This is a genomic window from Pseudarthrobacter sp. NPDC058119 (assembly GCF_042884655.1).
Classification (GTDB): domain Bacteria; phylum Actinomycetota; class Actinomycetes; order Actinomycetales; family Micrococcaceae; genus Arthrobacter.
In genome coordinates this window covers 34429-262702 of sequence record NZ_JBHVTN010000001.1, presented here as the reverse complement: position 1 = coordinate 262702, position 228274 = coordinate 34429, and the positions used below count along the sequence as shown (strand labels likewise).

The window sequence follows — 228274 nt, the reverse complement described above, 5'->3', positions numbered from 1 at the left end:
GCACGCCCGAGCCCGCCAACGCCTAGCACGGGCTGGCTGGGCAGCTTGGGATCAACGCACGTTCTCCTGCCGGCAACACCGGGGTACAACTATGGCGAGCCGGGAGCGTAAACTGTGGCGGCAGCTTCGAATTAGCAGAACTTCCCGTTCCCGGCGATCTGGCCGCCTGCAGCTGTCTGCACGGCGGCGGACCTGGCTAAGGCAGCTGCGCCTCCACCGGAAGTCGAAGCCGGGCGCGGTGTTGTCCCGTGGAGATGGCCAGTCGTCCACTTTCAACTGGCCAGGCTCCCGGGTTCTTTCAGCTGCGCCTCGCCGCGGAGGGAGCAACCGACGAGATGGCCTCCTGGCCGACGTTTTCCGACGTTGTATCGTCCCCGCGGCCTGACTCGGGCTGGCCGCCGTTCCTGGACAGGGTTCCCTTGACGAGGGGACGTCCTGGGTGAAGATACCGGAAGAGGAGCAGGGCGCCGACCGCTGTCACGAGCAGATACAGGATGGTCAGAGGCAGCCAGCCCATGGGAGGCTGCCAGTGAGGTGACGAAAACAGTGTCTGCCAGTTGGCAATTTCGCTGATTCCGACGACGTAGCGGCGCAGGACATAGACAAATGCGAGCGTGTGGCACGCGACGATGAGCCAGAAGAAGACCTTGGTAATGCGCAACGAGAGAGCGCCGGCGGGAAACCGCAGCTTCCGCAGGCCGAGCCCCACGCTGATGAACAGGACTACCACCAAGGGAAGGGTGTAGCGTCCCTGCCAGATGAATCCCATTCCGCGCCACAGGGCGGTTTGCAGGAGCGCCGGGACCAAGTAGAGCATGGCGAGCGCTACCCAGTAACCGGTCCAGTTCCGCAGCGGGCGGACGCAGATCGGAACTACGAGACCGGCAATCATGAGACCGCCCCATACAAGGGCCACCAGTTCGGGGACGGGCGTATCCAACCAGCCCATGGTACCGATGTACTGCGGGAAGAAGTCGTAGGTCTGGTCAAGCATGATCATGAAGCCCCTGTAGAGGGGGGCGTCCGGGTGCGGGCTGGCGATGCCCTCAGGGGCAACTCCGACGTTTGCCGGGCCGTTGGCTGCGATGTACATCCATAGGAGGCCCAGAAGTGCCCCCGGCACTGCCAGTGCCACTGCTGTGAGGACCCGCCTGTCGCTGAAGACGGTCACGACCCTGCGCAGCCGGAACGAGCAGACCCCCACGACGAGGGCGCACAACAACCACACCAGCGATATCTGCCGGGCATTGGCCAGCACCACCGTCGCAGCCGCGACGGTGGCCAGAGCGGGCAAGACCCGTTTGGTGCCCCTTCGGTTGTCCAGGACGACGACGAAACCCGAGAAGGCCGCCATCGTGGCCGCAATCTCCAATGAGTTGGGATTGATGCCTCCGCCGAGGAAGAGAACCATGGGCGTCATCGCAAGGGCTGCTACGAGGACGGCATACTTGGGCCGCCTTAGCTCCGTCAAGGCTGTGAACCCGGCAGCGAAAAACACAGCGCACAAAAGTGCGCTTACCAGGCGCATGCCGTAGATCGCGGGGGCACCGGACATGACCAGAGTAGGAAGGCCTACTATCCAGTAGTACATCGGGTTGTAGGAGCCTGCCGAGGTAACGCCGATGTTCGTAAACGTATCATCGACGTAGATGGGCGCCGCGCAATCGGCTGCCTGAGCCCTGTTGAACTTGTAGCAGCTCTGGGCATGGAGACTCGCGATGTAGTTGGGAACGCGGACATGGACGCCGTGGCCAAAAGATGTTCCGTCCTCAACCAATACCTGGCCACGAACCACGGCTGCAGCCTTGATCGTGTGGGCGGGTTCGTCAGGGACACCCATTAGGGGTGTGGCCAGGGACCACAGTCCAAACAGCAGGAAGAAGATCGCAGTCAGGAGCGCGAAGGTGGGAAGGGGCCGGGGAAGGGAACGTCCGCGGACACTTCTTAGGAATAAACTCACTGTCCGTCTCCAATTGCATTGACGAGGGCACGCCCTTCGTTCACCGCCTTCTTGCTTGGCGACATGACGAAGGCATATGCGTTCGCGTTCTTTTGTGCTTCTTCGCTAAATACGCTTTCACCGAATGAGCGGGCCAGCCGGCCCATTTGGTCGTCGCTGTACTCCCTGCACATGTACATGTAGATAACGGTGCCCAGACCGTAGCCCGAGCGTCCGTCAAGTGTTTGGGTTATTGCGCTGGGCGACGCGGTCACGCTGCCGGTGGAAACGGCGTCGACTACTGAGGATGCCTGGAGCCGCTGGGGTTTGCCGTCAAAGACAAGCTGGGCTGCGACGAACCTGTTCCCGATGATGCTTCCATCAAGGATCGATAGACCGCCGTTGGTGTCGTCCAGCTTATTCGCCAGATCCAGTGGGGGAGACTGAACCTGGCCTACAACACTGGCCGGCCAACGGTCCTGGGCTGGCGGGTTCCAATTGGTTCCCGCGCCCTTGAGGTAGGAGTTAACGGGGCCCACAGTATCTGTTGGCCCCTCCTGCACGAGAACAGTGATGGCTACGTCAGGAAGTTTGGTTTCCGGATTCAGTGCCGCTATTCCGGGATCATTCCAGCGCTTGATGCTGCCCTGCAGGATCTGCGCAAGGGTTTTTGAATCCAGAACGAGGTCGTTGACACCCTTGAGCTTGATGGCGACGCCGACTGGCAGGACACCGGCGGCCAAGGACATGGCGCCCTTGGATGTGCACATGCCGCGGACCGCTGAAGACTCGCTTTCCGAGAGCGGGGAGGAACCAACGGCGAACTGTGACTGCCCGTCCTGGAACGCTTTCAGCCCCGCCGCGGACCCGTCGGGGGAATAGCTGACGTAGGTTCCCTTCACTGAGCTGCCCCATGCAAGCCCCCACGCACTGACGGCTCCTTGGCCGGCGTTGCTCCCGATGCCGGTCAGGGCACCTTCGAATGTCCCCGGCGGCATGGTTGAGCACGCGGACAGGGGCAGGACGGTGGACAGCAGGAGGGCGGCACTGATTTTAGTTCGTCGAGAAACGGGAATCACCTATCCAGCCTAGTGGTCCAGCAGTGCAAGTATGGGACACGGCCATCGCCACACCGGTGAAGTCCGCGCTCATCCGCAACTGGAAATCCGGTACAGCCGTGCGTCCGGGCCTTGCGAATCCACCAAGGTCAATCCGTTGACCGGCGAGACGTTGGTCAACGCCGGGTACTTTTCGGACCCCGGCAGGTCGATCAGGTACCGGGCCCCGAAATCCAGGACGTACTGCACGTTCTTGTTGCGCAGGGCGGCGCAAACGGAGGGATTCTCCGCGGCGGCTCCAAGTTCCTGATTTATCAGTGCCGTATCGGGGTCATCTGTTGTGAACAGATGAGTTGTGAGGACGTGGCGGCCGGTGTACGCATAAGCGAGTGAACTCCCATTCCAGGGATTGTCGGCAATGACTGCATCGGAAGGGACGTGCGTTGGAAGCCGCTGAATTAGAGCAAGCTCATCGGGGGTGAGGAGCTCCGATTGTGCGTCGAAGCGGTAAACGGACGATGCGCCCTTGATGTAGTGGCTCAGCGGACCCGCGAACGAAGCGAGTAGTGCAAAGACCACCACGACGGCGGCAGACAGTACTGTTTTCCCGCTTATGCCAGTACGGTCGATGGCGGCTTCCCATACCTGCCATCTATGCCCGCCGAAGCGGGAGCCGCGGGCCAAGTCCCAAAGACGCAGACCCCCGATGACGGCAAGCGGCGTCACCAGCAGGGGCAGGAGGGCAGCCAAGCGGTAGGTGTCCTGGTACCAGGTTCCGATCAGGATGTCCCTGATGCTTCCTTTCGGGAACGAAGCCCCAACGATATACAGCCCTCCGAGTACGGTGTAGCACGCAGCCATCCAACGCCATCTCGCCACTTTGAATGTGGTGAGGAGACCATAGACGGAGAGGACCGAAACCACCACGGCCGGTATGGCAGATTGCATGGTGCTGGCTGTGAGTATTTCCCCGACGGCGGCGCCCGGCTTCACGGTTGGCCCCCAGTTGTCATACGGGGCAGGTCGCAGCTTCAACCACAGGACCGCGGCCACGGAGAGGATCCCCACGGTCCCGCCAAGGAAAAGCCACGCTCCGGCGGGATTTGCCCGCCACGTCTCCCGGCGCGGCATGACCTGCCACCACAAAATGGCGAGGATCGGAAGGCCAAGCGCCACCGTGATGTTGATGGAGCTCGTGTGGGCAAATGCGAGGCCCGCCAGCGACAACACCAGTGCCGCTGCCCAGCTGGGACGTGGTTCCGTGCGAGTCCGCCCCATGCGGACCAGCGCTGCGAGTTCAACTATCACCACCGGCATCATGCTGAGGGCCATGGCGTAGGGGAACAAGGGGCCCCAGACAATCATGAGGAAGGGGAAGGCAACCTGTGTGCTGGCGATCACCGCGGTGATGATGAGGGCCGCCGGCCTGCGCGAGATGGTTTTCACGACAAGGAACAGGCAGGACGCTGGCCAGAGCAGCACAACAATGACCAGGTTCAGGATGTTCTCAGCAGTAGGAATGTCCACTGAAGCCAACTGCACCAGGAGGGCAGCAAAAGAATGCCACGCCGCGGGGTAGACCGCGTCCAGCCCCTGCACTCCCTGTATCGACGCCAGCGTCAGAGATGACGCGTTCCCAGTGTCAAGGATGAAACGGATCGCGTTGAGATGAAAGACGTTATCGAAGACTTGTGACGGATGCTCTGGCGAGCCAACAAGCTGGATGAACCGCCAAGCCATCGGCAGCGTCGCGAGTGCCAGTGCAGCAAAGGGCAGGCACTGCCGCCACGGGGGTGTTGTCAGGCGCCAAGGAACGCCACGGGTCAGGACCATTGCTCCAGCGGCGAGAACTGCGCTGACGAGAAGATACGGCAGGACGCTCCACGGCACGTGGAGGAGCCCGCCGACGACTCCGGCAAGGCCGGCGGCTGCCGTGGAGAGGAGGGGGGCGATGCCAAGGATCCCGCCCAATCGGAACTTCAGGCACCATGCGATGGCGGCGCCGGGAATGTAGAGGAGCAGCACTGCCACTGCTGATGCCGGAATTATGCCAAGCCAGTTCACGACGGTATTTCCTCAGTCCTATCCTTCGGCGACGGCATCCGAATCAGCCGGATGATGGCGCGCAGCTGTATGAGGGTTACCGCAATCTCGCCCACTGCCAAACCCAGCGCGCCGCCAGGGCCGCCCATCAGGTGCGCCAGGATCACCATGGCAGGGAGCCCGACGATGGCTCCTGCGATGGTGCTGGAGAAGACGGTGCGCATCTGTTTTGCGGGCACCAGCCAGTGGGCTCCGGTGGACGTTGTGACACAGACGAGGAGGAAAGACAGGCCGAACCAGAAACAAGTCCAGAAGTCAGCGGCCAACTCTGAGCCGAAAAGGAGGGTGCTGACCCATGGACCCAGAACAGCGAGGATCAGCCAGCCGGCCGCTCCCAGGACTGACAAAGCCAGAAGGGAGAACTTTCGCCGCTCGGCATGGTTTGAGCCGAACTCGTTGACCCACCCTTGGAGGCTGTTTCCCAGCGCGGCCGTCGCGAGCTGTCCGATGCGGTACAGCTTCTCGGCTGACACGAACGCAGCCAGGCCGGAGGTAGAGGCAGCGAATTGCACCACCAGTACGGGGGTGGAAGCGTAGGCTCCTGCGGCGACCGTAACGCCGGCACCGCCCCTCAGTCCCCAAATCTCCCGTACCACGGCGCGCGGCGTCAGCCCCTCGAAGTCTGCCCGTTGGGAATGATCTTTGTTAAACCACATGGTTCCCGCGAGGCCCAGCAGCAGAAGCGCCAGTGGGTAGAGGAAGATCTGACCTGTCGCGAACAAGAGCGGGATGACGCCCAAAGTCGCCACCATACGGGGAACAACGTCGTACTTTGCGATCCTGCCGGCGTGGCCAGTGGCAATGCAGTACCAAGCGGGGGTGAGGCCTGCCGCGGCCTGGGCGCAGGCCATCAGGAAAGCAACCCAGAATTGTTCTTTGGCTCCCGTGAACGAGAGGGCCGCTGCCATCAGGGGGAGGGCGCAGACGAAGACAAATGCTCGGGTAATGAAACTTGTGGCGTAAAGCCGGCGTCGGACGGCGGGCTCGCTTTCTGAGGCGACGGCGGCAGGACCCGTCAAAGGCCACCCCAGACCGATGACGATTGCCGCGATTGCCCCTACAGCCTGGCCTACGGCGAGGGAATTCCAGGCCGGCGCCCCACCAACTCTGGCGATGATGGGTAATAGGATGAAGGACGCGAGCGAGGCGAGCAGCGGCAATCCGGCGAACGCTGCAATTCTCCTGATCATGCTGGGGTCCAGCCCGTAGCGCTGGGGCTATAGGTAGTCATAGGCATCCTTGCCCAGGCGCCCGTTGACGAAGACATCTTCGACTTCCCGCTTGAAGCGCGAGCGCTCGTTGAGGATGGCCTGTCGGTACCCCGCCTGCTTTGCCACTTCCCCGTCGAAGTTCGCGATCAGCTGCGGAAGCATGGCCGCAGCGCTGGCAACTTCGGAGTCTCCCGGCGTGATCTTGTGTTCCCAGGGGATGGGAACGTCGGCGTAGAATGCGCCTGAACCACGGCGGGCAACGATGGTCAGTGCGCCGGAGAGTGTTGCCTCCCGCGGCATCCGGTCTTTACCGGGGTGATGTCCCAGGTCCAGATAGACTCCGCACTGCTGCAGGGTCGCGACCACCTGGGCGCGCGTCATTCCGACGATTGGCTGCCACTCAATGGTGCGTGGGCTCTCGGCCTTCACCGCATCGATGATGTGTCCGCCCTTGGCAGGATTGTAGGTGACGAGCTGGCGGTTGCGCTCGACGGTGGCCGTGGTCTGGAATTCTCCGGTGGGGGTGTAGTCGGACACCAGGGAGGGCACAACGTCCAACCTGGTGGCGACAAACGCCCACGCATAGGAGGACTGCACGAGGTGGATGACGTCCTTGTCCGTGCGCAGTTTCGCCGGCGTCACGCGGTTCTTCCACATGCGGGCGAAGGGGACGGCCGCTTCCTTTGCCTTTTCAAACAGGCCAGCCGTGTTCCGGTACCACATGCGTTCGGCCATGAAGGTCAGCGAGTTGTCGATGCTGAGCCACCAGCACATGCGGCGGGCCTGTTTGATATGGGACATCTCATGGACGTACGTCTCGGGATAGACCACCACGTTGTCGGCGGAATCGATGATTTCAGGTGCCTCCGGGGCATCATAAATCCCGTACTGCTCCACGCGATCGTTGCCTGCCGTGTGCGGGTGCGGGACCAGATACGCGTCCTGCCCAAGCTCACGCAGCATATCGACAAGCTGGTGGAGGGCTTCAGGCCCCCCGGTCCGCAAGCCGCGGTGGTAGAGGACGAAGATTGATCCTGAGGTGGTGGTCATGAGTTTTCTTTCAATGTTGACCGGGCAGTGCAGGGAATGGGAGACCCGGTGCCTAGCGCAGGCGGGCCGCGAGGTCGTCGTCTATTTTGCCCATTCGCTGACGAAGGGCATCCCGGATGCCGGCTGCGGCGGCGACCGCATGTTTGCGCCGGTTGGGACCGAATCCGAAGCGCACAATGTTGCTTTGGATTTCCATGTAGATTCTGCGCAGCACCCAGGCCGGCTGTTTCAGGGCATACCGGCGTGCGAGTGTCAGCGAGTTCCGGGTGATGTAGTAGACCCGGAACGGCGCGTGGTAATAGATGTAGAGCTTTTTGGCTCCAATGTGCGCATGCCAGCCGAGAATCTTCATTGGCCGTGCACTGCCCAGGCTGTGCTCGAGATTACAGCCCCGTCCGGCCAGTGCCCGAAGTCCTTGCTCCCGGAGCCGTGCATTGAATTCGGAATCCACGCAGTCGATGAAGAACCCTTCATCGAAGAGGCCAATTGCGTCGAACGTGCGTGCGCGCACCAAGGTGCCGCTGGTCATGGGGTCGAAAATTTGGGGCTCGTCGCCGCTGCCCCATACGGGCAGGGGGATGTGGTTGTGCGACTCAGCGCACACCATGCCTACGGTGTGCGGGTCAGCGGACGCTGCAGCAGTAGCGAGGGCGGCGCCAATGTAGTCTCCAGTGAACCTGGAGTCCTGATCCATGGTGACGATCCACTCCGGGTCCCAGCGCTCGAGTGCTTCCTTGATTCCTGTGTTCAGGGCACGGGCAATTCCGGAGTTGGTACCCAATCGCAGGACGACGGCACCTGCCTGCTCCATCTCTGCCAGCGCCCCCGATACGTCGTCGCGCGAGCCGTCGTCCACAACCACTACGTGGTTGACGAAGCGCAACAGCCACTTCACGTTGGCAACATTTTCCGCACCGGGGTTATAGGCCGATACAACTCCGCAAACGTCGGGGTGGGGACTGGTCGGGTTTGGGCCAGGCTGGACCATCACGCCCTCCTCGCCTGCCGGGAGCGCCGCACGGCAACGTAGACGTTGCGAAGGAAGGCGATTCGGGCACGGATTATTTTTGAGGCTGAGCGGATGCCTTGGGGCGTCAGGTTCTCGCCGTGGAGTCTGTGCAGGATGGTGTCTTCTTCCATATAGACAATGGAACCGTTGACGTTGCCCACAGTGGCCAGCCACTGATCGTGGGATTCGTTCATGTAGTGGGGAAACGGCAAGACCTGCTCCAACAGCGTCCCCCGAACGGCCATCGCGCAACCCCAGTGGAGCCGGTAACCGACCACGATGCCCAGGAGGTTGCGAAGGTGGTGGGTGGAATCTTTGGCCCTCAACCGAATTTCATGGAAAGAACCGAGTGCCCCGTCGAAATGCCGGCAGTTACTCACCACCATGTTTTTGCCGTCCAAGGCCGCGATCATGAGTTCCACCCGGCCTGGGAGCCACACATCGTCTTGGTCTGAAAGGAAAACGAACTCTCCGCGCGCCTCCCCGAGGGCTCGTTCAAACGTTGCCACATAGCCGCGGTTCTGCTCGGCATTGATTAGCCGGATCCGACCATCAGGGACGGCGGCGACGATGGCGGCGGTGTCGTCGGTGGAGCAGTCGTTAACGACAATGAGTTCGTCGTCGGGGCCGAGTTCGGGAAGGATCGAGCCGATTTGCTCGCTGATGTGGCGGGCGCCGTTGTAGGCAGCCATGCACACACTGATGCGTGGCCGTGTGGTTGTGGGCTCCAAAAGTAATTCTCCTCACTCCGGGCGGTGCCAGCGGGGCGGGCAGGACCCCAAGCAGTCTAGCAAGCTGTGCCTGACAGGCCCGACAGGGGCCGGTCAACTATAATCGTGGGGAAGCCGCCGAGTTCTTCGAGCGGAGCCCACGGAAGGAATCCCAGGTCCATGACCGTTGACGTAATGCTGCCCTACTACGGCGATGTCGATCAGATGAAGCTTGCAGCCCGAAGCGTGATGAACCAGGAAAATGAAGACTGGCGGCTCATCGTTATCGATGACGGGTACCCGGACCCGGAGCCGGAACGCTGGTTCTCGACAATTACCGACCCGCGCGTTACCTACCTCAAGAACGAGGAAAACCTCGGGGCCAACGGCAACTACCGCAAGGCACTGACCATGGTCGAGGCGCCGTACGTCGTCATCATGGGCGCGGACGATGTCATGCTGCCCAACTACCTGGACGTCGTAGTGGACGCGTTCCAGACCTACCCGCACGCCAGCGTTGTCCAGCCCGGCGTTCAGGTAATCGATGAAAAGGGCATTGCCTGCATCCCCCTGGCTGATGCGGTCAAAAAGGCCTACGCACCGAAGACCCGCGAGCGGATCGAGCTCAAGGGTGAACAGATGGCCACCAGCCTGGTACGTGCTGACTGGGCCTACTTTCCGTCATTGGCCTGGCGGTCCGAAACCATCGTGCGGATCGGCTTCACCGACGGCCTGGACGTCGTTCAGGACCTTGCCCTGCTCCTGGACATCGCGGCCGAAGGCGGCTCCCTTGTGGTAGACCCCACGTTGTCCTTCCTGTACCGGAGGCACTCTGCCTCAGATTCTTCGGTGCGTGCTCTGGACGGGCGGCGCTTTGATGAAGAGCGTCGCTTTTTTGAGGGACAGGCAGCCCGGTTCAAGGAACTGGGCTGGAACCGGGCCGCCCGAGCAGCGTCCTTCCACACCAGCTCGCGGCTGAATGCTGCATCCCTGGTGGTCAAGTCTGTGGCAATGGGCAAGATGGACTCCCTCCCACGGCTCGCAAAGCACATCTTCGGCTGACCGAAGCAATGGAAAAGGGAGCGCCCCGCGGGGGTCGCTCCCTTTTTTGTTTGCTCCGCTTGGCCTATGCCGCGGAAATGCTCCTGCTACGCAGCGGGGCCGGTAGTTCCGTCCTGCCGCGCGTGCGAGCCTACGCTTTGCTGCAATGCCGAAAGCTCCACCTTCAACAGGGCCACCTCTTCGCAAAGAATGCGTACTTCATCCTCGGCCTGGGACTGCTCACGGGACAGGTGAAGGCATACCCCGACGAGGAGGACCAGGGTGGTGATGAAGAGGAGGTTCGCGGGAACCTGGATTCCGAGCAAGCCACTGGCTTGCTCAAGCAGCGCGGGAAAAGCCGCCAAGAGCAGCGTGCCTATGCCGATGACGATCCAGAGAACGGCGTACTTCTCGCGCAGTTTCTGCCTTCGCAGCATCTCGAAGACGAAGAAAAGAATCGCCACGACGACGATGGAGCCCATAAGGAGAGACATGTGGATTCCTAGTTGGTGGAAGGTGTGGATTTCTTGCGCGTCAGCGCGAACAAGAGCGCCATTCCTGAGCGGCCGAGGTAGATGGCAGCTTTGATGGGGTCGTGGCTGGGGGTGCCTCCCTGTCGCTCCCTCATCGAGACGCCTACCTGGCGAACCGTGCAGCCGGAACGGATCGCCACTACCAGTGAGTCGATCGTGTCGCCCAGATACTCGGCAGGATAGTGGTCCAGATATTGGCGGATGGCCTTGGCGTTGGCTGCCCGGAACCCTGAGGTCACGTCGGTAAGCTTCGTTCGTGCCAGTCGGGATATTGTCCAGGCCAGGACGTTCATTGCCCACTTGCGGGGGCCGCGGACGGTGTAGTTGCCGGCTTCTGCGAAGCGGGCTCCAATGGCAATATCGGCGTCCCGCAGGCCGTCCAGGACTGCCTTGATGTCCCGAGGGTCGTGCTGGCCGTCAGCATCGACCTGGATGACTTGCCGGTACCCGTGCATTTGGGCGTACTTGAAACCGGTTCGCATGGCACCCCCGACCCCCATGTTGAACGGCAACTGGACTACCGTCGCACCAGCTGCGCGTGCCACCCGGGCGGTGCTGTCGCGGGAGCCGTCGTCAACCACCAACACATCGCATGCAGGTCCAAACTCCAGGACCTCCGCGATGGTGTTTCCGATTGCTTCCGACTCGTTCCAGGCCGGCATGATGACAAGGGTCTCGTGGCGTGGTTCGGTCATGATCGGAATCCGCTCGTGGTCGACTTTACGTACTCGGTCAGGCGCAGCCCTGCCGGCGGTGCCTCGAAGCCTGCGGCCTTGATCTTGGACAGGTTCAAAACACTGTTGAGCGGCCGGGGGGCGGCGTTCTTCCCCTCGAAGTACTCCTTGGTGCTAACGCCTGTCACGGCAGCCCTGTTTTTGCCTGACAGTTCGTAGACGTCAGCGGCGATGTCCGCCCACGACTGCGGGTCTCCGTCGTTGCTCAGGTTATAGATGCCGTAGGGAGCACCCGTGTCCAGCAGGTGGCGGATACCTGCTGCGATGTCATCCGTGAAACTGAGGCGCCCATACTGGTCGTTCACCACGGAAGGCTCGACTCCGCGGGAAGCGAGCGAGGCCATGGTGCGTACGAAGTTGTTACCTTCCCCGATGACCCAACTTGTGCGGACGATGTAGTGCCGGGGGACCACGCTGACGACAGCGTCGCCTGCTGCTTTGGTCTGCCCATAGACACCAAGGGGAGAAAGCCCTTCAGTTTCCGAATGCACCTCCCTTGCACCGTCGAACACGTAGTCAGAGGAGACGTGCACCAGGGTGAGGTCGTGCTCAACGGCAATTCGCGCAACCTGCGTCAACGCGGACACATTCGTGGCCCAGGCAGCTTCGCGCCCCTCCGGAGTCTCCGCCGCGTCGACGGCCGTGTAGGCCGCTGCGTTGATAACGGTGGAATAGTTCTTCCAGTTGCGGTCATTGAAAGCGTCCGGATTGCTGAGATCGAACTCACTTCGCGATGCAAACTCAACGGACGCGTCGCCGTCGTACTTCTTCCGCAGTGCCTTGCCCAGCTGGCCGTTGGCCCCGATCACCAGGACCTTCTTCGGCGGCATGGGGACGACGTCCGCCAGGCGGGGGTGCGCTTTGTCCTTGTCGGACAGTTCGGCTTCGGAGAGCGCGATGGGCCATTCGATAGCCGCGGTTTCGTCCGCAAGGTTCAGGAAAGTGTACTGACCCTGCGCGTCCGCGGACCAGTGGTCGTTGACCAGGTACGTGTAAGCCGTCGAATCTTCAAGAGTCTGGAAAGCATTGCCAACGCCGCGTGGAATAAAGATCGCGTGGCTTGGATCGAGCTCGGCCGTGAAGACGGCACCAAACGTGGGTCCCTGGCGCAGATCGACCCAGGCTCCAAAGATCCGTCCCGTGGCAACCGAGATGAATTTGTCCCAGGGCTCTGCGTGGATCCCCCGGGTAGTACCTGCCTTCTCGTTGAAGGAGATGTTGTTCTGCACGGGCCGGAAGTCAGGCAGCCCAAGGGCGAGCATTTTTTCCCGTTGCCAGTTCTCCTTGAACCAGCCCCGGTTGTCACCGTGGACAGGAAGGTCGTAGAGAACGACGCCGGGAATGGGCGTTTCGTGGACGGCGAGCTTTTTGGAGAACCCGATGGACATGCCTTACTGGCCCTGTTCCTTGTACTTGGCCTCGGTGGCGGCCTTCTGTGGGCGCCACCAGTCCTCGTTGTCCCGGTACCAGGCGATAGTGTCCTCGATGCCGGTATCAAAGTTGGAGAACCGGGGTTCCCAGCCGAGCTCGGTCCGCAGCTTTGTGGAATCGATCGCATAGCGCAGGTCGTGCCCGGCCCGGTCGACGACGTGGTCATAGGCGTCCGGCGCCTGGCCCATGTGCTTCAGGATCAGCTCAACGACGTCCTTGTTGTTCTTCTCACCGTCGGCGCCAATCAGGTAGGTCTCACCGATGCGGCCCTTGGCAATGATGGCCAGGACTGCGGAGGAGTGGTCGTTTGCGTGGATCCAGTCACGGACGTTTTCCCCTTTGCCGTAGAGCTTGGGCCGGATGCCGTCTATGACGTTGGTGATCTGCCGTGGGATGAACTTTTCCACGTGCTGGTAGGGGCCGTAGTTATTGGAGCAGTTGCTGATGGTTGCCTGGAGCCCAAATGAGCGCACCCAGGCGCGGACCAGCAGGTCTGACCCGGCCTTCGTGGACGAATACGGGCTGGACGGGTTGTAGGGGGTCTGTTCGGTGAACCGCTCAGGGTCATCGAGCTCAAGATCCCCGTACACTTCGTCCGTGGAAATGTGGTGGAAGCGTTTGTTGTGCTTCCGTGCCGCCTCGATGAGGGTGTAAGTGCCAATGATGTTGGTATCAAGGAACGGACGTGGATCGTGCAGGGAGTTGTCGTTGTGCGATTCTGCCGCGTAGTGGACCACTACGTCGGCGTCGGCAACGAGCCCGTCCACGAGCGCTGAATCGGCGATGTCACCTTCGACGAAAGAGAAGCGGTCTGCTGGAAGCCCCTGGAGCGACGCGAGGTTGCCGGCGTAGGTCAACTTGTCCAGAACAGTGACATGGTCTTCCGTGTTCTCAATAACGTAGTGGACAAAGTTTGAGCCAATGAAGCCGGCGCCGCCGGTAACAAGAAGTCGCTGCATAATTCCCAAGACTACCGGATTTGCCGCCGCACTTAGCTAAAGGAAAGATGGGTGCATGCGCGGAATAATACTCGCCGGCGGTACCGGCTCGAGGCTCCACCCCATCACCTTGGGCGTCAGTAAGCAGTTGGTCCCGGTCTACGACAAGCCCATGATCTACTACCCGCTCTCCACCTTGATCCTTGCGGGCATCCGGGACATCCTGATTATCACGACTCCCCATGATGCCGAGCAGTTTGAGCGGCTTCTCGGTGACGGTTCCCGGTTTGGTGTATCCATCACGTATAAGCAGCAGCCTTCACCTGACGGCCTCGCACAGGCGTTTGTTCTCGGTGCAGAGCATATCGGCGACGACAGCGTGGCCCTTGTCCTGGGTGACAACATCTTTTACGGGCATGGCATGGGAACGCAGTTGCGTCGCTTCGAAAATATCGATGGTGGAGCAGTGTTCGGTTATTGGGTGGCCGATCCCAAGGCTTACGGCGTCGTTGAATTCGATGAAAACGGCAAAGCTGTATCACTGGAAGAGAAGCCTTCCGAACCAAAGAGCCACTACGCAGTGCCGGGGCTCTATTTCTACGACAACGAGGTGGTGGACATTGCGAAGAACCTCAAGCCATCCGCCAGGGGCGAGCTTGAGATCACCGACGTCAACCGCACCTACTTGGAGCGCGGCAAGCTACAGGTTGAGATTCTCCCAAGGGGCACGGCCTGGCTGGACACGGGAACCTTCAATGACCTGAATGACGCCTCGAACTTTGTGCGGACCACCGAGAACCGCCAGGGCCTGAAGATCGGGGCCCCGGAAGAAATTGCCTGGCGTTTGGGATTCCTCACAGATGAGGAATTGCGGGAGCGCGCGGAGCCGCTCGTTAAGAGTGGTTACGGCGCGTACCTCATAGACCTGTTGGAACACGGTCGCTGATTACGGATTAAAGAGCAGGGGCGGGACCGCAATGCGGCCCCGCCCCTGCTTTTTGCCGGAGTCTCAGTTGAGACGAACCTTCGCTCCGCCGGCCGAGGTCCAGCTGATGGTGCCCCCCTGGAAGGTCTGGCTGCAGGACGACCTGTCTGCTGTGCACGTCTGGCCGCTGGTGGGGAAGGCCAATGCGCCATTTTCGAAGCCTTGTCCCGCCCAGGTCTGCTGGATGGGCCCGGGCATCATCACTTGTGCGCCGCTCGCAGCGGACCACATTATGGTTCCCTTCTCAAAGTTTTGGAAGCAACCACCGTTGCGCAACCCGCAGATTGCGCCGCTGGTGGGGTAGCCGAGTGAGCCGCCCTCGAAACCTGTGGTGGCCCACTTGTCCCGGATGGGGGCCGATGACATGGTCTGCGCTCCGGTAGCGGGTGAATACATCACTGTTCCGTTCACGAAGTTCTGGAAGCAGCCGCCGTTTCGGAGACCGCATACCTGTTCGCTCGTGGGATAGCCGAGAATTCCGTTCTCAAATCCGGAAGCGATCCAGGCATCCCGGACAGGACCGAAGGACATTGCGTGTGCCCCGCTGGCATTGGACCACATCACAGTCCCGCCCAGGTAGTTCTGGAAGCACCCGGCACCGACCAGCCCGCAGATGACATTTGAAGCGGGGTAGCTGAGGGCGCCGTTTTCAAAGCCCTGCTTCTGCCAGAAATCACGGATGGGTCCCAGCAGGCTGGGTTGCGCGCCTGCAGCGGGGGAGTACATGAGCGCACCCTTGGCGAACATCTGGAAGCATCCGCCGTCCTTGAGGCCGCAGATCTGGGCGGACGCAGGGTAGCCGAGGGCCCCTCCTGCCGCACCAAGGTTCGTCCACCCCTGGGCCATGGGGCCGGCCGGGACCGTCTGGATCGGTGTTGCCGCGGAGTATGCGACGGTGCCCTTTTCGAATGACTGCCAGCATTCGGTCTGGACGGCGCCGCAGCTGGCCGGACCTGTCGGGTACCCCAGCTGGCCGTTTTCGAAGCCGGATTGCGCCCAGTAGTTGAGCATGCGGCCCGTCATTGCGTACGCCCCTGAAGCTGGGGAGAACAGGATGCTTCCGCCCTGGAACAGCTGGTAGCAGCCGCCGCCGCGTAGTCCACAGACTTCCTTGGCCAGTGGGAATCCGATCGGCTCTCCCTTTGTCCTGGCTGCCTTCCACGTGTCACCGATGCCCATATAGATGGGCCACGCACCAGCTGCGGCGGTCCACCCGATGACTCCTCCGCTGAACAGCTGTGTGCAGTCGGACGCGCCGCAGATTACATCTGTTGTCGGGAACCCCAGGAGGCCGTTCTCGAATCCGTCCTTGGCCCATGCGTCCAGCAGCGGTCCCGATTTGACCAAGTGTGCTCCGCTGGACGGACTCCATAGCGCGGACCCGGCTTGGAATAGCTGGAAGCACCCGCCAAACCGCAGCCCGCAGGTCGCGTTGCTCGTGGGGTAGCCCCACGAGCCATTTTCGTAGCCTTGCGCGGCCCAGGCATCGCGAATCGCGCCGAATGGGACGAAGGCGGCACCGGTGGCAGGCGATGACATGATGCTGCCGCCCTGGAAGTTCTGGAAACAACCCCCGTTTTTCAGTCCGCAGATCAGGTCACTGGTCGGATAGCCTGCTGCACTGCGTTCGGCGCCGAGGGCCTGCCATGCCCCGGTGACCGGCCCTGCGGAGACGGCGAATGCTCCGGACGCCGGGGACCACATCACGGTTCCGCCCTGGAAGCCCTGGTAGCAGCCGCCGCTGGTTAGGCCGCACGTAATGGCCGTGGTTTGACTGCCCAGCGATGGATGGGCCTGTGCATATGCCGCTATCTGCTGGGTTGCCTGTGACGGGACCTGGACGGAGGGCGTGCCGCTTCCGGCAAACCGCTGGAGTGATGCATAGTCGCCGTTCCACACATTTGAGTCACCGGCAAGGGGGCCGGTGCTGCTGTACTGCCAGATGCTGTAGGTGCTCCAGCTTGCCGGCACTGCGCCGGCGTCATCGCTGGGGGCTCCGGGGTATGCGGCTACCCACAGCGGGTAGTCGCCGAAATCTGTCGGCGTGCCGAGGCACTGGTTCCACCAACTCGTATTGGTGTAAATGACAGGCAGCCGGCCGGTAAGGGACAGCATGGTGTTGCCAAAGTCGCGGACCCAGGAAGCCAGTTGGCTTCCGGACATGTCGTAGCAGGTATTGCCGAAGTAGAAACCGTTGATGGTTTTGCCTGCATAGGGATTGAACTCAAAATCCAGGACAGGCGGCATGGTGTAGCCGTCTGCTGACCAACCGCCTCCGTTATTAACGAAGTAGCGTGCCTGGTCCGCGCCCGAGGACCAATTGGGAATGGCGAAGTGGTACGCGCCACGGATCATGCCTACGTTTCGCGCGCCCTGGTATTGGGAGCCGAACAGGTCATTCGTGAAGTAGTTGCCTTCCGAAGCCTTCACGTAGGCGAATCTGGCGCCCATGTTCCATTGCTGCTGCCAGTCAACGCTCGTTTGGTGCCCGCTGACGTCCAGTCCTTGAACGCCAAACGATGGCATCCATGTGCCTTGGGTGGACAACGATTCGGCGCTGAGCTTCCTTGCGGGGTCTGAACTGTTCGATGCCGTGACCCTCGCCGAGCGCTGGCCCATTTCCGCTCCGCCGGGGCCGATCGCCTGGGCCATGGTTTGTGGCGAGGGAGTGGGGCTTGGTGAGGGTGCAGGCAGCGGTGAGGTTGAAGGCAATGGCGCGGGTGCCGGCGAAGCGGTCGACGTCGGGGCCGGTGATGCTGCGGTGCTGGGAGCTGGAGCCGCCGACGGCGTCGGCGCCGGGCTGACTTCCGCTGCGGTGGCAACGCCTGCCATCCAGGGTCCGGCGATCAACGAGACGGCCAACAGGGCGGTCCCAAGGGACTTCATGACTGGGCGACGGGACTGAGACAGGTTCCGCTTCATATAGGCTCCGGAGACAATGTGGCGCTCCCCCAAGCGCCTCTTTGGATACTGCTCAGGTGATTTCCCCCAGGAAGGCACCTGATAGTGCTATTTCGATAAATAACGCGCTCACCATAGCACCCGTGTTACTGGCGGAACCAGTGATTCTGGTGTTACTTATGTGAATACTGTGGTCATCTGGATGGAATACTGAGCCGTTCCGGTGACAATCTTGAGGTACCTCAGATATCCACATGCGCGCACAATGACTTGTTGTGGTCGGGGCAAGCTCTTTAGGCTGTAGCCCAGTCGCACTGCCTCCGTCGGGGGCGGCAGATGTATGGGGGAACATATGGACGCGCTGGGAATTGTCGAGGACGAAGTACGCGAACTCATCCGTCGCCGCGGGCTGGACCCGCTCAGGCAGGCTGGCGAGGTTCGCCGGTTGGTCGAAGCAGCCGTAACGGACTATGACGAGCGGGCCCTGATGGGGCCTTTGCCGCCCATTGGCCCGCTCGATGCGGCCCGCCGGTTCCTCTTCGATGCCGTTGCAGGTTTTGGTGTGCTGCAGCCACTCCTGGATGACCCTTCGATCGAGGAGATCTGGCTTAACTCGCCAAACGAAATTTATGTTGCCCGCAACGGCGAGTCTGAGCTGACGTCGCTCACCCTCACGGAGCAGCAAGTGCGCGACCTCGTGGAGCGTATGCTCAAGAGCTCCGGCCGGAGGCTCGACATGTCCTCACCTTTCGTCGATGCCGCGCTGCCGGACGGTTCAAGGCTGCACGTGGTCATCCCCGACGTCACCCGCCGCCACTGGGCAGTGAACATCCGCAAGTTCGTAGTCAAAGCCAGCCGTCTGGAACATCTCGTGGAGTTGGGAACGCTGACGCCGCAGGCAGCACGCTTTCTCGGCGCCGCGGTGTCCAGTGGCCTCAACATCCTTGTCTCGGGCGCAACCCAGGCTGGCAAAACCACCATGCTGAACTGTCTGGCGGCAAGCATCGGAAGCCGCGAACGTGTCATCACCGTTGAGGAGATCTTCGAACTGCAGTTCCCCCTCCGGGACGTGGTGGGGCTTCAGTGCCGCCAACCGAACCTTGAAGGTGAGGGAGAAATTCCACTCCGCCGCTTGGTGAAGGAAGCCCTGAGGATGCGTCCGGACCGGCTGGTAGTGGGGGAGGTCCGCGAAGCCGAGAGCCTGGACATGCTTATCGCCCTGAACTCCGGCTTCCCGGACCTCGTTCACGCACAGCACAGATTAAGCTGTTCTCATGCAGATCAGAGCGGCGATTTACACCCGAATATCAGACGACAAGGCGGGCGAGGGATTGGGCGTCCGGCGGCAGGAAGACGACTGCCGGAAGCTCGCCAAGGAGCACGGCTTCACGGTCACCGAGGTGTTTTCGGACAACGACATAAGCGCGTACTCGGGAAAGCGACGGCCGGGATATCAGCGGCTGCTGAAAGCCCTAGCCAGCGGCGTGGTCGACGTCGTCCTGTGTTGGCACACTGATCGTCTGCACCGTCAGCCGATCGAACTTGAAACGTATATCCAACTTTGCAATACGCGGGCGCCGGTGCCGGTGCGAACTTATGCGGTGAAGGGTGGCGAGGTTGATCTTGCTACTCCGGAGGGGATGCTGAAGGCAGGTCTGCTGGGCCAGATTGCCCGCTACGAGTCCCAACACAAGGCGGACCGTGTTAGGCGCGCTCAGGAGCAAATGGCGGCTTCTGGTAAGTGGCTTGGTGGGGCGCGTCCGTTCGGCTGGCACAAACCGGCGGGCTCTTGGGAACGGGAACCTGCGGAGGGTCAAGCGGTGGCCGACGCTTTTGCTGCTGTGCTTGCCGGCAAGAGCTTGGGAAGCATAGTTCGCGAGCTGAACGATTCTGGGATTCTCACGTCGGTCGGCAAGCGGTGGGGCTATGCGCAGTTGCGTCAGATGTTGATGCGGCCACGAAACGCTGGACTGGCGGAGTGGAAGGGCGAGATTCTGGCCACGCCGTCTGAGTTTCCTGCGCTGGTGAGCGAGGATGTTTGGCGCGCGGTGTGTTCAATTCTGACCGATCCTTCGCGGCGGCGGTCGCAGTCGAACAAGGCGGTCCATCTGCTGGCCGGTATAGCCCGATGCCACTGCGGGGAACCGGTGCGGTCGGCAACGGTTACGGGGCGTAATCGAGAGAGCTACAAGGTCTATCGCTGCCCTGCGAAGGGAACGGGGCACGTTGGGAAGCGCGTTGACTTTGTTGACGGCGTCGTGAATGCCTGGGCTGCTGGTTGGCGTGATGCAGCTGGGGTCAACGATGCCCATCGTGCCGTGGCGCCCGACGTGGCTGCTGAGATTGCCAAGCTTGAGACTGAGGCCGCGGGACTGCGGCGTCGCCTGGACGACTTTGCAATCCAAGCTGTCGAGGGTGAGATTACCCCGGGACAGATGCGCACAATGACTGAACATGCGAGGAAGAAGATCGCCGCGCATGAGTCGAGGATGGCTGAACTAAGGCTTTCGGCGGAGCGACCTGTCTGGTCTGGGGACGGGGTGCCCCCGATGGCCACCCGAGCTGCGATGGACGAGTGGCTGGCGTTGGCTCTGGACGATCGTCGGGACTGGATGCGGCAGAATCTGGAGGTCACCCTATTGCCTCATGGCAAGGGGTCGACCAAGGTGTTCAATCCTGCGACTGTGAGGATCTGGCCGAAGGGATATGACCTGGACAAACTGGCGACGCATGAGCGTCGCCGCAGCTTCCGGCAATGGATCGAATCCCTGCCTTCTCAGGTGGCCAGTTGATCGTTTATAGACGCAAGGTTAATTGAAACGCCGCCGTTGATCGGGGTAGCGTCCCGGTGTCGTGCCACTCGGGCTCGGCATGAAAGGTTGGCGGAAATGGTGAAGGCTTTTGAGCTGCTGGTGGATATTCCTGGCCTTATGGTCGCGCGCGTGAATGGCGAGGTGCAGGTTAGGTGGGAAGCTCATCTCGTGTCTGAGGCGGACCGCGACGCGCACCTCGCTTCCGTTCTATAGGCTGTTCGCAAGGGAAGCCCCTGCCGTCAGGCAGGGGCTTCCCTGTGCTCACGTTCAGGCAGTGGTGAGTTGTTCCATGCGCCGATACAGGGTGGCTCTGGACATGCCGAGGTCCCGCGCCACTTGTGCTGCCGGTTGTCCGGCTTGGATCAGCCGTCGCGCGTTCTGAATCTGGCTGTCTGTGAATGAGGCTTTGCGTCCACCGAGGTCTTTGCCCGCCGCGCGACGTTTGCTGACTGAGTCGTTTATGCGCTCGCGTTTGATTGCAAGTTCCATCTCGGCGAGGGCGGACATAACTGTGAACGTCATCTGCCCCATGGGGGTGGACGTGTCCACGTCTCCGCCCCCGAGGTTGAGCACTCGGAGGTTGATGCCACCTGCCTTGAGTTGGGTAGCGAGTTCGAGCATGTTCTGGGTTGACCGGCCCAGCCTGTCCAGGGTGGCGATTACGAGTGTGTCGCCTGCATGGAGTGCTGCGAGGGCTTTATCTAGGCCGGGACGGCTGGCCTTGGCGCCCGAGACGCCGTGATCGACGTAGAGGTCATCCCGGCGTACGCCTGCCCCGAGAAGGTCTTGCTGTTGCCTGTCGGCGTCTTGGGCTTTGGTGGAGACGCGGGCGTAGCCGATGAGCTTTGACATTAGGTTCCCCCTTTAGGGTGTCTCGTAAGAGTGTTTGTTTACATCGAACTTAGCACACTCTTGCGAGACATAGTTACGAGACATATTTGGGGGTGATTCCCAGCCCTACTTGGGTGTCTCGGCGATCTGTCTTAAAACCCATGAGTTGTAAGACGGCCATCCAATATGACCGGAGAGCCCGGGTGAACCTTGCTTCACCTTCGATAGTGAATAATCGAGTTATGCCTCGTCTCAGTGCAAGCCGGCTGCCGAAAAAATCCGCCGGACAGATTCTTGCAGGTCCACTCTCCGATTTTTGGGCGGGCGGTCAAGGGCCCTCACACGATGCCATCAACAGAGTCCTCGACGATCACGGCGTTGATCGAACTGGGATGGAAGGTATTAATAAAACCAAGAAGGTATACGAGATAATGCGATCCGTCGAAGACGACGACGTCGCCCTGTCCATACTGGACGGGTTGCTAGTGGGAATCCGTAGCTACTCCACCTGGCCGCTCATGGGATCACAAAGGGCTCAATTCGACGCCCAGAAGAAGAATTTGCAGCGCGCGGTAGAAGAGGTTGGGCTCGAACTGACGGACGATTTAGTCCTCGCCTTCCCGGAAAGTGCGGCTGAGGAGGGTTACGGGGCTATGTCAGGAGTGCGGGCCTCAGCCCCGGCCGCTCCGTTGCCGGCGTCGGTCTTTTCTGAGTTACGTTCCGAGAACGTGAAGGCAGCGGCTCCGTCTCAATCAACTGACATTCGGGGGCCTAAGAGCATCTTCCTGGTCCACGGGCATGACAGACTAACGCTGCTGGAAGTGGAGCGCTTTGTGCGTCGGATCACGGGCATCGAACCCACGATCCTGAACGACGAGGCTAATGCTGGCCAAACTCTCATCGAGAAGTTTGAGGGAGCCTCAGCTCCCGCGGCCTTTGCCATCGTGATGATGACTCCCGATGATCTGGGCAAGGCTAAAACGGTGGCGCCAGACATTAGGGATGGTGCTGACAACTCTCTAGCCCTACGGGCACGCCAAAATGTCGTGTTTGAACTTGGTTACTTCTACGGTGTGCTTGGGCGCAAGAACGTCGCTGTAATCAATGCCGGGATTGAACATCCTGGGGACATTCAGGGCGTTGTGTACATCCCGTGGGATAACGAGTGGCAAGCGAAGCTGGCTCGGGAACTGAAGAGAGCTGACTTCACCATCAATTTCTGAGGTAGGGGGGACAACCCCTCTCTGAAAGCTCGCTGCCCGGTAGTGGTTAGCACTCTCTATCGCGTACGGGTTAGAAAGTTTTTTAAGTGGAAATTCGTGCAGCCCGCGAGGTTAGTCGGAACCTTACTGCCGGTCAATTCACTTCATACAGGCGACTTATCTTGTGGTCGCTGGTGATGGTGAAGAGCCAATTCGATTAACCCTGATCCCGTCACCAGCCACATCGAAGCCAGCGTCCGGCGCTGGGTTGGGTGCAAAAGGTAGTTTGGCCCCTGCGTTGTAGGCCTGCTTGTAGAGGCCGTGAGTCATGGCTCGTGCTGCCGACGAATCCGCCAAGCCAATATAAATGACGTAAACCCCGCTGTCAGCCGGAAGCCCGAGCTGAACATCGTCACAGGTGTAATGGGTCGACGAAGAATCTACTGAGCAGGGCGGGTAGAAAGTCAGGTTGCCGGCATCAAATCTTCCCGGCGTCTGTGCGCTAACTGGTCCTTGGCTTGCCACAAATATTTGTCGGCCAGGAGGTAGTGGGCGCTTTAGCTTGCCGGATATCTGCGCGGTGTTTGCACCGGCAGACAGGTCAGGTACGTTTGGCAACTCCAGAACGTCCTCCGCCGTCTGCTGGAGAACGGCGGCCGGCACCGTGTTAGTCGCGATCTGGATTAGGGCAGGCGTGGCGGTAATGAGTGCGCCGCCTAGGACGAAAAGCCCCGATATGACCGGGTTTGACAATCGCCTTTTCGCGGTGGAGCCCGCACTTCGTGCCATGCCGCCTCGCAATCCTGCCTTGATCGAAGTAGTGTATCCGACAGCGTGGTTACTTGGTTCCTTGGTTACTTGGTGGCTTCGGGCCGAACGGGACTGCCATGTTCACCAAGATTTGTCCGGTTGCTCTGGCCTTCCGGTGTAGGCGACACCGTGTCGTCTAGTTGCTGGGAGGCGTCGTCCTTACGGCAAGATAGCTTTCATGGCCTCAACATCCTTTGCACAGCTGCTCGACAAGCTCTACTTCACCGCAAGCGACCAGCATGACAAGGGAAGCAAGTTCGAGCGACTGATGCGTTCCTATTTGCAGGTTGACCCGGCCTACGTTGACCGATTTAGCGATGTTTGGCTTTGGAAAGATTGGCCAGGTCGCAACGGCAAGGTGGATACGGGCATCGACCTCGTGGCCAGGGAGCGCGACACGGGTGCTCTGGTGGCAGTGCAGTGCAAGTTTTACGATCCCGCGTCCACTCTCCAGAAGCATCACATAGATTCGTTCTTCACGGCCTTGGGCAAGGCTGAATTTTCCTATGGCTTAATCGTCAGCACAACGGACAATTGGAGCAAGCATGCTGAAGATGCGCTTAAGGATCAGTCCAAGCTCATAAACCGTTTGAGGTTCCAGGACCTTGCGGACTCTGTTGTCGACTGGTCGGCGTTCGATCTGGATCAGCCGGACGAGATGGAGCGCAAGAATAGGAAAAATCCCCATCCCTACCAGCGGACTGCCATCAACAAGGTCGCTCTGGGCTTTCGGTCGAGTGATCGCGGCAGGCTCATTATGGCCTGCGGCACTGGTAAGACCTTTACCTCGCTGAAATCGTTGAAGAGCAAGTTCCGGTAGGTGGCTCGGTCCTTTTCTTGGTGCCGTCGATCTCCCTTCTTCAGCAGACCTTGGTTGAGTGGACAGCGCAGGCCGAGGTCCCCCTTCGGCCCCTGGCGGTTTGCTCGGACACAAAAGTCGGCAAGAAGCAGGACGAGGACGCCAGTCCCCACGACCTGGCCTTTCCTGCATCCACCGACCCGCAAAAGCTCTATGCCCGGGCAAGCCTTGGAAGTGCGAACGAGGCAGTGACGGTCGTATTCTCCACCTATCAGTCGATTGACGTGGTCGCACAGGCACAAGGCCTGGGCCTTCCTGAGTTTGACCTCATCGTCTGTGACGAGGCTCACCGAACAACGGGCCTGACCCAAGGTGATGATGACGATTCGGCTTTCGTACGGGTCCATGACCAGGGTTTCCTTAGGGCAAAGAAGCGGCTATACATGACGGCCACCCCTCGGATCTACGTCCAAGAGTCCAAGACCAAGGCCGCAGAGAACGACGTCAAGGTCTACTCGATGGACGATGAATCAACTTATGGGCCAGAGTTTCACCACCTCGGCTTCGGAGAAGCCGTCCAGCTCGGCAGGCTTGCCGATTACAAAGTGCTTGTCCTCGCTGTCAATGAAGACTCTGTCAACAAGACTTTTCAGCAAACGTTGCAGGAAAACGGTGAGTTGAAGATCGAGGATGTAGCAAAGATTGTCGGCTGCTGGAACGGGCTGTCAAAGCGAGGCGTGCAGATTTCGGCGAAGGACGAGGCGTCCGCCGAGGTCCAACTGGCTCCGATGCGTCGGGCCGTAGCATTTGCGCAAAACATACGTGAGTCCAGGAAGATCGCGGGCATGTTTGCCGAGGTTACAGATCAGCTACTGCTCGATGACGAGGATGCACTCCGCTGTGAAGCGGAGCATGTGGACGGCACGTTTAACGTTCTCGACCGCAGCGCCAAGCTTGATTGGTTAAAGGCGGATGCCTCTGAGGATGGAAACGTCTGTCGGATTCTCTCCAACGCCCGCTGCCTGTCAGAAGGCGTAGATGTTCCGGCCCTGGACGCCGTGATGTTTCTGAACCCTCGTAATTCCCAAGTAGACGTCGTCCAAGCTGTTGGACGGGTCATGCGTACTTTCAAGGGCAAAGAATACGGCTATATCATCCTGCCAATTGCGGTACCTGCTGACCAGGCTCCGGAAGAAGCACTCAAGGACAACAAGAAGTACAAGGTTGTTTGGGATGTCCTTCAGGCACTGCGTGCCCATGACGATCGCTTCAATGCGATGATCAACAAGATCGAATTGAACAAGAACCGTGACGACAAGCTGCAAATTATTGGCGTTGGCGGCTCCGGCGATGACAATGAAGACTCCGGAAACGATCTGGCCCGGGGTGTGCAGACCACGCTTAATTTTCCCAATCTTGAGGAATGGCGGAATGCAATCTACGCCCGGATCGTCCAGAAGGTCGGGGACAGGAAGTATTGGGAGGACTGGGCTAAGGATGTCCAGCAGATAGCTGAACGACACACGCTTCGAATCACTGGTATTTTGGACGATCCAACCTCGGGCGTTCAGGAGGCCTTCGACCGATTCCTTGAAGGCTTGCGGGGCAACCTCAACGACAGCATTACCCGTAGTGATGCAGTGGACATGCTCTCCCAGCACCTCATCACGAAACCCGTCTTTGATGCTCTGTTCGAGGGATACTCGTTCGCCAAACACAATCCCGTCTCCTTGGTTATGGAAGATATGCTTACCAGGCTGGAGGGCAAGTCCCTAGAGGCCGAGACCGAAACGCTTGAAAAGTTCTACGACTCCGTTCGCATGAAGGCCGACGGTATTTCGGACGCCGAAGGCAAGCAGCAGATCATCATGCAGCTGTATGAAAAGTTCTTCAAGTTTGCCTTTCCCCGAGCTGCTGCATCCTTAGGTATCGTTTACACCCCGACGGAGATAGTCGACTTTATAATCCGCGGGGTGGACGACTTGCTGCGAGCAGAGTTTGATGCGTCCTTAAGTGACCCTGGTGTGCACGTTCTGGACCCGTTCACTGGGACGGGTACATTCATTGTCCGGCTGCTTCAGTCAGGCCTGATTAAACCTGAAGACCTGCTATATAAGTACACGAACGAACTGCACGCCAACGAGATTCTTCTTCTGGCCTACTACATTGCAGCCATCAACATTGAAGCGACATTCCACGGTATTGCAGATGAAGTGGACGGCAGGGAGGGGGGTGGCGACGAGTATTTGCCCTTTGAAGGGATTGTCCTTGCCGACACTTTCCAGATGACTGAAGATAACGACACCGTCGATCACCTAATTTTCCCCCAGAACAATGAGCGCGCGGCCAGGCAGTTAGCCCAGGACATTCGCGTGATCATCGGTAACCCGCCGTACTCTGTGGGCCAAGGAAGCCAGAACGATGGCAATGCAAACGTCAAGTACAAGACGCTCGACGCCAACATCAGCAGCACCTATGTCGCCAAATCCACTGCCCGGAGCAGCCGCTCAACTTATGATTCGTATTATCGTGCGCTCAGGTGGGCATCGGATCGAATCCTCGGGTCAGATGCCGGCGGTGTCATAGCCTTTGTGACCAACGGAGGCTTCCTAGAGGCCAACACAGGAGACGGGCTCCGGAAGTCACTGGTAAACGACTTTCACTCCATATACGTCTACAACCTCCGTGGAAATGGCTGGGCTGCCGGGGAGCAGCGAAAGCGCGAGGCTGGGAACGTATTTGGTTCCGGAAATCGTACAAACGTGTCCATCATATTCCTGGTCAAAAAACCGGGAGTCCCTGTTCACCGGCACCTTTATTACCGTGACATAGGGGACTTCCTCACGCGTGAACAGAAGCTGGGCGTTCTCCGGGAGCGGGAGTTCTCGCAAGTTGAATGGATGCCGATTGAACCGAATAATCATGGTGATTGGATTACGCATAGAACTGAGGCGTTTGCTTCGTTCCAAGCTATTGGCTCCAAGTCTGGCGAGTCTGGCGTTTTCAGTAACCATTCCCTTGGGCTTGCAACTGCCCGGGACGCGTGGGTATTCAACTATTCGCAAGATCAAGTCAAGGCGAATGTACGGCGCACAATCGAGAAATATGACGCGCAACTCAGCGGATTCAAAGGCATCGCTACGGCCAAGACGAAGGACAACCTCGCGCTGCTGGAAGGTTTCATAGATCGCACCCCCACTGCTATCAGTTGGTCTAGGGGTCTTAAAAACTCTCTCGCGAAACTTCAATCTATCGACTACGCGCCTGAGTCTTTGACCCGGAGCCATTACCGGCCGTTCATGCGTCAGTCCGTGTATTTCAATCGTCAGCTCAATGACATGGTCTACCAGTTGCCGAAGATGTTTCCTGAGCCTGATCTTGAAAACTTCGGATTTTATATCAGCGGGGCGAGTCCGCTCAACCGGTTCAGCGTCCTCATGCTAGACAGCATCCCAAGCCTCGACTTGTTCGGTAGGGCTGGGCAGTTTTTCAGTCGGTATACGTTTACGAAACGAGGCGATGTCGAGCCCGATCTCCTTTCGGGCCTAGAGAGTTCTCCGTCGACGGAGAACATCCATGCTTTTGAGAAGGTAGACAATATATCCGATGATGCCTTGGCGAATTACCGGGAGGACTACGGAGCAGGCGTTACCAAGGACGACATCTTTTACTTTGTATACGGATTGCTTCACTCAACCGAATACCGCGCTGACTTTGAGGAGGATCTCAAGAAGCTGATGCCCCGGCTGCCCAAACTGTCAGACCCGTCAGATTTCCACGCTTTCGCCAACGCTGGCCGAGAGCTATCGGCACTCCATATGGGTTACGAGACAGCTCCTCCGTATGGACTGGAGGAATTATGGACGGGGATGGGACCTCACGATGGGGACCGCTTCCGGGTGAAGAAGATGACGTTCGGAAAAGGAAAAGACCGCAGTCGGATTATTTACAACGAGCATCTGACTTTGCAGGGTATCCCGGCAGATGCTTTCAAGTACACACTTGGCTCTCGATCAGCTCTTGAATGGATAATGGAGCGCTATCAGGTCAAGTCAGACAATGCCTCGGGTATTGTCAATGATCCGAACGATTGGTCGGACGAGGTCGCCAACCCTAGGTATATCGTAGATTTGGTCAAGCGAATTGTAACTGTAAGCGTTGAAACCGTGAGGATTGTCGAAGGCTTGCCGCGGCTACGAATTCAAACGGTGTAGGGCGAGATATACGCAACAAGGCAGGGGCTGAAAGCCCCTGCCTTGTTATGGTCTAATCCTCGGTCGCCCACTCTGGGGTGCTGTCGAGCTTCCTGCCGTGGATCGCTTCGAAGATAGCGAACTGTGCGTACCGTTCAAGGCCGCTGGCGCCTGGATGCTGAGCGGTTACAACCCCGCGTCCAGCACCGTCCTTGCGCATGAAGCTTAGTTCGAAGGCGTAGTGGCCCTTGCTATACCTGAGGATGGACCCGCGATTTCCGGTGCGTGCATTGTCGTCCCAGTGATCCGTTTCTGGCAGCCGGTTATAGGCCGTTAGGATTCCCTGGTTGTGCGTCTTGACGGCTTGGTTTAGTTTTGCGGCCGCTGCCTTCACGGATTCGTAGAACTCCTTTTTGGCCCCGTCGAGGTTGTCGGGATGAAGGCCAAGGGCGCCGTCTTCGATCTGATTACGCAGCTCCTGGCTTCGGAGGTTGGCAACTTCGTCGCGGGCCCGTTCCGCTGCCGCAGCTTTTCCTTGTTCGACGAGAACGGCTGCGCGGTGGGAAGTGTCAGAGTCGATGAGGTCGGCCTGTCCTAGTCGCGCGTCGCCTGTACGTATGGCATTTTCGACTTCGGCCTTTTGGTTAGCCGTGTCGGTAACCAGAGCAATGGCTTCAGCGTGGGCTGCTTCGGCTGTGGCGAGCTTTTCCAGTGCTGCTTCAATGTTGGAGTTGGTCATGCTGTTCCTGATCTTTCGTTGGGCGCTGTGCGCCGATTTCATTACCGTCTGCACGGCGTGGGGATGAGCGCGTCTTGAGCGGCTGGGGCGGAGCTTGAGTCCGTATTCTGCGGCTGTCACCGCTAGCTGGGGCGGGGAATGGTGCTCCACCTGTCGGTCTTGTGATGTGGGAATTTAGAAACTCTTGGGATGCAGGCTTCGCACGGTGTCTTCACTTTGTGGAAGCCTTGTTGATGACCCCAAGCGGCCTGCGCGGCGCAGCGGTGGCACAGGCCGTGTCGGAGGTATGCGGACTTGGTGGCGTCCCATCGCTGAGATTGGCGAAGCGTTTCGGGCTGAGCCATGATGAATCTTTCCTTCCTGCCGTTAGGCGGCGAGGTCGTAGTGGTCGGGGTAGACGGTGTTGCGGGGGAGTCCGTGAGCTAGGGCAAAGGAGTTGACGGCCTCCGGCCATCGTTGGGTGTACTTCGCAGGTGTGATCCATTCGCCCGGACGGCGCAGTCGGCTGGTCCGGAGGCGGGAGTTCTCCTTGGCGCTGACAGGCCACAAGTGATCGGGGCGGACGCAAAGCGTGTTGGCGCAGATGTGATCGAGCTGCTGCCGATTGCCGTGCCCGCCTATCCAGTGGGCGTAAGCCCACCTGTGTGCGAGCCACGTAGAGCCGTGAGCGTAGAACTGTCCGTAGCCGTCTTCGTTCTGGTTCGCATGCCATTGCCAGCAGTCGTGGTTGCCATGGACGGACTGGCTAAATCTGTGCAGGACGCGAGCGAGCTGCCGCCGTGGACAGCCATGGATGATGCCGGGTTCGTGGAGACGACAGCGTCCACGGGCGACGCGGTCACGGGTGCAGCCCGGGCTGGAACACTTGTCCCTTGCGCGATAGTGCGCCATGTAGTGCCGCCGGCACAGACCCAAGCAATACGCTGCGCCCTCACACGATGGTGTTGTACAAAAACTTTGAATAGTTGACAGCCTCCTTGGGCTGTAAGAAAGGGCAAGCGGAATCTGTAAGAGAGGGCAAGAAATTTTCGCGTGGCGATCGTCCCTTCCCACTCAGTGGCGGGGCCGATTTCGGAGCTCCCTCTCCAGCTCGCCGGAAGCCTCACCCTTACTGTGGTGGAAGCGGGTACTTGGCGTGTTGGTTGCCCGGTAGCGCGGGGCTCTTGCACCCTCTGGCGCTCCTGCCCGCCAGGCGGTGCAGAGCTAGCGCGGGTGGGTGAGCGGCCATCCTGTCCTAATGGGGTCTTTGGATTGGCGTCTGCCTGCGTAGCCAAATTCGATGAGCTGGCGCATGGCACGGCCTGTTCGCTCGTGTCCGAGTCCAGTCGCTTTGCGGAGCTGTAGCCAGGTGCATCGGGCCAGCCTCCCTGGGGCTGTGTAGCAGGTGAGGGCGTAGCCGACGCGTTTGGCGTCGGGGGTGAGGCGCGCGTCAGTTTCGAGGTGCTCGTGAAAGCGGATTTGGAATGGGGTGAAACGGGTCATTGTTCCTTCGGGTTGGTCGAGTCCGGCCCACGGGCCGGCCCTGGTTATCGGGTTACGCGTTGTTGTCTTGCCCAGTGGTCGAGGTCGGAGCGGAGGTATTGGCATTTCCCTCCGAACTTGTAGAAGGGGATAGAGGCTGCGCGGCCTTGCCATGTCATCCACTTCTCGGAGACGTTGAGGTACTGCGCGGCCTCACGGCGGCTCATGTAGGGCGATGGCGTGGGTTCCAGAGGGGCGGTCCTTTCCTGATGTGCCCGGTTTTCCGAATCGCGGTTAAAAGGAAAGCGAGCCAACGGTCGAAGCCCGAAAGGGGCTTCGCAGTTAACTCGCTTAGATGTATTCGATTGTCTGCTTTGGCGCGCAAGGCGTCTGCTAAGGAAAGACTATAACCCGCCTCTTCGGAGTGATCATTTTGAGATCACGCCAGATCATTCCAGGGTCACTCCTGTCGCTAGACAGAGAACAACTCCGTAATGCTGGGCTGTGTGTGAGTAATGTCTGGCCTTGCCCGGAATGTGTACGGTCCACGCAAATTCGGCTCATGACGCAGTCACCAAGATCTGCACCCTTCCGCTGCTGGCGGGGGAGAACATCTCAAGCGCGTTCGTTGTGCCAACCGTCGCTTCGTGCATCGACCTCGTGGTGCACTGCAGCAGGAACGCTGATGGCCGCCGGCAAGTCACCCAGATCCTGTCATTGGGCCGCCGGGTGGAAAACGGCATCATCGAGTCCTCGTTGGTGTTTGGCTTGGAGAACGGCGCCCTGCACCCCCGCGCCAATGCCATGCCTTCACCGGAAAAATTCTCGAGGGCGGGCTACGACGTCGCCGCACTGCTGGACCCGCGGTGATCTCGGCGTTGGTGGGAACTGTGGCCGGGGTTGGTCTGTTCCTGATCTGGTGGTCCTGCTGGGAAACTCCGGACCGCGGAAACCGGCAACGTAAACCAGGACGACTGGCTGACCTCCTCGCCGCAGCGGGGGTAGACAAAGTATCCGTGCGCAGCCTGGTGGGGACTTGCCTTGGGTTGGGTATCTTCGTCGCACTCGTCTTTTACGCGGTCAGCCGTTCCTGGCCGATCGCCGGATGCTTCGGACTCTTCGGCGTATGGCTGCCCATCACCATCCTGCGGTGGCGCGCCAGGAAGAGGACGGCGATGCTCCGGCAGCTGTGGCCCGACGTCGTCGATCACCTCCGTTCAGCGATCCGTGCAGGGCTGCCCCTGCCCGAGGCCCTCATCCAGCTTGGCGGGAAGGGGCCAGAGGAGCTGCGACCAATTTTCCGCGAATTCGGTGCCGACTACCGCGCCGGCGGGCAATTCGATGGATCCTTGAACAAGCTGAAACAGCGACTGGCCGACCCCGTGGCCGACCGCATTATCGAGGCGTTGCGGCTCACGCGGGAAGTAGGCGGCTCCGACCTGGGAAAGCTCTTGGGCACACTGGCCGAGTTCCTGCGGGAAAGTGCGCGGACCCGCAGTGAGCTTGAGGCTCGGCAATCCTGGACGATCAACGCTGCCCGGCTCGCGGTCGCCGCACCCTGGATCGTGATGATCCTGCTCGCCACCAGACCGGAAGCAATCCAGGCCTACAACACGCCCATGGGGGCCGCGGTGCTGGTCGGGGGCCTGGTGGTCTCGCTGGTTTGCTACACAATCATGCTGAGGATCGGCGCCTTGCCGCAGGATGAAAGGGTGCTCCGATGATGTTCCTTTCCCCCACGGCTGTGTTATGCGGAATGGGGCTCGGCCTCGGATTATGGCTGGTGATCTTTCGGTCACCTCCGATGCGCCCCATGACTCTCTCTGAGCGGATTGAACCCCAACTGAAGTCACAGAACCTGGAGTCGCGGCTCCTCCGCGCCGGCGAGCAGAACCTGACACCGTTTGGACCGCTTGAACGCATCCTCCGTCCCGTATTCAGGGACTGGTTCTCCGCACTCGGAAGGCTTAACCCCTCGCCAGGAGCCACCGCCCGGCGTCTGGCGCAGGCGGGGATCAATAAAGCACCCATCGACTTCCGCGCGGAGCAGTTGCTATGGGCGGCCGCCGGCTTCGTTTTGTCGCTGACCGTCATACTCGTTGGTGCCGCAGCGGGCAGGTTCAACCCCCTCCTCGCGGTTGTCGTGATCATCGGCAGTGCCGCAGCGGGGTTTGTGCTGCGGGACTATTGGCTGGGCGTCCAGGTACGCCGGCGGGAAACACGAATGATGGCAGAATTTCCCAGCCTGGCTGAACTGATGGCCCTGGCAGTGGGAGCAGGGGAGAGCGCGACCGGCGCTTTGGATCGGGTCTGCAGGAGCGCCAAGGGTGAACTGTCCAGGGAATTCTCGAAAATCCTCGCTGAGACAAGGGCCGGTAAGCCCCTCGTCCTGGCTCTGCAGGAGTTCTCCGCGCGCACCGACCTGGCACCGCTGGTCAGGTTCGTCGACGGAATCATCGTGGCGGTGGAGCGGGGAACACCCCTCGCAGACGTGCTCCGGGCCCAAGCGCAGGATGTACGCGATTCGGCGAAGCGCGACCTCATGGAAGCTGCAGGCAAGAAGGAGATTGCCATGATGGTAGTAGTTGTTAGCCGTACCTAGTCTTACCGCCGTATAATTGGAGGGTATGGGAACCGCAATTTACGTTAGGCAGAGTAAAGACAGTACCGGCAACGCGGAGGCTGTAGACCGCCAGGAAAACGCCTGCCGCCTGCTGGCCCAAGCCAAGGGATGGGACGCCCCGAGGCTCTTCTCGGACAACGACATCAGTGCGACGTCGGGCAAGACACGACCGGCGTTCGAGGCGCTGCTGCGAGACATTGAGAACGGATCGGTCCAGAGCGTCGCCGTATGGCACCTAGACCGCCTGACCCGGTCTATAAAGGACCTACAGCGCGTGATCGATGCCGGGAAAACCCATCGCGTGAACATCGCCTGTGTCCAGGGCGTCTCGCTCGATCTGGGCGACCATACAGGCATCGCGGTGGCAACGATTATCACGGCGATTGCCGCCATGGAGGCAGGGCATAAGGGCGCTCGCCAGATCGAGGCCAACAAGAGTCGAGCTACCAAGGGCAAGGCGTTCTGGACTCGCCGTCCCTTTGGCTACGACCGGAAGGACGGCAAGGTGTTCGTCGTCAAAGCCGAGGCCAAGGCCATTCGCAGCGGTGCCAAGGCGGTGCTCGCCGGGGCGACGCTCCAGTCTGTCGCCAACGAGTGGAACGCTGCCGGTCTGGTCACGACGTACTACAAGAAGGCCGCCGAGGGGCAGGAAGCGGAGAGCGGGAAGCCGTGGAACGTCACCTCCGTCCGGCGTCTGCTGCTCAACCCTCGCTACGCTGGTCGGCGAATCTACAACGGCGACGACATAGGCGACGGGGAGTGGCCTGCCATCCTCGACGCCGCTACCTCCAAAGACCTGGAGGAGTACCTGACGAACAAGGATCGCCGGACGGCTCCCGCCGACTTGAGCGCGAAGTATCTGCTCTCGGGCATCGCGGTCTGCGGCAAGTGCGGCAAGCCGATGTTCGCATCACCCATGGGGAACAGGATGGTCTACCGCTGCTTCAAGGGGTACTGCCTGTCGCGGCGTCTGGAGCTCGTGGATGAGGTGGTGATCGGGGCGCTGCTCCTGCGGCTGTCCCAGCCTGAGGTCGTGTCCAAGCTGACGTCAGCCGACGACGACATACGGCAGATGCAGCGAACGCTGAGCGAGAAACGCAGCCGCCGTGACGAGCTGGCCGCGCTGCTGGCGGACGGCCTGCTTTCCCCGGCTGCCGTCAGGGAGCAGAGCGGACGCCTTACGAAAGAGATTGATGCGCTGGAGGCCGAGGTTGCTCGCGCCTCGATGCACGATCCCGTTGCAGCGCTCGCAGCGGCGGAGGACGTTGCCCAGATGTGGGGGGAGACCCCGTTGGAGGACCGCCGGAAGATCGTGCGCTCCTTCATGGACATCAGCATTCTGCCTGCTGGCAAGGGCGTCGGGTTCTCCGAAAAACAGGTACAAATTGCTTGGAAAAAGTGACCAAAAGTTTGCCTCCGGTGCACTTAAACTAGCAATACAAATTCAAATCGGGCTTTCGTAGCCCACCCCCAACAGAACCGCAAAACCGAGAACCGCCAACCGAACAGGGGATGTCCGGAAAGCGGTTCTTGTTATGCCACACGTAAGTGATCCAAAGGTTCGTAAAGCCCGGTCGAACCTCGCCGTTGCGGTTCGGATGCGCAAGGGGGACGCAGCCGTCGAGGAGGCCCGACGCGCGCTCGCGGCGGCAAAGCTCTCCTCCTACATCCGGCAGGTAGTCGAGGCTGCCCCGCCATTGACCGACGCCGAGATTGGAAGCATCGTCGGCCTCCTGCGTCGCCCCTCTCGGGGTGATTCCCAATGAGCGCTGATAGCAAAAGCAAGACCCCCTCGGGTGACGAGTCCGGGGAGGCCCTGCTAGGGGAAGAGCGAGAAGGCGCACCTTTCAAGAACACCACGTCGCAAGGCAAGTTTACCGCTGAGCAGGCGTTTCCGGTGTTCACTGCTCCACGTGTGGACAGCGCTGTATGGAAGGCCAAGGCGATCGGCTGGGGCGAGTACATCGACCGGCTGCGCAATCCTGTCGTCACAGACGAGAAGACTGGCGTAGGGCTGTACGTCCTCGGAGCGGTCTTCAAAGGCAACCGACGACTCAGGGATAATCTCGTCTCTCGGTCGGTCATCACCCTCGACGCGGACGCGGCCGATCCGGGGCTTCCAGAGCGGGTGATGGCGCTGCCGTGGCGCGCTGCCTATCACACCACGTTCTCGCACGCGCCCGACGCCCCGCGCTACAGGGTCATCGTCCCACTGGGCGAGGGCGTGTCCTCGGAGCAGTACTCCGTTCTGGCGAGCGCGCTGATGGACCGGCTGGGGCGCGAGTGCTTCGACAGGGGGAGCGTTGACCCCGAGCGCTGCATGTACTGGCCATCGACGCCGGACGTGGACATCTACGACTGGGGCGTCACAGACGGGCAGCTTCTGCGCCCCGAGGAACTGGTGCTGACAGACGACCCGTTCGCTGGACTGGACAAGCCCCGGCTCCCGGATACGGCATCCATCCTGGCCGGGGTTCCGGTGGGCGACCGCAACAATTTCCTGTTCAGGCTGGCTTGCCGACTGCGTCGCCCAGACCAGCTCAACGAGGACCGCGAGGCCGTTACGGCTGTGATCCTCACTGCTGCTGCGAATGCGGGCTTCTCGGAGAAAGAAGCCCTCCAGTGCGTGGATCAGGCCTTCCGGCAGGAGCACGGTGACACCGACGCCGGCGATCTGGAATCACGGATCGCGGCGGAGGCTGAAAGGCAGGTAATACGTCTCAAGGCCATCGAGCGCGCCAAGGCACTGCTCGCGGCTGAGAAGCGGGAGGCGCTCCCGTCGCTGGTGTCCTTGGCCGACTTCCTGGACGTCCCGGACGAGGACGTGCTCTACCGGATCGAAGATCTGTTCCCTGTGGGAGGGCACGGCATCATCGCCGCGCAGTACAAAGCAGGAAAGACGACACTCCTGGGTAACCTCATTCGCTCGCTGGTGGACGGCGACCCGTTTCTCGGTCGCTACCACGTTGAGCCGGTTCAGTCTCTTGTGTTGATCGACGACGAACTGGACGAGCGGGTATTGCGGCGATGGCTTCGGGATCAGGGCATCCGCAACGCTAATGCCGTCCGCTTGGTGTCACTGCGTGGACGGCTGTCGTCGTTCAACATCCTCGACGAGTCGGTACGCGCTGCATGGGCGGACGCCGTCCGCGGGTCCGACCTCCTCCTGCTCGACTGCCTCCGGCCGGTGCTTGACGCGCTCGGCCTAGATGAGAGCCACGACGCCGGGCGATTCCTTCTCGCGTTCGACGAGCTTCTCGGCTCCGCAGGGATTTCTGAGGGGCAGATCGTCCACCACATGGGCCACGCGAACGAGCGTTCCCGTGGTGACTCCCGGCTTCAGGACTGGCCCGAATTCACGTGGAAGCTCGTCCGTGAGAGCGATGACCCGTCGTCGCGTCGGTACTTCTCGGCATACGGCCGAGATGTGGACGTGAAGGAAACAGAGCTCCACTACGACGCTGAAACGCGGCGGCTCACTCTCGGCAGCGGGTCGAGAAAAGACAGCAAAATCGACGAGGTCGTGGAGGCGATTGTCGTGCTGCTGACAGAGCGCGGTGACCTCGACGGGAAGGGCATCGAGGACGCGATGGAGAACAGCCCTTTCGGGCGCGCCGATGTTCGTGCGGCCATTCAGAAGGCACGGAATACCGGCAGGACCAGGTCATATCCGGGGAAGGGCAATTCAAAGATGAACACGGTTCAACCATGAGCCGAAAGGGGTGTTTGATACGCCCGCCGCTTAGAGAGCGGCGGGTCGGCGTATCAATAACGAAACGCTCGGCGTATCAACCGCGTATCACGGCGTATCGGCGTATCAACCAAGAAAAGGATGCAAGGAAATGAGCGACCACGACCTCACGATAATCGGCGGCCCAGAGGACGAGATGCTGGCGCTGGCCGCGCGCATTATGGCTCGCCCCTGCGAGGACTGCGTAGCAGAGGTCACGGTGCATAGCAGGGGGAACGTCACGTTCGTCTCTGTTGCCCATGACGACACCTGCCCCTCGCTCCACGCGATCAACAGGAACAGGGCTGCCCGGCGAGCAGCCAAACGACAGAAGGGAAGGCACTGAAAATGGGCAAGAAGGCTTGGCACTTCGCGAACCCGATGCCATCGGTGGTCAGAAAACAGAAAGAAGCCATGGCTCGCGCCAAGGCTGCCGCCGCTATCAAGGCAAGGAAGGACGGCAAGAAATGATCACGCACAGAACAGCTCCACACGAGTTCTCCAAGGTGGCATGGAATGTGGCCTCTGCCGACCGCTCGCACATCACGCTCCCAGACGGCAAATCCAGCGTGCCTGGAGTTGTGATTCTCATAAACGGGAAGGTGCGCTGCACGATCACGGTCGATGCCGCGCGGAAGCTCTCGAAGTCGCTGGCCGAAGTATTGGAAGAAGAGGAAGAGACATGAAGCACGACGCCGCCCGAAGGGTCTACGAGAAAATCAGGGACATTCGCATAGACAAAGAGTTGCGGGAGTTCCCCGACTGCTCGATCTGCCACGCCCAGCGCGAGGTAATCCAACCGAACGAAGTGGGAGTCAGGGCGCTGGGATTCACCCACGAACCCGGCTGCCCGCTGGCCGAGCCTGAGGACGGTCCGGCTGCCGAGTACGACGTGGACGGTAACCCGATCTAGGTTTACCGATAGGCAACGGACTGAAATTCCTGGGGATCCATTTTTCCCGAGCGGATCAAACGGATGGATCAGGATGTGGTTATAGCGCTGTAGGGGTGAAAGTCCTCTGGGGATCCTACAGCGCGTTTCCATGCACACCTCGGAACGCATAATAGCTATGTACGTACACACAATTTCATAGATCGAATCGAGCCACAGCTCTTCGGTCGCAACCGCTGCTGCCAAGCTGGCGCATAGCCGCTGCAACCGGCGCATCCCGCCGCAGTATCCATTCTGCCGCCGGATACCCCCGCTGCCGCCGCCGGATACCCCCGCAAAGCAACCGCCGCTGGACCTGAGAAGTACGGACGCTCACACCACGGGCAATCGCCCCCGTCCAAACACATCCAAAATTCCGGGTCCGCAGAAAACTGGAATCACTCCAATGAGCATCGAATCACTCAATGCAGCCATTCGCACGCAGGTAGCGAAGGCAGAGCAAATCACCAAAGACCCTTCTCTGAACAATGTGCAGAAGAAATCTGCGCTCAATTCGATCGGGATCCTTATGAAGAACCTGACCGAACAGAAGGAAATTCTCGAGCAGGGTCGCAAAATCTTCGGCGGCATGGGCGATCCCATGGACGCGGAAGCCGCAGCCAGCGTTGACCCCGACGCACCACGGCGCGGCAAGGCAGTTCCCAAGCTCCGGCTGACCACCGACGCGGCACGCGCGGCCTACAGCCAGATCAAGGGTGGCGCGAACTTCCGCACCGAGCTTGGCCTGAAAGACGCGGCGTCCTCGACGACCACGGACGGTCAGCTCCCTCCGGCGTTCGCCGGCGTCGTGGGCAAGATCCATGAACCCACCCGACTGCTCTCGATCTTGAAGACGGACCAGATGTCCAGCCCGAGCGTGGAGTACGTGCGGCACGACAGCACATCTATCGCGTCGAACGCCTTCGCGGCTCCCGTGCTGTCCTCGCCGACTACTGCCACAACTGGCGGCACGCTCGCCGCTGGCACGTGGAAGTACGTTGCCACGTTCACGTCGGCAACCGGTGAGACGACAGCCAGCAATGAACTGACACAGGTCACGACCGGTGCGACCTCCACGGTCAGCTTCACGATCGGCGCTGCTCCCTCGGGCGCGACCGGCACGAAGATCTACCGCACGGCGGTCAACGGCGCGGCAGGCAGCGAGACGTTGATCCAGACGCTCAGCAGCACCCCTACGTCCTTCACGGATACCGGCTTCGCCGCTGGCACGGCTGTACCTCCCACGGTGAACGGCACCGGCACCGCCCAGATGACGGCTCCCGGTGGGACTTACGTCGAGGCGATCTTCAACACGACTCAGCAAATCGCCACGGCTCGTAAGATCGGCATCTTTACCTCCCTCACGGACGAGCTCTTGGCCGACTTCCAGTCGTTCACGCAGTACGAAGAAGGCGAACTCCAGCGGCTCATCATCGACCAGGAGAACTTCCAGCTCCTGAACGGCGACGGCACCGGGCAGAACCTGCTCGGTCTGCTCAAGACCCCCGGTCTGCTGACTCGGGCGAAGGGCAGCGAGGCGTCGATCGACACCATCGAGACCGCTATCGCGGACCTGCGGAATGGTCCCAGCTACTGCGAGCCGAACGTCATCGTCCTGCACCCGAACGACTGGAGCCTGATCCGGCGGACCAAGGCGACGGGCACCGGCAACTACCTGCTGGGAAATCCAGCCGAGTCGGCCGTGAACGATATCTGGGGAATTCCGGTGGTCACCACTACCCAGATTCCTCAGGGCACTGGCCTGTTGATGAACACGGACATGATCGGTGTGGCCTACGTCCGCGAGGGACTCACGCTCTCGATGAGCAACAGCAACAACGCCGACTTCACGTCAGGCAAGGTTGCTGTTCGCGCAGACGAGCGCCTCGCGCTGGCCGTCGTTCGTCCGAGCGCTGGCCTTGTGATCACGGGGATTTCTTAAGAGACCGGCGAGCGTGGTGCCCTTCCTTGCAGCAGCACCACGCTCGCCTTCAACCCGCGTGGAGCGGTCGGTTCTTCATCCTTTCCGGCCGCTCCACGCTGGCCCTACTTGGTGAAACGGTGAAGCGATGTCTCGCACAACTCCAGCCATGAAGCGTGAGGCTGCTCGCTATCGTATGTACGAGCCGCCCTGCTGGTTATGTCAGCAACCCATTGACTACAGTCTCAAGAGCGACGACCCGGACTCGCTCAGTGTTGATCACGTCAAGCCACGGTCTACGCATCCTCATCTAGTGGATGACCCAGAGAACATGCGACCGGCTCACCTTCGGTGCAACAAGCAACGCGGCAACCGCGCGCCCCGGCCAGGACTCGGCTGGGGCAACGACGTTTGGTAACGGTGAAATCGTGACGCCCCCACCCCCACGCAGCGACCAACGGCTGCCGGTAGGGGGCAGGGTGGTCACGAATCCCGACGGCTGGATGCCAAAAGAACGCTTCCAGGGTGTGCACCATAACTAACCCTCAGAAAAATCCCGATTTGTCGGATGGACAGAATCCATCCAAAGAAGCCCCCGAGCAGCCCGGACAGATCGCCGGCTCGCGCCAGAGTGCTACAAAGAACAGTACAAAACTACCTCTTATCGCCCGAAAATAGCCCCCAGGACGTCCTATAACGATGCAAAAGTCCGTTCTTGGGTGGTAGTCGCGACTCCGCCCTGCTAGATCCGTCAGGATCATCCCCTTGGCCTGAGATGGATAAGAAAGGACCAGCAGTCGCAGTCCCTTGGTTGGTTTTGGGCTATCCGCGGCGCACGGTCAGCCCGGCTGATTTGGAGCGATTGCACGGCCCGCACAAGAGCTCAAGGTTCTCGACGTTATTGCTGCCACCCTTTGCTAGCGGGATGATGTGGTCGAATTGGATTTCGTTAGTCGATCCACACGCAACGCATGTGCCTTTATCGCGCTCCCAAATGTAAGTCCGTACATCGTTTGGAATAGCCTGCCGAGCGGTAGCGGTGCGGGGCGCGGAGACGATAGCTGCGGTTGATCGGGCATTTTCCAGTCGCCGCTTCTTCACCTGCTCCTTGGTCACCAGGAGGGCGTACACATCTTCCGGCTCGAGGCCCTCGCTCTCCCAGTAAAACTGGCTCTTGAACTGCCAGTACCGCCGACCTTTCACAATGGTTATGAGCATCGGCCAATGCATCTGGTCTTCGAAATGTTGTTCGAAGACCTGTTCCTTCACCTTGCCCAGCGGATAATTCTTCTTGCCAAGGGTGAACACCAACTCACCCTTGCTGCCCCAGAATCCGGGCCGGAAACCGAGCCTTACGTTTTCTGCCCTACGAAGCATCCCCAAATACCTACCTGACTCCCCAAAGCGAAATCGTCGCCGCTGACATTCTGAAGCTTTCAGCCGATTCTACTGGGGATGAGCACATAGAAAAGGACCGGCAGCCGCAGCTACCGGTCCTTCTTGGAATCTGCGTTTACGCCACGTCCTCCAGCCCGTGGTGGCCGCTGCTCTTCATGTGATAACCCATCGCGGCTGCTGTGCTCTCCTTGCCGCATTCGAGGCAGCGGCGGCGGAGTTGCTTGCCAGCCTGCCGCGCTGGCTTCTCGGGTTCTGGCTGCTCTACGGAAAATTCGGTCGGCCACTCATTGCGGGGGTCCGGCTTCTCGGAGAATACGACCACGGTGTTCCCAGTGCTGCTTACCCAAGGCGCGATCCGGTTGGGGTTCTCTGAAATCTCTGCGAAGAACTCCTTGGCTTCCTGCTCTCCGGCTACGCGAGCGATAAGGGCCACGGTGTCGCCACGGCGCACTTCCGGATGCTGGGAAACGTGCTGCGTGGCGGGGTGGGCGATGGTGATGTGCGTTGTGAACATTTTGGGTGCTTCCTTCGGTTCTAGCGGTTTCTATTGGTTGAAGCTTCAACCAATTTGAAATATACGCTCGCCCTCCGGACTGGGTAAATAGGTGTTGTTAACCAGTGGGGTGCCGCTGGTATTCGGAGTACTTCCCTTGACCGTGGTATTTGCCGTTTTCCCCGGCCTCGCAGCGATCAACCTCGGATTCTGATGAAGCGGACAAGCCCCACGACCGCGCTTAGCAACAGTTGCACCCCCTCTCAACGAAAAAGGAACAGGACGCAAGGATGAAAACCATGGGAATACGCTTCGGGATGCTGCTTTTTGGCCTCGCGGCTATGTTGCAACTTCAGCTGATCCGGACAGTCCGTCCGCATCGGCAATTGGCCGGACAGTTCGACGGCGGGAGGCCCGCCCGCTCGGAACCACCGGTAAGTCTTGGCGACAGCACTGAACGCGGAGACGTACCAGGGTGGGTAATGATCACCCTCATGTCAGCGGTGCTGGTGGCAGCCCTTCTGGCGCTCGCGGGTCCCGCACTGGAAGCCATGTTCAACCAGGCGATGGACAAGGTAGGAAACTGAACCATGGGGAGGTCCGCTCCCCGGCCGCGGGAGCAGCAGGGTCTCACCCGGGCAGCCGAGCAGGGTTCAGCTGTTGTGGACTTTGTCCTGGTGGGTGGGCTGCTGACAATGTTCTTCCTGGCGCTGCTCCAACTGACCCTGGTCCTGCACGTCAGAAACACACTCATCGACGCGGCCGCATCCGGGGCGAGATACGGGACCCTCGCGGACCGCAACGGCAAGGATGCTGAAGAACGGACACGCGGCCTCATCAGCATGGCCCTCAACCGGGGCTTCGCAGAGCAGGTCAGTGCCAAGGAAGTGGATTTCCAAGGGATGCGCACCCTGGAGGTCACGGTCCGTTCCCCGATACCTGTCATCGGTCTTATCGGACCGAGGGACATGCTGGAGGTGAAGGGCCATGCTGCCGTTCATCCCTGAACTGCCCAGCTTCAAGAGAACGCCCCGCTCAAACCCGGTACCGCACTCTTCGCCGCGGCCAAACTTACGGAGCCGCCTCGCAGTAGCACTGTGCCGGCAGACGCCCGGGAATATCTTGCAGGATCCCGAACTAGCGCGCGTGGCGGAAAGACGTCAACCTAGCCTGGATCGTGAACAGGGAAGCGCGGTGGTCGAATTTACGTTCCTTGCACTCCTGCTGATGGTTCCGCTGGTGTACTTCGTGATAACTGTCGGGCAGATCCAGGGGGGATCCTTCGCTGTGGTGGGCGCCGCGGACCAGGCAGCCAAGGTCTACGTAGCCCAACCCGACGCCGGCAGTGCCCAGGCGGCTGCGGAGCAGGCGGTGGCACTGGCACTCTCCGACTTCGGCCACCAGGCGGATCGGGCCACCATGAACGCGCTCTGCAGCCCGGCCGACTGCCAGGCCGCAGGCAGCACGGTAACGGTGACGGTCAGCCTCAGGGTGCCCCTGCCCTTCATGCCTTTTGCTGACGGGCTGTCTGCCACCGAGGTCCAAGCTTCTTCTTCCCAGCTGGTGGGGCGCTACCGATGAACCGCCAGCAACCAGACCAGAAAGGACAGCTGATGGTCATGATCCTGGGCTACGTGCTCCTCGCGCTCCTGGTGGCGACGGTGGTCATCGGCATTTCGTCCGTCTACCTGGAACATAAACGCCTGCTGTCCCTGGCGGACGGTGCGTCGGTTGCCGCTGCCGACAGCTACACCCTCGGCGAGGTCTCAACGCAGGGCGGCCGCCCCTCTGCTGTCCTCAACCCGGCACGCGTCCGGAACGTGGCAGCAGACTTTGTTGCAAGGAGCCCCGCTTCGCAGCGCTTCTCCGGCCTTGCCGTCACGGGGGCGACGGGAACGCCGGACGGTTCCACCGCCGTCGTTGTCCTCACGGCCGCCGTCCACCCTCCAGTCGTGAACTTCCTCATTCCGGACGGAATCCCTATTGAGGCAACGTCAACCGCGCGCTCGCGGTTGACCCGGTAGGACGCCGGGACGGGCGGGATTCGGCAATAGCGTAGGCTTAAACCACCATGGCCAATATTGATTTTTCCGCTGAAATCCGTGCGCTGCGCGCCACCTACGAGTCCATCGAACGCGTCACCGACGTCGAGGCGCTCAAGGAAGACATCGCCGAACTCAGCGAGCGGGCGGGGGAGTCGAACCTTTGGGATGACCCCGCGGCCGCGCAGAAAGTCACTTCCAGGCTCTCGCACCGGCAGTCCGAACTGGAACGCCTGACCAACCTCGAAGCCCGGATCGACGACCTTGAGGTCCTGGTGGAGCTAGGCCAGGACGAGGATGATGCCGACTCGATGGGGGAGGCCGCCGGCGAACTTGAGTCCATCAAGAAGGCGCTCAAGGACCTGGAAGTGGTCACCCTGCTGTCCGGCGAGTACGACGAACGCGAAGCCGTGGTTTCCATCCGGGCCGGCGCGGGCGGCGTGGATGCCGCAGACTTTGCCGAGATGCTCATGCGGATGTACCTGCGTTGGGCCGAGCGCCACGGATACCCCACTACGGTCATGGACACCTCCTACGCCGAGGAAGCCGGACTGAAGTCCGCCACTTTCGAGGTCAAGGCTCCCTATGCCTACGGCACGCTCAGCGTGGAAGCCGGCACCCACCGCCTCGTCAGGATCAGCCCGTTCGACAATCAAGGCCGCCGGCAGACGTCGTTCGCGGCCGTCGAAGTAATACCGCTGATTGAGCAGACGGACTCCATCGACATCCCGGATAACGAAATCCGCGTGGATGTCTTCCGCTCGTCCGGTCCGGGCGGCCAGTCGGTCAACACCACTGACTCGGCCGTCCGCCTCACCCACATCCCCACCGGCACGGTGGTTTCGATGCAGAATGAGAAATCCCAGCTCCAGAACCGGGCGGCTGCCATGCGCGTGCTGCAGTCCAGGCTCCTGCTCCTTAAGAAAGAGCAGGAGGACGCGGAAAAGAAGGCATTGGCCGGAGACGTTAAGGCGTCCTGGGGTGACCAGATGCGCTCCTACGTCCTGAACCCGTACCAGATGGTGAAGGACCTGCGCACAGAACACGAAGTGGGCAACACGTCAGCGGTGTTCGACGGCGAGATCGACGACTTCATCGACGCCGGCATCCGCTGGCGGACCGATAACCGTAACGCCGAGAAGTAGGATGCCTACCCGGCGGGCCGACGGGTGATGCGGCGACACGCCCCGAAAGCCCGCCCAACAGCCCCGGATCCTGCGTATAGTCAAGGGGCCGGGGCCCTACTTTCCCCCAAACGAAAAACCCGTGCACCGGCTGCAGAACTGGGCTGCATCAGACGGATGAGCCATGCCCTGCAGGGTACTTAGGGCCATGATTCGATTCGAAAATGTCACCAAGGTTTACGACCAGAAAGCCCGACCGGCACTGGATTCCATCGACCTTGAGATAGACCGCGGCGAATTCGCCTTCCTCGTCGGCGCCTCAGGCTCCGGAAAGTCCACCTTCCTCCGGCTGGTGCTGAAAGAAGACCGCGCCACCTCCGGCGCCGTGTACGTTGCAGGCCAGAATGTCGCCAAAATTTCCAGTTGGCGCGTTCCGCGACTCCGCCGCGGCATCGGCGTTGTCTTCCAGGACTTCCGCCTCCTGCCACAGAAGAATGTTTTCGCAAACGTCGCCTTCGCCATGCAGGTCATCGGCAAGAGCCGCAGCGTGATCCGCGATACGGTTCCCGAGGTCCTTAAGACAGTCGGCCTCGAAGGCAAGGAACACCGCATGCCCCACGAGCTGTCCGGCGGTGAGCAGCAGCGCGTTGCCATCGCCCGCGCCGTGGTCAACCGGCCCGGGATCCTCCTCGCGGACGAGCCAACGGGAAACCTCGATCCCACCACCTCCATGGGAATCATGGGCGTGCTGGACAAGATCAACCAGAACGGGACCACGGTGGTGATGGCCACCCACGACGACGACATCGTCAACGAAATGCGCAAGCGCGTGGTGGAACTGAAGAACGGCGTCGTGATCCGCGACGAAGCCAAAGCCCTGTACACCTCGATGATTCCCGTCGTCGGCCAGTCCCGGCGCCTGAAGGACGCCAGCGGCAGGGAAAATCCCGACGCCGGTCTGCCGGGCAACGGCGCTGAAGGCGAGGCCCAGCGGTGAGGCTCGCATTCATTCTTTCCGAAATTGGCAGCGGCCTGCGCCGGAACCTTTCCATGGTGGTATCGGTCATCCTGGTGACCTTCGTGTCGCTCACGTTCGTGGGCGCGGCCGGCATGCTGCAAATGCAGATCAACCAGATGAAGGGCTACTGGTACGACAAGGTCCAGGTGGCCATCTTCCTCTGCAGTGACGGGTCGACGGCGCCCGGTTGCGCGTCCGGGCCGGTAACCCCTGAACAGCAGCAGGGCCTGAACGCACTCCTGGAATCCCCGGCTGTGGCGCAGTACATCAACGACTTCCAGTTCGAGTCCAAGGATGAGGCGTACAAGCACTTCAAGGACCAGTTCTCCAATTCGCCCATCGTGGATTCGGTAACCCCGGACCAGCTGCCGGCTTCGTTCCGGATCAACATGAAGGATCCAGAGAAGTACCAAATCATCAGTGAGACGTTCTCCTCCCAGCCCGGCGTGGAGACGGTCATCGACCAGAGGCAGCTGCTCGAACGTCTCTTCTCGGTGATGAACGGGGCATCCCTGGTGGCCGTGGGCATCGCCGGCGTCATGATCGTCTGCGCCATCCTGCTCATCGCCACCACGATCAGGCTCTCCGCCTTCAGCAGACGCCGGGAGACCGGAATCATGCGGCTTGTGGGTGCCTCCAAAACCGTCATCCAGCTGCCGTTCATCCTCGAGGGCGTCATCGCGGCGGTCATCGGCGCCGCCCTGGCTTCGGGCACACTGTGGGCCGTAGCGCAGTTCTTCCTGGGCGACTACATGTCCCGCCAATACCCGGACACGGCCTTCATCTCGTCCGGCCAGACCCTCATCCTCGCACCGGCACTGCTGATCCTTGGCGGATCCTTGGCAGGAATTTCGTCCCTCTTGACACTACGCAGATACTTGCGCGTTTAGGCTGTGCACACCAACCAAGGAATGCCCATGAACGTTACTGATCAAACCGCGCCCCACGCCAGGGGAAACCGGGGACGGGCCGCTGCCCGCCGCTTGAGTCTCGTCAGCGGCGTGCTCACCGTCATCCTTTCTGCAGGCATGGCCGTAGCAACCCCCGTGGCGTTCGCAGACGACCTCGAGGACCGGAAAGCCGCGCTTGAGGCGGAGGCTGCCCGCGTCCAGGCGTCCCTGGAGTTCGTCGATTCGCGTATCGCAAAGGCCGCCGGCGACCTGGTGATCTACCAGGGACAGCTCCCGGGGGCACAGCAGGCGCTGCTCGACGCGCAGGGGCGCGTCGCCAGCGCAGTCAAGGAATCGGAGGCACTGGCTGCAAGAGTCGACATGGCGCAGCAAAACAAAGCCAAGATCACCCAGCAGCTGGAAACCGACAAGCAGAAGATTGCCGATACCAAGAAACTGATTGGCCAGATCGCGACCCAGGCCTACAAGTCCGGCGGTGTCCCCTCCAACCTGTCGCTCTTCTTCGGTTCCAACAGCGGCAGCAGCCTCACCGACACCATGGACCTCGCCGACCAGGCCATGCGCAGCCAGAACGCCGCCATGGACAAGCTGAACCAGCAAAACGCGACCAACGTGAACTCGGAAGCCCGGCTCCAGGCTGTGGAAGCGGAAATCAAGGACCTTAAGGCCAAAGCCGACGCCGCGCTTGAACGGGAAAAGGCTGCTCGCGACGAAGCAGCCGCCAAAAAAGCCCAAGTAGACCAGCTGATTGCCGACACCACCCGTCTCGACGCCGAGCTGCAGGCTGCCAAGCCCGGAATCCAGGCGCAACTGGCGGGCGTCCAGGCCAACCAGAACCAAGTGGCCAACGAGATCGCCGAACGTGACCGCAAGGCCCGTGAGGCATGGGAGGCGGAGCAGCGCCGGCAGGCTGAGGCCGCAGCTGCTGCCGCCGCTGCAGCAGCCGCGGCAGCGAACCGCCCCGCCCCGCCTGTTCAGCCGTACGTCCCGCCGGCAGCCGGCTCGCCGTCGGCCTTTGGCCTGCGCCATCCCTTCGATGGCAGCATCCCCATCACCTCCGGCTTTGGCTACCGCACCACTCCGCCGGGAACCATCGACTTCTACGGCACGGGCGGGTACATGCACACCGGCATCGACTTCGGTGCTGCCTGCGGTACGCCCGTGTACGCGGCGGCCGCCGGGGAAGTCTTCAGCTCAGGGTGGAACTCCGCCGACGGCGGCGGGTGGCGTGTCAAGATCGATCACGGCATGGTGCAGGGCAACACCCTGACCACCATCTACTACCACAACTCCAGCATCGTGGTCTCGAACGGCCAAAGGGTCTCGCAGGGGCAACTCATCGCCTACTCGGGCAGCACCGGTAACTCCACCGGCTGCCACGCCCACTTTGAGACCTGGCTTAACGGCCGGGCCGTCGACCCCATGGGGCTGCTGTAGGCGGTAGCGGCTGCCGTAGACTGGTATAGCTCCGGCGCCACTGGCCCGGACCGTCCAACCTGAACCTGAGGAGTTGTCCCGTGCCGAAAGAAAGTGGCCGGAAGGTGGTGGCCACCAACCGCAAGGCCCGGCATGACTATCACGTGCTGGACACGTACGAGGCCGGCATCGCGCTGATGGGCACCGAAGTGAAGTCCCTGCGCGAGGGGCACGCCTCCATGGTGGACGGATTCTGCACCTTTTATAACGACGAACTGTGGATGGAAGCCATCCACATTCCGGAGTACAACCAGGGGAGCTGGACCAACCATGCCGCCAGGCGGCGGCGCAAGCTCCTGCTGCACCGCGAGGAACTCATCAAGATCTCCCGCAAGGTCCAGGAGGCCGGGTACACGGTGGTTCCGCTGCAGCTCTACTTCGTCGACGGTCGGGCCAAGGTGGAAATCGCCGTCGCCCGGGGCAAGCGGGAGTACGACAAGCGGCAGACCCTGCGCGAGCAGCAGGACAACCGCGAAGCGCAGCGCGAAATGCGGGAGCGCAACCGGCGCCGCTAGGAATTATTTCGGCCGGGCATGCGTTAGTATGGGTAGTCCGGCAGGCTTGCCAGCCGGTTTGGTAACAAAATACGGGGATGATCGGTTTCGACGATGTTAGTCGCGACAGGTGAAGCGGGCCGAGGATGCAGATTTATCTCGTAAACGCTGTCTGCAAACCAATAAGTGCCAATTCTAAGCGCACTGACTTCGCTCTTGCTGCCTAAGCAGTAAGACAGTCCGTCAGCCCGAGGTTGCTATCGCCCCGGATCCTGGCGTCATTTAGATAGCCACTGCTGTTTGCTCCCGTCATCGGAGCAAACGGGACTTTTAGGTGACTGGGCCCGGATCAGCCAGCTGTTTGCAGCATGGCTGGGGCCGAGAAAATCCGACGCAAACTGCGCCCGGAGAAGCCCTGACAACACGACATCGGACGGGGGTTCAATTCCCCCCATCTCCACGAGTGTGGTGAGTCGGGACATCCTTCACGGATGAGTCGAGTCATCGGTAACACCCCGGTCTTCGGACCGGGGTGTTTTTCTTTGCCGACAGGGCTTGCCGTACCAGGAATGCCGGCCGGGCCTAAGTGCTCTACCGGGGCGGCCGGCTTGGCCCTATCGTCGAGGCATGCACAACGACCCGGCGCAACTGCCCACCGAAGTCCTGGACGCCGCAACGTGCTGGGACCTCCTCCACGGCGTGTCCGTCGGCCACCTGGCGGTGCTGGTGGACGGTTATCCGGAAGTTTTCCCCATCAACTACAAAGTGGACCAGCAGTCAATTGTTTTCCGCACCGGGGAAGGAACCAAGCTGCGGGCCGCCGGGGGCCCACTCGCCGTCGCGCTTGAAGCAGACGGCCATGACGACTCCAAAGCCTGGAGCGTGCTGGTCAAAGGCAAAGCCGTCATCCTGGAGCCCACCCAGGAGCTCCTAAGGGGAGCCGCCTTGACGTTGTTTCCCTGGCAGGCCGGACAAAAGGACCACTTCGTCCGCATCGTCCCCACAGCCGTCAGCGGCCGGCGCTTCGCCATCACGCCGCCCCTGACGTGGTGGAACCATATAGGCGACAAAGCGGCCAGGGACACCGCGTAGCCGACCGGCGGGCCAATGGGCCCTTTGCTGGACGCCTGCTTGCTGGTAGCACTTGACCTATGATCGCGTCGCCCACCGCCGCTGCTGCCAAGCCACCGTTTGACGCCGTCATCTTCGACCTCGACGGAGTGGTCACCAACACGGCGCTGGTGCACCAGGCCGCATGGAAGGACGCCTTCGCCAGGATATTGCAAGACCCAAGGATTCCGCCGGGCACCGACCGCGCCCCGCTCAGCAGAGCGGACTACCTCACCTACATCGACGGGCGTCCCCGCGAGGAAGGAGTGGTGCGCTTCCTTGCCGCCAGGGGAGTGCCCCTTGAGAAGGGGGAGGAAACAGATGACGCTGGAGCCTGGACAGGATTCGGCCTGGGCCGGTGGAAAAACGAGCTGTTCCTGGAACACCTCCGGAGGGACGGTGTCCAAAGCTACCCCGGAACCCTGCAACTGCTGCACCGGCTCACCGAGGCTGCCGTGCCCATGGCCGTGGTCACTTCGAGCCGAAACGCGGCATCGGTCCTGGAAGCAGCGGGCCTCAAGGAATTCTTCACTGTGGTCATGGATGGTGCGACGGCGGCAGGGCTCGCGCTGCAGGGGAAGCCGGCCCCCGATGTCTTCCTGGCTGCCGCAGCAAGGCTTGGTGTCACTCCGGCCCATGCCGTGGTGATTGAGGACTCCGCCGCCGGTGTCGAAGCCGGGCGTCGCGGCGGTTTCGGGCTGGTGGTGGGAATAGACCGGACGGGGAACCGCCGTCACCTCGAAGCCGCGGGTGCAGACACGGTCCTCAATGATGTGGGGGAGCTTGACCTGGGCCAGGTGATTGGCAACGCGTGGCACCTTGTGTTCGAAGGTTTCGACGCCGGGCACGAGGGTCACCGGGAGGCCTTGACCACCCTTGGCAACGGGTACCTGGGCGTCCGTGGCGCGGCCCCCGAGGGCGGCCCCTACAGCTATGCAGGCATGTACCTTGCCGGCATCTACAACCGTGTCATGGCGAAGTCCGCCGACGAGATGCTGCTGGAAGAACACATGGTCAACGCACCCAACTGCCTTCCCCTCGACCTGCGCCTGGCCGGCCAGGAATGGTGGTCCGGAGGCGGCCTGTCCGTCGTGCGCGAGCGCAGGGTCCTGGACCTCAGAAGGGCGGTGCTGGAGCGAAGGCTCTTGCTGGAGGGGGCTGACGGGCGGCGCCTGGAGGTGGCGCAAACCCGGTTCGCGTCCATGGCCGAGCCCCACCTGCTGGTCCTGCAGACGGCTGTCACCGCATTGGGCTGGAGTGGCCCGGTGGAGGTCCGCAGCGGAATTGACGCCGGAGTCCGCAACGCCAACCTTCCCGAACGTGCCCAAGGCTCAGATGTGCACTTGGCCGATAAAACGGTCCCGAAGAATCCGGACCCGGCGGTGCATCCTGACGGGACCTCCGTCGTCGAGGTTGAAACCACCCAAAGCCTCATCCGCATCGCAGCGGCTTACCGGACGCAGGTGTCCCCGGCGGCCGCAGGAATTACCGACGGCGTGAGCGGCGCCTTCCATTTCCAGAACCTGCTCGTCCGCCTCGAAGCCGGCACCACGGCGCGGATCACCAAATCAGTGGCGGTGGTGACGTCCCGCGACCGGGCCATCTCCTCGCCCGAAACGGGGGCCCATGCGGTGCTTGAGCGCGCGGCCGGGGATTTCGATGCGCTGCTCGCCGCCCACGAGGAAGCCTGGCGGCGGGAGCTCCGTCCGTTCCTGGTGGAGATTGACGCCCCCGTGCCCGTGCGCATGGTCCTCAACCTGCACATCTTCCACCTGCTGCAGACACTGACCCACCACACGGCCGAACTGGATGCCGGGGTGACGGCCCGCGGACTCCATGGCGAGGGCTACCGGGGCCACGTCTTTTGGGATGAGCTGTTCGTCCTCCCGGTGCTCACCTCACGGACCCCGGATATCGCCCGCTCCGTACTCGACTACCGGTGGCGCAGGCTCCCCGCGGCCCGGCAGGCCGCAACGGCCGAAGGGCTGGCAGGGGCAAAATTCCCTTGGCAAAGCGGCAGCGACGGGACCGAGGAAACCCCCAAATGGCTGTTCAACGACCGGTCCGGCAGGTGGGTAAAGGACCATTCGCACCTGCAGGTCCACTCCGGACTGGCCGTCGCCTTCAACGCATGGCAATACTTCCAGGCCACAGGGAACAAGATCTGGCTCCTTCAGAAGGGTGCTGAGCTGGTGATTGAGGTAGCCCGCTTCTTCCGCTCCCTGGCGGAGTATGACGAAAAGGGCGGCAGGTACCACGTGCGGGGCGTGGTGGGACCGGACGAGTACCACACGGCCTATCCGGACCGCGACAAACCCGGCCTGGACGACAATGCCTACACGAACGTGATGGCCGCCTGGGTTTGCTCGCAGGCAGCAGGCATCCTATCATTCCTGCACGGCAGTGAGCGTGCCGGACTTATGGAACGCCTGGGTGTCTCCGACGAGGAAGCCGCCGGATGGGCGCATATGGGGACCGCGATGTACGTTCCCTTCCACAGCGACGGCGTCATTAGCCAGTTTGACGGTTACGGGGAGTTGAAGGAACTCGACTGGGAACACTACCGGGACACCTACGGCGACATTGAACGGCTGGACCTGATCCTTGAGGCCGAGGACGACGCCACCAACCGCTACAAACTGGCGAAGCAGGCGGACGTCCTGATGCTCCCGTACCTCCTGGGACACGAAGGGCTGGTGGCCATCCTCCGGCGCCTACAGTACGCCTTCACGCAGGAGCAGCTCAACCAGACCATTGAGTATTATCTTGCCCGGACTGCCCACGGCTCCACGCTGAGCCGGGTTGCGCACGCGTCTGTCCTGGCGGGCCTGGACGCGGACCGGGCATGGGACAGCTTCCGGGAAGCGCTCGACGCCGACCTCGACGATACCCAGCACGGCACCACCCGCACGGGTATCCATTTGGGCGCGATGGGCGGCACGATCGACGTGGTGCAGCGCAGCTTCGCGGGGTTGCGGCTCAGCGGGGACACCATCCTGTTCGCTCCCAACCTGCCGACGGGGCTCCGCGCGGTTGCGTTTGAGGTCCTGTACCGTGGGCACCGACTCCGGGTCAACCTTAAGGACGGGCACATGAGCATCGCTTCCGCACCCGGCGACGCCGGCCCCATCACGGTGCACGTGTCCGGCAATGACGTGGTCCTTCCACCCGGCCAGACCCGGCAGTTCCCCATACCTGTAAAGGACCAGGGGGTGGCCGCATCATGAGGCGGCTGGGAATCCTCACCAGCGGTGGAGACTGCCCTGGGGTCAACGCGGTCATCCGGGGAGCAGTGCTGGGTGGAGACGTGGCGCACGGGTACGAATTCCTGGGGTTCCGGGACGGGTGGCGGGGTGTCCTGGAGCAGGACGCCGTACCTTTGCCCCGAACCAGCGTCCGCGGTATCTCCCGGCTCGGCGGCACCATCCTTGGCACCTCCAGGACCAACCCGCTGGTGGGGAAGGGGATCGACGGCGTCCGTGCCTCCTTCCGCCGGAACGGCCTGGACGGCCTGATCGCCATCGGGGGAGAGGGGACCCTCGCGGCGGCCCGGGAACTGTGCGGGCAGGGCATCAACGTAGTAGGTGTGCCAAAGACCATCGACAACGATCTCGGCGCCACGGATTACACGTTTGGCTTTGATTCGGCGGTCCAGACTGCCACCGAGGCCATCGACCGCCTCCGGACCACCGGTGAGTCACACCACCGGTGCATGGTCGCAGAGGTCATGGGCCGCAACGCCGGCTGGATTGCGCTCCATGCGGGGATGGCATCCGGCGCGCACGCCATCCTGGTCCCCGAGCACCCCGTGTCGCTGGACCAGGTCTGTTCGTGGGTGGTTTCGGCCCGCGACCGTGGAAGGGCGCCCCTGGTGGTGGTCGCGGAAGCCTTCGCGCCCGAGGGACACCAGGCACCCTACGCGCCCCGCGGCCTGGATACCTTCGGCCGGCCACGCCTGGGCGGCATCGGCCTGCTGCTCGAGGGAGAACTGCAGACGAGGACCGGAATCGAAACCCGTGCCACGGTCCTGGGCCACATCCAGCGCGGTGGTGAACCCACAGCCTTCGACCGGGTCCTCGCCACCAGGCTGGGCCTTGCCGCCGTCGAGTCCGCAGCGGCAGGCAGATGGGGCACCATGGTCTCGCTCCGCGGCACCGAAATTGTCAACGTTGGCCTGGAGGAAGCGCTGGGGACACTGAAAGTGGTTCCGGAGTCGCGTTACCAGGAGGCCGCCGTCTTGTTCGGGTGACGGTCGTGCTCCGGCCTGACCCGCAGGATGGCCGATCCTGTGATCCTGTCGGCGGCCAGGTCTTCGAGGGCCTTGTCCGCGGCCTCGAACGGGTAGGCGGTGGTGGTGAGGGCCAGGGAAAGCCTTGCCGCCAGGGTGAGGAACTCGCGCCCGTCAGCCCTGGTATTGGCGGTCACGCTGCGCACTTGGCGTTCGAAGAAGAGTTCCCTGCCGTAATCCAGGGCAGGGATTTCACTTAGGTGGATCCCCGCAATGGCCAAGGTCCCGCCACGGTCCAGGGCACGCAGCGCGACCGGGACCAGGCGGCCCACCGGCGCAAAGAGGATGGCGGAATCGAGCGGTACAGGCGGCGTATCGTAGGCATCCCCAGCGAACACGGCTCCCAGCTCCAGTGCCAGCGCCCGTGCGCTGTCGGAGCGGGTCATCACGAACACGGAGGCGCCCTGTTTGATGGCAAGCTGGGCGGTGATGTGCGCGGAGCTGCCAAACCCGTAGATGCCCAGGCGGCCGCCAACGGGCAGGGCTGCGCGCTTCAGGGCCCGGTATCCGATGATCCCCGAGCACAGCAGCGGCGCGGCCTGTTCGTCGGTGAAGACAGCTGGCAAGGGATAGGCGAAGTCCTCGGCGACAGCCAGCTGCTCGGCATAGCCTCCGTCCCTGTCCCAGCCCGTGAACACCGGTGACGTGCACAAATTCTCGTCGCCGCGGCGGCAGTAGCCACACCTGCCACAAACGCCGCCCAGCCATGCCACGCCAACCCTGTCACCTGCCGTGAAACGGGAACAGTCCGCTCCGGTTTCGACGACGACTCCGACAGCTTCGTGTCCCGGGACCACGCGGGGGCGGCGCGGGGAGAGGTCACCTTCGGCGAGATGGAGGTCTGTGCGGCACACACCGCAGACCGTCACGTCCACCAGTATCTCGTGGGCCGCCGGCCTGGGAGCTGCACGGGTCCCCTGGACCAGCGGGCGGGTGGACATGGGGCCGGGCTCGCCTACCCACCATGCGCGCACTGAATCTCCTGCCTGGAACCTGCGCTCGTGCACCGGCCGCCCGGGACCACCTACTCGAGGCCGGCGCGGGTTGCCTCGTCCAGCGGGGCCTGCCACAGCAGCGGCGCGTTCATCGTAAAGCGCCTGCCGGTCACCGACTCCGGCGTGATGCGGATGAAGTGTTCCTGGCCCACGCCCTGCCAGGGAAACAACGCGCGCCGGATGTCATCCAGGTCTGGTCCGGTGGGCGTTGTCTCGGCGGCCTTGCCCTTGACGACGACGCTCCACGCAAGCCCGAACTGGGAGCTGACGGCGTCTGCCTCCAAGGCCACCGTGGCATCCGACTGGATGGCCTGCTGCTTGGTACCGGCACCGGTACGGAAAACCAGCGTGCCACCATCAACCTTGAAGTTGACGGGAAACACATCGGGGTGGCCATCGGCGATGACGGCGAGCCGTCCCACCCCGGTTTGGCCCAGGAGGTCCCAGCACTCTTCAGGAGCGAGGATTTCCGGCACGGGTACGTTCGATTTGTCAGTCATAGGGCACAGCGTAGGCAACTCTACGAGATCGGAAAAGGGCACAAAGGCCCGGCAGGAATGGGAGGGGCCCGTGCCTGGACCTAGAGCCAGTCCGCGGAAAAGTCCACCGGCGGCCACCACCGTGTCCGGGACCTGACCGCGAAACGGCGTCCGGTGAGGTCCGTGGGGGTCAGGGCTACCAGGTGGTCCTTGATGCCGGGCTCCCACGGCTCGCGGTCGGCATCGGCGTCCGGGAGCGTCATCCGGGTCTCATCGAACGGTTCCGGCTTGCCCTTGGCCACCACGCTCCAGACCTCCGTGGCGTAAGGGTTCAGCCCGTCCACCTCGAGTGCCGCGACTGCGCCGCTAAGCAGTGCCCGCAGCTTGGTGCCGGGCGCGGTACGGAACACCAGCGATTCCCCGGCAACGGAAAAATTGACCGGAAAAATCTCGGGAACGTCGCCATTGATGACTGCGAGCCGGCCGATGTACGAGGATCGAAGGTACCGCCAGCATTCGTCGGGATTCAGCAGTTCTGTTCGAGACCCACCAACGGAATCAGTCATGCTAACGATCCTAGGGCCTGGAGTGCGGGTGTGCACGGGGGCAGCGTTCACCCAAGGCGTAGCCGGGACGGGACTGGATCCAGGCCGCCCACCGTTGATTCCCGTAAGGGCCCCAGAGGGCACGGAACAGCCGGAAGCGGCACTCAAAGCCGGAGGTGCGCCATGGACCAGGCGCAGGTACCAATACCAGCGGACGACGACGATGTCCTGGACTCGTACTCGCAGACAGTGATGCGGGTGGCAGCTGCCGTGACGCCCCACGTGGCAGCAATCGAGATGACGGCGCAGCGCCGCAATGGCCGGGTCAGGGTGGGCGCGGGCTCCGCCGTCCTCTTCACGGAGGATGGCTACCTGCTCACTAATTCCCACGTGGTGGCCGGCACCCGGCACGGCTTCGCGGTCTTCGGCGACGGCAGCAGGATGGAACTGGAACTCGTAGGCGCGGACCCGTTGTCCGACCTTGCGGTGGTGCACGGTTCCCGGCCGCGAATCCGGCCTGCAGAGTTCGGGGCGGCGGAATCCCTGCGGGTCGGCCAGCTGGTGGTGGCCGTGGGCAACCCGCTGGGCCTTGCCGGTTCGGTGACCGCAGGCGTGGTCAGCGGCCTGGGCAGGGCCATCCCGGTCTGGTCGGGCGGGAACCGGCGGGTCATCGAGGATGTCATCCAGACCGACGCGGCACTGAACCCCGGCAACTCCGGCGGTGCCCTGGCAGACACCCACGCCAGGATCGTGGGCATCAACACCGCAGTGGCCGGAGCCGGGTTGGGACTGGCGATCCCGATCAACGCGACCACCCGCAGGATCATCTCGGCGCTGCTGTCAGACGGAAGGGTACGCCGCGCGTACCTGGGCCTGGTGAGTACCCCGATGCAACTTGGATCCAGCGCCGTGATCCGCACCGGGCTGCGCGAAGGGCTCCGCGTCGTTGAGGTGCTGCCCGGTTCACCCGCAGGCAAGGCCGGCCTGTCGGCAGGGGACATCATCGTCACGGCCGGCGGCCGCCCGGTCAGCAACGCCGAAAGCCTGCAGCGCCTGCTGTTCGCCGATGCCATCGGGCAGCCGCTCGAGCTGGCCGTGCTGCGCGACGGCGCGGAACACCACCTGACTGCTGTCCCGGAGGAAATGACGGCCAACGGGGCTGGCTAAGGCTCGACGCCGGCCCCGGCACCAGGGGCGGGCGCGTCGGGACGGTTACTGGCTGACCTGAGGGGCTTCCACGTCGGCGATGCCTACGAAACGCGTCCCCACGCCGTCGTACTCGCTTCGGACGAAGCCGGGACGCACGGCGGGGACCTCGGACGGTGCGTGGTGCCCGCACACCACGAAGGTGAAGTCCGGCCACCACTTCTTGGGCCGGGCAGCCTCCTCGTACCCGCACACGGCACACTCAAGGTGCACCCAGACGGGCCGTTTGCCGGTGCGGTTGGCCCGTGACTGCACCAGCCAGGGCGGGGGATTGTCCAGGATGCTGCGGAGCTCGGCCTCGGACATCCACTTCGGCAGGCCATGGCGCTGCGCCATCTCCAGGGGAACATCCAGGGTTATTGCTGCGTCGCGTCTGCTGATCATCACCTTCCACGATACGGGAAGCAGCCAAATCGGCGGTGCGGCGGTAACCTAGCTTCCCAGGATGCAGCCTGGATGCGGGGTTTCGGTAGAGACCCACAACGCCGAGGCAACCTCATCCGCAAGGTCGAAGTCGCGGGCGCCGCCGGGCCCGGCGATGCGCACCATCAGTGCACCGCCGAACGGGCGCCGTCCCAGCACTTCGACCTGGGCGTCGAGGTCGATATCCTGCGCGGCGAGGTACCGCAGCAGCTCAGGATTGTCATCGCTGATGCGGGTGATTCTGCCGCTGTGCCCCAGGTCCAGCCCGGCAAGGAGGTGGGCGCTCGGCATCAGCACCTGGCCGTCCGCGGTGGGAATGGGATCGCCGTGCGGGTCCCGTTCCGGGTTCCCGAGTTTGGCGGCGACGCGTTCGATGAAGGTGTCCGAGACCGCGTGCTCCAGCTGTTCGGCCTCATCGTGGACCTCGTCCCAGCTGTAGCCAAGACGCTGGACCAGGTAGGTCTCGATGAGCCGGTGGCGCCGGACCATAGCCAAGGCCAGGCGCAGGCCGGACTCGGTCAGGGTGACCGCACTGTAGGGCTTGTGGTCCACCAGCCCCTGGTCCTTCAGCTTGCGGACCATCTCCGACACGGACGAATTTGCCACGCCCAGCCGCTGCGCCAGCTGGGAGGACGTGATGGGCTTGTCCTGCCATTCGGTGAATGAATAGATGACCTTGACGTAGTCCTCGATCGAGGAGGAGGGCGCGCTGGTCTTCACACATCCAAGCCTACCGGTTTGGCTGGTCCGGCAGCGCGCGCCAGCCGGGTCAGGCCCTGGTGGCGCGCCAGGCCAGCGTCAGGTAGGGAAGGTCGAGTTCCTGCCCCGGAGCATGGGCCAGGTGTTCATGCAGGTACCAGTCCAGGTTGGCAAGGACCTTTGCCCGCGTCGCCTCACCGGCTCGCAGGTAGTAGCTGCGCGACTTGGTCAGCTCCATCAAGTCGCCGGTGGTCACCCTGTCCTGCCAGTGCGTCACATGCCCCTTGAGCCCGTGGAATTCGGGCCCGACGACGGGCTTGTGGCCGGGCCGGTAGACATCGCCGGCGTGCATGATCCGGGAGAGCCGGTGCACCCAGGGGACGGAGGTGTCCAGTTGGTTCCACACCAGGCCCAGGGTTCCGTGCGGCCGCAGGACCCTTGCCAGTTCGGTGCTTGCCGCGAGGGGATCGCACCAGTGCCACGCCTGGGCAACGGTGACGACGTCGAAGGCCCCGCCGGGAAGGCCTGTCGCCTCGGCCGTCCCCGCCGCAGCCGTGGCGGCAGGGCAGTGGGCCTCCAGTTGGGCGAGCATGTCCGCCGAAGGGTCGACGGCGGTGACATTCAGTCCCATGGCCAGCAGTAAGGCGGTGAACTTTCCGGTACCCGCTCCCACGTCCAGGGCGTCATGGGCACCGGCGGGCACCAGCCACCGTGCCGATTCCGCAGGGTAGCCGGGCCGGACGCGCTGGTAGTGCCGGCCGCCGTCCTGGAAGCTCTGCCCGAGCTCCGTGCGCCGGCCGTGATCAAGCCTGGGGCCACCCCGAACCACGCGTGGCCTCCTTCTGGTGCTGCCTGCGGATGTCCTTCGAATTTACCGCATGGCCGGCGCCGGCCGGCAGCCGCCGTTACGCCGCTTAGTCGTCGAGGCAGGGGGCCGCACCGGCAGTCCCGGGGGTATTGGGCGCCCAGTGCGGGTAGGTGCGGAAGTCGTTGGCGGGCACCCAGCGGCCCGCGTCCACCACGTAGTCCCAGCCGAGTCCCGTGCTTCGCAAAGCCTGGATACCGGCAAGGAGGCGCTCGGCGTCCTCCAGCCGCGAGCCCACGCCGAAACTTGCCCGGAGGGAGCCGGACGGCAGGCCCAGGCGCTTCAGCAGGGGGTGGGCGCAGAAGCGTCCGTCGCGCAGGCCCACCCCGTGCTCTGCGGACAGGTAGGCGGCCACCAGGCCTGCGTCGTAGCCCTCGACCGAAAAGTTGACCACGCCGATGGTGTCGGTTTCCGGGTTGGTGTCCTTGAAGATTTGGTGGACGGTGACGCCGTCGATGCCCTGCAGTCCCTCCACCAGGAAGGAACGGATCGCGGATTCGTGCGCGTGCCACCGGTCCTGGTCGAGTTCGGCGATGACCTGGGTGGCGCGGGCCAGGGTGGCGGCGCCGAGGACGTTCGGCGAGCCCCCCTCGTGGCGTGCCGGGCCGGTGGCCCAGCTGACGCCGTCGAGCTTTGCTTCCTTGACCGCCCCGCCGCCGGCCAGGTGCGGCACGCCGGTGTCCAGCCAGTCCGGGCGTCCCACCAGGACGCCCGCGCCGAAGGGCGCGTACAGCTTGTGGCCGGAAAAGGCGAGGTAGTCGACGTTGTCTGCGGAGATGTCCACCCGGCGGTGCGGCGCCAGCTGGGCCGCGTCCACCACGATCCGGGCGCCGTGCTGGTGGGCCAGCGCTGCCAGGGCCTGGATGGGAAGGATTTCGCCCGTGACGTTGGAGGCGCCGGTGACTGCCAGCAGGCTGACGCCGCCCTGTCCGAGTTCGGCGCGGACGGCGTCAAGGGTGCCGGTGATGGTGTCCGCGGCAACGATGCTGCGGTGCGGGACGCCCTGCCACGGCAGGAGGTTGGCGTGGTGCTCGATGTCCAGATAGAGGACGTCCCCGTCGGGGCGGCCGTCCGTCCGCGGCAGGCAGCCCGCCAGGAGGTTCAGCGAATCAGTGGTGTTGCGGGTGAAGATGACCGAATCGTCCGGCCGGCCGCCCACGAAGTCCCGGACGATGCTGCGTGCATTTTCGTAAACCGAGGTACTGATCTGGGACGCGTAGCCGGCCCCGCGGTGGACGCTGGCGTAGTACGGAAGGATCTCGTTCAGGTAGGCGGAGACAACGGAGAGCGCCGGAGCGGATGCTCCATAGTCGAGGTTCGCGTACCGGATGTGGCCGCCGGAGATCAGTGGGGCCTGGATTTCCGCGCCGGTCACGGCGGCAAGGGGCCGGCCGGCGGCGGCACGGCGCTCGCCGGCAACACCGGCTTCGGCAATGGGCTGGGGGGAGACGGTGGCAGTTGTCACGAAGACCTCACTTGAATACAGGACTCCGGCATACGGAATCCGCGCTTGCCGCATCCACTCCGGACCGGCCTGGTCGTCACCCGGGGCACCCCGCCGCGAATGGAGGGTTGCCGGCCAGCAAACCGGGGTTTTGCGCTGGCACTCGTGACCTGCCTAAAAGCGTAGGACATGGGGCGGTCAGGCTGGAAGCCGCGGCAATTGTTAAGGGCTTTATTACGCAACATCGAATAAATGACGCCGGACACCCCCGTCTGGAGGTGTCCGGCGTCGCAATATTCGTTTATGTGGGCAAACCGTGGCAGTTACAGCAGATCGTCCAGGTACGGGTTGAGGCGGTGCAGCACCTCGGAGTGCAGGATCGAGTTGGTGGCAAGCGCGTTCCCGCCGAACGGTCCGTCCTCGCCCTCCAGGGAGGTGAACCGGCCGCCCGCCTCAACCACGATCGGCACCAGCGCAGCCATGTCGTAGAGGTTGAGCTCCGGTTCGCAGGCGATGTCCACGGAGCCCTCTGCCACCATGCAGTAGGACCAAAAATCGCCATAGGCCCGGGTCCGCCAGACGTCCTCGGTCAACCCGAGGAACTCGTCGAGGTTGCCGCGTTCCTTCCAGCCGCTGAGGCTGGAGTAGGAGAGGGAAGCGTCGGAGAGGGTCGATACGTTGGAGACGCGGAGCCGGGTCGCGGCTGCCAGGGACCTGCCCATGTACGCGCCCATGCCCTTGGCCGCCCACCAGCGCTTGCCGAGGGCCGGGGCGCTGACCACACCCACCACGGGTTCGCCTTCATCTACCAGGGCGATCAGCGTGGCCCAGACCGGCACGCCGCGGACAAAGTTCTTGGTCCCGTCAATCGGATCGATGATCCAGCGCCGCGAACCGTGCCCGGTGCTGCCGAATTCCTCGCCGAGGACGGCATCGCGGGGCCGGGAACGGGAGAGCTGGCCCCGGATGGCTTCCTCTGCCGCCTTGTCGGCATCGGTGACGGGCGTCAGGTCCGGCTTGGTCTCAACATGGAGGTCCAGGGCCTTGAAGCGGCTCATGGTCTGGTCATCCACGGAGTCGGCCAGGACATGGGCCAGGCGCAGGTCATCGTTGTAGCTCGAAGCGGGTTGGATCATGGTTACAAACTACCGTCTGCGGACGCATCTGCCGGGAGAACGCGTCAGTTGACGCTGCCGAGCTCCTTGGTTTCCTGCGCTTCCATGCGCGGATCCGCCCCAAGCAGCCGCCGGAGCGATGCCAGGCGCGCCGGGCCGGTGGGACCCGCGTGTCCGCCTGCCACCCAGTCGTCGAGGCCACAGTCCACCGCAGTCGCAGTGTGCTTGCACCCGCGTTCACAGTTTTCGATGCCGGGGGAGAGGTCCGGGAAGGAGCGCAGGATCCGGTCGGGGTCCACATGTGCCAGGCCGAAGGAACGGATGCCGGGGGTATCAATGATCCAGCTGCCGGCCGGCGCGTCCGCCAGGCGCAGCGCCAGGGCCGACGATGACGTGTGGCGGCCACGGCCCGTGACCGCATTGACTCCGCCCGTGGCCCGCTCGGCCCCGGTCAGTGCGTTCACCATGGTGGACTTTCCTACCCCTGAGTGTCCGAGCATCACGGTGACCTTGCCGTCGAGGTGGGCGCGGAGGTCGGCCACCGCCGCACTGTCCAGCCGGGCAGAGAGGCCGTCATCGGACCGCGCATCGATTCCGGACGCCTGCGCGTCCGCTGTGCGGCTGATGATCACCGGGAATTCCAAGTGCGTGTAATTGGACAGCAGCCCAGCCGGGTCCTTGACGTCGGCCTTGGTGACCAGCAGGATCGGTTCGATTCCGGCATCGTAGGCTGCCACGAGGGCACGGTCGATGAACCCGGTGCGGGGCTCCGGGTTGGCGGCCGCCACGACGATGACCAGTTGGTCTGCGTTGGCCACCACAGCCCGTTCCACGGGGTCAGTGTCGTCGGCGCTGCGGCGCAGGAGGGTGTGGCGGTCCTGGATCTTCACCAGGCGGGCCAGCGTGTCCGGCGCGCCTGACACGTCGCCCACGAGCGAGACGAAGTCGCCTGCAACCACCGGTGACCGGCGGAGTTCGCGGGCCCGCGCGGCGATGACGATGCGCTCGTTATCCGAGTCCTCGCCCACGACTGCCGTGTACCGGCCCCGGTCAACGGTAATGATCCGCCCGGTAACGGCGTCGTCATGGCTGGGCCGGTCTTTGGTGCGCGGGCGGGAACCTTTCTTGCTGGGGCGGATCCGGACGTCGGATTCATCCCAGGAGTCAGTGCTCCGCGCCACTGGCACGCCCTTCCGGCCCCGATGCCCCGGGAGCAGACTGGGCCAGCATGCCCGCCCACAGTTGCGGGAAGTCCGGCAAGGTCTTGGCCGTAGTGGCGATGTCCTCCACCTGGACGCCGCTTACCGAGAGGCCCAGGATTGCCCCGGCGGTGGCCATGCGGTGGTCTGCATAGCTGTGGACGACGCCGGCGTGCAACGGGGAGGGCCGGATGACCAGGCCGTCACTGGTTTCCTCGGCGTCGCCGCCGAGCCGGTTGATCTCCGCGACCAGGGCCGCGAGCCGGTCCGTTTCGTGCCCGCGAAGGTGGGCGATTCCGCTGAGCCGGGAAGGTCCCGTGGCCAGGGCACAGAGTGCCGCCACCGTGGGAGCCAGTTCACTGGTGTCGGCAAAGTCGCCGCCCTTGATTTCGGGTCCGCCGATGACGGTCAGCACTCCGTCCGCCAGGGTGACCGTGGCACCCATTCGGGTGAGGATCCCGCGCCAGAGGTCGCCCACCTGCTGCGTTTCCGCGGGCCAGTTGGGGATGCGGACCGTGCCCTGCGAGGCCAGGGCCGCCGCCAGGAAGGGCCCGGCGTTGGAGAGGTCCTGTTCGATTCTCTGGTCGAACGCCTGGATGGGTCCCGGCGCCACCACCCAGTGGTTGGGGACCGAGTCGTCCACCGACACGCCGGCGCCGCGGAGGACAGCCACCGTCATGTTGATGTGGTCCAGGCTGGGCACCGGTTTCCCGACGTGCTCAAGGTGCAGGCCGTCGTCGAACCTTGCTCCCACCAGCAGGAGGGCGGAGACAAACTGCGAGGAGGCGCTGGCGTCAACCACCAGGTGGCCGCCCCGGACCGCCCCGGTGCCCTCCACCACGAAAGGGAGGGACGACGGCGTGCTGCCGTCCTCGGCGGAAACCGCGACGCCCAGGGCTTTGAGGGCTTCGATGATGGTCCCCATGGGACGCTTCCGGGCGTGCGGGTCGCCGTCGAACACGCTGGCTCCGCTGCGGAGCGCTGCCAGGGGCGGGACGAACCGCATGACGGTGCCGGCCAGCCCGCAGTCGATCCTGGTGGCGGATGGCGCCGCCGACGCCGGGATCGGAACAACCTCCAGGTCAGGCCCGAAGTCGCCGTCGCCAGGCACTTCGGTGATGGTCGCGCCGAGCTGCCTCAGCGCATCGATCATCAAAGCAGAATCCCTGGAGTGCAGGGGAGCCCGCAGGCGCGATGGTCCGTCCGCGAGGGCGGCCAGGACCAGGTACCTGTTGGTCAGGGACTTCGATCCGGGCACCGTCACGGTCGCATTGACGGGACGGGACGCAAACGGTGCGGCCCAGTACTGGCCAGGTGTTCCGGATACCCGGGTGGCAGCTGCTGCGGTCATTCGTGCCTAGGCCCCCGCGGCGTGTTCGACGGCGCGGCGTACAGTCTTGTCCGCCTTGTTCAGCTTTTTGGTGGTGGTCCGGCGGGCGTCGGCGGCCAGGTGCGAGGCGTTCCGCCGCGCGTCGGCGGCAAGGTGCTCGGCGCGCCAGGCCAGCCCGGGCTTGCCTGCCGTGTCCACGGAGGCGAGCAGTGCGCCCCCGCTCAGGGAGAGGTTCTTGAGCAGCTGGTTCCTGCGGTTCTCCCGCCCTTCCTTGCTGCTGATGTCCGCGCTGCGCCATTCCACGAAGGTGTTCAGGAGGGAAACGACAGTGAGCAGGCCGGCTGAGAGCCGGGAAAACTTGCCAAGGCCGAACAGGACACCGGCGCCCACCTGGGTACCGCCGATGACGCGGGCCAGGGTCTTCTCGTTCGTCTGGAAGGGAAGGGAGGCTGCGGCCTTGCGCAGCAGGGGTGAGAGCTGCTGGGCGGTGTCATCGGAGTTCTTGAGCTTGTCCAGTCCGGCAAGAACGAAACTGGAGGCAAGCATGGGCCTGGCGAGCGTGCGGACAAAGGACATGGATTTCCTCCTGGATGGACGAGCCGCGGCAAGCGGCGGAGTCGGTCCTAGTCTTGCACTTTTGGGGAATATTTGCCCGCGGGGGAGGGTTATGTCGACTGGGTCCGCGACGTGGGCCCTGGCGATCATTCACCCGATACAGAGCGGAGTTGGGCCTTGCGGAAGGTGTTGGACGGAACCAGGCAGGCGGGACCGGTGGAAGTGGACAAGCTTGCCACCGAGCCGCCGGAGTACGGCATGCCCCCGGCTGGGCGCCTGACAGTAGACTTGAAGGCAATGAGTACCCTGGATCCGGCCGTTGCGGCCATGTATGAGGCGTCCCCCGGCGAAGTGAACGGCAGGGCAGGCGCGGCGCCGCTTCCCGCAGGGCAGGCGCCGGCCGAATCACCGGCCGCAGCAGCGGAGGCTGAGGACAGCGCCCTGGACGTTGCCGCGGAGACCGTGGAACAGCGCCGCCTGCGCTTTGAGCGGGACGCCATGCAGTATGTGGACCAGCTCTACTCTGCGGCGATGCGGATGGCGCGCAACCCGTCGGACGCGGAGGACCTGGTCCAGGAGGCCTACACCAAGGCCTTCTCTGCCTTCCACCAGTACAAGCCGGGCACGAACCTCAAAGCCTGGCTCTACCGGATCCTGACCAACACGTACATCAACCTGTACCGCAAGCGGCAGCGCGAGCCGCTGCAGTCGAATTCGGACACCATCGAGGACTGGCAGCTGGCCCGGGCCGAGTCGCACACGTCGAGCGGACTCCGTTCGGCCGAAGCAGAAGCCCTGGACCACCTTCCGGATTCGGACGTCAAGCGGGCGCTCCAGGACATTCCTGAAGAGTTCAGGCTGGCGGTCTACTTCGCTGACGTGGAGGGCTTCGCGTACAAGGAAATCTCAGACATCATGAATACGCCCATCGGCACCGTGATGTCCCGGCTCCACCGCGGCCGGCGAATGTTGCGGGACATGCTGGCGGAATACGCCGCCGAGCGGGGATTCAAAACGGCCGCTGATGCGTCGGACGCGGCAGGAAGCAAAGCACAGGAGAACAGGAAATGAGCGACTGCCAGGGATTGGGCGACTGCGACGATACCCGGATGCAACGCATCTACGAGTACCTCGACGGGGCACTGACCCGCGAGGACATTACCGAAATCAAGAACCATCTCGATGACTGCCCTGAATGCACGGAGCAGTACGACCTCGAATGCGTCATCCGCAATATGGTCAAGCGTTCCTGCAAGGAGTCCGCCCCGGACAACCTGAAGAACGCCATCCTGGACCGGATCCACGCTATCCGTCCCGTCGAGGCGTAGTACCTGCACCACCTGCCCGCGAGGGCCGCAAACAGCAAAGGACCCCGGAAGCCGACTGGCTTGCGGGGTCCTTCGCTTGAACCGTAGTTCCTGGCATGTGCCTAGGTGTTGGGGCGCTTCCCGTGGTTCGCGCCGCCACGCTTACGGTCACGACGCTTGCGTGCACGCTTGCTCATAGCTGGCCTCCTTAATGTTGTACTCAAAAGAGCTGCCCTCCAGTCTCCCACATGATCCGGCGCCCCGCGAACCGGGAAACATCGGATGACCTGCGGCAGCGCGGCCCAACCGTGTCCATGGCGGCGCAGCGGGCGGGAGGCTCAGCGTTCCGCGTCCTCCGCGGTGCCAGCGGGGCCCGGAGCGTGGATGATGGTGGTCTTGCCGGACAGCGAATTGGTCCGGACGAGCATCAACTGCATGTCAGGGCCCGCAATGGTTTCCACCTTGCCGTTGGTGGGAAGGCACTGGCTGCCGTCGAGGATGACCGCTCCGCCCGCGGACTTCGCCACGATGTCAACGCCCACGTCGGCAGGCAGTGTGATGGTCAGGTTACCGGACACGGAATTGGAGCCGAAATCCTGGGTGTAGCCGAGCAGGTTGAAGCCAAGGTGACCGCTGACCGTATTGGTGCGCACGTGTGTGAAATGGCCGGAGGCGGTGACCTCGCCGGAGATGCTCTTGGCAGTCAGGACGCCCCGGTGGTTCCTGACTGCCACCTGGCCACTGACGGTATTGACCTGCAGCTCGCCGGAGGTGTCCTCCGCCGTGACTTCGCCGGACACGGTGTTAAGCCGGACGTGGGCAGAAATGCCGGACGCAAGTCCCTCGCCGCTCACGGTCCCTGCTTCCACCTCCACTCCCGGGGGAACTGCCACCGTGACGGCGACGGAATTGTCGCTGTTGTGGTTGACAGTCTCCATGAGGTTCTTGAACCAGCCCTGGGCACCGTGGAGTTGGTGCCGCACTTCCAGCCGCCCGCCGTTCAGGGATACCGCCACGGGGTCACCATGGACCTCGGAGAACTGGAGCCGGACCGAGGGAGCGTCGTGCTCGGTGATGGTGAAGCTGCCCCTGACGAGGCCCAGCTTCAGCGATGTCACGGCTTCGACGTCAATGCTTTGCGGGCCTGTGACGGTCCAGTTGCCTCCGGGCATGGTCCCCTCCAAAAAGCGATATATCGCGTTGATCCTCCAACGTAACGCCGCCGGACGGAAGGGTCAAAAACAGGACCGGGAAGGGCTACTGGGGGGCGTCCATGCCCAGCCACTGGAACCAGCCGCGGTGCAGCACCAGCCAGGCCATGAGGCCATAGCCTGCCTGGCCGGGCGTGCCTCCGTTGGCTGCCAGGTCCTGGCGCCACTGTTCGTGGTTGAGCAGGGGAGAGAAGGTGTCAACGTACAGGTGCTTCCGGCGCGTGGTGACATCCGCGAAGGCCGTGTTCAGTTCGTCCAGGCGGCGGTTCTGCGCGGGGTCGAGCGTGGGGGGTGGCCCCACCACGAACACCTCGATCCGGTTCTGGGAGGCCGAGTCCAGGATGTTGGCCAGGTTCAGGCGGCTCCTCGCGGTGGACAGGCCGAACTCGATGTCGCGCCCCGAGAGGCCGATCACCAGCCTGTTCTCCGCCTGGTCGCTGAAACGGCGGCCGGCTTCGTCCAGCCACCGTGCGGCCAAACCTTCAGTACCTTCCTGCGGGCAGGGGAGGGCGTAGCTCTCCAGGAGCATGCCGTCCTGGGGAGTGCGGGCCAGGACGCGGCCCAGCCAGCCAAGGGCACGGGGATCGCCCAGTCCGGCCAGCAGTTCGTCTCCTACAGCTGCGATCCGCAGCTTCCTGTCTTCCACGCGTTCCTCTTTACTTCGGTACGGGTTACTTCGGTACGGCCGCTGCCATCGGTGCCGCCTTTTTTGTGGAGGCCCGGGGGTGCTGTCAATCCATTAAACAGAACTGCCCGGCCGGAGTCTGGTATTTCGACTCCGGCCGGGCAGCCTTACTGCTTACTTCCGGGCAAATGCCTGCTTCAGCAGGACATCCTGCTCGGCGGCGTGCCGCTTCATGGAACCGGCTGCCGTGGAGGCCGAGGCCGGCCGCGATACCAGTCGGACGCGGCGGTCGAGGGCTTCGGGCAGGTGCAGGCCGATGAACGGCCACGGTCCCTGGTTGGCGGGCTCGTCCTGGGCCCACACCACTTCGGCGTTGGGGTACTTGGCAAGCTCCGCTTCGATCTCGGCGTGCGGCAGCGGGTAGAGCTGCTCCACGCGGACGATCGCCGTGGTCTTGTCGCCGGTCTTCTGCCGCGTGGACAGGAGATCGTAGTACAGCCGGCCGGAGACCAGGAGTACGCGTTCGACGGCGGTGGCCGGCAGCTGCTCGTGGTCACCGATGACAGGGCGGAACGTGCCGTTGGTGAAGTCCTCGACGGAGGAAGCGGCTGCCTTCAGGCGCAGGAGCTGCTTGGGCGTGAAGATGATCAGCGGCTTGCGCGGGCGGCTGTACGCCTGGCGGCGCAGCAGGTGGAAGTGCGAGGCCGCCGTGGTCGGGTTGGCCACGATCATGTTGTCCTCTGCACACAGCTGCAGGAACCGCTCGATCCTCGCCGAGGAGTGGTCCGGGCCCTGGCCTTCGTAGCCATGGGGGAGCATCAGGACCAGCGAGGAGCGCTGTCCCCACTTCTGCTCGGCGGATGAAATGAATTCGTCGATGATGGTCTGGGCACCATTGACGAAGTCACCGAACTGGGCCTCCCAGAGGACCAGGGCGTCCGGGCGTTCCACGGAGTAGCCGTATTCGAAGCCCATGGCGGCGTATTCGGACAGCAGCGAGTCGTAGATCCACAGCTTGGCCTGGTCGTCCGAGAGGTTGCCCAGGGGCAGCCATTCCTTGCCGTTGGCGCGGTCGTGGAAGACGGCGTGGCGCTGGACGAAGGTGCCGCGGCGGGAGTCCTGGCCGGCGAGGCGCACGGGGACGCCTTCCATGATCAGCGAGCCGAAGGCCGCGATCTCGCCGAAGCCCCAGTCGATGCCGCCTTCGCGGGACATCTGTTCGCGCTTGTCCAGCAGCTGCTTGAGCTTGGGGTGGACCGTGAAGCCTTCAGGGATCTCGACGTGCGCCTTGCCGATCCGGGCCAAGGTCTCGGCGCTGATGGCCGTTGAGGCCGGCGCGCTGACGCTGGAATCGGACTGCTGGGCCTTGGGCCGCTCGATATCGGCCACAGCAGCGGAATCCGCCGTGACGATCGGGATGGGAGACGTCTGCGCTGCGTGCGTCTCGGCAAAGACCCGCTCCAGCCGTTCCTGGTAGTCGCGGAGCAGCTGCTCGGCTTCTTCCTCGGTGATGTCGCCACGGCCGATGAGGGATTCGGTGTACAGCTTGCGGACGGAGCGTTTGGCTTCGATCAGGTTGTACATCAGCGGCTGGGTCATCGAGGGGTCGTCGCCCTCGTTGTGGCCGCGGCGGCGGTAGCACACCATGTCGATGACAACGTCCTTGTGGAAGCGCTGCCGGAATTCGTAGGCGAGCTGGCCGATGCGGACAACAGCCTCGGGGTCGTCGCCGTTCACGTGGAACACCGGCGCCTGGATCATCTTGGCCACGTCCGTGGAGTACGTGGAAGACCGCGACGATGACGGGGCGGTGGTGAAGCCAACCTGGTTGTTGACCACGATGTGGATGGTGCCACCCGTGCGGTAGCCGCGGAGCTGGGACAGGTTGAGGGTTTCAGCCACAACGCCCTGGCCGGCGAAGGCGGCGTCGCCGTGGACCATGATGGGCAGGACGGGGAACGATTCGCCCTGGTCCAGCCGGTCCTGCTTGGCGCGGACGATGCCTTCGAGGACGGAGTCCACTGCTTCAAGGTGCGACGGGTTGGCGGCGAGGTAGACCTTGGTTTCCTTGCCGTTGTCCGACGTGAACGTGCCTTCGGTGCCCAGGTGGTACTTGACGTCGCCCGAGCCCTGTACGGAGCGCGGATCCTGGGTGCCCTCGAATTCGCGGAACACCTGGGCGTAGGTCTTGCCGGCGATGTTCGTCAGGACGTTGAGGCGGCCGCGGTGGGCCATGCCGATTGCGACCTCGTCCAGGCCGTCGTCGGCGGCGTCGGACATGATGGCGTCCAGCAGCGGGATCAGCGACTCGCCGCCTTCGAGGGAGAAGCGCTTCTGGCCCACGAACTTGGTCTGCAGGAAGGTCTCGAAGGCCTCCGCTGCGTTCAGCTTGGAGACGATCCGCAGCTGTTCCTCGCGGCTGGGCTTGGAGTAGGGGTGCTCCAGCTGGTCCTGGAACCACTTGCGCTCGGCAGGCTCCTGGATGTGCATGTACTCGATGCCCGTGGTGCGGCAGTATGCATCACGCAGGACACCGAGGATGTCGCGGAACTTCAGCATCGGCTTGCCGCCGAACCCGCCGGTGGGCCATTCACGGTCCAGGTCCCAGAGGGTCAGGCCGTAGGTGAGGACATCGAGGTCCGGGTGCTTGCGCTGGACGTACTCCAGCGGGTCGGTGTCCGCCATGAGGTGGCCGCGCACGCGGAATGAGTGGATCAGCTGCTGGATCCGGGCCACCTTGTTGATCTCGTCGGCGGGATCGACCTGCAGGTCGGGGCTCCAGCGGACAGGCTCGTAGGGGATCCGGAGGGCTTCGAAGATCTCGTCGTAGAAGTTCTGTGCGCCCAGCAGCAGCTGGTGGACCAGCTTGAGGAACTCGCCACTGCCGGCACCCTGGATGACGCGGTGGTCATAGGTCGAGGTGAGGGTCAGGACCTTGCTGATGGCGTTCTGGGCGATGATCTTTTCGCTGGCACCCTGGAATTCCGCAGGGTAGTCAAGGGCACCGACGCCGATGATCGCAGCCTGGCCCTTGGAAAGGCGTGGTACCGAGTGCACGGTTCCGATACCGCCCGGGTTGGTCAGGGACACGGTGGTGCCCTGGTGGTCCTCGGCGGTGAGCTTGCCGTTGCGGGCCCGCTTGATCAGGTCCTCGTAGGTGTGCCAGAACTCGGCGAAGTTGAGGGTCTCGGCCTTCTTGATGTTCGGGACCATGAGCAGCCGGGTGCCGTCGGGCTTGGGCATGTCGATGGCGATGCCGAAGTTGACGTGGGCGGGCTGGACCGCGACAGGCTTGCCGTCCACCTCGTCGTAGTACACGTTCATGGAGGGGAACTGGGACAGCGCGCGGATCACGGCGTAGCCGATGAGGTGCGTGAAGGAAACCTTGCCGCCGCGGGCACGGGCCAGGTTGGAGTTGATGACCACCCGGTTGTCGATGAGCAGCTTGGCGGGGATGGCACGGACGCTGGTGGCGGTGGGCACCTGGAGGCTGGTGACCATGTTGGTGGCGATGGCCTTTGCCGGTCCGCGAAGGACGGAGACGACGTCTTCCTCGGGCGCGGTGGGCGCCTTGACGTTCTTGGGCAGCTGGGCGGGAATGGGCTGCGAGCCGGTGCCGGCTTCAGTCTTCTTGCCGCCGTCGCGCGCTTCAGTGGCGGGGGCCTTCTTGACGGGGGCGGCTGCCGGTGCGGCAGGCGCCGGGGCAGCGGCGGCGGCCGGCGCAGCGGGGGCCGCGGCCGGCGACGATGCCGGTGCGGCGGGAGCCTGCTTTACAACGGGGAGTTCCCGGGTGGGAGGGTTGGCGGCATGTGCGGAATTTCCATTGGAAGAAGAACCGTTGCCCGAGTCGAAGGATTCAAACAGCGGCCACCACTTGGCGTCCACGGCGTTCTTGTCCTGCTGGTACTGCTCGTACAGTTCGTCAACGAGCCACTCGTTTCCGCCAAATTCCTCTGGTAGACGGTGGCTTGGCTGCTCTGGCACTTGAAATACGCCTCTTCCATGAGTTTGATTTCTCTTTGGCCCCCCGGTGCTTCAGCACTACGTTCGAACCAGTCTCTGTCCGCTGAACCCGGACCTTTGCAAGTCTAGTGAGCATTCCGTGTTAACTGCCAATAAGGGTGACTCAAATCATGAAGTGACGAACCGGGGCCCAATTATGGCGGCCGGCGGGGCGTGCGCGGCCGGCCGGAAAGAGGCCCTCAGGGCGCTCGGAATGGGCACTTCCGGCCTCTTTCCGGGCGCCCGGCCGGGGGCTGCTCCTGTAGACTGGGATTCTTATGGACAGTAAATCTAGGTGCCGGCCTGGGCGCTGTCAGCGGAGCTTGAAGAGCAGTTCCGCGCAGTCCGCCCCCAGAGCCGGCAAACCCCGACAACGCGCCCATCACCAGCCCACGGCCAAGCTTGGCGCAGCCCGCACGGACCAGGCGTCGGTTTCCGCCGATCATCCTCCGCCGGGACGAAACAGTTTTTCCACCCCGCGGCCGGCCACGTTTCCGGCTGCCACCCCGCCCCAGGCGGGATGCTGAATGGAGTGGCTCCTTCTTGCGGCAGGCCTGCTGCTGATCGCCGGTACGGGATTCTTCGTGGCCGTCGAGTTCTCCCTCATCGCCCTGGACCAGGCCACCGTCCAGCGCGCCATTGACGACGGCGACACGGGCGCCGTGCCTTTGCTCACCTGCCTCAAGTCCCTGTCAACCCAGCTGTCCAGCTGCCAGCTGGGTATCACGCTGACCACCCTTCTCACCGGCTACGTCATGGAACCCTCGGTGGGCCGGCTCCTGCGGGCGCCTCTAAGCGCGGTCGGGCTTCCCGGCGTCGCGGTGGAATCTGTGTCCCTGGTCCTGGCCATGGTGGTGGCAACGCTGCTTTCCATGCTCCTGGGTGAGCTGGTGCCGAAGAACATGGCCATAGCCCTCGCGTTTCCTGTCGGCCGGGCGCTGGCCGGCCCCCAGCTTGTTTTCACCACCATCTTCAAGCCGGCCATCCTGGTGCTCAATGGATTCTCCAACAAGGTGCTGCACGTCTTCGGGCTGGAAGCCAAAGAGGAGATTTCCGGGGCACGGACGCCGGCAGAGCTTGCCTCGCTGGTCCGGAGGTCTGCCGCGATGGGAACGCTCGACGCCGGGACGGCCAACTTCATTGCCCGCACCCTGAACTTCTCCACCCGCACGGCCGCGGACGTCATGACGCCCCGGATCCGGCTGGAGACGATCGACGCCGACCAGCCGGTTTCCGACGTCGTCGATGCTGCGCGCAGGACCGGCTACTCGCGCTTCCCCGTCATCGGCGAGTCGGCCGATGACATCCGCGGCCTGGTCCACGTCAAGAAGGCGGTTGCCGTTCCCTGGGACCGCCGCCAGAACCTTGAAGCCGGCGCCATCATGACAGAGGTGCTCCGCGTACCCGAAACCATCCACCTGGACGCGCTGTTGGCCGAACTCCGGGAGGGAAACCTGCAGCTTGCCGTCGTCCTGGACGAATACGGTGGAACCGCCGGCATCGCCACCCTGGAGGACCTGGTGGAGGAAATCGTGGGCGAAGTGGCGGACGAACACGACAAGGTCCGTCCGGGGCTCCTGCAAAGCGCCTCCGGCGACTGGTACTTCCCGGGGCTTCTCCGTCCCGATGAATTGTCCGAACAGATTCCCGGCCTCAGCGTTCCCGACGAAGCCGCCTATGAAACCGTGGGCGGCTACGTCATGAGCAAGCTCGGCAGGATCGGGGCCGTGGGTGACACCGTCCCGGTGAACGGCGGCACACTCAGCGTTACCAGGATGGACGGCCGCAGGATCGACCGCATCTGTTTCCACCCCGCCGGCGAACCGGCTGGGCAGGATGCCGATAACGGGGGCAAGCCATGAGTGACTGGGCTGGAATACTGTGGCTGGGCGTCCTCCTGCTGGGCAACGCCTTCTTCGTGGCGGCCGAGTTCGCCATCATGTCCGCGCGCCGCAGCCAGATCGAACCCCTGGCAGATGCCGGCTCGAAGCGCGCGCAAACCACCCTGCGCGCCATGGAAAATGTGTCCCTGATGCTGGCCTGTGCACAGCTTGGCATCACGGTCTGTTCGCTGCTGATCCTGCTGGTGGCCGAGCCGGCCATCCACCACCTGCTGGCAGTCCCCATTGAAACGGTGGGCTTGCCGGCGGAGGCGGCCGATGTTGCAGCCTTCGCCGTGGCCCTGATGCTGGTGACCTTCCTGCACGTCACCTTCGGCGAGATGGTTCCCAAGAACATCTCGGTGTCCGTGGCGGACAAGGCAGCGCTCTTCCTCGCGCCGCCGCTGCTGTTCATCTCACGGCTGGTGCATCCCGTGATCTCGGTCCTGAACTGGTCAGCCAACCACATCCTCAAACTGATGCGGATCGAACCCAAGGACGAAGTCACGTCCTCCTTCACCCTGGAGGAGGTCCAGTCGATCGTCCAGGAATCCACCCGCCACGGGCTGGTGGACGACGACGCCGGGCTCATTACCGGCGCGCTCGAGTTCTCGGAGCACACCGCGGAGGACATCATGGTCCCGATTGGAAACCTGGTCATGCTGGGTGCCTCCACCACTCCCGTGGAGTTCGAGAAGGCCGTGAGCCGTACCGGTTTCTCCCGGTTCCCCATGCTTGATGAAGAGGACATGCTGTACGGCTATCTCCATGTCAAGGACGTGCTGTCCATCCCGGAGTCCGCCTACGAGCTGCCCATCGCGGAGAGCCGCGTCCGGTCGCTGGCGAACCTGGCGCTGGGCGACGAGATCGAAAAGGCCATGTCCGTCATGCAGCGCACGGGTTCCCACCTTGCACGCGTGATTGGGCCGGACGGCACCACTCGCGGGGTCCTGTTCCTCGAGGACGTGATCGAGCAACTGGTGGGCGAAATCCGGGATGCAACGCAGGCTACGGGCATCCGGCGGCTGGGACAGCCGAACGGCAGCTGAGTCCCTGGTGGCACCCCCTGCCGTCCGGCCAGGGGGTGCCACGGTCCGGACGGAGTGCGGCAATTGAACCTAAATAGGAATCATTCGCATTTAGGTATAGGCTGGCATTATTGTCCTCCCCATCCTGCGTGAACTGAGGTTTTCCGTGCGCCGTCCAGCCGCTGCCAGCTCCTTCCTTGCCGCCCTCGCGGGTTTCGGCCTCCTGCTCAGTGCCTGCAGTCCCCAGCCCTCCCAAACCGCCGACCCGGCACAGGGGATCGCCGTGGTGGCATCGACGAATGTCTACGGGGATATTGCCCGGAGCATCGGAGGGGACAAGGTCAAGGTAACCGCCATCATCAACAACGCTGGACAGGACCCGCACTCCTACGAGGCGACCGCCCAGGACCGGCTGGCGGTGTCCAAAGCCAGCCTGGTCATCGAAAACGGCGGGGGATATGACGACTTCATCCACACCCTGGTGGAGGGCAGCAAGCTCGACAGTGCCTCGGTGCTGACCGCCGTCGACGTTTCCGGCCTTGCCCATCCCGACGACGCTGCGTCGTCACCGCAGCCTGCCGCCACGGAGACTTCCGGAGCGCACGATGGCCACGACCATGGTGACTTCAACGAGCACGTCTGGTACAGCCTTCCCGCGATGGAGCGCCTGGCAGACGGCATCGCCGGCAAGCTCGCCGCTCTGGACCCGGGCTCTGCTGCAACCTTCACCGCCAACGCGGACTCCTTCAAGTCCTCCCTGTCTGCCCTGCACGGCCAGATCGATGCCCTGAAGGCCTCCCGCGGAGGGGGCAAGGTGGCAGTCACAGAGCCGGTACCGCTGTACCTGCTGGCGGACGCCGGGCTGGACAACGCGACGCCGGCGCAGTACACGGCGGCCATCGAGGAGGGAACCGATGTTCCGCCCGCCGTCCTGAAGGAAGCCACGGACCTGGTCGGATCCAAGGCGGTCCGCCTGCTGGCCTACAACGCCCAGACGGAAGGCCCCCAGACCGAAGCGCTGAAAAAAGCAGCCGAAAGCGCCGGAGTCCCCGTCGTGGACTTCACCGAGACACTGCCCGAAGGCAAGACCTACCTGCAGTGGATGACGGACAATGTGAACAACATCGGCAAGGTTCTGGAGACAAACAGGTGAAATCCGTCGTCAGCCTCAAAGGGGCGTGCCTCAAGTTCGGCCAGCGCACGCTCTGGGAGGACCTCGACCTCGACATCAGGCCCGGGGAGTTCTTTGCGGTACTGGGCCCGAACGGCAGCGGCAAAACCAGCTTCCTGAAGGTCCTGCTGGGCCTGCAGAAGCTGCACTCGGGCGAAGCCGCGCTGGGCGGCCATCCCGTGGAGCGCGGGAGCAGCCTGATCGGCTACATTCCCCAGCAGAAATCCTTTGCCCCCGACACCCCCATGCGGGCCCGGGACCTGGTGGCACTGGGAGTGGACGGCCACCGCTGGGGCATCCGGCTCTCATCGGCCAGGACCAACCGGAAGGTGGACGAGCTCCTTGAACTCGTGGGCGCCTCCGATTACGCCAACGTCCCGGTAGGGCAGCTGTCCGGCGGCGAGCAGCAGCGGCTTCGCGTGGCGCAGGCTTTGGCCACCGACCCCCAGGTCCTGCTCTGCGACGAGCCGCTGCTGTCCCTGGACCTGCACCACCAGCAGGCAGTAAGCGCCCTGATCAGCAAGCAAAGCCGGGAACACAACAGCGCAGTGGTCTTCGTTACCCACGAAATCAATCCGATCATCGAGTATGTGGACCGGGTCCTCTACCTCGCCGGGGGACGTTTCCGCGTCGGGGCGCCGGACGAGGTCATGACCACCGAAGTCCTGTCGGACCTCTACGGCAGCCATGTGGAGGTCATCCGCGCCAATGGGCGGATCGTCGTGGTCGGCCTGCCCGACGCCACCACCCATCACCACCACGCCGAGGCGGACACGATGGCAGGGGAGGTGGCGTAATGGACGCCGACAGCATCCTGGGGGCCATCTTCAATTTCGATAACTACGGCGAACTGCTGGTCCTGGTCCAGAACTCCATCTGGGCCGGTGCCATCCTTGGGCTCCTGGGTGGCCTGGTGGGCACCTTCGTGATGAAGCGTGATCTTGCCTTCGCCGTCCACGGCATTTCCGAGCTCTCCTTTGCGGGAGCTGCGTTCGCCCTGCTGGTCGGCGCGGATGTCGTCTTTGGCTCCCTGGTGGGGTCGGTGGCGGCCGCGCTCCTGCTGGGGCTGATGGGGGTCCGTGCACGGGACAAGAACTCCATCATCGGGGTCATCATGCCGTTCGGGCTGGGCCTGGGAATCCTGTTCCTGTCCCTGTACCAGGGGCGCGCTGCGAACAAGTTCGGCCTGCTGACCGGGCAAATCGTCTCCGTGGATACGGTCCAGCTGCAGGCACTCGCCGGGACTGCCGTCGTCGTCATGCTTGTGCTGGTGGCCATCTGGCGCCCGCTGAACTTCGCCAGCGTGGATCCCGAACTCGCCGAGGCCCGGGGAGTGCCCGTCCGCAGTCTGGCGATCGTGTTCATGATCATCCTGGGCGTCAGTGTGGCCCTGTCCATCCAGGTGGTGGGCGCCCTGCTGGTGCTCGCCCTGCTCATCACCCCCGCGGCCGCAGCGCTCCGGGTCACGTCCTCGCCGGCGGTGGCGGTGGTCCTCAGCGTTGTCTTCGCAGTATCCGCCACGGTGGGCGGAATCCTGTTGGCCCTTGGCGGGAGGATTCCCATCAGCCCCTATATCACCACGTTGTCGTTCCTGATCTACGTGGTGTGCCGGACCATCGGTTCCATGCGCGAGGCCCGCGGCCTCAACGGGCGCGTCCTTACAGCTTCCCGGCAGCCTTAAGGGCCGTGCAGTCCGGGCACAGCCCGAAAATTTCCACCGTGTGGTCCACTGCGGTAAAACCGTGCTCGGCAGCGGTGCGCACAGCCCAGGTCTCCACGGCAGGAGCTTCCACCTCGACAGCTTTGCCGCAGTTCCTGCACAGCAGGTGGTGGTGGTGGGCGGTCACCGCACAGCGCCGGTACACAGCCTCGCCGTCTCCGTTGCGCAACACGTCAACCAGGCCCTCATCGGCGAGGGACTGCAGGATCCGGTACGCGGTGGCGAGCGAAACCGACACGCCCTGGTTCTGCAGGATCCGGTAGAGCTCCTGCGTGCTGACAAAGTCATCCAGGCGGTCCAGGGCGGCACTGACGGCTTTGCGCTGCTTGGTTACTCGCTGTTCCTTGCCGCCTCCCGCCGGGGACGGGGCGGCGGAATCAGCCTTGACGCCGATCGGCATGGACGAACTCGCTTCCTTGGGGCAAACATCAAGATTACCAGCCTGGACTTCGTGGACAGCGTTCCGGGACGGACCCTAGGCTGGCGTCTATGAAGCTGACCAAATACACCCACGCCTGTGTCCGGCTCGAGAAGGAGGGCGGGGTCCTGGTCCTCGACCCAGGCACCTTTTCCGAAACCGCAGAGGCGCTGTCCGGAGCGCAGGCTGTCCTGGTAACCCACGAACATGCCGACCACCTGGACACCAAGGCGGTGGTGGAAGCCCTGCATGGCAACCAGGACCTTGAGCTCCACGCTCCGGAGCCGGTGGCCCAGCAACTGCGCCAGGATGCTCCCGGCGCCGTTGACCGCATCCACGCCGTGGAACCCGGGTCCTCCTTCCAGGCTGCCGGCTTCGACATCCGCAGCTTTGGCGGCCAGCACGCCCTGATCCACCCGCAAATTCCCATGGTGGCCAACATCGGTTTCCTGGTAGACCAGAACGTCTACCACCCGGGGGATTCCTTCATCGTCCCGGACGGCGTTACGGTCCAGACACTCCTGGTGCCGCTGCACGCGCCCTGGAGCAAGTCCGCCGAGGTGGTGGACTTCGTGATTGCGGTGCGGGCGCCGCGGGCGTTCCAGATCCATGACGGGCTGCTCAACGAGAACGGCCTGGGCGTTGTCGAGGGACACGTCAAGCGTATCGGGGCCAAGTACGGCACGGATTACCGGCACCTGGCACCACGGGAGTCCGTGGAGGTCTAGCCGGTCCACTCCCCGGTGTCCAGGAAGCGGCCGATCACGGCTTCATGCGGCGCCGGATCCAGCCCCTGGGAAGCCAGCCAGTCCCGGTTCCAGTAGCTGCCCGCATAGCGTTCGCCGCCGTCGCACATCAACGACACAACGCTTCCCCGGCGGCCCTCCGACAACATGCCGGCAATTGTCCGCCACACACCCCACAGGTTGGTTCCGGTGGACGGCCCGGCGTGCAGTCCGGCATAGGAACGCAGGTGCCGCATCGCGGCTACCGACGCCGCGTCCGGTACCTGGACCATCCTGTCGATGACAGTGGGAATGAAACTGGGCTCCATCCGCGCCCGGCCGATGCCTTCGATCCGGGATGGCAGGCCGGTGGGCTTTCCGGCTGATTCCCCCAGCCAGCCGGGGTAGAACGCGGAGTTTTCCGGATCCACCACCAGCAGCCTGGTGGGATGGCTGTGGTAGCGCAAGTACCTGCCGATCGTCGCGCTCGTTCCGCCGGTGCCGGCCCCCACCACGATCCAGTCCGGCACCGGGTGCGGCTCCAGTTCGAGCTGCCCGAAGATCGATTCAGCGATGTTGTTGTTGCCGCGCCAGTCCGTTGCCCGCTCCGCGTAGGTGAACTGGTCCATGTAATGCCCGTTGCAGGTGGCTGCCACGTCTTCGGCCGCCGCATAGACGTCAGAGGCGTTTTCCACCAGCAAACATGAGCCGCCGAACTGTTCGATCAGCGCGATCTTTTCCGGGCTGGTGGTGCGCGCCATGACGGCGACGAAGGGCAGCCCCAGCAGCTGGGCGAAGTACGCCTCCGAAACAGCGGTGCTTCCGCTGGAGGCCTCGACGATGGTGGTGTCTTCCCGGATCCAGCCGTTGACCAGCCCGAACAGGAACAGCGACCTGGCCAACCGGTGCTTGAGGCTGCCGGACCGGTGGGTTGACTCGTCCTTGAGGTACAGCTGGATGCCCCAGTGCTCCGGCAGGGCCACCGAGTAGAGGTGGGTGTCCGCGGAACGGTTGTTCTCTGCCGTGATGGTGCGGATGGCCCGGTCCGCCCAGTCCCGGTCCGTTCCTCCGCTGCCCGTGCTGGTGCCGCCCTCGATCTTCACCGCACCAGCCTACCCGCGCAGCCGGACTGCCCGTCTAGAGTTGGACCGTTGCCTGCGCCGGCAGGTGGCCCGGATCCTGCAGAAGGAGCTTGATGAATCCGCTGATTGACGTCCCCGGCCTGGAGGCCAGGCTCGCCGCCGGGCACCGGACGGTGCTGCTGGATGTGCGCTGGGCACTGGGCGACCCGCATGGACATGACCACTATCTCGCGGAGCACCTGCCGGGCGCCGTGTTCGTTGACCTGGCCACGGAGCTTGCAGATCCTGCCGTCCCGGACCGGGGGCGCCACCCGCTGCCGTCCCCCGCGCGCTTCCAGGAGTCGGCACGCCGGTGGGGCATGCGCAATGGTGACGTCGTGGTTGCCTACGATGACAGCGGCAACATGGCGGCGGCCAGGGTGTGGTGGATGCTGCGCGACGCCGGACTGGCTGAGGTGTACCTGCTCGACGGCGGCCTGGGCGCCTGGCGTGCCGCGGGCCTGCCACTTGAAGCGGGCCCGGTCCATCCAGTTCCCGGCGACGTGGAGTTGGGCAGCGGGCAGATGCGCGTGCTCGACGCCGGTGCTGCCGCCGGCTGGCCGCAGGGAGGCCTGTTGCTCGACGCGAGGGCGGGGGAGCGCTACCGGGGCGAGGTTGAACCCATCGACCCCCGTGCCGGCCACATCCCCGGCGCCGTCAGCGCTGCCACCACTGCGAACGTGGACGGTTCCGGGCGGTTCCTTCCGCCGGAGGAACTGCGGAAGAGGTTCGAATCCCTGGGGGTCAAGGACAGCCGGCCGATTGCTGTCTACTGCGGTTCCGGCGTCACGGCGGCGCACGAGGTGGCTGCACTGGAACTGGCCGGTTTCTCCGCCGCCCTCTACCCGGGCTCCTTCTCGGAGTGGTCAAACCGCCCGGACCTGCCCGTGGCCACGGGGCCGGAGCCGGGGGACGCCCCGGACCCGGCTGGAAACTCCGGTGGACCCGGGGGTAGCGTCGCAGTATGACACTAGGACGACCCGTACCACCGCCCCTTGCCAATCCCATCCCACCCGCAGGCGCCGAAACCGGAATACGCGCTGCCGCCTATGGCGCTGTGTCCGGCGACAGCGGGTTGGTGCCGCTGACAGTTGCCCGGCGCGCCCCGAAACCGGACGACGTGGAGATCGCCATCGAGTTCTGCGGGCTCTGCCATTCGGACGTGCACGCCACCCGGGGAGAATGGGGCGGCCAGGCTTATCCCTTGGTCCCCGGCCACGAGATCGTGGGAACGGTCAGCAGGACCGGTTCGAACGTCACCGAGTTCGCCGTGGGCGACCGCGTCGGCGTTGGCTGCATGGTGGACTCCTGCCGGGAATGTGAGAGCTGCCTGGACGGCCTTGAGCAGTACTGCGAAAACGGCATGACCGGCACCTACGGTGCCAAGGACCGGCGGAACGGCGACGCCATCACCCAGGGCGGCTATTCGTCGTCCATCGTCGTGGACCGCCGCTACGTCCTCCGCGTCCCTGACTCGCTGGACCCTGCCGCCGTCGCGCCCCTGCTGTGCGCGGGCGTCACCACCTTTTCGCCGCTGCGGCATTTCGACGTCGAAGAAGGCGACGTGGTGGGCGTCGTGGGGCTGGGCGGCCTGGGCCACATGGCCGTCAAGCTGGCAAAGGCCATGGGTGCGAAGGTGGTGGTGTTCACCACCTCCGAATCGAAGGTTGCCGCCGCCCTGGAACTTGGGGCCGACGACGTTGTCCTGTCCCGGGACGAGGCTGCCATGGCCGCCGCGAACCGCACCATCGACCTCATCATCGACACCGTGGCGGCCCCGCATGACCTGAACCCCTTCTTCCGCACCCTCCGCGTGGATGGGGCGCTCTTCCAGCTGGGGCTGCCTTCCGACGCCATGCCGCCCGTCAACCCGGGCGCACTGATCCGGCGCCGCATCGCCTACGCCGGGTCACTGATTGGCGGCATCGCCGAAACCCAGGAAATGCTCGACTTCTGCGCTGAGCACGGCGTGGTTGCCGACATCGAGGTGGTGGCCGCCGGCCAGCTGAATGAAGCGTACGACCGGATGGTCGCCGGCGACGTCAAGTACCGGTTCGTGCTGGACAGCAGCACGCTGCAGGCAGCAGCCGAGGAGGCAGACGCATGAGCACCCTGTTCACCAAGATCCTGAAGGGCGAAATTCCCGGCCGGTTCGTCTGGCGCGAGGACGACGTGGCGGCGTTCCTCACCACCGGCCCGCTCGCCGACGGCCACACCCTGGTGGTCCCCACCGAAGAAGTGGACCGCTGGACCGACGCGTCGCCGGAGACCCTTGCCAGGGTCATGGAAGTGGCGCGGCGTATTGGTGCCGTCCAGGTGGACACTTTCGGCGCCCGGCGTGCCGGGCTGATCGTGGCGGGCTACGAGGTCAACCACCTGCATGTCCACGTGTGGCCATCACAAAGCATGGCCGACTTCGATTTCGGCTCAGCGGACCAGGACCCCGACCCAGCCGTGCTGGACGCCAACGCGGAAAAGCTGCGCGAAGGACTCCGGGCGGCCGGTTACGGCGAATCCGTTCCGGCGGCCTGATGGCGGCTTGCTGCGTGTCCGGGCCCCGCAGGCCCGGCACGCAGTCGCTCCTGCCCTTGCGGGGACGGTGGGCAGACCCTCAGGCCGGCGCCAGGGCCTTGTTAAGCACGGTCCGGATCCGCTTCTCGGACACGGAGTAGGCAGTTCCGAGCTCGACGGCGAAGAGGCTGACCCGGAGTTCCTCCAGCATCCAGCGCACCTGGGTTAACTCCCGTCCGGCCCGCCGTCCGGGCAGCAGCGCGGACACGGCGTCGTCGTAGTCGTCCTCGAGCCGCTGCACCACTGCCATGTTCAGGGCATCGCGCTGGACGTTCCCGGGGAGTCGCTCCAGCCGCTTCTCGATGGCTGCAAGGTACCGCGGCAGCTGGCTGAGCTGGGCGTAGCCCGTGCGTGCCACAAAACCCGGATAGACGAGCTGCTCCAGCTGGCTCCTGATGTCGTTGAGCGCGCTGATCAGGGCGAGGCTGGTGGTGCCCTTGAGCTGTTTTTCGATCCGGCGGGTGCTGGCAAGGATGCGCTCGACGACGGCCGTCACCGAGAAGACCGTGTCGATCAGTTCCGCGCGCACCACCTCGTACAACGCATCGAATGCCGTACGGTCCCACGGAAGTTCCGCGGGCGTGAGCTTGTCGATGGCCGCCAGGGCACAGTCGGCGATCAGGGCTGTCACCGAACCGTGCGGATTCTGGCTGAAGGTGAGTTTCTCGGTATTGCTCAGGTGCTCCAGGACGTAGCGGTCAGGCGCCGGGATGCGCAGCGCCAAGAGCCTGATCACGCCGCCACGCATGGCGTCGAGCTGTTCCCCGGCCGTCTGGAACACGCGGAGGGACACCGATGCGCCCTGGTCCACCAGGGCCGGATATCCGGTGACCGTGTGGCCCTTGACCATGCTGCTGACTTGGCGCTCGATGGTGCCGAAGGTCCATTCCGTCAGGCCCTCCTGCTCCACGAAACCCGCGCCCGGCACTCCGGTAGCCTGCTGACGGGCCGGGGACCCGGCGTCGGACGCCTTTCCGTTCCGGCGCTGCGTGGTACTGCCGCCGGGCAAGGTGGAGGCGGGGGTGGCCCCGAGCGACTGGGCGATGGCACGGCGCGTGGCGGGCGCCAGATGCTCCTGGAGGCCGACGAGGTCCTTGCCCTCGCCCAGGACCTTGCCCTTGCTGTCCACCACCTTGAAACTGACGCGCAGGTGCGGGGGCACAGCGTCCCAGTTCCATGAACCGGGCGGGATGATCGCCCCGCGGAGCCGCCGCAGTGCCAGTTCCAGCGAGGGCTCCAGTTCGTCCGTGGCGGGATCGAAATCGGACTCGAGGACGGCCACGGCTTGCCGGGCAATATCGGGCGCGGGGACGAAGTTCTTCCGCACCTGCTTGGGCAGCGACTTGATCAGGGCGGTCACCAGCTCCACCCGCTGGCCGGGGATCAGCCACCGGAACGGGGCGTCGTCGAGCTGGTTGAGGAACAGGACCGGCACTTCGGCAGTGACGCCGTCGGACGGGTCGGGCGCGGACCCCGGGGCGACCGGATGGAATTCGTACGTCAGCGGAAGCTCGAAGCCCTTGTGCAGCCAGGTCTTCGGGTAGGCGGAGACGTCGAGGTCGTCGGCGTCATCACTGAGGAGCAGCGACTTGTCGTAATCCAGGAGGTCCGGGTTCTCCCGGCGGGCATCCTTCCACCACTTGTCGAAGTGCCGCTCGGACACCACATCGGGGCCGATCCTGGCGTCATAGAACTCGAACAGCGTTTCGTCATCCACCAGCAAGTCCCGGCGGCGCATGCGGGCCTCGAGCTCCTCCACCTCGTGCAGGAGCGCCCGGTTGCGGTGGAAGAACTTGTGGTGGGTGCGCCAGTCGCCTTCCACCAGGGCGTGCCGGATGAACAGTTCCCTGGCCACCACCGGATCCACCCGGCCGTAATTGATCCGCCGCTGCGCGATGATCGGAACGCCATAGAGGGTGACCTTTTCGTAGGCCATGACCGCGCCCTGCTTGGTGGACCAGTGCGGTTCGCTGTAGGTGCGCTTCACCAGGTCCGGGGCCACCTGTTCGGCCCATGCCGGATCGAATTTGGCAGCCACCCTGGCCCAAAGCCGGCTGGTCTCCACCAGTTCGGCTGCCATGACGAACGTGGGGGACTTCTTGAACAGTGCCGATCCGGGGAAGATCGCAAAACGGCTGCCGCGTGCGCCCGCGTATTCGCGCTTGCGCTCGTCCAGGATGCCGATATGGCTTAGGAGCCCGGAGAGCAGGCTGATATGGATTCCGTCGTGGTTGCCCACCGGATCTGCAAGCCGCTTATTGTCCAGTGTGATGCCCAGCGGCCGGGCGAGCTGGCGCAACTGGGTGAAGAGGTCCTGCCATTCCCGGACACGCAGGTAGTTGATGAATTCGGCGCGGCACAGCCGGCGGAATGCCGATGACGACAGCTCCTGCTGCTTCTCCTGCAGGTAGTTCCAGAGGTTGAGGTAGCCGGTGAAGTCCGAGTTTTCGTCCCGGAAGCGGTTGTGCTTTTCCGCAGCCAGCTGCTGCTTGTCCGTGGGCCGTTCGCGGGGGTCCTGGATGGTGAGCGCGGCGGCCAGCACCATGACTTCGCGGACGCAGCCGCGCTTTCCTGCTTCCACGATCATGCGGCCCAGGCGGGGATCCACGGGAAGTTGGGCAAGTTTCTGCCCGACGGCGGTAAGGCCGCCGCCTTGCGGCCCGCCCCGGCCGGCGGCTGCTTCAGGCTTGGCCCCCGTCCCGTGGGGGGGTGCGGGAGCCAGGGCGCCAAGCTCGCGAAGGAGCGTGACGCCGTCGTTGATGGCGCGGCTTTCCGGCGGTTCGACGAAGGGGAAGTCCTCAACATCCTTGGGCCCCCTGGCCACGCCCATGGCAGTCATCTGGAGGATCACGGCGGCGAGGTTGGTCCGGAGGATTTCGGGGTCGGTGAACCGGGGCCGGGATTCGAAGTCTTCCTCGGAGTAGAGGCGGATGGCGATGCCGTCGGAGACACGGCCGCACCGGCCCGAGCGCTGGTTGGCCGATGCCTGCGAGACGCGCTCGATGGGCAGGCGCTGGACCTTGGTGCGGTGCGAATACCGGGAAATGCGCGCGGTGCCGGTATCGATAACGTACTTGATGCCCGGAACCGTCAGGGACGTTTCGGCCACGTTGGTGGCCAGCACGATCCGGCGCTTGCTGCCGGGGTGGAAGACTTTGTGCTGCTCCTGCAGGCTCAGGCGCGCAAACAGGGGAAGGATCTCGGTGTTTGCCAGCCTGCGGTTGGACTGGATACGGGCCTGCAATGCCTCCGCGGCATCCCGGATTTCGCGCTCGCCGGAGAAGAACACCAGGATGTCGCCCGGGGCTTCGGCAGCAAGTTCGTCCACGGCATCGCAGACGGCGTCCAGTGGATCCCGGTCCTCCTCAAGTTCGTCGTCGGAGGCGTCTTCTTCGTCCTCTTTGGGCTGCGAGAGGGGGCGGTAGCGGATTTCCACCGGGTAGGTGCGGCCTGAAACTTCAACAATGGGGGCCGGGTCTTCCGGGGTGCCGAAGTGCTTGGCGAACCGTTCGGGATCAATGGTGGCCGAGGTGATGATGACCTTCAGGTCGGGCCGCTGGGGGAGGATCCGCTTGAGGTAGCCCAGGATGAAGTCGATGTTGAGGCTGCGTTCGTGGGCCTCGTCAATAATGATGGTGCTGTATTTCCGCAGCAGCTTGTCCCGCTGGATCTCGGCGAGCAGGATGCCGTCGGTCATGAGTTTGACCTTGGTCGCTTTGCTGACCTCACCCGTGAAACGGACCTGGAAGCCCACTTCCTGGCCGATCTCGACGCCGAGCTCCTCCGCGATGCGCTCGGCTACCGTCCGCGCTGCCAGCCGGCGCGGCTGGGTGTGCCCGATGAGGCCCTCCTCTCCCAGTCCCAGTTCCAGGCACATCTTGGGGATCTGGGTGGTCTTTCCGGAGCCGGTCTCGCCGGCGATGATGGTCACCTGGTTGGCGGCGATGGCGGCCATCAGGTCCTCGCGGCGCTCGGAAACCGGCAGCTCGGCGGGATAGGAGATATGAAAAGTCATGGCTGCAGACAGTCTACTGCCGTGAGGAACTGTCCATTCGGTTCCGGTCCGCCGGCCGCCCTCAGGCAGGGCCGTCGGTGTCAGCGCCGGGAAGCGGGCCGCCGGCTTCCTCCGCGGCGGCGCGCGCGGTATCAACCAGGATGCGCCAGGGGCCGGTGAGGGCTTGCTCTGGCAGGGCAGCCCTGCGCTGGCCTGCCGTGATGGAGTAGATGAAGCGGTCCGGCTGGGCTGCCTCGAAGGCCGCCGCAGCTGCCCGGGGGGTGCTGGGAACCGCATCCCACGGGCAAGCCTCGACGATGGGTTGCCACTGGCTGAGGTCGCTGTCCGTCCGGGCGTCCACGGTCCATACGCGCGTGATCGCCGCGATCCCGCCGGTGCGCTCCACCTTGATCTTCATGGCCTGCCCCTGGGCTTCCCTCCGGGCCCGGAGCCAATGGAAGGGGCGCCGGGGCAACGGTTAAACCTTGACCTTCACAGTTTCCCACGCTGCGGCGACGGCGTCATGCTCCCTGGACCCGGACCCGAAGAGGTCCGAGGCGGCGCGCACCGTGGCACGGGCGAAAGCGCTGAAGGTTGCCGACGGCGGCAGTGAACCGTTTGTCAGGGTCTCGTACCAGATGCGGCCCGGTGCCTCCCACGCGTAACCGCCCAGCGCATCCGACACTAGGTAGAAGGCGCGGTTGGGGATCCCAGAGTTGATGTGGACGCCTCCGTTGTCGGCGCTGGTCCGGACGTAGGAATCCATGGAGTCGGGCTGCGGGTCTTTACCCAGCACATCGTCGTCGTACGCAGTCCCGGGCGCTTTCATGGACCGCAGGGCCTGTCCCTGGACCTTGGGCGTGAAGAGGCCTTCCCCGATCAGCCAGCTGGCCTGCGCGGCCGGCTGGTTCTTCACGTACTGCTCAACGAGCGCGCCAAAGACGTCGGACATGGATTCGTTCAGGGCGCCGGCCTGGTTCCGGTAGGCGAGCCCGGCCGAGTACTGGGTGACGCCGTGGGCCAGCTCGTGCCCTATGACGCTCACGGACTTGGTGAACCGTTCGAAGACATCTCCGTCGCCGTCACCAAAGACCATCTGGCTGCCGTTCCAGAAGGCATTGTCGTACAGCGTGCCGAAGTGGACCGTGGCGTCGAGCTTCAGGCCGCGGCCGTCCACGGAATCACGCCCGAAGGCGTCGGCATAGAGCCGGTGCGTGGATCCGAGCCCGTCATAGGCTTCGTCAGCCGCGGCATCCTGCGTGGCGGGTCCGCCTTCCTCGCGGACAAGGTTGCCCGGGAGGGTTTCCCCGCCGCCGGCATCGTAGATGGCCCGTTCGACAGGCCCCGGTTTTTCCTGCCGCAGGCCGGGCGGGAGGGCCGGAACAGCCTGCGAACGCGCTGCCTGGAACGATTCGACGTGGCCCAGCGCTTTCCTGGCGGCGCTGGCCGCGGAAGTGAACTCCGGCGCATCCTGCTGGGCCAGCCGGCGCAGCATGTACGGCGGAACGATTGAACAGAACGGAACGTGCATGGCGTACCCCCTCATTTAGGTGAAACCAGCCTATGAGGAGGCGCCGACATTGGGAGTGACGCCACTGCCGGGAATTCAGCAGCCTGCAACCGGCTGCAGCAGTCCGCGCTGGGTACGGTAAGCGCATGGCTGAAACCGAAAAGCGAACCAAGTCCAGTTCCACCCTGCTGACGGTCATTATCGCCTTCGCGGCGAACGTGCTCGTGGCGGCGGCAAAGTCGGTGGCAGCCGTGCTCTCCGGCTCGGCTTCGATGGCGGCGGAGGCGGCGCACTCCTGGGCGGATACGGGCAACCAGGTGTTCCTGTTCTTCGCGGAACGGCGGTCGGCCCGGCCCCGGGACAAGGGCCACCCGATGGGGTACGGCCGCGAAGCCTACGTCTGGTCGATGTTCGCCGCGTTCGGCCTGTTTACTGCCGGTGCGGTGGTGTCCATCATGCACGGCATCCAGGAAATCATTTCCCCGGAGCCGGCCGCCGACTTCATGGTGGCGTACATCGTCCTGGCAGTGGCCTTCGTCTTCGAAGGGATCTCCTTCGTCCAGGCGTTCCGCCAAACCCGGAAAGCGGCCCATGAACTGGAACGGCACACCCTCGAACAAGTCCTCATCAGCTCCGATCCCACGCTGCGCGCCGTCTTCGCCGAGGACGCCGCGGCGCTGGTCGGCCTTGTCGTGGCGTTCGTTGGCGTGTTCCTGCACCAGGTCACCGGGTCCCCGCTGCCCGATGCGATTGGTTCGATAGCTGTCGGCGTGTTGCTCGCCGTCGTCGCCGTGGTCCTGATCGACCGGAACCGGCGCTTCCTGGTGGGCCAGGGCGTCACCCCCGATATTGAGCGTTCCATGGCGCGGCGGGTGCTGGAGCACCGCGACATCGCCCGGCTCACCTACCTGCACCTGGAATTCGTTGGCCCGCGCAAGCTGTACCTCGTGGCGGCCGTGGACCTGGAGGGGGACCATCCGGAGCATGAGGTGGCGGTGGCCCTGCGCAGGATCGAGCGGGAACTGGAGGACCACGAAACGGTTGAAGAAGCCGTGCTGACCTTGGCGACCCTGGATGAGCCGGCACTGAAGTTCTGATCCGGTTCCCCGGGCGGACCGGCGCCGGGCGGCAGACCCCCGGGAACGAAAAACCCCCGCCGCTTCAAGAAGCGGCGGGGGGTTCCATGTGCCCTCGGTAGGATTCGAACCTACGGCCTTCTGCTCCGGAGGCAGACGCTCTATCCCCTGAGCTACGAGGGCAATTTTCCGGATATCCCGCTGTTCCCGGCGGGACGTCCTAGAGCTTAGCAGGAAGGTGGCCCGCAAGGGAAAACAGGCGCAGGGCCAGGTCCGCGAAGGCTGATGGCGTGGCCTCAGTAGCCGGCAAAAGAGTCGCTTCTGACCCTGCGCGCGCCGGCGCGGCGGGCTGCCCGGCGGAGGGATGCGACGCTTGCCGGCGAGCCGGAGACGAACACATCCCGGCGGGCAATGTCCGGGACCAGCGCCGCAAGCGCCTTTCCATCCAGCCGGCCCGGCGCGCCGTGCGCTCCGGGTGGCGCGGAGGCCAGGCCTGACGGCGGCCGGGAGCCGTCCGCCAGCATCACCATCACCGGGAGTCCGGAGGCCCGGAGTTCGTCCGCGTAGGGCACTTCGTCCGCACTCCTGGCCAGGAGCAGGAGGACGGCATCCCGCTCCCGCAGGGCACCGGAGGACAGGTGGGACACGAATGGCGTGATGCCGATGCCTGCGGCGATGAGCAGCACCGGCCGGCGGGGATCCTGCGGCAGGACAAAGTCGCCGCCAACCGCGGTGGCCATCACCTGGTCACCGGGCCTCAGCGCGAGGAGGGCCTCCTTTGCCGCAGACACCGGTCCGGCCGTGCGCACACCAAAAGACACCAGCCGCCCGCCGGGGGAACCGGTCAGGCTGAACACGCGGCGGCGGCCTTTCCCATCCGGCCTGGCGTGTGGGAGGTCCAGCTCCATGTACTGTCCGGGGAGGAAACGCACCGGCCTGGCGGGCTCGAAAGAGAACTCGGCCGTGGTGGGCGTCAGCGGGCGGCTTCCGGCAAACCGGAGCTTCACGGCCCCGCGCTGGCCGGCCAGGAAGGCCAGCAGGTTGCCTGCCAGCAGCGCCGCCTCGGGGGAGTTCGCCACGATGCCCAGGTTCCACGGGACCGCGAAGAGCACGCCCACCACGGCGGCAAGGACCAGTTGCTGGCGTCGCCGCGGCGGCAACGTGAGGGGCTCGGTCAGCATGAAGCCCACGAAGAACAGCACCGGACGCTGCGCGAGGGCCTGCCAGAGCGCCGTCCCGGCCGTCATGCCGGAGCGAAGCAGTTCAACGTTGATGATGGCGGCCGCAACGGCAGTGAACACGGCCGCCATCAACAGCTTTCGCGTCCGGTGCAGGACCAGCAGCACGCCCGGCACCAGCAGCCAGAGCATGGCCGGTGTCGCAGCCCACCACGTCGCAATGTTCAGCCCGGTCAGGCCGGTGGCGAAGGCGCCGGCCGCGGCAGGGTTGAAGATGTGCCGTCCCCGCCAGGCCAGTGCGTACTTCGACGCCGACGCCAGGAGGCACGCCAGCGCCACCCCGGCCAGGTCCATGGGCTGCAGCGAGGGCCAGAACAGGAAATAGAGCAGCAGCCCGGTGATCAGGGAGGACTCCGTGTGGGGATTCACCTGGAAGAACGCAGCCAGGGCCCGGTTGGCGGCCCAGGTCAACCCGAGGCACAGTGCCAGGTGTGCCAGCATCGCGGGGATGCCGAACGTCAGCCAGCCCAGCACGTTGAGCAGCAGGCTGTAAGCGGCAAGTGCTGCCAGGACCAGGAGGATGAGCCGGTACATGGTGAACCGGCCCACGGCGGTGCCGATCCGTCCCGCCAGGGAGGGGGCCGGACCGGTTTGGGGTGTGTCCACGGGGGTCATGGGAACAGCTTCCCTTCGAATTCGGCCGAGTAGGCTGCGCTGCCGTCGGAAAAGACTGTCAGCCAGGAAAATTCGAACGCCTCCGCGAGCAGGGCGCCCGGAACGAAGAAGAGGGCAGTGGCGAGGGCATCGGCAACCATGGCTGTCTCCGCCAGCGCCCAGGTGGCGACGGCGGTCCGCACCGGCTGCCCGGTGGTTCCGTCCAGGACATGGTGCAGTCCGTCGCCCCAGGCGCGCCGGTTGGCGGCCGAGGCGCACAGCGCCCGGTCCTGCAGGTCCACGACGCCGATGGCCTGTGCCGGGTTGTAGGGGTGCTCAAGCGCCACGCTGACGGGGCCGGTGCCCCTGGCCAGCAGGTCACCGCCGGCATCGACGACGAACGCGCCAATCCCTGCAGCCTCCAGTTCCCGGGCCAGCAGGTCCACCAGCAAGCCCTTGCCGGCGGCACCGATGTCGAGCACCACGGGGGCGCTCGTGGCCAGGACCGTTCCGGCCCAGCTGAGCACCGATTCCCAGGCCGGTGCCGGGAGCGGCGGCCCCGCTGCCCGGAGGGAGTACTCCGGGCCATACCCCAGGCGCTCCAGGCTGCCGCCAATGAGGGGTGTCATGGCGCCGTCCGTCAACCCGTAGAGCCGCCGGTACAGCTCACCCAGCGGAGCGGCCTCATCCGGGAAGCGGTAGCGTCCGGGCTGCCGGGCCATGGCTGCAACGCGGGAGTCGGCGCGGAAACGGGACCACTCGCCGTCGAACTTTTCCACCTTGGCCAACACCCGTGCCCGCACGTCGCGCGGCAAGGGCAGGGGAGTGGTGATGTGCCAGTCAGTACCGATCCCCTGGAACGAAAAGTCTTCCCGGTCTGTCGCGGGCACCGCCTAGTGCGCCTCCGCCTTGATCTTCGCCAGGGCCTGGTTGAACCCGCCGCTGGTCAGTGAGGAACCGGAAACCTTGGAAACGTTGAGCTCATCGATGTTCCTGCCCACCACCTGGGCTGCGATGCCCCCGGCGAACTGGCCCTGGAATTTGCGGGTATTGGGGTTGGACGGGTGCTGGGTGATCTTGACGTCCGTGACTTTTCCCGCAGCAAGCGTCACCTGCACCCCCACCGTCTCCGTGCCGTTGGGCGAAACGTAGTTGCCGTCCGCACTGTAGGTGCCGTCCTTGTAGCCTTCGCCGCTGCCGGCCAGGGCGGAGGGTGCACCTGTTGCCCCAGGTGTGCTGTCGGCAGTGGACGGCGCGCAGCCCGCCACGGTTCCTGCCAGGGACAGGCCGGCGATGCCGGCGGCGAAGCCCTGGCGCAGGACGATTCCTGGTCTGGAAGCGCCCTTGGGGGCAACGGTACTCCCGGGAGTGGTTGGGCTTTTGGGGAAGGAGGGTCTCATGAAGGCTCTCGTTTCTGTTTCGGGCAGTTGCACTTCGTGGGGGCCGGCCCCCTCCTGTGGGGGAGGCGCCGTGCGGCAATGGCTACGGTTTAGTCAACGCAGGATCCGCCCGAATGGTTCACGGAGCGGCCGGGAAGCGTATTTGTTCCGTGCAGCCCGGCGGGAGTGGCCGTCAAATTCTTTGCTGTCACTGGCCCCCGGTAGGCTAGAGGGGTGACTCCCGAAGAACTTTCCCTCGCCATATCCGCCTGCCTCAAGGACGCCGTCGCCGCCGGTGACATTGCCCTTGCAGCGTCAGCCATTCCGGCTGAGGTGCGCGTGGAGCGGCCCAAGAACCGGGACCACGGCGACTGGGCCACCAACATCGCCCTCCAGCTCGCCAAGCAGGCCGGCACCAACCCGCGCGAATTCGCCGCCGTCCTCAGCAGCCGGCTCAAGTCCATCGACGGGGTCTCCGGTGTGGATATTGCCGGGCCGGGGTTCCTGAACATCACGGTGGACGCCGCTGCCGCCGGTGCCCTGGCCAAGGTCATCGTTGAGGCCGGCAAGGACTACGGCACCAATACTGCGCTCGCCGGTCGCACCGTGAACATGGAATTCGTGTCCGCCAATCCCACCGGTCCGCTGCACATCGGCCACACCCGCTGGGCCGCCCTGGGTGACTCGATTGCCCGCGTGCTGCGCGCTTCCGGCGCAGACGTCACGGCGGAGTACTACATCAACGACGCCGGCTCGCAGATGAACACCTTCGCCAACTCCGTCTATTCCCGCCTGCATGGGCTTCCGGTTCCGGACGGCGGCTACCCAGGGCAGTACATCGCCGATCTGGGCCAAGAAGTCCTCACCGCCCACCCGGACATCCGCGAGCTCACCGAAGTTGCGGCCCTGCCGGTCATCCGGGCCGCGGCCTATGAAGCCCAGATGAAGGACATCAAGGCCACCCTTGCCGAGTTCGGCGTCGAATTCGACGTCTTCTTCTCCGAGCAGGAACTGCACGACGCCGGCGCGATCGAAAATGCCGTGGCCCGCCTGCGCGAGCAGGGCCACGTGTTCGACGACGGCGGTGCGGTCTGGCTGCGGACCACGGACTTTGGCGACGACAAGGACCGCGTGATGATCCGAGCCAACGGCGAGCCCACCTACTTCGCCGCGGATGCCGCCTACTACCTGTCCAAGAAGGACCGCGGCTTCACGGAAAAGATCTACCTCCTCGGCGCCGACCACCACGGCTACATCAACCGGCTCAAGGCCATTGCCGCCGCGGCCGGGGATGATCCGGAAGTCAACATCGAGGTGCTGATTGGCCAGCTGGTTTCGGTTAATGGAGCCAAGCTGTCCAAGCGCGCGGGCAACATCATCGAACTCAAGGACCTGATTGAGTGGCTGGGCAAGGATGCCGTCCGCTACTCCCTGGCCCGGTTCCCCGCCGACTCGCCGTTGACGCTTGATCCTGAACTGCTGAAGAAGCACAGCAACGAGAACCCCGTGTTCTACGTCCAGTACGCCCACGCCCGTTCCCGCGGCGCCGCGCGCAACGCCGTGGCGGCCGGCGTCGAACGCCAGCTGGACGGGCAGGACAGCTTCGACGCATCGCTCCTGGACCACGCCACAGAAAACGAGCTGCTGTCCTACCTGGGCAGCTACCCCTCGATTGTGGCCAAGGCCGCGGAACTGCGCGAACCGCACCGCGTGGCCCGCCACCTCGAGGCCATCGCAGGCGCCTACCACCGCTGGTACGACGCCTGCCGTATCGCCCCCATGGGCGAAGAACCCGTCACCGACCTCAACCGCACCCGGCTCTGGCTCAATGACGCCACCAGCCAGGTGCTGGCCAACGGACTTGACCTGCTGGGCGTTTCCGCGCCGGAACGGATGTAAGAAATGTCAGTAGCTTCAAGCACCGCTGCGTCCCCGCTTGCCCCGGAGTGGCTGCAGGTGCCGGCTGACCTGAACGTGCTCCAGGAACCCATGTGGGCCGGCAGCGTCCGGCGCGGAGACGACGGCGGGATCACCGTGGGCGGTGTCAACGTCCGGGAGTTGAAGGAACAGTTCGGCACGCCGCTGTTCGTCATGGACGAGGCCGATTTCCGGTCCCGCGCCCGCGCGTTCAAGGATTCCTTTGACGCCGCCTTCGCAGACATCTGCGGCGGCGTGGACGTCTACTACGCCGGAAAGTCCTTCCTCTGCACCGCCGTGGTGAAGTGGGTGGAGGAGGAAGGGCTGCGCCTGGACACCGCCTCCGGCGGCGAACTGGCGGTGGCAGCTCGCGCGGGCATCGCGGGGGAGCGCGTGGCGCTGCACGGCAACAACAAGTCCGACGCCGAAATCAACCGGGCGCTGGACATGGGCCTGGGCCGGATCGTCGTGGACAGCCTCGACGAGCTCGCACGCGTCGGCGCCATCGCGCAGGGCCGCGGGGAGCAGGCGAAGGTCATGCTTCGGCTCACCCCGGGAGTGCACGCCCACACGCACGAATTCATTGCCACCGCCCACGAGGACCAGAAGTTCGGCCTGTCCATGGCAGCCGACACCACCGACGAGGCCGGCATCTCCGCCGCCGAGGAAGCCGTGGCAGCGGCAGCGGCGCACCCCGGCATCGAACTCCTCGGCCTGCACTGCCACATCGGTTCCCAGATCTTTGAACCCGACGGCTTCGCCCTTGCCGCCGAGAAGCTGCTCCGTTTCCTGGCCGCCATGCAGGAAAAATACTCCATCACCATGCCGGAACTCGATCTCGGCGGCGGCTACGGAATCGCCTACACGCCCGTGGACACCCCGCGCCCTGCCGCGGAGATCGCCAACGCGATGGCCGCCGTCGTGCGTTCCACCTGCGCCGAACTGGGCATCGACGCGCCGCGCATCTCCATCGAGCCCGGCCGGGCGATCGTTGGCAGCACCACGTTCACACTGTACGAAGTCGGCACGCTGAAGACCGTCAGGGTGGACGCCCCCGGCTCGTCCGCGGAGGGTGACGCGGGCAACAACGTTACGCATCCCCGCCGGTATGTTTCGGTGGACGGCGGCATGAGCGACAACGCCCGCCCGGTGCTGTACGACGCGGATTATTCGGCCGTGCTTGCCTCCCGCACCTCCGAGGCGGCCCCCCAGCTGTCCCGCGTAGTGGGCAAACATTGCGAGAGCGGCGACATAGTTGTTAGAGATGTATATCTGCCCGAGGACGTGGCAGCCGGTGATCTGCTTGCCGTCCCGGGAACCGGCGCCTACTGCTGGGCCCTCTCGAGCAACTACAACTATCTGGCCCGGCCGGGCGTTGTCGCGGTGCGCGACGGATCTGCCCGGCTGATTGTCCGCGGGGAAACCGAAGAAGATCTGCTGAACCGCGACATGGGAGCCTGAATGACGGAAATGCGAACGCTGAAAGTAGCCCTGCTGGGCTGTGGCAACGTTGGAGCCCAGGTTGCGCGGATCCTCATTGAGGACGCCGACGCCCTCGCCGCCCGCACCGGCGCACGGCTGGAACTCAGTGGCATCGCTGTGCGCAACGTGAACTCCAAGCGTGACGTCGAGCTGCCGCAGGAACTGTTCACCACTGACGCCGAGACCCTGGTCAAGGACGCCGACCTTGTCATCGAGTTGATGGGCGGCATCGAGCCCGCGCGCACCCTGATCCTCGCGGCGCTGCGTAACGGCGCCTGCGTGGTCACCGGCAACAAGGCGCTGCTGGCGCAGGACGGTCCCACGCTTTACGAAGAGGCGGACAAGGCCGGCGTCCAGCTGTCCTACGAGGCCGCCGTGGCCGGCGCCATCCCCATCCTGCGCCCCATCCGCGACAGTCTCTCCGGCGACCGGATCACCCGAGTGCTGGGCATCGTCAACGGCACCACCAACTTCATCCTTGACCAGATGGACACCACCGGCGCCCAGTTCGCTGACGCCCTCGCCGAAGCCCAGCGCCTTGGCTACGCGGAAGCGGACCCCACGGCCGACGTCGAAGGCCATGACGCCGCCGCGAAAGCCGCCATCCTCGCGTCGCTCTCCTTCCACACCCGCTTCGCGCTCGACGATGTCCACTGTGAAGGCATCACCTCCGTCAGCGCTTCGGACATCGCTGCCGCGAAAGACGCCGGCTTCGTCATCAAGCTGCTGGCCATCGCCGAGAAACTGACCGACGCCGACGGCAAGGAGGGCGTGTCCGTCCGCGTGCACCCCACCTTGCTGCCCCGTGAGCACCCGCTGGCTGCCGTCCGAGGTGCCTTCAACGCGGTCTTCATCGAGGCCGAGAACGCCGGTGAGCTGATGTTCTACGGCCAGGGCGCAGGCGGAACCCCCACGGCGTCCGCTGTCCTGGGCGACCTCGTTTCGGCAGCGCGGCGCCTGGTCCTGGGCGGTCCCGGCCGCACCGAAACCACCACCGGACACGTTCCCGCGCTGCCCATCGACGCCGCCACCACCAGCTACTACATCGGCCTGGACGTTGCCGACCAGCCCGGTGTCCTGGCAAAGATTGCCCAGCTCTTCGCCGAGCATGGGGTCTCCATTGAAATCATGCGGCAGACCATCCACCGTGACTCGGCTTCCAACGTGGAGTCGGCCGAACTACGGATTGTCACCCACCGTGCGTCAGAGGCTGCCCTTGCAGCCACCGTCGAGGCCGTGAAGGGCCTGGACGTCATCAATTCAGTTACATCCGTTTTGCGGGTAGAAGGAGTCTAAGTGGCTCACCAATGGCGCGGTGTCATCCGCGAATACGCTGACCGTCTGCCCGTGACGGAGTCCACCAGGGTCATCACCCTGGGCGAGGGCGGTACACCGCTGGTTCACGCGCAGAAGCTGTCCGGGCTCACCGGGTCCGAGGTCTACCTCAAGGTGGAGGGCATGAACCCCACCGGCTCCTTCAAGGACCGGGGAATGACCATGGCCATGACGGCCGCCGTTGCCTCCGGCGCGAAGGCTGTTGTGTGCGCCTCCACCGGCAACACGTCCGCGTCCGCCGCCGCCTACGCCACGGCCGCCGGCCTGAAGTGCGCCGTCCTGGTGCCGGAAGGCAAGATCTCCATGGGCAAGCTCAGCCAGGCGATCGCCCACGGCGCCACGCTTTTGCAGGTGGACGGCAACTTCGACAACTGCCTGGACATCGCCCGCAAGCTGGGGGAGTCCTACCCCGTCTTCCTGGTGAACTCCGTCAACCCTGCCCGCATCCAGGGCCAGAAGACAGGCGCCTTCGAAGTGGTCGACGCCCTGGGCGATGCACCGGACATCCACGTCCTTCCCGTGGGCAACGCCGGCAACATCACCGCGTACTGGAAGGGCTACAAGGAATACTCCGCTCCCTTCGAGTCCGACACCGCCGGCACCCTCCCCGCTGTATCCACCAGGACACCCGCCATGTGGGGTTTCCAGGCCGCCGGCGCCGCCCCGTTCGTCGCAGGCCACCCCATCACCGAACCGGACACCATCGCCACCGCCATCCGCATCGGAAACCCTGCCTCCTGGGACGGGGCCGTGGGCGCCCGTGACGAATCGGGCGGCCTCATCGACGCCGTCACCGATGAAGAGATCCTCAACGCCCACCGCTGGCTGTCATCCAAGGAAGGCGTCTTCGTGGAGCCCGGTTCCGCGGCCGGCGTGGCGGGCCTGCTCAAGAAGCATGCTGCCGGGGAAGTTCCCAGCGGAAAGAAGATCGTCATCACCGTTACCGGACACGGACTCAAGGACCCCCAGTGGGCCCTCCGCACCGAGGACGGCAGCGACGTCCAGCCGGTCAAGGTTCCCAACGACGTCGTCACCGTGGCCGCTGAGCTGGGACTGGAAGAAAAATAGCCTTGGACACCACCTCGCAGGCCGCCGTTGGACTGCAACTGATTGAGCCGGGCCAGCGCGTCACTGTCCGCGTTCCCGCCACCACTGCCAACCTGGGCCCTGGCTACGACAGCCTGGGGCTGGCGCTGGCACTGCACGACACTTTGACAGTGGAAAGCCTGGACACGGACGAGCTTGTCTTCGAGCTCAGCGGCGAGGGCGCAGACACCCTTCCGCGGGATGCCAGCCACCTGGTCATCAGGGCCATGGACGCGGCGTTTGAGCGGCTGGGCTACCGGCACGGCGGCCTGAAGGTGACGGCCCGGAACGTCAACCCGCACGGCCGTGGGTTGGGCTCCTCCGCGTCGGCAGTGGTGGCCGCAGTCTCGGCTGCCAACGCCATGGTTCCGGCGGAAAGCCGCCGCGGAAAGGACTGGATCCTCCAGCTCACCAGCGAAATGGAAGGCCACCCGGACAACGTCGCACCCGCGATTTTCGGCGGGCTGGCGCTGTCATGGCAGGACAGTGAGCAGTACAGCAGCACCAGTGCCACGGTTGCCGGAGCCGTGATCCCCGTCGTGGCGGTCCCGGACTTCGAGCTCTCCACCGAAGCCGCCCGCGCCCTGCTGCCCGCATCAGTGGGACACCACGCCGCGGCAATGAATTCCGGCAGGGCAGCGCTGCTGATCCACGCACTCACACAGCAGCCGGAATTCCTGCTGCCGGGCACCGAGGACTACCTGCACCAGAGCTACCGCGCGGAGGCCATGCGGCCCAGTGCGGCACTGATCGCGGCCCTCCGCAAGGCAGGCTTTGCCGCAGTGGTTTCCGGTGCCGGGCCAACCGTACTGGTGCTTGCCAACGGGGAGGCGCAGGCCACGGACGCCGTGGCCTTCATCGAAGCCTTTACGGCGGAGAACACGCCGGACATCGGCTGGCGCGTGCTGAAGCTCGCAGTGGACGTTGAAGGTGCTAAGGTGGACGTGCACCGGCGGTAATTCCGCCTATCTGATCTGCTCCTGCATTCAGTTGCTGTTTGATCTACCACTGTGAATGTATTCCGGTGCCACCTGCTTGGTCTGTCGCAGGAATCTGCAGCATCCAACTGCCCCTGAAGCGTCAGTCAGGCGTTGCGCCGTGGGCGCAGCGCAAGGTGAATCAGTATCCGGCCCTGCTGGCCGAAATCCAACCGGCAAGGCTGAAATCCGGCTGCAGATCTGAACTGCAGCCCAGATCAAATCATCGCGTCCAGCTCCCAGTCTGGACGCCGTCGAGGGGGAAGGATCCTTCGTGACCGAAACCACTGAGCTGTCGCCAGCTGTGGAACACACAACTTCTGCTGCCGAATCATCGGCAGCACCCGCCAAGAGCAGCGGCCTCGCCGGCCTTAAGCTCGCCCAGCTGCAGGCCCTCGCCAGCCAGCTCGGTATCTCCGGCGGCTCCCGCATGCGCAAGGGGGACCTGGTCTCGGCCATTTCCGCCCACCGCGCAGGCACCCTGACCGTCAAGACCCCTGCCAAGGCAGCGGGCAAGGCCCCCGAAAGCACCGTGGCCCCGGCTGCAGCCGCTCCGGAAACGGCCGCCGCAGAAGCCCCCGCTGCCGAAGGCACCCGTGCCCGCGGACGCGGCCGCAGCCGCCGCGCTGTCAGCGACGGCGTAGTAGCCCCGGCAGCCGAAGCTCCCGCCGTCGAAACCGTTGCCGCGCCTGCCGCCGCAGCCGTTGACGCGCCGTCGGCCGCCCCCGCGGAAACCACCGAGGCATCCGAAGGCACCCCCGAGCGCCGCCAGCCCCGCACCCGCAACCGCCGCCGCAGCGAAGCCGCTGCCGCCTCCATCCAGGAAGCTCCGGTCGAAACCCCGGCAGAGCAGCCGGCAACGGAGCAGCGTGCAGGTGAACAGCGCACCGAAGCCCCCGCCGAAGCAGGGGACTCCGGGCAGCGCGCTGACCGCCGCGAAGGCGGCCGGACCCGCGGCCGCGACAACGTCCGCGATTCCGACGGTGGCCGCGACAACAGCGGCAGCCGCGAAGCCGGCCAGCGCGACGGCGGCCGGGACAACCGCGACAACGACGACTCCGACGGCGGAAGCCGCCGCAACCGCCGCAACCGCCGCGACCGGAATGACCGCAACGACCGCTCCGGCGGCCAGGACCGGGACAACTCCCGCAACGACCGCTTCCGCGACCGCAACGACCGCCGCCGCGGCCGCAACCAGGGCCCGGACGTGGACGACGTCGAGGTTACCGACGACGACGTCCTGCTGCCGGTCGCCGGCATCCTGGACGTCCTGGAGAACTACGCGTTCATCCGCACCTCCGGCTACCTGCCCGGCCCCAACGACGTCTACGTCTCCCTGGCCCAGGTCAAGAAGTACAACCTGCGCAAGGGTGACGCCGTAGTCGGCGCCATCCGTGCACCCCGCGAAGGCGAGGACCGCAACCAGCAGTCCAACCGCCAGAAGTTCAACGCCCTGGTCCGCGTCACCTCTGTCAACGGCAAGACGCCTGAAGAGCTCAAGGACCGCGTCGAATTCGCCAAGCTCGTTCCGCTGTACCCCTCCGAGCGCCTGCGCCTGGAAACCGACCCCAAGAAGATCGGTCCCCGCGTCATCGACCTCGTGGCCCCGATCGGCAAGGGCCAGCGCGGCCTGATCGTCTCCCCGCCCAAGGCCGGCAAGACGCTGATCCTGCAGTCCATCGCCAACGCGATCACCACCAACAACCCTGAGGTCCACCTCATGATGGTGCTGGTTGACGAACGCCCCGAAGAAGTCACGGACATGCAGCGCACCGTCAAGGGTGAGGTCATTGCCTCCACCTTCGACCGTCCCGCCGACGACCACACCACCGTGGCTGAACTCTCCATCGAACGTGCCAAGCGCCTGGTGGAAATGGGCATGGACGTGGTGGTCCTGCTGGACTCCATGACCCGCCTGGGCCGCGCCTACAACCTGGCAGCACCGGCCTCCGGCCGCATCCTGTCCGGTGGTGTGGACTCCGCCGCCCTGTACCCGCCGAAGCGCTTCTTCGGTGCCGCCCGCAACATCGAAAACGGCGGCTCGCTCACCATCCTGGCCACCGCCCTCGTCGAGACCGGTTCCAAGATGGACGAGGTCATCTTCGAAGAGTTCAAGGGCACCGGCAACATGGAACTGCGCCTGTCCCGCCAGCTTGCGGACAAGCGCATCTTCCCGGCCGTGGATGTCAACGCATCCGGTACCCGGCGCGAAGAGAACCTGCTCTCACCCGAAGAAGTCAAGATCATGTGGAAGCTGCGCCGCGTCCTCTCCGGACTCGAAACCCAGCAGAGCCTTGAACTGCTCACCAACAAGATCCGGGAAACCCAGAGCAACGTCGAGTTCCTCATGCAGGTGCAGAAGACGACGCTTGGTGCGAAGTCGGATAACGACAAGTAACTGAGTTACAGGGGCGGGGTGTCGGTGCCTTGCGTGGTTCGCCGCGCGGGTTTTCCGCCCCCGCCCCTTCGCGTGGCGGCTCAGTCCTGACGGACGTGAGCCGCCACGCTCCGGCAGGCCCGATGCCACTCCCGGGGCGGAAAACCCGCGCGTCGGTCGTCCGGCTCACGGTACGTCCGGCCTGCTTTGGGATTGGATTCCTGCGCCCCACTAAAATGGGCACAGAACGAAAGAGGTTTATAGATGTTTGAGTCCGTACAGGGCCTGCTTGATGAGCATGACTCCATCCAGGCTCAGCTGGGGGATCCTGCTGTTTATGCTGACCAGCGGCTTGCCCGGAAGCTGGGGCGGCGGTCGGCTCAGCTCAATGGCATCGTTGAGGCTTACCACAAGTGGGAAGGCATCCGGGATGACCTTGCTGCCGCCAAGGAGATGGCTGCCGAGGATCCCGAGTTTGCTGCCGAGGTGCCTGAACTTGAGGCTGCGCTGGAAACCGCCGCCGCCAAGCTGCGGCGCCTGCTGATTCCCCGCGATCCCGATGACGCCCGCAACGTGATCCTCGAGGTCAAGGGCGGCGAAGGCGGCGACGAGGCCGCCCTGTTCGCCGGCGACCTGCTGCGCATGTACACCCGGTACGCGGAGTCCCGCGGCTGGAAGACTGAAATCATCTCCGCCACCGAGTCGGACCTGGGCGGCTACAAGGACGTCCAGGTGGCCGTCAAGGGCAACTCCAACGACCCCGCCGAAGGCGTGTACGCCCGGCTCAAGTTCGAAGGCGGCGTGCACCGTGTCCAGCGCGTGCCCGTAACCGAGTCCCAGGGCCGCATCCACACCTCGGCTGCCGGCGTGCTGGTCCTGCCCGAAGTGGACGAGCCCGAAGAGCTCGAGATCAACCAGAACGACCTTAGAATCGACGTGTACCGGTCCTCGGGCCCAGGCGGCCAGTCCGTGAACACCACCGACTCCGCCGTGCGCATCACGCACCTCCCCACCGGCATCGTGGTGGCCATGCAGAACGAAAAGTCGCAGCTGCAGAACCGCGAAGCCGGCATGCGCGTCCTGCGCGCCCGCATCCTGGCCCACCAGCAGGAGCAGATCGACGCCGCCAACTCCGAGCAGCGCAAGTCGCAGATCCGCACCATGGACCGCTCCGAACGGATCCGCACCTACAACTATCCGGAGAACCGGATTGCGGACCACCGCACCGGCTACAAGGCCTACAACCTGGACCAGGTCATGAACGGCGACCTGGAACCGGTCATCCAGTCCGCCATCGAGATGGACGAACAGGCACGCCTGGACGCCATCGGCGACTAGTCTTCCCGGCATGAACGCGGGCCAGACCCTCACCGAGGCCGTCAGAGCAGCCACCGCCGTCCTCCGAGAGGCCGGCGTGCCCAGTCCCCGGGTGGATGCCGAACTCCTGGCCGACCACCTGCTCAACGTGGGCCTTGGCCGGCTTCGTGCCCTGATGCTGGGCGACACCCCGGCTCCCGACGGCTACGCGGAGCTCGTTGCCGAACGGGCCGGACGGGTGCCGCTGCAGCACATCACCGGGGTGGCACACTTCCGGTACCTGGAGCTGGCCGTGGGACCTGGCGTGTTCATCCCGCGCCCGGAGACCGAATCGGTGGTCCAGCTGGCCATCGACCACGTCAGGGGGATGCAGCATCCCCGTGTCGTGGACCTCGGGACAGGCTCGGGCGCCATCGCCGGTTCGCTTGCCTCGGAGGTTCCCGGCGCCGAGGTCCACGCGGTCGAATTCAGCCCCTTCGCGCACGCCTGGGCGGCGAAGAACCTGGTGCCGCTCGGCGTGGACCTTGTCCTGGGGGACCTGCGCGACGCCTTTCCGGAACTCAACGGAAGCGTCGACGTCGTGGTTTCCAATCCGCCGTACATCCCGGCGGAAGCCATCCCCAACGAACCCGAAGTTGCCTTGCACGACCCGCCCGAAGCCCTGTACGGCGGGGGAGCGGACGGCATGGAACTTCCGACGGCGGCGGCAAAGTCCGCTGCCAGGCTGCTGCGGCCAGGGGGCTACTTCGTCATGGAACACGCCGAAGTGCAGGCCGGCTGGATCGCCGCCATGCTTGCCAGGACCGGACCCTGGACGGACATCACGACGCACCTGGACCTCAACGGCAAGGAACGCGCCACCAGCGCAGTCCTCGCGGACCAGGCCACACCGAATGAAAGAATGGGCCAGTGACCACAACTTATGACTGCACCATTGAAGACGAGCGCGCCCGCGGCCTCGAAGACGCCCAGCGCGCCATCGGCGAAAAAAAGTGCGTCGTGCTCCCCACGGACACCGTGTACGGCATCGGCGCGGACGCGTTCTCGCCGCAGGCCGTGACCATGCTGCTGGTATCCAAGGGGCGCAGCCGCACCATGCCGCCGCCCGTCCTGATTCCGCGCATCAACGCGCTGGACGGCCTGGCCACTGAGGTGTCCGCCGAGGCGCGCAAGCTCGCTGAGGCCTTCTGGCCCGGAGGCCTGACCCTGATCCTGCACGCCCAGCCGTCCCTCGACTGGGACCTGGGCGAGACCAAGGGGACTGTGGCCCTGCGGATGCCCGCCGATGACGTTGCCCTCGAACTGCTGACCTTGACCGGCCCCCTCGCCGTGTCCTCAGCCAACCGCACCGGCCAGGCTCCGGCCCAGACTGCCGCCGCTGCCCGCGATCAGCTGGCTGATTCGGTGGAGGTGTACCTGGAAGGCGGCCCGCGCCCCCTGGAAGGCGACCCCGGCGTCCCGTCCACCATCGTGGACGCCACCGGACCCGTCCTTCGCGTGGTTCGCGACGGAGCAGTCAGCCTGGAGCAGCTCCGGGAGCACGTCCCCGGAGTCCTTGGCCTGGGGGAGGACCCCACGGCTGAAGGTGAAGCAGGCGCCGCGCAGGCAGTGGATGCACAGGACGACGGCGGCGCCGCGGCTTCGGCCTCCGGCTCGTCCGCCGTGACGGGTCCGGACGCCGAACCCATCGCCCCGGCCGGGGACCAGCAGCCTTGATGACGCTCGAACGCCAGCAGATCCCCGTCCTGGACGTCCACGCCACTCCGCTGCGGGTCCCCGAGCTGATGGCGAAACTGAGCAGCTTCGTAGCGGAGGGATCCACCCGCACGGTCCTGGGCCACAACCTGCACAGCGTCACCCTCACCCTGTCCGACGACGGATTCCGGCGGCTTTACGAGGGCAGCGACGTGGTGCTCCTGGACGGGGCGCCGGTGCTGTGGCTGTGGGGGAGGACCGGCAACGCCGACGGGCCGGTCATGGATTACCGCCTGGGTTCCACGGACTGGCTGCCGGCACTCGACCAGGTGGCCGGCCTTGAACGGATTGCCGTGATCGGCGCCGGCGCCGAGGCGAACGCGGGGGCGGTCAGCCGGCTGCAGGACATCGTTCCGGGCGCACGCGTGTCCGGCTTCCCCGGCGAGGGATGGGGCCCTGGCCTTGAAGACGCAGCCGTTGCGTGGCTGCACGGTGAACAGCCGCAGCTGGTCCTGCTGGGACTCGGCATGCCGCTCCAGGAAGAAGTGCTGCAGCGGCGGCTCGGAGACATGCCGCCTGCCGTGTACTGCGCAGTGGGCGGTGCCATCGAGCAGTTGGCTGGAGTCCAGAAGCTGGCCCCACGGTGGCTGGGCAGGATGGGCCTGGAGTGGGCATGGCGCCTGCTCCTGCATCCGCGCCGCGTCGCGTACCGCGTGCTGGGGGAGCCCTGGGTCCTGCTGTGGCTCCTGGCGGCCCGCAGGCTCAGGAAGTCCGGGCCGGACAGGTAAGCCGGTCCCGGACGCAGCGCCGGCCCGGTTTTCCTAGAACTTCTGGTCCTCCAACGGAGCGAAGCCCTTGCCACGCAACCCCGTGGTGAAGGACCGCGCCCACCCCAGGAACCCCTGAAGGTCCCCGCGCTGCAAAAAGTAGCCCAGGTAGCCGCCCACGTCGGCCACAAAGGAGCGCACCCTGAAGTAGCGGCGGATCAGGTAGCCCCGGTTCCGGTAGTAGTAGAAGCGCTTGAACGCGGAGTCCGGGACGATCACGTGCCAACGTGCGCCGTAGACATGCTGCGTTTCCCCGAAGGCATGCGGGTGTGTGATCGCGGTGGTGGTGACGGTGCCGAAGCGGATCCCGGCTTTCCGCAGCCGGATGGTGAAATCAACCTCGTCGCCACGGATGAACAGCCGCATGTCCGGCAGGCCCACCTTGAAGAACACATCCGAGCGGATCAGGGCACCGTTGAAAAAGTGGCCGTCATCCGGCAGGAATCCAAGTTTTTCCACCTCGGCCCGGTCGTGCGTGACCTTGCCGTCCAGCCGGAAGAAGAAGGACAGCCGGTCCGGATGGCCGGGCGCGGTGACCAAGGGGACCACGGCCTCCAGGTCGCGTGCCTCAGCTTCCCGAAGCAGCGTGGCGAGGCATTCCGGATCAACCGGCTCGGCGTCGTCGTCCATCATCCAGATCCAGCGGGCGCCGCTGGCGACTGCCTTGAGCGCGGCCAGCGCGAACCCGCCGGCGCCGCCAAGGTTGGCTTCGGAGCGGACATAGTCCACGTTGGGGTGGGCCGCCGCCACGTCCGCGGCCGGTGTGGTGCCGCTGTCCACCAGGCAAATCGTGTCGACGGGACGGCTCTGGGCGTTGATCGCATCCAGCAGGACGGACAGTTCCTTGGGCCGGTCGAACGTCACGGCGGCAACCGCAATGCGGGGGGTCATGGGGGTCCTTTCAGCATGGCTGCCAGGGAGTTTCCCGCCGGTAGTGCGCCCGTGTGGCGCGGAGCCATGGTGCCGGTGGCACTAGTATCTTTGACTAGAGTCCACTGTAATACAGCCCTGTAAGGCGCTGCGCGTATGTCTGTGCGCATTGCCTGCGGCGCGCCCGGCGACGGAGAAGTTTCATTTATCGACGAACAGATTCCCGGCCCGTGAGCCCACCCACCCCCCACCGGCTGCCGCCGCAGCTGACCGGTTTTGGCACCACCATCCCCGGAGCGGTAGCCGTCCCATGATCATGTACCTGCTCATGGGGCTCACCGCCGCCATCGTCTCCTATGCGGCCACGTGGGGCGCCCGCATCGTGGGACACAGGCTCGAGCTTCACCTGCCCATCCGCAGCCGGGACATGCACTCCACGCCGGTGTCCAGGCTGGGCGGCCTGGCCATCTTCCTGGGCGTCATGGTGGCGCTGGTTGTTGCCAGCCAGTCCTTCTTCGTCAAGGACATCTACCGGAACAACTTCTCGCCATGGGGCGTGCTGGCAGGAGCGGCCGTGATCGTCCTGGTCGGTGTGGCGGACGACCTGCTGGACATCCGCTGGTGGGTGAAGCTCATCGGCCAGAGCGCTGCTGGCCTCACGGTGGCCATCTGGGGCGTCCAGATGACCATAGTCCCCTGGGTGCCGGAGCCCATCTACCTCCAGGACGGAACGCTGCGGATCGTGCTGACCGCCGGGCTGATCGTCACTACCATGAACGCCTTCAACTTCATCGACGGACTGGACGGGCTGGCCGCGGGCGTAGCCATCATCGGTGGATCGGCGTTCTTCATCACCGCCTACTGGGTCCACCGCAACGCCGTGCTGCTGGATTACTCGGACCTGGCAACCCTCATCACCGCGGTCCTCGTTGGCGGGTGCCTGGGCTTCCTGCCGCACAACTTCTTTCCCTCGAAGATCTTCATGGGTGACTCCGGTGCCATGCTGATCGGGCTCCTCATGGCGTCGGCCGGCGTAGTGTCCACGGGCCAGATCACCTCCGGGCTCTACGACCGTGCCAACGGTATTTCCACCATCATTCCCATCCTGCTTCCCTTCGCCGTCCTCTTCCTCCCGCTGCTGGACCTGGGACTTGCCGTCGTGCGCCGGACGGCCCGCGGCCGGTCACCCTGGTCCGCAGACCGCGGACACCTGCACCACAAACTGCTGGACATCGGCTATTCGCACCGCACCGCGGTGATCCTGATGTACTTGTGGACCGCCGTGCTTTCCTTCGGCGGCCTGGCGTTCGCCGTCTTCCCCTGGCACATCGTGCTTGCCGTAGACATCTTTGCCACGCTGGTCATGGGACTGGTGACCGCCTGGCCCTACCTGTCACGCGGCAGCAGCGAAACGACGGCGTAACGGCGGTTCTGAATTATTTCTATCTCGTGTAGAATTTAGGGGCAGCCCAAGCTGCCACTCCACCCACTGCCTCCTGGCGATCTGCCATGTGGTGCCGACGATGGGATCGCATGACCTCCAACGCCGAGTCCGGACCTCCCTCCGGCAATGGACCCGTTGGTACGTCCGGTCCCACCCGCTCGCTCTGGCTGAACCTGCTCAAGCGCAGCTCGATTGCCGCCACGGCCGGGCTTGTGCTCTGCGCAATTCCTGCCGGCATCCTCAACGGGGCAACCGGGGCGGTGTCCAGTTTCCTCGGTGGACTGCTGGTGATGCTCTTCTTTGGCATCAGCCTGCTGGTGGGACACTTCGTGGGACGCCGCAACCCCTCCGGTGCGATCGGGATGTTCGTAGCCACCTACTTCATCAAGGTCGTCGGCTTCGCCGTCGTCCTGTTCGCCATAGGTGCTCCGGAGTGGCTCCATGGCCGCTGGTTCATCATCGGCGCCGTTGTGGCTGTCGTCCTGTGGCAGGCCGCGGAAATCCATGGCTTCAGCAGGGCGCGCCTCCAGATCTACAACGATCCAGAAGACAAGGGAGCATCCGATGCGTGATCCGAAAAAACCCGCTGGCGCCGCACACGGCAAGCGCGGCCCACACGGCTCCGCGGAGGCTCCTGCCGACGCATCCACCGATGGCGGCTACAACGCTGGAATGGCTGTATTCAGCTACATCATTGGCGGAATCATCGTCTGGAGTTTGATAGGGTGGGGACTGGATTATCTGTGGGGAACGCGCTGGATTGTGCTCGCAGGCGCTCTGCTTGGAGCCGTCGGAGGTTTCTACCTTTCCCACATGCACGGCCTCACCAGTTCCCGCAAAAATGCTGATGGGCGCCATGCTCCCAGCGCACCGTCCCAGGACGGAGAAGATAATGCCAAATAATTTCACAGGGGGAACAGCAGGCTGTCAGGCTGCCGGACCCCGCCCAACGCCCAATGATGGACACTGCAGAGAGGAAACGCGTTGATCGCGCTTGCGCTCCCGGCCCAAGATTCAGGAGAGTTCACTCCTCCTGGTATTAACGAAATGCATTTGCCGGCAATCCTGCCGTGGGGTGCCGCAGAAGGATTCTCCAAGCAGATGCTGCTGGTCCTCCTCTCTGTCGTCTTTATCGCCGTCTTCTTCGTGCTCGCAGCACGCAAGCAGCAGCTGGTACCCGGCAAGCTCCAGTTCGCCGGCGAAGCCGCCTACGGCTTCGTCCGCAACGGCATCGCCAAGGACATCATCGGCGGCCGGGACTTCATCAAGTACGTCCCCCTGCTGTTCAGCCTGTTCTTCTTCATCCTGGTCAACAACATCTACGGCGCCATTCCGGTGTTCCAGCTCCCCACGTTCTCGCACGTGGGTGGAGCGTACGTGCTGGCCGGCCTGGTGTACGTCACCTGGATCGCCATCGGCATCAAGAAGAACGGCCTCCGCTACTTCAAGCTGGCCACCGTCCCCTCGGGCGTGCCGTGGTACATCCTGCCGATCGTTATCCCGATCGAAATCATCTCCAACTTCGTTGTCCGGCCCGTCACGCACAGCCTCCGTCTGTTTGCGACCATGCTCGCCGGCCACCTGATCGTGATGATCGCCGGTTCCGGCATCGAGTACCTCATCATGCAGGAGAACGTGCTGCTGAAGGGGACCTCAATCCTGGTCCTTGCCGGTGCCATCGCCATGTACATGCTTGAAGCCCTCATCATGGTCCTGCAGGCCTACGTCTTTACGCTGCTGACCGCGATCTACATCGAAGGCGCACTGCACGCCGACAGCCACTAGGCACGCTGCCGGGGCAGCACGCTCCGGCCGCACCACAGTCTTCCCCTAGCGGGGATGAAGCAACCCAAACAACCTGCCACACAAAGTGGCATCTTGAAAGGAAAAAAAATGGAAGGCTCCATCAACGGCTCCCTCAACCTCATCGGCTATGGCCTCTCGGCTATCGGCGGTGGTATCGGTGTGGGTCTCGTGTTCGCTGCCTACATCAACGGCGTTGCACGCCAGCCGGAAGCCCAGCGCGTCCTGCAGCCGATCGCATTCCTCGGCCTGGCCCTGACCGAAGCACTCGCCATCCTGGGCCTGGTCTTCGCTTTCGTTCTCAAGTAAACCTTCAGAACTTCAGCGAACATTCAGAACCGAGTAGATAAGGACGGGTGAAATATGCATCAGCTGATCATCTCAGCCGCCGCTGAAGGCGACGTCAACCCCCTTGTTCCCAATGGCTGGGAAATGCTGGTTGTCTTCGTGGGCTTTGCCATCCTCTTCTTCATCGTGGTCAAGTTTGTTGTCCCGATGTTCGAGAAGACCTTTGCAGAGCGTGCCGAGGCCATCGAAGGCGGCATCGCCAAGGCTGAAAAGGCCCAGGCTGAGGCGTCTGCTGCACTCGAAGAGTACAAGCAGCAGCTGACCGACGCCCGCACCGAAGCCAACCGCATCCGTGAGGAAGCCCGCGCCGAAGGTGCCCAGATCCTCGCGGATCTCAAGGAGAAGGCAGCAGCAGAGTCTGCCCGCATCACCGCGCAGGCCCACGCACAGATCGAATCCGAGCGCCAGGCGGCCGTTGTGTCACTGCGCTCCGAGGTCGGCACCCTGGCCACCACCCTTGCCGGCCGCATCGTGGGCGAGTCCCTCGACGACGACGCACGCGCAGCACGGGTCGTGGACCGCTTCCTGGCAGATCTGGAGTCCCAGAACGCAGGTGCAGCTAAGTAATGGCAGGCGTATCGAGCGAATCGCTGGCAACAGCCCTTGCCGCTTTGGAAGCAAAGCTTCCTACGGCGTCGCTGCAGCTGGCAAAGGAACTCTTCGGAATTCTGGGAATGGTGGACAGCTCGGCTGGCTTGCGCCGTGCCCTGACTGACCCCTCCCGCAGCGGTGACGAAAAGTCGGCGCTGGTGAGGCAGCTGGTTGGCGGAAAAGTCTCCGCTGATGCTGCTGAGATCGCGGGCGGACTGGCCAGCTCACGCTGGGCATCGGCGCGTGACATCGGCGATGCACTCGAGACTCTTGCCGCAACGGTGGTCATTTCCGTTGCTGAAAACAAGTCGGCCGTTTCTGCCTCCGGAATCACTGGCCTGGAAGAGCTGGAAAACGATCTGTTTTCCTTCAACCAGGCTGTTGCCTCCAGCCACGAGGTACAACGTGCTCTGTCCGAACCGCAGGCAAGCGCCGCAGCCAAGGCTGCCCTTGCCGAGAAGCTGGTACCCGGCGTGAGCGAGGAAGCCAAAGTCCTCATCACGCAGGCAGTCAGCCAGCCCCGCGGCATCAAGCCCACCCGGCTTGTGGAACGGTTCGCCGAACTGGCGGCCAAGCGGCAGCAGCGCTGGATTGCAACGGTCAGCGTAACCCGCCCCTTGTCACAGACGCAGCTGGCACGCCTCCAGGCAGGCCTGAACGCACTGTACGGGCGGGAACTGAAGGTCAACATCAACGTTGACCCGTCGCTCATTGGCGGAATCCGCGTCCAGGTGGGAGACGAAGTGCTCGACGCTTCGGTCCTTACCCGGCTGGGCGAACTGCAACGCCAGCTGGCCGGCTAGCCGGACAAGCACAACCAAACTGATAGAAACCCCGGTCACCGTTTGCGGTGATCACAAACAGGAGAGCAGGGACTGCAGATGGCCGAATTGACCATCAACGCCGACGACGTCCGTAATGCGCTGAACGAGTTCGCGGCGTCCTACGAACCCGGGAACGCAGAGCGCGTAGAGGTCGGCCGCGTAACCACCGCTAGTGACGGCATCGCCCGTGTTGAGGGCCTTCCCTCGGTCATGGCGAACGAGCTGCTGCGCTTTGAGGACGGAACCCTGGGCCTGGCCCAGAACCTTGACGTCCGCGAGATCGGCGTGATCGTGCTCGGTGACTTCACCGGCATCGAAGAAGGCCAGGAAGTCCACCGGACCGGACAGGTTCTGTCCGTTCCCGTTGGCGACGCCTTCCTTGGCCGCGTTGTCGACCCGCTGGGCGTGCCCATCGACGACCTCGGCGAGATCAAGGCCGAGACCACCCGCGCGCTGGAGCTGCAGGCTCCCGGCGTGACCCAGCGCAAGTCGGTCCACGAGCCGATGCAGACCGGCCTCAAGGCCATCGACGCGATGATCCCGATCGGCCGTGGCCAGCGCCAGCTGATCATTGGCGACCGCCAGACCGGCAAGTCCGCGATCGCGATCGACACCATCATCAACCAGAAGGCCAACTGGGCTTCGGGCGATGTCAACAAGCAGGTCCGCTGCATCTACGTCGCCATCGGCCAGAAGGCATCCACCATTGCCGCCATCCGCCAGACCCTCGAGGACAACGGCGCGCTGGAGTACACCACCATCGTGGCTTCTCCCGCTTCCGACCCCGCAGGCTTCAAGTACCTGGCACCGTACGCCGGTTCGGCCATCGGCCAGCACTGGATGTACGGCGGCAAGCACGTCCTGATCGTGTTCGATGACCTGTCCAAGCAGGCCGAGGCATACCGCGCCGTGTCGCTGCTGCTCCGCCGCCCGCCGGGACGCGAAGCCTACCCGGGCGACGTCTTCTACCTGCACTCCCGCCTCCTGGAGCGTTGTGCCAAGCTCTCCGACGAGCTCGGTGCCGGTTCCATGACGGGCCTGCCGCTGATCGAGACCAAGGCGAACGACGTGTCCGCCTACATCCCGACCAACGTCATCTCCATCACCGACGGCCAGATCTTCCTGCAGTCGGACCTCTTCAACGCCAACCAGCGCCCCGCTGTTGACGTGGGTGTCTCGGTGTCCCGCGTTGGCGGTGCCGCCCAGGTCAAGTCCATGAAAAAGGTCTCCGGTACCTTGAAGCTGGACCTGGCCCAGTACCGCGACATGCAGGCGTTCGCGATGTTCGCATCCGACCTGGACGCAGCATCCCGCCAGCAGCTGACCCGTGGCGCCCGCCTGATGGAACTGCTCAAGCAGGGCCAGTACTCGCCGTTCCCGGTCGAGGACCAGGTCGTCTCCATCTGGGCCGGCACCAACGGCTACCTGGATGACGTTCCCGTCGAGGACATCAGCCGCTTCGAGGCCGAGTTCCTGGAGCACCTGCGCCACAAGTCCTCGATCCTGACCACGCTGGCCCAGACCAACGTGCTGGACGACGACACCGTTGCTGCCCTCAAGTCCTCCATTGTGGACTTCAAGAAGGGCTTCTTCGGCGAGGGTGACAACCACCTGGTAGGCGCCGGCCACGAGGAGCATGACGCTATCTCCGAGGGCGAAGTCGACCAGGAAAAGATCGTCAAGCAGAAGCGCTAGTTCCGCATCGCCGGGTGTGCCGGGCCCCAGGGTCCGGCCCACCCGGCTACGGAATGTTAGGAAAGGATAAGTATGGGAGCCCAGATCCGGGTCTACCGCCAGAAGATCAGCTCGACCACGTCGATGCGCAAGATCTTCAAGGCGATGGAACTGATCGCTACCTCGCGCATCGGGAAGGCCCGTGCGCGCGTAGCAGCTTCACTGCCTTACGCGAACGCGATCACGCGCGCCGTTTCTGCTGTCGCCAGCCAAAGCGAAATCGACCACCCGCTGACCACTGAGCCGGAGCAGATCCGCCGTGCCGCCGTCCTGGTAATTACCTCGGACCGTGGCCTGGCTGGTTCCTACTCCGCGAGTGTGCTCAAGCAGGCGGAAGGTCTCTTCGAGCTGCTCCACGACGAAGGCAAGGAAGTCAAGACCTACCTCGTGGGCCGCAAGGCCCAGGCGTACTTCGATTTCCGGAACCGCGAGTACTCGCGGGTCTGGACCGGAGGAACCGACGCTCCAGAGTTCGCCACCGCCCGTGAAATCGGCGAAGCGCTGCTGGCAGAATTCGCAACTGACTTCGAAGAGGGCGGCGTGGACGAAATCCACGTTGTCTACACCCGCTTCAAGTCCATGGTTACGCAGGAGCCGACGGTCATCCGCCTGCTCCCGCTGGAAGTAGTGGAAGAACAGGCTGCTTCCGAATCGGATCTCCTGCCGCTGTACGAGTTCGAGCCGGAAACCGAGCGTGTCCTTGACGCCCTGCTGCCGCGCTACATCGAATCGCGGATCTTCGCAGCCATGCTGCAGGCGGCAGCTTCCGAGCTTGCAGCCCGCCAGCGGGCGATGAAGTCCGCAGGCGACAACGCAACGGAGCTGATCAAGAAGTACACGCGCCTGCGCAACACGGCCCGCCAGGCCGAAATCACGCAGGAGCTCTCCGAGATTGTTGCAGGTGCCGACGCCCTCGCGTCCTAGCCTCCGGCGCCTCGGTTCCGCGGAACCAGCACCACCACAGATAAACTTAACCCCACGCCATCTACTGAATGAAGTGAGAGAGATGACTGCCACTGCTACCGAACACGTAGCCGCAACGTCCGGTGCAACCGGCCGTATTGCGCGCGTAATCGGCCCGGTTGTCGACGTCGAATTCCCGGCTGACGCAATCCCGTCGATCTATAACGCCCTTACCACCGAGATCAACCTCAACGGTGAGACCAAGACCATCACGTTCGAGACCTCCCAGCACCTGGGCGACAACCTCGTGCGCGCCATCTCCCTGCAGGCAACCGACGGCCTCGTCCGCGGCACCTCCGTGGTGGACACCGGCGCCCCCATCTCCGTCCCTGTTGGTGACGGCGTCAAGGGCCACATCTTCAACGTGCTGGGCCAGCCCCTGGACGTTGCCGAGTCGGAGCTGGAAGTCAGCGAACGCTGGCCCATCCACCGCAAGGCCCCCAGCTTCGCTTCGCTCGAAGGTTCCACCGAGATGCTCGAGACCGGCATCAAGGTCATCGACCTCCTCACCCCTTACATCAAGGGTGGAAAGATCGGCCTCTTCGGCGGCGCCGGCGTGGGCAAGACCGTTCTGATCCAGGAAATGATCACCCGTGTTGCCCGCAACTTCGGTGGTACTTCCGTGTTCGCCGGTGTTGGTGAGCGTACCCGTGAGGGCAACGACCTCTGGGTGGAAATGGAAGAGGCAGGCGTCCTCAAGGACACCGCCCTTGTCTTCGGCCAGATGGATGAGCCGCCGGGAACGCGACTCCGCGTGGCCCTGTCCGCGCTGACCATGGCGGAGTACTTCCGCGATGTGCAGAACCAGGACGTGCTGCTCTTCATCGACAACATCTTCCGCTTCACCCAGGCGGGTTCCGAGGTTTCCACCCTGCTGGGCCGCATGCCGTCCGCCGTGGGCTACCAGCCCAACCTGGCAGATGAGATGGGCCTCCTGCAGGAGCGCATCACCTCCACCAAGGGCCACTCCATCACCTCGATGCAGGCCATCTACGTTCCCGCAGATGACTACACCGACCCGGCCCCGGCCACCACGTTCGCGCACCTGGATGCGACCACGGAACTTTCCCGTGAAATCGCCTCCCGTGGCCTGTACCCGGCCGTGGACCCGCTGACGTCCACCTCCCGCATCCTGGATCCCCAGTACATCGGCAAGGACCACTACAACACGGCTGTCCGTGTGAAGCAGATCCTGCAGAAGAACAAGGAACTCCAGGACATCATCGCCATCCTCGGTGTCGATGAGCTCTCCGAAGAAGACAAGATCGTCGTGTCGCGTGCACGCCGCATCCAGCAGTTCCTGTCGCAGAACACCTACACCGCCAAGCAGTTCACCGGTGTCGAGGGCTCGACGGTTTCCATCAAGGACACCGTCGAAGGCTTCGCAGCCATTTGCGACGGCGAGCTGGACCACATCGCGGAGCAGGCGTTCTTCAACGTCGGCGGCCTCGATGACGTTGAGCGCCAGTGGGCCAAGATCCAGGAACAGACCAAGTAATATGGCTGAGCTTGAGGTTGAGATTGTCGCAGCGGACCACTTCGTGTGGTCCGGAGCGGCCAAGATGGTCAAGGCCCGCACCAGCGATGGTGAAATCGGAATCCTGCCCGGCCACTCGCCCCTGCTGGCGATCCTGGCCGAGGGTGAACTGGCAATCCAGCCGGTATCCGGGGACCGTATCGCGGTGGATGTGGACGGTGGGTTCTTCTCCGTCGACAACAACCGTGTGGTGATCGTTGCTGACAACGCCCAGCTGGGCGGCTCGGCTACCGCTGGGATCCGCTAGCACGACCTTGATGGACGCACCGGGTATTTCGTTCATCGCACTGGCAATCGTTTTCGGATTGCTGATTCTTGCACTGTGCCTTTCGGGGGTGCGCCGCTTCAACCTGCGGCGTGCCCTCGGCACGGTGGACGCCTCCATTTGCGTAGCTGGGAACAGCTGGCAGATGGGGGTTTGTCGTTATCAGGACAATGACCTTGAGTGGTTCCGGCTTATCTCCCTGAGTGTCCGGCCCAAATACACGTTCAAGCGCAGTTCCCTTGAGCTGCTGGGACGCCGGAAACCGACCGAAGCCGAGGCCGTCAAGGTCCAGCCCGACGTGGTGATCGTCGAACTCCGCTACGAGGGGCAGGACCTGAACTTCGCCATGAAATTTGACGCCTACACGGGTCTTTCATCCTGGCTTGAAGCAGGTCCGGTCATCGGCGTGGGGACCTGGCGCTAGCCAACGTGGACTGGTTCTCAGACATCCGGCTAACGGACGGTCCACTCTATGGAACTGTCCTGGTATTGGGAGTTGGCGGCGCAGCCTACCTCCTGGTGCCGCCCGGGCGCGCCTCCGAAGATGCCGCCATGCGCATCAGGGCCTGGACAATCCGTGTCTTCAGCGCAGTAGCGGCAGCCTTCGTGCTGGTGGCAACGGTCCACTGGGTCATGATCAATGTGCTCACCGTCTTCCCGGAGGACATCCCCGGCCCCGTCCTTCTTTGGTTCGTGCCGGGTGTTGCCGCCGTCATCCTCGGCATCCTTCGAGTGCCGCGGACCAGCTGGACCCACTACGGAACAGGCTTCCTTGCCGCAGTCCTGGTGGTGCTGCTCTCAGCGCTCCAGATCAACGCCTACTTCGGCCTGAACAGGACGGTCAGTGACCTGATGGGTACGGCCTTGGCCCGCATCCCGGTGCTTGAGCAGGACCTGATGCGGCACGCCGGCGAACCAGACGGGGCCCCGCTCCAAGGCTGGAAGCCGGAAGGGGACTTGCCGGCCGGCGGGGAGCTGCGGAAGACCACAATCCCCGGGCAGGCCTCCGGGATGGCAACGCGTGATGCTTTCATCTACCTTCCGCCGGCATACTTTGCTGCCAACCGGCCGGCGCTGCCGGTACTGGTCCTGGTGGCCGGGCAGCCCGGCGGCCCGGCCGACTGGCTGACGGGCGGCGCAATCCGCGGCCATATGGATTCCTTTGCCGCCGCACACGGGGGAGTAGCCCCGGTGGTGGTCATCCCGGACCCCAACGGCTCCCAGTCTGCCAACACCATGTGCATGGACAGCCGGATCGCCAACGCGGACACCTACCTGTCGCAGGACGTGCCCCGCTGGATCAGTTCCTCCCTCGCCGTGGACACCAACCACCGCCACTGGGCCGTGGGCGGGTTTTCCTTCGGCGGCACGTGCGCCGTGCAGATGGGGACACGGCATCCCGATATCTACGCCGACGTGCTGGCATTTTCCAGTGAAGCCGAACCCGCCATCGCCAAGGAACGGCAGAAGACCATCGACGCGGCCTTCCCCGGAAACCCCGACGAATTCATCAAGCAGACTCCTCTGGAGATCATGAAACACCAACGCTTCGAGTCCAGCGGCATGTACCTCACTGCAGGCCAAAACGATCCGGAGTTCGTGGGGAACCTCCACATTCTGGCCGCAGCGGCCGAGAATGCGGGCTTCACCGTACAGGCCCACGAGGTGGAGCATACCGGCCACTCCTGGGACACGTCGTCCAAGCGCTTTGCCGATGCACTGCAGTTCCTCGGCAGCCAGTGGGGCCTGCAGTGGTGAGCGCCGGCAAACCGGACCGCACGACGGCACTGATGTGGGCCGCCGTCGGCCGTCCGGCAGTCCAGCAGGTGGTCGGCACGCTGAAAGCCATGCCCTTCACGCTGGGCGTGGTTGTCGCCTTCCTCGCAGCTGCCGCGTTGACCGGGAGCTTCCTGGACGGTCCGCCGGAGCGGCTGCTCGGGCTCGCCTCGGTCAGCGGGCCCGGCCTGCGCGACGGCAAATGGTGGTCTCTCTTCACCAGCCTCTTCTTCGCCACGAATCCACTGGCCTACCTCAGCGCGTCACTGATGATCGTGCTGCTGCTCGGACTCGCCGAGCGCAAGCTGGGCCGCCGCGCCGCCGTCGGACTCTTCTTCGGCGGACAGTTCGTGGCCGTGACCGTGTTCCTCCTGGTGACACAGCTGGCGGTGTACGTGGGGGACGGCTGGCTGGACAAGATGGTCAATGACAGCCTGATCGGACCCTACGCTCCGGTGCTGACGGCGGGCCTCGCCGCCAGTGCCCGGATCACGCTGCTGTGGCAGCGCCGGCTGCGCACCGCGGTGCTGTCCATCTCGATCCTGTTGGTCCTCTACGTCGGCCACGCTGAAACGGTGATAGGCCTTATCGGTGCGCTCCTGGGCCTCCTCGCGGGCTGGTGGATCCAGGGCGACCAGGGCAGGCTGCACCGCCACCGGTCCACCGGCCGCGAGACCAGGAACCTGCTGGCCCTCACGGTTGCGGTCTTCGCCGTGGGCCCCATCCTGACGGGAATCACGCGCGCGCCCACCGGCCCATTGGCCCTGCTTCGGGATGTGGTGCTCAGTCCGATGCCCACGCTCAGCCAGCTGGTGTTCAACTGCGGCGCCACCGTTGACGCCTCGTGCCTGGAAACGGGGCGGGCAGGGTTCGCGGGGCCGTTCGGACTGGCCCTTGCCGTGGTGCCGGTGATCCTGTTGTTGATCTGCGCGGACGGCATGCGGCGGGGCAGGCGGCTGGCGCTCAGCATAGCCCTGGCCATCCAGCTGGCTGTGACAGCCCTGGCGGCTGTCTACCTTGCCCTCTTCGCCCTGGTTCCCTCGCGCCTTCAAGGGACGCACGCGACCCCCCTGGCTTCAGCGTTTGCCCATGTGCTTCCCCTGGTGATCGTCCCCCTGCTGCTGGCGGTGGTCCTGTGGCTGAACCGCCGCCAGTTCCGGGTGCAGACGCGCCCGGGCGCCCGGCGGACCCTCGGGGCCGTGGTCTGTGGAACGTGGCTCGTCCTGGCGGGCTCCTACACGGTGGCCTGGTTCTGGTCCGGTGGCCTGGCCCGTGACGGCGGCCTGCTGGGCCTGTTCGCAGAGTTGGCCAGGCAATACGTCCCGGTGCCCATCCCGCAGCACTTCCGCAGGGCGTTCCCGGAGCCGGACAGCGCCGAGGCCATCCTGTTTGCGTACTCGGGGCCCGTGTTCTGGCTGGTGGCCTTGGTCGCAGTGTGGTGGGTGCTGGTGGGCCGGCACCACGGGCTGAACTTCGGACGGCAGGACAAGGACCGTGCCCGCCAGCTGCTGCACCAGGGCGGCGGACCGCTGTCCTGGATGGCGTTGTGGGAGCCCAACACGTATTGGTTCAGCCCCGACGGTGCCGGGGCCGTTGCTTTCCAGCAGCACGGGACGGTGGCCCTGACCCTGGGCGGTGCCTTTGGTGAACGCAAGGCGGAACAGCGCGTCACGGAGGGGTTCCTGGACTACTGCCGCAGCCAGGCGCTGATCCCGGCCCTGTATTCCTGCGACGACACGCTGTGGCCGGCACTCAAGGACCGCGGCTTTTCGCGCGTGGCGGTGGCCCAGGAGACCCGGCTGGCGCTGGACGAACTGGAGTTCAAGGGCAAGGAGTGGCAGAACGTCAGGACCGCCTTGAACCGTGCCACCAAACTGGGGGTGCATGCGGTGTGGGGCTCCTACCATTCCCTGCCGGCGGCACTCAGGTCGCGGCTGAACGAAGTGTCGGAAGAATGGGCTGCCGGCAAGTCCGTCCCGGAAATGGGGTTCACCCTCGGGGGAGTGGACGAACTCGATGATGAGGAAGTGCTCTGCTGCCTGGCTGTGGATGGCAATGGTGCGGTCCACGGGGTGACCAGCTGGCTTCCGGTGTACGACGGCGGCCGGCTGGTCAGCAGGACGCTGGACGTCATGCGCCGCGGCAGTGAGGGCTTCCCGGGAGTGATGGAATTCCTGATCGCCTCCGCAGTCCTGGAGCTGCGGGATTCTGTGGACATGATTTCGCTGTCCGGCTCGCCCCTGGCCAGCCGTCCGGAGGCCCAGCCCGGCCGCGGAGGGGAACCGGAGGCCGGGGAGACAGGGGATGGCGACGGAACGGAGGACGACGGGGCCGCCACCGACGAAGGCGCCCAGAACCTGGTGCGGATCCTCGACCTGGTGGGACACGCGCTGGAACCGGTCTATGGCTTCCGTTCCCTGGCAGCGTTCAAATCCCGGTTCCAGCCCGAGTACCGGGCACTGTACCTGTACTACCAGGACCCGCTGCACCTGCCGGCGATCGGGAGGGCGCTGACCCGGGCCTACCTGCCGGGGCTTTCCCTGGCGCAGGGCGCCCGGCTGGTCCGCAAGCTGGTTACCTGAGCGGCCCCACGGCGCGAAGTCTTCAATGGCGGAATACCATTAATTCGCATTTGCTGGGCAAATTTCCCTTTAAACAAATGATCCCCGGCAAATTGCCGGGGATCATTTGTTGAAGCTGTCAGCCGCAAGGTGCGGCCGGCGGCTGCTAGACCAGCGTTACGCCGGTAGCCTGGGGACCCTTGGCGCCCTGGCCGATTTCGAACTGAACCCGCTGGTTCTCGTCGAGGGTCTTGAAGCCGCCGGTCTGGATCTCGGAGTAGTGAACGAAGACATCGCCATCGGAGTCGTCCGGGGTGATGAAGCCGAAGCCCTTTTCAGCGTTGAACCACTTGACGGTTCCCTGTGCCATTTATTTCTCCTCATTGTGGAACTTTTTAAGACCGGCACACCGCGTGCCGGACTTGGTCACTCCGCGAGAAGAATCCTGGTTTGCCTTTTCCGGGAAAGGGTCCGGCGCTGCAGGAGCTTCGCGCTCGCAACATGTCTTGCGAGCATGAAAAACACCTACACAAAGACTGAGACAAGAATTTCATGCCCGTTCCCGCAGGTCAACGGCAGGACCGGTAAAAAGGAGAAAATTTGGGTAAAAAGCAGGTGACGCGGAACGTACTTTCATAAAAGCCCCCATTAGGTGCCCAAAGCAACAAAGATGCGTACCTAGAAAAGCCTGGATTCGCTGTCGTCCACCCCGCGCATTGCGTCATAGTCCAGGGTGACGCAGTCGATCCCGCGGTCGTTGGCCAGGACTTTTGCCTGCGGCTTGATCTGCTGCGCGGCGAAGATTCCGCGGACCGGTGCCAGCAGGGGGTCGCGGTTGAGCAGTTCCAGGTACCGGGTCAGCTGCTCGACGCCGTCGATGTCGCCGCGGCGCTTGAGTTCGATGGCCACGGTTGCGCCGTCCGCGTCCCGGGCCAGGATGTCCACGGGGCCGATCGCCGTGAAGTACTCGCGCCTGATCAGGGAGTAGCCCTGGCCCAGCGTCTCGATCTGTTCGGCCAGCAGCCGCTGCAGGTCCGCTTCCACACCGTCCTTGATCAGCCCTGGGTCCACACCGAGGTCGTGGGAGGACTCGCTGACCTTCTCATGGATGTTGATGATCAGCCGGTCATCGGTCTTGGCCGACTGCACGGTCCACTGCTCCACCACACCCAGTTCCAGGTCCACTTCGTCGGGCGAGGAGACGCGCAGCGTTGCCGGCGGGCTCATCCAGTTCAGCGGCTTATAGGAACCGCCGTCGGAATGCACCAGCACGGAACCGTCCGCCTTCACCAGCAGGAGCCGGGTGGCCAGGGGGAGATGGGCCTTAAGCCGGCCTACGTAATCAACGGAGCAATGGGCTATGACGAGTCGCACGCCGTACAGACTATCGCGTGGGCCGGGCAGGCCGTGCCCGACGGCGGACGGCCGGGAGGGGCGGCGGGGCACCTGCGGCGCGGCGTCGGCGGGGGATCCGCTGGGGCAGAATGGATACATGCCCCGTTCCAACCGTCCCCGCCGTCCCGCTTCCGGCAGGGGCCCCGCTTCCGGCCGCGGTGCAGGGCGGAAGGGAAATGCGGATGTTCCAGAGCTGGACCTGGAACGCGCCCGCGCCGGCATCGCCCGCCGGGAAAGCGCCCCCGACGGCGAGTGGATGGTCCGGACCATGACCGCGAAGAACGCCGAGAAGACCTACATCTGCCCGGAATGCTCCACGGCTGTCCTGCCCGGTGTTGCACACCTGGTGGTCTGGAAGGACGACCACCTTTTTGGGGCGGCCGCCGGCCTGGCGGAACGGCGGCACTGGCACACCAACTGTTGGATGACGCGCAGTTACCGCTACCGCTGAGCCGTGCGGGAGAGTAGTACCGCCGCTGTCGCTAAGCTGGCAGGCATGACTTTTGATCCGGCGTCGTACCAGTTCACCCAAACCCAGGGGCCCGCTCCCATCCGCGCCTCCACCGTCCTGCCTGCCCGGCGCGAGAACATCGAGCTGCAGACGGAGGACGGCCACACGCTGGTGGGTGAGCTGGCGCTGCCGGAATCCGGCCCGGTCAGGGCCACACTGATCACCCTCCACCCGCTGCCCACGCACGGCGGCTTCATGGATTCCCACGTGTACCGCAAGGCCTCCTACCGGCTGCCGGCGCTGGCGGGCATCGCTGTGCTGCGCTTCAACACCAGGGGCACCGCCTCGCCCCGAGGGACCAGCACCGGCACCTTCGAGGAAGGCGTCGGGGAGCGGTATGACGTGGAGGCCGCGGTCCGCTTCGCCGTCGAACGGGGCCTGCCCAACCGCTGGCTGGTGGGTTGGTCGTTCGGGACCGAACTGGCCCTGATGTACGGTGCCGTGGAGCCGGTAGCCGGCCAGATCGAAGGCGCGGTACTACTTTCGCCCCCACTGCACCGCGCCACGGACAAGCACCTGCAGCTCTGGGCGGAGTCCGGCAAGCCCCTCACCGTCCTGGTGCCGGAGCATGACGACTTCCTCCAGCCGGCCGAAGCCGCCGAACGCTTCCGCCTGGTGCCGCAGGCCCGCGTGGTGGGGGTGGCCGGAGCCAAGCACCTCTGGGTGGGGGAGAAGTACGCTGCGCGGGTCTTGAACGATATCGTGGCCCAGGTGCTACCCGGCCAGGCCGGAACAGGACTGCCCCACGAGTGGGACGGGCCGGCGGCGACCGCCGGCGCGTGATGCCGCAGGCTTAGTGCTGGTCCTGCCGGACGATGTAGATCTCGCGGACCAGCAGCAGCACGGCGGCCGCGGTGGGGATGGCGATCAGGGCGCCGAGCACGCCCAGCAAGCTGCCGCCGGCGATGACGGAAATGACCGCCACGGCACCGGGGACTGCGACTGCCTTTTGCATGATGCGCGGTGAGATGAAGTACGCCTCGAACTGCAGGTAGGCGAAATAGCAGACAGCGTAGATGGCCGCCACCTGCCAGCCCTCGGTCAGGGACACGAGGGTCACCACGATGCCCGCGATCATCCCGCCCACCAGCGGGATGAAAGCCAGCAGGACCACGACGAAAGCCAGGAGCAGGGCGAACGGAATGCCCACGATGGACATCACCACGAAGGCGAAGGTGGCATTGAGCAGGGCAACGCAGGCCTGGCCGATCACGTAGTTGCCCACCGACCGCGTGATCTCCTCGGACAGGGCGGCCACCCGCTTCCGCCGGGAACGTGGAGCCAGCCGGTATCCCCACTTCTTCATGGCCGGCAGCGCCGCCAGGAAGTACAGGCTCAGCACCAGGACGATCAGGGCCCCGAAAAGGCTGTTGGCCACGGTGGATCCGAAGCCCAGGACGCCGCCAAAAATGCCGCCCATCGCGGCGGGGTCGTTGACGAACTTGTTCAGTTCCTCCGTAATGCGGTCGCGCACGCCGAACTGGTCATCAAGGCTGCGGAAGAGGTCGGAATCCATGAAGTTGCGCACCCAGTCCGGCGCCTGCCGCACAATCTCGGAGACCTGTTCCACGATGGTGGGAATGAGGGTGGCGAAGAAACCGACGACGGCGCCCATCAGGACCGCCACCGAGACCAGGATTCCGGCAGGCCGGGGGATCTTCCGGCCTTCGAGCCAGCCCACCACCGGCTCCAGGCCCAGCGCTATGAACAGCGCTGCCACGATCCACAGCAGCAGCTGCGTCGTGTGGGAACCGATCCAGTAGACCAGCAGCGCCAAGCCCACGCCCACGGTGCCCATGAACCCCATGTACAGCGGATGCTGCGGTGACATCCGGGGCCCGGGATGGCCGAACTGCGGCTCCTCGTCCCCGTCGTGGTCCGCGTCCGGAACCTGCCCGGTATATTCCGGCGGCATTTCGAACCGGAGCCGCGGCTGGGCGCCGGGCAGCGGCTGGCGGAGCCGGCGGACCACCTCGCCAAGGGCTGCAGCGGCTGAGCCCCCGCGGCGTGCGGCCATGCCCAGCGGAGGAACGGCGGCAGGGACAGGGCCCCTGGGATCCCCTGGATTTCCGGCTGCAGCCGAGGACGGGTCCGTCTTGTCAGTCAATGGTTTTGGGGGCCTGTTCCGTGCGTGGCACCGCCTGCGCGGGCCGGTGTGATGATCATCGCAAACACTATCAGCAGGCTTGCCACCGCGAGCCGAAGGCGCCTCCCGTGAGCCGGCAGTGCCTGGCGGGCGCGGCCCTAAAAGGGGCTCCCTGGTAACAAAAAGGTTACTATTGAAGGTAAACCCCCGCTGATGATAGGTGTTTCCCTTGCGTTTAAAGACTGCAGCCGCACTTGTGCTGCTCGGCCTCCTGACACTTTTGGCCGGTATCGGCCAGAGAACCATCTGGGCTCCCTCCGAGACGTTCACGGCTTCCGCGCCGGCCGGCGCCACCGCGGCGCCGCTGACAGTGATCGACCAGAAGCTGCGCACCTTGCACGGCGGCACGGTCAAGATCAACATCCAGGGCGACGGAAACTTCCTGCTGGCCTCCGGCCGGCCGGACGACGTCGACGCCTGGGTGGGCAAGACAGCCCACAACACCATCAACGGGGTTTCCGAGGATGAGAAGTCCCTCTCCGTTGAGCATGCCGACGGCGAAGGCACGGCCCCCAACCCCGCGGGCTCGGACCTGTGGGTATCAAGCGAGAACGCCAGCGGCGAGCTTGAGTACACCTGGACGCCGCCCGCGGACGGCGACTGGAGCCTCCTCCTCGCGGCCGACGGCACCAAACCCGCCCCGGCCAACATCTCCATGACCTTCCCCAATGACACGTCCACCCCGTGGGCTGTCCCGCTGATGGTCATCGGCGGCATCCTGGTCCTGGGCGGAATCGCCCTGGCACTGCTTTCTGCCCGCCGGAAGGACGGCGAAGGCGGTGGCGACTCCGGCTTCGCCCGCCGTGCCCGGGCCCGGAAGGCGCAAGGCCAGGCACCGTCGTCGTCCTCTTCCTCCAAGGTCACCATGGTGGCCGCCGGTGTGGCGGCAGCTGTACTGGCCGGATCCGGCACCGCCGCCCAGGCGGCCAGCCCCAGCCCGCAGCCTTCGGGCAGCGCCTCATCGCCGGCCAAGGAAGCAGTTGGCCCGCCGGTCCTGCTGGACGCCCAGTTCCGCCGGATCCTCGAACAGGTCTCCAGCGCCACCGACGCCGGTGACGCTGCCAAGGACGCCGCCAAACTCGCGGACCGGGTTGCCGGCCCCGAACTGGAAATCCGCACCCAGAACTACAAGATCCGCTCCCAGGTGGGTTCCTACGAGCCCCGCATGCCCGTCCGCTCCACCAAGCTTCTGACCACGGTGGTCACCAGCGGCCGTGACTGGCCCCGTTCGGTGCTGGCCGTGACCCAGGGCGAAGGCAACGTCGTGCCGCAGATCCTGACGCTGGTCCAGCAGTCTCCGCGCGAGAACTACAAGCTCATGGAAACCACGCCCCTTCAGCCGGGCACCACGTTCCCCTCCATCAGCCGCGGGGGCACCGAAACCCTGGCCGCCGCGGACAAGTCCGGGCTGCTTTACAGCGGCGAGGAAGCCATGTCAGGCCTCGCCGACAGGCTCACGTCCGCGGATTCGCCGTTCAAGGACAAGCTCACCGAGGGCGAATCCTCCCCGTACATCGCTGACACCCTGTCCTACCAGGCAGAGGTGGTCAAGGCCGGGGAGAACGGCAACTTCACCTTCACCCACAAGGTGGTCCCCGAGAGCACCGTGGTCTTCCGGACCTCCGACGGCGGGGCCCTGGTCCTGGGCAGGATCAACTTCGGCTTCGAAGGCACCCCGAAAGCTGCCGGCGACAAGCTCAGCATCGGTGACGACGCCGCAGCCCTGGCCGGCGGCAAGGAAACCACCACCGGCATGGTGTTGAGCTTTGCCGAGTCGATGGCCGTGTATGTCCCCCCGGCGGGATCGACGGACCCGATGAAGCTTGTTGCCGCCACCCGCGGCCTGGTCGGCGCCAGCTTCAAGTAGCGCCCGGCTGCAGTACCCCCGGCAGCGGCCGGAGTGGATAGAGTGGGAAACATGAGTTCGCCAGCTTCCCGCCCAGTCCCTCCTGCCGCTGCCAACCTGCTTAACCTGCGCGGCGCCGTCGACCTTTCCGCGCTGAAGCGCCCCGCCGCCCCTGCCGGCACTCCTGCCCCGGGAAACGCCCCTTCAGGTCCTGCGGCACCGGCGCAGGGCGGCCAGCCGGGCGAACCGGCAGGCGGACCCGAACTCAAGGTCGACGTCACTGAAGCCAACTTCCAGCAGCTGGTGGAACTGTCCGCACAGGTTCCGGTGGTGTTTGCCCTGTGGGCCTCCTACTCGCCGGAGTCCAGCAGGATGTTGGACACCCTGGACCGCGTCGTGGCCAGCTACGGCGGACGCCTGGTCCTGGGGGCCGCCGACATCGAAGCCTTCCCGCAGCTTGCCCAGGCCTTCCAGGTGCAGGCCGTCCCCACCGCCGTCGCCGTCCTCAAAGGGCAGCCCGTACCGCTTTTTCAGGGCGCAGCGGAGGAACAGCAGGTGCGCAGCCTCTTCGACGAACTCCTCAAGGTGGCTGCCGCCAACGGGGTCACCGGAAGCCTGGACGCCGGCGGGCCCGCCGAACAGGAACCCGCACCGCTGCCGCCGCTGCACCAGGCCGCCTACGACGCCATCGAGGCCGGCAACTACGCAGCGGCCGCCGAGGCCTACCGCCAGGCGCTCAAGGAAATGCCGTCGGACCATGAAGCCAAGGCAGGGCTGGCCCAGGTGGAGCTGATGGACCGGCTGCAGTCCGTCTCGGCCCAGGACAGTGACGCCCTGCGTACGCTGGCGGCGGATGAGCCGGACAACCTCGAGGCGCAGCTTGGCGTGGCAGACCTGGACGTGGCCGGCGGCCACGTGGAGGATGCGCTGAACCGGCTGGTGGCCTTCATCGGCCGGAACTTCGGCCCGGAGCGTGAAACTGCGCGCGTCCGGCTGCTGGAACTGTTCGAGGTGGTGGGCGCCGGCGACGGGCGCGTCGCCAAGGCACGCCAGGCGCTGGCCCGGGTGCTGTTCTAGTGCCGGCCCTCTTCCAGCCGCTGGCGCTGAGGTCCATGGAACTGCAGCACCGGGGCTGGGTTTCGCCGATGTGCCAATACAGCTGCGATCCCGACGACGCCCCCGGGGTCCCCAACGACTGGCACCTGGTGCACCTGGGCGGCTTCGCCGTGGGCGGTGCGGCGATGATCCTCACGGAGGCCGCGGCGGTGAACGCCGAGGGCCGGATCAGCCCCCGCGACGCCGGCCTGTACAACGACGAGCAGGCGGCTGCCTGGCAGCGGATCATCTCCTTCGTCCACCGGAACGGTACTGCCGGCACCAAAATCGGTGTCCAGTTGGCGCACGCCGGCCGGAAGGCATCCACCTACTGGCCGTTTTCCGGCAAGCACGGCAGCGTGCCCGCCTCCGATGGCGGGTGGGACACGGTGGGCCCGTCCACCACGTCCTTCGAGGGCTACGCGGCACCTGCCGCCATGAGCGTGGAACAGATCCACGGCGTCGTCGCCGATTTTGCTGCCGCTGCGGAACGGGCAGTGGCCGCCGGCTTTGACACCATGGAGATCCATGGGGCGCACGGGTACCTCCTGCACCAGTTCCAGAGCCCGCTGATCAACCAGCGCGATGATGAGTGGGGCGGGGACGAGGCCGGCCGCAACCGGCTGATGCTGGCCGTTGTTGACGCCGTCCGCGCCGCGATTCCCGATTCCATGCCCCTGCTGCTCCGCATCTCGGCCACCGACTGGGCGCCGGGCGGGGTGGACCAGGCAGCCTCCGTCAGGCTGGCCCGCGAGGCGGCTGCGCACGGAGTGGACCTGGTGGATGTTTCCAGCGGCGGGGCGGTGGCCCACCAGCAGATCAAGCCGGGCCTGGGCTACCAGACCGGGTTCTCCGCCGCCATCCGCGGGGAGGCAGGAATCGCCACCGGCACCGTTGGCCTGGTGACCACCCCCGGACAGGCGGAGCATGCCGTTGCCACCGGGCAGGCCGACGGCGTCTTCATTGCCCGGGCCGCGCTGCGCGATCCCCACTGGTGGCTCCGGGCCGCGTTCGAACTGGGGCACGACCTGGCCTGGCCGCCCCAGTACGAGCGTGCCATCCCGCGGCGCACCTTCTGAGCCGCATCTTCTGGAACGGAGCCCACGCATGGCGCACACCGGCGGGAACGGCCCGCACACCCCGGTTGACCGGCAGTTGGAGGCGAAGATCCTGGAACTGCTGGCTGCCCGGGCGGCAACGTCCACCATCTGCCCGTCCGATGCCGCCAGGGCCGTGGGCGGCGAGGACTGGCGGCAGCTCATGGACCCGGCCCGGGAAGCTGCGCGGCGCCTCGTTGACGCCGGCCAGGTCCACATCACCCAGGGCGGGTCCGTAGTGGACCCTGCCACGGCGAAGGGGCCGATCCGGATCCGCAAAGCGCGTTAAAGCCGGGCGTGTCAGCCCAGCAGGTCATCGACGTAGCACCAGCGCCATTCTTCGCCGGGTTCGATGCTGCGCATGACCGGATGGCCGGTTTCCTTGAAATGGCGGCTTGCGTGCCGTCCCGCGGAGGAATCGCAGCAGCCGACGTGGCCGCAGGCAAGGCACATCCGCAGGTGCACCGGTGTGGTGCCCTCCCGTTCGCAGCCTGCGCAGGCCGGGTTGTCGGGAACCGGTGAGGGCATCGCCGCGGTCAGGTGGTCGCAGACGCCGCCCGGCTGGGACAGCCCCTCGCCGCCCCCGCCGGCGGCTGTGTCCAGTTCATGGAGGGATGCGTCGAGCATGGATTCCTCAACGTCCAGCCGTTCCAGGACTTCGCTGAGGACCTCGTGGGCAAAGTCCCCGCCGCGCCGGAGCTCCAGTACCTTGTCCCGTTCGGCTTCCAGCATGGCCATCCGCAGCTGGGCGTAGCGCTGGCTGGGGGTCGCCGCCTCTGCCGCCGGCCGGCCCAGGCGCTCCCAGGCGGCCAGCCCGCGCTCCTGGGTCCGCCGCCGCAGCATGTCCATCACTTCGGGCGGATCGCTGTCGCGCCGGAGCTGCTCCAGCCGCTCCATTCCCGCAGCGGTGGCCAGCTGCATGAGCGAAGCCTGGTTCAGCGCATCCTCGCGCCTGTCCGGCCCCGGCACCCCCAGCGCCCGCACCAGGGCCGGCAGCGTAAAGCCCTGCAGCACCAGGGTGCCGCCAACTACCACCATGGCGGCCAGCACCAGCACATTCCGGTGTTCCAGGTCACCGGGCAGCGTCAGGACGGCGGCAAGGGTCACCACCCCGCGCATGCCGGCCCAGGACACGATGGCGGGAAACTGCCAGGGCGGCGCGGGGTCCTTCCGCTGCACGGACGGAATCAGGCGCGGGAGGTACGTCGAGGGAAAGACCCAGAGCGGGCGCAGAACCAGCACGGCCAGCAGGATCACCGCGCAGCCAAGCCACACCCTGCCGGCCCCCAGCGAGTCGTCCTGGACGCTGTCGATGATGGTCCGCACCTGCAGGCCAATCAACAGGAACACGGAGTTCTCCAGCAGGAACTGCACGGTGTCCCAGTTGCTGCGGGCGCTTTGCCGCGCGGCGCCGTTGGGCATGGACGGCGCCTTGGTGCCCATCACCAGTCCGGTGACGACGACGGCGAGCACGCCCGATGCATGGATGGCCTCGGCCGGAAGGAAGGCAACGAAGGGGGCCATCAGCGACGTTGAGGTGTTGATGGCCACGTTGCTGATCCGTTTCCGGATTTCGGTCAGGATGTAGGCGGCAGCAAGGCCCACCACCAGCCCGCCGCCGGCCGCCAGCACGAAACCGCCGGCCACATCCAGCGCGGACACGGAACCGGCGATGGCAGCCACGGCAGCCCGCAGGCACACCAGCGCTGTTGCGTCATTGACCAGCGATTCGCCCTCAAGGATATTGACGATCCTCCTGGGCATGCCCACCCGCCGGGCGATTGCGGTGGCCGCCACGGCGTCCGGGGGAGCCACCACCGCGCCCAGTGCGATGGCGGCGGCCGGCGGGATTTCCGGGAACAGCCACCACACCACCGCTCCGACCCCGAGGGTGCCGAAGATGACGTAGCCCACGGACAGGAGCCCGATGGAGCGCCGGTTCGATGTGAAGTCAAAAAGCGACGTCCGGAACGCGGCGGCATAGAGCAGCGGAGGCAGCAGGCCAACCAGGACCAATTCGGGATTGAGCTCCACTGGCGGAATGAACGGCAGGAACGAACCCGCCACCCCGGCCAGGGCCAAAAGCAGGGGAACCGGGAGGTTGAGCTTCCGGCCCACCGCGCTGCCGGCACACACCACCGCAACGATCACCAGCAGGCCCAACGCGATGTCCATGACGTTAGTCTCCCACCCCCGCAGCGTCGGTCCGCGGACTAGGCTGGCACCATGACTGCTCCGATCCCTGAACAGCCGCCGGCTTCCGGCCCCGTGCCGGCCCTTTCCATCCGCGGGCTGGCCAAGCGGTTCGGCGGGAAGATCGCGGTGGACGGCATCAGCTTGGACGTCCCGGCCGGTTCGTTCTTTGGCATCGTGGGACCCAACGGCGCGGGCAAGACCACAACTCTGTCCATGGCCACCGGCCTGCTGCGGCCGGACTTCGGGACCGCCGTGGTGCACGGTGTCGACGTCTGGCAGCACCCCCTTGAAGCCAAGCGGCTCATGGGCATCCTGCCCGACGGCGTCCGGCTCTTCGACCGGCTGACGGGCGAGCAACTGATCACCTATGCCGGCCTGCTCCGCGGCATGGACAAGGCCGTCGTGGCAGCGCGAGTTGGGGAACTGCTGGCCGCCATGGACCTCAGCCAGGATGCGGGCACGCTGGTGGTGGACTACTCGGCGGGCATGACGAAGAAGATTGCCCTGGCCTCCGCACTCATCCACGCCCCGCGGCTCCTGGTCCTGGACGAGCCCTTCGAAGCGGTCGACCCCGTATCTGCGGCGAACATCCGTTCCATCCTGGACCGGTACGTGGACTCCGGCGGGACGGTCATCGTGTCCAGCCACGTGATGGACCTGGTCCAGCGGATGTGCGACCACGTCGCGGTGGTGGCCAAAGGCCAGCTGCTGGCCGCGGGCACCGTGGACGACGTGCGCGCCGGCGCCTCGCTCGAGGACCGCTTCGTCCAGCTGGTCGGCGGCCACAGCCAAACGGAAGGGCTGGAATGGTTGCGCACCTTCTAAGGCTCAAGCTCACGCTGCTCCGGAACGGACTGCGCCGCAGCCCCTGGCAGCTGGTGGGCATGGCCGTCGCCGGACTCTACGCGCTGGGGGTGGTGGCGACGCTGGTCATGGCCCTGGTCCTGCTGCGCGCCGCCGGGCCGGTCACAGCACACACCGCGGTGGTCCTGGGCGGCTCCGCCGCCATCCTGGGCTGGGCAGTGGTCCCGGTGGTGGCGTCGGCCACGGACATGACCCTCGATCCGGCCCGCTTCACCACCTTTGCCATCCCCATGAAGCAGATGCTCGCCGGGCTGGCGCTTGGCGGCCTGATTGGCATCCCCGGCCTGGCCACCACGCTGGTGTCCCTGGCCACCGTGGTGACCTGGTCACGCGGCCCGCTTCCGGCGCTCGCAGCACTCGCGGGCGCGTGCCTGGGCGTCATGACGTGCGTCGTGCTGGCCAAGGTGGTCACCACGGCAACAGCGAGCCTTGCCGCGTCCAGGCGCTTCAAGGACATCAGCGCCCTCGCGTTCATGGTGCCGCTGGTCCTGCTGGGTCCCATCGTGGCGGGGGTTGGCCGCGGCATCTCAGGGTCCACGGGGTTCCTGCCGGACTTCGCCCGGGCCCTGTCCTGGACGCCGCTGGGGGCGCCATGGTCGCTGGCTGGCGATATCGCGTCGGGCCGGCCCGCCGAGGCCGCGGTGAAGCTGGTGATTTCGATGGTTGTCCTCGCGGCCCTGGCCTGGTGCTGGAAACTGCTGCTCGGCCGGGCGCTGGTCACGCCGCCCTACGCCGGCGCCGGGAAGCGGAGGGGCGGCAGGCTGGGCCTGTTCGGCGTGCTGCCCGCCACCCCTGCCGGTGCCATCATGGCAAGGTCGCTGACCTACTGGTTCCGCGACCCCCGGTACTCGGGCTCCCTGGTGGTCATCCCACTGCTTCCGGTAGTGCTGGCGTTCCAGGGGGCGCAGACCGGCAGCTACGGCAGCCTGGCGTTCCTTGCCCCGGTGTCCGCCTTCATCCTGGCCTGGTCCATCTCCGCCGATGTCTCCTATGACAACACCGCCTTCGCGCTGCACCTGGCCACCGGCGTCCGGGGAGTGGCGGACCGGCTGGGCCGGGCACTGGCGTGCATGACCTTCGCGCTGCCGGTGGTGCTGGTGTTCTCGGTGGGGTATGCCGCCTTTGCCCGCAACTGGGCGGTGCTGCCCGGCCAGCTGGGGTTCAGCCTAGGGATCCTCTTCACCGGCCTGGGGCTGTCCTCGGTGGTGTCGGCCCGGTACACGGTCACCGTCCCGTTGCCGGGGGACAGCCCATTCAAGAAGCCCCCGGGCAATGTGGGGCAGACCTTGGCCGTGCAGTTCGTGGGAATGCTGGTCCTGATGGTCCTGGTCCTGCCGGAGGCGGCGTTGCTGGTGGCCCAGGCGGTCACGGGTAACATCCTGTTCGGCTGGCTCAACCTGGCGGTGGGAACCGTCCTGGGCCTGGTCCTTTTCCTGTCCGGCGTCCGGCTTGGCGGCAGGTGGCTTGATGCCCGCGGGCCTGAGCTCCTGGCGCAGGTCACCGTCAACCGCTGACAGTTCCAGGAAGGGAACAGCATGGAAGTCGTAATCCTCGGCGGCAGCCGGCAAGTTGGAAGGCTCGCCGCCGACGCCGTCGAACAGCTCGTCCGCCGCAAGCCGGACGCGGTCCTGGGCTTGGCCACGGGTTCCTCGCCGCTGCCGGTGTACGACGAACTGGCGGCCCGGCACGGGCAGGGACTCGATTTCAGCCAGGCATCGGCATTCGCGCTGGATGAATACGTTGGCCTCCCCGCCGGCCATCCGGCCTCCTACAGCGAGGTGGTCCGCCGGGAGTTCACCAACCGCGTGAACATCGCGCCGGAGAACGTCCACGTGCCCGACGGAACAGCCGCGGACATCCCCGCTGCCTGCACCGCCTACGAAGAGGCCATCACGGCTGCCGGCGGCATTGACCTGCAGTTGCTGGGCGTGGGTACCGACGGCCATATCGGCTTCAACGAACCGTGCTCCTCCTTCGCGTCACGGACCCGGATCAAGAGCCTGATCGAACAGACACGCCGGGACAACGCCAGGTTCTTCGACAACCTGGGTGGCGTGCCGCACCACGTCATTACCCAGGGACTGGGCACCATCATGGCGGCGCGCCACGTGATCCTCCTCGCCACGGGCGCCCAGAAGGCCCAGGCCGTCCGCGACTTCGTGGAGGGGCCGGTGGCCGCCATCTGTCCCGCTTCGGTGCTGCAATTCCACCCGCACGCCACCATCCTGCTGGACGAAGCAGCAGCCTCGGCCCTGAAACTCGCTGATTTCTACCGCCATACGTATGAAAACAAGCCGACCTGGCAGGGGCTGTAGCGCGGCTGCGGGACACCGGCAGGCTGCAAAAAAGGACGACGGCGGCCGGTTCCGGACCCCGGCGCGGGCGTGCCGCCGTCGAACGCCGGGCCGCCGGAAAGGCTAAGATGGATGCCATGACTAGCATGACGGACCCTCTCGAAAACGACCCGATGCGCGAGCTTTCCGGGGCTGGAACGTCCACGGCCACCATTGAGCGCGAGGAACTGCGCCAGGAGGTGGAACCGGGCGACCGGGAGCGCTTTGCCCACTATGTGCGCAAGGAAAAGATCATGGAGTCCGCGATGACCGGGGAACCCGTCATTGCCCTGTGCGGCAAGGTCTGGACGCCTGGCCGGGATCCGCAGAAATTCCCGGTGTGCCCCGAGTGCAAGGAAGTCTATGAAGGCCTCCGGCCGGGCAACGACGGCGGGAAGGGTCCGGGGGACTCGGGCAACAACAAGTAGTGACGGAGACGCTCTTCGGCGGCCCCACCCTGCCTCCGGCCTACCCGGAACGTGCAGCCTGGGGAACCGCCCCGAAACTCCGTGCCTGGCAGCAGGAAGCCCTTGACCTCTACCTGAAGAACAGCCCGCGCGACTTCCTCGCCGTGGCAACCCCGGGTGCAGGTAAGACCACGTTCGCGCTGCGCATCGCCTCCACCCTGATTGATTCCGGTGCCGTCAACCGGGTGACCATCGTCGCCCCGACTGACCACCTGAAACGCCAGTGGGCGGATGCGGCCGCCAAAGTAGGGATCGCCATCGACCCCAATTTCAAGAACTCCGACGGCCAGCACGGCCGCGGCTTCATCGGCGTTGCCGTCACCTACGCACAGGTGGCCAGCAAACCCCTGCTGCACCGGGCCAAGACCGAGGCCGCCCGAACCCTGGTGATCCTGGATGAGATCCACCACGGCGGCGAGGCGCTGTCCTGGGGCGACGGCCTGCGCGAGGCGTTCGACCCCGCGGTGCGCCGGCTGTCCCTGACCGGTACGCCGTTCCGTTCGGATACTTCGCCCATCCCGTTCGTGGAGTACGCGGAGGACCGGGACGGCATCCGGCGCTCCAAGGCCGACTACACCTACGGCTACGGCAACGCCCTCCGGGACCACGTGGTGCGTCCGGTGATGTTCATGGCCTACTCCGGCCAGATGCGCTGGCGTACCAGCGCCGGTGAGGAAATGGCCGCCTCCCTGGGTGAGGCCGCCGTGACCAAGGACATCACCAGCCACGCGTGGCGGACCGCCTTGAACCCGGCGGGGGAGTGGATTCCCGCTGTCCTGGCCGGTGCGGACAAGCGGCTCAGCGAAGTCCGGCGCACCGTGCCGGACGCCGGCGGCCTGGTCATCGCCACCGATCACGAGGACGCCCGGGCCTACGCCGGGCAGCTGAAGAGGATCACCGGCGAATCGCCCACCGTCATCCTGTCCGACGACGCCAAGGCATCCAGCAAGATCGAGGACTTCTCGGCCGGCGACAAGCGCTGGATGGTTGCGGTCCGCATGGTGTCCGAAGGCGTCGACGTGCCGCGGCTGTCCGTGGGTGTCTATGCTACCTCAACATCCACGCCGCTGTTCTTTGCCCAGGCTGTGGGACGTTTCGTGCGCGCCCGCAAAAGGGGCGAAACGGCGTCGGTCTTCCTGCCATCCGTGCCGCAGCTGATGGCGCTGGCCAACTCCATGGAGATGGAACGGGACCACGCGCTGGACCGGCCCGAGAAGGAAGACGGAGACGGCCTCTTCAACCCCGAGGACTCGCTGATGGCCGAGGCCAACCGCGAGGACAAAGCCTCGGACAGCCTGACCAAGGGCAAGTTCGAGGCACTGGACTCCCAGGCGTCCTTTGACCGCGTGTTGTTCGACGGCGGCGAGTTTGGCACCGGTGGTGAAGTGGGGTCCGACGACGAGCTGGACTTCCTGGGGATTCCGGGCCTTCTGGACGCCGAACAGGTGGGGACGCTGCTGCGCCAGCGCCAGCACGAGCAGCTGAACCGGAAGAACCGGAGGACACCCGCGGCCGAGCCTGCAGCGCCCGCCGTCCCCGACCACCGGATGCTGATGGACCTGCGCAACGAACTGGCCAAGAATGTGGCCGCCTGGTCTGCCCGGACCGGGACCCCGCACGGGGTGGTGCACACCAAGCTCCGCACTGTCTGCGGCGGACCTCCGGTGGCCCAGGCCAACGAGGAGCAGCTGAAGTCCCGGCTGCGCAAGCTCCAGGACTGGTTCGTGGGCCGCAAGTAGCGGCCCAGCGGCAGGGAATCAGGCGATGTCCGCCCCGCCGAGCTCCATTTCTGCGACGGCGTCCTCCAGGTCCTCGGCGATGCCGGCGGTCAACGACCGCACCACGGTGACGCCGTAGCCGGCCTGGACCGCGTCCAGGGCGGTGGCCTTCACGCAGTAGTCGGTGGCGATGCCAACCACCACCACGTCCTCCACGTCGTGGCTCTGCAGCCAGTCGTCAAGGCCGATGGCGTCCTCATCAGTTTCCAGTGCTGCCGCGGCGCCGGGCAGGCCGCCTGCCTGGCGCTCGCCGGTGGGAACTGCGTCCTCCGGCGCCAGCAGGCCCTCGAAGCCCGAGTAGGCTGCGGCGAACTGGCCCTTCCGGAAGTAGGCGTCCACGTATTCGGTGTCCAGGTCCGGGTGGAGGTCGGCGCCCCGGGTGCCTGCCACGCAGTGCCGGGGCCAGCTGTCCCGGTAGTCGGGCGTCTCGGAAAAGTGGCTGCCCGGATCGATGTGCCAGTCCTGGGTGGCCACCACGTGGTCGAATTCGGTGTGATGGGCGTCCAGGTACTCGCTGATCGCACCGGCGACCGCGGCACCGCCGGGGACAGCGAGCGAGCCCCCTTCGCAGAAATCGTTCTGCACGTCCACGATGATCAGCGCGCGGGACATCAGTTCTCCTCGTAGATGGTGGGAATCGCGGGCTCGCCGCGCTGCAGGCGGTTGACCACCGGCGGCAGCTCCGCCATGGTATCTGCGTGCCGCTGCCGTGCGCGCAGCACGCCTTCGTGGCCGGTCCACCCCGGGAGCAGTTCGCCGTTCTTCATAAACTGCTGCAGGAGCGGACGGTCGTTGCCGTCATCCTCCGGCCGGTGACCCACGCCCACTACCTCCGAGGTGGCGCGGCCGCGTTCGTCCAGCTTCCGGAGGGCATATTTGCGGCCGCCCACGCTGGCTTTATTCTTGGCCGCCTTGGCCACGGAGACGAAGTTGCCCTCGTCGTCGGCGCGGCTGACCAGCTTGTAGACCATGCTGGCGGTGGGGGCGCCCGAGCCGGTGACCAGCGACGTGCCCACCCCGTAGGAGTCCACGGGAGCGGACTGGAGGGCTGCGATGGCGTATTCGTCCAGGTCCGAGGTCACCACGATCTTGGTGTGCTCGTTGCCGAGGTCGTCCAGGAGCCGGCGAACCCACTGGGCCTGGGCCACCAGGTCGCCTGAGTCCAGCCGGACGCCGCCCAGGCCGGGCCCTGCCAGCTCGACGGCTGTACGGACGGCCTTCTCGACGTCGTACGTATCCACCAGGAGGGACGTGCCCGCGCCCAGCGAGGCCAGCTGGGCTTCGAAGGCCTCCCGTTCGGTATCGTGCAGCAGCGTGAAGGAGTGTGCGGCGGTGCCCACCGTCTTCACGCCATACCGGATGCCCGCCTCCAGGTTGGAGGTGCTGTCGAAACCGGCAATGATCGCCGCGCGCGCCGAGGCGGTGGCCGCTTCCTCGTGCGTGCGCCGGGAGCCCATCTCGATGCAGGGCCGGCCGCCCGCGGCGGTGACCATCCGGGAGGCGGCGGAGGCGATGGCCGTGTCGTGGTTGAGCACTGACAGCAGGTAGGTCTCCAGCATGCAGGCTTCGGCGAACGAGGCCTCCACCACCAGGATGGGGGAGTTGGGGAAGTACGCGTCCCCCTCGGCGTAGCCCCAGATATCGCCGGAGAACCTGTAGTTGGCAAGGTAATCCAGGGTCTCCGGGTTGACTACGTTGGTGCGTTCCAGGAACTCCAGTTCCGCCTCCCCGAAACGGAAATTAGCGATCCCTTCGAGCAGGCGCCCGGTGCCGGCCACGATGCCGTAGCGCCGGCCGTCCGGCAGGCGCCGCGCAAACGCCTCGAACACGGACCTGCGGTGGGCCGCCCCGGAATGGAGGGACGCCTGCAGCATGGTCAGCTCGTAGTGGTCGGTATAGAAGGACGTGCGGGGATGGTGCCAGCCGGCTGAGGTGCTCACGAAAATCACTCTATCGGGCGTCCCCATAGAATGGACAGATGACCATAAGCGTTGCGCCCGGCCCTGATACACAGGAGGGCATCCGGACCGGCACAGCAGAGTCCACCGACTCCCTGACCGCGCCGGACATTCCCTGGAACCTGGTGATCTGGAACGATCCTGTCAATCTGATGAGCTATGTCAGCTACGTCTTCCAAAGCTACTTCGGCTATTCGGAAAGCAAAGCCAATAAACTCATGATGGAGGTCCACAAAAAGGGCCGGTCCATCGTTGCCTCCGGCAGCAAGGAACAGGTGGAGCGCCACGCCGTCGCCATGCACGCGTTTGGGCTCTGGGCCACCGTGGAAAAAGCCAGCGGTGGAACGGGTGGCAAGTCCGGCAGGTCCGGCGGTCCGGGCCAGGGTAAGGGGAAACGTGGCTAAGGCATTCAAATACGGACTCAAGGGCATCACGGGGTTCCTGGAACCGGCCGAACGGGACCTGCTGCGCAGCCTCATCGACGACGTGATTTCCATGCTCCAGCCGGAGGACCGTTCCGGGCAGGACCCGCTGGCAGCCCTCATTGGCCTGGACATGGACGTGGCTGAGCCCACCGACCGTGCGGTCAAGCGGCTGCTGCCCAATGTGGCGAAGGACGACGGCGCCGCGTCCCTTGAGTTCCGGCAGCTCACCGAGCGTTCACTGCGGGAAACGAAGATCGGTGCGCTGCGTGCGGCGGCGCTGGACCTGGACAAAGACGAGATCGTGCTGACGCCCGAAGGGGCAAGGCACTGGTCCATGGCGCTGAACGACGTCCGCCTGGTGCTGGCGGAGCGGCTGGACATCAGGGACGAGGCCGACGCCGAGCATGTCCACCGCATGCAGGACTGGTCCCAGGCCGAGGACGTGGAGAGCTACCTGGCGCTGGTGTACAACTTCACCACCTGGCTGCAGGAATCCCTGGTCCAGGCCATGCTGCAGTCCATGGAATCCCACCGGTGAGCCACGGCGGCCCGGGGGAGGCCGTCCCTGTGACACAGCAGACACGAGTCGCTGGACACAAGATGATGACTGACGCTTCCGCGACCACCTATCCTCGAATAACCATGACAACAGCCTCGAGCGCGGAACCGTCGGCGGAAATACAGCCCGCGGCCGCAAGCGACGTGCCGGCCGCCGCCCCGGAAGCCCGGCCCATCGGTGTCTTCGACTCCGGTGTTGGCGGACTCACGGTGGCCCGCTCCATCATCGACCAGCTCCCCAACGAGTCCATCCTTTACGTGGGGGACACCGCCCATGGCCCCTACGGGCCGCTGCCCATCGCAGAGGTGCGTGCCAATGCCCTCGGCGTGATGGACGAACTTGTGGACTCCGGAGTCAAGCTGCTCACCATCGCCTGCAACTCGGCGTCGGCCGCTGTCCTGCGCGATGCCCGCGAGCGGTACACGGCCAAGTACGGCATCCCGGTCATCGAGGTGATCCAGCCCGCGGTCCGGCGCGCTGTTGCCGCCACCCGCACGGGAAAGGTCGGCGTGATCGGAACATCCGCGACCATTGGCTCGCGCGCCTACGATGACACTTTTGCCGCGGCTCCGGATTTGCAGATCACTTCCGCGGCCTGTCCCGAATTCGTCAGCTATGTGGAGGCGGGCATCACCACCGGCCCGGCCCTGCTTGAAGTTGCGGAGGAATACCTCGCGCCGCTGAAGGCCGCCGGGGTGGACACCGTGGTGCTGGGCTGCACCCACTACCCGCTGCTGACGGGCGTCATCTCCTACGTCATGGGCGCGGATGTCACCCTGGTCTCCAGCGCCGAGGAAACCGCCAAGGACGTATACCGTGCCCTGGCCACCCACAGCCTGCAGCGCACCGGGGAGGTTCCGCCCGAGCACCACTTCGTGGCCACCGGTGACGCGGGGCAGTTCGAGGCGCTGGCCCGCCGGTTCCTGGGCCCGGAAGTGCTCTCGGTCCGGCACGTGGACCACGTGGCAGCGCAGTACCCCACGGGGAGCCTGGCGCGGATTACTCCTGAGATGATCGCCGCCGCGCAAAGCGCACGCAGCCGCCCCAGGATCTCGAACTTCGTGGGCGGCGGGCTGGCCGGGGCGCGCCACGGTGGAGGGTCCGCCCAGTGAAGCTGACCATCGTGGGATGCACGGGCTCATTCCCCGGACCCGGCTCCCCGGCGTCGTGCTACCTCCTGACTGCCACCGACGGCAAGCGGACCTGGAAGGTGGTGATGGACCTCGGCAGCGGAGCCCTGGGAGCCATCCAGCGGTACACCGACCTGGAGGACATCGACGCGATCTTCCTCACCCACCTGCATCCTGACCACTGCATGGACCTGTGCGGGCTGCATGTTGCCATCCGCTGGAAGCCCGGTGGCTGGGGCCGTGGCCGGATCCCCGTCTGGGGCCCCGCTGCCACGGCAGACCGGATGGCCACCGCCTACGGCCTGCCCCTGGATCCCGGCATGCACGAAGAGTTCGACTTCACCAACTGGACAGAACGCGAACCCGTAACCGTGGGGCCGTTCACCATCACCCCGTTCGCCGTGAACCACCCCATCGAAGAGGCCTACGCGCTCCGCGTCGAAGTGGTGGAGCCCGGCAAGGACGGCGCTCCTGTGTCCCGTGTCCTGACCTATTCCGGTGATACCGATTCCTGTGCCGGGCTCGAGGAAGCCGCCAAGGACGCGGACCTGTTCCTGTGCGAGGCAGCCTTCGAAGAGGGCCGGGACGACGGCATCAACGACGTCCACCTCACGGGCAAGCGGGCCGGGGAAGCGGCGGCCGCCGCGGGTGCACGGCGCCTCCTGCTGACCCATATTCCGGTGTGGACCTCCCAGACCACCGTGATGGCCGAAGCCCGGCCGGTGTTCCCGGGCGACGTGGCAGTTGCCGTAGCGGGCGTGCACTACACCATTTAGCGGCGCCGGATCGCGGGCGACTGCCTGCCGCGCAGGCACTCGATAAGCTAAAGGCATGACATCTGAAGCAACAGCAGTGCCCGTAGTGCGTGCCGACGGCCGTGCCCCCGACCAGCTCCGGCCCATCAGCATCACCCGCGGATGGTCCAACCAGGCTGAAGGATCGGCACTGATCGAGTTCGGCAACACCAGGGTGCTGTGCACGGCATCGCTGACCGCCGGGGTGCCGCGCTGGCTCAAGGGCGAGGGCCGCGGCTGGGTCACGGCCGAGTACGCCATGCTGCCACGCGCCACCAACACCCGTTCGGACCGGGAATCCGTGAAGGGGAAGATCGGCGGCCGCACGCACGAGATTTCACGCCTGATCGGGCGTTCGCTGCGCTCCATCATCGACACCAAGGCCCTGGGCGAGAACACCATCGTGCTGGACTGCGACGTCCTACAGGCCGACGGCGGCACCCGCACCGCTGCGATCACCGGTGCCTACGTGGCGCTGGCCGACGCCATCCGGTTCGCCCGCGACACCAAGCTCATCGCCAAGAACGCCCAGCCGCTCATTGACACAATTGCAGCGGTGTCCGTGGGCATCATCGACGGCGTCCCCATGCTGGACCTGCCCTACGTGGAGGACGTCCGGGCGGAGACCGACATGAACGTGGTGGTCACCGGTTCCGGCAAGTTCGTTGAGGTGCAGGGAACGGCTGAGGGCGCCCCGTTCGACCGGGATGAGCTGAACCAGCTCCTGGACCTGGCCCTCCTGGGCACGGCCCAGCTGGCTGCCATCCAGCGCGAGACCCTGGCGGACACCCTGTGAGCGGTGCGGCTCCACGGCTGGTGCTGGCAACGCACAACAAAGGCAAGCTTCGCGAACTCCGCGAACTGCTGCGCGGACAGGTTCCGGGGCTCGACGTCGATACCCAGGTGGTGGACGCCGCCGCGGCAGGTGCCCCGGACGTCGTCGAGACCGGCGTGACGTTCGCCGAAAACTCCCTGCTGAAGGCGCGCGCGGTGGCCGGCGCCACCGGACTCGTGGCCATCGCCGACGACTCCGGGCTGGCCGTGGACGTCATGGGCGGGGCCCCCGGCATCTTCTCTGCCCGCTGGGCGGGACGCCACGGTGACGACGCCGCCAACCTCGAACTGCTGCTGAACCAGCTGTCCGACGTTCCCGACGAACACCGCGGTGCCGCGTTCGTGTGCGCCGCCGCCCTGGCCATGCCCGCGGACGCGGAGGGCCCCGGGCACGAGGTGGTGGAATACGGACAGCTGGAAGGCATCCTCCTCCGCGAACCGCGCGGCGCCGGTGGTTTTGGCTACGACCCCGTCCTGCAGCCCGCGGGCCACGACCGCAGCTGCGCCGAACTGTCCGCCGAGGAGAAGAACGCCATCAGCCACCGCGGCAAAGCGTTCCGGGCGCTGCTGCCGTCCATTGTGGCGGCACTCGAAGCGGCAGGCTAAAGGCTGGGCTGTCCCGGAAAAAAGGTGCGCACCCCTGCGGGTGCGCACCTTTTTGCTTTGATGGGTAGGGGAGGGCCGCTACTCCGGCCGCTGGCCGTGGATATTGCGGGGAGTCTTCTGCTCTTCTTCCGGTTCGTGCTCCTCGATGAATTCATCGACGGCGTCGGTGCCGTAGGCCGCCGCCTGGCGCCGCGCGGACATCCCGCGCAGCAGTTCGATGCCGATGGGAATCACCGAGACGAGCACGATGGCGATGAAGATGATGTCCAGGTTGTCGCGGACCCAGGGGACCTTGTCTCCCAGCAGGTAGCCGAGCAGCGTCACCCCGCCGCCCCACAGGGCCGCACCGATGACGTTGTAGATGAAGAACTTCTTGCGGCTCATCTGTGCCACGCCCACGATGACCGGAACAAAGGTCCGGATGATCGGCACGAAACGGGCCAGGATCAGGGCCTTGCCGCCGTGCTTTTCAAAGAACGCGTGGGCATTCTCCACGTTTTCGCGCTTGAAGAGCCGCGAGTTGGGCTTGTTGAAGATCGCGGGGCCGGCCTTGGACCCGATGAGGTAGCCGGTCTGGTTGCCAACGATGGCCGAGACCACGATCAGCAGGGCCAGGAACCAGATGTTGAACTTGATGGTGTCCGTGGCCACCAGCAGGCCGGCGGTGAACAGCATGGAATCGCCCGGCAGGAAGAAACCCACCAGCAGGCCGGTTTCGGCGAAGACGATCCCGCACACCAGCAGCACCACCCAGGGGGCCAGCGCAGGATCGGCCAGGAAGACCTGGGGGTTCAGCCAGTCGGGCAGGAACGACGCCATTTTCGGCTGGACCGGTCCCGCACCGCCCAGCATGGACACAGCGAGCTCATTCATCACAGGGAAGTTCACCTTTCAAGGGTACTTGACGGGCCTGCGCTCCCCGGGGGTGGAGGTCCGCGGCGGTAAGGTAGGGGCCGTGGGTTTGGACTTTACGGCGATCGACTTCGAAACGGCCAACGGCTTCCGGGGCTCCCCTTGCTCCGTAGGACTGACGAAGGTGAGGGGCGGCAGGATCGTCGCCGAAGCCTCCTGGCTGATGCGGCCACCGGCGGGATACGACACCTTCGACCACCACAACGTCAGGATCCACGGCATCACACCGGCTGATGTCGCCGGCTCGCCACGCTTCGGCGAGCTGTTTCCCGAAATAGGGGCATTCATCGGCGATGACGTGCTGGTGGCGCACAACGCGGCCTTCGACCTGGGCGTGATCCGCTCGGCGCTGGAAGTTTCCGGCCTGCCGGGCCCGGCCTACGACTACGTCTGCACCGTCATGCTGTCCCGGCGCTGCTACTCGCTCGTGTCCAACTCCCTCCCGTTTGCCGCAGAGGAAGCCGGTGTCCCGCTGGTCAACCACCACGACGCCGCGGAAGACGCCCGTGCCTGCGCGGGCATCCTCATCGACATCGCCGCCCGCAACGGTGCCAACAGCATCGCCGAGCTTTACCTTTCCCTGGGGCTGGCCATGCCGCGGCAGGAGGCCTTCGACCCCGCCGGCGGCGACCTGACAAAGGCCAGCCTCACTGCGCTGGCAGGCAACTCCGGCAACGGTGCCGCCCTGGTCCGGCGGTTCCAGTCCGGCTGGCCGGAGGAAGGACTGAACCCGGAGCCCAACGTGGACGCCGAGCCCGGGCACCCGCTGTACGCCCAGACGGTGGTGTTCACCGGGCAGCTCTCCATCAACCGTCCGGACGCCAAACTTCGGTCGGCCAGGTGCGGTGCGCGGACCGAGAGCCGGGTCACCGCCCGGACCACCGTGCTGGTGGTGGGGGACGGGTTCGTGGCCTCGGACCTGCGTTCGGGCAGGCTGACGGGAAAGGCCCGCCGAGTCCTGGAGCTGCACGAGCGCGGCCAGGCCATTGAAGTGCTGTCCGAAGGCGAGTTCCTGCAGATGGTGGGCGGTCCCGAAGAGAACCACGAACTCCCTGTGGGAGCCGGGGCAGCAAGGGCCGGGGCCGGCGCCTGATCCGTCCTGCGGCGGTCCGCGGTCATCCGGCGCAACAAAGCTTGGCTGCTCCGGCGGCTGCCTCCTACCCTTGCGGGATGGCCTCCCTGTTCGAATTTCCCAACCCCGTCAATGAGTACGCAGCCCGGACCACGGCAGCGCTCGTGGTGCTGCTCGCCATTGTCACCGCTGTGGCCAATTCAGGCTGGGGGCTGGCTGCGATCGCCGCCGGATTCTGGCTGCGGCTGCTCTTCGGCCCGCGGATTTCACCCCTGGCATTGCTCTCGGTCAAGGTGATCACCCCGCGGCTGGGGAAGGTGAAGCTGGTTTCCGGGCCGCCGAAGCGATTCGCCCAGGGAATCGGTGCGGCAGTGTCCACCGGTGCCCTGCTCCTCTTCGCGGCCGGCGCAGCGCCCGCAGCCTGGACGCTCCTGGGTATCCTGGTGATAGCTGCCTCGCTGGAAGCCTTCGCGGGATTCTGCCTGGGCTGCACCATCTTCGGGTTCCTGCAGCGCCGCGGCGTGATCCCGGAGGATGTCTGCGAGGCCTGCAACAACATCAGCCTTCGCCGGTCGTAACCTTCACCAGCTGATCCGCCATTCCGCGGATGACCTCCGCCGCTTCCAGGGCTTCCAGCCAGCGGGCGGGCAGGCAGGCCTCCCCGTAGAGGGCGCCCAGGATGTTTCCAGCCAGTGCCCCCGTGGTATCGCTGGCCCCGCTGTGGTTCACGGCCACCAGCATGGCGTCGCGGAAATGCGCAACGGGCTGCGCCTCTGCTTCGCCGGCCCGCGCAGTAGCAATGACTGCATAAAGCGCGACGGCGAGGGCTTCTTCGGCTGTCCGGCCGCCGCCAAGCGCCTGGAGCAGTTCCTCGGGGCCCGCAACCGCTTCTTCCGCGAGCCGGAGGGCGGCCTCCAGCCGTTCCGGCAGCTCCGGGACCACATCCGGGAGGGCGGCCGCGTGCGCGCTGACCCCGGCGGCGGCCTCCCGCAGCCCTTCCCCGGACACCAGCCGGTGGATCAGGAGACTGAAGATGCCGGCACTCTGCCGTGCGGCGGGGTGTCCGTGCGTCAGGGCGGCGGCGTCGGCGCTGAGCTTATACACGGCGTCGGGCGTGATGTGCGGTACCAGCCCGAACGGTGCCGAACGCATCACGGTACCGGTGCCCTTGGCCTCGGGGTTCACCGGGCGCATGGCGGTTCCCATCTCACCCGTGGCCAGTCCGCTGAGGCATTCCTTGTCGGGCCGCCTGCGCTGCCTGAGCACCTCATTGCCGTCGATCCAGCGCGGCTGGGGTGCCGGTGCGGACGGCCCTGCATCCCAACCCTGGGTGGCAAGCCAGCGCAGGTAGGCCAGCCACAGGCAGGCGTTCACGTCCGCACCCACGCCCGAGTTGGCCCACTCGAGCGCCTCCACCAGTCCGTCCACGGTGTACAGGGTCAGCTGCGTGTCATCAGAGAAGCGGCCGGGGCCCTCCAGGTCCTCGAACCCGGTCAGGCCCTGCGCCCCGAACCGCTCCCGTATTCCGGCAATGGAATCCGACTGCACGGCGTACCCCAGCGCATCGCCCAAGGCCCCGCCCAGCAGGGAACCATGGATGCGGGACGGGAGGGTGGGTGCGGGGATACCGGGGTCAAAGCTCATGGGGTAAATTTACCGTCCTGGCCACGTGGTCCGGCGCTCCACGCGGGGGCGCCCCAGCACCGCGGACAGCTGCTGTCCAGCAAACGCACAGCCTCGGCTGGGATACTGCTCGGGTTGCCCGGCGCCGGCACCGATGCCCGGCCGCAGCACCGGTACCACTACGACAGCCGGAACTCCCCGACCCCCACAAGCAAAGGTCCCACCATGAGCACCCCCGTCCCAGCCCGCGACGCACTGCAGCCCGGTGGCACGGCTGCCGGACCTTCCGGCCTGCTGCCCCGGCTGGCGGCCGAGGCGTTTGGCAGCCTTTTCCTGGCGGTGGCCGGCCTGGGCGTGCCCCTGTTCAGCATTCCGCAGTCCAGCCCCGTCCCGTCCGCCCTGGCGGCAGGCCTTGCCATCACCGCGGCCATGCTGGCCTTCGGGCAGATCTCCGGCGGCCACTTCAACCCCGCCATCACCCTGGGGCACCTCCTGGCGGGACGGATCCGGGCCGGGGCAGCCGCCGCCTACGCGGCCGCCCAGATCGTTGGTGCCCTGGTGGGCGCCCTGGCCCTGTTCGGAATCCTGCGCACGCTGCCCAGCATCCCGGACAGCCGCACGGCTTTCGATACCGTGGCCGCGGGCTTCGGTGAGCACTCCATCATCCAGGCGCCGCTTGCGGCCGTTGTCCTCCTCGAATTGCTCGGCGCTGCCATCATCGTGGCAGTCTTCCTTGGCGCGGCAGGCCGTGAAGGCGGCAGCCGCACCGTGGCCCCCGTCGCCGTCGGACTGTCATTTGCCGCCCTGCTGCAGGTAGGCCAGTCAGTGGGCAACCTCCCGTTCAACCCCGCCCGTGCGGTTGCTTCCGCCGTCTTCAGCTCCGGCTGGGCCGTGGAGCAGCTGTGGGTCTTCCTGGTGGCACCGCTGGCCGGCGGGGCCATTGCCGGACTGGTCTTCCGGATCACCGCGGTGGCCCAGTCCCCGGCTCCCGTCGAGCCCGAAGAAGTTCCCGGCGAAGACGACGACGAGGAGGACGCCGGCGCCGAGGACGCCCCGGTGAATGAAGGACTCCCCGCCGCGGCCGGCCGCCACGGGAAGCCTGGCGTCAGCGAGGCCCAGGAGTTCTTCGACGGAAAAAGGTCCTGAGCGCCCTTTGCCGCGGCGTTTTCTGCACTGTCAGTGGCTGCCGATAACTTAGGACCATGCGGTTACTTCACACCTCGGACTGGCACCTGGGCCGTTCCTTCCACGGCGTTGGCATGCTCGACGCCCAGCGCTCCTTCGTGGACCAGTTGGTGGCGGCGGTTGAGCGGGAACGCGTAGACATCGTCCTAATCGCGGGCGACGTCTACGACCGCGCGCTTCCCGGCGTGGACGTGGTGCACCTGCTCGACGACGCTTTAGTCCGGCTCACCGCCGCAGGCGCGCAGGTGGTCCTCACGAGCGGCAACCACGATTCCGCCATCCGCCTGGGGTTCGCGTCCCGCCTGCTGGAACGCGGGGGAGTGCACCTCCGCACCAGGGTGGAGGACCTCGACCAGCCGCTGCTGATCCCGCTCGGAACGGACGCTGCAGGGAAGGACGCCACCTTGGCCCTTTACGGCATCCCGTGGCTCGAACCCAGGATGGTCGCCGACCAGCTGGGCGTGGACACAGCAAGCCACTTCGAGGTCACCCGCGCCGCAACAGCCCTGGTCCGGGCGGACATTGCCCGGCGGGCCGCTTCCGCCACCGTCCACTCCGTAGTCCTGGCGCACACCTTCGCCAGCGGCGGAATCAGTTCTGACAGCGAACGCGACCTCAGCATCGGCGGCGTCGGAGCTGTTCCCCTGGACCTGTTCGACGGTTTCAGCTACACGGCGCTGGGCCACCTGCACGGCCGGCAGAAGCTGTCCGAATCCGTCAGGTACTCCGGCTCCCCACTGGCCTATTCCTTCTCCGAGGCCGCGCAGCAAAAAGGTGCCTGGCTGGTGGACGTAGGTCCGGACGGCGTGGCTTCGGTAGCGGAAGTCCTCTGGGAGGCTCCGCGTCCATTGGCCGTACTGCGCGGACCGCTGGAGGAACTGCTGGCGGATCCGGGCCATGCCTGGGCGGAAACAGCCTATTGCCAGGTCACCCTGACCGATGCCCAGCGTCCCGCCCGCGCCATGGAACGGCTGCGCGCCAGGTTTCCGGATACCCTGGTCCTGGCCTTCGACCCACAGGGCGCCACTGCCCCCGCCGAGGCAAGCTACAGCAGCCGGCTCGCGGGCGCACCGGATGACCTGGCCGTCTGCTGCGGGTTCCTGGACCACGTGCGGGGACGGGGCGCGGACCCCGCCGAAAGGGCTGCGCTCGCGGAAGCGCTGGAAAACGTCAGGCTTTCGGAGGTGTCGCGGTGAGGATCCACAAGCTGCGGATTTCCGCGTTCGGACCCTTCGCCGGGACCGAGGACATCGACTTTGACCGCCTGAGCTCGCACGGACTGTTCCTGCTGAACGGGCCCACCGGTGCCGGCAAGACCAGCGTGCTGGATGCCATCTGCTTTGCGCTGTACGGCTCCGTCCCCGGTGCCCGGCAGGACGGGAAGCGGTTGCGCAGCGACCATGCGGAGCCTGGACAGGAGCCCGCCGTAACGTGTGAGTTTTCCGCGCAGGGCCGCCGCTTCGAGGTGACGCGTTCACCGTCCTGGGAGAAGCCGAGCGCCCGCGGGAAGAACGGCTTTACGGTCCAGCAGGCCAAGACGCTGCTCCGGGAGCGGGTGGGCGGGGCCTGGGTGGAGAAGTCCGCCCGCAATGATGAAGCGGGCGCGGAAATCATGGCACTGCTGGGCATGGACCGTGAACAGTTCACCCGGGTGGTGATGCTGCCGCAGGGTGATTTCGCTGCTTTCCTGCGCTCAAAGGCTGCTGACCGGCTGGACCTGCTGCAGAAGCTCTTCGGCACCCAGCGGTTCGAAGCCCTGGAGCAGGAACTGTCCCGGCAGGCGGCCGCCGCGAGGGAGGACGTGGCGGTCCTGTCCGGACAACTCGCCGTCCTCGCCTCGCGCGCCGAAACCGAGGCCGCCCCGCTGGACCTTCCCGGGGAGGACGCGCCGCCAACGGACGATATTCCCCGCCGCCTTGCGTGGCTGCAGGCTGCTGCCGCCCTGCGCCGGGACGAGCTCGCGGGACAGGCGGCCGCCGCTGAGGAAGCCAACCAGGGCCGGCGCACGGAGGTGGAAACGGAGGCCGCCCGCCACGAACGGCACCGGAAACTCGCCGCGGCTGCCGCCCGGAGGAAGGCCGTCGAAGATGGGGCCGCCGTGCAGGAAGAGCTTTCTTCGCAGCTGGCGAGGCACAGGCAGGCAGAAGTCCTCCAGGGACAGCTGCAGGCTGTTGACGCTGCTGCCGGTAAAGTCCGTGGCGCCGCCGCTGCCGCCGAATCGGCCATGACGCTGCTGCGCCTCGCCGCTGCGGACGGCGGCGAGTTGTCCCAGCTCGGCGCCGGAACATCAGGGGACCCGCAGCCGGACCTGGGCCTCAACGTTGGCGCGGGCAGCCTGCCGGGGGCCGTGGAGGAACTCGGCCGGCTGCGTTCGCTGCTGGCCGTCGTCGAGGCGCGGCTGCCTGACGAGGACAGGCTCCAGGAGCTGCGCAAGCGGCACCATGACCTGACAGGCCGGCTGGGTGGGCTGGAGCTCGCCGCGGAGGCGCTGGGCCAGCGCGCCGAGCACCTGGTGGCGGAACGGGACCGGCTCCTGGAGGGCCTGGGCCAGCTGGAAGCCCGCGCTGCGGAAGCATCTTTGCGGCGCAAAGAGGCGGCCGCTGCGGCGGAGCTGCTGGATGTGGTCAGGCGGAACGCGGAAGCCGCCACGCGCAGGGATCTCGCCAGGAGCCGCCATAACGACTCCCGGGAAACCCTCCTGGAGGCTAAGCGCCGCTGGCTGGACCTGCGGGAAGAGCGGCTGGCGAACGCCGCATCCGAACTGGCTGCGGGGCTGGTTGCCGGAGAACCGTGCCCTGTCTGCGGAAGCGGGGAACATCCGGGCCCGGCAGATGCGGGAACCGGAGGGCCGTCCCTGGCCCAGGACGAGGAACAGGCCCACGGCGTGTACGAGGCCGCGGAGGCGGCCCATGCCGGGGTCGCCGCTGACCTGGCCGAGGCGGAGCAGGCAGTGGCTGTCCTGGCCGGCCAAGGCGGGACGACGCCGGTGGATGATGCACGCTCGGGTGCAGCTGATGCACTCGCTGCGGCAGTCGAGGCCGAGCAGGCGGCGGAGCAGCTGCAGGACAGGCGGCAGCGGCTGGAGGCCGTGGATGACAACCTGGGCCAGGCCCGGGCCACGCTGTCCGAAACGGAAGCCGGGATGTCCCAGGCCACCGCTGGCCTTGCCGACCTGGCTGAACAGGTTGCCGTACTGGACGCGGCGCTTTCAGGGTTGCGGGGCAGCCACCGAAGCCTGGGCAGCCGTCTGCGGGAACTTGACGATGCAGTGGCGGTCCTGGACAAAGCAGTCGAAGCGCAGGTGCGCCTGGATGGTGCGCGGCTGCAGGCTGCTGAAGCCCAGGATGCCCTGGAACAGGCGCTGCCCGGTGCCGGATTTGCCTCTGCTGAAGATGTCCGAAGCCAGCTCCTTAATGCGGCTGACCTGGCAGTACTTGAGGCTGCCATCCGTGCCGCCCAGGACGAAGCAGCCCGCGTGGCCGGGCTGTTCGAGTCTGACGACATCGTGCTCGCCCAGGAGGAAGCATCGGCCGGCTTTGTCGCGGACGGGGAACGGCTGGCCTCGCTGCGCCTGGACGCTGCGGCTGCCCGGAACCAGGCGCGGGAGGCCGATCTTGCTGCCGGCCTGGCCGCCCGCTGCCTGGAATCGTTGAAGGCCATCGCCGCGGACTATGAAGCTCTGGCAGGTTCGTCACGCGAGCCCGCGGAGCGGGCCCGGATGCTTGCCGGGTTGGCCGACGCCGCAGCCGGCCGGGGCGAGAACACGTACCGCATGAGCCTGAACAGTTATGTCCTGGCCGCGCGGCTGGAACAGGTGGCCCTCGCCGCGTCCGAACGCCTCGTGGCCATGAGCGACGGCCGGTACCTGCTCCAGCACACAGACGCCAAAGCCGCCCGCGGAGCAAAGTCGGGGCTCGGCCTGGAAGTGGTGGACCAGTGGACGGGCTTCCGGCGGGACACCTCCACGCTGTCCGGAGGTGAGTCCTTCATGGCCTCGCTCTCGCTGGCCCTGGGCCTTGCGGATGTGGTCCAGCAGGAATCCGGCGGCGTGGAAATCGAAACCCTGTTCGTTGACGAGGGCTTCGGCAGCCTGGACGACCAATCCCTGGAGCAGGTCATGGATGCCCTGGAAGGACTTCGCGACGGCGGGAGGGTGGTGGGACTGGTCAGCCACGTGGCCGAGATGAAGCAACGGATCAGCTCCCAGCTGCAGGTGGTCAAGAACCGGAACGGCTCCACGCTGCGGATCTCCGAAAGCCTGGACGCCCTTCTCTGACCGTCCACTGAACGGGGCCGATATACTTCTCTGTGTTACCGGGTTGCGCGCATCGGGAGGAGGGACGATGCGCACGTACTGAACGAGCCCAGAAGTGACACCACACACCACCCCTTCACCCACCGATACCGTCCCCGTCCAGGCCTCCCCACGCCAGGAAAGCCAGGAAGCCCCGGCGGCGCCCCAGCGCGGACGCTTTTCACGCCTTCCGCACCTTGCCGGTGCAGGTTTCCTGCCGTTGGGCCTCTTTGCCCGGCTACCCCTGGCCATGCTGGCCATGGGCACCCTGACCCTCGTCACTTCGGCCAGCGGCTCCTTTGCCGCCGGGGGCGCGGCTGCCGGCGCTGTGGGCATCGGCTCCGCCCTGGGTGCACCGGTGCTGGGATCCCTTGCAGACCGGAAGGGACAGCGGCCGATCCTTTTGCTGGCGGCCGTGCTCAATACAGTGGCCGTGCTGGCCCTGGTCTTTGCCGCCGGCACCGCTGCGGTCCTGGACGGGTTCGCGCCGCCGGTCCTGGCAGCCGCCTTCGCGGCCGGTGCCACCTGCCCCCAGGTGGGGCCCCTGGCCCGGGTCCGGTGGATGGCGCTCACTGCCACTGTGGGAGGTTCAGGGGCTTCGCCCCAAGCCGCCCGCGACCTTGACACGGCGCTGTCCTACGAGAGCACCGCGGACGAGGTGACCTTTGTCCTTGGACCGGCGCTGGTGGGAATCCTGGCCAGCCTCGTGGCGCCCTGGCTTCCGCTGGTCCTGGCGGCAGCCATGACCATCACATTGGTGCCCGCCTTCGCCGTGCATCCAACCCACCGTGCCGTGCCGGCCCGCCGGAGCCCGGCAGGCGGCAAGCACATGCCGGCCGCGAAGCTGCCGTGGGCTGTGGCGCTGCCCGTCCTCGCCATGGCCTGCATGGGCACATTCTTTGGCTCCACCCAGGCCGCGTTGAGCGCCTTCTCTGCCGGGCTTGCCGGACCGGAGATCGCGGGCCTGCTGTACGCCGTCATGGGAGTCAGTTCCGCCGCGGCGGCCCTGTCGGTTGCCTACTGGCCGCGCCGGGCAGGCCTGGCGTTCCGCTGGGTGTCCTGCGCCGTCCTGATGGCGGGACTGGCTGTCCTGCTGCTGGTACCGTCGTCGCTGCCCATGATGGCGTTGGTCCTGCTGGTCCTCGGCCTCCCAGTGGGGCCGGTCATGGTCACCGTCTTCGCCGTGGGCGGGAAGGTGGCGCCGGCCGGCAGGCTTGGCACGGTAATGACCGCCCTGGCCAGCGGCATTGTTGCCGGGACCGCGGTCGGCTCCGCAGTGGGCGGACAGTTGGCCCAACTCCACGGGGCCGCCGGAGCGTTCGTTGTCCCGCTGTGCGCGGCAGTGGCGCTGGCCCTGCTCGGCGCGGGAACCGCCGTCGTCCTTCGCCGGCGGACCTGACCCGTTCCGTGCGGGGCCGCGGAGCCTTCCGCGCCGTCACGCCAGCTGGCGCTCGATCCTGGCTGCACTCTCCGCGATGGCTGCGCCCACGGCTTCCGGATCATGGGCGGAACGGATATAGACCACCGCCAGTGCGGCCGGACGCCCACCGGGCACGCGGATGGGTGCTGCCAGCGACGAGACGCCGGCGATCACTTCGTCATGGCTGGCCGAGTAGCCCTTCCGCCGCGCCTCCGCCGCTTCCGGTCGATAGGGTGTACCGGTCGCAAGCCTGTCCCACTCCTCTTCCGAAAGCGCCGACTGGATGGCAATGCCGGGTGCACCGGCGTTGATGGGGTGGCGGGTTCCGGGGTGCTGCGCGACGGTGGCCCCCGAGTGCCGTGGCTCGACAGTGACGAGGGTGATGCAGTCGTGGTGGTCCCACACCGCGATGAACGCTGTCATGTCCAGTGCGTTTGCCAGCTGGGTGAGCTCCGGCAGCGCGGCGCTCTGCAGGTTGCGCGAGACTCCCCGCGCCAGGACTGCCAGGCCGGGTCCGGGCTGGACCCGCCCCGCGTCATCGCGGACCAGCAGTGAATGGTCTTCGAGGGTGCGCAGGATCCGGTACGCCACCGAACGGTGCACGCCCATGGCATCGGCCAGTTCCGCGATGGTCATCGGGCCGGGCGCGGCTGCCAGAATCTCAAGGGCGCGAATGCCCCGCGAGAGAGTCTGGGAGGGCGAGGCCTGGGTGGCCGGTCCTGCCGGGGCGGCGGCGTCGGTGGGAGTCATAAAGTCCATCCTAGAGGCGCGGACCGGGGCCATCGTGTCCCTTATGGGAACTTGCAGTTCAAATACGGAACCCGACTGACGATTTGCCGTTCAGCGCAAAATTCGACCACACCGTGTCGCGTATCACAATTTCCGTAGTACCCTACTAACTAACTGACCGTTCTGTCGGTAATCCTGAAGGCGTCCGGGCGGCCCTGCTGCCCAATAAACAATGGAGTTTCAATGACCACACCTTCCAAGGTGGATACACTCGCCGGTCCCAGCACCCGGCGTGAGGAACGCAAGGTCCTCGCCGGAACCCTCGTCGGCACCACCATCGAATGGTACGACTTCTTCATCTTTGCCCAGCTGACTGCGACGCTGCTGTCACCGCTGTTCCTGGCGCCGCTGAACGAGTCCAACCCGGGCCTGGCGCAGATCCTCTCCTTTGCCCTCATCGGCATCAGCTTCCTGTTCCGCCCCCTCGGCGCCGTCATCGCAGGGCACCTGGGCGACCGCCTGGGGCGGAAGGCGATGCTGGTCTTCACGCTGGTGATGATGGGCGCGGCCACCGCCCTCATCGGGATGCTGCCCACCTACGCGCAGATCGGAGCCTGGGCCCCGGTACTGCTGATCCTGCTGCGGGTCATCCAGGGTTTCTCGGCCGGTGGTGAATGGGGCGGCGCCGCCCTGATGGCCGTCGAGCACGCGCCGGTCAACCGGCGTGGCCTCTTCGGCGCCTACCCGCAGATCGGCGTGCCCGTCGGCATGATCCTCGCCACCGGCCTGCTGTTCTTCCTCAACACCAGCATGTCCAAGGAAGACTTCGCGGCCTGGGGCTGGCGCGTGCCCTTCCTGCTCTCCATCGTCCTGATCGTGGTGGGCTACCTCATCCGCCGCGCCGTTGCCGAAAGCCCCGTCTTCCAGGAGATGGCCCAGCGGAAGAAGGAAAGCAAGGCGCCCTTGGGCGAGCTGGTCCGGAACCACAAGCTCCCGGTCCTGTACTCCACGCTGATCTTCATCGGCAACAACGCCGCAGGCTACCTGCTGATTGCGTTCTTCATCTCCTACGCCACCAAGACTCTGAAGATGCCTACGCCGCAGATCCTCCTGGCCACCACGCTGGCGTCCTTTGGCTGGCTGATCTTCACCCTGGTGGGCGGCTGGCTGTCCGACCGCATCGGCCGCGTCAAGACGTTCCTGATCGGCTACGCCATCGTTTTCGCCTGGATGATCCCGATGTTTGCCCTGATCGACACCAAGGACATCATGCTTTACGGCGTCGCCCTGTTCGTCCTGACGATCGGCCTGGGCCTGTCCTATGGACCCATGTCCGCGATGTACGCAGAGATGTTCCCCGCACATGTCCGGTACTCCGGCATCTCCATCGGGTACGCCTTCGGCGCCATCCTGGGCGGTGCCTTCGCGGCGACCATCGCCGAATCCCTGCTCCAGTCCACCAAATGGACCGGTTCGATCGGCATCTACATCATGGCCCTCTGCGTGATTTCCGCCGTCGGCGTGGTGCTGGCCAAGGAGACCAAGGGCCGCCCGCTCGGCGTCAGCAGCCACCACTGATCCAACCCGGCCCGCGCCCTGGCCGGGCGCGGGCCGACAACTGCAGCAGCCCGGGCCGCCAGGTCCGGGCTGCTGGTTCGTGTGGGGCAGTTCCGCCGTGTGGGGCCCGGCTGCCTACACTGCCAGGAACGAGATGGCGGCCTGCTTGAAGGCCCGGCTGGTAACGGCATTGGTATGGTTCCGGCCGGGAAGGACCAGCTGCTCCGCCATGGACCCGGCACTGCGGGCCAGGTCGGCAAGCCTGGGCAGGGTGTGGGCCCGCTCGTCCTTGTCGCCGACCACCAGCAGCATCGGAACATGGGGGACTGCCTCGGCGGGGTCGTACGGTTCGGCCTTGATGGCCTCCACCAGTGACAGCAGCGCGAAGATGTTGTTGCTCGGCAGCAGCAGGGCCATTTTGAGCAGCTGGGCCGTGGATTCGTCACCGATGGGCGTTCCGTCTGCCAGGTAGTCCTGGGCGGCACGGAGGTCGAACGCCGCGAGCGGGTCGGAATCGTTGGGTCCGCCGAGCACCAGCCGGTGCACCAACTCAGGCTGGGTGGCGGCGAATTCCCAGGCGAGCCGGGAACCCAGCGAATACCCCACGATGTCGAGTCCGCTGGAAGGGTCACCGTCGTGCAGGGGGCGCGCGCCGGCGTCGAACACTGCCTGCAGCAGGTCCGCCCGGATCCGGCTGGGGGAGTAGGAGTCGCGGTCCTCCGGCGCGCCGCTGCGGCCGTGGCCCGGCAGGTCGACGGTGATGATCCGGCGGCCGGCGTCAAGCAGGGAGGACACCCAGCCGGTGTCCTCCCAGTTGAGCTTCGAGGATGAGGAAAAGCCGTGGATCAGCAGGACCGGCCGCAGGCCCGCGTCGGCGGCGGGTTCGTGGACTGCCACGTATAGCTGCGGGTCGGTCCCTTCGACGGTGTGCCCCTGCTGCTGTCCGGTGTGCCTGCCGCTCATGGTGTCAGATCCCCAATCAGGTACGGCGCCTGGGCGGGCCCGGCGCGTCGGTGCCTCTTGCTTTGAAAGGTACCCGCCACTTTACCTGTTGGCCAACCGGTTACGGCCGGCCAGGCGGGCCCCGGCGGCGCAGGCCAACGCAATCCCCGCGATCAGGGCGAAGGTGCTGAAGAGCTGGACGCGGCTGCCCTCGGCGCTGAAGCCGACGGCGAAAATGAGTCCCAGCAGGACCAGGCCCAGGATGGTCAGGCCGGGGAAGCCCTTCATCCGCAGGGGAAGCGGGGTGCCGGTGCGGTCTGCCCGCCGGCGCAGGATCAGCTGGGAGACCAGCGCGCTGCCCCACACCACCAGGCACGTGGATCCCACCAGCTGGAAGAGGGCGGGCAGGATCCGTTCCGGGAACAGGAGCTCCAGGACGGTGGCGATGAAGCCGAACGCCACCGAGACCGCCACGGCGAGCAGCGGCACACCGGCCGTGTTGAGCCGGGTAAGAACCCGGGGCGCCTCGCCCCGCTGCGACAGCGAATACACCATGCGGGAGGCACCGTAGAGGTTCGCGTTCAGCGCCGAGAGGAGTGCGACGACGGCCACGAGGGTGATGGCGGTCGAGGCGCCGGGGATCCTGGCAGCGTCCAGTACGCCGGCGAAGGGCGAGGCGAGGCCTTTGGATGTGGCTGGGAGGACGGCGGCAATGACGAAGACGGAGCCGATGTAGAACACCAGGATGCGCCACACCACGGTCCGGATGGCTTTGCCGACGCTGCGCTCGGGTTCCTCGGTTTCGGCGGCGGCCACGGACACGATTTCCGTGCCGCCGAAGGCGAAGATCACCACGAAGAGGGCTGCAGCGACACCGCCCAGGCCTTGCGGTGCAAAGTTGCCCGTGAGGTTTGCCGCGCCGGGGGAGTCGACGCCGGGCAGCAGGCCCAGGAGCAGGGCGGCGCCGATGGCCAGGAAGAGGACGATGACGGCCACTTTGAGGATGGCGAACCAGAACTCGAACTCACCGAAATTCCGGACGCCGGCCAGGTTGATGCCGGTGAAGACCACCATGAAGAGCAGCGCCAGTGCCCAGACCGGCACCACGGGCCAGACGGAGAACAGCAGTCCCGCGGCGCCCAGGGCCTCGGCGGCGATGACCACCACCAGCTGCAGCCACCACAGCCATCCGATGGTCGCCCCGGCGGTCCGGCCGAGCGCCCGCTCTGCGTAGACCGAGAAAGCTCCGCTGGTCGGGTTGGCAGCGGCCATCTCACCCAGCGCCCACATCACCAGGATGATCAGTGTTCCGGCCACGAGGTAGGACACCAGCACGGCAGGTCCGGCAGCCTGGACACCGGCGCCGGACCCCAGGAACAGTCCCGCGCCGATGGCGCTGCCCAGCCCCATCATGGTGAGCTGGCGCGGCTTCATGCTGTGGCCGGCTGGAGCGTTCGTGGGGATGGCGGTGGCCGTGGTCCGGCCAGACTTCGTCGTCATGGGGGCAATGCACCTTCTGGGGCTGGTGGGTGGGGCGGGCCGCGGGGGTCCGGGGTCCTCGTGGGACCTTTTGAATTTACCGCCTCCGGAACGTGCCCGGAAACGCCGGCAGGAAGGGAGGCGTGGAACGCTGGCGAAACCGGTCTGTGGTGCGCCGCCTGCGGTCCCGGGCAGGGACGGCAGAAATATTTCCAATTCGAGTGGCCCCGGCCGTAGAATTAGTTCTAGTCAATTTGACTATAACTAGGGCAAGGCTCCCGGGAGGGTGGCCGAAGGTGCCGGAAGGCGGTGAAACGGTGTACTACAGTTCGGCGAACGTCTCCGAGCGCCAGGCCGCTCCGCCGTCGCTGGCCATCTCCACGGTCATCTTCGCACTTCGGCCCAGCGAGTCCTCGGGCCGGCCCACATTGTGGCTCCCCCTGGTACGCCGGATCCGGGAACCCTTCAAAGGGCTGTGGGCCCTGCCGGGCGGACCCCTCAGCCACGACGAGTCACTCCAAAGCGCCGCGGCCCGGAACCTGCAGGAGACCACCGGCCTCGCGCCCCGCTACCTGGAACAGCTGTACGCCTTTGGCGGCCTGCACCGCTCACCCACCCAGCGGGTGGTGTCCATCGTCTACTGGGCGCTGGTCCAGCCCACGGAAGCTGCTCTCGCCGACGAATCCGAAAACGTGAGGTGGTTCAGGGCGGATCGTTTGGGGGAACTCGCCTTCGACCACAACGCCATCGTGGACTACGCCCTGGGGCGCCTTCGGAACAAGCTGGCCTACGGCTCGGTGGCCTACCACCTGCTGGGCGAGTACTTCACGCTGGCCCAGGTCCGCGAAGTCTACGAAGCCGTCCTGGACCGCCAACTGGACCCGGCCAACTTCCGCCGGCAGCTCAAATCCACCCCGGAAATCGAAGAAACCGGGGAATACCTCCAGGGCGGCAAGCACCGCCCGCCACGCCTCTACCGCTACACCGGCCGGCCCGGCCTTGACCCAGACAACAGGAGCACACCATGAGCAGCGTCAACACGGCAATCCAGCTGATCACGCGCGAACAGGCCGAGAAGGGCGCCGCCGCCACAGGCAGCACCTGCAGCCCGGCGTTGGCCAAGGGCCCGTGGGACTACGACCTGGCCGAGGCACTCGCCGGTGTACCCGCCTACGGGCCGGGCGCCTCCAGCGCGGACCCGGCCCCCGCCGGCACCCCGCGCCAGGGCCAGCTGCCCGACGAATACAAGCTGGCCGGCGACGCCGAACTCGCAGAACGCATCACGGCAGCCAAGGCCACCCTGGGCGACCGCGCCGTCATCTTGGGCCACTTCTACCAGCGCGACGAGGTCATCCAGTTCGCGGACTTCGTGGGGGACTCCTTCCAGCTCGCCAACGCCGCGCTGACCAAACCGGAAGCGGAAGCCATCATCTTCTGCGGTGTCCACTTCATGGCCGAAACCGCTGACATCCTCTCCACCCCGGAGCAGGCCGTGATCCTTCCGAACCTGGCCGCCGGCTGCTCCATGGCCGACATGGCGGACACGGACTCCGTGGAGGAGTGCTGGGAACAGCTTGAGGAGATCTTCGGCACCGAGCCCGACGCCGAGGGCCGGGTCCCGGTCATTCCCGTCACCTACATGAACTCCTCCGCAGCACTGAAGGCTTTCTGCGGTGAACACGGGGGCATCGTCTGCACCTCCTCGAATGCCAAGACGGTCCTGGAGTGGGCGTTCGAGCGGGGACAGCGGGTCCTGTTCTTCCCCGACCAGCACCTGGGCCGCAACACCGCGAAGGCGCTGGGCGTGCCCCTGGACCAGATGCCCATGTGGAACCCGCGGAAAGACCTGGGCGGCAATGACGAACAGGCGCTCCTGGACTCCCGCGTGATCCTCTGGCACGGGTTCTGCTCCGTGCACAAGCGCTTCAGCGTCGCGCAGATTGAAAAGGCCCGGGCGGATTTCCCCGGCGTGCAGGTCATCGTGCACCCCGAATGCCCCATGGAAGTGGTGGACGCCGCCGATTCCGCCGGCTCCACGGACTTCATCAAGAAGGCCATCGCCGCCGCCACCGAGCCCACCACGTTCGCCATCGGCACCGAAATCAACATGGTCAACCGGCTTGCCGCCGAGTACCCGCAGCACACCATCTTCTGCCTGGACCCGGTGATCTGCCCGTGCTCCACGATGTACCGCATCCACCCCGGGTACCTCGCCTGGGTGCTGGAGGAACTGGTGGCCGGCCGCGTGGTCAACCGCATCACTGTGGACCAGGACGTGCAGGCCAACGCCAGGACGGCGCTCGAGCGCATGCTCGCCGCGAGGCCGTGATGACGCGCCGGCTGGCCGTCGTCGGAAGCGGCATCGCAGGCCTCTACGCCGCACTGCTGGCCGGCGATGCCGGCGCGGACGTGGTGCTGCTGACCAAAGGCGCGCTGGACCAGAGCAACACCTGGTACGCGCAGGGCGGCATCTCCGCCGTCCTGCGCCGACCCGCTCCGGGGGATACCGTAGCCGCGCACATCGCGGACACCCTGCGCGCCGGGGCCGGGCACTGCAACGAGGCCGCGGTCCGGCTGATGTGCACTGAGGCGCGGCGGGACATCGCCGGCCTGCAGCGCTTCGGGGTTGCCTTCGATGCCGGGCAGGCCAAGGAAGGCACGGATGGGGCAACGCACGACGACGGCCCGGCGCTCGGGCTCGAAGCGGCCCACAGTGCCCCGCGGATCCTGCACGCCGGAGGAGACGCCACGGGTGCCCGCGTCGCCGGCGCGCTCATCCAGGCCGTCCTCTCCCGCAGGGATGAAGGAAAGCTCACCATCCTCACGGACGCCCTGGTCACCGCACTGGTATCCCGGGAGGGGCAGGTGGGAGGAGTCGGGTACCTCCAGGACGGCCGGCCGGCGGAGCTCGAGGCGGACGCCGTCCTACTCGCCACCGGAGGAGCAGGACAACTGTTCGCCCAAACCACCAACCCCGCCGTTGCCACGGCCGACGGACTGGCGCTCGCCGTCCGCGCCGGAGCGGCGGTGGCAGACCTTGAGTTCTTCCAGTTCCACCCCACCTGCCTGGTCAGCTCCGCCGCGGCACACCCGGCCCGGCTGGATGGACCACTGCTGATCTCCGAGGCCGTCCGCGGGGAAGGGGCCATCCTGCTGGACTCCGGAGGACGCCGCTTCATGCAGGCCTACCACCCCGACGCCGAGCTCGCGCCACGCGACGTCGTCTCCCGCAGCATCGCCCTGCACCTCGCCAAGCTGGGTGATCCCAACGGGCACGTCTACCTCGACGCCCGGGGCATTGAACAGGCCCGGGGCCACGGCTTCCTCCAACGGAGGTTCCCGACCCTCACCCGCAAAACCCTCGACGCCGGCATCGACTGGACCCGCGAACTGGTACCCGTGGCCCCCGCCGCGCACTACTGGATGGGCGGGGTACGCACCGACCTCTCCGCACGCACCACCGTTCCGGGCCTCTACGCCGCCGGGGAAGTCGCCTGCACCGGCGTCCAAGGGGCAAACCGGCTGGCCAGCAACTCCCTCCTCGAAGGACTCGTCTTCGGCCGCCGCGCTGTTGAAGACTTCCTGGAGGGCAGCTCCGCAGGTCCCTCGGCGCCTGCGCTCGCGCCTCGCACCGGCGAACGCCTCGCAAGCTCGGCGGCCGATGCGGACGCTCACGCGACAACGGCGCTTTCGGGACCTCCGGAACTGCCGCACGCTTCCGCACCCCTGCCGCGAAACGCAAGTGCGCACGTCACCGTCCCTGCTGTTTTAGAAGGTGCGGTGGGTCGATCAGATGCGCCCGCCGGGAGTTGGCCGTTCAGCTCCGGTGGGGGAGAGGAGGTCGGGGAGCCCTTTTCGCGGGAGGCTCTTCGCCGCCTTATGACCTCGCACGCCGGGGTGCTGCGCTCCGGGGAATTGTTGGCTGAGGCCGGCCGCACGCTTGGCCACTGGGCCGCCGTCGTCCGTCCTGATGCCGTTGATTCCTGCGCTGACCCTGTGGCGCAGGAGGACCGGAACCTCCTGCTGGCCGCGCAGTTGCTGGTCAGCGCCGCCCTCCAACGCGGTGAATCGCTGGGGGCGCATTACCGCAGCGACGAAACAGTCGAAACCCTTCCCCTCCCGCCGAAAGCGAGCCTGCTCCATGACTGAACCCGCCGTGATCGACCAGGCAGTGTCCCCGCGGCCCCTGCTGGACCTGGCCCTTCCGCCCGCCCCCGTCCGGGACATCCTGGAGCGGGCCTTCGCCGAGGACGCGCCCTGCGGCGACATCACCTCCCAGCTCCTCATTCCCGGCGGCGCCCGGGCCACCGCCGTCCTGAACGCCCGCGTGCCCGGCGTCCTCAGCGGAGCCACCGTGTTCCGCGACGCCATGCAGCTGGTGGACCCCGAAACGCACGTGGAGCTGCTGGTGGCGGACGGTGAAACGTTCGACGCCGGAACGCACCTCGCACGGGTCACCGGCAGCGCCCGCTCGGTGCTCCTGGCAGAACGCGTGGCGCTCAACCTGGTCCAGCGGATGTCCGCCATCGCCACGAAGACCGCCGAATTCGTGCGGCTCGCCGAAGGTACCCGGGCCCGCATCACCGATACGCGAAAGACCACCCCCGGCCTGCGCATCCTGGAACGGTTCGCGGTCCGTTGTGGCGGCGGTGCAAACCACCGGTACAGCCTCTCCGACGCCGTGCTGGCCAAGGACAACCACCTGGCCGTGATGACCGGCGGGGATCCGGCCAAGCTCACCGCCCTCCTCCTGGCCGCCAAGGCCCAGCTGGGACACACCACCCACTTCGAAGTCGAAGTGGACCGGATGGACCAGATCGAACCCGTGCTGGCGGCCGGCGTGGACACCATCATGCTGGACAACTTCAGCATCGACGAACTCAGGGCAGGGGTTGCCCTGGTGGCCGGCCGGGCCCGGGTGGAAGCCAGCGGGAACGTCAACACCGGGACGGTCGAGGCCATTGCGGCCACCGGTGTGGACGTCATCTCCGTCGGCGCGCTCACCCACTCCGTGGCCGCGCTGGACCTGGGGCTGGACGTCGAACTGGACGCCGGGTGACCCTGCCATGATTTTCCTTGACGCCGCCGCCACCACACCGGTCCGCCGTGAAGTACTGGACGCCATGTGGCCCTACCTCACCGGCGGCTTCGGAAACCCCTCCAGCCACCACACCCTCGGTGAAGCCGCGGCTGAGGCTCTGGCACAGGCGCGGAGGACGGTGGCGGATGTCCTTGGCTGCCGCCCCGGCGAAGTGGTGTTCACCTCCGGTGGAACCGAGGCGGACAACCTCGCCGTCAAAGGCATAGCCCTGGCCCGGCAGGCCGCAAACCCACTGCTGGACCGGGTGGTGATCAGCGCCGTCGAACACCCTGCCGTGGAGGAATCCGCCCGGTACCTGGAACGCTTCCACGGCTTCACCGTCGACGTGGTGCCCGTGGACGAAACCGGCCGCGTCACGCTCGAAGCACTTGCCGGGGCTCTGCGCCCCGAGACCGCGCTGGTGAGCATCATGTATGCCAACAACGAGGTGGGCACCAGCCAGCCCATCGCCGCGCTGGCGGAAACGGCCCGTGCCCAGGGCATCCCGTTCCACACCGACGCCGTCCAGGCCGCAGGGTGGCTGCCGCTGGACACCCGCACCCTGGGCGTCGATGCGATGAGCATCTCGGGCCACAAGCTGGGGGCCCCAAAAGGCTGCGGACTGCTGTTTGTCCGGAGCCGTACGCGCCTGGAACCGGTCATCCACGGCGGTGGCCAGGAACGGGGCCGCCGGTCCGGAACGGAAAACGTTGCCGGTGCGGTGGGACTGGCCGCGGCCCTCACGCTTGCCCGGGACCGCCAGGCAGCGGAGCAGGCCAGGGTAGCCGGCCTGCGTGACCGCTTCATCGCCGCTGTCCTGGCAGGCGTGCCGGACGCGCTCCTCACCGGACATTCCTCGGAACGGCTGCCGTCCGTGGCGTCGTTTTGCTTCCCCGGTACCAGCGGAGAGTCGGTGCTCCTGGAGCTGGAACGGCGCGGCGTGGTCTGCTCCAGCGGCTCGGCCTGCGCTGCCGGTTCGGACGCGCCGTCGGCCGTGCTGACCGCCATGGGTGTTCCTGCCGAGGTGGCCCAAACGGCCGTCCGCTTCAGTTTCGACGCGGCGGTATCGCAGGAGGACCTCGACGCCGCCGCGGCTGCCGTCCTGGCGGCTGTCGCCGCCGTCAGGAACCTGGGCGCGGGCCAGGGCCGGTAAGCCGTCCCTCCGCCCGGAACCTTGGTGCGGAACTCTGCGGTGCCCTGGCGGTCCCCTAGCGGTGCCGTGCCCGGCGGAAGATCCAGTGCCGCAGCATGCTGAACCGCACCGCGGTGGCCAGGAAGCCGGAGAGCGTGGTGGCCACCAGTTCGTCACCCACGGTGGCGTCCGGGTTGAACCAGTTCAGCACCCCGAGGCTGCTCCCGGTGATCACCAGGGCCACGGCAATCACCACCAGGCCGTTCAGGTGGTCACTGAAACGGCGCTGCCCGCCGGCGATCTTAAACGTCAGCCTGCGGTTCAGGGCCGTGTTCAGCAGGGATGTCAGGACCAGGGCCACGGCATTGGCCAGCTGGGCGCCGAGCCACGGCCGCAGCAGCGCGTAGAGCCCCAGGGACGCCGCGGTGCAAATGACCCCGACGCCGGAAAAACGCAGCAGCTGCCGGATGACCGGAAAGCGAAGCACACCACGGTAGTGCTTGGTGGCGGGAAAGCGCCGGGGCGCTGTTTCCGTGACGGCGGGTGCGGACAGGCCTTCGCTCACGCGGTCTTACCGGTAACGGCCGGCATCAGTACAGCTCGCCCACGGGGATGTCCACTGCGAGCCGGTTGGAGGGCCCGGGCAGCGGGCAGGCCCATGCCTCGTTGTAGGCGCAGGAGGGGTTGTAGGCGAAATTGAAGTCCAGGACGAACATGGCATCCGGCCCGGACCCCTGGACCCCGTGGAAGGCACCCTTGATGGTGTCCAGCAGGTAGCGTCCAGCGCCATAGCTGCCTCCTGGCTGGCCCGCCGTGGCATCGCGGAACGGAACGAAGATACCGCCGCCGTATCCGTGGATCTTCCACACCCCCAGCTGGCCCATTTCGGGGAGGTCGAAGGTGCCCAGCCGAACGAAGTTCACCACCCCGTCGGTTCCCGTGTCCACACTCATCTCCCGGCCCGCGCCTTCCTTGGTGAGCGGGACGTGGAAGCGGTGGATGGGGTCATAGTCCGCGGTCTTCAGGCCGGAAAAGCGGGCCTTGTCCGCTGTGGTCAGCGCCGACGCCGGATGCGTGGCGAACATCAGGTCACGCTGGTGGCGCCAGTAGGAGTGGGCTTCGGACGGGCTCTCCGCGGAGATCCGCCGGACGTTGTCGTAGAGCGCAAAGGTCCGCAGCCGCCAGTCGGCAATGTCCAGCGCCGAAATGTCCGCGGGGTTCTCTTCGGCTGCGCCGTGCTGCTCTTGCGACATAGCCTCCAGCCTAGTCCCAGCCCGGGGTGGTGAATGTCCGACGGCGACACGCCAGGCCCGCGCGGCGGCCGGCGCCGGGTGGACAGACCGGCAGGGGACGGCAGTCGGGATGCAGGAAACGCCGCCACGGCAGGCGGGAGAGGGGGACCGGCCCCGTTAGGCTGGGCCCCATGACAGGCGCGCCAGTGAAGGCTGTTCTTTCCGGTATCTCCCTCGTGGCTGCCGCGGTCTTGCTGGCAGCATGCTCATCGCCGCAGGCAGCCGGCCCGGGCTGGACGGCTCAGCCGGACCCTTCCGCGCCGGCAGCATCCGGTACAGGCACGTCCGGTACAGGCACGTCCGGAACGACTCCACCGGTTGGCGGCGCCGGCGCCACGGCATCCGCGCCAGCCACCTCCGGCGGCCCGCAGGCGGTGCCCACCGCAACGTCGTGGAAAACATTCTCCGACCCCGCAAAAACCGTCAGTTTCGACCTCCCGGCGGACTGGATCGCCCAGTCAGTGGCAACGGAGGAAGGCGTCCTTCCCGGCGGCCTGAAGGTCGACGTGAAGAAGCCCGACGGGACCTTCATGGCTTCGCTCCGGACGGGCTTGCCGCCGTCGTCCGTTGACTGCCCGGACGGTGCACAGCACCCGTACACGGTGATCAGCAGCGTCCCCTTCGACCTTGCCGCCGAGGGCGGGGAGGGAACCATCCCGCCCCGCATGGTCTACCGGGTGATCCAGGGATACCGCTATTTCGGTTCCTACGGCATCACCAACCTGGTGGGCGGAACCGACGGGAAGGCGTGCGAGCTGCGCAACGTGGTCCGTGGCCCGGCCGGGAAGGGCGACTACTCGTTTGGTGACCTCGTGGCCCTCAAGGCGTTCGCTCCGGATGAGAAAGTGGCCCCGGCAAAGGCGTTCGACACCCTGGCCCAGGCGGCCCAGTACGTCAATGAGAGCCCTGACTTCGCCAACGTGCAGCGGATGCTAATGTCGCTGAAGGTCAAAAACTAGTCCCGCTGCCCGCCCCCACCAGGTGCCGGCGCGCCCGACTTGCCTTCCACCCCCAACACCCCCGGAGATTCATGGAACGCTCTGTTTCCGCACGCCTGGCCTTCAGGACCATCGCCAACACCAAGGTGGCCATGGCCATTGCCGTGGCCAGGAACAGCGGCTATTCATCATTCGAGGAGTCCCTTTCCGTGACGGCCGGGGGAGCGGAGGTTCCCCTCAAGGAAATTTCGGACCACCACGGCGGCCGGTTCCACTACATGGAGTTCGCTGAACCCGCCGAAGTCACGGTGGAGTATTCGGCCACGGTGGCCGGCCGCGCCGTCCCCGAAGAGGTGGCCCTGGCCGACCGCATCCGCTACGTGCGTCCCAGCAGGTATGCGGAGTCCGACAGGCTGCTGCCGACGGCCTACGCCGAATTCGGCGGAGTCCACGGGGCCGACCTGGTGCATGCGGTCCGCGACTGGGTCAACGGCGAATTGCGCTACATCAGCGGCTCCTCGCGTGGCACGGATGGCGCGGTGGAGACGCTCCTGAGCAGGCGGGGCGTTTGCCGGGACTTCGCGCACCTGGCCATCGCCCTGCTGCGGTCCAAGGACATCCCGGCCCGCCTCACGGCGGTCTACGCCCCGGGCCTGAACCCCATGGACTTCCACGCCGTGGCGGAAGCCTATGTGGACGGTGCCTGGCACGTCATCGACCCCACGGGACTTGCCCCGCGGGAGTCGATGCTGCGCATCACTGCCGGCCGCGACTCGTCGGACACTGCTTTCCTTTCCACGGTGGGCGGGAGCCTGGTCCTGAACCAGCTGCGCGTGACCGCGGTGGTGGACGGGGACCTGCCGGCAGAGGACCCCGCCCTGCTGGTGCAGCTGGGCTAGCGCTTCCCCAGCGAGCTGCGCAGCTTGTCGGTGAGCCGCATGAGCTCCTTCTGCTCGGCAGCCGTCAGCGCCGGCCCCACCAGGGTGGAGATGTCCCGGACGTGCTCGCGGCCGATTTCCTTCTGCAGTTCGCGGCCCTCGTCCGTCAGCTTGAGCAGCACGCCGCGGCCGTCCTCCGGCGCCGGCATCCGGGCCACGAGTCCGCGCTTCTCAAGGCGCTCCACCAGCCGGCTGAGGCTGGACTGGCTCAACAGGACGTTGTCGTTGAGCTCGTTGAGCCGCAGCCAGCCGGACGGGCAGCGGGAAAGCGTGAACAGGACGTCGTACTCGTTCACCGCAAGCTTCCGGAAAGCTGGTCCGGACTGCAGCTTCCGCATGACTGCCACCTGCGCCCGGAACAGCGATTCCCAGGTCTCCGCCGCCAGCCGCACCGGAGATTCCGATCCTCCCGTGGCCATTACGCCACCGGGGTGGCGTTGCCGGCATCCTGCGACGCCAGCAGCGCGGCCACGCGGCCTGCGTGGGTGGGCGGTTCCGGAACGTGCGCGGGCTTCAGTGCGGCGTACTCCTTGCGGAGGACCGGCAGCACTTCCTCGCCGAACAGGTCCAGCTGCTCCAGGACGGTCTTCAGCGGCAGGCCGGCGTGGTCAATCAGGAACAGCTGGCGTTGGTAGTCACCGAAGTACTCGCGGAAGGCCAGGGTCTTTTCAATGACTTCCTGCGGGCTGCCCACGGTCAGCGGGGTCTGCGACGTGAAGTCCTCCAGCGACGGGCCGTGGCCGTAGACCGGGGCGTTGTCGAAGTAGGGGCGGAACTCCTTGACCGCATCCTGGGAGTTCTTCCGCATGAAGAACTGCCCGCCGAGTCCCACAATGGCTTGGTCGGCCTTGCCGTGTCCGTAGTGCTCGTACCGCTCACGGTAGAGGCCGATGAGCTGCTGGTAGTGCTCCTTGGGCCAGAAGATGTTGTTGGCGAAGAAGCCGTCACCAAAGTAGGCGGCCACCTCGGCGATCTGCGGCGTGCGGATGGAACCGTGCCACACGAAGGGCGCCACGCCGTCCAGCGGGCGGGGGGTGGAGGTGAAGTTCTGCAGCGGCGTGCGGAACTTGCCGGACCAGTTCACCGTGTCCTCGTCCCACAGCTTGCGCAGGAGGCTGTAGTTCTCGATGGCCAGCTCCACGCCGTCCTGGATGTTCTTGCCGAACCACGGGTAGACCGGCGCGGTGTTGCCGCGGCCCAGGACCAGGTCGACTCGCCCGTCGGCCAGGTGCTGGAGCATGGCGAAGTCCTCGGCGATCTTCACCGGATCATTGGTGGTGATCAGCGTGGTGGCCGTGGAGAGGATGATGCGTTCGGTCTGCGCGGCGATGTAGGCCAGCGTGGTGGTGGGGGAGGAGGAGAAGAAAGGCCGGTTGTGGTGCTCGCCGATGGCGTAGACATCCATGCCGATTTCCTCGACCTTTTTGGCGATGGCCACCGAGGCTTTGATCCGCTCGTTTTCGGTGGGGGTGCGGCCCGTGGTGGGGTCCGTGGTGATGTCGCTGACGCTGAAAACACCGATCTGCATGACGTGCCTTTCCGTTCCTGGACTTTCTGGGCTTGGTTCCAGTGTAGACCAATTTAGATGCATTTGCATCTATTGCCTTCTGTAACACCCCACCGCGGCGATTATTCCCCGGCCGGGCCCCCGAACACAGCGATGCCCGCACCACGGGGTGGTACGGGCATCGCAGGGTCCGGGTTCTACTCGGCGCCGCCGGGGGCAGCCCGGCGCCCACTGACCTTGGGGACCTGGCCTGTGGTCCAGTCCCTGAACTCTGCGTCGATGTCCGAACCGGGTCCGGCCTCCGTGCGGGCCTGCAGGTCACGCAGCAGGGCCTTCCTTTCCCGCCGGCCCTCCACCAGCCGGTAAAGCACCGGCACCAGGACCAGGGTCAGGGCCGTGGAGGACACCAGGCCGCCGATTACCACCACCGCCAACGGCTGGGAAATGAACCCGCCGCCGCCCGTGAGGCCCAGTGCCATGGGGGTCAGGGCGAAGACCGTGGCAAGTGCTGTCATGAGGATGGGCCGGAGCCGCTGCCGGGCGCCGTTGGTGATCGCATCGGCAACGTTCATGCCCGGCCGGCCGTCGCGGGGCTGCCGGTACTGGTTGATCAGGTCGATCAGCACGATCGCGTTGGTCACCACGATTCCCACCAGCATCAGCATGCCGATCAGCGACGGCAGCCCCAGCGGAACCCCGGTGAGCAGCAGCAGGGCCACGGCACCGGTGGCGGCGAACGGAACCGAGACCAGCAGGATCAACGGCTGAACGAGGGACTTGAAGGTGGCCACCATGATCACGTACACGATGGCGATGGCCGCCAGCAGGGCCAGGCCAAGTTGCCGGAAGGACTCGGCCTGCTGGGTGGTGGCCCCACCGATGCTGGCAGTGACCCCCGCCGGAAGCTGGACATCAGCCAGGCGCTTTTGGACTTCGGTGTTTACTGCGCCCAGGTTGGAGCCCGACGGCGTGATGGACACTTTGGCGGTCCGCTCTCCGTTGCTGGAGGTGATGGAGACGGGGACGTCCACCTGCTCCACAGCGGCGATGCTTCCCAGCGTGACCGGCCGGCCGCCCGCCGGAAGCGGGATGTTCCGGACGGCATCGATGCTGGTGAACTGGGTGCCCTGGCCGATGCGGACGGGGAAGTCATTCGTGTCGATCCGGACCGTGCCGGCCGGGATGGGGCTGATCGTGGAGGCGAGGACACCGGCCACCTGCTCCTCGTTCAGGCCGGCCGCCGCGGCCTTGGCGCGGTCCACCTTGACCTGCACCACGGGGTTGCTGGCGGCGAGGTTGCTGGCCACTTCGCTGGTGCCGGGCACCCCTGTCATCGCAGCAACCATGGTGTCGCTGGCCGACTGCAGGTCGGCGCTGCTGGCTGCCTTCAACGTGATGTCAACGGTGGACGAGGTGCCGAAGCCGCCCTGCTGGGTGCCCACGGAGATCTTTCCGGCGTCGGGGACCTTCGCCAGCTCCGAGCGAACCGTGTCCTGGAGCCGTTCCTGGTTGGCCTTTTCGTCAGTCACCACGGTGAACGTCGAGTTGGAGGAACCGGTGGAGGTCAGTGCAGCGAACCCGGCCTGGGCGTTGCCTGATGTCACCTGGACGTCCTTGATGCCGTCGATGCCCCGCAGCACCCCTTCGAGGCGGATTGCCGCCGCGCTGGTGTCGGCCAAACTGGTCCCCGCCGGCAGGACCTGGCGCACGGTCAGGCTGTTCTGCCCCGAGTTGCCCAGGAGGTTGGTGGCCAGCAGCGGTGTCATGGCACCGGTGGCACCGAGCACCAGGACAGCTGCCACGAGGGTGATGACCGGATGTTTCTGCGTGGACCGGAGGATGGGAAGGTAGCCGCGCTGCAGCCGGCTGCGCTGTTCGGTGTCGTGCGCCTGCGCCCTTGCCTCCTCAGCCATCCTCCGCGCCGCCGGGGAACCGGCCGGCACCCTGCCGCGTGAGCCCTTGGGGTTCTTCAGGAACCAGTAGGCCAGCACCGGCACGATGGTCAGGGAGACCAGGAGCGACGCCAGCAGCGCCATGGTGACCGTCAGGGCGAACGGCCGGAACAGTTCACCGGCCAGTTCACCGACAAACGCGATGGGCAGGAACACCGCCACGGTGGTCAGGGTGGAGGCGGTGATGGCGCCGGCCACCTCCCTGATGGCGGTGAGGATCGCCGTCGACTTTTCCTCGCCGTAGCTGAGGTGCCGCTTGATGTTCTCAATGACCACGATCGAGTCGTCCACAACCCGCCCGATCGCGATGGTGAGGGCGCCCAGCGTCAGGATGTTCAGCGAGTAGCCGGTGGCCGACAGGCCGATGAAGGTGATGAGGAGGGACAACGGGATCGAGATGGCCGTGACCAGCGTGGACCGTGCCGACATCAGGAACAGCAGGATGATGGCGACGGCGAATCCCAGTCCCAGGAGGCCTTCGGTAGTGAGGTCCTTGATGGACTTTTCGATGAACGGGGCCTGGTCGAAGACGGGCGTGAACTTGGCGTTCGACCCCAGCTCCGCCTCCAGGTCGTTCAGCGAGTCCCGCACCGCGTGCGAAATCGCCACCGTGTCGCCCTCGGGTTTCTTCGTCACGGAGACGGCGAGCGTCTCGGCGCCGTTGGTGCGGGTGATGGAGGTGCGCTCGTCGTCCTTGAGCGAGACGTCGGCAACGGAGCCGATGGTCGCCGCGTTCTTGGCTCCGGTCAGCGGGAGGGCCTTGATGGCATCCAGGGAATCCACCGGGCTGCCGATCTGCAGCGAGAGGGTCTTGTCCTGGTCCTGGAGTGTTCCGGCCGGAATCAGGGCGCCGTTGTTGGACAGGGCGTCGCGGATGGCGGTGACGCCTACCCCCGCGGACGCCATGGCGTCGGTCCGGGGGAGGATCTCGATGTGCTGGGTGGCGCCGCCCGTGACGTCGGCGCTGCGGACGCCGTCGATCTTCTGCAGCCTGGGCACGCTGAGGCGCTGCAGGTCCGCGTTCAGTTCACTGAGCGGCTTGTCCGAGGAAACGGCGAGGAAGACGATGGGGAAGTCGCTGATGCTGCCGGCGATGGCCTGCGGCTGGACGTCGCTGGGCAGCGTCCGTTTGGCATTGGAGATGGCCCGGTCGATCTGGTTGCGGGCGCGGTCCAGGTTCGATCCGTAGGTGAACACCATGGTGATCTGGGAGACGCCGGTCCGCGACGTGGAGGAGGTGGATTCCAGCCCCTCCACGCCGTTCAGCGCCTTTTCGAGCGGGCCGCTGACCTGTTTGTCCACCACTTCGGGGGACGCCCCCGGCATGGAGCTGAGCACCGTGATCTGCGGGAACTCGATCGAAGGGATGAGCTCCTGCTTCAACGACGACATGGTGATCACGCCGAACACCGAGGCGAAGACGGTGATCAGCGCGATCAGGGCCCGGTTCGCCAGGGAAAGGTGCGCCAACCGGAACATGGGTGGTCTCCTGGGGGTCTAAGTGGCTGGTACAAGCCCTGGGGGTGCCAGCCGCTGGCCCCGCAGGGTCAGCGGCTGGCGGAAACGCTCTCCAGCTGGAGGGACTTGGCCGTGGCCCGTTCCAGCTCCGCGGCGAGGTCCGGATTCTCATCCAGCTTCACCCCGTAGCCGGGCATCATGTCCTTGAGCTTGGACTGCCAGCCCTTGAAGTTCTTGGGGAACGTCTTCTGGAGCAGCTCAATCATGATGGGGACAGCGGTGGACGCCCCCGGCGAAGCGCCCAGGAGCGCACCGATGGAGCCGTCGCGGCCGGCAATCACTTCAGTGCCAAACTGGAGGATGCCGCCCTTCTGCGGGTCTTTCTTGATGATCTGTACACGCTGGCCGGCGGTGATGAGTTCCCAGTCGCCGCCCTCGGCCTCCGGGTAGTACTCCCGCAGTGCCTCCACCTTCTGGTCGTGGCGCTTGACCACTTCCTTGACCAGGTAGGCGGTGAGGTCCATGTTGTCCTTGGCAACGGCGAGCATCGGGATGATGTTGCCGGGGCGGATGGACAGGGGCAGGTCCAGGTACGAGCCGTTCTTCAGGAAGTTCGTGGAGAAGCCTGCATACGGGCCGAACAGGAGCGAGCGCTTGCCGTTGACGTACCGGGTGTCCAGGTGCGGCACCGACATGGGGGGCGCACCCACGGAGGCCTGGCCGTAGACCTTGGCGCTGTGCTGGGCGGCGATGGTCTCGTCCGTGCAGCGGAAGAACTGGCCGGAAACCGGGAACCCGCCGTAGCCCTTGCTTTCGGGGATGCCGGAGGCCTGGAGCAGGTGCAGGGCTCCGCCGCCGGCGCCTACAAACACGAACTTGGCGTGGATCTTGCCGTGCTCGCCGGACTTGGGATACTTCAGCGTCAGGTCCCAGCCGCCGTCGGATGCGCGGGAGATCCCGGTGACGTCGTGGCCGTAATTGATTTCGACGCCGTTGTTCCCCAGGTAAGTGGTCAGTTCACGGGTCAGTGCACCGAAGTCGACGTCGGTGCCCTCGGCGGCGCGGGTGGCGGCAATGCGCTGCTGCGGGTCGCGGCCGTTGACGATCAGCGGCGCCCATTTGGCGATCTGGGCGTGGTCCTCTGAGTACTCCATGCTCCGGAACAGCGGGTGGGGCTTCAGTGCCTCGTAACGGGTCTTCAGGAACCGCGTGTGGTCCTCGCCGATCACGAAGCTCATGTGCGGGACGGTGTTGATGAAGCCCTTGGGCGAACCGATCAGGCTGTTGTCCACCAGGTGGGACCAGAACTGGCGGGAGAGCTGGAACTGTTCGTTGATGAGCAGTGCCTTGGCGGGGTTGACCGAGCCGTCTTTGGCTGCGGGGGAGTAGTTCAGTTCGCAGAGGGCGGCGTGGCCCGTTCCTGCGTTGTTCCAGGGGTCCGAGCTTTCCAGGCCAGGCTGGTCCAGCCGCTCGAACAGGGAGATGGTCCAGTTCGGCTCCAGCTGCTTGAGGAATGCCCCCAGCGTGGCGCTCATGATGCCGCCGCCTATCAGGACAACGTCGGCGTGTGGGGTCTTGGAAATGAAGGTCACGATCAGTCTCCGATTGCAGCGGCTCTGGCTGTCACAGAATATCCCCGCCCGGCCCTCATACTGAAATTGGCCCGGGCCGTCAAGGCTTTAGCTGCACCTTCGTGAAAACTTCATTTAAGACAGGCGACGCCGGGTAGCTGAGCACGCGGTCCGAGAGCGCAAGTGCGGAGATGGGGAAGGCGATGGGGACAGCCGGCACGGTCGCGGCAATCTGGGTGTTGATGGTGTGATAAAGGTCATCCCGCTCCTTCCCGTCGGGAAGTCCGCGTGCCCGGTTGATCTTCGAGAAGACCTGGGGATCCTGGTAACCGAACTCGCCGTTCTTCTCCCCGAAGAGTGGCCCGACGAAGTTGTCCGCGTCCGAGTACGAGCCGTTCCAGCCCAGGATGTGGAGGGCATGGTCGCCCGCGGACTGGACCTTCTGGAGGTAGCCGTCGGACCAGTCGATGGGCACGGGCCTGATGTTGAAGCCGACGGCGGTGAGCTGCCGGCTGAGTTCGGCGTATACCTTCTCGGGCGTGGGCAGGTAGGGGCGGGTGACGTTGAGGGGGTAATAGAACTTGAGTTCCTCGCCGGCGTAGCCGCCCTCCTTCAGGTAATCCTTGGCCTTGGCAGGATCGTGCCCGAGTTCCGGTGCGTCGTTGTTGAAACCGCTGATCTTGGGCGGAACAAACTGTGTGGCCTTGGCGGTGTTGTCGATGAAGAACTTCCGGATCAACGTCTCCTTGTCGATCGCCAGTTCCACCGCCTGCCGGATCTTCTGGTTCTGGAGGATCGGGACGTCCTGGTTCATGCCCACGTACATCACGGAGAACGGGTCGCGCTGCACAATCTGCTTGCCGCGTTTGACCAGCTGGTCAAAGTTGCCCACGGTCACGGCGTCGTAACCGTCGATCTTGCCGTCCAGCAGGGCCTGCAGGCGGGTCTGGGGGTGGTTGTAGGCCAGGAAGTTGATGGTGGCGATCTGGCCGCGGTCACCCCAGTAGGCCGGGTTGCTGGCCAGGGTGACGTTGTCGGTGCCCCAGGCGGCAATGGAGAAGGGGCCGGTGCCCACGGGGTTCGTGGCGAACGCGGACATGGCCTGGCCGCCACGGTTCTGGTCCAGGACGTCTGCCTTGCCGGAGGCGAGGGCCGCCGGGGAGGCAATGGCAAAGGCCGGCAGGGTCAGCGCCTGGAGGAAGGCGGTGAACCGCTGGGTGAGGTCGATCTGGACGGTATCCGGAGCCAACGCTGTGCAGCTCTTGAAGATCGAGAGCCCGGGCTCGTCGGAGTGTGCCTTGAAGACGCCCTTGAAGGAGCTGCCCGGTGCCTGCTTCCGCAGTTCCGCAGGGAAAGCGAACCAGCGGTTGAAGTTGGTGCAGACGGCGTCGGCATTGAAGGGGGTGCCGTCCTGGAAGGTGACTCCGGTGCGGAGCTTGAAGGTGTAGGTGCGGCCCTCGTTGGAGTCGTTCCATTCCGTTGCCAGCAGCGGAGTGGGTTTGCCGGTGGTCTGGTCAACCCCCACCAGGCCTTCGAGGATCTGCCGGGTGATGCGCTGGGACTCCACATCGTTGGACAGGGCCGGGTCCAGCCCGAGTGGCTGGGCTGCGGTGCCGAAATTGAAGGTGGCTTGGGGCTCGGCCGGCGGGGAACTGGGCGTGCCCGAGGTGGGGGAGGGGGACGGCAGCCCTGTGCACGACGTCACGCCCAGCGCCATGAGGACGGCGCCGGCCTTGATGACCGTCCGCCGCGATGAACTGCTGGGCACTCGTTTATCACCTCTGGATGCTGCCGGCTCCGCCGCTTGCGGGCCGGAATCCAGTCTAGGGGACGGCGCCCGCGGCCCGCCCCAGGCGGGCCTGTGACGCGCCAAGGCCGGGTCCGTCGGTCGATCGGCGGACCCGGCCCTTGTGTTGGGGGGGGGGGGGCGCTGGCTGGGCTTACTTGGGCATGAGGACGGAGTCGATGAGGTAGACGGTTGCGTTCTTGGTCTTGACGCCGCCGCAGACCACGTTGGCGTTGTCCACCTTGAGGTTGTCGCCGCTGCCGGTGACCGTGACGGAGCCGCCCTCCACCGTGGCGTGAGTGCCGGCGATCTTGTCAGGGGTGATCTGGCCGGGAACTACGTGGTAGGTGAGGATCTTGCTCAGGAGGGCGTCGTCTGTCTTCAAGGTTTCAATGGTGGCGGGGTCGATCTTCTTGAAGGCGTCATCAACCGGGGCGAAGACGGTGAATTCACCGCCGTTAAGCGTGTCGACCAGGTTGACCTTGGGGTTCAGCTTCCCGGACACCGCCGCGGTGAGCGTGGTGAGGATGGGGTTGTTGGAGGCGGCGACGGCCACCGGATCCAGGGCCATGCCCTCCACGGAGCCTGCACCGGTGGGTACCTGCTTGGCGTAGGCGGCGCAGCCGGGGCCAACCAGGTTTGCTGCCGGGTCCATGGCACCCATCGAAGAGCTTGCGGACGGTGAGGCCATCTTGGAGCTGGACGGGGACGCCATGCTGGAGCTGGGGGCGGACGACATCGGCGCCGAGGACGCCGAGGATCCGGAGGTGCTGCCGGACCCGCCGCAGGCGGTGAGGCTGAGCAGAGCGGCCGCTGCAACGCCTGCGACGGTGAAAGTGGTGCGCTTGAAGGTCTGCATTGGGGTTCTCCTTGGATCGTTGGCCTGCCGCCATCGGACGGCGTGTCCGTGGCCTGCAGCCTGCCTTTGGGGTGGGCACCTGCCCTTGGCTGGTGTCTCAATGGCTATTCGCCGGGTGGGGTGCGGCGGATGGGTGGATCCTTGGAATTTTTCTATCCGCGGCACGAATGGGGCGGCCAACGTTTTGTGCTTTAACGCAGGAATCCCCCGGCCGGCGCCGGGGGATTCCCAGTGTGCGCAAGGGGGGACTTGAACCCCCACGCCCGAAGGCACAGGAACCTAAATCCTGCGTGTCTGCCAATTTCACCACTCGCGCGCGGCTTCCGGGCGTGAACGCCAAGCGTTCGACGGCGGATGCCAGAGTCCATTGTAGCGTTGCGCCGGGCAGGGTTCCTGGCAGGTCGTGGCCGGGTCAGGCGTCGAGGTTGAGGTCCCGCCTCAGCTTGGCCACGTGGCCGGTGGCGCGGACGTTGTACTGCGCTAGCGCCACCTTGCCGTCCGGATCCACCACGATGGTGGAGCGGATGAGGCCTTCATAGGTCTTGCCATAGTTCTTCTTTTCGCCCCAGGCGCCGTACGCCTCTGCCACGGCGTGGTCTGCGTCGGAGAGCAGCGGGAAGGTCAAGGACTCTTTCCCGGCGAACTTTGCCAGTTTTTCGACCGGGTCGGGGGAGATGCCAAGGACGTCGTAACCGGAAGCCTGCAGGGAAGACAGGCTGTCCCGGAAATCGCAGGCTTCCTTGGTGCAGCCCGGTGTGGAGGCTGCCGGGTAGAAGTAGACGATGGTGGAACGGCCGGGGCGGGGAGCCAGGCTGACGTCCCTGCCGGTGGAATCCTGCAGGGTGAAAGCGGGGGCCTTGTCGCCGGTAACGAGTCTTTCAGCCATTGTTTTTCTCCTTGTTGCGGGCGGGACACAACAGCCTAGTAAGCAGGTGGAGCCAGTGCTAATCGGCATTTGGCTATACTTGCTGCTATGCCTGATATGGATCACTGGCCCACAGGGCGCCTTCTGTCCACTGCTGCGCGACTTGTTGAGCACTCCTGGAACGAAAAACTTGGCGCCATCGGCCTCACCCATGCCGGTGTTATCGCCATCGAGGTCCTTGCCGCGCAAGGGCCCATGACCCAGGCCCAGCTTGCCCAGTATGTCCGCGTACAGGCCCAGACCATGGGCAAGACCCTCAGCCGGCTTGAGTCCCACGGCCACATTGCCCGGGTGCGCAGCACCTCGGACCGCAGGAGCCACGTGGTATCGCTGACCGAGCAGGGCAAGGAGGCCGTTGCCCAGGCTGTGGAGATGGAGCGCTCCGTCCTTGCGTCCGCCTCGATCGATCCTGAGCTGCTTCGCCAGGAACTCAAGGCAGTAGTCCGGGAACTGGCCAGCCAGTTCTCCACGACGCCCAGCAACGCCGGCGCCCTGGTGGACAACGCCGCCAAGTAGTCGTTCATGCGGCAGCCCGCATAAAAAAGCGCGGCCCGGCTTTTCGAAAGCCGGGCTGCGCTTTTTGTGTGCCCGGCCGGGCACACCGCCGGCCCGTCCGCGCCCGGTGCCAGCCGCCGTCGTGCCCCTCCACCGAACCCATCCATTGCTCCGGTGTTGTCCTTTTGAGGGCTCAAAAGGACAACACCGGAGCAACCGATGATGGGGGATTAACAACAAAACAGCCCCCAGCCTGTGTTTCCACAAACCGGAGGCTGTTTTCCCAGTGGTGCACCCCCCGGGACTTGAACCCGGAACCCATTGATTAAGAGTCAATTGCTCTGCCAATTGAGCTAGAGGTGCATCTTTTTTGCTTGCATCCCCGGGCTTTTTCTTTCCCGTTGATCTCCGCAACGACATGAAACTCTACACGAACTTTCGGTGCAAGTGAAATCGGCAGTCCCGGAGGTTCCCCAATCACTGCGGGGGCCGCAAAATCACCGCGAAATCAGGGTTTTCACCGTTCGTGAGCAGCCATAGGCTGCCGCCGGGGGACCGGATGACGTCCCGGATCCTGCCGTACTCGCCTGTGAAATAGGCCACAGGCTGCCCCGCTTCCGTTCCCTTGAGCGGCACGGTCCAGAGCCGTTCGCCCCGGAGCGCGCCCAGGTAGGCGGTGCCGCTGGTTATCTCGAGCCCGCTGGGCGAGGAATCGCGCGTTGAGGGCCAGACGACTTCTGCGTCCTGGAATCCGGCGCGGTGGGGTGCCCCGGTGACTTCCGGCCAGCCGTAGTTGTCCCCCGGAAAGATCAGGTTGAGCTCGTCATCCACGTCCGGGCCGAACTCGCTGGCCCACAGCCTGCCCGCTTCGTCCCACGCCAGGCCCTGGACGTTCCGGTGGCCAAGGCTGTAAACCGCGTTGCCGAACGGATTGCCGGGCGCCGGGCTGCCGTCCGCGCGGAGCCGGAGGATCTTGCCGCCAAGGGCCGTGGGGTCCTGGGCCTGCTCGCGGCGCTGGGCGTCTCCGGTGCCCACGTACAGGAAACCGTCCGGGCCGAACCGGATCCTTCCCCCGTTGTGGGTGCCGGCTTTTGGAATTCCGGAAAAGACGGTTTGGGGCTGCCCCAGTGACAGGGAACCGCCGTCGCCGGCATCGACGGTGAGCCTGGCCACCCGGTTGTCATCCTGCGTGGTCAGGTACGCATAGAGGTAGCGGTCCGTGGCGAACTGCGGGGACAGGGCAAGCCCCAGCAGGCCTCCCTCTCCTGCGGGCACGACGCCAGGCACTTTCCCGAGGGTGGTGGCCCTGCCGTCCCGGACAGCCTTCAGGAGGGCGGTCCCGCGTTCGGAGATGATTGCTGTGCCGTCCGGGAGGAACACCATTGCCCAGGGGGTGTCCAGCTGTAGGTCCAGCCGTTCCTGCACCACGGGTGGGGCGGGGGCAGCAGCTGTGCCGCCGGATGGCGGGGGCGGGGGAGCAGGGCTGGCGACCGCGGCTCCCGTGGTTGTCGCGGCGGCCGGAGGCCCCGTTCCCGGTGTGGAGGGCCCCGGTGCACCCGTGCAGCCGGCCAGCACCAGGCACGCGGACAGACAGGAAAGGCCCGCCGCTGTGCGGCAGGCCTTTACGCTGTCAGAGCCGTTTGCGCCGTGGAGCGCGGAAGCCCGCGGCCTCCGCATGCGCGGCAGATTCAAACCAGACTTCCGCCCGGGTCTGCTCATAGTCCGGATGTCCTTCTTCGTAGTAGACCATGGCGGCGGCGTCGCCCTTGACCGTGTAGTCCGCCGGTCCGCTGCCGTCTGGGCCTGGTGCGGCCGAACCGTCCCCATAGGGCTCGTCGGCCGCCAGGTGTCCGGCAGGCTCGGTGGCCGTTGTGCCCTGTTCCTGGGCGAAATCGTGTCCCGGGGCTGAAGGCTGGTGGTGGTCCGCACCGTTTTCCACCAGTGCGGAGGACTGGGCCCGGTCCAGGGTTTCGGCTTCGCCGGCATCCCCGGGGCTGCCGGCAGGGGCCTGAGCCGCCTGCCCGTGCGGGTGTCCCTGGGCAAGGTCCTCCGCCCCGTGCTGTGGCACCTGGCCGGCCTGTCCGCCCACTGCCGTGCCGGCGTCGTCCACGCCCTCCACGGCCGCCGTCTCTGCGCCGGGAAGCGTGGGGGCGTGTGCGGCCGTGTACTCGTCATGGTGGACCGGGCGGGCTCCCGCTGCGGCCTGTCCGGACACTGATTCAGTTCCGGCGCCGGGCACTGACGGTTCTTCCTGCGCAGCGGCTGTTACCCCGGAAGCTGACGACCCGGACCGGGATCCTCCTTGGCCCGCTTCGGACCATTGGGTTTCCCATTCAGCCTGGTCTGCGGGTTGGGCCCCGTCCCGGCGGCCAGCAGGGGCGCCGGCGCCGGCCGAGGTTTCTGCCGGGGAAGCGCCGGAATCCTCAGCTTCGCCGGACGACACATCCTGCGTGGGGGTGGAGGCCGGTGCCGCAGCCGCGTCCGTGGCGGAGGATTCCGCGGGTTCTTCTGCCGTAACGGGTGCCGCCGGCTCCGCGGGTTTCCCGAACCCGGCCGCCGTCGGGATGCCCGTGGTCCCCGCAGCAGCGGCAGAGGCTGCCGCGCTTCCCCCTTCCAGGGCTCCGTCCGCACGGGTGCCTTCAGTCCTTGCGCCCGCCGGCGAACTTCCCGGAGCGTTGGCGGACTGGTTGCGTCTCAGCAGCCACCACACAACGGCGACGATGACAACGACGAGGATGATCCAGAAAACTATGTCCATGGCAGGCCCTTCGATACAGGTGGATGGGTGTCCCTGCCCCGACGCTACGTGGGGTGGCCACTGCTGTCCAGAGATGCGGCGGCGCGTGGCCTGTCCTATGTTCGGCGGGAATTCCGGCAGTTTGTCTAACCTGGGGGCCACGGAGGGTCGTTGAGCCACCGATGGCGTCCTAGACTTGCCCCTATGACTGACGCCCAGACCACAACCGGGAACAAACCGGACATCAAGCCACGCAGCCGCGTCGTCACCGATGGCATTCATGCGGCCCCCGCCCGCGGCATGTTCCGGGCCGTTGGGATGGGTGATGACGACTTCGTCAAACCCCAGGTGGGCGTAGCCAGCTCCTGGAACGAGATCACCCCCTGCAACCTCTCGCTCAACCGGCTGGCCCAGGGTGCCAAGGAGGGTGTCCACGCAGGTGGCGGCTTCCCGATGCAGTTCGGCACCATTTCGGTGTCCGACGGGATCTCCATGGGCCACGAGGGCATGCATTTCTCCCTGGTCTCCCGCGAAGTCATCGCCGACTCCGTCGAGACCGTCATGCAGGCAGAGCGGATCGACGGCTCGGTGCTGCTGGCCGGCTGCGACAAGTCGCTGCCGGGCATGCTCATGGCGGCAGCCCGGCTGGACCTCGCCAGCGTGTTCCTTTACGCCGGGTCCATCATGCCCGGCTGGGTCAAGCTGGAGGACGGCTCGGAAAAGGAAGTCACCCTTATTGACGCCTTCGAAGCGGTGGGAGCCTGCGCTGCCGGCAGGATGAGCATGGAGGACCTCACCCGCATCGAAAAAGCCATCTGCCCCGGCGAAGGCGCCTGCGGCGGAATGTACACGGCCAACACCATGGCCTGCATCGGCGAGGCCCTGGGCATGTCCCTTCCCGGCTCCGCCGCACCGCCCTCGGCAGACCGCCGTCGTGATGAATTCGCCCGCAAGTCCGGCGAAGCGGTGGTCAACCTGCTGCGGCTGGGTATCACGGCCCGGGACATCATGACCCGGGAGGCCTTCGAAAACGCCATTGCCGTCACCATGGCTTTCGGCGGCTCCACCAACGCCGTCCTGCACCTGCTGGCGATTGCCCGCGAGGCTGAAGTGGAACTGACCCTGGACGACTTCAACCGCATCGGCGACAGGATCCCGCACCTGGGCGACCTCAAGCCGTTCGGCCGCTACGTCATGACCGACGTGGACAGGATCGGCGGCGTGCCGGTCATCATGAAGGCACTGCTCGACGCCGGCCTGCTGCACGGCGACTGCCTCACCGTCACGGGTAAGACCGTCGCGGAAAACCTCGAGGCGATCAACCCGCCGGACGTCGACGGCAAGATCCTGCGCGCCCTGGACAACCCGATCCACAAGACCGGCGGCATCACCATCCTGCACGGCTCCATGGCCCCGGAAGGCGCCGTCGTCAAGAGCGCCGGCTTCGACGCCGACGTCTTTGAGGGCACCGCCCGCGTCTTCGAACGCGAGCAGGGCGCCCTGGATGCCCTCGACAATGGCGGGATCAAGGCCGGCGACGTCGTCGTCATCCGCTACGAGGGCCCCAAGGGCGGGCCCGGCATGCGCGAGATGCTCGCCATCACCGGTGCCATCAAGGGCGCCGGGCTCGGCAAGGACGTCCTGCTCCTCACCGACGGCCGCTTCTCCGGGGGCACCACGGGCCTGTGCATCGGACACGTCGCGCCGGAAGCGGTCGACGGCGGCCCCATCGCCTTCGTCAAGGACGGCGACAGGATCCGGGTGGACATCGCCGCGCGCACCTTTGACCTGCTGGTGGACGAGGCCGAGCTTGAGGCCCGCAAGTCGGGCTGGGAGCCGCTGCCCGCCCGGTACACCAAGGGCGTGCTCGCCAAATACGCCAAGCTGGTCCACAGCGCCAGCCAGGGCGCCTGGACCGGCTGACGGCGTTTGCGCCGGAAGTTTGGGGTAGGGTCATTCCGTGGACAATGGGGTCCACATGGTGAGATAGGGTTGTTGCTCGTTGACACCCATCTTGCCAAGAGGGAAAACTGAACGCATGACCTTCGTTACCGGCATCGTCGTCGTCCTTACCAAGCGCGTGGCACATTAGCCCCTGGTAACGAACAGTCACGCGCAAACCCCTCACAAAGCCGCCAGGCCGAGGGGTTTTTTTATTCCCACCGTTCCAAAGCAATTCCAGAACCAGAAGATCCACAAGGAAGAGTCCGATGAGCAAAGGATCGCCCATCAGCCCCTCGCTGATGGCCACCAAGTCCACTGGAGCCCCCAAGGCTCCGGAACGCGCCGACCGGACGGCTGACCATGCCGCCGTCGTCGCCGACCTTGCTGCCGTCTCTCCTGTCCTTGGGCCGAACAACGTCGTACCCCCGACGGTGATGACCGGCTCGCAAGCAATCGTCCGCTCGCTCGAAGAACTCGGCGTCGACGACATTTTCGGTTTGCCTGGTGGCGCGATCCTGCCCACCTACGACCCCCTGATGGCCTCCACCATGAACCACGTGCTGGTCCGTCACGAACAGGGAGCCGGCCACGCCGCGCAAGGCTACGCCATGGTCACCGGGCGGGTGGGCGTCTGCATCGCCACCTCGGGCCCCGGGGCCACCAACCTCGTTACCGCCATCATGGATGCCCATATGGACTCCGTGCCCCTGGTGGCCATCACCGGCCAGGTATCCAGCGGTGTGATCGGCACCGATGCCTTCCAGGAAGCCGACATCGTGGGTATCACGATGCCCATCACCAAGCATTCCTTCCTGGTGACGGACCCCAACGACATCCCGCACGTGATGGCAGAGGCCTTCCACCTGGCCTCCACCGGCCGTCCCGGCCCCGTGCTGGTGGACGTTGCCAAGGATGCCCAGGTGGGCCAGATGACCTTCTCCTGGCCGCCGAAGATCGATTTGCCGGGCTACCGGCCGGTGACCCGCGGCCACAACAAGCAGGTCCGCGAAGCGGCCAAACTCATTGCCGCGTCCACCAAGCCTGTCCTGTACGTGGGCGGCGGCGTAGTCAAGGCCCATGCCTCGGCCGAGCTGCTTGCCCTCGCCGAAGCCACCGGTGCGCCGGTAGTGACCACCCTCATGGCCAAGGGCGCCTTCCCGGACTCCCACCCGCAGCACGTCGGCATGCCCGGCATGCATGGCAGCGTCTCCGCCGTCACGGCCCTGCAGCAGTCCGACCTGCTGATCACCCTCGGCGCCCGCTTCGATGACCGCGTCACGGGCGTGCTGAAGACCTTCGCGCCCAACGCCAAGGTCATCCACGCCGATATCGATCCCGCGGAGATTTCCAAGAACCGCACCGCTGACGTTCCCATCGTCGGGTCCGTCAAGGAGATCATCCCGGAACTGACCGAGGCTGTGCGCAGCCAGTTCGATGCTTCCGGAACCCCGGACCTCACCACCTGGTGGGCCTTCCTGAACAACCTCAAGGAAACCTACCCGCTGGGCTGGACGGAACCGGACGACGGATTGATCGCACCGCAAAAGGTCATCAAGCGGATCGGTGAGCTGACCGGCCCGGAGGGCGTTTACGTGGCGGGCGTGGGCCAGCACCAGATGTGGGCCGCCCAGTTCATCAAGTACGAGCGCCCCCACGCTTGGCTGAACTCCGGCGGCGCCGGCACCATGGGGTACGCCGTCCCGGCAGCCATGGGCGCCAAGGTGGGCAACCCGGACCGCGTGGTCTGGGCCATTGACGGCGACGGCTGCTTCCAGATGACCAACCAGGAACTGGCCACCTGCGCCATCAACAACATCCCCATCAAGGTGGCGGTCATCAACAACTCCTCGCTGGGCATGGTGCGGCAGTGGCAGACCCTCTTCTACGAAGGCCGCTATTCCAACACCGACCTCAACACCGGCCACGACACGGTCCGCATCCCGGACTTCGTCAAGCTGGGGGAGGCCTACGGCTGCGCGTCGTTCCGCGTTGAACGCGAAGAAGACATCGACGCCACTATCCAGAAGGCCCTCGAAATCAACGACCGTCCGGTGGTCATCGACTTCGTGGTGAGCCCCAACTCCATGGTGTGGCCAATGGTGCCCGCCGGCGTAAGCAACGACCAGATCCAGGTTGCCCGCAACATGACCCCGGAATGGGAAGAGGAAGACTGAGCATGACCCGCCACACACTTTCCGTCCTGGTTGAGGACAAGCCCGGCGTCCTGACCCGCGTGGCCAGCCTCTTCGCCCGCCGCGCCTTCAACATCAACTCCCTGGCCGTTGGCCCCACCGAAGTGCCGGGCGTGTCCCGCATGACGGTGGTGGTCGACGCCGACGGCGACCTCATCGAACAGGTCACCAAGCAGCTCAACAAGCTGGTGAACGTCATCAAGATCGTTGAGCTCACCCCCGAATCTTCCGTACAGCGCGACCACATCCTGGTCAAGGTACGTGCGGATGCCGCAACACGCCTGCAGGTAACCCAGGCCGCAGACCTGTTCCGCGCCTCAGTGGTCGACGTGTCCACCGACTCCGTCGTCATTGAGGCCACCGGCCACCCCGAAAAGCTCGCAGCCCTGCTCTCAGTGCTGGAGCCCTTCGGCATCCGCGAAATCGTGCAGTCCGGCACCCTGGCCGTTGGACGGGGATCCCGCTCCATGAGTGACCGGGCGCTCCGCTCCGCCTAGGCATTTGCCTCCAGGCGGGGCCGTCCGCCCGTAACCGCAGCACCGCAAGACCACTTATCTACAACCACTCAAGAGGAGTTACGCAAGTGACTGAAATGTTCTACGACGATGACGCCGACCTGTCGATCATCCAGGGCCGCAAGGTTGCCATCGTTGGCTACGGTTCCCAGGGCCACGCCCACGCGCTGAACCTGCGCGATTCCGGCGTCGAGGTCGTCATCGCGCTGAAGGACGGCTCCAAGTCGACCGCGAAGGCCGAGGATGCAGGCTTCACGGTCAAGAACGTCGCCGACGCCGCCGAATGGGCCGACGTCATCATGATCCTGGCGCCGGACCAGCACCAGCGCGCGATCTACACCGACTCCATCAAGGACAAGCTGACCCCGGGCAAGGCCCTGGCCTTCGCCCACGGCTTCAACATCCGCTTCGGCTACATCCAGGCTCCGGAGGGCGTTGACGTTATCCTGGTCGCCCCGAAGGCTCCGGGCCACACCGTGCGCCGCGAGTTCGAAGCCGGCCGAGGCATCCCGGACATCATCGCCGTTGAGCAGGACGCATCCGGCAACGCCTGGGAGCTGGCCAAGTCTTACGCGAAGGCCATCGGCGGCACCCGCGCCGGCGTCATCAAAACCACCTTCACCGAAGAAACCGAAACGGACCTCTTCGGCGAGCAGGCCGTCCTGTGCGGCGGCGTGTCCCAGCTCATCCAGTACGGCTTCGAAACCCTCACCGAGGCCGGCTACCAGCCGCAGATCGCCTACTTCGAGGTGCTGCACGAGCTCAAGCTCATCGTCGACCTCATGTGGGAAGGCGGCATCGCCAAGCAGCGCTGGAGCGTCTCCGACACCGCGGAATACGGCGACTACGTCTCCGGCCCGCGCGTCATCACCCCAGAGGTGAAGGAAAACATGAAGGCCGTCCTGGCCGATATCCAGTCCGGCGCGTTTGCCAAGCGCTTCATCGAGGACCAGGACAACGGCGCCGTCGAGTTCAAGGAACTGCGCGCCAAGGCCGAGCAGCACCCCATCGAGGCCGTCGGCCGCGAGCTGCGCTCCCTGTTCTCCTGGCAGCAGCAGGACGTGGACTACGTCGAAGGTTCCGCAGCCCGCTAAAGCGGCTGCAGGAACGCGCGACAACCAGAAGAAGTGCCGCGATGAGGCCGGGCTCACACTTAACAATGTGAGCCCGGCCTTTCCGTCCGCCTAGACTTGTTCCATCCCCAGGACTGCAACGCAGAGGATCAGCCGTGTCAAAACCCGTAGTACTGCTCGCCGAAGAACTTTCCCCCGCCACCGTCGAGGCCCTCGGCCCGGACTTTGAAATCCGACAGACCGACGGCGCAGACCGTTCCCAGCTGCTCTCGGCGATCAGCGACGTAGACGCCATCCTGGTCCGCTCCGCCACCCAGGTTGACGCCGAAGCGATCGCCGCGGCCAAGAACCTGAAGGTCATCGCGCGTGCCGGCGTGGGCCTGGACAACGTTGACATCAAGGCCGCCACCCAGGCAGGCGTGATGGTGGTCAACGCGCCCACGTCCAACATCGTGTCCGCCGCCGAACTCACCGTGGGCCACATCCTCAGCCTGGCCCGCCACATCCCGCAGGCCAGCGCCGCCCTCAAGGACGGCGAGTGGAAGCGCTCCAAGTACACCGGCATCGAACTGTTCGAAAAGAAGATCGGCATCATCGGCCTGGGCCGCATCGGCGCCCTGGTGGCAGCCCGCCTCAAGGGCTTCGACACCAAGATCCTTGCCTACGATCCCTACATCACCTCCGCCCGCGCCGCGCAGCTGGGCGTGCAGCTGGTCACCCTGGACGAACTCCTGGCACAGTCCGACTTCATCACCATCCACATGCCCAAGACCCCCGAGACGGTGGGCATGCTGGGCGCGGATGCGTTCAAGAAGATGAAGCCGACCGCCTACGTCGTCAACGTGGCCCGTGGCGGCCTCGTGGACGAGGAAGCGCTCTTCACGGCCCTGCAGGACGGCGAAATCGCCGGCGCCGGCGTGGACGTCTTCACCAAGGAACCCAGCACCGACCTGCCGTTCTTCAAGCTGGACAACGTCGTGGTCACCCCCCACCTGGGCGCCTCCACGGACGAAGCGCAGGAAAAGGCCGGCGTCTCCGTGGCCAAGTCCGTCCGCCTGGCCCTCGCGGGCGAGCTCGTGCCGGACGCTGTCAACGTCGCCGGCGGCGTCATCGCCCCCGACGTCCGCCCGGGCATCCCGCTGATCGAGAAGCTGGGCCGGATCTTCACCGCCCTGACCCACGCCTCCCTGACCCAGTTCGACGTCGAAGTCGCCGGCGAAATCTCCTCGCTCGACGTCAAGGTCCTTGAACTGGCGGCACTGAAGGGCATCTTCGCCGACGTCGTAACCGAGCAGGTCTCCTACGTCAACGCCCCCGTCATCGCCGAACAGCGCGGCATCAACGTCCGCCTCATCACCACCCCCGACACTGAGTCCTACCGCAACGTCCTGACCCTGCGCGGCGCCCTCAGCGACGGCAGCCAGATCTCCGTGGCAGGCACCCTGACCGGCCCCAAGCAGATCGAGAAGCTGGTGGGCATCAACGGGTTCGAGGTGGAAATCCCCATCAGCGAGCACCTCGTGGTGGTTGCCTACACCGACCGCCCCGGCGTGATCGGAACCATCGGCCACATTTTGGGCATGAACAACATCAACATCGCCGGCATGCAGGTGGCGCGCTCCGATGAGGGCGGCAAGGTCCTCGCCCTGCTGACCATCGACAGCTCCGTTCCGCAGCAGGTGCTGGACGCCATCAAGGCCGGCATCGGCGCCGAGATGGTCCGGGAAGTGGACCTGGAAGACTAACCCGCGACACACCGGCCGAAACGCCGTAGCCGCTCCTCCCGCTGGGTACGTCCCGGCGGATCCACGTATGATTGGCCGGTCTGCTTACAATGGCTGGGTCCTTAGTCAGGACCGTAGCCGGCAGGCCGGCCAATACCTTTTGCACATCCGTCCGTCATTGCCCACGCCTGCCCGGGGGACGGAAGTGCGCGCACGCAATCCAGGTTTCAGGGAGTTCCATGAACGCCGTCCAGAGGTTCATCAGAAGCAGGGTGCTGCTGTTGACCGCGGCCATCTTGATCGCAGCCATGTGCATGTCGGTCGTCGTCCAAAGCCAGTCACAGGCTGCGCTCAACCGGACGGTCGATGAGAACTCGAGGGGGCTCTACGACATCCTGGTCCAGGCCAAGGCGCCCTCCGGGGCCCTTCTGCAGCCCGAAATCGCCAACGGCGCGGGCGGCATCGGCTTCGACCAGCTGGACTCGATCCGGAAGCTGTCCGGCACCTCCGTGGCCGCCCCCATCAGCCTGGTCTCGCGCGTCACCCAGAACCTGGAGACGCCCCGCCTCGACGCAATGGATTACCTGGGCTACAACGCCGGACTGGCCGGCACCGCCACCGCGGACCAGGCTGCCGGCGCCACCGCCCCGGACAAGTGGCCGGCCGCGGAGTCCGTCCTGACCGATGCCGCCAAGAAGTACCGCCTGACCGCCAGTGCCGTGAGCTCCGACGGGAACTCCGAGCAGACCCTGTTCAAGACCACCGCCGAGGGCACGCTGGGCAAGGCGAAGCTCGTCGAGGAGAAGGCTGCCGGCGGCAGCAGCATCCGCATCGCGGCGCCGGCAGGGGAGACGGGCATCAAGTTCCCCTCACCCGCCGGCGGCTCCGAGCACAACCTCTTCAACCTCTCCGTGGCACTGCCGATGGCCCCGGAGGTCACTGAGTCCGTGGTGGCCGTGGACCCCGCCGCCGAGCGGGCACTCCTCGGTTCCGCCGGTGACTTCCTGGCCCCGCTGGAGAAGGCGCCGCCCGCCGATGCCCGCGACGCCGGCGCCGTGGGCCGCTACCTGGAAGGTCTCTTCACCAGCGGCATCAGCATGGACCAGCTGAAGGAAGGCCCCGACTTCCTGGGCGTCAAGCTCAAGTACTGGGCGCCCCTGATGACCCAATACCAGCAGGCCAAGCGCAACGGCCAGCTGACCACCGGTTCGCAGGCGGTTCCGCTGATCGTGCGCTCCGGCACGTCGCTGGACCTGAAGTACAACGTCAAGATCGAGGAAATTGACGACGCCGGCAAGGTAGTCAAGGACGTCGGAACCGTCTCGAAGTCCCTGGGCAAGGATTACCTGCCTTTTGTTTCCAAGGACCCCTTCGTGTTGTCCTGGCCGGGTTCGACGGACCACTCTTCGCTGCTGGGCGCCAACGGCAACTTCAACCCGGGCCTGTACACCCCGGCCAAGTGGAGCACCAATTTCGCCGGCGCCCCCAAGTACACGGACGGCGATACCGCGTCCAATGGTGCCGTGGACAAGACGGCCGTGCCCGGGGACTGGGTTACCGTTAACCGCCTTCCCGACAAGGCGTCCAACGGAGCGCCGGTTGACCAGACCCAGCGCGACCCGGTAGACGAGCGGTCTTACCGCGACAACCTGCCCACCGGCCAGCAGCAGGCTGCCCAGCCGCTGCCCATGGTCTACGGCACGTTTGACCCCGCCGCCGTGGAGGCAGCCTCCGGCGACGTCAACAAGCTGCCGCTGGGCGGGTACGACCCCACGCCGTTCACCCTTTCCAAGGACGCCTCCGGCAAGGACGTCCCGGCTGCCGAGCTGAAGCCCTCGCTCAGCGCCACGGGTCTGGCCAGCCAGTCCGCCGGTGCCATCACGGACTTCTACGGACTCGCCGCCGCGCGGGGCTACAAGCAGAACGCCGCCGTCATCGATGCCGTCCGTGTCCGTGCCAAGGCGCCGGGCAGCTGGAAGGACGCCCAGCCCGAGGTGGAGAAGCTCGCCGCCGAGATCCGGGACATGGGCTTGGACGCCACCGTCGTGGCAGGTTCCGCCCGTGAGGACACCAGCATCTTCGTTCCTGGCTACTCCAAGGACGGCGCCGGGAAGGAATCGGCGCTCGGCACCGTCCAGCAGTCCTGGGTCCGGCAGAACGCCGCCGACGCCGTGGCAGGGGCACTCTCCGGAACCAACATCACCCTCCTGTTCCTGACGCTGTGCGGGGCCGCCCTCCTCACCGGCGCCTCGACTGTGAGCTACATCCGCAAACGCCGCAGCGAGGCCGGAACCCTCCGGGCCATGGGCTGGACCCAGCGCCGCATCCGAAGCTGGGTGCTCGAGGAATTCGGCGTCGGAGCCGTGCTGCTCGCCGCTGCGGGTATCGTGCTGAGCCTGCTGAGCTGGAGCGTGGCCACCGCACTGGTGTGCGCCGCCGTCCTGGTGCTCTACTGCGCTGCAGCGCTGTTCGCGGCCCGGCAGCTGCGACACCGCGACGTGATCGACCAGGAACCGCAGCACGACGAACGCCTCATCCCCGTAGACTCACCGCTCACCTTCGCCAACCGGCAGCTGAGCACCAACAAGTTCAACACCTTGTCGCTCGCCGTCGCGGTCGGTGTCTTCGGTGCGGCAGTGGGCGGCCTGATTGCCCTGCTGATCGACATTCCCCGCGCCGCCGGCGCCAGCGCATTGAGCGGCCTGGCCGCAGCCAGCGTGACGCTGCCCAGCATCCTGCTGGCGCTTGCTGGCGTGGCTGTGGGGCTGGTCCTGACCCTGGTGACGGGCCGGTTCGAGCTCAACGCCAAACGCCAGTACCTGGCCATCCTCCAGGCCATGGGCTGGAACCCGGACATGCTCCGCCAGGTGCGGTTGTTCGAGAACGCGCTGGTGGGAACCGTGGCCCTGCCGCTGGGCGTGCTGGGCGCCCTGGGCATCGGCCTGCTGCTGGCCCCCTACGCAGCCATCTGGGCTGCCATAGCCGGGCTGGTGGCTGTAATTTGCTGGATACCGATTGCAACGAAAGTGGTCCAATGACAAACCCGACGAACGTCCAGCGCAGCCGCAGGAGCGGCTCCAACGAGGTCCCCCTGCAGACCCGGGCCAGCACCATCGTCAAGTCGGCTGACCACGCCACCCCGCTGGAGATGCGCGACATCACCATCCGCTACGGCGGCGGCAAGGGCGGCGCCGAAGCCGTAAGCGTGGTGGAAGGATTCGACCTGACCCTGCACGCCGGCGAGATGCACTGCGTGGCCGGCCGAAGCGGCTCCGGCAAGACCAGCATCCTGACCGTCGGCGCCGGACTGACCCTGCCGACGTCGGGCCGCGTCTTCTGGGAAGGCGATTCCCTCGAAAGCATGGGCGACGACGAAATCGCCGACCGCCGTCGTGCCCTGATCGGTTACGTGGACCAGGGCGGAGCCCTGATTGACGGCATGAGCGCCCTGGAAAACGTGCTCCTGCCCGCCGTGCCCGACGGCGAGGTGGAGCAGCGCCGCGACATGGCCAAGGACCTGCTGGACCTGGTGGGCCTGGGCCGGCGCATGCGGCACCGTCCCGCCCAGCTCTCCGGCGGTGAACGGCAGCGCGTTGCCATTGCCCGTGCCCTGATCCTCGGCACCAGGGTGCTGGTGGTGGACGAGCCCACCGCGTCCCTGGACCGTGCCTCCGCCAACCGCATCATCAGCATCCTGAAGGACACCACCTCCGACGGCATCGCCGTCCTGGTGGCCTCGCACGACCACGAACTGGTCCGCCTGAGCGATACCCTGACAGAACTGATCTAGCCCACTCCACCGCACCGAAGGTAACCGTCCGCACCGTGACTGCTCCAGAGAAAACGCCGTTCTACATCACCACGGCCATCACCTACCCCAACGGCGTGCCGCACATCGGGCATGCCTACGAGTACATTGCCACCGATGCCATGGCGCGCTTCAAGCGGCTGGACGGCTATGACGTGATGTTCCTGACCGGCACCGACGAGCACGGCATGAAGATTGCCCAGACCGCGGAGAAGGAAGGCATCACGCCCAAGGAGCTGGTGGACCGGAACGCGGAGGTCTACAAGGCGGCGCACTCCGCCCTGGGCATCAGCTACGACCGCTTCATCCGCACCACCGACGAGGACCACTACGCCGCCTCGCAGGCCATCTGGAAGAAGATGGAAGCCAACGGCGACATCTACCTCGACAAGTACGAGGGCTGGTACTCCGTCCGGGACGAGGCGTTCTACGCCGAGGATGAGACGGTGGTGAAGGACGACGGCGTGCGCTACTCGAAAGAGACGGACACCGAAGTGACGTGGACGGCCGAGGAGAGCTACTTCTTCCGCCTCTCCGCCTACCAGGACAAGCTGCTGGCACTCTACGAGTCCCACCCTGAGTTCGGTGCCCCGCAGTACCGGTTCAACGAGGTCATCAGCTTCGTCAAGCGCGGCCTCGAGGACCTGTCCATCAGCCGGACCACCTTCGACTGGGGGGTTCCCGTCCCGGGCAATGACAAGCACGTCATGTACGTCTGGGTGGACGCCCTGACCAATTACCTGACCGGCGTGGGCTACCCGGACGTGGACTCGGAGAAGTTCCGGAAGTACTGGCCCGCCGACGTCCACATCATCGGCAAGGACATCTCCCGGTTCCACGCCATCTACTGGCCCGCCTTCCTGATGAGCGCCGGGCTGGAACTGCCCAGGCGCGTGATGATCCACGGCTTCCTGCACAACAACGGGGTCAAGATGTCCAAGTCCCTGGGCAACGTCGTGGCCCCGGCCGACTTCGTGGCCCGCTATGGCCTGGACCAGGTGCGCTTCTTCTTCCTGCGCGAGGTCCCCTTCGGCGCTGACGGCAGCTACAACCACGAGGCGATCGTGGGCCGGATGAACGCGGACCTGGCGAACAACTTCGGCAACCTGGCCCAGCGGTCGCTGTCCATGGTGGCGAAGAACTGCGGCGCTGCCGTGCCCACACCCGGGACCTTCACGTCCGAAGACAACGCGATCCTCGCCCAGGCCAATGGCTTGCTGGAGACCGCCCGCGCCGCCTTCGACAAGCAGGAGTTCAGCCGCGCCCTGGAAGCCATCTGGGGCGTGCTGCACCACACCAACGCCTACTTCGCCGAGCAGGCGCCCTGGGTGCTGCGGAAGACCGACGTCGAACGCATGAACGCCGTGCTCTACGTAACGCTCGAGGTGCTGCGCATCGTGGCCATCCTGGCCCAGCCGGTCATGCCCGGCGCAACCGCAAAACTCCTGGATGCACTCGGCCAGCCCGAGGGCGATGCCAGGCAGTTCGCCGCGACCTCGACGCCGATCGTCCCGGGCACCGCACTGCCCGCGCCCACCCCGGTCTTCCCCAAGTTCGAGGAGCCCGGGGAGTAGGGTCCTTCCTCCGCGGGCTCCCGGCGGATGCGCTCATGTCCAAAAGCTGAGACGTTTTGACCAGCATATGGATGTCTTGGCTACCCTGAAACCATGAGCGCATCCACCATCGATCTTGCAGTTATTCCCGGCGACGGCATCGGCCCCGAGGTCATTGCCGAGGCCCTCAAAGTCCTGGAGAAGGCTGTGGCGGCGGAGGGCGTGGAGCTCAAGCCCACGCACTACGAACTTGGTGCCGCGCACTGGCTTGCCACGGGCGAGACCCTGACGGATGAAGTCCTGGCGGACCTGAAGACACGCGACGCCATCCTGTTCGGTGCGGTGGGCGCCGCCCCCGGCGATACCCGCATCCCGTCCGGAATCATCGAGCGCGAACTGCTCCTGAAGCTCCGCTTCAGCCTGGACCACTACGTCAACCTGCGGCCTTCCCGGCTCTACGGAACCGTCGGCAGCCCGCTGGCCAATCCCGGCACCATCGACTTCATCGTGGTCCGGGAAGGAACCGAGGGCCCGTACGTGGGCAATGGCGGCACGCTGCGGGCGGGAACCCCGCATGAGGTCGCCACGGAAGTGTCCCTGAACACCGCCCATGGCGTCGAGCGCGTGGTCCGCGACGCGTTCCGCCGGGCCAGCCTGCGGGAACGCAAGCACGTCACGCTGGTCCACAAGCACAACGTCCTGGTCTTCGCCGGACACCTGTGGAAGCGCACCGTCGAGGCTGTGGCCCAGGAATTCCCCGGCGTCACCCATGACTACCTGCACGTGGACGCCGCCACCATTTTCATGGTCACCGACCCGTCCCGTTTCGACGTCATTGTCACCGACAACCTGTTCGGCGACATCATCACCGACCTCGCCGCGGCCATCACCGGCGGCATCGGCCTGGCAGCTTCCGGCAACATCAACATGGACCGCACCGCGCCGTCCATGTTCGAGCCGGTCCACGGGTCCGCGCCGGACATCGCCGGCCAGGGCAAGGCCGACCCCACCGCTGCCATCCTCTCCGCCTCCCTGCTGCTGGACCACCTTGGCTACGCCGAGGCTGCCCGCAGGATCGAAGCCGCGGTGGTTGCCGACGTCGAAAAGCGCGACGGCACCGCACGCAGCACCAGCGCCGTGGGCGACGCCATCGCCGCGGGCCTCTAGCCCGCGCCGGGCCCGCCGGCATCGGGCGTAAGCTTTACTCGAATCACCAAATGCCGCCTTCGGAGTTCAGCGCAGAACCTGCGGGCGGCCGATCGTGGAGGAACCATGACTCAGACCGCCCATGGCGTCGAATTCACCCGGCAGCCCTCGGAGAACCCGAAGTCTGCCGAAGAGCGTGCAGCCATCCTGGCAAACCCGGGATTCGGCAACTACTTCACCGACCACACCGCCATCGTCGACTACAGCGTGGACGCGGACGGCAACGGCGGCTGGCACGACGCCCGGATCGAACCGTACGGTCCGATCGTGCTTGATCCCTCGGCTGCCGTGTTCCACTACGGCCAGGAGATCTTCGAAGGGCTTAAGGCCTACCGGCACGCCGACGGCTCAGTCTGGACCTTCCGACCCGAGGCCAACGCGGCGCGCCTGAACAAGTCGGCCCGCCGCCTTGCCCTGCCTGAGCTGCCGGCTGAGTACTTCCTGGGCGCCATCCGGGAACTGGTGGCCGTCGACAAGGAATGGGTGCCCTCCGGTGACGGCGAAGCCCTCTACCTGCGGCCCTTCATGATCGCCACCGAGGCCTTCCTGGGCGTCCGGGCAGCCCGTGAAGTCTCCTTCCGGGTGATCGCCTCGCCTGCCGGCAACTACTTTGGCGGCGAGCTCAAGCCCGTCTCCATCTGGATCTCCCGCCAGTACGCCCGGGCCGGCCGCGGCGGCACCGGCGACGCCAAGTGCGGCGGCAACTACGCGGCCTCGCTGATCGCCCAGCAGGAGGCGGAGGCCAACGGCTGCAAGCAGGTGCTGTTCCTGGACCAGGCCAACGACAACGCCGTGGAAGAGCTGGGCGGCATGAACGTGTTCTTCGTCATGAAGGACGGCTCGCTGGCCACGCCCGCGCTCACCGGCACCATCCTCGAGGGCGTCACCCGGATGTCCGTGATCCAAGTGGCCAAGGACATGGGCCGCGAGGTGGCCGAGCGCAAGATCACCCTGGACGAATGGCGTGACGGCGTGGCTTCCGGCGAGATCACCGAGGTCTTCGCCTGCGGCACGGCCGCCGTCATCACCCCCATCGGGGTCCTGAAGGACGCCACCGAGTTCATCGGTTCCGAGGACGCCAAAGCCGGCGAGGTCACCATGGCCATCCGGGAAAAGCTCCTGGGCATCCAGACCGGCGCCGAGCCGGATACCCACGGCTGGCTCACCCGCCTGGCATAGTTATCACGCCGCAACGCACGACGGCGCCTGCCGGGCTTTGGTCCGGCGGGCGCCGTTCTGCGTTCCAGCCGGCGGCAGGCTGGTCAGCGGCGGGCGGCCTTGCGGGCGGCGTTTTTCATGGCCTTGCGCGAGACCGGCTTGAGCGCCTTTCGGGCCGCCTCTTCCGCCAACGCCCTGTTGCGACGGGCGTCGATGAGGTCGTTCCAGAGCGTGGTGGCGAAGACGCCGCCGTCCTGGGCGTAAACGTCGTAGGGGTAGCCGGCGTACACGGGCGGGGTAGTGCCGCCGGTAAACAGCTCCTTCCCGTTGGCCCTGGCGACGGCGTCGCCAATGGCCCAGCTCCGCGTCAGGTGGCTGGTGAGGTTCTCCTGCACGAACACGTTCGCATCGCTGGACCGGGAGGCCTCTTCCAGCAGGGATTCCAGATCCGCCGCCAGCAGCGCCGAGCCGGCCTGGTCCGCAGGAGCGGAGGCATCGGCCAGTTCCGCGGCGATGCTGCTGACGGCGTCGGTCCAGTCCCGGGTTTCGCGGAACCTCTTCCAGGTGGGGAACCAGATGACGCTGCCCGTGGCGTGGTTGTGGATGTGCAGCAGCCCCGTGGCTTTTTCGGTGGCCGAATGGTCGTGGCCGTCGGTGTCAGCCTGGGCGAGGAGGTCTGCGAGTGTTGCTGTGCTCATGGGTGGTATCCGGCTTCCTGCTGGAGATGGTGGTGCTGTCCTTGGTGCCAACCCGTGGCTCGGGCCGTTCTATTCCGCTGCGGCGGACATGGGGCTGGGGAGGACCGGCCGTTGATGCAAGGATGGGTCCGTGACTTTCAATCCCGGCCCGGTCCTGCAGCGGAGCAGCGCGCTCACTCACTTCTTCCTTGCCCCCAATCCGGGCCCCATGAGCTTGGACGGCACCCATTCCTATGTGCTGCGGGGGTCGCCGGACGCCTCAGCCGTGGTGGTGGACCCCGGACCGGAGGATGAAGCGCACCTTGCCGCGCTGGCAGGCGTTGGCCGCGTGGAACTGATCCTGGTGACCCACCGGCACGCCGACCACACGGCCGGATCGGCACGCCTGCATCAACTGACGGGTGCGCCGGGCCGGGCCGCGGATCCGGCACACTGCCACGGCGGGGGAGCGCCCCTGGCCCACGGGGAAGCGATCCGCGCCGCCGGGCTGGATATCACCGTGCTGGCCACGCCCGGGCATACCTCGGATTCGGTCTGCTTCCACCTGCCGGCGGACGGGCAGTACGGGTCGGTGCTCACGGGGGACACCATCCTGGGCCGGGGGACCACGGTGCTGGACTATCCCGACGGCACGCTGGGCCACTACCTCGCATCCCTGGACCTGCTGGAGGCACTGGGCCCCGCCGCGGTCCTGCCTGCGCACGGCCCGGTGCTGCCGTCCCTCGAGTCTGCCGCCCGCGATTACCGGGCGCACCGGCAGGAGCGGCTGGCGCAGATCCGTGGCGCACTGGACCGGCTGGGCCGGGACGCGTCCGTAGGGGACGTGGCTGACGCCGTCTATGCCGACGTCGGCCCTTCCGTCCGGCGCGCGGCCGAACTGTCTGTGGCAGCTCAGCTTTCCTACCTGCGCGGCGGCGGAAGCGAAGGGCAGGCGGCGCCTTCGGGGACGGTAGGGTATTAGCCATGCGTATTGCCAGGTTTGTCGTCGATTCCGATCCCCTGTACGGCGTTGTGGAAGGTGAGCCAGGCAGTGAGGAAATCACTGTCATCCACGGCGATCCCTTCTTCAATGGCGTCGAGCGCACGTCCGTGCGCCACAAGCTGGAGGACGTCCGGCTGCTTGCACCCATCATTCCGCGCAGCAAGGTGATCGGCGTGGGCCGGAACTTCGTGGAGCACGCCCATGAGCTCGGCAATGAGGTACCCGCCCAGCCGCTGCTGTTCCTGAAGCCCAACACCTCGGTGGTTGGTCCCAATGATCCGGTCGTGCTGCCGGAATTTTCCGAGGAAGTCTCGTTCGAAGCCGAGCTGTGCGTGGTGATCGGCCGGATCTGCAAGGACGTGCCGGAAGACCGCGTGGACGACGTCATCTTTGGCTACACCTGCGGCAACGACCTTACGGCCCGCGACGTGCAGAAGACCGACCTGCAGTGGACCCGGGCCAAGGGCTTCGACACCTCCGCCCCGCTGGGTCCCTGGATCGAGACCGACCTGGACACCGAGGACCTGCAGATCCAGGGCCGGCTCAACGGCGAGGTTCGCCAGGACGGCAGCACCAGCCAGATGATCCGGGGTGTGCGGGAACTGGTGTCTGTTGTGTCCCAGGCGTTTACCCTGCTCCCGGGCGATGTGATCATGACCGGGACGCCGGCCGGCGTGGGCCTGGTCAAGGAAGGCGACCGCTTCGAGGTGGAAATCGAGGGCATTGGACGGCTGTCCAACCCCATCGTCCGCCGCTAGCGCTCTCCCTGCGGGCGGGAAGCCGCGCCCTGCGGGGCGGGTAAAGTTGAAGCCACTATGAGTATCGCTTCTTCGTCACCTGCCGCCTCCATCCCGCCCGTCACCGCCGAAACTCCCGTCCGGGTCCGTTTCTGCCCGTCACCGACCGGCACCCCGCACGTGGGACTGGTCCGGACGGCCCTGTTCAACTGGGCCTACGCGCGCCACACCAAGGGCACGCTGGTCTTCCGGATCGAGGACACGGACGCGGCACGCGACAGCGAGGAAAGCTACCACCAGCTGCTCGACGCGCTGAAGTGGCTGGGCATCGACTGGGACGAGGGCGTGGAAGTCGGCGGCCCGCATGAGCCGTACCGGCAGTCCCAGCGCGGCGACATATACCAGGACGTCATCAAGCGGCTGCGCGAGGGCGGATTCATCTACGAGTCCTTCTCCACCCCTGAGGAGATCGAGGCACGCCACCGCGCCGCCGGCAGGGACCCCAAGCTTGGCTACGACGGCTTCGACCGGCACCTGACGGAGGAGCAGCTGGCCCAGTACCGGGCGGAGGGCCGGCAGGCCGTGCTGCGCCTGCGCATGCCGGACGAGGACATCACGTTCACCGACCTGGTCCGCGGCGACATCACCTTCAAGGCAGGATCCGTCCCCGACTTCGCCGTCGTGCGGGCCAACGGCGCTCCGCTGTACACGCTGGTGAACCCGGTGGATGACGCGCTGATGGGCATCACGCACGTTCTCCGCGGCGAGGACCTGCTCAGCTCCACCCCGCGCCAGGTTGCCCTGTACCGCGCCCTCTACGCCATCGGCGTTGCCGAGTACATGCCGGAATTCGGCCACCTGCCCTACGTCATGGGCCAGGGAAACAAGAAGCTCTCCAAGCGCGACCCCGAGTCCAGCCTGTTCCTCCACCGCGAGCGGGGCTTCATTCCGGAGGGGCTGCTGAACTACCTGTCCCTGCTGGGCTGGTCCCTTAGTGCAGACGAGGACATCTTCACGGTGGAGCAGCTCGTCGAACACTTCGACATCCATGACGTCCTGGGTAACCCTGCCCGCTTTGACCTGAAGAAGGCCGAAGCCATCAACGGAACCCACGTCCGGATGCTCGAACCCAAGGACTTCCGCGACCGCGTGGCACACTACCTGCGCGAAGCCGGCCTGGTGGGGGAGATCCTCACCGACCGCGAGGAGGAGATCCTCACCGAAGCGGCACCCTTGGTCCAGGAGCGCATCACGCTGCTGGGGGAAGCACCGGAGATGCTGGCCTTCCTGTTCAAGGCGGACGACGCGATCGATGTTGCGGACGACGCCCGCAAGGGGCTGCCCGCCAACCTGGCCGAGGTGCTGGACGCCGCCATCGGAGCGCTGGAGCCGCTTGCCGACTGGACGGCAGAGAACATCCAGGCCGCCCTTAAGCAGGCACTCGTCGAGGACATGGGCATCAAGCCGCGCCTCGCGTTCGGCCCCGTCCGCACCGCGGTCTCCGGCCGCCGCGTCTCGCCGCCGCTGTTCGAGTCCATGGTGATCCTGGGCCAGGAGTCATCGTTGCGCCGGCTCCGCGCCTTCCGCGGCTGATGGCTGCCCCCAGCCAGGCCCGGGCCGGCGTGCTGCAGACGCCCTTCGGCGCTGTCCGCGGCGTCCTGTTCGACATTGATGACACCCTGGTGGACCTCGAATATTCGATGACCACCGCCCTGCGCGAGGTCAGTGAACACCTCCTCCCCGGCCTGGACCAGGCCGGGTGGGAGCGGTTCGGCCGCATCTTCACCCACGAAACCACCCATTACTACGACCGCTACCTGGCAGGTGAGCTGACGTTCAACGAACAGCGCCTGCTGCGGGGCAGGGCGGCCCTGGGGCACTTCGGCGTGGAGCTGGCCGACGGCGAGGAATCCCACCGGTGGCTCAGCGCCTACGTGGAGAAGCAACCCGCATACGTCAAGCCGTTTCCCGACGTGCTGCCCCTGCTGGACGTCCTGGACAGCCTGGGCATCCCCTACGGGGCGGTGAGCAACAACGTCCACGACTACCAGCGGGCCAAGCTGGACGGCGCCGGGCTGGAACGGATCACCCACCTGGTGGGAACCGACACCCTTGGCGTGGCCAAGCCAGACCCGGCGATGTACCTCGAAGGGGTGAGGCTGCTGGGCACGCCCGCTGCGGAGACACTCTACGTGGGCGACAACCGGCTGCTGGACGCTGAGGGTTCGACGGCGGCGGGCCTGGTGGGCGTATGGCTCAACCGCGGGGGAGAGGTCGTCGAGGATTTCGACGGCGGCATCGTCGCGTCCCTGGCCCAGCTGCTGCACTAGCCTTCTCAGGCAACGACCGCGGCCCTGCCCCGGGGCCGCGGTCGTTGTCCAGGCGGTGCGTCCGCCGTCAGGCCGTGGCAGCGCGCAGCAGGGACCGCCTGCGGAGGAGCAGGTAGGCCCCGACGGCGGCGGCCACCAGAAGTGCCACCAGCACCAGCGCGACCAAAGGGTTGTCCAGCCACGACGACGGCGAGACAGCGGCCACCTTGGAGTGGAGCTCCTGCGTGCCGGCCGCGATCCTCGAATTGCCGTCAGCCAGCTTGCCCGCACCGTCGGCCAGTTTGCCCGAGCCGTCATCAAGCTTGCCGTTGCCGTCGGCCAGCTGCCCGGTTCCGGCAGCGAGCTGGGCTGATCCCGCCTGGAGCTGCCCCGTACCGCGGCTCAGCGCCACGGTGCCGTCCGAGAGCGCCTCGGTTCCGGCCAGCAGGCCCGGGTTCTCCGGGTCGCCGCCGCCGTTGATCCCAGCGCTGAGTTTAGTGGTGCCGTCCTGCAGGTTGTTCGCCGCGTAGATCAGGCCCGGGCTGTCCGGGTTGCCGGGGACACCGTCCATTCCCACCCTGATCTTCGCCGTGCCCTCCGCCAGCATGGACGTGCCCAGCACCACTCCGGGGTTCTGCGGGTCCGTTGCATTGAGTTTTTCCGCCAAGGTGGCGAAGCCCGCCTTCAGCCGGCCCGCGCCGTCGTTCAACTGGCTGGCGCCGGCGGCCAGGCTGCCGGTTCCGGCCTTGAGCTGCCCGGCGCCGTCATTAAGCTTTGCTGCCCCGGCATCAAGCTGGCCCGCTCCCGCATAGGCACGGCGGCCGCCGTCGGCCAGCTTGGCGATCTGGTCCTTGATCACCGCCAGGGGCACAAGGCCCTGGGGACCGTTCGCGGCGGCTTCAAGCTGGTCCAGGCCCTGGCTGAGCGCGGCCAGTCCGTCGCCCTTGGTGGGGTCGTTGCCGGCGCCGGGGTAGCCCTTCAACTGGGCTGTGCCGTTCTTCAGCGCCGCCGTACCGGCGCTCAAGCTGGAGGCACCGGCATCGAGCTGCCCGGCGCCGCCCGCGAGCTGGCCCGTTCCCGCCGCCAGCTGTCCGGCGCCGTCCGCAAGGTTGTTCTGCGCGTTTCCGGCGGCTGTGGGAGTCAGCGCCGCTGACAGGGCCACGGCGCCTGCCTGGAGCTTCCGGGCGCCGTCATCCACCTGGTAGACACCCGGAACAAGCTTGTTCAGGACATCGTTCTGCAGCTTCGTGGTGCCGGCATGCAGCTTATCCACCCCAGTCGCGAGCTGGTCGCGGACTCCGGAATAGATCTTTCCCGCACCCGCCTGCAGGGCAGCGGCCCCGGTGTTCAGTTCGGTGCTGCCGTCTTTGACTTTGACCGATCCGTCCTTCACCTGGACAGCGCCTTTATTGGCTGCCCCGGCTCCTGCGGCCAGCTGGCCTGAACCATCCTTGAGCTGTGACGCTCCCGCTGCGGCCTGCTCGGCGCCGTCCATCAGCTGGGCAGCACCGTTTGAGATCTGGCCCGTGAGGTAGGTGTAGAACGCAAGGAAAAGGACGAGCAACAGGGACAATGCGATGATCGCGATGGACTGTGACCGGGGTCTGGGTTTTGCTGCGGCAATGTTTGCTGTGCGGGTTGTCAACGCTGACACTTCCTAACTTTCCGCCGGACGACGCTGCCCGGGGCGAAACCGTGGCTGGTAGGGCGTTCCCGTTTTCCTCGTGGGTGACCCAACTTGCGGGGCAGGGAGATTGTTACCGATGGGTAACTTACTCGAGGGTAACCACAGGAGCGGAGCGTGGGCAAGGGTTTGTTCCAATCAGTCCACGTGATGGTCCGGGGCGCTGCGGGTCCCGATTTGTGCGAGCCGAAAGTCTCGGGTAAAGTAATTTCTCGTGCTGAGGCGCACGGAGCAGGGAAAACGCCCTGAAAACCGGCCCGAAAGTTCCATTGGGATATGGTGTAATTGGCAACACTACGGTTTCTGGTACCGTCATTCTAGGTTCGAGTCCTGGTATCCCAGCTCTGGTTTATCGGCTGATTTCAGCCGTAAAACAGGAGGTTTCCACTCGGTTTTCCGATTTGGAACCACGGCAAGGTGTGTGAAATACTCACTGAGCCTGAGCAGCGGAAATGCTGCCGGAAGTACACGGCCCCATCGTATAGCGGCCTAGTACGCCGCCCTCTCACGGCGGTAACGCGGGTTCGAATCCCGCTGGGGTCACCATCGAAAATGGTCCCGGGCAACAGCCCGGGACCATTTTTGTTTCCCCGGTACATCCCGGCCTGCCGACGCGCCGCGGCCGCTCTCCCCATCGCCCCAACTGGCATGATGTTGCTGTGACCTCCCATGACGAGCACGGCCGCCCCCCACAGCCACCACCGCACGCCATGTCCGCGGTGATGCTCCTCGAGGAAATCCGTGCCGGGCTGGACAATGTCACGCTTCCGCTGGCCCTTCCCGGCGTCGACCAGGCCCGCCGCGATACCTCGGCCGCGAGGGCCCAGCTGGACGACTACATCCTTCCGCGGTACCGCAGCCTGGACGCACCCCTGCTTGCCGTCGTCGGCGGTTCCACCGGTGCGGGCAAATCCACCCTGGTCAATGGACTCGTGGGGCACCCCGTGACCCGCGCCGGCGCCATCCGCCCCACCACCCGCCAGCCCATCCTGCTGCACAGCCCCACTGAAGCGGCCTGGTTTGAAGGCCGGCGCGTCCTGCCGGGGCTGGCCCGCATCCGGGGAACGCTGGCGGCCGGTCCGTCACCTGCGGGCCGGCCCGGCGAGCAGTCGGGGGCGGCAGACTCGCTGGTGCTGGTGGCCGATCCAGCGGTACCCGCCGGCATCGCCCTCCTCGACGCCCCCGACGTCGACTCCATCTCGGACCACAACCGCCTGCTCGCCGGACTGTTGCTGGCAGCAGCCGACCTCTGGGTCTTCGTTACCACCGCCAACCGGTACGCCGACGCCGTCCCTTGGAAACTCCTCCTGGATGCCGCTTCCCGGGACATCACGGTGGCTGTGGTGCTGGACCGGGTGCCGCAGGGCGCCGAAGCAGAGGTGAGCCAGGACCTGCGGGGGCTGCTGGACCGCGAAGGCCTGGCCGGAAGCCGCCTGTTCATTATCGCCGAAACAGTCCTGGAGGCCCACGGCATGCTGCCGGCAGGTGCGGTGGACGAGTTGCGGGAGTGGCTGGCGTCGCTGGCCTCCGATGCGGCGGGCCGCGCCGACGTGGCCCGCCGGACCCTGAATGGGACGGTCCGCGCACTGGCCCAGCGGATAACGGACCTCGCCGGGTCCGTGCGTGAACAGGAACGCGCAGCCGCGCGGCTCGAAGCCGACGCCGTGGCAGCGTACGGGGATGCTGCCGCCCGCATCCTGGACGCAACCCGGGATGGAGCACTGCTGCGCGGCGAGGTCCTGGCCCGCTGGCAGGACTTCGTAGGCACCGGCGAGTTTTTCCGCACCCTCGAGCAGAACGTCGGCCGGTTCAGGGACCGCCTGGGGGCTTTCTTCCGCGGTGAACCCGCGCCGGCCGTGCGGGTGGAAGCGGCCATCGAGACCGGCCTGCAGGCGGTCATCGTCGACGAGGCAGCCAACGCTGCCGAGGACACCGACCGGCGGTGGCGCTCGGACCCGGCAGGCCGCCAGCTGATGGGCCCGGACGACTTGTCCGGCACGTCTCCCGGGTTCGCAGACCGTGCGGCCGCGGAGATCCGGGCCTGGCAGCAAGCGTTAATGGAAATGATCCGCACCGAAGGCCAGGGCAAGCGGACCCAGGCCCGCTGGCTGTCGTTCGGCATCAACGGCCTGGGCGCCGCACTGATGATCGTGGTGTTTTCGATGACCGCGGGACTGACCGGCCTCGAGATCGGCGTGGCCGGTGGCACCGCCGTCGTAGGCCAGCGCCTGCTGGAAGCTGTGTTCGGCGAGGATGCCGTGCGGCGGATGGCAGACAAGGCCCGCGATGACCTGGCCGCGCGCTGCTCGGAACTGTTGAAGGTTGAGCAACAGAAATTCCTTCAGCGGCTGCCGGCCGGCAACCCGGCCCTGGCGCAGACACTGGCTGCGCAGGCCGGAGAGCTGGCCCGGTTGGCGGAGCGCGCATGAGCCGGCACGGCGCCGCAGGGGAGTCATCGCGGCTGGACGGCCGGCTCCAGGGGCTCCAGGATGCCCGCGAACTCGCGGAGGGCGTGTTGCCGGACCAGGTGCTGCAGGAGGCATTCGACGTCCTGGAACGGGCAAGTTCCCGCCGCTCCCTCTCCGGTGACCACACGGTGGTTGGTTTCTTTGGGGCCACTGGCAGCGGCAAGTCGTCGCTCTTCAATGTCGTCAGCGGCGCCGAAATCGCGACGGCGGCCGCCCGCCGTCCCACCACGTCAGAACCGTTGGCAGGGGTCTGGGGGGCAACGGGCAGCGAAGCACTCCTCGACTGGCTGGAGGTGGGGCACCGGCACCACGCCGCGGCCGTGGAAGGCTTCGCGGACGAACAGACCGGGCTGATCCTGCTGGACCTCCCCGACTTCGACTCCACCCGCGCCGCCAACCGCGAGATCGTGCAGCGCATGGTGGGCATGGTGGACGTCCTGGTCTGGGTGCTCGATCCGCAGAAGTATGCAGACGCGGCCGTCCACAACGGGTTCCTTGCGCCCCTGGCGTCCCATGGGGCCGTCACGCTCGTCGTCCTGAACCAGGTGGACCGGCTGCCGATGCATGATGTGCAGCCGGTGCTCGACTCGCTGCACGGGATCCTTGCCGGCGAAGGGCTGGGGCAGGTCCGGGTCCTCCCTGCCTCCGCCCTGACCGGGGCAGGAATCGGAGAGGTGCGCGCGGCGATCCGGAAGGTGGCTGTCCAGCGGCAGGCCCAATCCCGGCGGCTGGAAGCGGACATCGGCAAAGCGGCGGAGGATCTGCGGCTGGCTTCCGGTGACGGTGACGCTGCAGGGTCCCGGTCCGCAGCCAAGGCGCGGCTCGCCGGTGAATTGGCCATTGCGGCCAACGTGCCCGCTGTGGTGCGGGCCGTGGGGCAGTCGTACCGCCTTGAGGCCGTGCGCCGCACCGGCTGGCCGGTAACCCGTTGGCTTTCCCGGTTCCGGGTTGACCCGCTGCGGCGGCTCAACCTGCGCAGCAGTGCTCCTGCCGGCCTGAACCGGACCTCACTGCCGCCGGCGGGGGCGCCGGAGCGGGCACGCACCGACGCGGCGGTCAGGGAGTTCGCGGACTCGGCCAGCGCTGGAGCACCCGGCCCGTGGCGGGCAACGATCCGGGGGGCTGCCAGGAGTGGGCGGGAGCGCCTGCCCGACGCACTGGACCAGGCCATTGCCGGAACAGAGCTGGGTGCCAACCGGAAGGCGTGGTGGTGGGGGGCGTTCAACGCAGTGCAGTGGCTGGCGCTGCTCATCCTGCTGGGTGGCCTTGGCTGGCTGGGCGTCCTGGCCGGGCTCGGCTACCTTCAGCTGCCGGTCCCGGAGGTGCCGCGCGTGGAGGGATGGCCGGTGCCCACCCTGATGATTGCCCTGGGATTGGTTTTGGGGATTTTCCTGGCGGTCACCGGGCGGTTTATTGCCGCAGGAACTGCCCGGGCCAGGGCTGCCAGGGCACGACGACGGCTCAACAGTGCCGTTGCAGCAGCGGCGCAGGAGCTGGTGGTGGAGCCGGTGGAGGCGGAGATTGCCAGGCTTGCGGCCTTCAACAAAGCGCTGAAGAAGGCCGGCCAGCCCTAGGGCTGCCGGCTAGCCGGCTGGGAGGGCCGCTGCGGCGTCGCGGACCTTGATCAGGGTGCGCAGGTTCCGGGTGGTGGTCGCAGCCTTGAACTTCGCCTTGGAGCTGATCTTGCTGAAGGGACTGTCCAGGGTTCCGCCCACGGGCGCCAGCCAGGCGAGGGCTTCGGGCGCCAACCGCCGCTGGTCATGGCTTTCCAGTCCTGAACCGGCCGCCTCCAGTTCGTCGAGGACGGCAGGGTCGGAGGAGAGGGTGATGTAGGAGTGGGTGGACTTGTCGTCTTCCGGGTAGGGGCAGGCTTCCACGAGGTGCCCCACCCGCGCGGCATCCAGCACCACTACCCAGGCTTCGTAGCCGAAAGCCGCACGGAGGCATTTTTCGCACTCCCGCTTTACCGCTGCCGCGTCCAGGCTGCTGGAGAGCACCACGTTGCCGCTCGCCAGCAGGGTCTTTGCGTCGGTGAAACCACAGTTCTTCAGTGCGTCCCGAAGGTCCGCCATCCTGATGTTGATTCCGCCAACGTTGATGCCACGGAGGAAGACTGCATAGCTGCCCATGGGCACAGCCTAGCGGCGCGGGCGGCCGGGGAGGGAAAGGTCCTAGTCGTTGTTCTTCCGCAGCGCCTCGGTCAGGATGCGTCCGGCGTTGCAGACAACTTCCGCGTGGAGGCGTCCCGGCTGCCGGGTGAGCCGCTCGATGGGGCCGGAAATAGAGACGGCGGCAATCACCCTGCCGGACGGGCCCCGCACCGGCGCCGAGACGGAGGCGACCCCCGGCTCGCGTTCGCCGAGGCTCTGTCCCCAGCCCCGGCGTCGTACTCCTGCCAGGACGGTGGGGGTGAAGCGGGCCGACTGCAGGCCTTCCAGGAGCCGGTCGTGGTCTTCCCACGCCAGCAGGACCTGGGCGGCGGACCCGGCCTTCATGGACAGCTGGGTGCCCACCGGGATGGTGTCGCGCAGGCCGATCGGGCGCTCGGCCGAGGCGACGCAGACGCGCCAGTCGCCCTGCCGGCGGAAGATCTGGGCGCTTTCGCCGGTGGCGTCACGCAGCTGCATGAGCACGGGGCCGGCCGAGGCGATCAGGCGGTCCTCGCCCGCGGCGGAAGCGAGCTCGACCAGCCTGCTGCCGAGCACGAACCGGCCCTGGATGTCGCGGCTCACCAGGCGGTGGTGCACCAGCGCCAGGGCGAGGCGGTGGACGGTGGGCCGGGCCAGGCCGGTAGCGGCCACGAGCTGCGCCAGCGTGGTGGGGCCAGCCTCGAGGGCATCGAGTACCTGGGCCGCTTTATCAATGACACCGACTCCACTAGAATTGTCCATGTAATGATATTGACGTCTCATTATCTGAGATGCAAATCTTTCGGGTGGCGCGGCGCGGAGGCCTCCTGATTCAGTTGGACTATTCAGCCAAACAGCAGTGAAGGGAGATGGCCATGGGTAAGACATTGGCCGAGAAAGTCTGGGACGCACACGTGGTGCGCAAAGGTGACGGCGATGGTGCCAACGCCCAGCCCGACCTTCTCTTCATCGACCTCCACCTGGTTCATGAAGTCACGTCCCCGCAGGCCTTTGAAGGCCTGCGCCTGGCCGGCCGCAAGCTGCGCCGGCCGGACCTGACCATCGCCACCGAAGACCACAACACCCCCACGCTGGATATCGACAAGCCCATTGCCGATCTCACCAGCCGCACCCAGATCCAGACGCTGCGGAACAACTGCGCGGAGTTCGGCGTCCGGCTGCACAGCCTGGGAGACGCCGAACAGGGCATCGTCCACGTGGTGGGTCCCCAGTTGGGCCTCACGCAGCCGGGTATGACCGTGGTCTGCGGCGACTCGCACACCTCCACCCACGGCGCCTTCGGTGCGCTGGCCATGGGCATCGGCACCTCCGAGGTGGAGCATGTCATGGCCACCCAGACGCTGTCGCTCAAGCCGTTCAAGACCATGGCCATCAACGTCGAGGGCACGCTGCGTCCCGGCGTAACCGCCAAGGACATTATCCTCGCCGTGATCGCGAAAATCGGCACCGGTGGCGGCCAGGGCTACGTCCTGGAATACCGCGGCTCCGCCATCCGCGCACTGTCCATGGACGCCCGCATGACCATCTGCAACATGTCCATCGAAGCCGGCGCCCGCGCAGGCATGGTCGCCCCCGACGAAACCACGTACGAATATATGAAGGGGCGCCCGCACGCGCCCGAAGGCGCGGACTGGGATGCCGCCGTCGAGTACTGGAACACCCTGAAGACCGACGACGACGCCACCTTCGACGCCCAGGTTGACCTGGACGCCGACACGCTCGAGCCGTTCGTCACCTGGGGCACCAACCCCGGACAGGGTGTTTCCCTGTCCCAGGCCGTCCCCAGCCCCGCAGACTTCGGGGACGAGAACGCCAAGGCCGCTGCCGAGCGCGCCCTGCAGTACATGGGCCTGGAAGCCGGCACGCCGATGAAGGACATCCGGGTGGACACCGTCTTCCTGGGCTCCTGCACCAACTCCCGCATTGAGGACCTGCGCGCCGCCGCCGACATCATCCGCGGCCGCGAAAAGGATCCCAAGGTGCGCATGCTGGTGGTCCCCGGCTCCGCCCGGGTCCGGCTCGAAGCGGAGGCCGAGGGCCTGGACCGTGTGTTCAAGGACTTCGGTGCCGAATGGCGCTTCGCGGGCTGTTCCATGTGCCTGGGCATGAACCCGGACCAGCTGGAGCCGGGGGAGCGGTGCGCCTCGACGTCGAACCGCAACTTCGAAGGACGCCAGGGCAAGGGCGGCCGCACGCACCTGGTCTCGCCGGTGGTTGCCGCCGCCACTGCCGTCCGGGGCACCCTCAGCTCGCCGTCGGACCTTGAACCGGCCCCCGAGCCCGCCGCCATCCGCACCGACGCAGCCTAGGACATCACCATGGAAAAGTTCACCAAGCACACCGGCATTGGCGTCCCGCTGCGCCAGAGCAACGTCGACACCGACCAGATCATCCCCGCCGTGTACCTCAAGCGCATCACCCGAACCGGCTTCGAGGACGCCCTGTTCTCGGCATGGCGGAAGGACTCCTCCTTCATCCTGAACCAGGAGCCGTACAGTGCGGGATCGGTCCTGGTGGCCGGCCCGGACTTCGGTACCGGTTCCTCCCGCGAGCACGCGGTCTGGGCGTTGAAGGACTACGGCTTCAAGGCCGTGCTGTCCTCCCGGTTCGCCGACATCTTCCGCGGCAACTCCGGCAAGCAGGGGCTGCTCGCCGCCCAGGTTGCCCAGGACGACATCGAGCTCATCTGGAAGGAACTCGAGAACGCCCCCGGAACCGAGGTTACGGTGGACCTGGAGTCCAAGACCGTGGTGTGCGGCAACATCGTGGCACCCTTCGAGATTGACGACTACACCCGCTGGCGCCTCCTGGAAGGCCTGGACGACATCGGACTGACCCTCCAGCACGAGGCCGACATCACCGCCTACGAGGCGACCCGCCCGGCCTTCAAGCCCAAGACCCTGCCGGCAAAGCTTTCCTAACCCCCGGCACCCATCCGGCGGCGGGGCGGCGGCCCCGCCACGCCCCGCCGCCGGAGCCCCCTTATTTCGGTTCGGTAACGCGACCTCCTATGCTTGGTTGGAGCCTTTGCAAGGTTTTGGGGGCTAGTGATCGTGAGGAAACCGGTATATGAGTAGTGTTCTGACAATCCGCGGCGGTGTCCCGCTTACAGGCCGCGTCAGCGTCCGTGGGGCAAAGAACCTTGTCCCCAAGGCAATGGTGGCGGCACTGCTGGGCAATGAACCCTCGGTGTTGCGGAACGTGCCGGAAATCAAGGACGTGGAGGTTGTCACCTCCCTCCTGCAACTGCATGGCGTGACGGTGGAGAAAGACCCCGTCAGTGGCGACCTGACCCTTGACCCCAAGGCTGCCAAGACCGCCCCGAGCACCGCCATCGACGCCCACGCCGGCGACTCCCGCATTCCCATCCTGCTCTGCGGACCGTTGATCCATGCGATCGGCGAGGCCTTCATCCCGGACCTGGGCGGCTGCAAGATCGGCGACCGGCCCATCGACTACCACCTGGATGTCCTGCGCCAGTTCGGCGCCGTGGTGGAGAAGCGCCCCGGCGGCATCCACATTTCGGCTCCCAAAGGGCTGCACGGAGCCAAGATCTCCCTCCCATACCCGTCCGTGGGAGCCACGGAACAGGTCCTGCTGAGCGCCACCCGCGCCGAGGGCATCACCGAACTCTCCGGTGCCGCCACCGAACCGGAGATCATCGACCTCATCGCCGTGCTGCAGAAGATGGGCGCCATCATCAGCGTCCAGACCGACCGCACCATCCACATCGAGGGCGTCCGCGACCTTGGCGGCTACAACCACCGGGCCCTCTCTGACCGCAACGAGTCAGCATCCTGGGCGTCCGCTGCGCTGGTGACCCGCGGCGACATTTTCGTCGAGGGTGCCTCCCAGCGCGACATGATGACCTTCCTGAACACGTACCGCAAGGTGGGCGGCGGTATGGACATCGGCGAGGACGGCATCCGGTTCTACCACAAGGGCGGGAAGCTCAACCCGCTGGTCCTGGAAACGGACGTCCACCCCGGCTTCATGACGGACTGGCAGCAGCCGCTCGTCGTGGCGCTCACCCAGGCCGAAGGCGTGTCGATCGTCCACGAGACCGTGTACGAGAACCGCTTCGGCTTCACCGACGCCCTCATCCGCATGGGCGCCAGCATCCAGGTGCACCGGGAATGCCTGGGCAGCGTTCCCTGCCGTTTCGGCCAGCGGAACTTCCTCCACTCGGCCGTCATCTCCGGCCCCACGCAGCTCAAGGGAACCGATATCGACGTCCCGGACCTCCGCGGCGGCTTCAGCCATCTGATCGCGGCCCTGGCCGCCACGGGAACTTCGCGTGTCACCGGCATCGACATCATCAACCGGGGCTATGAGCGCTTCACCGAGAAGCTTGCCGGCCTCGGCGCCGATTTCGACATCACCACCACGAAGTAGAGCGGGACCGTGAAGGAATCTGCCAAGAGCAGGGCCACATTTGTGTTCATCGCCGGCGTCGTCCGGCCCCTGATGAACCTCATGATGTCCAAAACGTGGGAAGGGACGGAAAAACTTCCCGCAGGCGGCTTCATCGCCGCGCCCAACCACTGCACCGAAATCGACCCCCTGGTGGTGGGGCACATGCTCTACAACCAGAAGCGGGCCCCCCACTTCCTGGCCAAGGCAGCACTGTTCAAGGTTCCCGGCCTGGGTCCGCTGCTGCGCGCCACCAAGCAGGTGCCGGTGGAGCGTTCGACGGCGGGAGCGAACCGGTCGCTGCAGGTGGCCCAGGAGATCGTGGCTGAGGGCGGCGCCATCATCATCTACCCCGAGGGCACGCTGACCCGCGATCCCGGGCTGTGGCCAATGAAGGGCCACACCGGGGCGGCACGGCTGGCCCTCGAGGGGGGCATCCCGGTGGTGCCCATCGCCCACTGGGGTGCGCACGAGGTCTTCCCCCGGTATGGCAAGCGGTTCCACCTGTTCCCGCGGAAGCGTTCCCGGGTGGTCGTGGGCGATCCCGTAGACCTTAGCGCCTTCGAAGGCCGTCCGCTGGATAAGGCCACCCTCACGGAGGCAACCGAGGTGATCATGGACGCCATCACCGACCTCCTCGCCGGCCTGCGCGGAGAGAAACCGCCAGCCGAACGCTGGGACCCTGCCAAGCAGCAGCAGTCCAAGCACGGCCGGTTCGTGGACCGCGGGCAACAGCCGGGCGCGGGAACGGAAGCCCAGTGACCGCTGACGAAAAGCCGGCAGCGGCCCGCACAGTGGCCGTCCTCGGCGCAGGATCCTGGGGGACTACGTTCGCGAAGGTCCTTGCCGACGCCGCCATTGCCACGGGCACCCCGCGTGCCATCCGGCTGTGGGGCAGGCGCGCCGAAGTCGTGGACGAGGTCAACACCAGCCACCGCAACAGCGACTATCTCAAGGACATCGTCCTGCCGGACAGCATCACCGCGTCCACCGAGGTCCGTGACGTCCTGGACGGCGCCGAACTCGTGGTGGTCGCCGTACCGGCCCAGTCGCTCCGCCCGCAGCTGCGGGAGTGGAAGGACATGATCGCCCCCGGCGCCGTCGTCGTTTCCCTCATGAAGGGCCTGGAGCTGGGAACCGACTCCCGGATGAGCGAAGTCATCAGCCAGGAACTCGGCCTCCCGCCGGAACGCATCGCGGTGGTCTCGGGACCCAACCTGGCCATGGAAATTGCCCGTGAGGAGCCCACCGCATCAGTGGTGGCGTGTACTGATTCCGCGACGGCGGGCTGGCTGGCCAGGACCTGCACGGCGCCCTACTTCCGGCCCTACACCACGGCGGATGTCGTCGGCGTCGAAATCGGCGGCATCGTCAAGAACGTGATCGCCCTGGCCGTCGGAATTTGCGAGGGAAAACAGATGGGGGACAACACCAAAGCCTCCGTCATTACCCGTGGCCTGGCCGAAACATCACGCCTGGCGCTGGCGCTGGGCGGCGAGGCCAAGACCATGGCCGGGCTTGCCGGGCTTGGCGACCTCGTGGCAACGTGCTCCTCCGCGCTGTCCCGCAACCACACCGCAGGGCGGCTGCTGGGCCAGGGCCTGACGCTCGAGGAAGTGGGCCGCAAGATGACCCAGACCGCCGAAGGCATCAAATCCGGCCAGGCGGTCCATGAACTTGCCGGCAAGCTCGGCGTCGAAATGCCCATCACTGCCGCCGTCGTGGCGGTACTGGCGGGCAAGCTGTCCGTTGACCAACTGGGGCCGGTTCTGCTGTCCCGGGAACTGAAACCTGAAGGCGATTACTGACCATGTCCCAAGACACACCCACCACGGGTCAAACAGCCACCAGGAAGCCGCGCGTCGCCGTGCTCTTCGGCGGCCGGTCCAGCGAGCACGCCGTCAGCTGCGTCACTGCGGCAGGCGTGCTGGGTGCCATCAACAAGGACAAGTACGAGGTCATCCCCATCGGGATCGCCAAGACCGGACAGTGGGTTCTCGCCCCTGCCGAAACAGCGGAATGGTCCCTCGCGGCCTCATCGCTGCCCGAGGTCGTTCCGTCGCCGGAAACCGTCACCCTGGCCGAGATCGGCGGGGAGCACCAGCTGATCGTGGCCTCGCCCAACCAGGTCCCGCAGGAACTGGGCGCCGTTGACGTGGTCTTCCCGCTCCTGCACGGCCCCTTTGGCGAAGACGGCACCATCCAGGGACTCCTTGAGCTGTCCGACACCCGTTACGTCGGCGCCGGCGTGCTGGCGTCCGCCGTCGGCATGGACAAGCACTACATGAAGGTGGTCTTCGAGGCCGCCGGGCTGCACGTCGGACCGTACGTGGCCGTGACGGACAGGCAGTGGCGCAAGGACCCGGAAGCTGTGCGGAAACAGGTGGACCGGCTGGGCTTCCCCGTCTTCGTCAAACCGGCCCGGGCGGGTTCCTCGATGGGAATTTCCAAAGTCGACTCCCTTGAGGAGCTGGACGCGGCCATCGAGGAAGCCCGGCGGCACGACCTCAAGCTGGTGATCGAAGCCGGCATCGTGGGACGCGAAATCGAGTGCGCGGTCCTGGAAGGCCGGGGAACGGATGCGCCGCGGACATCGATGCCCGGCGAAATCTCCGTGGTCGGAGGCACGCACGAGTTCTACGACTTCAATGCCAAGTACGTTGAGGACGATGCAGCATCCCTCAGCTGCCCGGCCGACATGCCCGCAGAGGCCATCGCCCGCGTCCGCGAACTGGCTGCTGCCGCGTTTGATGCCGTAGGGGCCGAGGGCCTCAGCCGCGTGGACTTCTTCTACACCCCGGACGGCGAGTTGATCATCAACGAGATCAACACCATGCCCGGGTTCACGCCCAAGAGCATGTACCCCCAGATGTGGGCGGCTTCAGGCCTCGGCTATGCAGACCTCATTGACGAACTGATCTACCTGGCACTGCACCGCCACACCGGCCTGCGCTGATCCCTGCCGGCGTGGGCCCTGACGAACCCTACTGGCTCTTGGGCAGGTTCTGGAGGTCCTCCTGGCCAACGCAGTTCCGCGTTGACGGAATCTTGCCGGCAGCCGCCGCCAGGTCCGCGAGGACTGTCGCGGAGCTGATCTTGTCCGGGTCCATCACGATTTCCGTGGCCGGTTCCCTGCCGTAGGTGGTCAGCGTCCATGCCGGATCGCCTTCCTTGATCACCCAATCAACCCCGTTGACGGTGACGCAGCGGTCGGTGGTCGGCCCCGGCACGTTGACACCGCAGCGGAGGATGACCAGCGAAGGATCGCCCCAGGCCGCGGTGGCCTGGCTGTTGGTCTTCCGCAGCTTCGAGTCGCCGATGGCATCGGGCAGGGCCACCATCATGGGCGCGCACGCCGGGTTGGCGGCGTCCTTGGCGGCGGTGACATCCACCGCGGCGGAACAGGAGGCCAGGGAAAGGGCGGCAATTGCACCAACCACCGCCATCCTGGCGGCACGGGCGGGCAGGGGCAGCTGGGGATGGTGCATAGTTCCAGCCTATCGCCGCCGCCGGCCCGCCCGGACACAATGTCGGCCGGGCGCGGTAGCGTAGTGGCGTGCCTGAAGACCTTCGTAACCGCGTAGACCACCAGCCCACCGTGGCCGGGCTTTCCGAAGCCGACCTGCTGGCCCGGATCTTTCCGCGCCTCCGGATGGAGGCCGGGCACACGGCAAGCATGCTGCTTGGGCCGGGGGACGACGCTGCCATTGTCGCGGCGCCGGACGGGCGAACGGTCATCAGTATCGATACCCAGGTCCAGGACCAGGATTTCCGGCTGCTGTGGCCCAGCGGCTACCGCACCACCGGGTTCGACGTCGGCTGGAAGGCAGCGGCGCAAAACCTCAGCGACATCAACGCCATGGGTGCCCGGGCCACCTCAATGGTGGTCAGCCTCACCCTCCCCGTGGACACCCCGGTCGCCTGGGTAGAGGACCTGGCGGACGGGCTGGCAACAGGAATAGTGGAACTCGGGGCAGTCCACTGCTCCGTGACGGGCGGCGACCTCGGCCGTGGCCGGGAAATTTCGGTGACCGCCGCCGTCCTCGGAACCCTCGACGGCGCCCTGCCGGTGCTCCGCTCCGGCGCCCGGCCGGGGGACATCCTGGCGCTCGCGGGAACCGTCGGCCACGCGGTGGCCGGCCTGGCCCTCCTGGAGTCGGGTATCGACGTGGATACCCTGACGCCCGCGGAACATGCCTTCGTCGACCTGCAGTGCCGCCCGCGGCCGCCGCTGGAAGCCGGCCCGGCAGCCCGGGAGGCCGGGGCCACCGCCATGCTGGACGTATCTGACGGACTGCTGCGCGACGGAAAGCGGCTTGCCGCCGCGAGCGGTGTAGCCGTTGCCCTCGATCCGGCACGCCTCACCTGGTTGGCCGAGCTTCTGGGACCTGCAGCGGCGCGGCTGGGAGCGGATGCGGCGCCGTGGGTGCTGGGCGGCGGTGAGGACCACGGGCTGCTGGCCACATTCCCTGCCGATGTTCAGCTGCCACCCGGATTCACTGCGATAGGCTCGATACATGGACTCGGCACCGACGAAGGCCCGGGTGTCCTGATAGCTGGCCGGGCCGCGGACACCGGGGGATGGGATCATTTTGCACACTAAGGTTGCCGCCAACGCGCTGGCCATGAAGAGGTGGCTGGGCAAGGCTGAAACTGCCCTGGGAAACCACAGCGACCGGCTCAACGCCATCAATATCTTTCCGGTGGCTGACGGGGATACCGGCACCAACCTCTACCTCACGGTCCGCGCTGCGGCACGTTCGCTGGTGCTCGACCCCGACCAGCCTGCCCCGGTGGACGTCGGGGAAGTCCTGTCCATGGCCGGCCAGGCCGCCATGGAGGAGGCGCGGGGAAATTCCGGGACCTTGTTCTCGGTGTTCCTCTGTGCGGCAGCCGAGCCGCTGGCCGGTCATACCCGGCTGACGTCCACCCTGCTCGCGGCGGCCCTGAACCGTGCGCAGATCCGGGCGTGGTCTGCCTTGAGCGATCCTGTTCCCGGCACCATGCTTTCAGTGATGGAAGCGGCGGCACGTGCGGCCGCCGCCGTCGACGCCGGCCAGGACGGCGACGACAGCAACCATGCACTGGGCCTCGCCCTGGACGCAGCGGTGGAGGGGGCGCTGGCCGCCGTGGTCCATACCGAAGAACAGCTCGATGCGCTCCAGTCCGCCCACGTGGTGGATGCCGGCGGGGTGGGAATGCTGCTGATCCTTGACTGCCTCCGCTCCGCCGTCATGGGGGAGGAACTGCAGGGGGAGCTCCTCGACGGCCTCCACGGCTACGATGTCTCCGATCCCCATATCCACGCTTCCATGCCCGCCGACGACGGCGTGGAAGTCATGTGCACCATCAGCCTGTCGCCGTTGAACGCGGCCACCTTGCGGCAGCGGCTCGACGAAATCGGCGAGTCAGTGATCATGAGTCAGGTGGGCAACGGGCCGGACGCCGATGGCAACTACCGGTGGCGGGTGCATGTGCACGTGCCGGACTCCGCCCCGGCTGTAGGGATCATCCGGTCCCTGGGAGAACCTTCCCAGATCAGCATCAGCGAACTGGCCCTGCCGCGCGACCCGGGTGTGGACGCGGTGAACACCGGCGGGCATGAACGCTGAACTGGAACTGGCCCTGGAGCGGCGGATCGGGAAGCGCTCAGCGGCGGTCATCGAAAAACACCTCGGCATCACCACCGTTGAGGGGCTCCTGAACTACTACCCCCGCCGCTACATGAGCCGCGGCGAGCTGACCCCCATCGCGGAGCTTCCGCTCGATGAGGACGTGACCCTCATAGCCCGTGTCCTTTCCAGCAGCACCCGGCAGATGCAGGCACGGCGCGGGACCATCACCGACGTCATCGTCTCAGACGACGACGGGAAGCAGGGGCTGCGCCTGGTCGGCGGGCGGGATTTCACCGGCAAAGTTCCAGGCACCCTGAAAATCAGCTTCTTCAACGGGTTCAAGGCGAAGAACGAGCTCCTGCAGGGGCGCCGCGCCCTGTTCTCGGGCAGGGTGAGCAGTTTCAAGGGGAAGCTGGGCCTTACCAACCCCGACTTCCAGCTCCTGGACGAAGATCCCTTCAGCGACGCCGGACAAGACCCGGAGAAACTTGCCGCCATGCCAATACCGGTCTATCCGGCCACGGCCAAGCTGCCCAGCTGGAAGATCCAGAAGGTGATCGCCACGCTGCTCGAAACCTCCGACCTTGGCTCGCTGCCGGATCCGGTCCCGCAGCAGGTCGCAGCGAGGGAAGGCTTCCTGCCTGTAGCGGACGCCTACCGCCTCATCCACGTTCCCGAAACCGCCGGGGATTGGAAGCGTGCCCGCGACCGGTTCCGGTACCAGGAGGCCCTGGTGCTGCAGTCAGCGCTGGCCAGGCGCCGGGCCCAGCTTGCCGCGGAGGAAGCTACTGCCCGGCGTCCTTTGGGCGACGGTATCCTGGCCGCATTCGACCGCGCGCTGCCCTTCACCCTCACGGCCGGCCAGGCCGCCGTCGGTAAAACCCTCGCCACGGAACTGGCACAGGACACGCCCATGAACCGGCTGCTGCAGGGCGAAGTGGGCTCAGGGAAAACCGTCGTGGCATTGCGTGCCATGCTCCAGGTGGTGGATGCCGGCGGCCAGGCGGCGCTCCTTGCCCCCACCGAAGTGCTCGCCGCCCAGCATTTCGACTCCATCCGCCGCACCCTCGGTCCGCTCTCCAGTGACGGTCTCCTGGGCGGCCTGGCCGGCGGCAACGGGCCTTCCGTGCAGGTCACACTGCTTACCGGGTCCATGCCAACGGCGGCCCGGAAGCAGGCCATGCTCGACGCCGCCTCCGGGACCGCGGGAATCATCATCGGCACCCACGCACTGCTCAGCGACAATGTCTCTTTCTATGACCTCGGCCTGATCGTGGTGGACGAACAGCACCGCTTTGGCGTGGAACAGCGCGACGCACTGCGGGCCAAAGCCCGGAAGCCGCCGCACCTGCTGGTCATGACCGCAACGCCCATTCCCCGTACCGTGGCAATGACCGTCTTCGGCGACCTTGAAACCTCCACCTTGGATGAACTGCCCAAGGGCCGGGCACCCATCAGTACCCACCTCGTGGGCCTCGCCGAGAATCCGGCATGGGCGGCACGGATCTGGGCACGCGCCCGGGAGGAAATCGATGCCGGCCACCAGGTGTACGTGGTCTGCCCCAAAATCGGGACGGACGACGACGGCGACTTCAGCCCTGGCGAGGCCGCACCGCCGGGCGTGGAGGCGGAGGAGGCCCGGGAACTTGCGTCCGTCACCGCCGTCGTGGACCACCTGCTCGGTGAGCCGGCGCTGTCCGGGGTTCCGCTGGCTCCCCTCCACGGGCGCCAGGACCCGGAGCTGAAATCGGAGACCATGGCCGGGTTCACCGCCAACCGCATCAAGCTGCTCGTCTCCACCACCGTCATCGAAGTGGGGGTCGACGTCCACAACGCCACGCTGATGGTCATCCTGGACGCTGACAGGTTCGGAATTTCCCAGCTGCACCAGCTTCGTGGCCGGGTGGGCCGCGGCGGCCTGCCCGGGACCTGCCTGTTGGTGACCGCCCTTGAACCCGGCCACCCCAGCCGGCGGCGGCTGGATGCCGTGGCTGCCACCACGGACGGGTTCGTCCTGTCGCAGGAAGACCTTAAGCTGCGGCGCGAGGGCGATATCCTTGGTGCTTCCCAGTCCGGCGGGCGGTCCACGCTGAAGTTGCTTCGGGTCCTTGAACATGAAGACGTGATAGCCCGGGCCCGGGACGACGCGCAGGCAATCGTTGGCGGGGACCCGCTGCTGTCCGGCCACCCCGAGCTCGCCGGGGCCATCGAGAAGTATCTCAACCCCGAGAAGGAGGCGTTCCTTGAACGCGGTTAGCAACGACGGAGCCGGCGCGGCCGAACCGCGGTGGGTGCCGTGACGCGGATTATCGCCGGCGCGGCCGGCGGCACACCGCTGGCGGCGGTCCCGGGATCGTTGACCAGGCCCACGACGGACCGGGTCAAGGAAGCGCTGTTCTCCCGCCTTGATGCCTTTGACGTGATTGCCGGTGCCCGCGTGCTGGATCTCTACGCCGGCTCCGGTGCCCTGGGGGTGGAAAGCGGCAGCCGGGGTGCACGGTCCGTGGACCTGGTCGAGTCGGACGCCAAGGCCAGCGCCGTGTGCCAGCGCAACGCGGACCTCATCAACGGGCTGCTGGGCAACAAGACCGTGACGGTTCACCGCTCCAAGGTGGAGCCGTTCCTCGACCGCGCTGCGGCGGCGGCCGCCTGGGACCTCGTGTTCCTGGACCCGCCGTATCCGCTGGAGGACGGCACGCTCGCCGCTGTGCTGCAGAAGCTCGCCGGCCATTTGGGGCCTGGAGCCGTGGTGGTGGTGGAACGCTCGTCACGCTCCCCGGAACCGGGGTGGCCGGACGGGATGACGCGCTTCGCCGAAAAGAAGTACGGGGAAACCAGGCTGTGGTTCGCGGAGCCGTTCGTTCCCGATGCGATCACCCCTGACGACCTTGCCGACGCCGCCGGGACCACGGCCGGCCAGCCTGCTTCCCCTGACGCCTAGGCCGGTCCCTGGGCGGCGAACGGGTCCAGGTCCACTCCCGCCAGGACCCGGGCGGGGTGCGGGCCGCGCGCTGCCAGTTCGGCCGTCCACGATTCCGGCCACGGGTCCTGGGTCCCGGCAAGGATGATGTTGCCCGGGTACCTCCCCTGGAACATGCCGGCCTCGGCAAAGGCGGCCACGTCCGCCAGGGCACTGCGCATTGCCGCCACCTGGCTCCTGACAAGCGTGAGCGCTGGTTCGTCCCCGACATTGACCACCAGGAGGCCGCCCGGGCGAAGGCGGTCCCTGGCTTCACGGTAGAAACCGCCCGTGGCGATGTGGGCCGGCGCCTCGGGTCCGGAGAAGATGTCCAGGATCACGACGTCGAACGCCAGGCCCGGGTCCAGCTCACCGAGCGCTTTGCGGGCGTCGCCGATGATGGTGGTCAGGTTTGTTCCTTCGGGCATGGGAAGGTGCCGCAGGACGAAGTCCAGCAGTTCGCGCTCCAGCTCAACTGCATACTGCACTGAGCCCGGACGGGTCGCCTGGATGTACCGCGCCAGCGTCAGCGCACCCGCTCCCAGGTGCAGCGCCATGATGGGTTGTCCGGGCGGCGCGGCAAGATCCACGAGGTGTCCGATCCGGCGCAGGTATTCGTAGAAGATGTCTTCCGGGCGGTCAAGGTTGACGTGTGATTGTTCGGCTCCGCCGATGCTGAGCACGTAGCCGCCGTCGGTAAAGGCATCAGGCTCGATGGTGGCGTGCTGGCCGGTGGTGCGCAGGAAACGGCTGGCGGCCCCGTGGGCGGGCATCAGAGCCTGCCGCGCAGGGTTGCCAGCCGCGCGGCGGCCTCCTCCAGGACGTCGGTCTTCTTGCAGAAGGCAAAGCGGAGCAGGCTGCGCGTCCGCTCGGCGCCTTCCGGATGGCAGAAGACCGGAACGGGTATGGCTGCGACCCCCACCAGTTCGGGCAACCGCCTGGCGAGGTCCAGGGAATCGGTGATGCCCAGCGGTGCCGTGTCCACGTTGACGAAGTAGGTGCCCTGCGGGCTGAAGACGTCAAAGCCGGCGGCCCGGAGTCCGGCGCTGAGAATGTCCCGTTTCTGCTCCAAGGCAGAAGCGATTCCCGTATAGAAATCATCGGGGAGGGCCAGGCCCTTGGCGATCGCTGCCTGGAACGGGGTGCCCGAACTGTAGGTCAGGAACTGCTTTACCGTGCGGACGGCGGCCACCAGTTCCTCCGGCCCGCTCAGCCAGCCGATCTTCCAGCCGGTGAGGGAAAAGGTCTTGCCGGCCGAGGAGATGGTGATGGTCCGCCCGGCAGCGCCCGGAAGGGTGGCCACCGGGGTGTGGCCCACGCCGAAGGTGAGGTGCTCATACACTTCATCGGTGATGATGATGGTGCCGTGCCGGCCTGCAAGGTCCACCACCCGCTGCAGGACCGCAGGTGGAAACACGGCGCCGGTGGGATTGTGCGGGTTATTCAGCAGCACCACCTTGGTCCGCCCGCTGAAGGCCGCCTCCAATGCCGCCGCGTCCGGCATGAAGTCCGGGGCAGCCAGGGGAACGGTGGTGTGGGTGGCCCCGGAAAGTCCGATGACCGCACCGTAGGAGTCGTAGAACGGCTCGAACGTCAGGACCTCATCGCCCGGTCCTGCAAAAGCCAGCAGGGCAGCGGCAATGCCTTCAGTGGCCCCGGTGGTGATGATGACTTCCGTGGCCGGATCCGGAGCCAGGCCGTAGAAGCGCTCCTGGTGCGCGGCCACCGCTTCGCGCAGCTCGGGGAGGCCCTTGCCCGGCGCGTACTGGTTGGCGCCGGCAGCAATGGCTGCCCGGGGCGCCTCCCTGATTTCAACCGGTCCGTCCTCGTCGGGGAAGCCTTGTCCCAGGTTGATGGCGCCCGTCCTGACTGCCAGGGTTGTCATCTCTTCGAAGATGGTCATTCCCAGTCCGCCGTCCGCGGCCAGGAGGTTTGCCCCGAGCGCGGTGCGCTGCCAGGGAGCAGGTGCCAGGGGCGTGGAAAGTTCCCGTGCTGGATGCATCCAGTCATGGTATCCCGGGCTTTCCATGAGGTAGGTTCGGAGCATGAGACGCGCTGTGTGCCCCGGATCCTTCGACCCCATCCACAACGGCCATCTCGAAGTGATCGCACGGGCTGCCGGCCTGTTTGACGAGGTCATCGTCGCTATTTCCACCAACTACGCGAAGAAGTACAGGTTCACCCTGGATGAGCGGCTGGAAATGGCGCGCGAAACCCTGGCCTCGCTCAAGGGCATCGTGGTGGAGCCGGTGGGGGAGGGGCTCCTGGCCGAGTACTGCCGCCAGCGGGGTGTCTCCGCCATCGTCAAGGGGCTCCGGTCGTCGTCGGACTTTGACTACGAGCTCCCCATGGCCACCATGAACCGGCAGTTGAGCGGCGTGGAAACAGTCTTCCTCCCGGCCGAGGCCAGCTACCTGCATTTGTCCTCCACCCTGATCAAGGAGGTGGCATCCCTCGGCGGAAGCGTCTCGGACTACGTTCCCCGGTCAGTGCACCGGCGCATGGTCTCCGGCGAGCCTTCGCCGGATCAGCAGCCGAGGCGGTAGGCTGGATCGGTACTTCGGCGCTGCCTGCTGCCGGTTTGAGTCGCCATGGCTCTTCAGGCTAAGATGGTACGTCGGTCATATGTTCAACAGGAGTTCTCATTAACAGAGATGCTGGTTCGCCCCTGGCGTTCGACGTCAAGGACCTCGGGCGCAGCCCGGGAAGCATGCGGACACTGAAGGAACATGTACCCGCACCGGGTGATCTTGGTGTGGCGCTCATTGGTGTTCAGGAAGGCTCGGATGTCGAGCTCGACCTGAGGCTGGAGGCCGTACACGAAGGAATTCTGGTATCAGGAACCGTCCTCGCCGAAGTAACCGGCGAGTGCGGCCGATGCCTGGATCCCCTTGCGTATGACCTCGAGGTCAATGTGCAAGAACTTTTCTTCTACGAGGGCTCTGAGCTCCCGGACGGAGAAGAAGATGAAGAGCAACGTCGAGTCGAGCACGATGTAATCGATCTTGAACCGGTGTTGCGGGACGCGGTTGTCACCAATCTGCCGTTCCAGCCGGTGTGCCGGGAAGACTGCCAGGGCCTTTGCTCCGAATGCGGAGTTCGCCTGGAAGACGAGCCGGGGCACCACCACGAGGTCCTGGATCCTCGCTGGGCTGCCCTAGCTGATATGGCTAAGCCTGACCGGCAAAATTGATTTGTACGTGTTTGTCTAGAGAGAAATGAGTTAGCCGTGGCTGTTCCCAAGCGGAAAATGTCTCGCTCGAATACCCGCGCCCGCCGCTCGCAGTGGAAGGCGACCGCCCCCCACCTGGTGAAGACCGTTGAGAACGGCCAGGTCACCTACAGCCTGCCGCACCAGGCAAAGGTCGTTACCGACTCTGCTGGCACCGCGCTGTTCCTTGAGTACAAGGGCCGCAAGGTCGCTGACGTCTAATCGGCCCCAACAGGCTGACTGATGTCTTCAACTGAAGAGCTTCTGAAGCGTCTCGGTGTCACTATTGACGCCGGGACGCTTCGTCTTGCGCTTACCCACCGCTCGTATGCGTACGAGAACGGCGGCATCCCCACCAATGAGCGGCTCGAATTCCTGGGTGACTCCATCCTGGGGTTCTCCGTGACCGATGCCCTGTACCGGGACAACCCGGACCTGCCCGAAGGCGAACTCGCCAAGCGCCGGTCCGCCGTCGTCAGCACCCGGGCTTTGGCCGGCATTGGCCGCAGCCTGGGCATCGGCGAGTACATCTACCTGGGCCAGGGCGAGAAACTCACCCACGGGAAAAACAAGGCGTCCATCCTCGCTGACACCATGGAGGCCCTGATCGGGGCCACCTACGTCTCCAACGACATTGAGACCGCGCGCCAACTCGTCATGCGGCTGATCGGTCCGCTGCTGAAGGACGCCGCCGTCCTGGGTGCCGGCACAGACTGGAAGACCAGCATCCAGGAACTTGCGGCCAGCCGGCAGCTTGGCAGCATCCACTACGCAGTGGACGGGACGGGCCCGGACCATGCCCGCACTTTCACCGCTGTCCTGAACATCGGCGGAAACGCCTACGGCAAGGGCTCCGGTCATTCCAAGAAGGAAGCGGAGCAAGAAGCGGCCGCGGACGCCTGGCGGGTGCTTTCCGGCGCCGAAACCAGGAATGCTGCCGGCACTTCCGCTGGTTCCGTCACCGCCAAGTAGGGTTCCGTGCCTGAACTGCCCGAGGTCGAAGTGGTGCGCCGCGGCCTGGTGAACTGGGTCCGCGGCAGGACCATCAGCGCTGTCGATGTCCTCGATCCCCGCTCCATCCGGCGCCATGCCCTGGGTGCCGGGGATTTCATCGGCAACCTCCAGGGCGCAACCGTCACCGACGTCGTACGCCGCGGCAAATTCCTGTGGATGCCGCTGGCCGACACGGCGGCTGAACCGGCCCACCCGGAAACCGCGCCGGTGCCGGAAGTGGCACTCATGGCCCACCTGGGCATGAGCGGCCAGTTGCTGATGCAGGACGCCGCCGTCCCCGATGAAAAGCACCTCAAGGTCAGGCTTCGCCTCAGTCCCCGGGACGGCATGCCGGCCCAGCTGCGGTTCGTGGACCAGCGGATCTTCGGGGGCCTCTTCGTCTCCGCTTTGGTACCCACTGACGACGGCGGCCCCGGCGGCCTCGCCGAGTCCCCCCTTCCGCTGATCGCCGCGGAAGCCGCCCATATTGCGCGGGACCCCCTCGACCCTGCCTTCTCGTTCGACCTCTTCTACCAGCGGCTCCGCAAGCGCAAGACGGGCTTGAAACGGGCGCTGCTGGACCAGGGCCTGGTGTCCGGCATTGGCAATATCTACGCCGACGAAGCCCTCTGGCGTGCCTGCCTGCATTTCGCCCGGGCCACCGACACCCTTCGCCGGAGCGAAGCCGAACGCGTCCTGGACAGCGCCCGCGAGGTCATGCTTGATGCCCTGGCCGCCGGCGGGACCAGCTTCGACTCCCTCTACGTCAACGTCAACGGTGCGTCAGGCTACTTTGACCGGTCCCTGAACGCCTACGGCCGCCAAGGCGAGCCGTGCAAGCGGTGCGCCGCGGCGGGCATCAGTTCCATCATCCGCCGGGACCAGTTCATGAACCGCTCGTCCCATACCTGCCCGGTGTGCCAGCCGCGGCCCCGCAACGGCCGCTGGTAGTACCCGCACAACACAGGTCCGCCTGGCAGGTCAGCGGGAACCGTAGTACTCCGACAGCCGTGCCAGGCCCTCGTCTATCGAGACCGCCGGCGTCCAGGCAAGGAGTTCCCGGGCCTCCCGCTGGTCGAACCAGTGGGCGGTGGACAGCTGTTCGGCGAGGAACCTGGTCATCGGGGGCTCGTCCTGTTTACCAAGCCGGAGCCAAGCCCTTTCCACTGCCGATCCCGCGAGCCGGGCAAGCTTCCCCGGCACTGACCACGACGGCGCGGGGACGCCGCCAGCTTCGCAGATCCCTGCAATGAGCTCGCCCACCGGCCGGGGCTCGCCGTTGGTGACCACCAGGGCCCTGCCATGGATGTGGCCAATGCGGTCCAGCGCAGCAACGATCGCTGCGGCCGCGTTGTCCACGTACGTGGTGTCGATCAGTGCAGCGCCCGCATCCAGCAGCGGCAACCGCTTCCGGGCGGCCCGGGCCAGGACCCGCTCCACCAATTGGGTGTCGCCCGGCCCCCAGACGACGTGCGGCCGCACCGCGGCAACCCGGAAGTCCGGGGCGTCGGCTGCCAAAGCCAGCAGCTCAGCCTGCGCCTTGGTGCGCGAATAGTCGCCGTGGGCATGCACCGGGTCGGCCGGCTCGGCCCCGAGACCTGCGATCGCGGCACCCGAATTGGCCACCGACGGCGAGGAAACGAAAACCACGTCCCTGACTCCGGCCTCGCGCGCCGCCCGGAGCAGGCGCCGCGTTCCGCCTACGTTCACCTGGTCAAACTCCTCGGCGCGGCCGGTGAACGAGACTTTGGCGGCAAGGTGGATGACGGCGTCCGCACCCCGGACCGCGGCCGCGACCGCTGCATCATCCGTGAGGGAACCGCACCGGTCCGACGCGCCGTCGACCCCCGAAGGGCGCCGCTGGAAGGTGCTGACCTCGTGGCCCCTGCGTACCAGCAGGGCCGCCACCTCACGCCCCAGCAGGCCGCTCGCACCGGTAACCACGACTTTCATGGCTTGCCCGGACGGCCGCCGGCCAGGACGGACGACGCCCAGCGGGACAACCGCGTCCTGTCGATCTTCGCGTTGTGGCGGATATCGGTGGGCTGCGCGGGAACAACCAGGACTGCAGCCACGGACACGCCTGCGGCGAGGGCGGCGCGGCGTACCTGTGCCGCCAGTCCAGAAGCGGCCGGACCCGCATTGCGGGCCGGCGGTGAGGTTTCGACGACGGCGGCGATGGCCTGGGTGCCGGCGGGCCCCACCCCGACGACGGCAGCCATGCTGACGCAGCCCAGCTTTTCGATGGCCTGTTCGGCCCCCACCGGCGTGACCACTGCACCGGGCGCCGTGATGATGTGCGCCAGGCGGCCCTCCACCCAGAGGCGGCCGTCGGCGTCGAAATGGCCCACATCGCCGGTGCGGTGCCAGCCGGCCGGGCCCGCACTCGCCTGGTCTGTCAGCCAAAGCCGGTCATAGCCACCCTTGACGTGCGGCGCGCTGACCAGGATTTCCCCGGTGACACCCGCGTCGGTCACCGGTTCTGTCCCCGGGGCGGTACCGTCCGCCGCCAGCGGGATGACGGCTATGCGGGTGCCCTGGACCGGCCGTCCCACGCAGACGCCGTTGCCCGCCCCTGGCATCGTCCCGGACCCGGCGTCGGCAGCGGCGGCCTTGATCTGCCCAAGGCTGATGTCGGTGACGGGAAGGGCCTCGGTCATGCCGTAGGGGGTATGCAGCGAAGCGGCGGGCAGCAGGCGCTGCACCTCGTCAAGGAGCGGTTCGGGAACGGGAGCGCCGGCGGACAGCAGCAGGCGGACCCGCTTGAGTGCCGCTGCGCCCTCCGGGGTGAGCCCGGCCTGGGTCGCAATGACGTTGCGCAGGGCGGCGGGGGAGGCGAAGACCACCGTGGCGTCGATGGCCGCTGCGGCAGCAGCGAGGGCGTGCGCGGTCAGGGTGCCGGGCGCGGTGACATCCATGGCCGGCGTCACGGACACGGTTCCCAGTGCGGGTCCCAGCAGGGCGAAGGGTGCGAAGCCGGCCACCAGCCTGTCGCCTGGCTCGATGCCGAATGTTCCGGCGACGGTGTCCCGCATGGCGGCTAGCTGCCCGTGGGTGTACTGGACGCCTTTGGCGGGCCCGGTGGAGCCGGACGTGAAAAGCACGGCTGCGGGGGAGTCCGCGGCCGGGCGGAAGGCAGGAGCGGTGCCGCCTTGCCCTGGGCTGGTCCTGGCCAGGGCGGCGAGCGAGGTCTCCACGCCGAGCACCTGGCGCTGCACGGCCGGCAGGTCCCCCACGCTGATACGCCGGGCCGCCCATCCCAGTGCCCGTGCAGCGGCCAAGGCCTTGTCGATCCCGATCAGGACATCAGGCGTCGCTCCCTTGACCGCCCGGCTCAGCCCCCTGGTGCCAAGGCCAGCGTCGGCCACGACCACCACGGCGCCAAGCCGAAGGCAGGCATACAGGGTGACGGTCAGGTCCACGCCGGGCGGAACCATCAGGCTGACCCGGGTGCCGGGCCCGACGCCGGCCCGCTGCAGGCCCGCGGCGAGGCGGCCCACGTTGTCCTCGAGCTGCCGCCAGGTGAGCGAACGTGCCTCCCTGCCGTCCGGAGCCATTTCGACGACGGCCCTCGCCCCTGCAGATGGTCCGGAGGCCAGCTCCCCAAGAAGCCCCCACAGGGGCGTGAAGCCATCGCCGGCTGCCGGGGAGTCATTATCAGCGACGCTGTCCCCGCCCTGCGTGACGCGGCCGGCCAGCCACTCGAAGACGGGGGTGGCGATGTCCCGGTCCTCCGCCACCAGGTGTCCCGCGCCCTCGTAGCGGTGCACGTCGGCATGCGGCAGGCGGGTGAGCAGGTCCTTGAGGTACCGGTCGGAGAAGATGGGGTCGCGGGGACCCCACAGCATCAGGGCCGGAACATTCAGCCCGCGCAGGCCTTCCGCCACGCCGTTGAGGGCAGCGAAGCTTGGGTGCGACCCCTCGATGGGTATGTCAGCGACGAAGTTGCCCACCCCGGCACGCCGGGACGCTCCGCGGTAGGGGGCCATGAAGGCATTTCGCACGTCCGCGGGCAGGGGCGGGTGGGCCAGCGAATGCGTGACCCGCAGGAAAGCATCGGAAGTGGTGGTTCCCCACCTGTGCACTGCCGGGTGCAGGGCAAGCCGCAGCGCCGCCGGGATGGGGGAGCCGGCAGGCTGGTGCACGGCGGTGTTGGTCAGGACCACGCCGGCCAGCTGGTCTTCGTGCGCCAGCGCCCATCCAAGGCTGATGACGCCGCCCCAGTCATGGCCCACAGAAACGACAGGTCCGTCCAGGCCCAGCGCGTTTGTCAGGTCGCCCAGGTCGTTGATCCGGTCCGCCAGGCGCCGGAACGTACCCGTCCGCTCGGAAAAGCCCATGTCCAGCTGGTCCACGGCCACCACGCGCCACGGATGCGCGGGGTCGGACCCGGCAGCCAGCAGTCTCCGCCACAGATAGGACCACGTGGGGTTGCCGTGCACGCACAGCAGCGTACCCAGCGGAGCCAGGCCGCGGCGGTCCAGTTCTGCGCCGTTATCCAGCAGGTGCCAGCGCCGCACCGTGCCGGGCGCGTCAACGCCTGACGTGGAGGGGACATCGATCCCGCGGGACCATTCGGCGTTGACGCCAGGCCAGGCCGCGATCACCAAACGATTTCCAGCATTGCGGTGTTCAGCCCGGAGCCGACGCCCATGCACAACACCCAGTCGCCGGTTCCCAGCGACTGCGCCTCGGCGGCGAGCGTCATGGGAAGCGACGCCGGTCCAACGTTGCCCCAGTGCGGGAACGTGATGGGCACTT

At 65.8% G+C, this 228274-nt stretch carries 202 protein-coding genes, 5 tRNA genes, 1 other RNA gene, 3 pseudogenes and 1 riboswitch (1 of these 212 cut by a window edge); of the genes and pseudogenes, 134 read left to right on the top strand and 77 right to left on the bottom strand.

The window, feature by feature from the left end; all coding sequences use genetic code 11:
* On the top strand, positions 1-26 hold the 3' portion of the coding sequence (locus ACFVTD_RS01220; RefSeq protein ID WP_387556926.1) for a GtrA family protein. Its footprint begins 451 nt before the window's first position; 26 of the gene's 477 nt are visible here — the last part of the coding sequence; the start codon falls outside the window, past its left edge; its stop codon occupies positions 24-26.
* Between the two features lie 272 nt (positions 27-298).
* Here ACFVTD_RS01220 and ACFVTD_RS01215 read toward each other — a convergent pair whose 3' ends face one another.
* The 7 genes from ACFVTD_RS01215 to ACFVTD_RS01185 all read right to left on the bottom strand — a co-directional run bounded on the left by ACFVTD_RS01215 (position 299) and on the right by ACFVTD_RS01185 (position 9068).
* Positions 299-1960, bottom strand: coding sequence for a DUF2142 domain-containing protein (locus ACFVTD_RS01215; RefSeq protein WP_387556924.1), 1662 nt, complete (start codon positions 1958-1960; stop codon positions 299-301).
* Entirely contained in the window at positions 1957-3018 is a 1062-nt protein-coding gene (locus ACFVTD_RS01210) for a substrate-binding domain-containing protein (RefSeq protein ID WP_387556921.1), read from the bottom strand. Before ACFVTD_RS01210 ends, ACFVTD_RS01215 begins: the two co-directional genes overlap by 4 nt.
* A 69-nt stretch (positions 3019-3087) precedes the next feature.
* On the bottom strand, positions 3088-5061 hold the full coding sequence (locus ACFVTD_RS01205) for a DUF6541 family protein (RefSeq protein ID WP_387556918.1): 1974 nt from the start codon (positions 5059-5061) through the stop codon (positions 3088-3090).
* Entirely contained in the window at positions 5058-6290 is a 1233-nt protein-coding gene (locus ACFVTD_RS01200) for a lipopolysaccharide biosynthesis protein (RefSeq protein ID WP_387556916.1), read from the bottom strand. The genes ACFVTD_RS01205 and ACFVTD_RS01200 overlap by 4 nt, the downstream gene beginning before the upstream one ends.
* A 27-nt stretch (positions 6291-6317) precedes the next feature.
* Positions 6318-7361: a hypothetical protein gene (locus ACFVTD_RS01195; RefSeq protein WP_387556913.1), complete on the bottom strand. Its 1044-nt coding sequence runs from the start codon at positions 7359-7361 to the stop codon at positions 6318-6320.
* A gap of 52 nt (positions 7362-7413) precedes the next feature.
* Positions 7414-8256: a glycosyltransferase gene (locus ACFVTD_RS01190; protein WP_387556910.1), complete on the bottom strand. Its 843-nt coding sequence runs from the start codon at positions 8254-8256 to the stop codon at positions 7414-7416.
* 92 nt (positions 8257-8348) lie between these two features.
* Positions 8349-9068 carry a glycosyltransferase gene (locus ACFVTD_RS01185; protein ID WP_387558914.1) on the bottom strand — a complete coding sequence of 240 codons (720 nt, stop codon included), beginning with the start codon at positions 9066-9068 and terminating at the stop codon, positions 8349-8351.
* A gap of 192 nt (positions 9069-9260) precedes the next feature.
* Between ACFVTD_RS01185 and ACFVTD_RS01180 the strand changes: the two genes are divergently transcribed.
* On the top strand, positions 9261-10142 hold the full coding sequence (locus ACFVTD_RS01180) for a glycosyltransferase family 2 protein (protein ID WP_387556908.1): 882 nt from the start codon (positions 9261-9263) through the stop codon (positions 10140-10142).
* Between the two features lie 86 nt (positions 10143-10228).
* Here ACFVTD_RS01180 and ACFVTD_RS01175 read toward each other — a convergent pair whose 3' ends face one another.
* From ACFVTD_RS01175 to rfbB, 4 genes are read right to left on the bottom strand one after another with little or no spacing between them, the layout of a single operon-like run.
* Positions 10229-10615, bottom strand: a complete 387-nt coding sequence (locus ACFVTD_RS01175; RefSeq protein WP_387556905.1) for a DUF2304 domain-containing protein — start codon at positions 10613-10615, stop codon at positions 10229-10231.
* An 8-nt stretch (positions 10616-10623) separates the two neighbouring features.
* Entirely contained in the window at positions 10624-11349 is a 726-nt protein-coding gene (locus ACFVTD_RS01170; protein ID WP_387556902.1) for a glycosyltransferase family 2 protein, read from the bottom strand.
* Entirely contained in the window at positions 11346-12776 is a 1431-nt protein-coding gene (locus ACFVTD_RS01165) for a sugar nucleotide-binding protein (protein ID WP_387556899.1), read from the bottom strand. Before ACFVTD_RS01165 ends, ACFVTD_RS01170 begins: the two co-directional genes overlap by 4 nt.
* Before the next feature lie 3 nt (positions 12777-12779).
* On the bottom strand, positions 12780-13778 hold the full coding sequence (rfbB, locus tag ACFVTD_RS01160) for a dTDP-glucose 4,6-dehydratase (protein WP_387556897.1): 999 nt from the start codon (positions 13776-13778) through the stop codon (positions 12780-12782).
* 55 nt (positions 13779-13833) lie between these two features.
* Here rfbB and rfbA point away from each other — a divergent pair, with 55 nt between their 5' ends.
* Positions 13834-14703 carry a glucose-1-phosphate thymidylyltransferase RfbA gene (gene rfbA / locus ACFVTD_RS01155; protein ID WP_387556894.1) on the top strand — a complete coding sequence of 290 codons (870 nt, stop codon included), beginning with the start codon at positions 13834-13836 and terminating at the stop codon, positions 14701-14703.
* A gap of 63 nt (positions 14704-14766) precedes the next feature.
* Here the strand turns inward: rfbA and ACFVTD_RS01150 are convergent, their stop codons facing one another.
* Positions 14767-17268, bottom strand: a complete 2502-nt coding sequence (locus ACFVTD_RS01150; protein ID WP_387556891.1) for a GH25 family lysozyme — start codon at positions 17266-17268, stop codon at positions 14767-14769.
* A gap of 13 nt (positions 17269-17281) precedes the next feature.
* Here ACFVTD_RS01150 and ACFVTD_RS01145 point away from each other — a divergent pair, with 13 nt between their 5' ends.
* The 3 genes and pseudogenes from ACFVTD_RS01145 (at position 17282) to ACFVTD_RS01135 (ending at position 20435) form a co-directional block, all read left to right on the top strand.
* Positions 17282-17647, top strand: coding sequence for a hypothetical protein (locus tag ACFVTD_RS01145; protein ID WP_387556888.1), 366 nt, complete (start codon positions 17282-17284; stop codon positions 17645-17647).
* Between the two features lie 348 nt (positions 17648-17995).
* A pseudogene (locus ACFVTD_RS01140) lies at positions 17996-18895 on the top strand (CpaF family protein); the annotation flags it as partial.
* A gap of 22 nt (positions 18896-18917) precedes the next feature.
* Positions 18918-20435, top strand: coding sequence for a recombinase family protein (locus ACFVTD_RS01135; protein WP_387556885.1), 1518 nt, complete (start codon positions 18918-18920; stop codon positions 20433-20435).
* Positions 20436-20723: 288 nt separating this feature from the next.
* On the opposite strand, the gene ACFVTD_RS01130 is transcribed toward ACFVTD_RS01135, so the two are convergent.
* The gene (locus ACFVTD_RS01130) at positions 20724-21308 is read right to left on the bottom strand and encodes a recombinase family protein (RefSeq protein ID WP_387556882.1); all 585 of its coding nucleotides are present in this window, start codon (positions 21306-21308) and stop codon (positions 20724-20726) included.
* Positions 21309-21529: 221 nt separating this feature from the next.
* Between ACFVTD_RS01130 and ACFVTD_RS01125 the strand changes: the two genes are divergently transcribed.
* From ACFVTD_RS01125 to ACFVTD_RS01115, 3 genes are all read left to right on the top strand, one after another.
* Positions 21530-22510 carry a TIR domain-containing protein gene (locus ACFVTD_RS01125; protein ID WP_387556879.1) on the top strand — a complete coding sequence of 327 codons (981 nt, stop codon included), beginning with the start codon at positions 21530-21532 and terminating at the stop codon, positions 22508-22510.
* A 967-nt stretch (positions 22511-23477) separates the two neighbouring features.
* A complete protein-coding gene (locus ACFVTD_RS01120) occupies positions 23478-24119 on the top strand; it encodes a restriction endonuclease (protein ID WP_387556876.1) in 642 nt (213 codons plus the stop codon).
* 20 nt (positions 24120-24139) lie between these two features.
* On the top strand, positions 24140-28312 hold the full coding sequence (locus tag ACFVTD_RS01115) for a type ISP restriction/modification enzyme (RefSeq protein WP_387556874.1): 4173 nt from the start codon (positions 24140-24142) through the stop codon (positions 28310-28312).
* Between the two features lie 52 nt (positions 28313-28364).
* On the opposite strand, the gene ACFVTD_RS01110 is transcribed toward ACFVTD_RS01115, so the two are convergent.
* From ACFVTD_RS01110 to ACFVTD_RS01100, 3 genes are all read right to left on the bottom strand, one after another.
* Positions 28365-29030 carry a hypothetical protein gene (locus tag ACFVTD_RS01110; RefSeq protein ID WP_387556871.1) on the bottom strand — a complete coding sequence of 222 codons (666 nt, stop codon included), beginning with the start codon at positions 29028-29030 and terminating at the stop codon, positions 28365-28367.
* A 366-nt stretch (positions 29031-29396) separates the two neighbouring features.
* Positions 29397-29921, bottom strand: a complete 525-nt coding sequence (locus tag ACFVTD_RS01105) for an HNH endonuclease (protein ID WP_387556868.1) — start codon at positions 29919-29921, stop codon at positions 29397-29399.
* A gap of 635 nt (positions 29922-30556) precedes the next feature.
* On the bottom strand, positions 30557-30718 hold the full coding sequence (locus tag ACFVTD_RS01100; RefSeq protein WP_387556865.1) for a helix-turn-helix domain-containing protein: 162 nt from the start codon (positions 30716-30718) through the stop codon (positions 30557-30559).
* A 298-nt stretch (positions 30719-31016) separates the two neighbouring features.
* On the opposite strand from ACFVTD_RS01100, the pseudogene ACFVTD_RS01095 reads away from it, so the two are divergent.
* From ACFVTD_RS01095 to ACFVTD_RS01050, 10 genes and pseudogenes are all read left to right on the top strand, one after another.
* Positions 31017-31361: pseudogene (locus ACFVTD_RS01095) on the top strand (CpaF family protein); the annotation flags it as partial.
* Positions 31358-32215 carry a type II secretion system F family protein gene (locus tag ACFVTD_RS01090; RefSeq protein ID WP_387556862.1) on the top strand — a complete coding sequence of 286 codons (858 nt, stop codon included), beginning with the start codon at positions 31358-31360 and terminating at the stop codon, positions 32213-32215. The pseudogene ACFVTD_RS01095 and the gene ACFVTD_RS01090, both read left to right, overlap by 4 nt.
* Positions 32212-33093, top strand: coding sequence for a type II secretion system F family protein (locus ACFVTD_RS01085; RefSeq protein ID WP_387556859.1), 882 nt, complete (start codon positions 32212-32214; stop codon positions 33091-33093). The genes ACFVTD_RS01090 and ACFVTD_RS01085 overlap by 4 nt, the downstream gene beginning before the upstream one ends.
* Before the next feature lie 25 nt (positions 33094-33118).
* Positions 33119-34516, top strand: coding sequence for a recombinase family protein (locus ACFVTD_RS01080; protein WP_387556856.1), 1398 nt, complete (start codon positions 33119-33121; stop codon positions 34514-34516).
* 360 nt (positions 34517-34876) lie between these two features.
* Positions 34877-36826: an AAA family ATPase gene (locus ACFVTD_RS01075; RefSeq protein WP_387556853.1), complete on the top strand. Its 1950-nt coding sequence runs from the start codon at positions 34877-34879 to the stop codon at positions 36824-36826.
* A gap of 130 nt (positions 36827-36956) precedes the next feature.
* The gene (locus tag ACFVTD_RS01070; RefSeq protein ID WP_387556850.1) at positions 36957-37190 is read left to right on the top strand and encodes a hypothetical protein; all 234 of its coding nucleotides are present in this window, start codon (positions 36957-36959) and stop codon (positions 37188-37190) included.
* Positions 37191-37206: 16 nt separating this feature from the next.
* Entirely contained in the window at positions 37207-37530 is a 324-nt protein-coding gene (locus tag ACFVTD_RS01065; RefSeq protein WP_387556847.1) for a hypothetical protein, read from the top strand.
* Positions 37527-37757: a hypothetical protein gene (locus ACFVTD_RS01060; RefSeq protein WP_387556844.1), complete on the top strand. Its 231-nt coding sequence runs from the start codon at positions 37527-37529 to the stop codon at positions 37755-37757. The genes ACFVTD_RS01065 and ACFVTD_RS01060 overlap by 4 nt, the downstream gene beginning before the upstream one ends.
* A gap of 424 nt (positions 37758-38181) precedes the next feature.
* Positions 38182-39717, top strand: coding sequence for a phage major capsid protein (locus tag ACFVTD_RS01055; RefSeq protein ID WP_387556841.1), 1536 nt, complete (start codon positions 38182-38184; stop codon positions 39715-39717).
* A gap of 127 nt (positions 39718-39844) precedes the next feature.
* The gene (locus ACFVTD_RS01050; RefSeq protein WP_387556838.1) at positions 39845-40114 is read left to right on the top strand and encodes an HNH endonuclease; all 270 of its coding nucleotides are present in this window, start codon (positions 39845-39847) and stop codon (positions 40112-40114) included.
* A 404-nt stretch (positions 40115-40518) separates the two neighbouring features.
* Here ACFVTD_RS01050 and ACFVTD_RS01045 read toward each other — a convergent pair whose 3' ends face one another.
* Together ACFVTD_RS01045 and ACFVTD_RS01040 are read right to left on the bottom strand one after the other, a co-directional pair.
* Positions 40519-41004, bottom strand: a complete 486-nt coding sequence (locus ACFVTD_RS01045; RefSeq protein WP_387556835.1) for an HNH endonuclease — start codon at positions 41002-41004, stop codon at positions 40519-40521.
* Positions 41005-41209: 205 nt separating this feature from the next.
* Positions 41210-41608, bottom strand: a complete 399-nt coding sequence (locus ACFVTD_RS01040) for a hypothetical protein (protein ID WP_387556832.1) — start codon at positions 41606-41608, stop codon at positions 41210-41212.
* A 269-nt stretch (positions 41609-41877) separates the two neighbouring features.
* Between ACFVTD_RS01040 and ACFVTD_RS01035 the strand changes: the two genes are divergently transcribed.
* The 13 genes from ACFVTD_RS01035 (at position 41878) to ACFVTD_RS00975 (ending at position 54011) form a co-directional block, all read left to right on the top strand.
* On the top strand, positions 41878-42174 hold the full coding sequence (locus ACFVTD_RS01035) for a hypothetical protein (protein ID WP_387556829.1): 297 nt from the start codon (positions 41878-41880) through the stop codon (positions 42172-42174).
* A 3-nt stretch (positions 42175-42177) separates the two neighbouring features.
* Positions 42178-42594 (top strand): TadE/TadG family type IV pilus assembly protein, encoded by a 417-nt coding sequence (locus ACFVTD_RS01030; RefSeq protein ID WP_387556826.1) that lies wholly within the window; start codon positions 42178-42180, stop codon positions 42592-42594.
* Positions 42595-42781: 187 nt separating this feature from the next.
* A complete protein-coding gene (locus ACFVTD_RS01025; RefSeq protein WP_387556823.1) occupies positions 42782-43168 on the top strand; it encodes a hypothetical protein in 387 nt (128 codons plus the stop codon).
* Between the two features lie 32 nt (positions 43169-43200).
* Complete coding sequence (locus tag ACFVTD_RS01020) at positions 43201-43611, top strand: pilus assembly protein TadG-related protein (protein ID WP_387556820.1); 411 nt, start codon at positions 43201-43203, stop codon at positions 43609-43611.
* A gap of 47 nt (positions 43612-43658) precedes the next feature.
* Positions 43659-44774, top strand: coding sequence for a peptide chain release factor 2 (gene prfB, locus ACFVTD_RS01015; protein ID WP_387556817.1), 1116 nt, complete (start codon positions 43659-43661; stop codon positions 44772-44774).
* A gap of 187 nt (positions 44775-44961) precedes the next feature.
* The gene (ftsE, locus tag ACFVTD_RS01010) at positions 44962-45750 is read left to right on the top strand and encodes a cell division ATP-binding protein FtsE (protein ID WP_387556814.1); all 789 of its coding nucleotides are present in this window, start codon (positions 44962-44964) and stop codon (positions 45748-45750) included.
* The gene (gene ftsX, locus ACFVTD_RS01005; protein WP_387556811.1) at positions 45747-46661 is read left to right on the top strand and encodes a permease-like cell division protein FtsX; all 915 of its coding nucleotides are present in this window, start codon (positions 45747-45749) and stop codon (positions 46659-46661) included. Before ftsE ends, ftsX begins: the two co-directional genes overlap by 4 nt.
* A gap of 27 nt (positions 46662-46688) precedes the next feature.
* Positions 46689-48119, top strand: a complete 1431-nt coding sequence (locus tag ACFVTD_RS01000; protein ID WP_387556809.1) for a peptidoglycan DD-metalloendopeptidase family protein — start codon at positions 46689-46691, stop codon at positions 48117-48119.
* 80 nt (positions 48120-48199) lie between these two features.
* The gene (smpB, locus tag ACFVTD_RS00995) at positions 48200-48673 is read left to right on the top strand and encodes an SsrA-binding protein SmpB (RefSeq protein WP_141160006.1); all 474 of its coding nucleotides are present in this window, start codon (positions 48200-48202) and stop codon (positions 48671-48673) included.
* Between the two features lie 73 nt (positions 48674-48746).
* Positions 48747-49115, top strand: a transfer-messenger RNA (tmRNA) gene (gene ssrA / locus ACFVTD_RS00990).
* Positions 49116-49279: 164 nt separating this feature from the next.
* Positions 49280-49744, top strand: coding sequence for a pyridoxamine 5'-phosphate oxidase family protein (locus tag ACFVTD_RS00985; RefSeq protein WP_387556805.1), 465 nt, complete (start codon positions 49280-49282; stop codon positions 49742-49744).
* A gap of 59 nt (positions 49745-49803) precedes the next feature.
* Entirely contained in the window at positions 49804-52989 is a 3186-nt protein-coding gene (locus ACFVTD_RS00980; RefSeq protein WP_387556802.1) for an HAD-IA family hydrolase, read from the top strand.
* On the top strand, positions 52986-54011 hold the full coding sequence (locus ACFVTD_RS00975) for an ATP-dependent 6-phosphofructokinase (protein WP_387556799.1): 1026 nt from the start codon (positions 52986-52988) through the stop codon (positions 54009-54011). The genes ACFVTD_RS00980 and ACFVTD_RS00975 overlap by 4 nt, the downstream gene beginning before the upstream one ends.
* On the opposite strand, the gene ACFVTD_RS00970 is transcribed toward ACFVTD_RS00975, so the two are convergent.
* From ACFVTD_RS00970 to ACFVTD_RS00960, 3 genes are all read right to left on the bottom strand, one after another.
* Positions 53981-55024, bottom strand: coding sequence for a zinc-dependent alcohol dehydrogenase family protein (locus ACFVTD_RS00970; protein ID WP_387556796.1), 1044 nt, complete (start codon positions 55022-55024; stop codon positions 53981-53983). The two genes, ACFVTD_RS00975 and ACFVTD_RS00970, sit on opposite strands and share 31 nt — an antisense overlap.
* A gap of 50 nt (positions 55025-55074) precedes the next feature.
* Entirely contained in the window at positions 55075-55545 is a 471-nt protein-coding gene (locus ACFVTD_RS00965; RefSeq protein WP_387556793.1) for a pyridoxamine 5'-phosphate oxidase family protein, read from the bottom strand.
* A gap of 80 nt (positions 55546-55625) precedes the next feature.
* Positions 55626-56090, bottom strand: coding sequence for a pyridoxamine 5'-phosphate oxidase family protein (locus ACFVTD_RS00960; protein WP_387556790.1), 465 nt, complete (start codon positions 56088-56090; stop codon positions 55626-55628).
* A gap of 162 nt (positions 56091-56252) precedes the next feature.
* Between ACFVTD_RS00960 and ACFVTD_RS00955 the strand changes: the two genes are divergently transcribed.
* Positions 56253-57236 (top strand): S1C family serine protease, encoded by a 984-nt coding sequence (locus tag ACFVTD_RS00955; protein WP_387556787.1) that lies wholly within the window; start codon positions 56253-56255, stop codon positions 57234-57236.
* Positions 57237-57281: 45 nt separating this feature from the next.
* Here ACFVTD_RS00955 and ACFVTD_RS00950 read toward each other — a convergent pair whose 3' ends face one another.
* The 8 genes from ACFVTD_RS00950 to ACFVTD_RS00915 form a co-directional block, all read right to left on the bottom strand.
* A complete protein-coding gene (locus tag ACFVTD_RS00950; RefSeq protein WP_387556784.1) occupies positions 57282-57659 on the bottom strand; it encodes a hypothetical protein in 378 nt (125 codons plus the stop codon).
* A 48-nt stretch (positions 57660-57707) separates the two neighbouring features.
* Positions 57708-58418 (bottom strand): metal-dependent transcriptional regulator, encoded by a 711-nt coding sequence (locus ACFVTD_RS00945; protein ID WP_387556781.1) that lies wholly within the window; start codon positions 58416-58418, stop codon positions 57708-57710.
* A gap of 49 nt (positions 58419-58467) precedes the next feature.
* Positions 58468-59226 carry a class I SAM-dependent methyltransferase gene (locus ACFVTD_RS00940; RefSeq protein ID WP_387556778.1) on the bottom strand — a complete coding sequence of 253 codons (759 nt, stop codon included), beginning with the start codon at positions 59224-59226 and terminating at the stop codon, positions 58468-58470.
* Between the two features lie 85 nt (positions 59227-59311).
* Positions 59312-60727, bottom strand: a complete 1416-nt coding sequence (locus ACFVTD_RS00935) for an aminotransferase class V-fold PLP-dependent enzyme (RefSeq protein WP_387556775.1) — start codon at positions 60725-60727, stop codon at positions 59312-59314.
* 36 nt (positions 60728-60763) lie between these two features.
* A riboswitch (SAM riboswitch) is annotated at positions 60764-60877 on the bottom strand.
* A 152-nt stretch (positions 60878-61029) separates the two neighbouring features.
* The gene (gene hisN / locus ACFVTD_RS00930) at positions 61030-61842 is read right to left on the bottom strand and encodes a histidinol-phosphatase (RefSeq protein WP_387556771.1); all 813 of its coding nucleotides are present in this window, start codon (positions 61840-61842) and stop codon (positions 61030-61032) included.
* 44 nt (positions 61843-61886) lie between these two features.
* The gene (locus tag ACFVTD_RS00925; RefSeq protein ID WP_387556768.1) at positions 61887-63002 is read right to left on the bottom strand and encodes a ribosome small subunit-dependent GTPase A; all 1116 of its coding nucleotides are present in this window, start codon (positions 63000-63002) and stop codon (positions 61887-61889) included.
* Positions 62986-64371, bottom strand: coding sequence for a 3-phosphoshikimate 1-carboxyvinyltransferase (gene aroA, locus ACFVTD_RS00920; RefSeq protein ID WP_387556765.1), 1386 nt, complete (start codon positions 64369-64371; stop codon positions 62986-62988). The genes ACFVTD_RS00925 and aroA overlap by 17 nt, the downstream gene beginning before the upstream one ends.
* 6 nt (positions 64372-64377) lie before the next feature.
* On the bottom strand, positions 64378-64926 hold the full coding sequence (locus ACFVTD_RS00915) for a DoxX family protein (protein WP_387556762.1): 549 nt from the start codon (positions 64924-64926) through the stop codon (positions 64378-64380).
* A gap of 237 nt (positions 64927-65163) precedes the next feature.
* On the opposite strand from ACFVTD_RS00915, the gene ACFVTD_RS00910 reads away from it, so the two are divergent.
* Together ACFVTD_RS00910 and rsrA are read left to right on the top strand one after the other, a co-directional pair.
* Complete coding sequence (locus ACFVTD_RS00910; RefSeq protein ID WP_387558911.1) at positions 65164-65976, top strand: sigma-70 family RNA polymerase sigma factor; 813 nt, start codon at positions 65164-65166, stop codon at positions 65974-65976.
* The gene (gene rsrA / locus ACFVTD_RS00905; protein ID WP_141160023.1) at positions 65973-66233 is read left to right on the top strand and encodes a mycothiol system anti-sigma-R factor; all 261 of its coding nucleotides are present in this window, start codon (positions 65973-65975) and stop codon (positions 66231-66233) included. The genes ACFVTD_RS00910 and rsrA overlap by 4 nt, the downstream gene beginning before the upstream one ends.
* A 101-nt stretch (positions 66234-66334) precedes the next feature.
* Here rsrA and ACFVTD_RS00900 read toward each other — a convergent pair whose 3' ends face one another.
* From ACFVTD_RS00900 to ACFVTD_RS00885, 4 genes are all read right to left on the bottom strand, one after another.
* Positions 66335-66409, bottom strand: coding sequence for a 50S ribosomal protein bL37 (locus tag ACFVTD_RS00900; RefSeq protein WP_369299106.1), 75 nt, complete (start codon positions 66407-66409; stop codon positions 66335-66337).
* A gap of 141 nt (positions 66410-66550) precedes the next feature.
* Positions 66551-67384: a DUF4097 family beta strand repeat-containing protein gene (locus tag ACFVTD_RS00895; RefSeq protein ID WP_387556758.1), complete on the bottom strand. Its 834-nt coding sequence runs from the start codon at positions 67382-67384 to the stop codon at positions 66551-66553.
* An 85-nt stretch (positions 67385-67469) separates the two neighbouring features.
* Entirely contained in the window at positions 67470-68069 is a 600-nt protein-coding gene (locus ACFVTD_RS00890) for a GDSL-type esterase/lipase family protein (protein WP_387556755.1), read from the bottom strand.
* A 153-nt stretch (positions 68070-68222) separates the two neighbouring features.
* Positions 68223-72032, bottom strand: coding sequence for a multifunctional oxoglutarate decarboxylase/oxoglutarate dehydrogenase thiamine pyrophosphate-binding subunit/dihydrolipoyllysine-residue succinyltransferase subunit (locus ACFVTD_RS00885; protein ID WP_387556752.1), 3810 nt, complete (start codon positions 72030-72032; stop codon positions 68223-68225).
* A gap of 545 nt (positions 72033-72577) precedes the next feature.
* Here ACFVTD_RS00885 and ACFVTD_RS00880 point away from each other — a divergent pair.
* From ACFVTD_RS00880 to ACFVTD_RS00860, 5 genes are all read left to right on the top strand, one after another.
* Positions 72578-73912 (top strand): hemolysin family protein, encoded by a 1335-nt coding sequence (locus ACFVTD_RS00880; RefSeq protein WP_387556749.1) that lies wholly within the window; start codon positions 72578-72580, stop codon positions 73910-73912.
* A complete protein-coding gene (locus ACFVTD_RS00875; RefSeq protein ID WP_387556746.1) occupies positions 73909-74979 on the top strand; it encodes a hemolysin family protein in 1071 nt (356 codons plus the stop codon). The genes ACFVTD_RS00880 and ACFVTD_RS00875 overlap by 4 nt, the downstream gene beginning before the upstream one ends.
* Positions 74980-75124: 145 nt before the next feature.
* Positions 75125-76111 (top strand): metal ABC transporter solute-binding protein, Zn/Mn family, encoded by a 987-nt coding sequence (locus ACFVTD_RS00870; RefSeq protein ID WP_387556743.1) that lies wholly within the window; start codon positions 75125-75127, stop codon positions 76109-76111.
* Positions 76108-76926 carry a metal ABC transporter ATP-binding protein gene (locus ACFVTD_RS00865; protein WP_387556740.1) on the top strand — a complete coding sequence of 273 codons (819 nt, stop codon included), beginning with the start codon at positions 76108-76110 and terminating at the stop codon, positions 76924-76926. The genes ACFVTD_RS00870 and ACFVTD_RS00865 overlap by 4 nt, the downstream gene beginning before the upstream one ends.
* Complete coding sequence (locus ACFVTD_RS00860) at positions 76926-77810, top strand: metal ABC transporter permease (protein ID WP_387556737.1); 885 nt, start codon at positions 76926-76928, stop codon at positions 77808-77810. Before ACFVTD_RS00865 ends, ACFVTD_RS00860 begins: the two co-directional genes overlap by 1 nt.
* On the opposite strand, the gene ACFVTD_RS00855 is transcribed toward ACFVTD_RS00860, so the two are convergent.
* Positions 77788-78249 carry a Fur family transcriptional regulator gene (locus ACFVTD_RS00855; RefSeq protein ID WP_387556735.1) on the bottom strand — a complete coding sequence of 154 codons (462 nt, stop codon included), beginning with the start codon at positions 78247-78249 and terminating at the stop codon, positions 77788-77790. The genes ACFVTD_RS00860 and ACFVTD_RS00855 overlap by 23 nt on opposite strands.
* Positions 78250-78338: 89 nt before the next feature.
* On the opposite strand from ACFVTD_RS00855, the gene ACFVTD_RS00850 reads away from it, so the two are divergent.
* A complete protein-coding gene (locus ACFVTD_RS00850) occupies positions 78339-78995 on the top strand; it encodes an MBL fold metallo-hydrolase (protein WP_387556732.1) in 657 nt (218 codons plus the stop codon).
* Here ACFVTD_RS00850 and ACFVTD_RS00845 read toward each other — a convergent pair.
* Positions 78992-80095 (bottom strand): PLP-dependent cysteine synthase family protein, encoded by a 1104-nt coding sequence (locus ACFVTD_RS00845; protein WP_387556729.1) that lies wholly within the window; start codon positions 80093-80095, stop codon positions 78992-78994. The genes ACFVTD_RS00850 and ACFVTD_RS00845 overlap by 4 nt on opposite strands.
* Before the next feature lie 92 nt (positions 80096-80187).
* On the opposite strand from ACFVTD_RS00845, the gene ACFVTD_RS00840 reads away from it, so the two are divergent.
* The 3 genes from ACFVTD_RS00840 to ACFVTD_RS00830 are packed head-to-tail and all read left to right on the top strand — an operon-like array spanning position 80188 to position 82645.
* On the top strand, positions 80188-81081 hold the full coding sequence (locus ACFVTD_RS00840) for a sulfurtransferase (protein ID WP_387556726.1): 894 nt from the start codon (positions 80188-80190) through the stop codon (positions 81079-81081).
* Positions 81078-82220: an NAD(P)-dependent alcohol dehydrogenase gene (locus tag ACFVTD_RS00835; RefSeq protein ID WP_387556723.1), complete on the top strand. Its 1143-nt coding sequence runs from the start codon at positions 81078-81080 to the stop codon at positions 82218-82220. Before ACFVTD_RS00840 ends, ACFVTD_RS00835 begins: the two co-directional genes overlap by 4 nt.
* On the top strand, positions 82217-82645 hold the full coding sequence (locus tag ACFVTD_RS00830) for an HIT family protein (RefSeq protein ID WP_387556720.1): 429 nt from the start codon (positions 82217-82219) through the stop codon (positions 82643-82645). The genes ACFVTD_RS00835 and ACFVTD_RS00830 overlap by 4 nt, the downstream gene beginning before the upstream one ends.
* A gap of 79 nt (positions 82646-82724) precedes the next feature.
* Here the strand turns inward: ACFVTD_RS00830 and hrpA are convergent, their stop codons facing one another.
* From hrpA to ACFVTD_RS00815, 3 genes are all read right to left on the bottom strand, one after another.
* Complete coding sequence (hrpA, locus tag ACFVTD_RS00825) at positions 82725-86699, bottom strand: ATP-dependent RNA helicase HrpA (protein ID WP_387556718.1); 3975 nt, start codon at positions 86697-86699, stop codon at positions 82725-82727.
* Between the two features lie 61 nt (positions 86700-86760).
* Positions 86761-87096, bottom strand: a complete 336-nt coding sequence (locus ACFVTD_RS00820) for a protealysin inhibitor emfourin (protein ID WP_387556716.1) — start codon at positions 87094-87096, stop codon at positions 86761-86763.
* A 60-nt stretch (positions 87097-87156) separates the two neighbouring features.
* On the bottom strand, positions 87157-88209 hold the full coding sequence (locus ACFVTD_RS00815; RefSeq protein WP_387556714.1) for a M4 family metallopeptidase: 1053 nt from the start codon (positions 88207-88209) through the stop codon (positions 87157-87159).
* A gap of 125 nt (positions 88210-88334) precedes the next feature.
* Here ACFVTD_RS00815 and ACFVTD_RS00810 point away from each other — a divergent pair, with 125 nt between their 5' ends.
* Positions 88335-89285, top strand: a complete 951-nt coding sequence (locus ACFVTD_RS00810) for a cation diffusion facilitator family transporter (protein ID WP_387556712.1) — start codon at positions 88335-88337, stop codon at positions 89283-89285.
* Positions 89286-89374: 89 nt separating this feature from the next.
* Here the strand turns inward: ACFVTD_RS00810 and ACFVTD_RS00805 are convergent.
* From ACFVTD_RS00805 to ACFVTD_RS00790, 4 genes are all read right to left on the bottom strand, one after another.
* A tRNA-Arg gene (locus ACFVTD_RS00805) sits at positions 89375-89447 on the bottom strand.
* Positions 89448-89560: 113 nt separating this feature from the next.
* Positions 89561-91117 (bottom strand): ferredoxin--NADP reductase, encoded by a 1557-nt coding sequence (locus ACFVTD_RS00800; protein WP_387556710.1) that lies wholly within the window; start codon positions 91115-91117, stop codon positions 89561-89563.
* Positions 91114-91986 carry an FAD:protein FMN transferase gene (locus tag ACFVTD_RS00795; protein WP_387556708.1) on the bottom strand — a complete coding sequence of 291 codons (873 nt, stop codon included), beginning with the start codon at positions 91984-91986 and terminating at the stop codon, positions 91114-91116. Before ACFVTD_RS00795 ends, ACFVTD_RS00800 begins: the two co-directional genes overlap by 4 nt.
* Before the next feature lie 3 nt (positions 91987-91989).
* Entirely contained in the window at positions 91990-92364 is a 375-nt protein-coding gene (locus ACFVTD_RS00790) for an FMN-binding protein (protein WP_387558908.1), read from the bottom strand.
* 345 nt (positions 92365-92709) lie between these two features.
* Between ACFVTD_RS00790 and argS the strand changes: the two genes are divergently transcribed.
* The 10 genes from argS (at position 92710) to ACFVTD_RS00740 (ending at position 105449) form a co-directional block, all read left to right on the top strand.
* The gene (argS, locus tag ACFVTD_RS00785; RefSeq protein WP_387556706.1) at positions 92710-94374 is read left to right on the top strand and encodes an arginine--tRNA ligase; all 1665 of its coding nucleotides are present in this window, start codon (positions 92710-92712) and stop codon (positions 94372-94374) included.
* Positions 94375-94377: 3 nt separating this feature from the next.
* Complete coding sequence (gene lysA, locus ACFVTD_RS00780) at positions 94378-95853, top strand: diaminopimelate decarboxylase (RefSeq protein ID WP_387556704.1); 1476 nt, start codon at positions 94378-94380, stop codon at positions 95851-95853.
* Positions 95854-97170, top strand: a complete 1317-nt coding sequence (locus tag ACFVTD_RS00775) for a homoserine dehydrogenase (protein WP_387556701.1) — start codon at positions 95854-95856, stop codon at positions 97168-97170.
* A complete protein-coding gene (gene thrC, locus ACFVTD_RS00770; RefSeq protein ID WP_387556699.1) occupies positions 97171-98277 on the top strand; it encodes a threonine synthase in 1107 nt (368 codons plus the stop codon).
* Between the two features lie 2 nt (positions 98278-98279).
* Positions 98280-99254, top strand: coding sequence for a homoserine kinase (thrB, locus tag ACFVTD_RS00765; protein WP_387556697.1), 975 nt, complete (start codon positions 98280-98282; stop codon positions 99252-99254).
* A 292-nt stretch (positions 99255-99546) separates the two neighbouring features.
* Entirely contained in the window at positions 99547-101670 is a 2124-nt protein-coding gene (rho, locus tag ACFVTD_RS00760) for a transcription termination factor Rho (RefSeq protein ID WP_387556695.1), read from the top strand.
* A 243-nt stretch (positions 101671-101913) separates the two neighbouring features.
* A complete protein-coding gene (prfA, locus tag ACFVTD_RS00755; RefSeq protein WP_387556693.1) occupies positions 101914-102987 on the top strand; it encodes a peptide chain release factor 1 in 1074 nt (357 codons plus the stop codon).
* A 10-nt stretch (positions 102988-102997) separates the two neighbouring features.
* Complete coding sequence (gene prmC / locus ACFVTD_RS00750) at positions 102998-103879, top strand: peptide chain release factor N(5)-glutamine methyltransferase (RefSeq protein ID WP_387556691.1); 882 nt, start codon at positions 102998-103000, stop codon at positions 103877-103879.
* Entirely contained in the window at positions 103876-104682 is an 807-nt protein-coding gene (locus tag ACFVTD_RS00745; protein WP_387556689.1) for an L-threonylcarbamoyladenylate synthase, read from the top strand. The genes prmC and ACFVTD_RS00745 overlap by 4 nt, the downstream gene beginning before the upstream one ends.
* Positions 104682-105449: a WecB/TagA/CpsF family glycosyltransferase gene (locus tag ACFVTD_RS00740; RefSeq protein ID WP_387556687.1), complete on the top strand. Its 768-nt coding sequence runs from the start codon at positions 104682-104684 to the stop codon at positions 105447-105449. Before ACFVTD_RS00745 ends, ACFVTD_RS00740 begins: the two co-directional genes overlap by 1 nt.
* A 33-nt stretch (positions 105450-105482) precedes the next feature.
* Here ACFVTD_RS00740 and ACFVTD_RS00735 read toward each other — a convergent pair whose 3' ends face one another.
* Positions 105483-106379: a glycosyltransferase gene (locus tag ACFVTD_RS00735; RefSeq protein ID WP_387556685.1), complete on the bottom strand. Its 897-nt coding sequence runs from the start codon at positions 106377-106379 to the stop codon at positions 105483-105485.
* 289 nt (positions 106380-106668) lie between these two features.
* Here ACFVTD_RS00735 and ACFVTD_RS00730 point away from each other — a divergent pair, with 289 nt between their 5' ends.
* From ACFVTD_RS00730 to ACFVTD_RS00665, 14 genes are all read left to right on the top strand, one after another.
* On the top strand, positions 106669-107781 hold the full coding sequence (locus ACFVTD_RS00730) for an MraY family glycosyltransferase (protein ID WP_387556683.1): 1113 nt from the start codon (positions 106669-106671) through the stop codon (positions 107779-107781).
* Positions 107782-107891: 110 nt separating this feature from the next.
* The gene (locus ACFVTD_RS00725; protein WP_387556681.1) at positions 107892-108374 is read left to right on the top strand and encodes a hypothetical protein; all 483 of its coding nucleotides are present in this window, start codon (positions 107892-107894) and stop codon (positions 108372-108374) included.
* Entirely contained in the window at positions 108367-108705 is a 339-nt protein-coding gene (locus tag ACFVTD_RS00720) for a hypothetical protein (protein WP_387556679.1), read from the top strand. Before ACFVTD_RS00725 ends, ACFVTD_RS00720 begins: the two co-directional genes overlap by 8 nt.
* A gap of 81 nt (positions 108706-108786) precedes the next feature.
* Entirely contained in the window at positions 108787-109587 is an 801-nt protein-coding gene (gene atpB / locus ACFVTD_RS00715; protein WP_387556677.1) for a F0F1 ATP synthase subunit A, read from the top strand.
* Positions 109588-109695: 108 nt separating this feature from the next.
* Positions 109696-109914, top strand: a complete 219-nt coding sequence (atpE, locus tag ACFVTD_RS00710; RefSeq protein WP_003804776.1) for an ATP synthase F0 subunit C — start codon at positions 109696-109698, stop codon at positions 109912-109914.
* 54 nt (positions 109915-109968) lie between these two features.
* Positions 109969-110520, top strand: coding sequence for a F0F1 ATP synthase subunit B (locus ACFVTD_RS00705; RefSeq protein WP_175316623.1), 552 nt, complete (start codon positions 109969-109971; stop codon positions 110518-110520).
* Complete coding sequence (locus ACFVTD_RS00700) at positions 110520-111347, top strand: F0F1 ATP synthase subunit delta (RefSeq protein ID WP_387556675.1); 828 nt, start codon at positions 110520-110522, stop codon at positions 111345-111347. Before ACFVTD_RS00705 ends, ACFVTD_RS00700 begins: the two co-directional genes overlap by 1 nt.
* A 78-nt stretch (positions 111348-111425) precedes the next feature.
* Positions 111426-113063 carry a F0F1 ATP synthase subunit alpha gene (gene atpA / locus ACFVTD_RS00695; protein ID WP_142133432.1) on the top strand — a complete coding sequence of 546 codons (1638 nt, stop codon included), beginning with the start codon at positions 111426-111428 and terminating at the stop codon, positions 113061-113063.
* Between the two features lie 72 nt (positions 113064-113135).
* A complete protein-coding gene (locus tag ACFVTD_RS00690; protein WP_387556672.1) occupies positions 113136-114026 on the top strand; it encodes a F0F1 ATP synthase subunit gamma in 891 nt (296 codons plus the stop codon).
* An 82-nt stretch (positions 114027-114108) separates the two neighbouring features.
* A complete protein-coding gene (gene atpD, locus ACFVTD_RS00685; protein ID WP_387556670.1) occupies positions 114109-115563 on the top strand; it encodes a F0F1 ATP synthase subunit beta in 1455 nt (484 codons plus the stop codon).
* A 1-nt stretch (position 115564) separates the two neighbouring features.
* Positions 115565-115849: a F0F1 ATP synthase subunit epsilon gene (locus tag ACFVTD_RS00680; RefSeq protein WP_018760117.1), complete on the top strand. Its 285-nt coding sequence runs from the start codon at positions 115565-115567 to the stop codon at positions 115847-115849.
* Positions 115850-115859: 10 nt separating this feature from the next.
* Positions 115860-116291, top strand: coding sequence for a DUF2550 domain-containing protein (locus ACFVTD_RS00675; protein ID WP_387556669.1), 432 nt, complete (start codon positions 115860-115862; stop codon positions 116289-116291).
* A 5-nt stretch (positions 116292-116296) separates the two neighbouring features.
* Positions 116297-117625 (top strand): alpha/beta hydrolase, encoded by a 1329-nt coding sequence (locus ACFVTD_RS00670; RefSeq protein ID WP_387556667.1) that lies wholly within the window; start codon positions 116297-116299, stop codon positions 117623-117625.
* A 32-nt stretch (positions 117626-117657) separates the two neighbouring features.
* Entirely contained in the window at positions 117658-120225 is a 2568-nt protein-coding gene (locus ACFVTD_RS00665; RefSeq protein ID WP_387558905.1) for a bifunctional lysylphosphatidylglycerol flippase/synthetase MprF, read from the top strand.
* 145 nt (positions 120226-120370) lie between these two features.
* On the opposite strand, the gene ACFVTD_RS00660 is transcribed toward ACFVTD_RS00665, so the two are convergent.
* Positions 120371-120574 (bottom strand): cold-shock protein, encoded by a 204-nt coding sequence (locus ACFVTD_RS00660; protein WP_011692441.1) that lies wholly within the window; start codon positions 120572-120574, stop codon positions 120371-120373.
* Between the two features lie 308 nt (positions 120575-120882).
* Positions 120883-121578 (bottom strand): endonuclease NucS, encoded by a 696-nt coding sequence (gene nucS, locus ACFVTD_RS00655; RefSeq protein ID WP_387558902.1) that lies wholly within the window; start codon positions 121576-121578, stop codon positions 120883-120885.
* Between the two features lie 118 nt (positions 121579-121696).
* Between nucS and ACFVTD_RS00650 the strand changes: the two genes are divergently transcribed.
* The gene (locus ACFVTD_RS00650; protein WP_387556665.1) at positions 121697-122050 is read left to right on the top strand and encodes an ATP/GTP-binding protein; all 354 of its coding nucleotides are present in this window, start codon (positions 121697-121699) and stop codon (positions 122048-122050) included.
* 45 nt (positions 122051-122095) lie between these two features.
* Entirely contained in the window at positions 122096-122893 is a 798-nt protein-coding gene (locus ACFVTD_RS00645; RefSeq protein ID WP_387556663.1) for an alpha/beta hydrolase, read from the top strand.
* A gap of 10 nt (positions 122894-122903) precedes the next feature.
* On the opposite strand, the gene ACFVTD_RS00640 is transcribed toward ACFVTD_RS00645, so the two are convergent.
* On the bottom strand, positions 122904-124217 hold the full coding sequence (locus ACFVTD_RS00640) for an AI-2E family transporter (protein WP_387556661.1): 1314 nt from the start codon (positions 124215-124217) through the stop codon (positions 122904-122906).
* A 235-nt stretch (positions 124218-124452) separates the two neighbouring features.
* Here ACFVTD_RS00640 and ACFVTD_RS00635 point away from each other — a divergent pair, with 235 nt between their 5' ends.
* Genes ACFVTD_RS00635 through ACFVTD_RS00620 form a run of 4 tightly spaced genes read left to right on the top strand, consistent with a single transcriptional unit; the run spans position 124453 to position 128583 of the window.
* Positions 124453-126123 (top strand): hypothetical protein, encoded by a 1671-nt coding sequence (locus ACFVTD_RS00635; protein WP_387558899.1) that lies wholly within the window; start codon positions 124453-124455, stop codon positions 126121-126123.
* Between the two features lie 51 nt (positions 126124-126174).
* A complete protein-coding gene (locus ACFVTD_RS00630; RefSeq protein ID WP_387556659.1) occupies positions 126175-127179 on the top strand; it encodes a co-chaperone YbbN in 1005 nt (334 codons plus the stop codon).
* The gene (locus ACFVTD_RS00625) at positions 127179-128276 is read left to right on the top strand and encodes an NADH:flavin oxidoreductase/NADH oxidase (RefSeq protein ID WP_387556657.1); all 1098 of its coding nucleotides are present in this window, start codon (positions 127179-127181) and stop codon (positions 128274-128276) included. The genes ACFVTD_RS00630 and ACFVTD_RS00625 overlap by 1 nt, the downstream gene beginning before the upstream one ends.
* A gap of 28 nt (positions 128277-128304) precedes the next feature.
* The gene (locus tag ACFVTD_RS00620) at positions 128305-128583 is read left to right on the top strand and encodes a DUF3253 domain-containing protein (protein WP_387556655.1); all 279 of its coding nucleotides are present in this window, start codon (positions 128305-128307) and stop codon (positions 128581-128583) included.
* An 11-nt stretch (positions 128584-128594) separates the two neighbouring features.
* On the opposite strand, the gene ACFVTD_RS00615 is transcribed toward ACFVTD_RS00620, so the two are convergent.
* Entirely contained in the window at positions 128595-130469 is a 1875-nt protein-coding gene (locus ACFVTD_RS00615) for a Na+/H+ antiporter (RefSeq protein ID WP_387556653.1), read from the bottom strand.
* 51 nt (positions 130470-130520) lie between these two features.
* Between ACFVTD_RS00615 and ACFVTD_RS00610 the strand changes: the two genes are divergently transcribed.
* The 5 genes from ACFVTD_RS00610 (at position 130521) to ACFVTD_RS00590 (ending at position 135893) form a co-directional block, all read left to right on the top strand.
* A complete protein-coding gene (locus ACFVTD_RS00610; protein WP_387556651.1) occupies positions 130521-131315 on the top strand; it encodes an ABC transporter ATP-binding protein in 795 nt (264 codons plus the stop codon).
* Positions 131297-132868 (top strand): transporter, encoded by a 1572-nt coding sequence (locus ACFVTD_RS00605; RefSeq protein ID WP_387556649.1) that lies wholly within the window; start codon positions 131297-131299, stop codon positions 132866-132868. Before ACFVTD_RS00610 ends, ACFVTD_RS00605 begins: the two co-directional genes overlap by 19 nt.
* 21 nt (positions 132869-132889) lie before the next feature.
* Positions 132890-133669: a glucosamine-6-phosphate deaminase gene (gene nagB, locus ACFVTD_RS00600; RefSeq protein ID WP_387556647.1), complete on the top strand. Its 780-nt coding sequence runs from the start codon at positions 132890-132892 to the stop codon at positions 133667-133669.
* A gap of 107 nt (positions 133670-133776) precedes the next feature.
* Entirely contained in the window at positions 133777-134115 is a 339-nt protein-coding gene (locus ACFVTD_RS00595; protein ID WP_110541018.1) for a DUF3039 domain-containing protein, read from the top strand.
* Positions 134115-135893, top strand: coding sequence for a DEAD/DEAH box helicase (locus tag ACFVTD_RS00590; RefSeq protein WP_387556645.1), 1779 nt, complete (start codon positions 134115-134117; stop codon positions 135891-135893). The genes ACFVTD_RS00595 and ACFVTD_RS00590 overlap by 1 nt, the downstream gene beginning before the upstream one ends.
* Before the next feature lie 18 nt (positions 135894-135911).
* On the opposite strand, the gene ACFVTD_RS00585 is transcribed toward ACFVTD_RS00590, so the two are convergent.
* Both ACFVTD_RS00585 and ACFVTD_RS00580 read right to left on the bottom strand, forming a co-directional pair.
* Positions 135912-136544: an isochorismatase family protein gene (locus ACFVTD_RS00585; RefSeq protein WP_387556643.1), complete on the bottom strand. Its 633-nt coding sequence runs from the start codon at positions 136542-136544 to the stop codon at positions 135912-135914.
* Positions 136544-137872 carry a nicotinate phosphoribosyltransferase gene (locus tag ACFVTD_RS00580; RefSeq protein WP_387556641.1) on the bottom strand — a complete coding sequence of 443 codons (1329 nt, stop codon included), beginning with the start codon at positions 137870-137872 and terminating at the stop codon, positions 136544-136546. The genes ACFVTD_RS00585 and ACFVTD_RS00580 overlap by 1 nt, the downstream gene beginning before the upstream one ends.
* 38 nt (positions 137873-137910) lie before the next feature.
* Between ACFVTD_RS00580 and clpS the strand changes: the two genes are divergently transcribed.
* From clpS to rdgB, 6 genes are all read left to right on the top strand, one after another.
* Positions 137911-138294: an ATP-dependent Clp protease adapter ClpS gene (gene clpS, locus ACFVTD_RS00575; RefSeq protein ID WP_387556639.1), complete on the top strand. Its 384-nt coding sequence runs from the start codon at positions 137911-137913 to the stop codon at positions 138292-138294.
* Positions 138287-138853 (top strand): DUF2017 domain-containing protein, encoded by a 567-nt coding sequence (locus tag ACFVTD_RS00570; RefSeq protein ID WP_387556637.1) that lies wholly within the window; start codon positions 138287-138289, stop codon positions 138851-138853. Before clpS ends, ACFVTD_RS00570 begins: the two co-directional genes overlap by 8 nt.
* 104 nt (positions 138854-138957) lie before the next feature.
* On the top strand, positions 138958-139986 hold the full coding sequence (gene murI, locus ACFVTD_RS00565; RefSeq protein WP_387556635.1) for a glutamate racemase: 1029 nt from the start codon (positions 138958-138960) through the stop codon (positions 139984-139986).
* Positions 139983-140780, top strand: a complete 798-nt coding sequence (locus ACFVTD_RS00560) for an MBL fold metallo-hydrolase (RefSeq protein WP_387556633.1) — start codon at positions 139983-139985, stop codon at positions 140778-140780. The genes murI and ACFVTD_RS00560 overlap by 4 nt, the downstream gene beginning before the upstream one ends.
* Positions 140781-140835: 55 nt before the next feature.
* Positions 140836-141594, top strand: coding sequence for a ribonuclease PH (gene rph, locus ACFVTD_RS00555; RefSeq protein WP_141181812.1), 759 nt, complete (start codon positions 140836-140838; stop codon positions 141592-141594).
* On the top strand, positions 141591-142238 hold the full coding sequence (gene rdgB / locus ACFVTD_RS00550) for an RdgB/HAM1 family non-canonical purine NTP pyrophosphatase (protein WP_387556631.1): 648 nt from the start codon (positions 141591-141593) through the stop codon (positions 142236-142238). Before rph ends, rdgB begins: the two co-directional genes overlap by 4 nt.
* Positions 142239-142316: 78 nt before the next feature.
* Here the strand turns inward: rdgB and ACFVTD_RS00545 are convergent, their stop codons facing one another.
* On the bottom strand, positions 142317-143111 hold the full coding sequence (locus ACFVTD_RS00545; RefSeq protein ID WP_387556629.1) for a DedA family protein: 795 nt from the start codon (positions 143109-143111) through the stop codon (positions 142317-142319).
* Positions 143112-143193: 82 nt separating this feature from the next.
* Here ACFVTD_RS00545 and ACFVTD_RS00540 point away from each other — a divergent pair, with 82 nt between their 5' ends.
* Positions 143194-144243, top strand: coding sequence for an exonuclease domain-containing protein (locus ACFVTD_RS00540; RefSeq protein ID WP_387556627.1), 1050 nt, complete (start codon positions 143194-143196; stop codon positions 144241-144243).
* Between the two features lie 77 nt (positions 144244-144320).
* Positions 144321-144800, top strand: coding sequence for a DUF4395 domain-containing protein (locus tag ACFVTD_RS00535; protein WP_387556625.1), 480 nt, complete (start codon positions 144321-144323; stop codon positions 144798-144800).
* On the opposite strand, the gene ACFVTD_RS00530 is transcribed toward ACFVTD_RS00535, so the two are convergent.
* Positions 144781-145866 carry an ADP-ribosylglycohydrolase family protein gene (locus ACFVTD_RS00530; RefSeq protein ID WP_387556624.1) on the bottom strand — a complete coding sequence of 362 codons (1086 nt, stop codon included), beginning with the start codon at positions 145864-145866 and terminating at the stop codon, positions 144781-144783. The genes ACFVTD_RS00535 and ACFVTD_RS00530 overlap by 20 nt on opposite strands.
* Before the next feature lie 204 nt (positions 145867-146070).
* Here ACFVTD_RS00530 and ACFVTD_RS00525 point away from each other — a divergent pair, with 204 nt between their 5' ends.
* The 4 genes from ACFVTD_RS00525 (at position 146071) to ACFVTD_RS00510 (ending at position 152723) form a co-directional block, all read left to right on the top strand.
* The gene (locus ACFVTD_RS00525; RefSeq protein ID WP_387556623.1) at positions 146071-146991 is read left to right on the top strand and encodes an MIP/aquaporin family protein; all 921 of its coding nucleotides are present in this window, start codon (positions 146071-146073) and stop codon (positions 146989-146991) included.
* Between the two features lie 56 nt (positions 146992-147047).
* Entirely contained in the window at positions 147048-148226 is a 1179-nt protein-coding gene (locus ACFVTD_RS00520; RefSeq protein ID WP_387556621.1) for an exonuclease SbcCD subunit D, read from the top strand.
* Positions 148223-151306 carry an AAA family ATPase gene (locus tag ACFVTD_RS00515; RefSeq protein ID WP_387556619.1) on the top strand — a complete coding sequence of 1028 codons (3084 nt, stop codon included), beginning with the start codon at positions 148223-148225 and terminating at the stop codon, positions 151304-151306. The genes ACFVTD_RS00520 and ACFVTD_RS00515 overlap by 4 nt, the downstream gene beginning before the upstream one ends.
* Positions 151307-151400: 94 nt before the next feature.
* A complete protein-coding gene (locus ACFVTD_RS00510) occupies positions 151401-152723 on the top strand; it encodes an MFS transporter (protein WP_387556617.1) in 1323 nt (440 codons plus the stop codon).
* 36 nt (positions 152724-152759) lie between these two features.
* Here ACFVTD_RS00510 and ACFVTD_RS00505 read toward each other — a convergent pair whose 3' ends face one another.
* Positions 152760-153494: an IclR family transcriptional regulator gene (locus tag ACFVTD_RS00505; RefSeq protein WP_387556615.1), complete on the bottom strand. Its 735-nt coding sequence runs from the start codon at positions 153492-153494 to the stop codon at positions 152760-152762.
* A gap of 222 nt (positions 153495-153716) precedes the next feature.
* Here ACFVTD_RS00505 and ACFVTD_RS00500 point away from each other — a divergent pair, with 222 nt between their 5' ends.
* On the top strand, positions 153717-155051 hold the full coding sequence (locus ACFVTD_RS00500; RefSeq protein WP_387556614.1) for an MFS transporter: 1335 nt from the start codon (positions 153717-153719) through the stop codon (positions 155049-155051).
* A 114-nt stretch (positions 155052-155165) separates the two neighbouring features.
* On the opposite strand, the gene ACFVTD_RS00495 is transcribed toward ACFVTD_RS00500, so the two are convergent.
* Both ACFVTD_RS00495 and ACFVTD_RS00490 read right to left on the bottom strand, forming a co-directional pair.
* Positions 155166-155993: an alpha/beta fold hydrolase gene (locus tag ACFVTD_RS00495; protein WP_387556613.1), complete on the bottom strand. Its 828-nt coding sequence runs from the start codon at positions 155991-155993 to the stop codon at positions 155166-155168.
* A gap of 81 nt (positions 155994-156074) precedes the next feature.
* Positions 156075-157472: an amino acid permease gene (locus ACFVTD_RS00490; RefSeq protein ID WP_387556611.1), complete on the bottom strand. Its 1398-nt coding sequence runs from the start codon at positions 157470-157472 to the stop codon at positions 156075-156077.
* A gap of 296 nt (positions 157473-157768) precedes the next feature.
* Between ACFVTD_RS00490 and ACFVTD_RS00485 the strand changes: the two genes are divergently transcribed.
* Genes ACFVTD_RS00485 through ACFVTD_RS00465 form a run of 5 tightly spaced genes read left to right on the top strand, consistent with a single transcriptional unit; the run spans position 157769 to position 163684 of the window.
* Entirely contained in the window at positions 157769-158479 is a 711-nt protein-coding gene (locus ACFVTD_RS00485) for an NUDIX domain-containing protein (RefSeq protein ID WP_387558896.1), read from the top strand.
* Positions 158476-159780 (top strand): quinolinate synthase NadA, encoded by a 1305-nt coding sequence (nadA, locus tag ACFVTD_RS00480; protein WP_387556609.1) that lies wholly within the window; start codon positions 158476-158478, stop codon positions 159778-159780. The genes ACFVTD_RS00485 and nadA overlap by 4 nt, the downstream gene beginning before the upstream one ends.
* The gene (locus ACFVTD_RS00475; protein WP_387558893.1) at positions 159780-161600 is read left to right on the top strand and encodes an L-aspartate oxidase; all 1821 of its coding nucleotides are present in this window, start codon (positions 159780-159782) and stop codon (positions 161598-161600) included. The genes nadA and ACFVTD_RS00475 overlap by 1 nt, the downstream gene beginning before the upstream one ends.
* Positions 161593-162510, top strand: a complete 918-nt coding sequence (gene nadC, locus ACFVTD_RS00470) for a carboxylating nicotinate-nucleotide diphosphorylase (RefSeq protein WP_387556607.1) — start codon at positions 161593-161595, stop codon at positions 162508-162510. The genes ACFVTD_RS00475 and nadC overlap by 8 nt, the downstream gene beginning before the upstream one ends.
* Before the next feature lie 7 nt (positions 162511-162517).
* Positions 162518-163684 carry a cysteine desulfurase family protein gene (locus ACFVTD_RS00465; protein ID WP_387556605.1) on the top strand — a complete coding sequence of 389 codons (1167 nt, stop codon included), beginning with the start codon at positions 162518-162520 and terminating at the stop codon, positions 163682-163684.
* Positions 163685-163739: 55 nt separating this feature from the next.
* Here ACFVTD_RS00465 and ACFVTD_RS00460 read toward each other — a convergent pair whose 3' ends face one another.
* Positions 163740-164228, bottom strand: a complete 489-nt coding sequence (locus ACFVTD_RS00460) for a GtrA family protein (RefSeq protein WP_387556603.1) — start codon at positions 164226-164228, stop codon at positions 163740-163742.
* A 25-nt stretch (positions 164229-164253) separates the two neighbouring features.
* Positions 164254-164916 (bottom strand): DUF1684 domain-containing protein, encoded by a 663-nt coding sequence (locus ACFVTD_RS00455; RefSeq protein ID WP_387556601.1) that lies wholly within the window; start codon positions 164914-164916, stop codon positions 164254-164256.
* Between the two features lie 170 nt (positions 164917-165086).
* Here ACFVTD_RS00455 and ACFVTD_RS00450 point away from each other — a divergent pair, with 170 nt between their 5' ends.
* Complete coding sequence (locus ACFVTD_RS00450; RefSeq protein WP_387556599.1) at positions 165087-165914, top strand: hypothetical protein; 828 nt, start codon at positions 165087-165089, stop codon at positions 165912-165914.
* Positions 165915-165985: 71 nt separating this feature from the next.
* Positions 165986-166792, top strand: coding sequence for a transglutaminase family protein (locus ACFVTD_RS00445; protein ID WP_387556597.1), 807 nt, complete (start codon positions 165986-165988; stop codon positions 166790-166792).
* Here ACFVTD_RS00445 and ACFVTD_RS00440 read toward each other — a convergent pair.
* From ACFVTD_RS00440 to bcp, 8 genes are all read right to left on the bottom strand, one after another.
* Complete coding sequence (locus tag ACFVTD_RS00440) at positions 166789-167250, bottom strand: MarR family winged helix-turn-helix transcriptional regulator (protein WP_387556595.1); 462 nt, start codon at positions 167248-167250, stop codon at positions 166789-166791. The two genes, ACFVTD_RS00445 and ACFVTD_RS00440, sit on opposite strands and share 4 nt — an antisense overlap.
* Positions 167250-168359: an LLM class flavin-dependent oxidoreductase gene (locus ACFVTD_RS00435; RefSeq protein ID WP_387556593.1), complete on the bottom strand. Its 1110-nt coding sequence runs from the start codon at positions 168357-168359 to the stop codon at positions 167250-167252. The genes ACFVTD_RS00440 and ACFVTD_RS00435 overlap by 1 nt, the downstream gene beginning before the upstream one ends.
* Before the next feature lie 176 nt (positions 168360-168535).
* Positions 168536-171769 carry an efflux RND transporter permease subunit gene (locus ACFVTD_RS00430; protein ID WP_387556591.1) on the bottom strand — a complete coding sequence of 1078 codons (3234 nt, stop codon included), beginning with the start codon at positions 171767-171769 and terminating at the stop codon, positions 168536-168538.
* Positions 171770-171837: 68 nt separating this feature from the next.
* On the bottom strand, positions 171838-173340 hold the full coding sequence (locus ACFVTD_RS00425; protein ID WP_387556589.1) for a malate:quinone oxidoreductase: 1503 nt from the start codon (positions 173338-173340) through the stop codon (positions 171838-171840).
* 79 nt (positions 173341-173419) lie between these two features.
* Entirely contained in the window at positions 173420-175087 is a 1668-nt protein-coding gene (locus tag ACFVTD_RS00420; RefSeq protein WP_387556587.1) for an ABC transporter substrate-binding protein, read from the bottom strand.
* Positions 175088-175259: 172 nt separating this feature from the next.
* Positions 175260-175964: a fasciclin domain-containing protein gene (locus ACFVTD_RS00415; protein ID WP_387556585.1), complete on the bottom strand. Its 705-nt coding sequence runs from the start codon at positions 175962-175964 to the stop codon at positions 175260-175262.
* 234 nt (positions 175965-176198) lie between these two features.
* Positions 176199-176280 (bottom strand) — tRNA-Leu (locus ACFVTD_RS00410).
* Positions 176281-176376: 96 nt separating this feature from the next.
* Complete coding sequence (gene bcp / locus ACFVTD_RS00405) at positions 176377-176850, bottom strand: thioredoxin-dependent thiol peroxidase (protein WP_387556583.1); 474 nt, start codon at positions 176848-176850, stop codon at positions 176377-176379.
* 96 nt (positions 176851-176946) lie between these two features.
* Between bcp and ACFVTD_RS00400 the strand changes: the two genes are divergently transcribed.
* The gene (locus ACFVTD_RS00400; protein WP_387558890.1) at positions 176947-177405 is read left to right on the top strand and encodes a MarR family winged helix-turn-helix transcriptional regulator; all 459 of its coding nucleotides are present in this window, start codon (positions 176947-176949) and stop codon (positions 177403-177405) included.
* A 266-nt stretch (positions 177406-177671) separates the two neighbouring features.
* On the opposite strand, the gene ACFVTD_RS00395 is transcribed toward ACFVTD_RS00400, so the two are convergent.
* From ACFVTD_RS00395 to ACFVTD_RS00385, 3 genes are all read right to left on the bottom strand, one after another.
* Positions 177672-177747: transfer RNA gene (locus ACFVTD_RS00395), tRNA-Lys, on the bottom strand.
* Positions 177748-177861: 114 nt separating this feature from the next.
* Positions 177862-179061, bottom strand: coding sequence for a PQQ-dependent sugar dehydrogenase (locus tag ACFVTD_RS00390; RefSeq protein ID WP_387556581.1), 1200 nt, complete (start codon positions 179059-179061; stop codon positions 177862-177864).
* Positions 179015-180142: a hypothetical protein gene (locus ACFVTD_RS00385; RefSeq protein ID WP_387556579.1), complete on the bottom strand. Its 1128-nt coding sequence runs from the start codon at positions 180140-180142 to the stop codon at positions 179015-179017. The genes ACFVTD_RS00390 and ACFVTD_RS00385 overlap by 47 nt, the downstream gene beginning before the upstream one ends.
* Before the next feature lie 183 nt (positions 180143-180325).
* On the opposite strand from ACFVTD_RS00385, the gene ilvD reads away from it, so the two are divergent.
* The 10 genes from ilvD (at position 180326) to ACFVTD_RS00335 (ending at position 195315) form a co-directional block, all read left to right on the top strand.
* Positions 180326-182044 carry a dihydroxy-acid dehydratase gene (ilvD, locus tag ACFVTD_RS00380; RefSeq protein ID WP_387556577.1) on the top strand — a complete coding sequence of 573 codons (1719 nt, stop codon included), beginning with the start codon at positions 180326-180328 and terminating at the stop codon, positions 182042-182044.
* A 287-nt stretch (positions 182045-182331) separates the two neighbouring features.
* Complete coding sequence (locus tag ACFVTD_RS00375; RefSeq protein WP_387556575.1) at positions 182332-184239, top strand: acetolactate synthase large subunit; 1908 nt, start codon at positions 182332-182334, stop codon at positions 184237-184239.
* A gap of 2 nt (positions 184240-184241) precedes the next feature.
* Positions 184242-184754 carry an acetolactate synthase small subunit gene (gene ilvN, locus ACFVTD_RS00370; RefSeq protein ID WP_387556573.1) on the top strand — a complete coding sequence of 171 codons (513 nt, stop codon included), beginning with the start codon at positions 184242-184244 and terminating at the stop codon, positions 184752-184754.
* An 86-nt stretch (positions 184755-184840) separates the two neighbouring features.
* Positions 184841-185866: a ketol-acid reductoisomerase gene (gene ilvC, locus ACFVTD_RS00365; RefSeq protein ID WP_387556571.1), complete on the top strand. Its 1026-nt coding sequence runs from the start codon at positions 184841-184843 to the stop codon at positions 185864-185866.
* 134 nt (positions 185867-186000) lie between these two features.
* Positions 186001-187590, top strand: a complete 1590-nt coding sequence (gene serA / locus ACFVTD_RS00360; protein ID WP_387556569.1) for a phosphoglycerate dehydrogenase — start codon at positions 186001-186003, stop codon at positions 187588-187590.
* Between the two features lie 218 nt (positions 187591-187808).
* Positions 187809-190607 carry an FtsX-like permease family protein gene (locus tag ACFVTD_RS00355; protein ID WP_387556567.1) on the top strand — a complete coding sequence of 933 codons (2799 nt, stop codon included), beginning with the start codon at positions 187809-187811 and terminating at the stop codon, positions 190605-190607.
* A complete protein-coding gene (locus tag ACFVTD_RS00350) occupies positions 190604-191359 on the top strand; it encodes an ABC transporter ATP-binding protein (RefSeq protein WP_387556566.1) in 756 nt (251 codons plus the stop codon). The genes ACFVTD_RS00355 and ACFVTD_RS00350 overlap by 4 nt, the downstream gene beginning before the upstream one ends.
* Before the next feature lie 35 nt (positions 191360-191394).
* Positions 191395-192951, top strand: a complete 1557-nt coding sequence (gene metG, locus ACFVTD_RS00345) for a methionine--tRNA ligase (RefSeq protein ID WP_387556565.1) — start codon at positions 191395-191397, stop codon at positions 192949-192951.
* A gap of 93 nt (positions 192952-193044) precedes the next feature.
* The gene (locus tag ACFVTD_RS00340) at positions 193045-194097 is read left to right on the top strand and encodes a 3-isopropylmalate dehydrogenase (protein ID WP_387556564.1); all 1053 of its coding nucleotides are present in this window, start codon (positions 193045-193047) and stop codon (positions 194095-194097) included.
* Positions 194098-194202: 105 nt separating this feature from the next.
* Positions 194203-195315 (top strand): branched-chain amino acid aminotransferase, encoded by a 1113-nt coding sequence (locus ACFVTD_RS00335; RefSeq protein ID WP_387556563.1) that lies wholly within the window; start codon positions 194203-194205, stop codon positions 195313-195315.
* Positions 195316-195398: 83 nt separating this feature from the next.
* On the opposite strand, the gene ACFVTD_RS00330 is transcribed toward ACFVTD_RS00335, so the two are convergent.
* Entirely contained in the window at positions 195399-195992 is a 594-nt protein-coding gene (locus ACFVTD_RS00330) for a hypothetical protein (RefSeq protein ID WP_387556562.1), read from the bottom strand.
* Positions 195993-196122: 130 nt separating this feature from the next.
* Between ACFVTD_RS00330 and ACFVTD_RS00325 the strand changes: the two genes are divergently transcribed.
* The 4 genes from ACFVTD_RS00325 to ACFVTD_RS00310 are packed head-to-tail and all read left to right on the top strand — an operon-like array spanning position 196123 to position 200041.
* Complete coding sequence (locus ACFVTD_RS00325) at positions 196123-196953, top strand: MBL fold metallo-hydrolase (RefSeq protein ID WP_387556561.1); 831 nt, start codon at positions 196123-196125, stop codon at positions 196951-196953.
* Positions 196954-196955: 2 nt separating this feature from the next.
* A complete protein-coding gene (locus tag ACFVTD_RS00320; protein ID WP_387556559.1) occupies positions 196956-197732 on the top strand; it encodes a fumarylacetoacetate hydrolase family protein in 777 nt (258 codons plus the stop codon).
* 57 nt (positions 197733-197789) lie between these two features.
* Positions 197790-199304 (top strand): glutamate--tRNA ligase, encoded by a 1515-nt coding sequence (gltX, locus tag ACFVTD_RS00315; RefSeq protein WP_387556557.1) that lies wholly within the window; start codon positions 197790-197792, stop codon positions 199302-199304.
* Complete coding sequence (locus tag ACFVTD_RS00310; RefSeq protein ID WP_387556555.1) at positions 199304-200041, top strand: HAD family hydrolase; 738 nt, start codon at positions 199304-199306, stop codon at positions 200039-200041. The genes gltX and ACFVTD_RS00310 overlap by 1 nt, the downstream gene beginning before the upstream one ends.
* A gap of 67 nt (positions 200042-200108) precedes the next feature.
* Here the strand turns inward: ACFVTD_RS00310 and ACFVTD_RS00305 are convergent, their stop codons facing one another.
* Positions 200109-201674, bottom strand: a complete 1566-nt coding sequence (locus ACFVTD_RS00305; RefSeq protein ID WP_387556554.1) for a hypothetical protein — start codon at positions 201672-201674, stop codon at positions 200109-200111.
* Between the two features lie 300 nt (positions 201675-201974).
* Here ACFVTD_RS00305 and ACFVTD_RS00300 point away from each other — a divergent pair.
* From ACFVTD_RS00300 to ACFVTD_RS00285, 4 genes are all read left to right on the top strand, one after another.
* A tRNA-Gln gene (locus ACFVTD_RS00300) sits at positions 201975-202046 on the top strand.
* Between the two features lie 128 nt (positions 202047-202174).
* Positions 202175-202250 (top strand) — tRNA-Glu (locus tag ACFVTD_RS00295).
* A gap of 113 nt (positions 202251-202363) precedes the next feature.
* Complete coding sequence (locus ACFVTD_RS00290) at positions 202364-204133, top strand: dynamin family protein (RefSeq protein WP_387556552.1); 1770 nt, start codon at positions 202364-202366, stop codon at positions 204131-204133.
* Positions 204130-205746 carry a GTPase gene (locus ACFVTD_RS00285; RefSeq protein ID WP_387556549.1) on the top strand — a complete coding sequence of 539 codons (1617 nt, stop codon included), beginning with the start codon at positions 204130-204132 and terminating at the stop codon, positions 205744-205746. The genes ACFVTD_RS00290 and ACFVTD_RS00285 overlap by 4 nt, the downstream gene beginning before the upstream one ends.
* Positions 205747-205755: 9 nt before the next feature.
* Here the strand turns inward: ACFVTD_RS00285 and ACFVTD_RS00280 are convergent, their stop codons facing one another.
* Positions 205756-206301 (bottom strand): DUF1697 domain-containing protein, encoded by a 546-nt coding sequence (locus ACFVTD_RS00280; protein WP_387556547.1) that lies wholly within the window; start codon positions 206299-206301, stop codon positions 205756-205758.
* A 42-nt stretch (positions 206302-206343) separates the two neighbouring features.
* Positions 206344-207063, bottom strand: a complete 720-nt coding sequence (locus tag ACFVTD_RS00275) for an IclR family transcriptional regulator (protein WP_009356552.1) — start codon at positions 207061-207063, stop codon at positions 206344-206346.
* Positions 207064-207176: 113 nt separating this feature from the next.
* On the opposite strand from ACFVTD_RS00275, the gene leuC reads away from it, so the two are divergent.
* From leuC to ACFVTD_RS00245, 6 genes are all read left to right on the top strand, one after another.
* Positions 207177-208631, top strand: coding sequence for a 3-isopropylmalate dehydratase large subunit (gene leuC / locus ACFVTD_RS00270; RefSeq protein ID WP_387556545.1), 1455 nt, complete (start codon positions 207177-207179; stop codon positions 208629-208631).
* A 9-nt stretch (positions 208632-208640) separates the two neighbouring features.
* On the top strand, positions 208641-209243 hold the full coding sequence (gene leuD / locus ACFVTD_RS00265) for a 3-isopropylmalate dehydratase small subunit (RefSeq protein WP_387556543.1): 603 nt from the start codon (positions 208641-208643) through the stop codon (positions 209241-209243).
* 148 nt (positions 209244-209391) lie between these two features.
* Entirely contained in the window at positions 209392-210717 is a 1326-nt protein-coding gene (gene murA / locus ACFVTD_RS00260; RefSeq protein ID WP_387556541.1) for a UDP-N-acetylglucosamine 1-carboxyvinyltransferase, read from the top strand.
* A 9-nt stretch (positions 210718-210726) separates the two neighbouring features.
* Positions 210727-211497: a lysophospholipid acyltransferase family protein gene (locus ACFVTD_RS00255; protein WP_387556539.1), complete on the top strand. Its 771-nt coding sequence runs from the start codon at positions 210727-210729 to the stop codon at positions 211495-211497.
* Positions 211494-212543 (top strand): NAD(P)H-dependent glycerol-3-phosphate dehydrogenase, encoded by a 1050-nt coding sequence (locus ACFVTD_RS00250; RefSeq protein WP_387556537.1) that lies wholly within the window; start codon positions 211494-211496, stop codon positions 212541-212543. Before ACFVTD_RS00255 ends, ACFVTD_RS00250 begins: the two co-directional genes overlap by 4 nt.
* 2 nt (positions 212544-212545) lie before the next feature.
* Positions 212546-213691 (top strand): D-alanine--D-alanine ligase family protein, encoded by a 1146-nt coding sequence (locus ACFVTD_RS00245; protein WP_387556535.1) that lies wholly within the window; start codon positions 212546-212548, stop codon positions 213689-213691.
* A 28-nt stretch (positions 213692-213719) separates the two neighbouring features.
* Here the strand turns inward: ACFVTD_RS00245 and ACFVTD_RS00240 are convergent, their stop codons facing one another.
* A complete protein-coding gene (locus tag ACFVTD_RS00240; protein ID WP_387556533.1) occupies positions 213720-214223 on the bottom strand; it encodes a DUF3515 domain-containing protein in 504 nt (167 codons plus the stop codon).
* Positions 214224-214291: 68 nt separating this feature from the next.
* Between ACFVTD_RS00240 and thiL the strand changes: the two genes are divergently transcribed.
* Genes thiL through rsmD form a run of 4 tightly spaced genes read left to right on the top strand, consistent with a single transcriptional unit; the run spans position 214292 to position 219291 of the window.
* Positions 214292-215338 (top strand): thiamine-phosphate kinase, encoded by a 1047-nt coding sequence (thiL, locus tag ACFVTD_RS00235; protein ID WP_387556531.1) that lies wholly within the window; start codon positions 214292-214294, stop codon positions 215336-215338.
* 22 nt (positions 215339-215360) lie between these two features.
* Positions 215361-216347 (top strand): DAK2 domain-containing protein, encoded by a 987-nt coding sequence (locus ACFVTD_RS00230; protein WP_387558887.1) that lies wholly within the window; start codon positions 215361-215363, stop codon positions 216345-216347.
* Entirely contained in the window at positions 216337-218607 is a 2271-nt protein-coding gene (locus ACFVTD_RS00225) for an ATP-dependent DNA helicase RecG (RefSeq protein ID WP_387556529.1), read from the top strand. Before ACFVTD_RS00230 ends, ACFVTD_RS00225 begins: the two co-directional genes overlap by 11 nt.
* A 39-nt stretch (positions 218608-218646) precedes the next feature.
* Positions 218647-219291, top strand: a complete 645-nt coding sequence (gene rsmD / locus ACFVTD_RS00220; RefSeq protein WP_387556527.1) for a 16S rRNA (guanine(966)-N(2))-methyltransferase RsmD — start codon at positions 218647-218649, stop codon at positions 219289-219291.
* Here the strand turns inward: rsmD and ACFVTD_RS00215 are convergent.
* Together ACFVTD_RS00215 and ACFVTD_RS00210 are read right to left on the bottom strand one after the other, a co-directional pair.
* Positions 219288-220082 (bottom strand): spermidine synthase, encoded by a 795-nt coding sequence (locus ACFVTD_RS00215; protein WP_387556525.1) that lies wholly within the window; start codon positions 220080-220082, stop codon positions 219288-219290. The two genes, rsmD and ACFVTD_RS00215, sit on opposite strands and share 4 nt — an antisense overlap.
* Positions 220082-221311, bottom strand: a complete 1230-nt coding sequence (locus tag ACFVTD_RS00210) for an aminotransferase class I/II-fold pyridoxal phosphate-dependent enzyme (protein WP_387556523.1) — start codon at positions 221309-221311, stop codon at positions 220082-220084. Before ACFVTD_RS00210 ends, ACFVTD_RS00215 begins: the two co-directional genes overlap by 1 nt.
* A gap of 43 nt (positions 221312-221354) precedes the next feature.
* Here ACFVTD_RS00210 and coaD point away from each other — a divergent pair, with 43 nt between their 5' ends.
* From coaD to mutM, 5 genes are all read left to right on the top strand, one after another.
* On the top strand, positions 221355-221855 hold the full coding sequence (coaD, locus tag ACFVTD_RS00205) for a pantetheine-phosphate adenylyltransferase (protein WP_387556521.1): 501 nt from the start codon (positions 221355-221357) through the stop codon (positions 221853-221855).
* Between the two features lie 122 nt (positions 221856-221977).
* The gene (locus ACFVTD_RS00200; protein ID WP_387558884.1) at positions 221978-222502 is read left to right on the top strand and encodes a YceD family protein; all 525 of its coding nucleotides are present in this window, start codon (positions 221978-221980) and stop codon (positions 222500-222502) included.
* A 36-nt stretch (positions 222503-222538) separates the two neighbouring features.
* Positions 222539-222742: a 50S ribosomal protein L32 gene (rpmF, locus tag ACFVTD_RS00195; RefSeq protein WP_009356569.1), complete on the top strand. Its 204-nt coding sequence runs from the start codon at positions 222539-222541 to the stop codon at positions 222740-222742.
* Between the two features lie 21 nt (positions 222743-222763).
* Positions 222764-223492, top strand: a complete 729-nt coding sequence (rnc, locus tag ACFVTD_RS00190; protein WP_141181771.1) for a ribonuclease III — start codon at positions 222764-222766, stop codon at positions 223490-223492.
* Positions 223493-223498: 6 nt separating this feature from the next.
* Positions 223499-224464 carry a bifunctional DNA-formamidopyrimidine glycosylase/DNA-(apurinic or apyrimidinic site) lyase gene (gene mutM / locus ACFVTD_RS00185; protein ID WP_387556519.1) on the top strand — a complete coding sequence of 322 codons (966 nt, stop codon included), beginning with the start codon at positions 223499-223501 and terminating at the stop codon, positions 224462-224464.
* 30 nt (positions 224465-224494) lie between these two features.
* Here mutM and ACFVTD_RS00180 read toward each other — a convergent pair whose 3' ends face one another.
* From ACFVTD_RS00180 to ACFVTD_RS00170, 3 genes and pseudogenes are all read right to left on the bottom strand, one after another.
* A complete protein-coding gene (locus tag ACFVTD_RS00180) occupies positions 224495-225466 on the bottom strand; it encodes an NAD-dependent epimerase/dehydratase family protein (protein ID WP_387556517.1) in 972 nt (323 codons plus the stop codon).
* Positions 225463-228123, bottom strand: coding sequence for an alpha/beta fold hydrolase (locus ACFVTD_RS00175; protein ID WP_387556516.1), 2661 nt, complete (start codon positions 228121-228123; stop codon positions 225463-225465). Before ACFVTD_RS00175 ends, ACFVTD_RS00180 begins: the two co-directional genes overlap by 4 nt.
* Positions 228117-228274: pseudogene (locus ACFVTD_RS00170) on the bottom strand (3-oxoacyl-ACP synthase III); the annotation flags it as partial. The pseudogene ACFVTD_RS00170 and the gene ACFVTD_RS00175, both read right to left, overlap by 7 nt.

Bases quoted from the DNA above. Each gene is read 5' to 3' on its own strand.
- ACFVTD_RS01200 (WP_387556916.1), bottom strand. From the start codon at position 6,290: ATGATCAGGAGAATTGCAGCGTTCGCCGGATTGCCGCTGCTCGCCTCG.
- ACFVTD_RS01195 (WP_387556913.1), bottom strand. From the start codon at position 7,361: ATGACCACCACCTCAGGATCAATCTTCGTCCTCTACCACCGCGGCTTG.
- ACFVTD_RS01180 (WP_387556908.1), top strand. From the start codon at position 9,261: ATGACCGTTGACGTAATGCTGCCCTACTACGGCGATGTCGATCAGATG.
- ACFVTD_RS01175 (WP_387556905.1), bottom strand. From the start codon at position 10,615: ATGTCTCTCCTTATGGGCTCCATCGTCGTCGTGGCGATTCTTTTCTTC.
- ACFVTD_RS01170 (WP_387556902.1), bottom strand. From the start codon at position 11,349: ATGACCGAACCACGCCACGAGACCCTTGTCATCATGCCGGCCTGGAAC.
- ACFVTD_RS01165 (WP_387556899.1), bottom strand. From the start codon at position 12,776: ATGTCCATCGGGTTCTCCAAAAAGCTCGCCGTCCACGAAACGCCCATT.
- rfbB (WP_387556897.1), bottom strand. From the start codon at position 13,778: ATGCAGCGACTTCTTGTTACCGGCGGCGCCGGCTTCATTGGCTCAAAC.
- rfbA (WP_387556894.1), top strand. From the start codon at position 13,834: ATGCGCGGAATAATACTCGCCGGCGGTACCGGCTCGAGGCTCCACCCC.
- ACFVTD_RS01150 (WP_387556891.1), bottom strand. From the start codon at position 17,268: ATGCCATCGTTTGGCGTTCAAGGACTGGACGTCAGCGGGCACCAAACG.
- ACFVTD_RS01135 (WP_387556885.1), top strand. From the start codon at position 18,918: ATGCAGATCAGAGCGGCGATTTACACCCGAATATCAGACGACAAGGCG.
- ACFVTD_RS01130 (WP_387556882.1), bottom strand. From the start codon at position 21,308: ATGTCAAAGCTCATCGGCTACGCCCGCGTCTCCACCAAAGCCCAAGAC.
- ACFVTD_RS01125 (WP_387556879.1), top strand. From the start codon at position 21,530: ATGCCTCGTCTCAGTGCAAGCCGGCTGCCGAAAAAATCCGCCGGACAG.
- ACFVTD_RS01120 (WP_387556876.1), top strand. From the start codon at position 23,478: ATGGCCTCAACATCCTTTGCACAGCTGCTCGACAAGCTCTACTTCACC.
- ACFVTD_RS01110 (WP_387556871.1), bottom strand. From the start codon at position 29,030: ATGACCAACTCCAACATTGAAGCAGCACTGGAAAAGCTCGCCACAGCC.
- ACFVTD_RS01105 (WP_387556868.1), bottom strand. From the start codon at position 29,921: ATGGCGCACTATCGCGCAAGGGACAAGTGTTCCAGCCCGGGCTGCACC.
- ACFVTD_RS01100 (WP_387556865.1), bottom strand. From the start codon at position 30,718: ATGAGCCGCCGTGAGGCCGCGCAGTACCTCAACGTCTCCGAGAAGTGG.
- ACFVTD_RS01085 (WP_387556859.1), top strand. From the start codon at position 32,212: ATGATGTTCCTTTCCCCCACGGCTGTGTTATGCGGAATGGGGCTCGGC.
- ACFVTD_RS01080 (WP_387556856.1), top strand. From the start codon at position 33,119: ATGGGAACCGCAATTTACGTTAGGCAGAGTAAAGACAGTACCGGCAAC.
- ACFVTD_RS01075 (WP_387556853.1), top strand. From the start codon at position 34,877: ATGAGCGCTGATAGCAAAAGCAAGACCCCCTCGGGTGACGAGTCCGGG.
- ACFVTD_RS01070 (WP_387556850.1), top strand. From the start codon at position 36,957: ATGAGCGACCACGACCTCACGATAATCGGCGGCCCAGAGGACGAGATG.
- ACFVTD_RS01060 (WP_387556844.1), top strand. From the start codon at position 37,527: ATGAAGCACGACGCCGCCCGAAGGGTCTACGAGAAAATCAGGGACATT.
- ACFVTD_RS01055 (WP_387556841.1), top strand. From the start codon at position 38,182: ATGAGCATCGAATCACTCAATGCAGCCATTCGCACGCAGGTAGCGAAG.
- ACFVTD_RS01050 (WP_387556838.1), top strand. From the start codon at position 39,845: ATGTCTCGCACAACTCCAGCCATGAAGCGTGAGGCTGCTCGCTATCGT.
- ACFVTD_RS01040 (WP_387556832.1), bottom strand. From the start codon at position 41,608: ATGTTCACAACGCACATCACCATCGCCCACCCCGCCACGCAGCACGTT.
- ACFVTD_RS01035 (WP_387556829.1), top strand. From the start codon at position 41,878: ATGAAAACCATGGGAATACGCTTCGGGATGCTGCTTTTTGGCCTCGCG.
- ACFVTD_RS01030 (WP_387556826.1), top strand. From the start codon at position 42,178: ATGGGGAGGTCCGCTCCCCGGCCGCGGGAGCAGCAGGGTCTCACCCGG.
- ACFVTD_RS01020 (WP_387556820.1), top strand. From the start codon at position 43,201: ATGGTCATGATCCTGGGCTACGTGCTCCTCGCGCTCCTGGTGGCGACG.
- prfB (WP_387556817.1), top strand. From the start codon at position 43,659: ATGGCCAATATTGATTTTTCCGCTGAAATCCGTGCGCTGCGCGCCACC.
- ftsE (WP_387556814.1), top strand. From the start codon at position 44,962: ATGATTCGATTCGAAAATGTCACCAAGGTTTACGACCAGAAAGCCCGA.
- ACFVTD_RS01000 (WP_387556809.1), top strand. From the start codon at position 46,689: ATGAACGTTACTGATCAAACCGCGCCCCACGCCAGGGGAAACCGGGGA.
- ACFVTD_RS00985 (WP_387556805.1), top strand. From the start codon at position 49,280: ATGCACAACGACCCGGCGCAACTGCCCACCGAAGTCCTGGACGCCGCA.
- ACFVTD_RS00980 (WP_387556802.1), top strand. From the start codon at position 49,804: ATGATCGCGTCGCCCACCGCCGCTGCTGCCAAGCCACCGTTTGACGCC.
- ACFVTD_RS00975 (WP_387556799.1), top strand. From the start codon at position 52,986: ATGAGGCGGCTGGGAATCCTCACCAGCGGTGGAGACTGCCCTGGGGTC.
- ACFVTD_RS00965 (WP_387556793.1), bottom strand. From the start codon at position 55,545: ATGACTGACAAATCGAACGTACCCGTGCCGGAAATCCTCGCTCCTGAA.
- ACFVTD_RS00960 (WP_387556790.1), bottom strand. From the start codon at position 56,090: ATGACTGATTCCGTTGGTGGGTCTCGAACAGAACTGCTGAATCCCGAC.
- ACFVTD_RS00955 (WP_387556787.1), top strand. From the start codon at position 56,253: ATGGACCAGGCGCAGGTACCAATACCAGCGGACGACGACGATGTCCTG.
- ACFVTD_RS00950 (WP_387556784.1), bottom strand. From the start codon at position 57,659: ATGATCAGCAGACGCGACGCAGCAATAACCCTGGATGTTCCCCTGGAG.
- hisN (WP_387556771.1), bottom strand. From the start codon at position 61,842: ATGATCCAACCCGCTTCGAGCTACAACGATGACCTGCGCCTGGCCCAT.
- aroA (WP_387556765.1), bottom strand. From the start codon at position 64,371: ATGACCGCAGCAGCTGCCACCCGGGTATCCGGAACACCTGGCCAGTAC.
- ACFVTD_RS00915 (WP_387556762.1), bottom strand. From the start codon at position 64,926: ATGTCCTTTGTCCGCACGCTCGCCAGGCCCATGCTTGCCTCCAGTTTC.
- ACFVTD_RS00910 (WP_387558911.1), top strand. From the start codon at position 65,164: ATGCCCCCGGCTGGGCGCCTGACAGTAGACTTGAAGGCAATGAGTACC.
- rsrA (WP_141160023.1), top strand. From the start codon at position 65,973: ATGAGCGACTGCCAGGGATTGGGCGACTGCGACGATACCCGGATGCAA.
- ACFVTD_RS00895 (WP_387556758.1), bottom strand. From the start codon at position 67,384: ATGCCCGGAGGCAACTGGACCGTCACAGGCCCGCAAAGCATTGACGTC.
- ACFVTD_RS00880 (WP_387556749.1), top strand. From the start codon at position 72,578: ATGGAGTGGCTCCTTCTTGCGGCAGGCCTGCTGCTGATCGCCGGTACG.
- ACFVTD_RS00875 (WP_387556746.1), top strand. From the start codon at position 73,909: ATGAGTGACTGGGCTGGAATACTGTGGCTGGGCGTCCTCCTGCTGGGC.
- ACFVTD_RS00860 (WP_387556737.1), top strand. From the start codon at position 76,926: ATGGACGCCGACAGCATCCTGGGGGCCATCTTCAATTTCGATAACTAC.
- ACFVTD_RS00855 (WP_387556735.1), bottom strand. From the start codon at position 78,249: ATGCCGATCGGCGTCAAGGCTGATTCCGCCGCCCCGTCCCCGGCGGGA.
- ACFVTD_RS00850 (WP_387556732.1), top strand. From the start codon at position 78,339: ATGAAGCTGACCAAATACACCCACGCCTGTGTCCGGCTCGAGAAGGAG.
- ACFVTD_RS00840 (WP_387556726.1), top strand. From the start codon at position 80,188: ATGAATCCGCTGATTGACGTCCCCGGCCTGGAGGCCAGGCTCGCCGCC.
- ACFVTD_RS00835 (WP_387556723.1), top strand. From the start codon at position 81,078: ATGACACTAGGACGACCCGTACCACCGCCCCTTGCCAATCCCATCCCA.
- ACFVTD_RS00830 (WP_387556720.1), top strand. From the start codon at position 82,217: ATGAGCACCCTGTTCACCAAGATCCTGAAGGGCGAAATTCCCGGCCGG.
- hrpA (WP_387556718.1), bottom strand. From the start codon at position 86,699: ATGACTTTTCATATCTCCTATCCCGCCGAGCTGCCGGTTTCCGAGCGC.
- ACFVTD_RS00820 (WP_387556716.1), bottom strand. From the start codon at position 87,096: ATGAAGATCAAGGTGGAGCGCACCGGCGGGATCGCGGCGATCACGCGC.
- ACFVTD_RS00815 (WP_387556714.1), bottom strand. From the start codon at position 88,209: ATGCACGTTCCGTTCTGTTCAATCGTTCCGCCGTACATGCTGCGCCGG.
- ACFVTD_RS00810 (WP_387556712.1), top strand. From the start codon at position 88,335: ATGGCTGAAACCGAAAAGCGAACCAAGTCCAGTTCCACCCTGCTGACG.
- ACFVTD_RS00800 (WP_387556710.1), bottom strand. From the start codon at position 91,117: ATGACCCCCGTGGACACACCCCAAACCGGTCCGGCCCCCTCCCTGGCG.
- lysA (WP_387556704.1), top strand. From the start codon at position 94,378: ATGTCAGTAGCTTCAAGCACCGCTGCGTCCCCGCTTGCCCCGGAGTGG.
- ACFVTD_RS00775 (WP_387556701.1), top strand. From the start codon at position 95,854: ATGACGGAAATGCGAACGCTGAAAGTAGCCCTGCTGGGCTGTGGCAAC.
- prfA (WP_387556693.1), top strand. From the start codon at position 101,914: ATGTTTGAGTCCGTACAGGGCCTGCTTGATGAGCATGACTCCATCCAG.
- prmC (WP_387556691.1), top strand. From the start codon at position 102,998: ATGAACGCGGGCCAGACCCTCACCGAGGCCGTCAGAGCAGCCACCGCC.
- ACFVTD_RS00740 (WP_387556687.1), top strand. From the start codon at position 104,682: ATGACGCTCGAACGCCAGCAGATCCCCGTCCTGGACGTCCACGCCACT.
- ACFVTD_RS00735 (WP_387556685.1), bottom strand. From the start codon at position 106,379: ATGACCCCCCGCATTGCGGTTGCCGCCGTGACGTTCGACCGGCCCAAG.
- ACFVTD_RS00730 (WP_387556683.1), top strand. From the start codon at position 106,669: ATGATCATGTACCTGCTCATGGGGCTCACCGCCGCCATCGTCTCCTAT.
- ACFVTD_RS00725 (WP_387556681.1), top strand. From the start codon at position 107,892: ATGACCTCCAACGCCGAGTCCGGACCTCCCTCCGGCAATGGACCCGTT.
- ACFVTD_RS00720 (WP_387556679.1), top strand. From the start codon at position 108,367: ATGCGTGATCCGAAAAAACCCGCTGGCGCCGCACACGGCAAGCGCGGC.
- atpE (WP_003804776.1), top strand. From the start codon at position 109,696: ATGGAAGGCTCCATCAACGGCTCCCTCAACCTCATCGGCTATGGCCTC.
- ACFVTD_RS00705 (WP_175316623.1), top strand. From the start codon at position 109,969: ATGCATCAGCTGATCATCTCAGCCGCCGCTGAAGGCGACGTCAACCCC.
- ACFVTD_RS00700 (WP_387556675.1), top strand. From the start codon at position 110,520: ATGGCAGGCGTATCGAGCGAATCGCTGGCAACAGCCCTTGCCGCTTTG.
- atpA (WP_142133432.1), top strand. From the start codon at position 111,426: ATGGCCGAATTGACCATCAACGCCGACGACGTCCGTAATGCGCTGAAC.
- ACFVTD_RS00690 (WP_387556672.1), top strand. From the start codon at position 113,136: ATGGGAGCCCAGATCCGGGTCTACCGCCAGAAGATCAGCTCGACCACG.
- atpD (WP_387556670.1), top strand. From the start codon at position 114,109: ATGACTGCCACTGCTACCGAACACGTAGCCGCAACGTCCGGTGCAACC.
- ACFVTD_RS00680 (WP_018760117.1), top strand. From the start codon at position 115,565: ATGGCTGAGCTTGAGGTTGAGATTGTCGCAGCGGACCACTTCGTGTGG.
- ACFVTD_RS00675 (WP_387556669.1), top strand. From the start codon at position 115,860: ATGGACGCACCGGGTATTTCGTTCATCGCACTGGCAATCGTTTTCGGA.
- ACFVTD_RS00665 (WP_387558905.1), top strand. From the start codon at position 117,658: ATGTGGGCCGCCGTCGGCCGTCCGGCAGTCCAGCAGGTGGTCGGCACG.
- ACFVTD_RS00660 (WP_011692441.1), bottom strand. From the start codon at position 120,574: ATGGCACAGGGAACCGTCAAGTGGTTCAACGCTGAAAAGGGCTTCGGC.
- ACFVTD_RS00650 (WP_387556665.1), top strand. From the start codon at position 121,697: ATGCCCCGTTCCAACCGTCCCCGCCGTCCCGCTTCCGGCAGGGGCCCC.
- ACFVTD_RS00645 (WP_387556663.1), top strand. From the start codon at position 122,096: ATGACTTTTGATCCGGCGTCGTACCAGTTCACCCAAACCCAGGGGCCC.
- ACFVTD_RS00630 (WP_387556659.1), top strand. From the start codon at position 126,175: ATGAGTTCGCCAGCTTCCCGCCCAGTCCCTCCTGCCGCTGCCAACCTG.
- ACFVTD_RS00620 (WP_387556655.1), top strand. From the start codon at position 128,305: ATGGCGCACACCGGCGGGAACGGCCCGCACACCCCGGTTGACCGGCAG.
- ACFVTD_RS00615 (WP_387556653.1), bottom strand. From the start codon at position 130,469: ATGGACATCGCGTTGGGCCTGCTGGTGATCGTTGCGGTGGTGTGTGCC.
- ACFVTD_RS00610 (WP_387556651.1), top strand. From the start codon at position 130,521: ATGACTGCTCCGATCCCTGAACAGCCGCCGGCTTCCGGCCCCGTGCCG.
- ACFVTD_RS00605 (WP_387556649.1), top strand. From the start codon at position 131,297: ATGGTTGCGCACCTTCTAAGGCTCAAGCTCACGCTGCTCCGGAACGGA.
- nagB (WP_387556647.1), top strand. From the start codon at position 132,890: ATGGAAGTCGTAATCCTCGGCGGCAGCCGGCAAGTTGGAAGGCTCGCC.
- ACFVTD_RS00595 (WP_110541018.1), top strand. From the start codon at position 133,777: ATGGATGCCATGACTAGCATGACGGACCCTCTCGAAAACGACCCGATG.
- ACFVTD_RS00585 (WP_387556643.1), bottom strand. From the start codon at position 136,544: ATGTCCCGCGCGCTGATCATCGTGGACGTGCAGAACGATTTCTGCGAA.
- clpS (WP_387556639.1), top strand. From the start codon at position 137,911: ATGACCATAAGCGTTGCGCCCGGCCCTGATACACAGGAGGGCATCCGG.
- murI (WP_387556635.1), top strand. From the start codon at position 138,958: ATGACAACAGCCTCGAGCGCGGAACCGTCGGCGGAAATACAGCCCGCG.
- rph (WP_141181812.1), top strand. From the start codon at position 140,836: ATGACATCTGAAGCAACAGCAGTGCCCGTAGTGCGTGCCGACGGCCGT.
- ACFVTD_RS00545 (WP_387556629.1), bottom strand. From the start codon at position 143,111: ATGAATGAGCTCGCTGTGTCCATGCTGGGCGGTGCGGGACCGGTCCAG.
- ACFVTD_RS00535 (WP_387556625.1), top strand. From the start codon at position 144,321: ATGGCCTCCCTGTTCGAATTTCCCAACCCCGTCAATGAGTACGCAGCC.
- ACFVTD_RS00530 (WP_387556624.1), bottom strand. From the start codon at position 145,866: ATGAGCTTTGACCCCGGTATCCCCGCACCCACCCTCCCGTCCCGCATC.
- ACFVTD_RS00525 (WP_387556623.1), top strand. From the start codon at position 146,071: ATGAGCACCCCCGTCCCAGCCCGCGACGCACTGCAGCCCGGTGGCACG.
- ACFVTD_RS00520 (WP_387556621.1), top strand. From the start codon at position 147,048: ATGCGGTTACTTCACACCTCGGACTGGCACCTGGGCCGTTCCTTCCAC.
- ACFVTD_RS00505 (WP_387556615.1), bottom strand. From the start codon at position 153,494: ATGACTCCCACCGACGCCGCCGCCCCGGCAGGACCGGCCACCCAGGCC.
- ACFVTD_RS00500 (WP_387556614.1), top strand. From the start codon at position 153,717: ATGACCACACCTTCCAAGGTGGATACACTCGCCGGTCCCAGCACCCGG.
- ACFVTD_RS00495 (WP_387556613.1), bottom strand. From the start codon at position 155,993: ATGAGCGGCAGGCACACCGGACAGCAGCAGGGGCACACCGTCGAAGGG.
- ACFVTD_RS00490 (WP_387556611.1), bottom strand. From the start codon at position 157,472: ATGACGACGAAGTCTGGCCGGACCACGGCCACCGCCATCCCCACGAAC.
- nadA (WP_387556609.1), top strand. From the start codon at position 158,476: ATGAGCAGCGTCAACACGGCAATCCAGCTGATCACGCGCGAACAGGCC.
- ACFVTD_RS00475 (WP_387558893.1), top strand. From the start codon at position 159,780: ATGACGCGCCGGCTGGCCGTCGTCGGAAGCGGCATCGCAGGCCTCTAC.
- nadC (WP_387556607.1), top strand. From the start codon at position 161,593: ATGACTGAACCCGCCGTGATCGACCAGGCAGTGTCCCCGCGGCCCCTG.
- ACFVTD_RS00465 (WP_387556605.1), top strand. From the start codon at position 162,518: ATGATTTTCCTTGACGCCGCCGCCACCACACCGGTCCGCCGTGAAGTA.
- ACFVTD_RS00455 (WP_387556601.1), bottom strand. From the start codon at position 164,916: ATGTCGCAAGAGCAGCACGGCGCAGCCGAAGAGAACCCCGCGGACATT.
- ACFVTD_RS00450 (WP_387556599.1), top strand. From the start codon at position 165,087: ATGACAGGCGCGCCAGTGAAGGCTGTTCTTTCCGGTATCTCCCTCGTG.
- ACFVTD_RS00445 (WP_387556597.1), top strand. From the start codon at position 165,986: ATGGAACGCTCTGTTTCCGCACGCCTGGCCTTCAGGACCATCGCCAAC.
- ACFVTD_RS00440 (WP_387556595.1), bottom strand. From the start codon at position 167,250: ATGGCCACGGGAGGATCGGAATCTCCGGTGCGGCTGGCGGCGGAGACC.
- ACFVTD_RS00435 (WP_387556593.1), bottom strand. From the start codon at position 168,359: ATGCAGATCGGTGTTTTCAGCGTCAGCGACATCACCACGGACCCCACC.
- ACFVTD_RS00430 (WP_387556591.1), bottom strand. From the start codon at position 171,769: ATGTTCCGGTTGGCGCACCTTTCCCTGGCGAACCGGGCCCTGATCGCG.
- ACFVTD_RS00415 (WP_387556585.1), bottom strand. From the start codon at position 175,964: ATGCAGACCTTCAAGCGCACCACTTTCACCGTCGCAGGCGTTGCAGCG.
- bcp (WP_387556583.1), bottom strand. From the start codon at position 176,850: ATGGCTGAAAGACTCGTTACCGGCGACAAGGCCCCCGCTTTCACCCTG.
- ACFVTD_RS00400 (WP_387558890.1), top strand. From the start codon at position 176,947: ATGGATCACTGGCCCACAGGGCGCCTTCTGTCCACTGCTGCGCGACTT.
- ACFVTD_RS00390 (WP_387556581.1), bottom strand. From the start codon at position 179,061: ATGCGGAGGCCGCGGGCTTCCGCGCTCCACGGCGCAAACGGCTCTGAC.
- ACFVTD_RS00385 (WP_387556579.1), bottom strand. From the start codon at position 180,142: ATGGACATAGTTTTCTGGATCATCCTCGTCGTTGTCATCGTCGCCGTT.
- ilvD (WP_387556577.1), top strand. From the start codon at position 180,326: ATGACTGACGCCCAGACCACAACCGGGAACAAACCGGACATCAAGCCA.
- ACFVTD_RS00375 (WP_387556575.1), top strand. From the start codon at position 182,332: ATGAGCAAAGGATCGCCCATCAGCCCCTCGCTGATGGCCACCAAGTCC.
- ilvN (WP_387556573.1), top strand. From the start codon at position 184,242: ATGACCCGCCACACACTTTCCGTCCTGGTTGAGGACAAGCCCGGCGTC.
- ACFVTD_RS00355 (WP_387556567.1), top strand. From the start codon at position 187,809: ATGAACGCCGTCCAGAGGTTCATCAGAAGCAGGGTGCTGCTGTTGACC.
- ACFVTD_RS00350 (WP_387556566.1), top strand. From the start codon at position 190,604: ATGACAAACCCGACGAACGTCCAGCGCAGCCGCAGGAGCGGCTCCAAC.
- ACFVTD_RS00340 (WP_387556564.1), top strand. From the start codon at position 193,045: ATGAGCGCATCCACCATCGATCTTGCAGTTATTCCCGGCGACGGCATC.
- ACFVTD_RS00335 (WP_387556563.1), top strand. From the start codon at position 194,203: ATGACTCAGACCGCCCATGGCGTCGAATTCACCCGGCAGCCCTCGGAG.
- ACFVTD_RS00330 (WP_387556562.1), bottom strand. From the start codon at position 195,992: ATGAGCACAGCAACACTCGCAGACCTCCTCGCCCAGGCTGACACCGAC.
- ACFVTD_RS00320 (WP_387556559.1), top strand. From the start codon at position 196,956: ATGCGTATTGCCAGGTTTGTCGTCGATTCCGATCCCCTGTACGGCGTT.
- gltX (WP_387556557.1), top strand. From the start codon at position 197,790: ATGAGTATCGCTTCTTCGTCACCTGCCGCCTCCATCCCGCCCGTCACC.
- ACFVTD_RS00310 (WP_387556555.1), top strand. From the start codon at position 199,304: ATGGCTGCCCCCAGCCAGGCCCGGGCCGGCGTGCTGCAGACGCCCTTC.
- ACFVTD_RS00285 (WP_387556549.1), top strand. From the start codon at position 204,130: ATGAGCCGGCACGGCGCCGCAGGGGAGTCATCGCGGCTGGACGGCCGG.
- ACFVTD_RS00280 (WP_387556547.1), bottom strand. From the start codon at position 206,301: ATGGGCAGCTATGCAGTCTTCCTCCGTGGCATCAACGTTGGCGGAATC.
- ACFVTD_RS00275 (WP_009356552.1), bottom strand. From the start codon at position 207,063: ATGGACAATTCTAGTGGAGTCGGTGTCATTGATAAAGCGGCCCAGGTA.
- leuC (WP_387556545.1), top strand. From the start codon at position 207,177: ATGGGTAAGACATTGGCCGAGAAAGTCTGGGACGCACACGTGGTGCGC.
- leuD (WP_387556543.1), top strand. From the start codon at position 208,641: ATGGAAAAGTTCACCAAGCACACCGGCATTGGCGTCCCGCTGCGCCAG.
- murA (WP_387556541.1), top strand. From the start codon at position 209,392: ATGAGTAGTGTTCTGACAATCCGCGGCGGTGTCCCGCTTACAGGCCGC.
- ACFVTD_RS00245 (WP_387556535.1), top strand. From the start codon at position 212,546: ATGTCCCAAGACACACCCACCACGGGTCAAACAGCCACCAGGAAGCCG.
- ACFVTD_RS00240 (WP_387556533.1), bottom strand. From the start codon at position 214,223: ATGCACCATCCCCAGCTGCCCCTGCCCGCCCGTGCCGCCAGGATGGCG.
- ACFVTD_RS00230 (WP_387558887.1), top strand. From the start codon at position 215,361: ATGAAGAGGTGGCTGGGCAAGGCTGAAACTGCCCTGGGAAACCACAGC.
- ACFVTD_RS00225 (WP_387556529.1), top strand. From the start codon at position 216,337: ATGAACGCTGAACTGGAACTGGCCCTGGAGCGGCGGATCGGGAAGCGC.
- ACFVTD_RS00215 (WP_387556525.1), bottom strand. From the start codon at position 220,082: ATGCCCGCCCACGGGGCCGCCAGCCGTTTCCTGCGCACCACCGGCCAG.
- ACFVTD_RS00210 (WP_387556523.1), bottom strand. From the start codon at position 221,311: ATGCATCCAGCACGGGAACTTTCCACGCCCCTGGCACCTGCTCCCTGG.
- coaD (WP_387556521.1), top strand. From the start codon at position 221,355: ATGAGACGCGCTGTGTGCCCCGGATCCTTCGACCCCATCCACAACGGC.
- rnc (WP_141181771.1), top strand. From the start codon at position 222,764: ATGTCTTCAACTGAAGAGCTTCTGAAGCGTCTCGGTGTCACTATTGAC.
- ACFVTD_RS00180 (WP_387556517.1), bottom strand. From the start codon at position 225,466: ATGAAAGTCGTGGTTACCGGTGCGAGCGGCCTGCTGGGGCGTGAGGTG.